Raw genomic sequence first — 228,594 nt, forward strand, 5'->3', positions numbered from 1 at the left:
CGGGTGGCCCGGGCGGTCCTGACGTTCTGAGCCCCCTGGTTCGGCCAGCACACCTAGAGCGTCCCGTTCACCCCGGCCGGTCCGCCGACGGCCGTGCGGAAGGTGCGCCGGTACGTCGTCGGTGTGACGCCCAGGGCCTGCTGGAGGTGCTGGCGCATGGACTGGGCGGTGCCGAAGCCCGCTTCGCGGGAGACCTGGTCGACGGACAGGCCGGTGGTCTCGAGGAGATGGCGGGCGCGTTCGACGCGCTGCTGGGTGAGCCACTGGCCCGGGCTGACGCCGACCTCCTCGCGGAAGCGGCGGGTGAAGGTGCGCACCGACATGGCCTCCTGTTCGGCCATGTCGCGCAGTTGGATCGGCTCCTGCAGGCGGCCGAGCGCCCAGGCGCGGGCGGCGGTCGTGGAGGCCATCTGCGGGTCGGGGACGGGGCGTTCGATGTACTGGGCCTGGCCGCCGTCGCGGTGCGGCGGTACGACCGTGCGCCGGGCCACGTCGTTGGCGACCGCCGTGCCGAAGTCGCGGCGCACCATGTGCAGGCACAGGTCGATCCCGGCGGCCACCCCGGCCGAGGTGAGCACGTCGCCGTCGTCGATGAACAGCACGTCCGCGTCCACCTTGATCCGCGGGAACATCCGCTGGAAGCGCTCGGCGTCGGCCCAGTGCGTGGTCGCCGGCCGGCCGTCGAGGCGGCCGGCAGCGGCGAGGACGTAGACGCCGGTGCAGATGGAGGCGAGCCGGGTGCCGGGGCGGATGCGGTCGAGGGCGGCGGCCAGATCGCCGGTGAGCCGGCCCTCCTCGAAGACCGGGCCGAGTTCGTACGACGCCGGGACGATCACCGTGTCGGCCTCGGCCAGTGCCTCCGGGCCGTGCGGGACGTGCACGGCGAAGTCGGCGTCGGTCTCGACGGGTCCGGGCGGCCGTACCGAGCAGGTCACGACCTCGTACAGGTGCCGCCCCCGCTCGTCCTTGGGGCGGCCGAAGATGCGGTGCGGGATGCCCAGTTCGAAGGGGAGGAGGCCGTCCAGGGCGAGGACGGCGACCCGGTGCGGACGGAAACGCCCGGATCGCTCAGCGACATCGGCCATGGCCCGATCCTAGCGAATGCTGTCCCTCGGGCCACTCGTTGTGCGGGGCCGGAGAACGGAGGCTTTATGACGTGACTCAGACAAGCCCAGCCGCAGCCCCCGCCCAGGCCGCCCCGCCCGCGCGGCACCACCGTGTGCACCGCGCCTGGTTCGTCGCCGCCGTCACCTTCGTCACGATCATCGGCGCGGCCGCCTTCCGTTCCCTGCCCGGCCTGCTCATCGACCCGCTGCACCAGGAGTTCGGCTGGTCGCGCGGCACGATCGGCGCGGCGGTCTCCATCAACCTCGCGCTCTACGGCCTCACCGCCCCCTTCGCCGCCGCGCTGATGGACCGGTTCGGCATCCGCCGGGTGGTCGCCGTCGCGCTGACCGTGATCGCGGCCGGCTCGGGCCTGACCGTGTGGATGACGGCGGCCTGGCAGCTGTGGCTGTGCTGGGGTCTGCTGGTGGGCCTCGGCTCCGGCTCGATGGCGCTCGCCTTCGCGGCGACGGTCACCAACCGCTGGTTCACCGAGCGGCGCGGCCTGGTCAGCGGCATCCTGACCGCCGCGTCCGCCTCCGGCCAGCTGATCTTCCTGCCGGTGCTGTCCTGGATCGTCGAGCACCACAGCTGGCGTCCGGCCGCCGTGACGGTCGCCCTGGCCGCCCTCGCGGTGGTCCCGTTCGTCTGGATCCTGCTCCGCGACCACCCGGCCGACATCGGTGTGAAGCCCTACGGCGCACGGGAGTTCCTGCCCAAGCCGCCGCCGGTCACCGGTGCCGCCCGCCGGACCCTCACCGTGCTGTCCACCGCGGTCCGCACCGGCACGTTCTGGCTGCTCGCCGGCACCTTCGCGATCTGCGGCGCCTCCACCAACGGCCTGATCCAGACCCACTTCGTGCCCGCCGAGCACGACCACGGCATGCCGGTCACCACGGCGGCCTCGCTGCTCGCGGTCATCGGCGTGTTCGACGTGGCCGGCACGATCGCCTCCGGCTGGTTCACCGACCGCTTCGAACCGCGCCGCCTGCTCGCGGTGTACTACGCCCTGCGCGGCCTCTCCCTGCTCTTTCTCCCGATGCTGCTGGGCCCGGCCGTCCACCCCCCGATGCTCTTCTTCATCGTCTTCTACGGCCTCGACTGGGTGGCCACCGTCCCGCCCACCCTGGCCCTGTGCCGGGAGCAGTTCGGTGAGGACAGCGCCATCGTCTTCGGCTGGGTGCTCGCCTCCCACCAGATCGGCGCGGCCCTGGTCGCCTACCTCGGCGGCCTCGCCCGCGACGTCTTCGGCTCCTACGACCTCGTCTGGTACGCCGCCGGCACCCTGTGCGCCGCGGCGGCCCTGATGTCCCTGGTGATCCGCCGCCCGGCCGCACTGGCCCCGCCGGCGGCGGCAGCCTGAACCACCCGCCCTGCCCTAGGAACCGATCCAGGCGAACCGCCCCCGGTGGAACAGCAGGGGCTCGCCGTCGCCCCTCGCGCCCAGGGCGTCCACCCGGCCCACGACGATCAGGTGGTCGCCGCCGGTGTGCACGGCGTGGACGGTGCAGTCGATCCAGGCGGCGGTGCCGGCCAGGCGCGGCGACCCGGAGACGGGCGCCGCGTCGTAGGCCACCCCCGCGAACTTGGCTGCGCCGCTCACCGCGAAGGCCCGGCACAGCTCGGCCTGGCCTGCGCCGAGCACGTTGACACAGAAGACGCCGGCCCGGGCGATCCGCGGCCAGGTGGCCGACGTGCGGCCCACCAGGAAGCAGACCAGGGGCGGTTCGAGGGAGAGGGAGGAGAAGGACTGGCAGGCGAAGCCGGCGGGGCCCGCTTCGTCCTCGGCGCCGGGGGCGGTGATGACCGTGACCCCGGTCGCGAAGTGGCCCAGCACCCGGCGGAACTCGCCCGGCTCCACCGGTGCCCGCTCGTCCTCCCGGACGCACCGCAATTCCGGCCGCGGCAACGGCTCCACGGCCCTTCGCCCCAGATACCGGACGGCGGCTGCCGCCGCCCCTGCGTGTCCCATCACGTCCTCCATTGAAGCTGACGGATCGTCAGATGGGAAGCCCGGTGACGGCCCCGTACCTCACCGCCCGCGGAACTGAGGCCCGCGCCGCTCCACGAACGCCCGCAGCCCTTCCCGGGCGTCCTGGGTCGTCATGTTGATCTCCTGGGCCCAGGCCTCGGCCGCGAAGGCGGTCGCACGGTCCGCTTCGAGGGAGGTGTTCACCAGGTGCTTGGTCAGGGCGAGGGCCCTGGTGGGGCCGGCCGCCAGGCGGGTGGCCCAGGCGTGGGCCGTCTTCTCCAGGCCGTCGTCGGGCACGACCCTGTTGACGAGTCCCGCCCGCTCCGCGTCCGCCGCCGAGAGCGCGTCCCCGAAGAACATCAGCTCCTTCGCGCGCTGCGGGCCGAGGAGACGCGGGAGTAGATAGGCGCCGCCGGCGTCCGGCACCAGTCCCCGGCGTACGAACACCTCGATGAAGCGCGCCGACTCGGCGGCCAGGACCAGGTCGCAGGCCAGGGCCAGGTGCGCGCCGAGCCCCGCCGCCGTGCCGTTCACGGCGGCGATCACCGGCTTCTCGCAGTCCAGTACGGCCGCGATCAGCCGCTGGGCGCCCAGGCGCAGCATCCGGGCCACGTCCCCGGGGAGCCGTTCCCCGGAGCCGGAGCCGGAGCCGGAGCCGGAGCCGGAGCCGGAGCCGGAGCCGGAGCCGGAGCCGGAGCCGGAGCCGGAGCCGGAGCCGGTGTCGGTGCCCCGCAGGTCCGCCCCCGCGCAGAAGCCGCGGCCGGTGCCGGTCAGGACCACGGCCCGGGTCTCCGGATCCGCCGAGGCCGCGGTGAACAGCTCGGTCAGCCGGTCCCGCATGGGGGGTGTGAGGGCGTTCAGGGAATCCGGGCGGGACAGCGTCACATACGCGACGCGGTCCCTGACCTCGTGCGCGACCCCGATGCCCGTCACCGGCACACCACCAGGGCGTCCAGCGCCACCGCGCCCTGCCCCCTCGGCAGGACCATCAGCGGGTTGATGTCCAACTCGGCGATGTGGTCGCCGAGTTCCATCGCCATGCGCTGGACCCGCAGGATCACCTCGACCAGGGCGTCGCGGTCGGCCGGCGGCCGGCCCCGGACGCCGTCCAGCAGGGCCCGGCCGCGCAGTCCGGCGAGCATGGCATGGGCCTGGTCCTCGCCGAACGGCGGGATGCGGACCGCCGTGTCGCGCAGGACCTCGACCAGGATCCCGCCGAGGCCCGCCGTCACGGTCGGACCGAACAGGTCGTCGTGCGTGACCCCCACGACCATCTCCACACCCTGTTCGACCATCTGGCACACCAGGATCCCGTCCAGCGAGACCCCCTCGTAGCGGGCGATGTCCGTCAGCTCGCGGTAGGCCTCCCGGACCTGGCTGGCCGACGTCAGGGCGACCTTCACCAGGCCGAGTTCGGTCTTGTGGGCGATCTGCGCGCCGGACGCCTTCATCACCACCGGGTAGCCGATCTGGGCGGCCGCGCGGACGGCCGCCGCCGCGCTGGTCACCAGCTGCTCGCGCGGGACCCGGATGCCGTAGGCGCGCAGCAGTTGTTTGGCCGCGTGCTCGCTGAGCTGCCGGCCCGGGCTCATCAGGGCCTCCGCCTTGCGGAAGGAGGGGGAGGGGGTGCGCGGGGCCTCGTCGAAGGGGGAGCGGTAGCCGCTCACGAACGCGTGGTGGTCCAGCCAGGCGCGGACGGCCGTCAGGCAGTTGCCCACCGTGCGGAACGTGGCCACCCGGGAGGAGCCGAGCAGCACCTCGCGGTACGCGGGCTCCGTGCCCACCGGGGAGCCCCACACCACGCAGACCAGTTTGTCCGTCTCCTCGGCCGCCGCCACCAGGTCCGCCACCAGCTTGTCGCTCAAGGGCGGGAAGGGGCCCGTGACCGGGCAGACCAGGACGCCGACCGAGGGGTCCGCGAGGAGCGCGTCGATGATCTTCCGGCCGCGCCGGTCGCCGACCGGGTGCCCGCCGTTGTCCACCGGGTTGGCCACGCTCAGGTACTCCGGTATCCACTGGTGCAGCTCGGCCTGCTTGGCCTGCGACAGGCGGGGGAGGCGGAGTCCGGCCGCCGTGGCCAGGTCGGCGACGTGCGCGCCCGTGCCGCCGGAGATCGAGTAGACGGCCACGCCGTCCGCCAGCGGTGCCCGCGCCCGCGCCAACAGGGCTGCTGTGTCCTGGAGTTCGTCCAGCCCGTCGACGCGCACCACCCCGTACTGGCGCATCGCCGCGTCCACCACGTCGTCGGCGCCGGTGAGCTTGCCCGTGTGCGAGGCGGCCGTGCGCGCGCCGGCCTCGGTGCGGCCCACCTTCACCGCGACCACCGGCACCCTGCGGCGGGCGGCGCGGTCGGCGGCCAGCAGGAAGGCGCGGCCGTCCTTCAGGCCCTCCACGTAGGCGGCGATGGCGCCGACCTCGGGCTGCTCGGCGAAGTACGAGATGAAGTCGGCGCTCTCCAGGTCGGCCTCGTTGCCGGTGGGTGCCCAGTGCGAGAGGCGGATGCCCAGCTGCTGGAGCGAGAACACCGGGCGGCCCTGGTGGCCGGACTGGGTGATCAGCGCGATCGCCGGGCCGGTCAGGTCGTCCCGGAAGCGCTCGAAGGCGTTCAGGTTGGTGTTCGGGCCCAGCAGGCGCAGGCCGGAGCGGCGTACGGCGTCCGCGAGCCGCTCCTGGGCCGCGGCGCCCGCCTCGCCGGTCTCGGCGAACCCGGAGGCGAAGGCGACCGCGAACTTCACCTTGGCGTCGGCCAGTTCCTCGATCACCGGCAACGGGTCGGCGACCAGCAGGACGGCGAGGTCCACCTGCCCGGGCGGCAGTTCGGCGACGGAGGCGGCGCAGGGGACGCCGAAGACCGAGGGGCGGGTCGGATGCACCGGATGCACCCGCGCCCCCACCCGCCCGGCCCAGTCCAGCAGCTGCCGGGTGATCCCGGTGTTCGGGCGTCCGTCCGCGTCCGAGGCGCCGATCACGGCGACCGACTCGGGCCGGAAGAAGCGGGTCAGGTCCGGTACGTCCGCGTACAGCGGCCGCCCGCCGACGTCGAGGTCGTCGACCCGGTCGTGGACGACGGGCCCGGGCCGCTGCTCGCCGCAGGCGATGACCCGGGCCCGGCGGGAGTCGGTGGTGAGGGTGCCGTGGGTTGATCCAAGCATCGGTCCGCCCGCTCCTGTGAGACAGCACAAGTAAACTGACGCTGTGTCAGATTACTGAACTGACGCACGGTCAGGAACTGGTCGGACATTCAAAGTTACCGGCGGGTGCGAACCCCTGTCATCGAAGGTGCCCGGCGATCGCCTTCGCGATCCGCCCGGCGTCGAGCGCCAGCTCGCGGAACATCCCGCTGATCGGGTTGGTGAACCCGGTGAAGTACAGCCCGGGCGCCTGCGCGGGCGCCCGGCCGCCGTGCACGACCGGCCTGCCGTGCCCGTCCAGCACCCCGAGGTGCCCGACCAGGCTCTCCAGTGCCCGGGTGTATCCCGTCGCCGCGATCACGGCGTCCGGTGAGATCCGGGTGCCGTCGGCGAGGGCGACCTTTCCGGGGCTGCCGCCCTCGAACGACTCGACGGCGGCCACGATCTCCACCGCGCCCCCGCGCACGGCGTCGACCAGGCCGACGTCCTGCACCGGGATCGCCCCCTGCCGCACCCTGCTGTACAGGCCGGTGTCCGGGCGCGGCAGCCCGTGTGCCGCAAGGTCCGGCACGGTCGCCTTCGCGAGCGGTCCGGCGAGCCGGTCCACGAGTCCCACCGGCAGCCGCCGTACCAGCACGCCCGTGTACTGGGCGGCCCAGCCGAGCGTTGAGCGGCGCAGGATGTGCGGGACGGTCCGCACGGCCAGCCGCACCCGCGCGGCCCCGCTCTCCGCCAGGTCCACGGCGATCTCGGCGCCGGTGTTGCCGACGCCGACGACCAGCACGTCCCGGCCGGCGTACGGCTCGGCGTTGCGGTAGGCGCCGGCGTGCAGGAACTCCCCGCCGTACGCCGCCAGGCCCAGCCAGTCGGGCAGGTGCGGGGTGTGGTTGTGGCCGGTGGCGACGACCACCGCGCTGCCGGTCAGCTCGCGCCCGCCGGAGGCGTGCAGCAGCCAGCCGGTGCCGTCCCCGGTCCGCTCGACGCGGAAGACCTCGACCCCGGTGACGATCTCCAGCTCATGGTGCTCGGCGTACTTCTCCAGGTACCGCAGCACGTCGTCCCGGGCCACCCAGCGCCCGAACCTCCGGGGGATCTTCAGGCCCGGCAGGGCGGACAGCCGCCGGGTGGTGTGCAGCCGGAGACGGTCGTAGTGGCCCCGCCAGGACGCGCCCACCGCGTCGGCCTTCTCCAGGATCACGGCCCGTATGCCCCGCGCCCGCAGCGCGTACGCGGCGGCCAGACCGCCCGGGCCCGCACCGATCACATAGACCGGGCGGCCGTCGGAGGTCGGGGAGAACTGCGCGGAAGCGGAGCGTGAGTCGGCCATGCTCGGAGCGTAATCACTGGCCAGGTTGATGGGTCTCGGTCAAGACCGGAATTGGTTGCGGATTGATCACGCATGTAGGAGGAGTGGGTGGGGCCGGTGACGTAGGACACCTGGTTGTGGCGGTACGGCGTTCGGCCCCGCCCCGCGTACTGGTTCCACATCCTGGGTCCCGCGAGTGGGCTTCCCCCGACTTCTGACGTACCGTCAGATCCATGGACTCCATAGGGATGGCCGGCCCCCACTGGCTGGCGGTGCTGCGGATCGGTCTCGGTCTGTGGTGGCTGGAGAGCTGGCGGCACAAGGACAAGAAGGCCTGGTTCGAGCGGGGCAGCGGCATCGCGTGGGCGGCGGGGATCGCGGAGAAACACCGCTGGGCGCCGGTACGCACCGGCTTCGAGACGATGGTGAGACCGCACCCGAAGCTGATGGCGTACGTCGTCGCCTACGCCGAACTCGCCCTCGGGCTCGGCCTGATCCTCGGCTTCCTGACCCCGGTGGCGCTGATCGGCGGCCTGCTGCTGAACGTCATCTACTTCGTGCTGATGATCCACGACTGGGCGGAGCAGGGCCAGAACTCGATGATGGCGCTGATCTCGCTCGTCGGGTTCTTCGGGATGGCGTGGCAGACCTGGTCGCTGGACGCGTGGCTGGGGTGGTTCTGATGGGGGCGGCGCGCCACGACCTTCCGGAGCCCGACGCCCTCACGCGCCCCTACTGGGAGGCGGCCGCGCGGGGCCGGCTGCTGATCCGCCGCTGCGGGGCCTGCGGCCGGGCCCACCACTACCCCCGCGAGTTCTGCCCGCACTGCTGGAGCGAGGACGTGACCTGGCAGGAGGCGAGCGGCCGGGCCGTGCTCTACACCTGGTCCACGGTCCACCGCAACGACCTGCCGCCCTTCGCCGGGCGCACGCCGTACGTCGCCGCCGTGGTCGACCTCGCCGAGGGACCGCGGATGATGACGCAGATCGTGAACTGCGCGGACGGGGCCCTGACGGCGGGGATGGCGCTGCGGGTGGCGTACCGGGACGGAAATCCGGTGTTCGAGCCCGACGCCGGACCGGATGATAGGGGTGCATGAGCCCCGAGAACTGGTATCTCACCGAAGACCTCGACGAGTTCCTCGCCCGCGCGGGCGGCTTCCTGCACTCCCGCCCGGCGCCGCACACGGTGGCCCTGACGGTGACGGACGCGCTGCGCCGCCGCGGCCCCCACGTCTTCGGCCCCGAGGACCCCGTCTTCGGAGTTCTGGAGGACGCACCGGACGAGGGCGGCGCCGGAGCGGTCCGCGCGGTCCTGCTGCACACCCCGCCCTTCCCCCTGCACGTCACCGCGCTCACCCCGGCAGGGGCGGACGCCCTGGCGGCCCGGCTCGCGGACCTGGACCGCGCGGTCCCGGGGGTCTCCGGGCCGCAGGAGACGGCGCAGGCCTTCGCGGCGGCCTGGCAGCGCAGGACCGGCGCGGCGGGCACGGTCCAGCAGCGGCAACGGCTGTACCGGCTGGCCGAGTTGACGGTCCCGGAGCCGGCGCCCGAGGGGCGGGCCCGGCTCGCGGTCGGCGGGGACCGCGAGCTGCTGGCCCGCTGGTACCGGGAGTTCGCGGGGGCCACCGCACAGGAGGCCGGCATGGACCCGGCCGAGTGGGCCGACACCCGCATCGCCCACGACGGCGTCACCCTCTGGGAGACCCCGGACGGCACCCCCGTCTCCATGGCCGGCACCACCCCGGAGATCGCCGGCCAGGTCCGCATCGCCCGCGTCTACACCCCGGCCGGGCTGCGCGGCCGGGGCTACGCGGGCGCGGCCACGGCGGAGGCGAGCCGGGTCGCGCGGGAGGCGGGCGCCGCGGAGGTGCTGCTCTTCACGGACCTCGCCAACCCGACGAGCAACGCCCTCTACCAGCGGATCGGCTACCGGCCGGTGGCGGACTCCACGGTGTGGAGGTTCGGGGACTCCGCCGGGTGAGCCGCATGCCCCACGGCGGGTCGGCGCACCGACAGGGCGAACGTTGCCTGTTGGGCACTAAGGCCAGAGCAACGTCCTGCTCCAGCCGAACTCCGTGCTCCGGTACTCCAGTCGTACGTGCCGGCGGTCCGGGTCCCCCTGGAAGAACTCCACCGTCTCGGGGCGCAGCCGGTACAGGGTCCAGGTCGGGGACGGCTCGGCCGGGTTGGCCCGCGCGCGCTCCCAGGCCGCCTCCGAGGCCCGGCGCAGCTCCTCGACCGAGGAGAGGTCCTCGCTCTGGCGGCCCGTGAGCGCGGCGGCCAGCGCGCCCGTCGAGCGGGCGTGCAGATCCGCCTGGCTCTGGCCCGCCGGTGCCGCCGTCACCGGCCCGCGCACCCGCACCTGGCGGCCCAGCACCGGCCAGTAGAAGGCCAGGGCCGCGGACGGGTGTGCGGTCAGGGCGCGGCCCTTGCGGCTGGTGCGGTGCGTGGCGAAGGTCCAGCCGTCCGCGTCGGCGCCGTGCAGCATCACGATCCGTACGTCGGGCTCGCCCGCCTCGTCGACGGTCGCCAGCGACATCGTGTGCGGCTCCGGCTGCCCCGCGGCCACCGCGTCCGCGAACCAGTCCGTGAACAGCAGCAGCGGTGTCGGCGGGGCGGTGTCCGGGTCGAACGGGCGCAGGTCCGTGACCTTCGGGTCCCATACCCGCAGTGACCTCAGCAGCGCGTGAAGATCCGTTTCCATGCCCCGAGTATCACCACTGAGTCATCCGTTCGGTGCCGCCCGCCGACGCGCACAGGTGGCTCCGGGTGCGCGAGCGCCGCGGTGCGCGGACGCTGGTGGGCACGGGCCTCGGGACCACGGGACGCAGGGTGAGGGGCGATGATCGTAACGGTGGTGTCGATGCCGGAGGGGGCCCGGCGCAGGACGAGCAGCTGGCCCGGCGGCCAGGCCTGGGAGAGGAGGAGCTGGCCTGGTTCGGCCGGATGGACGAGCCGGTACGGGCCGACTTCCTGGGGGACGTCCTCGGCCTGGCGGCGCGCATCGGGGGACACCTGCGACGGGAGAGGCCCATGACTCCGTGGCCGTGCTCTTCCTCATGCTCCAGGAGGCCCTCGCGACCTTCCGGCGGGCCGCGGTCGCGACCCTGCTGGAGGTGGAGGAGCTGGAGGACGCCATGTTCGAGCGGCGGCGCCCCGAGCACGTCTACCGGCTGGTGCAGCTGCGCCGCCGCGCGGCCCTGCTGCACCACTCGCTGCTGCCCTGCCTCCACGTGGTGGACGAGGTCATCACCCGCAGGCTGATGAGCCGCGACTTCCCCGCGGAGCGGCGGCGGCCCGCCCGGGAGTTCCAGCACGCCGGGCGTACGGTCCTCACGGCGATCGAGGCCCTCCAGGACGCCGTCCGCCGGGCCCTCGCCGGCTACTCGGCCCTGGTCGCGGGCGAGCAGAACGGCGTGATCAACCGGCTGGCCATCGTCTCGGTGATCTTCCTGCCGCTGTCGTTCCTGACCGGGTTCTTCGGCATGAACTTCACGTTCCTGGCGGACGAGCTGGAGAGCCGGGACGAGTTCTGGCTGCTCGCCGTGGGACTTCAGGTGCTCGTCCTGTTCGGCTCCCTGTACGTGCTGTACCGCACCCGGATCTGGCGCAGCCTGCGCGACGACGACTAGGAGGCCTGCGGGTCAGCGGCCCAGCACCACCGTGCCCGACGAGCAGAACCAGCCGCCGGTGCCCGAGGCGACCCCGAGCCGGGGCACGTCCCCGTCCCGGCCCCGCACCTGCCGTTCGCCCGCCTCCCCGCGCAGCTGCCGTACCGCCTCCACCAGGAGGAACAGCCCGCGCATCCCGGGGTGCTGGGCCGACAGGCCGCCCCCGTCCGTGTTCACCGGCAGCTCCCCGCCCCGCACCAGCAGCCGGCCCTTGCCCACGAACGCCCCGCCCTCGCCCTTCGCGCAGAAGCCCAGGTCCTCCAGGGTCACCAGGGTCATGTAGGTGAAGGCGTCGTAGATCTCCGCGAAATCCATCTCGGCGGGGCCCACACCGGCCCGCTCGAAGGCCAGCCGTCCGCTCACCGCCGCCGGTGACACCGTGAAGTCCGCCCACTCGGACATCGTCGCGTGCGAGGTGTGCTCGCCCGTGCCGAGGACCCAGACGGGGGCCGTACGGCAGTCCCGTACGTACTCCTCGGCCGCCAGCAGCACCGCCGCCCCGCCGTCCGAGCGCAGACAGCAGTGCAGCTTGGTGAAGGGGTCGGCGATCATCGGGCCGGCCAGGACGTCGTCCACCGTGACCGGGTCGCGGAACATCGCCTCCGGGTTCAGCGCCGCGTTGGCCCGGGCCTGCACCGCGACCTCGGCCAGCTGCTCGACGGTCGTGCCGTGTTCGATCATGTGGCGGCGGGCGGCCATCGCGTACTTGGCGATCAGCGTGTGGCCGTAGGGGACTTCGAACTGCAGGGGCCCGCGGGCGCCGAAGGACAGGTCGCCCGTCCTGCGGCCCGCCTTGATGTCCGCCTGGGCCGTCGAGCCGTAGACGAGGAGGACGGCGTTCGCGTGGCCCGCCGCGATCGCGTCGGCCGCGTGCGCCGCCATCACCTCCCAGGCCGAGCCGCCGACCGAGGTGGAGTCCACCCAGGTCGGGCGCAGGCCCAGGTACTCGGCGACCTCGACCGGGGCCAGCGTGCCGAGCCCCGCCGAGGCGAGACCGTCGACCACCGCGCGGTCCAGGCCCGCGTCGGCGAGGGCGCGGCGGGCGGCCTGCGCGTGCAGGGCGTACGCCGTCGCGTCGGCCACGCGTCCGCAGTCCGACAGGGCCACACCGACGACGGCGACTTTCCGGCTCCCGCGACTCATGGAAGGGCTCCTCCCCCTGGGCATCTCGCTGTGTCCCTCCTAATATGACGCCCCGTCAGATATGCAGGGAAGGGCAGGGCCGGCCATGGACACGCGCCTCACCGCCGAGCAGGACGAGATCCGCCGCACCCTGCGCGAGCTGCTGCACAAGCGCTGCGGCTCGCCGGAGCTGCGGGCGGCCGTGGACGGCCCGGCCGGGTACGACCCCCAGCTGTGGTCCGCCCTCGCCGACCAGCTCGGCCTGCCGGGGCTCGCCCTGCCCGAGCGGTACGGCGGCGTCGGCTGCTCGGTCACCGAACTGGCCCTCGCCTGCGAGGAGACCGGCCGGGCCCTCGCCCCCTCCCCGCTGCTCGCCACCTGCGTCCTCACCGCCCCGCTGATCCTCGCCCTGGGGACGGACGCCCAGCGCGCCGGACTGCTGCCCCCGCTGGCCGCCGGCACCCGCACCGCGGCCCTCGCCGTACCGGGGACCGACCTCGCCACCGCGCTCGCCCTGAGCGGCGGGAACGAGCGGTACGCCGCCGGCGGCGGACGGGCCGGGGGCGTCCAGGCCCGGCGGACGGCGGACGGCTGGCTGCTGTACGGGCAGGCCGACCAGGTGCTGGACGGGCACAGCGCGGGCCTGCTGCTCGTCGCCGCGCACACCGGCGGGTTCGCCCGGTCCCGGACCCGGCTGTTCCTGGTCCCGGCGGACGCGTCAGGTGTCGTGCGCACCCGGCAGACCGCCCTCGACGCCACCCGCTCCCAGGCCCGCGTCCAATTGCGGGACGTGCGCGCCGAGTTGCTGGGCGAGGAGGAGGCGGACGACAGGGCCGTCCGGTCCGCCCTCGCCGCCCTCGGGGACCGTGCCGCCACCGTGCTCGCCTGCGAGGCCGTGGGGGCGGCCGGCCGGGTGCTGGAGCGGACCGTGGAGTACGTCCGGCAGCGCGAGCAGTTCGGGCGGCCCGTCGGCTCCTTCCAGGCGGTGAAACACCGGCTGGCCGACGTGTATGTGGCGGTGCAGGCGGCGCGCTCGGCCGCGTACTACGCCGCCTGGGGGACGGCACACGGCGAGCACGTGGGCGCACTGGCGCTCGCCCAGGCCCTGGAGGCGCTGCGGACGGCCGCCGCCGAGGGCATCCAGCTGCACGGCGGGATCGGCTTCACCTGGGAGCACGACGCCCACCTCTACTTCAAACGGGCGGCCGGGGACGAGCTGCTGTTCGGGCCGCCGCACCGGCTGCGGGACCGGGCCGCCGAGACCTCCGGGCTCTTCGCGCACGGGGAGGCGACCGTCTGATGGCCGCCTTCGGTGTCCGCCTCGTCCAGCGGGTCTCGTCCACCCGGGCCTTCGCCAGGGTCGCCCCGCACGTCGTCCCGGCACTCGACCGTACCGTCCACCGCCTCACCCGGGGCAAGGTGCTGCTCAGCGCCCGGATGCTGCCCGGGGTGATCCTCACGTCCACCGGTGCCCGCAGCGGACTGCTCCGCCGGACCCCGCTGGCCTGCATGCCGGAGGCGGACGGGAAGAGCTGGGTGCTGGTCGGCTCGAACTTCGGCCGGGAGGGGCACCCGGCCTGGACCCACAACCTGCTGGTGCACCCCGAGGCGTCGATCAGCTGGAAGGGCCGGGACATCCCGGTCACCGCCCGGCTGCTCGAGGGAGAGGAACGGGCTGAGGCGTGGCGGGCGGTCCTCGCCTTCTGGCCGCCGTACGCCGCGTACCAGGACCGGGTGACTAGGCAGATCCGCCTGTTCCGGCTGACTGCGGCTGCCGACGGGGCTACAGCGTAGCCAGCCGCTCCACCAGCAAGAACGCTCCGATTCCCAGCATCGCCGCCCCCGAGGTCCGCGTCACCGCCCGGGCCGCCACGGGCCGCGCGGAGAGCAGGGCGCGGGCGAGGACGCCCACGGTGAGGTAGACGGCGGCGCAGAGCGCCATGTGGAGCAGGCCGAGGGCCGCCGTCTGGGCCGGGACGGGCAGATGGGTGCCGCGCAGCGTGAGGAACTGGGGGAGGACGGAGAGGTAGAGCAACAGGCCCTTGGGGTTCAGGCCGCTGATCGTGGCGCCCCGCAGGAAGAGCCGCCCCTCGCCCGCCTCCGGCGCCTCGTCGGGCCCCGGCAAGGCCGGCCGCCGCAGCACGCCCCAGCCCAGCCACAGCAGGTACCCGGCGCCCGTGACGGTCAGGGCGGTCAGCAGCTTCGGCGAGCCCGCCACCAGGACCGCCAGGCCCGCCGTCGCCAGAACCGTGTGCAGGGCGTACCCCGAGACCAGGCCCGCGACCGCGCGCGGCACCGGGCGGCCGCGCAGCGCGGTCGCGATGACGTACGCCCAGTCGGCGCCCGGCACGCACACCAGCAGCAGGTCCACGGCGAGGAAGGAGAGGAGCAGCCCGGAGTTCATACCGGGGACATTAGGCGCGACTGGCCCGAAAGTGTTCCCGAAGTTTGCCCATGATCCCGGGTGCTGGGGGAAGATCTGCCTCATGGACGACGTAGACCGGAAAATCCTTGCCGAGCTGCAGCAGGACGGGCGGCTGACCGTGACCGAGCTGGCCGCCCGGGTGCGCCTCAGTGTCTCGCCGTGCCACCGGCGGCTGCGCGAGCTGGAGCGCTCCGGCGCCATCGAGGGCTACCGGGCGGTGGTGGACCCGGCCGCGCTCGGGCTGAACTTCGAGGCGCTGGTCTTCGTGTCCATGCGGCAGGAGGACCGGGACACGGTCGCCGGCTTCGAGCGGGCGGTCAGCGAGCTGGAGCACGTCCTCGACGCCCAGCGGCTGTTCGGCGAGCCCGACTACCTGCTGCGGATCGCCACCGCCGACCTCGCCGCCTTCCAGCGGCTGTACGACGACCGGCTCACGGCCCTGCCCGGCGTGCAGCGGCTGACGTCGACGCTGGTGATGAAGCACGTCGTACGGGACCGGCCGTTGCCCGCATAGCAGCGCAGGCGGCGGCTCACCGCTGGGTGAACCACCGCCTGCCAGACAGGACTTGGGGACCGGGAAAAAGGCGTGTGTTACTTGCTCGGCTTCTTGCCGGTCACGCCCAGGTGCACCAACAGCGCTAGGTTCGGCCTGAGTTCGGCCTGTTTCACGCCCCAGGTCGAAAAGCCCTTCTGGTGCGCCGCCACGGCCGCGAGCATCGCGACCAGCGAGCCGGCCACCGCCGCCGGGTTCACGTCCTTGTCGACCCTGCCCTTGGCCTGCAGTTCGGCGATGGAGTCCGCGAGGGAGTTGTTCACCGAATTCAGGATCTTCATCCGGATCTTGTAGAACCGTTTGTCCCCTTCGGCCGCGCCGAGGTCGACCACCCGCAGGATCGCGTCGTTCTTGCGCCAGAACTCCAGGAACCCTTCCACGAGTTCCTGCGCGGTCTGCCATCCGGACTTCCCGGCCCAGGACCGGCCCTCGAGCAGCTCGGTCAACCCGGCGCCCTCGGCGGCCATTTGCTCGGCGATCTCCAGGACGGCGCCTTCGACGTCCGGGAAGTACTGGTAGAAGGTCGCGGGCGAAGTGCCCGCCTTCCGGGCGACATCGATGACCTTGACATCCCGGTACGGGGAGGAGCTGAGCATCTCGCTGAGGCAGTCGAGCAGCTTCTGCCGGGTCGCCTGCCCGCGCCGACCGGCCACGCGGCCGTCGACGGTACGCACTTGTCCTGTCATGCCGTCAGCTTACCGAGGGGTGATCGAAGCGCGATTCGGCCGAGTGCAAATGGGGTGCACGGGGGTGCTGAGGGTGGTGTGCCTGGTCTGCGCGGTGCGCGCGGCCCGGTTACTTTGACGGCATGGCCGAAAACAGGGCATCCGCGAACGAAGAGACGCAAGAGGTGGAAGTGGTGTACGGGGAGGGGGTGCCCTGCTGGGTGGACGCCCAGCTGAACGACGTGGAGGCGGGCAAGCGGTTCTACGGTGGGCTTTTCGGGTGGACCTTCGAGCGGGCGCACGGCTCGCTCGCGCTGGCCGAGCTGGACGGGGAGCCCGTCGCCTCGCTGGCGCCGAAGGCGGACGGCCGGCTGCCCACGGTCTGGACGGTGTACTTCGCGACGCCGGACGCCGAGGCGCTCACCCGGCGGATCACGGCGGCCGGCGGCCAGGTGGTGATGCCCCCCACCCCGCTGGACGACCTGGGCACGGCCGCCCTCGCCGCCGACACCGAGGGCGCGGTGTTCGGGCTGTGGCAGCCGGGCAGCCACCGGGGCTTCGGACGCCGGCACGCGGCCGGCACCTTCGTCTGGGCCCAGCTCTACACCCGCGACACCGGCGCCGCCAACGCCTTCTACGGCGGCCTCTTCCACGACGCCCTCTTCGGCTCGGACGCCGAGCCCGACTTCGGCCGCGCCGAGGTCACCGAGGTCTTCCCCGCCGAGATGCCCCCGCACTTCCTCACCCACTTCCGGGTCGCCGATCTGGAGGACGCCCTCGGGGCCGTTCAGCGGCTCGGCGGCCGGGTGCAGGCGCCACCCTTCGAGACGTCGTACGGACGGGTGGCCGTCGTCACCGACAATCAGGGGGCGTCGTTCGCGCTCCTGCGGCGCTGAACCGTCCGCTTTGGTCATATTGATGGTGAGACACCCTGATTATCACCGGGTTCGCAACCAGCCGCCCGGCCAGGAAGAATCAGGGTGCGTGCCGCCACGGCGGTGCGGTGGTGAGACGCTGCACGTCGGTCGCGTACATATGGGGTGGCGCGGCCAGTACGGGGAGGTGGCAGGCAAGTGGATCAGCTGACACAGCACGATCCGCGACGGATTGGGCCGTTCGAGGTGCTGGGCCGGCTGGGCGCCGGCGGCATGGGGCTGGTCTATCTCGCGCGCTCGGCGTCCGGCCGGCGCGTGGCGATCAAGACGGTGCGCACCGAGCTGGCCGAGGACCAGCTCTTCCGGGTCCGCTTCACCCGCGAGGTGGAGGCGGCCCGCGCGGTCTCCGGCTTCTACACGGCGGCCGTGGTCGACGCCGACCCGCGCGCCGCCGTGCCGTGGCTCGCGACCGCGTACGTCCCCGCGCCCTCCCTCGAGGAGATAGTGAACGACTGCGGGCCGCTCCCGGCCCAGGCCGTGCGCTGGCTCGCGGCGGGCGTGGCGGAAGCCCTCCAGTCCATCCACGGCGCGGGCCTGGTCCACCGGGACCTGAAGCCCTCCAACGTGCTCGTGGTCGAGGACGGCCCCCGGGTGATCGACTTCGGTATCGCCTCCGGCGTCTCGAACACCCGCCTGACCATGACGAACGTCGCCGTCGGCACCCCCGCCTACATGTCCCCCGAGCAGGCCAAGGACTCCCGCAGCGTCACCGGCGCCAGTGACGTCTTCTCGCTCGGCTCCATGCTGGTCTTCGCGGCCACCGGGCATCCGCCCTTCCACGGTGCCAACCCGGTCGAGACGGTCTTCATGCTGCTGCGCGAGGGCCCGGACCTCACCGGCCTGCCCGACGAGCTGCGTCCGCTCATCGAGGTCTGCATGCAGATGGAGGCCGCGGGCCGCCCCTCCCCGGCCGACCTCCAGGCCCAGCTGGCGCCGCACCTCTTCGGCTCCGGCTCCGACGACAGCGGCACCGCGTCGGCCTGGCTGCCCGAGAAGGCGGTCGCCCTCATCGAGTCCCGGCGCGGCGGCGGCCGTCCCGCCGCCAAGCCCGCCCAGACCTCCGCCGGCGGCTCGCGCGGCGGCGGCCGCCCGCCGGTGCCCCCGCAGCCCCCGTACGACCCGCCGGTCCCCTACGAGCCGCCCGCCCCGCCGGTCTCCGTCCGCCACGGCGGCGCCGCACCGCCGACAACGGCCCGGTCCGGCTGGCCGGGGCCCAGGTGCCCATCGGCCCCGGGCCGCGCGTCGCCGACGCCCGTGCCGCCGCCGTCAAGGCACCCCCGCCGGAGGCCGGCCTGGTCGCCACCTGGTCCCGCCCGCGCCCCGGCCTGGCGGGCGTCGACCCCGCCGTACCGCCCGTGCCGGCGGCGCCCCCGGAGACGGCGGCCGGCTGGCGCCCCTGGCGGTTCCGCATGTCCAACGACGTCTGGGGCACCCCCTCGGTCTTCGGCGACCTGGTCTACGTCACCTCCTTCGAGGTGCACGCCCTGGACGTGGCCACCGGCCGCCGGCGCTTCAAGACGCGGGACGTCGCCTGGTCCATGGCGGTCGCGGACGGCCGGGTCCACGCCTCCGACGGTCCCACCCTGTTCGCCCTGGACGCCCGCGAGGGCACCGACCTGTGGCGGCTGTCGACGGACGCCTGGGTGTACTCCCTGAAGGCCGACCACGGCACGGTCGTCACCGGCACCCGGGGCGGCGGCGTCCAGGCCTGGGAGGCCGCGAGCGGGCAGAAGCTGTGGGAGATCAGCGGCTGCCAGACCGACTTCGAGTCCCCCGAGGCCGGCCCGCTCGTCCACGACGGCACGGTCTACGTCTGGCAGGACGCCCGGCTGCGCGCCCTGGAGGCCCGCACCGGCGAGGAGCGCTGGTCGTACCCGGTCGGCGACGCGGCCTCCTGCGGCGGTGTGCCCGTCCGCCTCGCCCCGGCGCCCGACGGCTACGTCTACGTCTGCGCCGGCACCCGCGTCCTCGCCGTCGAGGCGGCGAGCGGCATGGTCCGCTGGCACTTCGAGGCCCCCGCGGTCTTCCTCAGCCCGCCGGCCTTCGCCCCCGGCCCGGCGGTCACGGGCGGCGGTGTCTACCTGGCGGACTACCTGGGCACCGTCTACGCCCTCGACGCCACCGACGGCCGCGACCGCTGGCGCATCGCGACGGAGGCCCGCTCCTCGATCGAGCCGGTCCTGGTCGCCGCCGGTCACGTGCACGTCGGCAGCGGCAAGGCCCTGTACACGCTGGACGCGGTCACCGGCACCCCCAAGTGGCGCTTCCAGGCGGGCGGTGACGTCGTGGGCGCGCCCACGGTGGCCGAGGGCCGCATCCACTTCGGCTCCACCGACCACCTGCTCTACACCCTCAAGGCCGACGACGGCCGGCTGCGCTGGAAGCTGGCGACGGGCGGAGAGATCACCGGCTCCCCGGTGGTCCAGGACGGCGTGGTGTACGCGTGCAGCAAGGACCGCTGCGTGTACGCGCTGGACGCGGAGAAGGGCACCGGCACGGCACGGACGGCGTGACGGCCGTCGTACCGGTTGTCACGGAAAGGGCTCCAGACGGCGGCCGTCCCAGGCCTGACGCTACCCCGGCCGCCGAACGCCCGCCACGCAGGCGGCCCGCCGGACGGGCGGCCGGTCCGCGCGTGCCCGCGCGGACGCGCACGCCCACCCGGTGGTCTCCGGCTCACCGCACCCGGAACTCCCGTCGCCGCCCGGCGAACAGCTCCGCCTGCCGCTTCGGCGGCAGGTTGCCGAGGGCGATGAGGTGCGGCGCCTGGGCGAACGCCTGGGCCAGCGCGGCCTCCCGTGCCGCCCACAGGGCCCGCACGGTCCCCTGCACACCCTGCGTCGGATACCCGGCGATCACCGCCGCGCAGCGCACGGCGGCGGCCAACGCCCCGCCCTCCTCGGTGACTTCGCTGACCAGCCCGGTCTGAAGGGCCCGCCGGGCGGAGATCCGCTCGGCCGTGCCCATGAGCATCATCCGCGCCACCTCCCCGTACGGCATCCGCGCGGCCATCAGCAGGGACTCGTAGGCGCTGACCATGCCGTAGGAGGTGTGCGGGTCGAAGAAGACGGCGGTGGGGTCGGCGACGACGAAGTCGCTCTCCCCGAGCAGGTAGAAGGCGCCCCCGCAGGCCATCCCGCGCACGGCGGCCACCACCGGCTTCCACAGGTCGTTCGCCTTCGGTCCGATCCCGAGCAGCGGGTCGTCCTGCGCGTACGGCGACGACGGCTGCGGTACGACGACGTCCCGGTCGATCCCGGTGCAGAACGCCCGCTCCCCGCTCCCGGTGAGCACCACGGCCCGCACCGCGTCGTCGGCCCGCAACTCCCGCCACAGACCGCGGAGTTCATCCACCATCTCCAGGTCGATCGCGTTGAGCCGCTCGGGCCGGTCCAGCGTGACGACGGCGACGCCGCTGTCCTTGCCGGTCTCGGCCCGGACCGTGTTCACGCGAGCACCCACTGCGGCAGCCCGTCGGCGAAGACGACGTGGACCCGGGCACCGATCCGGAGCCGGCGCGGATCGAGGGAGTCGAGCGCCGCACCGGCGTGAGCGACCACATTGCCCACGAGCCGGATCCGCGGGGCGTCCTCCAGCTCCACGACGACGACGTTGTACGGCGCCTGCCGCGCGTAGTCGGGCAGGAGGGGCGGATGCGCGACGACGTACGACCAGATCCGCCCCCGCCCGGGCACCGCCCGCCACCGGCTCGCGAACGACTGGCAGTGCGGGCAGCAGGGCCGGGGCGGGAAACGGGGTTCGCCGCAGTCGGCGCAGGCCTGGACGCGCAGTTCGCCCCGGGCGGCGTACTCCCAGAAGGGGGCGCCGTCGGTGTCGGTGACGGGGGTCAGCATGCCGGTCTCAACTCCTCAGTTCCTCAAGAGCAGGGCGGAGGTGGGAACGCCCTCACCGGCGGTGACCAGGCAGGTGGCGGCGCCGGGGACCTGGGCGGTACTGCTGCCGCGCAGCTGCCTGACCCCTTCGTTGAGGAGGTTGAAGCCGTGGACGTAGGCCTCGGAGAGCCCGCCGCCGGAGGTGTTGAGCGGCAGCCGCCCCCCGGTCTCCAGGGCGCCTCCTTCCGTGAACGCGCCTCCCTCGCCCCGCCCGCAGAAGCCGTACCCCTCCAGCGACAGCGGGACGAGGGCGGTGAAGGCGTCGTAGATCTGCGCCACGTCGACGTCGTCCGCGGTGAAGTCGGCGTGCTTCCACAGGTGCCGGGCGGCAGTCCAGGCGGGCCCGGTGAGCGGGTCGTCGGTCCAGTAGTTGACCATGCCGTGGTGCTGGGCGGGCAGCCCCTGGGCGGCGGAGTGGACGTAGACGGAGGTGTGCCGGCAGTCCCGGGCGCGCTCGCTGCTGACGATCACGCAGGCGAGGGCGCCGTCCGTCTCCAGGCAGTTGTCGAAGAGGCAGAGCGGCTCGCTGATCCACCGGGAGGTCATGTACATCTCGCGGGTCAGCGGCCGTTCGTACATCACGGCGGCGGGATTCTGGTTGGCGCGGTTGCGGCAGGCGAGGGCGACGTTGAAGAGGTGGTCGCGACTCGCGCCGTACTCGTGCATGTAGCGACGGGTGAGCATGGCGATCTCGTCGGCGGGCCGGAGCAGCCCGAAGGGGCGGGTCCACTGGGCGGGCGTGGGCAGCTGGACGGTGGTGCTGGTCCAGGGCCGCGGCCCGCTGCCCCGCTTGCGGGACCGCCAGGCGACGCCGACGGAGGCCTGCCCGGAGGCGATGGCGGCGGCGAGGTGCGCGACGGTGGCACAGGACCCGCCCCCTCCGTACCCCACCTTGCTGAAGAAGGTCAGGTCCCCGAACCCGACGGCCTTGGCCAGCTCGACCTCGTCGGTCTCCTCCATGGTGTAGGAGGCGAGAGCGTCGACCTCGCCGGGCGCTATCCCGGCGTCCTCGAGCGCGGCGAGCACGGCCCGGCAGGCGAGCGTCCTCTCGTCCTCCGGAAGGTGTCTGGCGAACGCGGTCTGCCCGATCCCGACGATGGCGGTGGCGTCCTTCAGCCCGGCTGCTGCCATGGCGTCCCCCTCATAGCGTCCTGACAGTGCGTCAGATTACAGCTAATCTGACGAGTAGTCAGCTAGGCGTTCGGGAAGCGGCGGGGAGGGCTGTGGTGAGCGAGTGGAACACCATCCCGGAGCTGGTGCGGTGGTCGGCTCGGCGGTACGCGGACGCGGAGGCCGTGGTCGAGGGCCGCACGAGGATCACGTACGCCGAACTCGGCGCCCGCATCGAGCGGGCGGCGGCGGCCTGCCTGGCGAGCGGGGTGGAGACCGGCGACCGCGTGGCCGTCTGGGCCCCCAACTGCCTGGACTGGATCGTGGCGGCCCTCGGCGCGGTGACGGCGGGCGCGGTCCTCGTCCCGCTCAACACCCGTTTCAAGGGCACGGAGGCGGCGGACGTGCTGCGCCGCAGCGGGGCGCGGCTGCTGTTCGTGACGGGCACGTTCCTCGGCACGTCGTACGTGGCGTCCCTGCGCAGGGCGGCGGGGGAGGGGGTGCCGGCCGGCCGGGCCCCGCTCCCCGGCCTCCCGGCCCTTCAGGAGGTGGTGGTCCTGTCGGACGACGCCCCGCCGGACTTCCGGACGTGGAAGGACTTCCTGGCGGCCGGGGAAGGCGTGCGGGAGACCGAAGTCCAGGCGCGCGCCGCCGAGTTGGCCGGGGCGGACGTATCGGACATCATCTACACCTCGGGTACGACGGGCCGCCCCAAGGGCGCGGTGATCACCCATGCGCAGACGCTGCGGGCGTACGGCATCTGGGCGGATCTGGCCGGCCTGCGCGCCACGGACCGCTACCTGATCATCAACCCCTTCTTCCACACCTTCGGCTACAAGGCGGGCGTGATCGCGTGCCTGATGCGCGGGGCGGCGATGATCCCGCAGCCGGTGTTCAACGTGGGAACGGCGCTGGCGAACATCGCGGCGGAACGGGTGTCGGTGCTCCCGGGCCCGCCGACCCTGCACCAGCAGCTCCTGGACCACCCGGCGCGCGGCACTCATGACCTGTCGGCACTGCGCCTGGTGGTGACGGGAGCGGCGGTCGTGCCGTTGCTCCTGGTGGAACGCCTGCGCGGCGAACTGGGCGTGGAGACGGTCCTCACGGCGTACGGCCTGTCGGAGGCGAGCGGGGTCGTCACGATGTGCCGCAGGGGCGACGCCCCGTCGGTGATCGCGTCCACGTCGGGCCGCGCGATCCCCGGCACGGAGGTGAGGGTGGTGGACGCGGCCGGCGAGCCGGTACGGCCCGGCGAGGCGGGCGAGGTCATGGTCCGCGGCTTCAACGTCATGCGCGGCTACTACGACGACCCGTCGGCGACGGCCGAGGCGATCTCCCCTGACGGCTGGCTGAGCACGGGCGACGTGGGCGTCCTGGACGCGTCCGGCAACCTGCGCATCACGGACCGCATCAAGGACATGTTCATCGTCGGCGGCTTCAACGCCTACCCGGCGGAGATAGAGCAACTCCTCGGCCTGCACCCGGACGTCCGCGAGGCGGCCGTGATCGGCGTCCCGGACCCCCGCCTCGGCGAGGTGGGCAAGGCCTTCGTGGTCCGCAGGCCCGGTTCGGTGCTGACGGAGGACGACCTGATCGCCTGGTCCCGCCGTGAGATGGCGAACTACAAGGTGCCGAGGGCGGTGGAGTTCGTGGCCGAGCTGCCGCGCAACGCCGGCGGCAAGGTGGTGAAGGGGGTCCTGCGCGGCAGGTGATCAGCGGCGCCCGCCGTGGCAGCGGTGACGCCGGACGCACCACGGCCGCGACGGCTCCCCCCACGGCGCCGTCGCGGCCGGTTCCCCCGTCCGGGAGGTGGCTCAGCTGGGGTCGGACGTGATGTGGACGTTGTCCGGGTTCACCGTGCCGGTCCCGCCGGCGGGGGCGTCGGTGATGTGGACGTTGTCCGGGTTCACCGTGCCCGCGGCCTGGGCGGGGGCATCGGTGATGTGGACGTTGTCCGGGTTCACCGTGCCCGCGGCCTGGGCCGGGGCGTCGGTGATGTGGACGTTGTCCGGGGTGACGGCCTGCCCGTTCTTCGTGCTGTCGCTCATGGTGCTTCCTCCCCATTGGCGCTGTACTCGACGTGTCGTGCCCGTCCGGCCGTTCCCCCGATGGACGGCCGGACGGGGCCGCGATCGCCCAACCCTAGATCGTTCGCACGGGCGAGCGCACAGCGGTCCGCCTGCCCCCCGACGCGACGGATCCGACAGGACGAGACTGCCGTGGCGCGATAAACGAACGATGAACGCCCCTGCGGCGGGCCGGCTCAGGCCGCGGCGGACGGCGTGAGCAGCGCGCGGACGGTCTCGGTCTCCGGGGACTGGAGCGACTCGTAGATGGACAGGGCCTCCTGCCAGCACACGTGGGCCCGGCCGGACTGCCCGATGCCCGCGAGTGCCCGGCCGAGGACGGTCAGGACGTTGCCGCGCCGCCAGGCACCGCCGATCCCGCGCAACACGGTCAGGGCCGCTTCGGCGCTGACCGAGGCCTGGGCGTGCCGGCCGGCCGCCAGATCGAGTTCGGCGAGCCGGAACAGCGTCATTCCCTCCCACAGCCGCTGACGGCTCTCCCGGAAGACCGCGAGCGCCTCGTGCAGCCGCTCGGCGGCCTCGGCCGGCCGGCCGTTCTGCGTGAGGGCCATGCCCAGGGCGTAGCGCCCGTTGGCGGTCCGCACGGCGTGCCCCAGGCACTCGTACATGTCGACGCCCTGCTGGGCCAGTTCCACGGCGCTCTGCGGGCGTCCCGTCACGACGTGGATGCGGGACAGGTTGCACAGGACGCTGGCCTCGCCGGCGCGGTCGCCGCAGTCCCGGAAGTCCGCGAGGGCCTGCTTGAGGAGTTCCTCGGCCGCCGTGTAGCGACGCTGGTAGAAGGCGATGGCGCCACGGATGTTGGCCGCCCAGCAGCGGGCCAGCGGGTCGATGGAGGAGTCGCCGAGGCGCAGTGCCGCCCGGGCCGCCTCGTCCGCCTCGGCGAAGCGTCCGGAGAGCTGGTGGGCGTTGGCCAGGACGGCCGAGGCCCGCACCTGGGCGCGCTGCTGCCCGCAGGAGCGGGCCGCGTCGAGCAGGGCGAGGGCGGCGTCGTCGTACTCCCTCGAGTTGGCGCCCGACTCGGTCAGGTCCACCGCGGCCCACAGCAGGTCGATGGCGCGCGGCAGCGTTCCCGGCCGCGCGAACTGCCGTACGCACGCGAGCAGCGAGACCGCCTCCGCGAACAGCCAGTCCTGCGCCTGGTGCCGGTCCTCGAACCGCAGCCCCGGATACTGCGCGGGCTCCAGGTGGTCCACCAGCCGGTCCCCCGGCCGCTCGATCGCGTACACCTGGGCCGCCGTGGCCAGGTAGAAGTCCAGCAGCCGCGACATCGCGGACTCCCGCTCGCCGGGCGGCTGCTCGTCCCGTTCGGCGCACGCACGCGCGTAGAGCCGGACCAGGTCGTGGAAGCGGTAGCGGCCGGGGGCGGCGGACTCCAGCAGGGACGTGTCCACCAGGGACTCCAGCAGGTCCTCGGTCTCCTCCACGGGCAGGTCCAGCACCGCCGCCGCCGCGGCGAGCGAGATGTCCGGGCCGTCGGCCAGGCCCAGCAGGCGGAACGCCCTCGCCTGCGCCGGTTCCAGCTGCCCGTAGCCCAGTTCGAAGGTCGCCTTCACCGCCAGGTCGCCGGCCTGCAACTCGTCCAGGCGGCGGCGCCCGTCCGCCAGCTTCGCCGCCAGGACCGAGACCGTCCACGTACGCCGGGCGGCGAGCCGGGACGCCGCGATGCGGATCGCCAGCGGCAGGAAGCCGCAGGCCGCCACCACGTCCAGCGCGGACTCCCGCTCCGCCGCCACCCGCTCCTCGCCCACGATCTTCGTGAACAGGGCCAGCGCCTCGTCGGGCGACATCACGTCCAGGTCCACCAGGTGCGCCCCGGCCAGGTCGACCATGCGCACGCGGGACGTCACCAGCGCCGCGCAGCCCTCCGTGCCGGGCAGGAGCGGGCGTATCTGCGCGGCGTCCTTCGCGTTGTCCAGCAGCACCAGGACCCGGCGGCCGTCCAGGACCGAGCGGTACAGGGCCGCCCGTTCGTCCAGGGAGTCCGGGATCGCCGAGTCCGCCGTACCCAGGGCGCGCAGGAAGGAGCCCAGCACCGTCTCCGGTTCCGCCGGTCTCGGTCCCGCGCCCTGCAGGTCGACGTACAGCTGGCCGTCCGGGAAGGCACCGCGCGCCCGGTGGGCCACGTGCACCGCCAGGGTCGTCTTGCCCACCCCGCCGATGCCCGCCAGCGCCGACACCGCCATCACCCGGCCCCCGGCGTCCGGGGACTGCGACGCCGAGGCCAGTACCTCGCTCAGTTCGGACACGAAGGACGCCCGGCCCGTGAAGTCGGGGACGGACGCCGGGAGCTGGGCCGGGCGGACCGGGACCACCGCGGGTTCCGCCGCCGGGGACGACGGTTCCGCCAGGGCCGGGTCCGCCTGGAGGATGCGCTGCTGCAGCTCCCGCAGGCCCGGGCGGGGGTCGACGCCCAGCTCCTCGGCCAGCAGGCGGCGGGTGTCCGCGTAGACCGCCAGGGCCTCCGCCTGCCGTCCGCTGCGGTACAGCGCCAGCATCAGGAGTTCGCGCAGGCGCTCCCGCAGGGGGTGCGCGGCGGTCAGGGCGGTCAGTTCCGAGACCGCATCCGCGTGGCAGCCCTGCTCCAGGTCCATGTCCAGGCGGGACTCCAGCAGCCCGAGGCGCCACTCCTCCAGGCGGACCCGCTGGGTCTCGGCGTGCGGGCCGGGCACGCCCGCCAGGGGCTCCCCGTCCCAGTGGGCGAGGGCCTCGTTCAGCAGGTCGCGGGACCGGCACAGGTCGCCGGCCGCCCGGGCCTTCTCCGCCCGCGCCGCCAGCTCCTGGGCCCGCGCAAGGTCCAGGGCGCCCTCGCCGAGGCCCCGGATCGCATAGCCGCCGGACTCGCTGACCAGCACGCCGGCGTCCAGGACCTTGCGCAGGCGGGAGGCGTACGTGCGCACCGCCGCCAGGGCCTGCGAGGGGGGCTCGTCGCCCCAGAGGGCGTCGATGAGTTCCGCCGCCGTCGCCGTACGGCCCTCGCGCAGCAGCAGGGTGGCCAGCAGGGCGCGCTGCTGCGGGGAACCCGTGCCGATCTGCTCCGCGCCGCGCCAGGCCCGCACCGGACCGAGCACGCCGAACCGCAGCGCCTCCGGCTCCGTGACGGCCACGGAGCCGGGACGCCGCTGCTCAGGCACTCGCGGCCCACCGTCCATGCGTTCGTCCCCCTCGGCATCACGAACAACCCCGTCAGTTTGCCTTGTTCCGGGCGGTTGCGTCAGCCGTGGGAGACGCCGATCACAGACCGGCACACCTGAGTACACAAGGCCCTCACACGGTCTTCGCACACAGCGGACCGGAACGCACTAGCTGACGGACCGTCAGATCGGCGCTACCGTGAGGCTCATGGAGACACCACAGTTCCCGCTGATCATCTCCGTCGACGACCACACCGTGGAGCCCGCCGCCGTCTGGCAGGAGCGGCTGCCGAAGAAATACCTGGACACCGGGCCCCGGATCGTGCGTGCCCCGCTGAAGGAGATGACCTTCCTGGGCGGGAGGTTCAGGCCCGTCATGGGCGAGCCCGGCAGCACCGACGGCCCCCCCGGCGACTGGTGGGTCTACGAGGACCTGCGGCGGCCCCTCACCCGGCTCGACACCGCCGTCGGGGTCGACCGCGACGAGGTCAGGCTCGAGGTCATCACCTACGAGCAGATGCGGGCCGGGTCGTACGACGTCCCCGCCCGGCTCGCCGACATGGACGTCAACCACGTCCAGTCCGCCCTCTGCTTCCCCACCTTCCCCCGCTTCTGCGGCCAGACCTTCACCGAGGCCCGCGACCGCGAGCTGGCCCTGCTGTGCGTGCGCGCCTACAACGACTGGATGGTGGAGGAGTGGTGCGGGCCTAAGGCGCACGGCCGGCTGATACCGCTCACGCTCATCCCGCTGTGGGACGCCCGCCTGGCCGCCGAGGAGGTGCGGCGCAACGCGGCACGCGGGGTGCGGGCCGTCGCCTTCTCCGAGATACCCCCGCACCTCGGCCTGCCGTCCGTGCACGGCGACGACTGGGACCCGTTCCTCGCGGCCTGCGACGAGACCGGCACGGTCGTCGCCATGCACATCGGCTCCAGCAGCAGGATGCCCTCCACCTCCGCCGACGCCCCGCCCGCCGTCGGCTCCACCATCACCTTCGCCAACTGCTGCTTCTCGATGGTCGACTGGCTGATGAGCGGCAAGTTCGAGCGCTTCCCGAACCTCCGGGTCATGTACGCGGAAGGCCAGATCGGGTGGATCCCGTACATCCTCGAGCGGGCCGACGTGGTCTGGGAGGAGAACCGGGGCTGGGGCGGGGTCGCCGACAAGGTGCGCCGGCCGCCGTCCGAGCTGTTCGCCGACCACGTCTACGGCTGCTTCTTCGACGACGCCTTCGGGCTCCGGAACCTCGACTCCATCGGTGCCGGCAACGTCCTGTACGAGACCGACTACCCGCACTCCGACTCCACCTGGCCCAAGTCCCGCGAGGTCGGCGAGGCGCAGATGGGACATCTGCCGGCCGACGTGGTCGAGCGGATCGTGCGCGGCAACGCCATCGAGCTGCTCGGGCTGACGCCGGACGGCCTCTGGAAGGGGGCGAGGTGAGCCTGGCGTACGGCATCCAGCTGCCCGTCCAGTCGCAGAGCACCCTCTACGCCGAGCGCTGGGAGGCCGGGGCCGGGGCGAAGGACCTGGTGGCGATCGCGCGGGCCGTGGACCGGGCCGGGTTCGCCTACCTCGCCGTCTGTGACCACGTGGCCGTCCCGCGCCGGCTCGCCCCGGCCATGGGCACGGTCTGGTACGACCCCGTCGCCACCCTCGCCCACCTCGCCGCCGTCACCGAGCGGGTGCGCCTGCTCAGCCATGTGGCCGTCGTCGGCCTGCGGCATCCGCTGATCACCGCCAAGCAGTACGCCACCCTCGACCATCTCTGCGGCGGCCGGCTGGTCCTCGGGGTCGGGGCCGGGCACGTGCGCGAGGAGTTCGAGGTGCTCGGCGCGGATTTCGAGCGGCGCGGGGCCGTCCTGGACGAGACGATCGACGCGCTGCGGGCCGCGCTCGGGCCCGAGGAGTTCCCCGAGCACCACGGCAAGGTCTACGACTTCTCCGGTCTCGGCCAGCGGCCCCGGCCCGCGCAGCCGCGGATCCCCCTGTGGGTCGGCGGCTCCTCGCCCCCCGCCGTGCGCCGGGCCGCGCTGAAGGGCGACGGCTGGCTGCCGCAGGGCGATCCGCGCGACCGGCTGCCCGAGCAGATCGCCCGCATCCGCCGGCTGCGCGCCAACCGGGGCGCGGCGGAGCCGTTCACCGTCGGGGCCATCACCGAGCCGCTGTACGTCGGGCGGGCCGGCTGGGAGGTCGGGCGGCGGACCCTCACCGGGGCGCCCGAGGAGATCGCCGCGTCGCTGCGGGCCTACGGGGCGATGGGCGTGGACCAGATCCAGGTGCGGTTCCGCAGCCGGAGCCGGGCCGAACTCATCGACCAGATCACCGCGTTCGGGGCGGAGGTCGCGCCCCGGCTGGACTGAGGAAGAGGAGTGGGCGGACATGGGCAAGCTGGACGGGCGGGTCGTCGTCATCACCGGGGCGGCCCGCGGGCAGGGCGAGCAGGAGGCACGGCTCTTCCGGGCGGAGGGCGCCCGGGTGGCCGTCGCCGACGTGCTGGACGAGCAGGGCGAGGCCCTGGCCAAGGAGATCGGCGCGCTGTACGTCCGTCTCGACGTGCGCGAGGAGGACGGCTGGCGGCGGGCCGTCGGGGCCGTGAAGGAGGCGTACGGGCGGATCGACGGGCTCGTCAACAACGCGGGCATCCTGCGCTTCAACGCCCTCGTGGACACCCCGCTGGACGAGTTCATGCAGGTCGTGCAGGTCAACCAGGTCGGCTGCTTCCTGGGAATGAAGACGGTGGCGCCGGAACTGGCCGACGGGGGCACGATCGTCAACACCGCCTCCTACACGGCGCTCACCGGCATGGCGGCCGTCGGCACGTACACGGCCACCAAGCACGCGGTGCTCGGGCTGACCCGGGTGGCGGCGCTGGAGCTGGCGGGCCGGGGGATCCGGGTCAACGCGATCTGTCCCGGCGCCATCGACACCCCCATGTCCAACCCGGCGCGGCTCGACCCGGACACCGACCCCGAGGAGATGAGCCGCGCCCTGGACGAGCTGTACCGGGGACTCGTGCCGCTCGGCCGGGTCGGGCAGCCGGAGGAGGTGGCCCAGCTGGCGCTCTTCCTCACCTCGCGGGACTCCTCGTACATCACCGGGCAGCCGTTCGTGATCGACGGCGGCTGGCTGGCGGGCGTCTCGGTCATCTGACGCATCATCAGCTATTGACCCCCTGTGCCGCCGGTGCGACAGTCTTCGAAAACTGACGGAACGTCAGAAACCTTGGAACCGGGGACGGTGAACCGCCGTGGAATTCGGCCTCTTTGTACAGGGATACGTGGGAAAGCGCGCCGAGACCGACCCGCTGGCCGAGCACAAGGCGCTGATGGAGGAGACCGAGTACGTCATCCAGGCGGACCGGTCCGGCTTCAAGTACGCGTGGGCCTCCGAGCACCACTTCCTGGAGGAGTACTCGCACCTGTCCGCCAACGACGTGTTCCTCGGCTACCTGGCGCACGCCACGCAGCGGATCCATCTCGGCTCCGGGATCTTCAACCCCCTCGCACAGGTCAACCACCCCGTGAAGGTCGCCGAGAAGGTCGCCATGCTCGACCACCTCAGCGAGGGCCGCTTCGAGTTCGGCAGCGGGCGGGGCGCCGGCAGCCACGAGATCCTCGGGTTCATACCGGGTGTGACCGACATGAACTACACCAAGGAGATCTGGGAGGAGACCATCGCCGAGTTCCCGAAGATGTGGCTCCAGGACGAGTACGCCGGCTTCCAGGGCAAGCACTGGCAGCTGCCGCCGCGCAAGGTCCTGCCGAAGCCGTACGGGAAGTCCCACCCGGCGATGTGGTACGCGGCCGGCTCGCCGGCGTCGTACGCCATGGCCGCGAAGAAGGGACTCGGCGTGCTCGGCTTCAGCATCCAGAAGGTCTCCGACATGGAGTGGGTGCTGGAGCAGTACAAGACGGCGGTCGTGAACGCCGAGCCGGTCGGGGACTTCGTCAACGACAACGTGATGGTGACGACGACGGCGATCTGCGCGCCGACCCACGCCGAGGCGATCGAGATCGCGGTGAACGGCGGACTGCACTACCTGCCCTCGCTGGTCTTCCGGTACCACGACACCTTCCCCCGGCCCGAGGGCTTTCCGGTGTGGCCCGAGACGCTGCCCGAGTACACGCCGGAGTTCGTGGAGCTGCTCGTCGAGGAGGAGCTGCTGATCTGCGGCGATCCGGACGAGGTGCTGCGCCAGTGCAAGAGGTGGGAGCAGGCGGGCGCCGACCAGCTGAGCTTCGGGCTGCCGGTGGGGGTGCCGAAGGAGGAGACCCTGCAGACGATCCGGCTGATCGGCGAGCAGGTCATCCCCAAGATCGACACGGATCCCGTGCACCGGACGTCCCGGTTCCGGCAGGCCGTCTGAGAGGGGTGCGCAGGGATGCTGGACCACCTGATCAAGGGCGCCACCGTCGTGGACGGCACCGGCGCGCCCGCCTTCACCGCCGACGTCGGCCTGCGCGGCGGCCGTATCGCCGCCGTCGGTGAGGTCACGGAGGAGGCCCGCACCAGCGAGGACGCCACGGGCCTCGTCCTCACCCCCGGCTTCGTCGACCCCCACACCCACTACGACGCCCAGCTCTTCTGGGACCCGTACGCCACGCCCTCGCTGAACCACGGGGTGACGACGGTCGCGGCCGGGAACTGCGGGTTCACGCTCGCCCCGCTGAACCCCGCCCGGCCCGAGGACGCCGACTACACCCGGCGGATGATGGCCAAGGTGGAGGGGATGTCCCTGGTGGCGCTGGAGGAGGGGGCGCCCTGGAGCTGGCATTCCTTCGGGGAGTACCTGGACGCCCTCGACGGCCGGACCGCCGTCAACGTCGGCTTCATGGTCGGGCACTGCGCGCTGCGCCGGCACGTGATGGGACCCGACGCCGTCGGCGGGCAGCCCGACGAGGAGCAACTGGCCCGCATGGCGGGGCTGTTGCACGAGGCGATGGACGCCGGCGCCTGGGGCCTGTCCACCACCCAGTCGAGCACCCACTCCGACGGCGACGGCCAGCCGGTCGCCTCCCGGCACGCCCGGCCCGCCGAACTGCTCGCCCTGTCCCGGGCCGTGGGCGAGCACGAGGGCACACAGATCGAGGCGATCGTCGCCGGGTGCCTGGACCAGTTCAGCGACGACGAGATCGACCTGCTCGTGGAGATGAGCGCGGTCGCCGGCCGGCCGCTCAACTGGAACGTGCTCACCGTCGACGCGGCCGTCCCGGAGCGGGTGCCCCGGCAGCTGAGCGCGAGCGAGCGGGCCCGGAAGGCGGGCGGCCGGGTGGTGGCCCTCACCATGCCGATCCTCACCCCGATGAACATGTCCCTCGGCACCTTCTGCGCCCTCAACCTCATCCCCGGGTGGGGGCCGGTCCTCGCCCTGCCGGTGCCGGAGCGGATCGCCCGGCTGAAGGATCCTGCCGTCCGGTCGGAACTGCTGCGACGGGCCACGTCCAAGGAGGCCGGGGTCTTCAGGCGGCTCGCCGACTTCGGGCGGTACGTCATCGGGGACACCTACAGCGAGGCCAACCGCGGCCTGACCGGCCGGGTGGTGCGGGACATCGCCGGGGAGCGGGGACTGGACCCCTTCGCCTGCCTGGTGGAGATCTGCGCCAACGACCGGCTGCGTACGGTCCTTTGGCCGATGCCCCGCGACAACGACCCCGCCTCCTGGGCGCTGCGCGCCGAGACCTGGCAGCACGAGGACGTGCTGCTGGGCGGGTCCGACGCCGGGGCGCATCTGGACCGGATGTGCGGGGCGCCGTACACGACGCGCTTCATCGGCGACTGTCTGCGGGGCCGGAAGCTGGTCGGGCTCGAGCAGGCGGTGAAGATGCTCACCGACGACCCCGCCCGGCTCTTCGGGCTGCGTGAGCGCGGGCAGGTGCGCGAGGGCTGGCACGCCGACCTCGTGCTCCTCGATCCCGAGCGGATCGACGCCGGGCAGGCCCGCCTGGTGCACGACCTGCCGGGGGACAGCCCCCGCCTGGACTCCCGGGCGATCGGGATACGGGCCGTGTGGGTCAACGGGGCCGAGGCGATCCGGGACGACGCCGTGAGCGGGGCCGTGCCCGGCAAGGTGCTGCGCTCGGGGCGGGACACGCGCACGGTGAGCACACGGTGAGCGAGGGACAGCGGCTGTTCGTCGGCGGGCGGTGGGCGGAGCCGGACGGCGGGCACTACCCGGTGACCGACCCGGCCACCGAGGAGACCGTCGGCTGGGCGCCCGAGGCCTCGCCGGAGCAGGCGCGGGCGGCCTGCGCGGCGGCCCGGGAGGCGTTCGGGGCGTGGTCGCGGACCCCGCCCGAGGAGCGGGCGGCGGTGCTGGGACGGGCGGCGGAGATCATCCGCAGCCATCTGGTGCCGTACGCGGATCTCGCCCGCGCCGAGACCGGGGCCACGACCGGGACGGCCCGCGCGATGCAGGTCGGGGTGGCCGCCGCCCGCTTCCGCCGGTACGCGCGCGTGGAGAGCGCCGAGTGGGCCGTCGCCCCGCAGATCAACGAGGCCGGGCCGATGGGGAAGGCCGCCGTGCTGGGCGCGCTGGCCGTGCGGCAGCCCGTCGGGGTCGTCACCTGCATCACCTCCTACAACAACCCGTGGGCCAACCCGGCCGGGAAGGTCGCGCCGGCGCTGGCCATGGGCAACACGGTGGTCGTCAAGCCCGCCCCGCAGGATCCGCTGTCCGTCTACCGGATGGCGGAGGCGCTCGAGGCCGCCGGGGCGCCGCCGGGCGTGGTGAACGTCGTGTCGGGGCGGGACGTGGCCGTGGGCGAGGCGGTGGTGGCCTGCGAGGACGTGGACATGGTGAGCTTCACCGGGTCCACGGCCGTCGGCCGGCGCATCGCCGAGGTGTGCGGGCGGGACATGAGACGCCAGCTGATGGAGCTGGGCGGCAAGGGCGCGGCCCTCGTGTTCGACGACGCCGACCTCGGTTCGGCCGTCGCCGGCATCGGCACCACCTTCTCCTTCTACAGCGGGCAGATCTGCACGGCACCGACCCGGGTGCTGGCCCAGCGGGGCGTGTACGAGCGGCTGGTGGAGCAACTCGCCGGACACGCCCGCCGGCTGACGGTGGGGGATCCGGCGCGGCCGGACACGGTCGTCGGGCCGGTGATCTCCGCCGAGCACCGGGCGCGCGTCGAGTCGTACGTCGAACTCGGCCGCAAAGAGGGCGCGTCCGTGGCCGCGGGCGGCGAACGGCCGCCGCTGGAACGCGGGTTCTACGTCGCTCCGACCCTGCTCGCCGACTGCACCAACGACATGCGGGTGGCCCGGGAGGAGATCTTCGGGCCGGTGGTCTGCGTCATCCCCTTCGACGAGGAGGACGAGGGCATCGCCCTCGCCGACGACTCCGACTACGGGCTCATCGACTACGTCTGGTCCGGTGACGTGGCCCGCGCCTTCCGGGTGGCCCGGCGGCTGCGGGCCGGCGGGGTCGGGATCAACACCGTCGGCCGCAACATGGAGGCGCCGTTCGGCGGGTTCAAGAGGAGCGGGGTGGGGCGGGACGTGGGCTCCTACGCCCTGCACGCCTACAGCGAGGTGCAGGCCATCGTCTGGCCGGGCTGAGGGGTGTGCCGCCTCGCTACAGGTCGAACACGGCGCGGAGCCCGATCTCGACGGCTTCCATGACGCGTTCGTCCACCGGCCCCAGATCCAGGTCGAAGCGAGGCTCGGACAGCGTGCGGAACTCGCCGAGGACGATCGTGCCGGTCGAGGGCGAGGCGACGGGGATGTCGACGAGTGTGGCCTCGCGTACCTGCTGCGGGTAGACCAGTACGCAGGTCGCGCACTTGTTCTGCGCGTTCAGCGCGTCGGATGAGATCACCAGGACGTGCGCGGGGCCGCCGGCGAAGGTCAGTTCGTAGACGTGTCCGCGCTTCACCGGCCTGCCACCCGGCCCCACCGCTCCAGGGTGTCCTCCTCGTGCTCGCCCGGTGCGCCGGCCGTCGTCACGATCCCGGCCTCCGTACGCAGCCGTGCGGACCGCTCCAGCTCTTCGGCGAGCATCTGGCGGCGCAGTATCCGCGCCGTATAGGCGGAGGCGTTGCCCTTGGCCTTGACGAATGCGGCCACGTCGTCGGGGAGGCTCATCGTCATGTTGATCGTCATGCTGCCATCATACGCGAGGCCATGTTCTGATACCGGGATCCGCCCGCACCCGCGGACCGCGAGGACATGTGTCGGCTCCGTGCGGGGCATGTGATGCCTGGACGTTCCTACAACTGCCGCGTGTTAGCCTCCCCTGCGGTCCTTATCTACGCAACGGGGGGCGTGATGGGCGCGTCTTCGGACGGCTACACGGTGACGTCCGGCATGTCCGGGCAGGCGCACGAACTCGACGGCGCGGGCGACGACGCCGGGCACATACACCAGGCCGTCCAGCCCACCGAGTGCTACACACAGGACGCCCTCGGCGGCGCCGAGTCGAGCGACGCCTTCAACGCGTTCTCGGCGGCCTGGCTGGACGACGCCGCCACACTGGAGTCGGCGCTGCACGAACTCGCGGGCAAGGTCCGCCTCGCCAAGGGCGCGTACGCCGGAGGCGACCACACGGCCGCGGCGCGCTCCGCCGCCGTGTCCAGCGCCGCGGCCGGCATCGGCCGCGGGGTCACCACCATGCCGACGCAGCGTTCGGGCCCGTACCTCACGACGATGCCGACGCCGGTGGGCAACGAGTACGTCACCACCATGCCGGTGTACGCCGACCGCCCGTCGGCCCTGACGAAGTACTGAGGGCGGACCGATGGGACTGTGGGACCTGAACCCCCTGGCCGCCCTGGACACCCCGGCCGGCCGCCGCTCCTGGCTGGCCGACCTGTGCGCGAGCATCCCCAGGGCCGCGGACAAGAACGATCTGCTGGACCAGATCGACAACGCGCTCCTGGCCTGCGCGCCGGTCGGTGACACGGCGACGCTCGAATCGCTCGGCAAGCGGTACCGGGACCAGGTCGACAAGGCCGGTGAGCTGCACGACCGGGTGAACCGGGTGGCCCACACGAGCCTGCCGGAGGTCTGGGTCGGCGACACCAGCACCCTCGCCTCCGACGGGGTGGCCGCCGCCGCGCGGGCCGCGACGAAGATGTCCGAGGCGTTCCAGGGCGGTGCGAAGGCGCTGCACGCCCTCGCCGACGCGCTCAGCGCCGCGAAGAAGCAGGACGCCGACGGCCGCGCCAAGATGCGGCAGGCCCAGCAGAAACTCGGCCCCAGGGACAGCTTCTTCGACATCGGCAGCTTGATCCTGACCGACCAGGAGAAGGCGGAGAGGAAGGCGGACCTCGCCGCGGGCCGGACCCTCGCCGCCGACGGGGCCGACCTGATGCACAAGGCGGCCGCCGCCGCGGACGACGCCGTGCGCGCCGCCGCCCGCGACCTGAACAAGTGGGCGGCCGAGGCCCGCGCCGGGAAGATGCACACCGGCGGGCTCACCGCGCTGGACCGGCTGATGCTCGCCGACACCAGCGGCAAGGACGGCGCGGCCGACCTCAACGAGATCCTCACCGCGAACGACCTGGAACGCTCCGGCCGGGCCATGGACCAGCTCTCGCCCGCCGACCGGGCCCGCATGGACCAGCTCCTGGCCGGCGCGAAGACCCCGCAGGAGAAGGCCTATCTGATGAAGGCCCTCGCCGCGGGCCACAGCGTCGACGACATCGGGACGTTCGACGGCAAGATCCACGGCAAGGACCCGGCCTGGCTGCAGCGGCACCTGACCCCGATCGTCACCAAGGCCGACAGCCTCAAGGACGAGGGGACGGACCCCCTCTACGGCTCCAACATGAACACCCAGCTGCAGAGCTTCGACGGCCAGCAGTGGGCCCAGGGCGGCGACGGTCAGGACGGCACCTGTGTCGCCTCCACCACGGTCGCCGCCCGCGCCCTGGTAGACCCCGTCTACGCCCTCTCGCTCACCGGCGGGCCCAGCGGGCAGGAGGACGACCCGACGGCCTTCCGGCAGCGTCTGGTGGCCGAGCAGCACCGGGTGCACCTGGAGGGTCACGGCGGTGCCAACTGGGACGGCATGAACACGGACAACCAGTCCGTCGTCTCCAACAAGGAGATCAGCCCGGAGACCGGGAGTTCCTACAGCGTGCACCGGGTCGGGGACGCGGACTCCCGGCGTGACATCCTGCCGCAGATCGAGAAGTCGGTGGCGGAAGGCAGGCCGGTGCCCTTCGACGCCGAGGGGACCACGAACGGCAAGTGGAACGGGCACTCCATGATGATCGTCGGCCAGGAGGGCGACAAGCTGGAGATCTACAATCCGTGGGGCCAGACCACGTGGATCAGTGAGGACGACTTCGTCAACGGCGGCATGGCGAAGGCCAGCGACAACCGGTATCACGACCCCTACGCCATCCACCTGCCCCAGGACTGAAGAACAGCTCAGGATCCACGATGACCGCACGCACCCCGCTCCTCGGCGCCGCCGCCCTCGCCTGCCTCCTCGCCCTCACCGGCTGCGGCGGCACGAGCGGTGGGACCGGCCGTACCGGCACACCCAGCACCTCGGCCACACCCAGCACCTCGGCCACACCCAGCGCTTCGGCCACGCCCGGCAGGACCGCCGGCGCCGAGTACGGCATCGGGCACCGGAGCGTCACCGCGGGGCCGGGCGAGGAGTTCTCCCTCACCGTTCCGTCGGCCGCGACCCTCGGCCAGCACTGGTACCTCGCCACCCCCCGGCCGGACGCGGCCGTGCTGACGTACCGGGGCGAGCAGGCCACCGGGGACGGCAGCGGTCTCGTCGGCGGCACCGGCGGCACCGAGTCCTTCGCCTTCACCGCCCGGGCGAAGGGCAGGGCCACGGTACGGCTGCTGTACTGCCCGCTGTACACGTGCACCGGCCCCGGCCCCCACGACCGGTCCACCCTGGCTCCCACCCCCACCGGCACGGCGTCCTCCGGCAAAGCAGCGTCCCCGTCGCCGTACCCCACCCTGACCGCCACCCCGCGCGCCCGGGCCGGCTACTACGTCTTCACCGTCACCGTCCGCTGACCCGGACGACCCGAACCGAGGCCTTCATGCCCCCAGCCCCCGAAAGCCGCACCGACGACGAGGTCCTGGCCGCCACCGACGTCGCCGTGCTGCTGCGCTACGGCCTGACCCAGGACGCCTTCCGCACGGCCCTGTTCGGCGACGGGGCCATCGCCGCCGCGGTCACCCTCGACCGGCTCGGCGTGCTGCCGCGCTCCCTGGTGTTCGTCGCCGGGATCGTCCGGGCCGGCGGCCTGGCCTACGCGGCCGGGCTGCCCGAGCCGCTGCCGTCCCCGGAACCGGCCGAGCTGCTGCGCGACTGGCTGACCGGCGCCGCGCAGACCGCGGCCACCCCCGCCGCGGAGGCCCGCGCCGCCCGCTGGCTGGAGGCGGTGGCCGAGATCATCGCCCTGCGCCGCGCCACGCGCCAAGGCACGCCATAGGCCCGGTCGTCCAGCGCGCTGCGCCGCGACCGGGCCGAGCGGGCGGCACAGCAGGTCAGGCGGGACGGGCGGCCCCGAGGAAGACGGGGTTGGTGAAGGCCGCCAGCGCGCCCGGCACCGGCCCGGCCGCCGTCTCGTGCCGCACCTCGGCACGCACGTACGCCGCGTAGGAGGGCGTCGTACGCCACTCGACCGTGCCCGTGCCCGACACCGGCAGCGGATCGCTGGTGAAGAGCACGCCCTGGTCGGTGACGAACCGCACCGAGCAGCGCGGGGCCCCCGAGACCTCCAGCCGGACGGTCACCGGGGTGCCGGCGGCCACCTCGAGGCGCTCCCCGATGCCCGCCTGCTGCCCGCGCCCGCCCGTCACCGTGAAGCCGAGCGCGAGGTTCTTCGACTCGGCCACGTACGAGCGTCCCGCGCGGATGCCCTCCTGGATCGCCTCCCGGGTCAGGTCGTCGGCGAGGACGACCGTCTGCGGGCTGCCGACCACGTCCGGATCGCGGTGGGCGTCGCTGTTGCCCATCGCCGGGAGCCAGGCCCGCCCCTGCCGCACGGAGGCGACCAGCTGGTTGTCCCAGTCGGCCAGCGTCACCTCGTCGTCCGGGGTGTACGGGCCGTTCCACACCTCCACGGCGTCCGCCTCGCCGAAGCCGAACTTCCAGCCGCAGCCGACGCAGGTGGCGTGCGGGTGGGCGGGGACGACCAGTCCGCCGGCGCCGCGGATCTCCCGGGCGAAGCGGGCCCAGCGGTTGTCCCGGGCCCGGTAGCGCCAGTCCACGAACGTGCCGGGCTCGGTGCCGAGCGCCACCACGTGGCCGTTGCGGGTGGTGATCTCCTCGCCGAGCATGATCAGCAGGTCGTCGCCGGCCTGGTCCGCCCAGTGCGGGTGGGCGGAGTGGGTGTTGTGGTCCGAGGAGTTGATGAAGTCCAGGCCGGCCGCCCGCGCCAGGGCCGCGATCTCGGCCGGGGTCCGGCGGCCGTCGGAGTACCAGGAGTGCAGGTGGCAGTCGCCCCGGTACCAGTCCCGGCCCCGTCCCTTCGCCCGGGACGGCGGATACACCGGGCGCGGGGTCTCGCCCGCCGCGCCGTAGGTCAGCGTGATCGTCAGCTCGTACGCCAGCCCCTGCGGCGCCACCGTGTAGGGGCCCAGCGCGACGTACCAGGTGCCCTCCCGCACCGGGCCCGGGATGTACCCGGGGGTCGCGTCGTCGGCGCGGACGAAGAACTCCGTGCGGGCGCCGCCCGACCAGCCGCGGAAGCCCCGGCCGCCCAGCTCGGTGCCGTGCTGGTCGAAGAGGCCGATGTCGAGCGCGTTGCCCATGGTGCCGGCCGGGACCGAGGGCTTGTCGTAGGTGTAGGAGACCTTGATCTCCTGTACGCCGGCGGGGACTTCGACCGGTACGTACACGAAGTCGGGGGAGCCGGGCGGCAGGGTGCCGTTCACCGTCCGGGTCTCCTGCCGCTGGCCGTCCGCCGCTGCGAAGCTCACGCTTCCCAACGTAACGGCGGCGGCGGCGCCCGTCACGAACAGTGCGCGTCTGCCGATTCCCCGGGCCTGACCGTGCGAGTCGTCACACATGGTGCTCAGCCTTCCGTCGCGGTGTGAACTCCCGTGGAAGACAAGGGAAGTGACAGAAGGGGGCTGGCGAAAGGGTGCGTGTCATGCGCGCGACACTCCGGGGGAAGGCCGGGAAATGCCGACCAGTCGGTATGGACAGGGGAGCCCCGGCCCGCTACAGATGGGGCATGCGTATCGCCGTCACCATCTTCCTCACCGACGAGACCATCGCTCCGGTCCGACTCGCCCGCGAACTCGAGCAGCGCGGCTACGCCGGCCTCTACCTCCCCGAGCACACCCACATCCCGGTGGAACGGACGACCCCGTACCCCGCCGGAGGCGATCTGCCCCGCGAGTACGGCCGCACCCTCGACCCCTTCGTGGCCCTCGGCCAGGCGGCGGCCGTCACCTCGCGGCTGGCGCTCGGCACCGGAATCACCCTCGTGGCCCAGCACGACCCCATCGCCCTCGCCAAGCAGATCGCCACCCTCGACCACCTCAGCGGCGGCCGTTTCACGCTCGGCCTCGGCTACGGCTGGAACATCGAGGAGGCCGCCGACCACGGGGTCGAGTGGCGCGCCCGGCGCGAGCTGGTCCGGGACCGGGTGCGGCTGATGCAGGCGCTGTGGGCCGGGGAACCGACGCCTTACGACGGCGAGTTCGGGGGCGTACGGGCCAGCCATGCCCACCCCAAGCCGGTACAGAAGCCGCGCGGACCGGTCACCGGCCCGCGCACGCTTCTCGGCGGGGCGGCCGGCCCCAAGCTGTTCGCGCACATCGCCGAGTACACCGACGGCTGGCTGCCGATCGGCGGCCGGGGCCTCACCGAGTCCCTGCCCGTGCTGCGCTCGGTGTGGGCGGACGCGGGCCGTGACCCGGCCGCCCTCCAGATCGTCCCGTACGCGGTCCTGCCCAGCCCGGGCAAGCTGGCTCACTACGCCGAGCTGGGTATCGAGGAGGTCGTGCTCCAGCTGCCGCCGGCCGGGGAGCCGGAGGTGCTGCGGGTGCTGGACGAGTACGCGGGCTTCGCCCAGGCCGGTCTGAGCCGTAGGCCCTGATCACGCCGAACGTAAGGTTGAGGGATGACGACTTCCGCGACCTCCGGAACCGGCCCGACCGAGAACTCCATGCGTCGCGCCCTCAAACGTGCCCGGGACGGCGTCGCCCTGGACGTGGCCGAGGCGGCGGTGCTCCTCCAGGCCCGCGGCGAGGACCTGACCGGCCTCGCCGCGTCGGCCGCCCGGGTGCGGGACGCGGGCCTCGAACAGGCGGGCAGGCCCGGCGTCATCACGTACTCGAAGAGCGTCTTCATCCCGCTGACCCGGCTGTGCCGGGACAAGTGCCACTACTGCACGTTCGTCACCGTGCCCGGCAGGCTGCGCCGGGCCGGGCACGGGATGTTCATGTCCCCGGACGAGGTGCTGGACATCGCCCGCAGGGGCGCCGCCCTCGGCTGCAAGGAAGCCCTCATCACCCTCGGCGACAAGCCGGAGGACCGGTGGCCCGAGGCGCGCGAGTGGCTCGACGCGCACGGCTACGACGACACCATCGCCTACGTCCGCGCCATCTCCGTCCGCATCCTGGAGGAGACGGGCCTGCTGCCCCACCTCAACCCGGGCGTGATGACGTGGACGGACTTCCAGCGCCTGAAGCCGGTGGCGCCGAGCATGGGCATGATGCTGGAGACCACGGCCACCCGCCTGTGGTCCGAGCCCGGCGGCCCGCACTTCGGCTCCCCGGACAAGGAACCGGCGGTACGGCTGCGGGTGTTGGAGGACGCGGGCCGCTCCTCGGTGCCCTTCACCTCCGGCCTGCTCATCGGCATCGGCGAGACGTACGAGGAACGGGCCGAGTCGCTCTTCGCGCTCCGGAAGGTCTCCCGCGCCTACCACGGCATCCAGGAGCTGATCATCCAGAACTTCCGTGCCAAGCCGGACACGGCGATGCGCGGCATGCCGGACGCCGAACTGGACGACCTGGTCGCCACGGTGGCCGTGGCCCGGCACATCATGGGCCCCTCGGCCTGCCTGCAGGCCCCGCCGAACCTGGTCGACGCCGAGTACGAGCGGCTGATCGGCGCCGGCATCGACGACTGGGGCGGGGTCTCCCCGCTCACCATCGACCACGTCAATCCCGAGCGTCCCTGGCCGCGGCTCGAGGAGCTGGCCGGGAAGTCGGCGGCGGCCGGCTTCGAGCTGCGCGAACGCCTCTGCGTCTACCCCGAGTTCGTGCGCCGCGGCGAGCCCTGGCTGGACCCGCGGCTGCGGCCGCACGTCGACGCGCTGGCCGACCCGGAGACCGGGCTCGCCCGGGCGGACGCGCCGGTCGAGGGCCGCCCATGGCAGGAGCCCGAGGAGGCGTTCGTGGCCGTCGGCCGCACGGATCTGCACGCGGCGATCGACACCGAGGGCCGCACCGCCGACCGGCGTGCCGACTTCGACGAGGTCTACGGCGACTGGGAGGCGCTGCGCGAGGCGGCGGCCCCCGGGATGGCGCCGGAGCGCATCGACACCGACGTCCGGCAGGCGCTGCGCACCGCCGCCGACGACCCGACGAAGCTGACCGACGCCGAGGCCCTCGCCCTGCTGCACGCGGACGGGCCGGCGCTGGACGCGCTGTGCCGGGTCGCGGACGACGTGCGCAGGTCGGCGGTCGGCGACGACGTGACGTACATCGTCACCCGGAACATCAACTTCACCAACGTCTGCTACACCGGCTGCCGCTTCTGCGCCTTCGCGCAGCGCAGGACGGACGCCGACGCCTACACCCTCTCGCTGGAGCAGGTCGCCGACCGGGCCCAGCAGGCCTGGGACGTCGGCGCCGTCGAGGTGTGCATGCAGGGCGGCATCCACCCGGACCTGCCGGGCACGGCGTACTTCGACATCGCGAAGGCGGTGAAGTCCCGCGTCCCGGGCATGCACGTGCACGCCTTCTCCCCGATGGAGGTGGTGAACGGCGCGACCAGGACGGGCATGTCCGTCCGCGAGTGGCTGACGGCCGCCAAGGAGTCCGGCCTGGACACCATCCCCGGCACGGCGGCGGAGATCCTGGACGACGAGGTCCGCTGGGTGCTGACCAAGGGCAAGCTGCCGACGGCCACCTGGATCGAGGTGATCACCACGGCCCATGAGCTGGGCATCCGCTCGTCCTCGACGATGATGTACGGCCATGTCGACCAGCCCCGCCACTGGCTCGGCCATCTGCGCACCCTGGCCCGGATCCAGCGCGAGACGGGCGGCTTCACCGAGTTCGTCACGCTCCCCTTCATCCACACGAACGCGCCGGTGTACCTGGCGGGCATCGCCCGGCCGGGTCCGTCCACGCGGGACAACCGGGCGGTGACGGCCATGGCCCGGCTCCTGCTCCACCCCTGGATCCCCAACATCCAGACGAGCTGGGTCAAACTGGGCACCGAGGGTGCGGCGGAGATGCTCCGGTCCGGGGCCAACGACCTCGGCGGGACCCTGATGGAGGAGACGATCTCCCGGATGGCGGGCTCGTCGTACGGCTCGTACAAGTCGGTCCGCGACCTCGTCGCCGTGGCCGAGGCGGCCGGCCGCCCGGCCCGCCCCCGGACCACGCTCTACGGCGAGGTGCCCACGGAGCGGCAGCGGGCGGCCGAGGCCTCCGACGGCCACCTGCCGGTACTGCTGCCGGTCCTGGATTGAGGGCGCGGACGTCATGGGCCCGGTAAGAGACTGAGTACGATGATCCGACCCCGGATCCGAGACGGGGCCCCATAGCGGAGGAGATGCGTACCCGTGGCTGCCCGACTGCCCTCCTGGGCCTGGGTCACCGGCCTGACGGCGGGGGCGACCGCGGCCGTCGTCGCGCTCGCCGTACAGGCGGACCACGGGCCGCACCCCACGGCCGCCGTGGCCGATCAGAAGCCGTCGGCGTCGGCGAGCGCACCCGCCTCCACGACGCCGCACGCCCCGGCGCCGCCCGCGCTGCCGGGCGCGTCGGGCGAGGGCCGGCGGATCGTGTACTCGATCGGTGCGAAGCGGGTGTGGCTGGTCGACGCGACCGGCAAGGCCTCCCGCACCTTCACGGTGTGGCCGGGCACGGTGGCCCCGCAGCCCGGCCACTACTCGGTCACCCTGCGCATCCAGTCCCTCAAGGGCTCGGACGGCGTGGAGATCGAGCACGTCATGTACTTCACCAAGGCGTCCGGCGTGAACATCGCCTTCTCCAACGCCCTGGACGGCTCCTCGCCGCCGCCCGCCGACGGAAAGAAACTGGGCGGCATCCGCGTCCACAAGGACGACGGAGCCGCCCTGTGGGCGTTCGGCGATCAGGGCACGTCGGTGGCCGTGGTCAGCTAGCGTCCTCCGGCCGCCCGCCGGGCAGCAGATTGACGATGAGGGCGACCCCGGCGAGCAGGAAGATCCGGGTGGCGGCCTCCAGCCCGTTCCAGGTCTTCGACTGCCACATCGAGAACCACTCACCACCGATCGCGATGAACCCGGCGCCGAACAGCAGCAGCAACATCAGCAGCCCGTAGGCGGACCAACGCCGGGCGAGGTCGTCTTTGCGCCACGCCCAGAGCCAGGTCCCCCAGATCAGTACGAGGGCCGCCACCGTCTCCCACACGATGATCGCGACATACGCCGTGTCCTGAAGGCCCGTACTGGTGATGGCCCGCCACATCAGATCGTGGTCCTTGAACGTCGTGTCCATCGCCAGCACATGCCGGACGAACTGCTGGTTCGTCCCGAAGTCGGTGATGTTCCCGAGGGCGACGAGGGCGATGTAGAGGGCGAGTATGCCGGTGAGCACACCGGCGGCCAGTCTGAGGCTGGAGTTACGCGTGGGGGTGGTGGTCATGGCTGAATTCTCCCCCGGCACAAGCCCACTTCTCGCGTGGTCATTGCGCCAGAATGAAAAGCCGGGCCGGGCGGGGAGGAACGTACGCATGACGCGGGAACGGCCGTCGATGCAGGACCTGATCGGGCGGCGCAGACGAGCGGGTTTCGTGGGCCGCGGCGGCGAACGGGCCGCGTTCCGGGCCAACTTGGACCTCCCGCCCGAGGATGAGCGGCACCGTTTCCTCTTCCACGTCCATGGCAACTCGGGTGTCGGAAAGACGTTCCTGCTCAGGGAACTGGAGCAGGTCGCGCGCGAGCGCGGGGCGCCGACGGTGTACGTCGACGAGAGCGTGGGCAGCGTGCCCGAGGCGATGGCCGCGCTGTGCCGCCAACTCGCCCAGCAGGGACACCGGCTGAGGAAGCTGGAGGAGGCGCTGGTCGCCCACCGGGAGCGGCGGCACGAGGCGGAGGCCGAGGCCGCGGCCCTGGAGCCCGCCCCCGGCGGTCCCTCCCTGCTGACCACCACGGCCCTCAGGCTGGGGATGGCGGGCGTGGGCGCGCTCGTGCCCGGCGCCGGGGCCTTCGTCGGAGCGGTGGACGCGGGCCAACTGGCCGACGGGGCAGCCCGGTTGAAGGCCCGGCTGAGCGCCCGCTTCCGCAACCAGGAGGACGTGCAGCTGGTGCTGTCCCCGGAGCGGGTGCTGACCCCGAAGCTGCTGGACGAGCTGGCGGACGTGACGTCCTGCGTCCCCTGGCTGGTCCTGTTCTTCGACACCTACGAGCGCACCGGCCCCTTCCTCGACGGCTGGCTGCACGAGCTGATGACCACCGACCGCTACGGCGCCCTGCCCGCCAACGTCCTCGTCGTCACCGCCGGTCAGCGCCCCTTCGACACCGCCCGCTGGGGCGGCTTCGCCGACTTCATGACCGATCTGCCGCTAGGCCCGTTCACCGAGGCGGAGGCGCGTGGACTGCTGGCGGACCGCGGGGTGGTGGCCGAGCCGGTGGTCGCGGAGGTGCTGCGGCTGACCCGGGGCCTGCCCGTCCTCGTCTCCACCCTCGCCGAGGCCCGCCCCGCCGACCCGGACGACGTGGGCGACCCGAGTGCCACGGCGGTGGAACGGTTCCTGAAGTGGGAGCCGGACCCGGCACGCCGGCAGGTGGCCCTGGCCTGTGCGCTGCCCCGGCGCCTGGACGCGGATGTGTTCCGCGCGGCGACGGAGTGCGCCGAGGACGAGGCCGACGCCCTGTACGACTGGCTGCGGGGCATGCCCTTCGTCAGCGAGCGGGGCGAGCAGGTGCAGTACCACGACGTCGTCCGCGCGCCGATGCTGCGGATGCAGCGCAGACGGTCGCCGCGGGGATGGGCGCAGCGGCAGGAGCGGCTCGCGGAGACCTTCGGCAGATGGCGCCACGAGCGGCAGGACGGTCTCGTCGATCCCTGGGCGGACGAGGAGTGGCGGGAGCTGCGGCTGGCCGAGGCCTACCACCGGCTGTGCGCGGGGGAGCAGAGCGCGCTGGCGTTCGTGCTCGGCGGGGTGGCGCGGGCCTGCGGCTGGCGCGAGGAGGAAGGCCGCCGCTGGGCCCGGATGCTGGTGGAGGCCGGAGCGGACACCCGGGCCGAGGACGTGACGCGCTGGGGCGAGGACCTGCTGCACGCGCTGGAGTCCCGTACCGCCGAGCAGGCGCTGACCCTGCTCCTGGACCACGCCCCGCTCGACACCGCGTCCCGGGCCATCGCCCACGCCAACCGCGGCTCCCTCCTGCGGCTGGCCGAGGCCCCCGAACGCGCGCTCACCGAGTACGAGCGGGCCCTCGCCCTCACCCCCGAGCTGATGCTCGCCCGCCACGGCCGCGCCCTCACCCGCGCCGCCCTGCGCGACTACCCGGGAGCCATCGCCGACCTGGACCAGGTCATCGCCCACGACCCGGACAACGCCGGGCACCTGACCGCCCGCGGCGACTACCAGCGGGTGTGCGGACACTACGACGCCGCCCTGCGGGACCTGGACCGGGCGGTCGCGCTCGACCCGACGCTGAGCGGCGCCTGGGCCGCACGCGGGGCCACGCACCACGCCCTGCGCCGCTACGAGCAGGCACTCGCCGACCTGGACCGGGCACTGGAGATCGACCCGGATTTCGTGTGGAGCCTGGTCCGCCGGGCCCGGCTGCACCGCGCGCTGCGCGACCGCGAGCACCAACTGGCGGACCTGGACCGGGCGGTGGCGCTCGACCCGGAGGCACCCTGGGTGCTGTGCGAGCGGGGCGACGCGCTCGCCGCCGTGGGCCGCGAGGCGGAGGCCCTCGCAGACTACGACAAGGCCCTCGCGCTGGACCCGCAGTACGCCTCCGCCTACGCCAGCCGGGGCGCCCTGCACGGCAGGTACGGCCGTGACGAGGAGGCGCTGGCCGACCTCGACCGCGCGCTGAGCCTCGCCCCGGAGTACTCCTGGGCCCTGGTGCACCGCTCCAAGGTGCGCAGCCGCCAAGGCAGATACGACAGGGCGCTCGTCCATGCCCACCGCGCCGTGGAACTGGATCCCCAGGGCGCGTGGGCCCTGGCGAACAAGATCCACACGGATATGAGCGTCGGCCGGCTGGAGCGGGCGCGGTCGGACCTCGAACGGTACGTCACGCTGGCTGGCGCAGACGCGGACTGGGCCCACCGCGAGTTGGCCACGGTGCATCTTCTGAGCGGCCGGTACGAGGAGGCGGTGGCCGCCCTCGACACGGCCGAGGTCCGCTGCGCCGCCGCGCTGAGGGCCCGGAACTGGCCCCTGGCCCGGCAGACGGCGTCCCCGGGCGTGCGCCGGGCCCTGGCGGTGAGCGGAGCCGAGAGCGTGAGCGCCGCCCGCCCGCTGTGGGCGAGCCTCGCCCACGCGAACGGCCAGGCCTGGGTACGCCCGGTGACCAGTGCGGCCCTCCAGAACTGGCCCGAACTGGACCGCGACCTGCACCGCTTCCTGACCGCCCCGCACCCCTGGCCGGACCTGGCGGATCTGGCCGACGCCCTCGACATCCTCCGCCTGAGCCCCGCCACGGACCGCACCCGGCTCGCGCCCCGGCTGACGCGGGCGATCGCGGCGCGGGACGCGATGCGGGCGCGCTATGCCGAGTGAGCGGCGAAGTCCAGGAACAGCGCCCAGGTCGTGTCCCTGACGGTGAGCCGGGCGCCGTCCTTGTTCTTGGAGTCGCGGACGTGGACGGTGGCGGGGGATATGGCAACCTCGACGCACTCGGGACCGTCGTTGCCGCTGTAGCTGCTCTTGAACCACTCCAGGGCGGTCATGTCTCCAACTCCAGTACTTTCTCGATGAAGGCCAGTGACTCTCGGGGCGCGAGCGCCTGTGCTCGGATCATTCCATAGCGCATTTCCATGACCTGGGCTTCACGGGGGTCACTGATCACTCGGCTGTACAGCTGGCCTTCCGTGTGGCCCAGCGTCTTGCCGTTCCGGAGCTTCAGCATCTGGATCGAGCCCATCATGCCGGCGTGATCCTCGCAGTCCGTGGGCATCACCTGGATCGCCACGTGCCGCAACTTGCTCATTTCCAGCAGGCGTTCCAGCTGCTGACGCAACACCAGTCTGCCGCCGATCGGTCGCCTCAGCGTCGCCTCTTCCTGGACGAACGTGATCAGCGCCCGGGGCACGCGCTCGAAGACCGACTTCCTGGCCATGCGCGCGGAGACGAGGCGTTCGATCTCTTCTTCCGTGTAGGCGGGCCGTCGCATGGCATACAGCGCTTGCGCATACTCCGCCGTCTGCAAAAGGTCATGGATGTGCAGGGCTGCGTAGGCTCCCAACTCGACTGCTTCTGCCTCCAACTTGGCCAGATCCCGGACGTTCTTCGGGTACCGGGCCTTCTCCACGTCCTCCTTCATCGCGGACAACTTTCCGCCCGCGCACAGCACTTCATCGGCGGCGTCCAGGAAGTCCGGCTTGGGAGACCTCCGCCCGCGTTCCACGGACGAGACCATCTCCTCGCTGTACTTGATCCGCGCGCCCAGCTCTCCCTGTTTCAGCCCGGCGGCCTCCCGCCACATCTTGATCTGCCGTCCGACCGCCTTGAGTACGGCCTCGGCCTCCTCGTCCTCCACGTTGCCCCCTTGCGACGTACGAACCGTACGACCACGCCGGACGCCCGGACAGTCACGCTGCGTACCGTGGTCGTCGCTGTTCAGAGTAGGGAGGCGCGGCCACGCTGGGTGACATGAATCAGAAAAACCACCTCCGGATCCAGCTGTCGGCGACAAGAAGGGGCGCCCGGTTGGCCCGCCTCCTCACCGAGCGCCAACTGGACGAGTGGGGTGTGCCGTTCGAGGAGGCGACGCAGGTCGTGGCAGAGCTGGCGTCCAACGCCGTACTGCACGGGCGGGTGCGGGGACGGGACTTCCGCCTCGCGCTGGCGCTGCGCGACGACGGCACTCTCCGCATCGAGGTGACCGACGCCCGGGGCGACCGGATCCCGCGCGCCCCGGATCCGGTGGCCGAGGACACGGAAGGCGGCCGGGGTTTACGGATCGTGTCGGCGTACGCGGCCTGCTGGGGCGTGGCGCAGGCGCCGGCCGGGGCCAAGACCGTCTGGGCGGAACTCGTACCGGGACGCGGCGGTCCATGACCCGGAGACGCCAGACGCCAAAGACCAAAGAACCGGGGAAAGAACCAACCCACCCCCACCGCCCCCGTCGCTCACTCGCCGGAGTGAATATGCCCAACGCAACTGGCACGGAGGGGCAGTTGTGGTGCAACGTCGGCGACGACAGGCCCAGACATGCATCGGCCCTCGCACCTCCTCGCCCCGCCCCAGAGCGCCCCGGCCCCCCGCCCGGACCCCCTCCAGACCTGCGACGGCTGCGACCGGGCCTTCCGCGCCACCCGCCCGGGTCGCTGCCGCGACTGCCGTGCATCGTCCGTGGCCGTGGCGTGAGCACCGTGTCCTCGGCCTGTCGCCGATTCCACGGGTACCGTACGAGGACCGAGCCACCCGCACCGGAGGGCCGGGCTGTGACGGACTGGGCTTGGGACTACAACCCGAGCAACGTCACGTGGTACGGCTGACCCCCTCCCCCGTCACCACCGGCCGCACCTTCGTCAGCATCAGGTCCAGGAACTGCTCCGGGTGCCGGAACGACGCGAAGTGGCTCGCCTCCCGGATGAGGGCGAAGTCCTTGACCGGGGCGGTGACTTCCTCGTAGAAGCGGCGGGCCGGCTCCGGCGGGGTGAGGACGTCGCTGTCGCCCTGGAAGACGAAGAAGGGGATGCGGAAGCCGGTGCCTTCGGCGTACTCGTCGATCGTCATGGCCTGCGGGCCGAGCCGCTCGGAGAAGTTCATGCCCTTCAGGTAGGAGCGCAGGCCTCGGAGGTTGTGGAAGGGGGAGAACCACAGGGAACGGATCACGACCGTCTTCATCGTGTCGTAGGTGAGCGGGTCGGTCGTGACCACGGTCTTGGCGTACTCCGACCACTGCTCGGCGGACCAGGCCGAGCGGTCCGGGCCCATCGCCGCGATCTTCGCCCGCTCCTTCCGCTTGCCCGCCTTCTCCAGCCGGGCCAGCAGTGCCTTGTAGGAGGCGCTGTCCCGGCCGCCGTCGATGATGTTCTGGTCGGTGCCGACGTACGCGGAGTACAGCTCGGGGTGGTTACGGGCCAGTCGCAGCCCGGTGACCGTGCCGAAGCTGTTGGCGACCAGCAGCACCTTGTCCACGCCGAGGCGGGTGCGGATGTGGTGCGTCACCTCCAGGGCGTCGGCGTACACGCGGTCGAGCGTCATCTCGCCCTGGCCGTCCGGGCCGCCCGCCGCGAAGGTCTTCCCCGCGCCGCGCATGTCCCAGCGGACGATCGTGAAGTGCCGCTCCCAGGCGCGGGTGCGCGGGGTGAAGACGAGGTTGGAGGCGCCGGGGCCGCCGTGGATCTCCAGGATCACGGGGTTCGCCAGGTCCTCGCCGCGGACCGAGATCCACTGGTCGATGCCGCCGATGCGGACGAACGAGGACTCGTCGATGCCGTTCGGGGTGGTGATGCGCAGGTTCTTCGCGTGGGTGCGGCGCTTGAGGGCGCGGTAGGTCAGCAGCATGGTGGTCCCCCTAAACTGTTTATGCCGTCAGCTGTTGGGTTTACGGTATATACAGTTGGTGGGCGAAGTCAACGGGCTTCGCCGGAGTGAGCGGGAGGGGCCCTGTGGCCGGACGGAGCGAAGAGAAGCAGGACAGGCCGCGCGACCCGGCGGCGAGCCTCGCGCTGCTGTGGGGCGAGCAGGGCAAGCCCAGCCGCGGGCCCAAGCCGAAGCTGTCCCCGCAGCGCATCGCCGCGGCCGCCGCCGAACTCGCCGACGCGGAGGGTCTGGACGCGGTCTCGATGAGCAGGGTGGCGGGCGGCTTCGGGGTCTCGGCGATGGCCCTGTACCGGTACGTCCCCGGCAAGACCGAACTCGTCGCGCTGATGGTGGAGTCCGTGCTGGCCGAGGCCCCGGACCTGGCCGGGGTGCCGGCCGGGGACTGGCGGGCGGCCGCGGGGGAGTGGACCCGCCGGTGCGCGCGCGTCTACGCGGCCCACCCGTGGCTGCTCGGCGCCACCGCGATGCGCCGCAGGCTGATGGGCCCCTGTGAGCTGCGCTGGCTGGACTCGGCGCTCGCCGCCCTGGAGCCCACCCGGCTCGGCGCCGCCGAGCGCCACCAGGTCTTCCTGCTGCTGATCGGGCTCGTCCGCAACCTCGCCCAGCAGCGGGGCGACTACGAGGAGGAGGGGGACGCGGAGTGGGGCCGGCTCTCCGCCGAGGTCCTCGCCCGGCACGCCGACCGTTACCCGGCGCTCACCAAGGCCGTCGCCGACGGTGTCTTCGATCCGGACGGCATCGATCCGCTCGAGTTCGGTCTCGACCGGATTCTTGACGGGGTCGAAGCGCTCATGACTGGGCGGGAATGACCCTTAGGGGTCATTTTGCCCCGCTGAACGGACCGTTCCCGGTCGATTACAGTGCTGAGCGTCGTACGGACGGACGGTGCCGTGAGGAGGTCTCGATGAGTACGACATCCGGCGCCGTCTGGGGTCGAGCAGAGCAGCAGGACTTCCGCAGCAGGGTGCGCGGCACCCTGCTGGGGGCCGCCGTGGGCGATGCGCTCGGCGGCCCCGCCGACGGGCTGTCCCTGGAGGAGATCCGGGCCGCCTACGGTCCCGAGGGACTGCTGGACCTGGCCTTCGGCCAGGGCCGGCGCGGCACGGTCACGCACCACACCCAGCTCACGCTGTTCACCGTGGACGGTCTGATACGCGCCCAGGTGCGCCGGGACACCGGCGCCTGGCATCCGCCGACCGATCTGCACCGGGCGTATCTGCGCTGGGCGGCGACCCAGCGGGACTGGGGGCCCGACGAGCGCCGCAAGGACGACGGCTGGCTGGCCCGCGAGGAGTGGCTGTACGCCCGCCGTGAGCCGAGCCGGGCCCTGCTCGCCGGCTTCGGCGACGAGGCCATGGGCACGCTGGAGAAGCCCAAGAACCCCGGGGAACTGGGCCCGGAGGCACTCGCCCGCTCGGCGCCGTTCGGGCTGCTGGTCGGCTGGGAGCCGCAGCTGGTCGCGCAACTGGCGGTGGAGTGCGCGGTGCAGAGCCACGGGCATCCGATCGCCTACCTGTCGGCGGGCGCGTACGCGGTGATCGTGCACGCGCTGGCCCGCGGCGAGAGCCTCGACGGCGCCGTGCAGCGCGCCCTCGCCCTACTGTCCGCCCGCCCCGGCCACCAGCCGGTCGCGGACGCCCTCCAGCACGCCCTCGGCGCGGTGCGCCAGGGCATCCCGAGCCCGACCCGGGTGGAGGAACTGGCCGGCGACGGCACGGCGGACGGCCTGCTGGCGGCCTCGGTGTACTGCGCCCTGGTCGGCGAGGACGTGCGCCACGGCCTGTGCCTGGCGGTCAACCAGAGCGGCCCGTCGGCGGCGGCAGGCGCCCTGACCGGCGGCCTCCTCGGCGCCCTCCACGGCGAAACGGCCCTCCCCCCGGCCTGGCTGACCGAGCTGGAGGGCCGCCCGACGATCCTGGAACTGTCCGACGACTTCGCCATGGAGATGACCCAGGGCCCGGCACTGCACGGCCCGGCGGGGTCGTCACCGGGGTGGCTGGCCCGGTATCCGCGCTAGTGCCCCAACAGGCAACGTTCGCCCCGTCGCGACGCCCGGCACGCACTCTCGCCGCACCGCCCGGAAGCCCAAGTACGTCCAGTACGAGGGCATCCGGCCGGCACACCGAGAGCACGCACCGGACGCCGCTCCTTGACGGGCAAACGTTGCCTGCCGGGGCACTAGGCCCCAGGTCACTGGGGGTCAGTCCGTCACCGGTGCCCCGATCGCGTCGTCCCCCGCCCCCGCCGGCACCGGCACGGCCGCCACCGTGCCCCCGTCGCCGTTGACCCTCTCGATGACCGCCAGGCGATCGGGGGTGTCCTCCGGCTTCAGGTAACCGATGGCGATGTACAGGACCAGGGACACCGCCAGCGGGACCGAGACCTGGTACTGGAGGGGGACGCCGCCGGAGACGTGCCAGTTGACGGGGTAGTTGACCAGCCAGAAGGCCAGCAGGCCGGCCGCCCAGCTGGTGAGGGCCGCGGTCGGGCCGGAACGGCGGAACGGGCGGAGCAGGCCGAGCATCATCGGGATCGCGATCGGGCCCATGAGACCGGCCACCCACTTGATCACGACCGTGATGATGTCCTTGAAGGTGGGGGAGTTGACCTGGGTCGCCACCGCCATGGACAGGCCGAGGAAGACGACCGTCGTCACACGGGCCGCGATCAGGCCCGAGCGTTCGCCCCACGCCCGTGCCCGCGCCGACAGGACCGGCGCCACGTCCCGGGTGAAGACGGCGGCGATCGCGTTGGCGTCGGAGGAGCACATCGCCATCGTGTGGGAGAAGAACCCGACGACGACCAGGCCCAGCAGGCCGTGCGGCAGCAGCTGTTCGGTCATCAGGCCGTAGGAGTCGGAGCCGTCCGGCTTGTGCGCGTGCACCAGGAGCGGGGACATCCACATGGGGAAGAAGAGGACGACCGGCCAGACCAGCCACAAGGCCGCCGACAGCCGCGCCGAGCGCTCGGCCTCGTGCGCGCTGCCCGTCGCCATGTAGCGCTGGGCCTGGTTGAGCATGCCGCCGTTGTACTCGAAGAGCTTGATGAAGAGGAAGGCGAGGAGGAAGACGGTGCCGTAGGGGCCGACGAGCGGTTTGCCGTGGCCGTGCAGGGCCGGCTGGTGCCACGCGTCAAAGAACCCGATGTGCTTGTCGTGCAGCTTCAGGACGACCGCCACGAACATCGAGGCACCGGCCAGCAACTGGATGACGAACTGGCCGAGTTCGGTCAGCGCGTCCGCCCACAGGCCGCCGATCGTGCAGTACACGGCCGTGATCGCGCCGGTGATGAGGATGCCCTGGTTCAGCGTGACGCCGGTGAACACCGACAACAGGGTGGCGATCGCCGCCCACTTGGCGCCCACGTCGACGATCTTCAGCAGCATGCCCGACCAGGCGAGGGCCTGCTGCGTGGAGAGGTTGTAACGGTTCTTCAGGTACTCCAGCGGAGAGGCCACATGGAGGCGGGAGCGCAGCCGGTTGATGCGGGGCGCGAACAGCTTCGAGCCGATGGCGATGCCCAGCGCGATGGGGAAGGACCAGGTCACGAAGGAGGTGACGCCGTAGGTGTAGGCGATCCCCGCGTACCCGGTGAACATCACCGCGCTGTAGCCCGACATGTGGTGCGAGATGCCGGACAGCCACCAGGGCATCTTGCCGCCGGCCGTGAAGAAGTCGGAGACGTTGTCCACGCGTTTGTGCGACCAGACGCCGATCGCGACCATCACACCGAAGTAGCCGATGAGCACGGCCCAGTCGAGACTGTTCATGTGCTCGATCGTGGGTGCGGCCACATGAACACGACAAGCAAGCGTAAGGTCAAGTCACAGCAAAATTGTTCTGCTTGATGACTATGGTTCATCTACATGAACGTTGTCGACAGGGTCGCCGACCGCTCGGATCACCGCATCAGCTCACCCGCGTTGACCAGCAACGACTGACCCGTGACGGCCCGCGCCCGGTCCGAGGCGAGGAACACCGCCGCGTCCGCCACATCCCCGTCCGTCGCCGGCTCCGGCAGTGCCATCCGCTCCGTCAGCCGCCCCAGCACCTCCGCCTCCGGCACCCCTTCCGTCTGCGCGGTGAAGCTGACGTACGCCTGTACCGGCGGGCCCCACATCCAGCCCGGCAGGACGGTGTTGACCCGGATGCGGTGCGGCCCCAGCTCCCACGCCAGGGAGTACATCGCGCTCGTCAGCGCCCCCTTCGACGCGGCGTACGCCGTCTGCCGCACCTGCGAGGGCGCGGCGACGGCCGACTGCGTCCCGATGATGACGACGGACCCGCCTCCGCCCTCCCGCAGCGCGGGCAGGCAGGCCCGGGTCATCCGCAGTGTGCCGAGCAGGTTCACGTCGATGACCGACTGCCACGTCGTGAAGTCCGCGTCCTCCAGCCCCCCGAAGTACGAGTCCCAAGCGGCCACGTGCACCACCGCGTCGATCCCCCCGAACCGCTCCCTCGCCAGCGCCGCCAGCGCCTCGCACTGCCCCTCGTCGGTGATGTCCGTCGCCCGGTACGCCGTGCGCGCACCGCCGGGATCGATCTCCGCCGCGCTCTTGGCGAGGTTCGCCTCGGTGCGGGCGCCCAGGACCGCGTTTCCGCCGTCCCGTACGACGGCCGCGGCGACCTGGTGGCCGAGCCCGGCGCCGACCCCCGAGACGACGACGGTCTTTCCGGTGAGCAGGGACATCCGTACCTCCCGGGCTATGGCGCATTACCTGACGGAGCGTCAGAGTATGGGCGACCGCAGGAGGACGGAAGGGGATCCGCATGAGCGAGGACACCCGCAGCGAGCTGTACGCCGAACTGGCCGCCGTCGGCCCCTACGGAGTCCGCCCCGGCCACGCCCTGATCACCATGGTCGAGCCGCACCCCGGCCACGAGTACGCCTACAACCGCTGGTACGAGGACGACCACTACTACGCCGGCGCGATGGCCATGCCCTGGATGTACGCGGGACGGCGGTGGGTGGCGACCAGGGACCTGCAGCTGCTGCGCCTCCCGGAGAAGTCGGCGGTCGCCCAGCCGGTGACGGCCGGCTGCTACCTCTCCACCTACTGGATCACCGCCGGCCGCTACGACGACCACATGAAGTGGACCGTCGCCATCAACAAGCGCCTCAACCGCGACGCCCGCGTCCACCACGCCCGCACCCACGTCTTCACGGCCTTCCAGGACCACGAGACGACGGTCTACCGCGACGGCGCGGCCGGCCCGCGCGACTTCCACGCCCTCGACCATCCGTACGCCGGCCTGGTCCTGGAGGTCATCGACGCGGACTCGCCCGAGCAGCGCACGGAACTCCTGCGGTGGCTGCGCACCCGCGACCTGCCCCGCCGCCTCGCGGGCTCCGAGGCCGCCATGGTGACCGTCTTCCGGCCCACGCCCCTGCCCGGCGACCGCATGACCTACGTCAAGCAGGTCGAGGGCGTCGACACCCGGCTGACCCTGCTGTGGTTCCTGGAGAGCGACCCGCGGGACTGCTGGCAGACCCGCTTCACCGGCCGGGACACGGACATCTCCGCCTCGGGCCTCGGCCGCCTGGAACTGCTGGCCCCGTTCATCCCGACGGTGCCGGGGACGGACAGGTACGTCGACCGGCTCCGCTGAACCTCACGGAGTCTTCAGCTCGTCCGGACACGGCGTGCCCCGGGGCAGCTGGTACGGCGCCGCCAGCCGGTAGGTCCCCGCCTTCGGCGCCAGCAGCACCGTCCACTTGTCGCCCTTGGCGTCCTGCGGCGTCTCCATCAGACACCCGTTGACGTTGTCGTACGACTTCGGCGTGCCGTCGGCCCGGTGCTTGGAGGCCTTCGTCTCCTGCGGCGGCTTCACGCTCTTGCCGTGCTCGTCGACGATGCTCAGCCACGGCGAGTACGGGATCCGGATCAGGATCCGCCCGGCCCTGTGCACCTCCAGCGTCATCTCGCCCTGGTCGGCCCGGTCCACCACCGCGTTCGGCTCGGCGAGCGGCGTCGGATCGGTCACCTTGAACAGCTGCCAGTTGGCGTCGCCCCAGATCTGCCTCAGGTACGGCATCCCGCGCTGCAGCAGCGCCCGCTCCCGCTCACCGCCGTCCCCGTCCGGGTTGTCCTTCGGCAGCACCACGAAGTGCACGGCCCACCGCTGGAGCCACTCGTGGTAGTTCGCCGAGTTGAGCGTGTCGTCGTAGAAGAGCGGATTGCGCTCCATGTCGGCCTGCCGGTTCCAGCCGCGCGCCAGGTTGACGTACGGCGCGAGCGCGGAGGCCTCGCGGTGCGAGCGGGCCGGGACGACCTCGACGCGGCCCTTCTCGGCGCCGACCTTCTGGAGCTGGTTGACCAGCGGCGCCAGCTCCCGGGCCCAGGACGCGGCCGGCGTGGTGTGGATGATGTCGTCGACCGACTTGAAGCCGATCCAGCCGACGAATCCCAGGAACGCCAGCACGGTCAGGTACCACTTGCGCGACTTCGGCACCGTGAACGGCAGCGCCGCGATCAGCGCCGCACCCGCGAACAGCATCGGCAGCCGCGAGATGTTCGAGCCGATCTGCGAGTTGATCAGCCACACCAGCACCACGCCGACGCTGTAGACGGCCGCCGTCAGCCGGACGGTCACCCACTGCCTCGGCACCAGGAACAGGCACAGCAGGCCGTACAGCAGCGGCATGATCACCGAGCCGAACGTCATCGGCTGGGTGCCGGAGAACGGGAACAGGAAGTACGAGGCGGCGACCACCACCGTCGGGGCGAGCCCCAGCGCCCAGGCACCCGGCCGCCGCTTCTGCAGGAACAGCGCGACCGCCACCAGACCCACGAACAGCCCCGAGACCGGCGAGGCCATGGTGGACAGCCCGGCCAGCGAGCCGGCCACGGCCGCCTTCGCCCAGCGTCTGTGCCGCCACCGGTACGGCCAGCAGAACACGGCCGCGACCGCGCCGAGCGCGAACATCGTGCCGAGCCCGAAGGTCACCCGCCCGGACACCGCGTTGGCGATGAACGCGAGGACCCCGGCGAGCGAGGCCCACAGCGGGTTCTTCACCGCCCGGCTGCGGATCAGGACCAGCGTCAGCAGGCCCGCCGACACGGTCCCGGCGATCATCATCGTCGTACGGACGCCGAGGACGGCCATCAGATACGGCGAGACGACGCTGTACGACACCGGGTGCATACCGCCGTACCAGGCGAGGTTGTACGCCGAGTCCGGGTGCCGGCCGACGAACTCCGCCCAGGCGTCCTGCGCCGCGAGATCGCCGCCGCTGTTCGCGAACGTGAAGACCCAGAGGATGTGCAGGATGCCCGCGAGAGCCGTGACCGACAGCACGGGATGCCGGAGCATGCGCTGCCGCAGGGGTTCGGCGGCGATGAGGAGCCGCGCGAGTCTGCCGTTACGGCTACCGGTGCCGGTCGTGGACACGCGTATTCGCGGGCCGGACCCCGGCCCGGCTCCCGGGGCGGTCCCCGGGCCCGGATCGGCGTCGTCGGCGCGTGTCGGCTCCGCTGTGGCCACCTGAAGGCACTCCCCGTGTCCCGTCTTCTGTTCTCGGCCGTGTCCCTGAGTGTTCCCGGCCGCTTCTCGTCCAGTTCGCCGCCGTGTCCGTGACCGGCGACCTGCCCCGATTCGTGACGCTAGCACGCACCCCGCCGCGGGGCTCCCGGGTGGGGCTCCGTCGACGGGGTGCGGGGGTGTGCCGGAAGGGACGCGGTCAGCCCAGGCGGCCGAGCTTGGCGCCGAAACCGGGCTCGGCCAGGTCCTGCTGCAGGGCCACCGGGACCTTCACCGATCCGGCCGAACCGTCACCCACGGTGAGCGTGCCCACCGTGGTGCCGGCCTTCGCGGTGTGCGGGACGGTGCCGGAGGCGAAGGACAGCTTCACCTTCAGGCCGGACCAGCCGACCGCGGTGACGTCCTTGGTGATCACGACCGGGGTGTGGCCGCCGAGCTGGTCGTCCACGTAGCCGACCACGTCACCCTTCTTCAGGATCGTCGAGGAGGTCAGCGCGTCCTGGGCGGCGAGCAGCGCGGTCTTGCTGACCGCGTTGACCGTGTCGAGGATCGACGGCCCCTTGTGCTGGCCGAGGATCGCGCCGACGATCGTCACGGTCTGCCCGCCGACCGTCTTGCGGGAGGCGAAGAGCAGGTTGCCGCCGGCCGCGGTGGTGCTGCCGGTCTTGATGCCGATCGCGCCGATCTTGTACGGCAGCTCGTTGACATTGGACCAGTTGCGGCCGGAGGGGTCCGTCCAGCTGGCCGCGCTGGTGATGGCGACCAGGGCCGGGTTCTTCACGACCGCGCGGCCGAGCTTCACCTGGTCCTCGGCCGTGGAGACGGTGGACGGCGTCAGGCCCGAGGGGTCGGTGTACGTCGTGCGCGTCATCCCCAGCTCCTTGGCGGTGGCGTTCATCTTCTTGACGAACGCCGCCTCCGAGCCCGCGTCCCAGCGCGCCAGGAGCCGGGCGATGTTGTTCGCGGAGGGGATCATGACGGCCGACAGGGCCTGCTTCTCGGTGAGGTACTGGCCGGCCTTGACGGTGTTGAGGGTGGACTCGCCGCCGCTCTTGTCGTAGCCGCCCTCCTTCTCCGCCTGCGAGTCCACCTTGATCCTCGGGCCCTCCTCGCCCGGCTTCAGCGGGTGGTCCTTGAGGATGATGTACGAGGTCATGGTCTTGGCGACCGAACCGATGGCCACGGGGGTCTGCGTGCCGAAGCGGCCCATCGTGCCGACGCCGTCGCCGTCCATCCAGCCCTGGCCCTCGCCCGGCCACGGCAGGTTCACCGTGCCGCCGTCGAAGGTGTAGCTGTCCTTGGCGGTCAGCGCGAGGGTGGGGGAGGGCAGCGGGCGCACCGCCTGGACGACCGCGAAGACGACCGCCAGGAGCAGGGCCAGCGGGGTCCAGATCTTGACCCGGCGCACGATCGTGCGGACCGGGGTCTCCGGGGGCGGCGGGGTGTTCGTCAGCTCCGCCAGCAGGTCCAGCGGCGGCTTGGGCGGGAGCGGCTGCTGGGTGGTGCGCTCGGGGCCGACCTGGGGGACGGGGGCGGTGACGTCAGCCTTGGGTTCCCTCAGATCGGGCTTGAGCGCGACGAACTTGCTGGTGCGCTCGGGGTCCGACTCGGAGGACTTGGGGGACTCGGAGGACTCGGAGGACTTGGGGGACTCGGGAGCCTTGGCGGTGCCGCCCAACTTGAGCATGGTCGTGGGCTGATCGACCTGAGGCCGCCGGAGGGCCTTGAAGACGGCGGTCGGCTGATCGACGCCATCGGCTCCCGCCTCGGCTCCGCCTTCGGTCTCCTCGCTCTCACCCGCACCACCCGTGCGGTCTGCGTCGTCGGCTGCGGGCGCCCCCTGTGGGTCGTCCCCACCGTCGGCGGCCCCCGGCTCGTCACCGTCCGCCGCCGGCTCGGCTGCGTCCTCGCCACCCTCGGCGTCAGAAGTCCCGGGCTCTGCTTCGGCCTGCCCAGCGGCCTCGGCGTCAGCCTCGTCATCAGCCTGCTCGGCTTCCGCGTCGGCCTCCGACTCTGCCTCCGCCTTCCCGTCGGCGGCCGTGTCTATGGCGCCGTCCGTCTCCGCGTCACCGTCGGCGTCGGCGTCCGCGTCGGTGTCGCCGTCGGCAGCGGCCTTCGCCTCCGCACCGTCGTCAGAGTCCGCCGTGGCCTCCGTGTCGGCCTCGGCGGCAGCGCTCGAGCCGTCGGACTCCTTCGCGCCCGCAACTGCGTCGGCCTCCGCGTCCGTGTCCGCGTCCGCGTCGGCGTCATCGGCGCCCTTCGCGGGCGTCCCCCGTACCCATGCCGAGACCGCCTCCCGTAGGGCGGCGTCCTCCTCGGGGGTCTCGCGGTCCTCGGTGCCGGCGTCGGCCCTGACCCCGTCGGTCTTCTCGTCGGTCTTCTCGTCGGTCTTCTCGCCGGGCTTCGCGACGTCCCGTACCGTCAGGGTCTTCGTCGCCGTGTCCACGCCGCCGCCCGGGGACTCCGAGGAATCCTTTTCCCGCGAGACCGCGAGGCGCGGATCACGGCCCTCGGGAACCGAACCCCCGCTCCCCGACGTCGGTTCCACCGACGACTCGCGCTGCTTCGACCTGTCGGGGGACTCGCCCGCCACCGATGCCTCCTCATGCGCCGCACGCCCATCGGCGCGCCCTGTCCGAACCATGTACCAGTGTCCTGTGTGAGGGCTTGGCCCCTGCGGTAGACGAGAACGACATACCTACCGGTTCCCTCACGAACCGGTCACGCGCCCTCGACAGACCAATGTGAGAGGGGTCACCCTGTCATTCATCCACGCGGGGAGGCATGGATGGGCAGGAGCCGCAGAACACTTCCGGAGGAGCTTCTGCTGCTGGCACTGGACCCGGCCACGGGTACCACTGCACAGCCGCAGTCGCTCGACCTCGGTCTGGCCGGAGCACAGCTAGTGGAGCTGGCGCTGGCCGGACGGATAGCCCCAGACGGGGATCGTATCGCCGTGGTGGTGCCACGGCCGACAGGAGATCCGACTCTGGACTGCGCGTTGGAGTTGCTGCGAAGGCGCGGCGCTCCGGTGCGTGCCGTCCATTGGATCGGCGGGCCCCGGCTGGGGCTCCGTCAGACGTACCTCTCGCACCTGGAGCGGTGCGGCATGGTCGCCGCCGTACCGGGTCAGATGTGCGGGGTGCTGCCGACGACGCGTTACCAGGCGACGGACACCGCCATCAGCCGGGAGATCAGGTCCCGGCTGGATTCCGCGATCCGCACCGGCGTACCGCCGGACCCGCGGACCGCGGCGCTCGCCGCGCTGGCGCACGCCGTCGGACTCGGCAAGCACCTGTATCCGGGCAACGAGGGACGCTCGTCCCGTTCCCGGCTGCGGGACTTGATCCGGCACGATCCGATGGGCGGGCTCGTCGCGCACGCCGTGATGGACGTGCAGAACGGTGCGGTCGCACAGCCGCGCCGCGGACCCGCCGCCACCGGACGGCAGGGCGCGGCCGGCGCCAGGGCCGCGGCGGAACCCGCACGCGGGGTTCCGATGCAGCCGCACCGCGGGTCCATGGCACGCGCCGTCGCCCACTGAGCCGCAACGGGCCGTACGAGCTGTAATTCCGGTCCCCCAGGCCGGGTTCGGGAGCCGCTGGTTCGAGCGGGGCGGTGAGATCCTCGTGGTCTCACCGCCCCGCTCGACTGCGTCCGTGCCGTCCGTGCCGTCCGTGCCGTCCGTGCCGTCCGTGCCGTCCGTGCCGTCCGTGCCGTCCGCGCCCCCTGTGGCGGCTGCGGCACCCCAATGGGTGGCGGACGGTGGCGAACTGACGTGCACGCGCCGCATATCCCTCGTTTCCCAGCGGTAGAAAGCACCTTGGTGGCAGTCTGCTCAACAGCAGATACGGAAAGTGTTAAGCAACAGGCAGGCAGCCGGAGGTGCACGTCCCGTGGCGTCCAATGTCAATCCCACCGTCAGGCGGCGCCGGCTGGGCCAGGAGCTGCGCAGGCTCCGCGAGCTCAAGGGCATGACGGCCGAGGAGGTTGCGGAACGGCTGCTCGTTTCGCAGTCGAAGATCAGCCGCCTGGAGAACGGCCGCAGAAGCATCAGCCAGCGCGACGTGCGCGACCTGTGCGGGGTGTACGAGGTCGAGGACCAGCGGATCGTCGACTCGCTGATGGAGATGGCCCGCGACTCGCGGCAACAGGGGTGGTGGCACACCTTCGGGGACATCCCGTACAGCGTGTACATCGGGCTCGAGACCGACGCCGAGTCGCTGCGTGTGTACGAACCCCAGCTGGTCACCGGCCTGTTGCAGACCCGCGCCTATGCGGAGGCCCTCGTCCAGGGCGCCCTGCCGGAGACCTCGCCGGCCGACATCGAGAAGCGGGTCCAGGTGCGCATGCGCCGACAGGAACGTATCACCGCCGAGAACAACCCGCTGCGGCTGTGGGTCGTGCTCGACGAGGCGGCGCTGCGCCGGGTCGTCGGCAGCAAGCTGGTGATGCGCGAGCAGCTCGACCACCTGATCGAGATGTCCCAGCTGCCGCACGTCACCGTGCAGGTGCTGCCGTTCGAGGTGGGCGCCCATCCGGGGCTCAACGGCCAGTACGCGATCCTGGAGTTCACCGACGCGGCCGACTCCAGCGTGGTCTACCTGGAGGGCGTCACCAGCGACCTGTACCTGGAGAAGGCGCAGGACGTGCAGAAGTACGCCGTGATGTACGAGCACTTGCGGGCACAGTCCCTCAATGTGGAGCAATCCCGGCAATACATTGCGGACGTGGCGAAAAAGTACGCGGACTGAGCCTGCGTCACAGAAGGCGCCGGATCGTACACCGTCTGTCCGCTCCAGTGGAAGACCCGCCCGGAATATGCCATCCGGTCGAGTGAACGACTACTCCAGCAGGGGCAGTTGCCCGGTAGCGTCGATCACGCCAATCAGTCGACAAGGTTGGCGTGAACCGCACTACCGAAACTCGCAACAGGAGTGGACATGGCACTGATTCAGGGCGCTTCCGAGACGTGGATGAAGTCCTCCTACTCGGCGGGCAACGGCGCCTGCGTGGAGGTCAAGACGGCCACCGGCGCCGAGCTGGCCGTCCGCGACTCCAAGGACATCGAGGGCCCGGTCCTGGACTTCCCCGCCGGCGCCTGGAACGCCTTCGTGGCCTCGGTCAAGGCCTAGGGGGCTCTCCCTGACCTTCGGCGCCGCTGACGGGAATCGCAGCGTCCGCAGAGCCCACCGACACGCACAACTGCAAAGCAACACCTCCAGAGGGCCCTCTCGACCGGTCGCCGTCCTTGCCGAGAGGGCTCGCTGCTGGCCCCGGCTCAGCTCAGCTGGGCCTCGATCGCCGAGACGACCTCGGCCGACTCCGGCTCGGTCTGCGGCGAGAAGCGCGCCACGATCCGGCCGTCCCGGCCGATCAGGAACTTCTCGAAGTTCCACCGGATGTCCCCGCTGTGCCCCTGGGCGTCGGCGAAGCCCACCAGACGCTGGTACAGCGGGTGCCGGCCCTCGCCGTTCACCTCCACCTTCTCGGTGAGCGGGAACGTCACGCCGTACGTCGCCGAGCAGAACTCCGCGATCTCCTCGGCGGTGCCGGGCTCCTGCCCGAGGAACTGGTTGCAGGGCACGCCGAGCACGGTGAAGCCCTGCCCGGCGTAGCGCTCCTGGAGCTGCTCCAGGCCCGAGTACTGCGGGGTCAGGCCGCACTTGGAGGCCACGTTCACGATGAGCACGGCCGTGCCCTCGTACTGCGGCAGATTGGCGGAGCCACCGCTGAGGGCTCCGATCTCGACATTCAGCACGTCAGTCATGAGCGGATGCTACGTGCTGCCCCTCCGGGCCCTCCTGACCGGCCGCCCGCACCAGGACGTCCCCCGCCGCCGTCCGCCCGTACAGCACCGAGCGCCCCGCCCGCCACCGCGCCACCAGCCCCGCCTCCCGCAGCACCTTCAGATGGCGGCCCACCGAGCCCAGGCCCTGTCCGGTCACGGCGGTCAGCTGGGTGGTGCTCATGGGGGAGCCGAGGAGGACCAGGACGGCGCCGCGGGCCGGACCCAGGAGGGCGCTCAGGGCGGCCGGGACGCTGCGGGCACCGGTGTCGGCGAGGACCCCGGAGCAGGGGTAGACCGCCGCGTACCGCACCCCGTCCTCCCAGGCCACCCACCCCGCCCGCTGCACGGTCACCGGCACGAAGAGCAGCTCGGCGCCGGAGATCTCGCGGGGCGGGTACTCGTGCAGATTGATCTGCAGCCGGTTGTCGCCGAGCCAGCGCGTCCGCCCCGGCCGCAGGGCGTCCAGGGCGCTCGCCCAGCCGCCCTGGCTGACCTGCGCCGTCCGCGCGACCACATCCGCCTCCAGCACCCGCCGGCGCCGCTCCCAGTACGGCCGTACGGTCTCCTCCCACACCCACTCCAGCAGCACGGCCGCCCGCTCGGGCAGGTCGTCCCGGTCCAGCCCGGCGGGGAGCGGGCCGGCGACGGCGGTGCGCAGCTGGGCGCGGGCCGCGTCGGGCGCGGTCGAGCGGACCCGGGCGACCTCGTCGGCGAACGGCTCCGCGCCGCGCGGGGTGGGGGTCAGGAAGTCGGCGATCCACGACCGGCCGAGCCCGGCCCGCACCAGCAGCCCGGTCACCGGATCCGCCGCCAGCAGCGCCCGGTAGCCGGGCAGATGACGGCTCAGCCACGCGTGCTCGCCCGGGTGCGCCGCCGCACCGGCATGCAGCAGCTTCAGCGACGCGAAGGTCTCGGCGAACGGCGAGATCACGAACCGGCTCCGGGCCAGGGTGTCCGCGTTGAGCTGCCACCATCCCACGAGCGCCTCCCCCTGACCGCCGTCGTACGCCCCGTCCGGCCGGTACGGCCTTTCGCGTGACGGCGAAACGATAGCGACTCCGTGGCGGGCCGACCGAGACTCCCGGCATGACCGGCTACCGATCCCTGTTCCGTACCCCGGAGTTCACCCCGCTCTTCCTCGGCTCGGCCGCGCAGACCGCCGCACAGACCGTCGGCGGCCTGGCCCTCGCCACGCTCGTGTACCGGGCGACCGGCTCCCCGCTGCTGTCGGCGGTGAGCATGTTCGGCCCCTCGCTCGCCCAGGTGCTGGGCGCGACCGTCCTGCTGTCCGGCGCGGACCGGCTGCCACCGCGTACGGCCCTGTCCGCGATCGCGCTGGTCTTCGCGGCCGGTACGGCGGTGCAGGCGCTGCCCGGCCTGCCCGTCGGCGCCGTCTTCGCGGTCGTCCTCGCGCTGGGGCTCGTGGCGTCGCTCGGCGGCGGGGTCCGCTGGGGCCTGCTGAACGAGATCCTGACCGAGCAGGGGACTGCCGAGAACGCCTATCTGCCCGGGCGTTCGCTGTTCAACATGATGAGCGGGCTGATGCAGATCGCCGGTTTCGCCACCGGCGGCGTCCTGCTCACCACACTCTCCCCACGGGTCTGTCTGCTGCTGTCGGCGGCCCTGTACCTGGCGGCGGCGCTGGTGCTGCGTCTCGCCCTGACCGCCCGCCCGCCGCGCACCGCGGGCCGGCCGTCGGCGGCGGCGACCTGGCGCACCAACGCCCTGCTGTGGTCGTCCCGTTCGCGCCGGCTCACGTATCTGGGCCTGTGGCTGCCCAACGGCCTGGTGGTCGGCTGCGAGTCGCTGTACGTGTCGTACGCCCCGCACGCGGCCGGCACCCTGTTCGCCTGCGGGGCGTTCGGCATGTTCGCCGGGGACGTGACGGTCGGCCGCCTGCTGCCGCGGGCGGTGCGGCGCCGAATGGCAACCCCCTTGCTGCTGTTGCTGGCGACGCCGTACCTGGTGTTCGCCGCGTACCCGCCGCTGCCGGTGGCGATGGTGTGCGTGACGCTCGCGTCGGCCGGTTTCGGCGCGAGTCTGGTCCAGCAGGAGCGGCTGATGGAGCTGACCCCGGGCGAACTCGCCGGTCAGGCACTGGGGTTGCACTCGGCGGGCATGCTGACCCTGCAGGGCGTGAGCGCGGCGCTGGCCGGCACGGTGGCCCAGGCCACCTCGCCCGCCGCGGGAATGACGGCGATGGCGGCGGGCTCGGTCCTGGTGACCCTGGCGCTGGCTACGGCCGCCCGTCGCTCTCCGCGGCCGGAGCCGCGGCGCTCTGAGCCGGCTGAGCGGGCTGAGCCGGTTGCGCGGGCGGCGTCGGCTGAGGCGGGGTGAGGTGAAGATCGGCGTCGATCTTCTGCGCGGCCCGGTCGAAGTAGCGCAGCAGCTCGACGGGGAACGGCATCACGAGGGTGGAGTTCTTCTCGGCGGCCACTTCGACGACGGTCTGGAGGAGCCGGAGCTGCATGGCCTCCGGTGAGTCGGACATGATCCGGGAGGCGTTGGCGAGCTGCTGCGCGGCCTGGAACTCACCGTCGGCGGTGATGACCCGGGCCCGCCGCTCCCGCTCGGCCTCGGCCTGCCGCGACATGGACCGCTTCAGCGACTCGGGCAGCTGGACGTCCTTGATCTCGACGCGGTCGATGTGGATGCCCCACCCGGCGGCCGGGCTGTCGATCATCAGCGCCAGCCCCTCGTGCAGCCGCTCCCGGTCGCTCAGCAGGTCGTCCAGGTCGCTCTTGCCGATGATGGACCGAAGGGAGGACTGGGCGACCTGCCCGACGGCGAAGACGTAGTCCTGCACCTCGATGGCGGCGCGCACCGGGTCGACCACCCGGAAGTAGACGACCGCGTCGACCTTGACCGACACGTTGTCCTTGGTGATGCCCTCCTGGGTGGGCACGGGCATGGTCACGACCTGCACATTCACCTTGCGCATCCGGTCGGCGAACGGGATGAGGAACGTGATCCCCGGCTGCCGATGGCCCGGCAGCGCCTTCCCCCACCGGAACACCACGCCGCGCTCCACCTGGTTGACGACCCGCATCCCGCTCTTCAGCACGAGCAGCGCCAGCACGGCCACCACGACGACCGCCACCACGGTGCCTTCCATGGCATCCCCTTCCTCACATCCAGCACGGACAACGGCAAGGACACCCCGGACGGCCGAACGGATCCGGCCCCCGCGTCACGACTGCGTCAAGACTCTCCGACGCGTGTCCGGTCGCGGGGCCGTGAGCCGTGCGGCGGCATAATCGTGATGATCAAGACATATCGGTACTAAGGCGAAGGAAGTGATGCCATGGTCGACGGCATGTCCCGAGGCGGACGGTGGCAGCGGCGGCAACAGCGGCAACCGTGGCAAAAGCAACGCCGCCGCGGCGCGGGCGTCGCGGCGGCGGTCGTGCTGGCCGCTTCGGGAAGCCTGGCCCTCGTGGCGTGCGGCGGCGGCAGCGGCGGCAAGAGCAGCGGGAGTACGTCGTTCAGCCCCCGCCCCTCGCCGCCCGTCACGGCGTCGTTCTCCGGTACGCCGCCTTCCGCGCTGTCCTCGGCCGCCTCCTCCGCCGTGGCGTCGGCCCGGGCGTCGGCCTCCGCCGCGGCCTCCTCGGCCTCGGCCAGGGCCTCGGAGTTCGAGGCCTCGGTGTCGGCCGCGACCGAACGGGCGAACGCGGCGGCCCGCAAGGAGCTGGCCAACGTGCAGGGCCGGGGCAACGCGGCCACCGACGTCTCGCTCACCGGCATGCCCCGGTCGGAGACGGGCGGCCTGCTCGCGCTGCACGTCAACATCCGCAACTCGACGCCCGGGAAGGCGTCCTTCGCGGTCCAGGTCGACTTCCGCGACTCCGGCGGGAAGGTCGTGGAGACCCGCTACGTCGGCGCCTCCGACGTCAAGCCCGGTGAGACGGTGCATCCCGTCGTCATCAGCCATGAGCCTCCCGAGCCGAAGCTGAAGGCCGAGGTCGCGAAGGCACAGCGGTACTGAGGGCACATGGTCACCACTCGCCGCGGTCGCAGAACACCCGGAAGCTGCCCACGACACCGTCGTCGCCGAATACACCCCCGTAGCCGGCCGCGGCGGTCGCGCCCCCGTAGTCGGTACGGGTCACAGCGCCGAACGTCTCGCCGTGGGGGCCCACGGTGGCGACCGGAGCACCGTCGTCACAGCTGAAGCCCCGGAAGACCTCTACGGTCTTCCGGCTGTCATTGAACACACTGAAGCTGCTGGAGCCGGTCGCGGTGATGCAGCCCTCGGCGGAGGCGGAGTACGCACGTTCGTTGAAGTAGATCCTCCCGCCTTCGCCCCCGCCACGGCCGTGGCCGCGTCCACCGCCGTCGCGCGCCTCGTTCCTCTCTCCGCCTACGCCCCTGCTCTCCAGGGGAGCCACGGCGGGAACGGCTCGCCGCACGAGCCGGGCGGCTCGGTGGACGGTCGGGGACGCCGCCCGGTGGACCGACGGGGACGCCGAGGCGGATCCAGCGGTCGAGGCGCAGGTGATGCCGGCGACGACAAGTGCGGTCGCGCCCACTCCGGTGCCGACCACAGCAAAAGTACGTGGGGGCATGTCACTTCTCTCTGTCTCACGGACGTCGGCCGGGCGACCGACCTGCGACGAACGTACCGACACCCGGCACGCCCGGCATTCCAGGCAAACCCCTGGTGTGACGCCGTGAGCCCAATCAGGTATTCACTCCTGTCCCTGGCCATATGGCGCATGATCGAAATGCGGTCATTGGCGCACGACTCGATGATGGCGCTGAAAGGCGGAGCGCGAAGAGCCGGTGAACGGCTGGGCGCCCCGCATGAGTCATGCACCGAAGAAAGAGGGAAACATGACGGCAACGACGGAGACTCCCACCCGGGAGAAGGCCGAGGCAGGCCAGGAAGAGTTCGGCGAGGAATCCGGCCTCGGTCCGCTCCTGCTGGCGGCGTTGCTGGCCCGTCGTGAGGAGCGGGGTGAGGAGTCGGCCATCGAGCACCCGCTCCTCCTTGCTGCGCTTGCGCGGCACCGCCGTGAGGAACGTGGTGAATCGCTGATCGAGCACCCTCTGCTCCTGGCCGCGCTGATGCGGCGTCGGGAGGAGCGGGGCGAGGAGTCGATCATCGAGCACCCGCTCCTTCTCGCTGCGCTTGCGCGGCACCGCCGTGAGGAACGTGGTGAATCGCTGATCGAGCACCCTCTGCTCCTGGCCGCGCTGATGCGGCGTCGGGAGGAGCGGGGCGAGGAGTCGATCATCGAGCACCCGCTCCTTCTCGCTGCGCTCGCGCGCCGCCGCCGTGAGGAGCGCGGTGAATCGCTGATCGAGAACCCCCTGCTCCTGGCCGCACTCATGCGGCGCTGACAGTACATGGCGACACCCCTGCCCTCCGATCCTCGCATTCGTCGGAATCGGGGGGCAGGCCCCGTACGGCAATCGAAGACTTGAGGAACCACAATGGCAGCTGAATCCGGCGGAGAATCGGAACGGGACCCCTTGGAGGCCTTCGTCGACGAGGTCTTCGAGGAAATTGTGCGCGATGCCGGGATTTCGCATACGGGCACCGGTGTGAGGCATGGAAAGGACCCGCTGGCGGCAGCCCTGATGGAAGCGACCGTGGCGTCTTTGGCCCAGCCGCCCTCCCGTTCCTCGGAACTGGAAAGGGTGTTGTTCGCGCAGACCCTCGCGACCGCACTGGCAGATTCTCTCGCACCCGCTCTGGCGGATGTGCTGGCTTCGGAGATCATGAAAGTGCTGACGCAGCACGCGGCCGCGCAGAGCGGCGGCGCCCGTGAATCCGTCGGTGGGACCGGCCACCGCGCCGCCGGCGGTGGTGGCCGCTCCTGACCGAACCGTCCCCGGCGTCCACTCCGCTGTCCGCCCGTGCTCACCCTCGCGGAAGCGCGGGCGGGGCGAACTGTCCCCGCACACCTCCCCCTTCGGCCGTGGGCTGATGGCCCCGAGGCCGCCGTCGCGCTTTCGGGCTGCGTCAGACCCGTAGACCCGTGCTGTCGCGAGATAGGGAATGACCATGGGGGAGAGCCGGACAGCGTGTTCGACCCGCGGACGTGGGTGGCGCGGACCTGGACGGTGTGGCTGCCGGAGGCGACCGAGACCGAGGCGGAGCGAGCGGAGCCGGAGGTGTGCGCCACGGCCTTGCCGTCGACCAGGACGTCGAAGCCGGAGATCACCGCGGACGGCATGGCCGTCGTCCAGCTCACCGGTCACCCTGGCCGGCGACACCACGGCGCCCACCTTCCCGACCGCTCCTGGCGTGCAGCTGCGCACCGGCACGGTGACCTCCACCGCGGTCCCGGTCACGGTGACCTGGAAGGCCGCCGACAACGCGGCGCTCGCCAAGGTCATGGCGGCCTCGCCGTCCTCGGCCACCTTCGGCCCGGCGGTGACCTCCTGGCCGACCGGCGCCAAGCCCGGCTCGTCGGACCTGTTCGCGCTGAAGGTGTACGACGCGGCCGGCAACACCGCTGGAGCCTCCGTCTACCGGACGCCGAACATCATCCAGGAGACCTCCACCACCCGGACCGGCACCTGGACACACCGGAGCGGCACCAGCCACCTGGGCGGCTACTCCTACAGCTCCTCGTCCGCCGGGGCCTCGATCAGCTGGACCTTCACCGGGCGCTCGGTGGCCTGGATCGTCTCGCGGGCCTCCACTTCGGGCCAGGCGTACATCTACGTCGACGGCACGAAGGTCACCACCGTGGACCTGAAGTCCTCCACCACCCTCTACCGCCAGGCGATCTGGACCAAGACCTGGTCCAGCTCCGCCCAACACACCCTGAAGATCGTCGTGGTCGGCACCTCGGGCCGCCCGGCCGTCACCACCGACGGCATCACGACCATCGGCTGACCGGCCGGCCGCACCACACAGGAGCCCTCCGCCCGCACGAAGTCCGCGGGCGGAGGGCTCCTGCGCGCATCACGTGGTGCTGCGTGCCCGGAGGGAGCGACACCCCAGCCTGAGGACGAAGCCCAGAACCGTGAGCGCCAGCCCGAAGTTGAGCGCGTCGAAGACCTCGACGACGAAGTGGGGCGCGTGCAACAGGCCCGGCACCCTGGCGCAGATCATTCCCAGGCCCAGGAGGAGGGGGAGCCAAGCCCAGAGGAAGCGCATGCCCTGGTCGACGCGCTCGTCCCTCCGCCCCCGGACCCGCTCCCACCGGCGGCTGCCGAGGCCGACGAGAACCAGCACAAACCCCGTCGCGACCACGGACCAGTCCATGAACCGCAGCATCACATCTCCCTCGATCCGGAAGGATCTTCCTCCGGCAGACGACCGCAGGCAAGGGCCCGCGAGCACCTCACGGAGATTCATCCCTGGCGCGCCGGGCGAGCTTCCCCGTGTGTCGACACCCGTGGCTCGCCGCACGATCTGGCACGCCCCTGGCACGGTCAGGAGGTGACAGATCAGGTTAGTCTCCGATCATGGCTTTGCGACCTGATGAGTTCTACGGCCACGCACGTGCGGCCGCGGATGGTGAGCTGCGGCTTCCGCTGGCTCGGATGACCAGCTGGGACATAAGTCCGTTCGAGCCTGATGGACTTCGCGTCGCACCGCTGCGACCACCTGTTCTGCCCGAGCCGGAACGACACGGCGAGGACCCGTCGAACTGCGACGTCTGCCGCGCCCGAGACGAAGGCATCTGGTTCAACGAACGCTGGCGACTGGCCCGGGTCACGGGCGTCGGTGTGCCCCTGGTGCTGATGCTGTACTCCCGCGACCACTACGACATGGCGGATCTGTCCGACGACATGGCCGCCGAACTCGGGGTGCTCACCACTCATATCGTCCGCCACGTGCAGGAACTACCGCACATCTCCCGAGCCCACGTCTACCGAATCGGGGACGGAGCCGCACACTTGCACATCTGGTTCTTCGCCCGGCCCGAGGGGCAGGCGCAGCTGTATGGGTCGTGGCTGCCGGTCTGGGACGACCTGCTGCCGGAGTACCCGGCGGACGTAGCCGACGCGGACGCGGCTGCCGTCGCCGACGCATTGGTCACCTCGTACGGAGGCCGCCGCTCGGCCACCGGCGAACAGATGCACGCCTGAGGCTTCCGCACGATCTCCTTAGCCGGTGCCGGGAAAGTGCGTCACCTGCTGCAGGCAGCGACGATGCTCACGCGGTCTCGAAGAAGTCTTCATCCGTTTCCACTACCCGAAACGTCTGCCGCTCCTGTACTCCGACTCCGTGAGTGACCATGAGCCGTCCGAGACGTGCGCCGTCGATGAGGATGACGCGCGGGGTGATGGACCTGGCGAAGCCGACGGCGTCGGGCGTGAACCGACTGGTGGTGATGAAGACGCCGCCAGCCGCGCCGGCGTGGTGCAGCGCGCCCAGGAACGCCTGGACGTCGGGCCTGCCGATGGAGTTGTCGGCTTTGTAACGCTTGGCCTGGATGTAGATACGGCCGATACCAAGAGGGTCCTGATTGATGACGCCGTCGAAACCGCCGTCCCCGGGACCGCCGAGATGGACGGCTGCCTCATCACTGCCGCCGTATCCCATGGCGACGAGCAGGCGCAGGACTGCCTTCTCCAAGAACTCCGGCGGGGCGGCGTGAAGACGCTGCACCAGTTCGGTGGCGACGTCGGCATCAAGCTGTTCGACTGCGGCGCTGATCTGCTCGAAAGGTGTTTGATCGCTGTTTCCCCCAGGGCTCGACGGACCGTCGGCCTGCGCCCCTGCGGATCCTTTGGATCGCGCCTGGAAAGCACGGAACTCCTCAAACTGCCGCAGCACTTCAAGGCCGAACCCATCAGGATGTACTTCGGCCAGCTCGTGTCCCCGTTCCGTGATCTCGAACAGACCACGGCGGGGCTTCCGGACGGCTTCAGCATGGAACAGGTAGCTCAACGCCCACGTCACGCGATTGTCGAGACGTCGCTGTCCGCTAGGTATGACCTGGTTGCGCTGCTCGGAGGTCAACCCAAGCCGGTCGGAGACCTCGGCGATGATGTCACGAGTCTGCATCGTCTCCCCGGCTGCCAGGACGGCTAGTGCGGGGGCGAAAAACTCATGAAACTTCGGCAGATCATCCACAACGACGTCCGTCGCAGTGTCGTGCACTCACATCCTCCGAGCTGATCCATGGCACACCACTGGAACGCAGCACAAAACCACCGGTGTTGTCAGCCGCTGGTGTCAGACGCCGCACGCAGTCTTGGCAAGGCTCACTTCGCCGCTCTGCGGCACCCGTCCTACTCCTCCGGCTCCCACGCGCGGAGCAGGTCGAACAAACCTGCGTCTCCCTCGATCTGCAGGGAGTCCGCCGGGATACGGTCGTACACGAAGAGAACCAGCTCATTGGCCGTGCCGTGAACGGAGACGCCGACCGCGTTCGGGCCCTCGTCGGCAGCGACGACAGGTGTCGTGCCGGGCGCGGAGATACGGGTGACGCGTGCGCCGTCGCCGTCGAGCGTGAGGCGCCAGGAGTGGCCGCCGGTGGCGTGGAAGTCGAAGGCAGTGGGCTTGTGCGGCCAGGCACTCGTCGTTGCGATGCAGGTGGACAGGAACTCCTCGACACCGTCGAGTGCCACCTCATCCGGCAGCGGCTCCGGGGCACCCACAGTGACCTGGGCGTCGTAGGTGTGCACCGCGAACTGCTGGAGCTGGTGCCGGGCGACGGCGCCGCAGGTCTGCGGCGACTGGGACGCACCCCACCACGTCCAGCAACCGCGATCCGGGCCGGCCTCCCGCAGTGCGCCCAGCAGTTGCTCCGTGGACTCCGCCAACCAGGCCTGCAGGGCCTCGCGCTCCCGAGGTGCAGCCGGGGCGCCCTTTGCTGCGGACTTGGCCGGAGCAGGCCCTGCGGCGACGGTGGCGGCCCAGTCGCGGCGCCCCTCGCCGATGTGCTGCGCCAGATCGAACAGCGTCCACTCGGGGCAGGTGGGCACCTGTACGTCGAGGCTGGGCGCGGAGGCGACCGCGGCGCGGAAGGCGCTCGACCGTTCGTCGATCAGTCGCAACAGAGCGGGGAACGCAAGTGTCGTTGTCACATGGACTCTTTATCACTGTGTTCCGACAATCGGACAGTGATTTTCACAGCCGAGGCGGCGAGCGCGCTGCAGGTCGGCACGCTGGCAGCGGCTTTCGGGGATACGGCGGTCATCGGCAACTCCTGGGTCAGGGGCCCGGAACGGTTCAGCGATACCGGCACCCGGCACCCGGCACCCGGCACCCGGTGTTCGGCGTTCGGCGTTCGGCACCCGGCGTTCGGCGTTCGCGGAGTGCCGGCCGTACTCCAATGGGCCGGTGCCTACGACCTCTTCTGCCGTAGATCGTGGCCGGCGCTGATGGCCGCGGCGGCCAGGAGGCCCAGTGCCGCGCTCTCGGCCAGGGACGCTGGGTGGGGAGCGGTCCGGACGGCGGCGAGGAGGTTCTGGCCGGCGGCGAGGGCCAGTCCTGCGCCGATGTGCAGGAGGGCCGTGGACAGCCGCCGTGTGGTCGGCAGGTGGGCGGTGCGGCAGACGCGGGCGACGAGAACACACAGGCGGAGTGCGACGAACCCGAGCATGAGCCAGTAGTAGGTGACCGCTACGGCCTCGGCCAAGCCTGTGAGGTGTTCGGCCACGCCGCTCCATGCCGTCAGGCACAGGATGACCAACGCCGCGACGGGGGCGGCCAGGGTGCGGACCGCTGCGGCGGTCAGGCCACGGAGGGCCTCGCCGCTCAGCGGTGGAAGGGGTGCGGCGAGGACGACGCCCAGCAGGAGCGGGATCAGCCACAGGCTGGTGGCGGGGTGGTGGAGGCCGGCCGTGAGGGTGGTGGAGGGTTCGGCTGAGCGCAGCAGCAGTCCGGTGGCCGCGGTGAGTGCGAACAGGGCGACGGTCAGCACGCGGCGGGTCTGGCCGGTGAACGTCTCGGGCCAGTCGCCGGGGTGCAGCCACAGCCGCACCGCCCCCACGAGGGTGTCGGGCCAGGAGCGGATTCCCGATGCGGACACCTCGTGACGGATGTCCTCCCCCCACCGCTCGCACACGGCCGGTGGGTAGAGCCGGGTCAGCAGGGTGGCCGCGTTCATGCCGGGGTGATCCCGAGTGCGCGCAGGCCGGCGGCGGAGATGCGGGCCATCTGCTGGAGTTCGGTGCGCAGTTGGTCGCGGCCCGCGTCCGTGATCTGCATGGTGCGGTGGCGTTCTTGGGCTTCTGCCGCCTGGTCCGCAGGCTGGATCAGTTCGCGTGCCTCCAGCCGGGAGAGTGCTCCGTAGAGACTGCCGGGGCCGAGTTTGCGGCCGGTGAGTTCTTCGATCGCGGTGTTGATGGCGTATCCGTGCAGCGGGCCGTCCGCGAGGACGGTGAGCACGAGCATCTGGGCGTCGTTGCTGTGCATGGGTCTCCTTGCCTCCGCTCGCATATTACGAGGCGCGTTACTACTTGTCACGTAGTACGAGGCGCGTACTATGACGTCCCATGGAAGTCATGAAGGAGAACGGTGGGGTGTCCCCGGCTGTGGTCAGGGGGAGCCTCGCTCTCGCCGTCGTGTTCGAGGCGTTGACGGTGCTGGAAACCCAGGACAAGACCGTCAGGGCCGCCAGCCCGTGGCAGGACGACCCGTACGACGTGATGGTGTCCCTGGCTCAGTTCACGGTGCCGATGCTCGCGCTGGTCATCACCTTGCGGCTGTTCGCATGGCGGGCGCCGGGGGGTGGGGACAGGGTGCAGCAGACGGTGCGTGCGGCGGGGGCGATGGTCACGCTGGTCGGGCTCGCGGTGGTGTCCGAGTGGGCCGCGGTCATCGCGAGGACGTCCGCCTCGTCCTCGGGGCCCTGGGCATCGGTGCTGATCGGTGGGCTGGTCGTCAACTCCCTGCTCACCGCGGTGGCAGCGGTGTGGCTCGGGCGCTGTCGCCGCCCGCGCCGCTCGGCCGGCGGCCGGCGCAACGACTGGCTCGGCGACGCCGTCTTCCTCTGCCGACGTATTCCCGTACTGCGGCGCTGGGCCGGTCCGGACGCGACGGACTGGGTGCGCCGTCGCGCGATGACGGTGTTCGTCACGCTGAGCACGCTGGCCGCGGTGGCCCTCACCGGTGGGCAGGCCATCGGCGAACGCTGGACGGACCCGCTGCTCACCGCCTGGTTTCTGGTCGTGGCGGCGACCTCCAATCTCGCCTTCTGCGTGATCAGCAACGCGGTCGCCGGATTCATCGCACGGCCGCCGCGCGCCCGGCCCCGCCGTATCGCCGAGGCATCGGCCGTCGCCGGATGCGTCGCGATCAGTGCGGCGACGGCATTCCGCGACGCACTGTGGCCCGTGTTCGGGACGGGACCGCTGACGTCCGTACCGGCCTTGGCCGCCCTCACACTCGGCGCGGGTCTGGTCACGTCCCTCGTCACGGCTGCTCTCCTGCTCGCGTGCTTCCCGTACGACTCCTCCGGCCCGCGCCGCCGCTTCGGCGCGGCCGCCACCCACCTCCGACGACCAGGTACGCACCGGTGAAAGGCGTGACGATGCAACCGCCCACAGCGCGGGAACAGGCGACACCGACGATCTGCGCCCGCGAGCTGTCCAAACGGTACGGACGCAGGCAGGCCGTCAGCGGGCTCGGCTTCGCCGTGGAAGCCGGCCAGATCTGCGCGCTGCTCGGCCCGAACGGAGCGGGCAAGACCTCCGCGATGCGGATGCTGGTCGGCCTCTCGTCCCCGGACACCGGCAGCGCGAGCATCCTGGGCGAGCCGGTCGGCCTGGGCGCGGACGTGCTGCGCAGGGTCGGCGTTCTCATCGACGGCCCGGCGTTCGTGCCGCACCTCACCGGCCGGGCCAACCTGCGGCTCCTGTGGTCGGCGACCGGGCAGGCATGGCCGCCCCCCGCTCTGGACGACGCGCTGGACCTCGCTGGGCTCGGCGAGGCGCTCGACCGCAAGGCCAAGGGCTATTCGATGGGCATGAAGCAGCGGCTGATGCTGGCCCAGGCCCTGATGCGGAAGCCGGACGTGCTGATCCTGGACGAGCCGGCCAACGGACTGGACCCTGGCGAGGTCCGGGCTCTGCGCGAGTACCTGGGGGAGTCGGCCCGGCGCGGGGCCGCCGTGCTCGTCTCCAGCCACCAGCTCGCCGAGGTGCAGCAACTGGCGACCCATGTCGTCGTGATGAACCACGGCCGGCTGGTCGCCGCAGGACCGATGGACGAACTGCTCGGCGCCGCCGGCACCTACCGCCTCCAGGTGGACGACGGCGAGAAGGCGGCCGCCGTGCTGCGCGCCCTGCCCGGCGTCGCGTCGGCCACGACGCAGCGGGACGAGATCGTCGTCACCGCGCCCGGCGTGCTCTCCCGTGACCTGGTACGCGCGCTGGTCACGGAGGGCATCGGTGTCACGTCCGTGCAGCAGGAGAGCAAGTCCCTGGAAGAGGCGTTCCTGACCATGACCGAAGGAGCCGGCGAGCATGCTGCGCGTTGAACTGGCCACCCAGCTACTGCGGATCCGCACCCTCGTCGTGCTCGCCTGTCTGGCCGCCGTCCCCGTGCTGTCCGCCTTTTCGTACGCATCCGAGGCGGGGCATCGCAACGGCCGCCAGACCGGCCTGTTCGGGGCCTCCCCCTACTCCGCGCTCAACCACGCCATGGCGAGCATGGCGTTCATCGAACCGCTGCTCCTGCCGATCATGGTGGCTCTGCCGGCCGCCGCGATCGCCTCCTCCGACCGGGAGTGGGGAACCCTGCGCTACCTGTACGTCGCGCCCGTGAGCCGAGCACGCCTGCTGGCGGCCAAGCTCGGAGCCCTGGCCCTGGTGACCGCGATCGCCACCCTGTGTGTGCTGACGGCCGGCCTGCTCGCCGGCGTTGCCGTCTACGGCTGGCACCCGTTCCACATCGTCGGCGCCCCGAATCTCACCGGCGGCGAGACGGCCACCCGGGTCCTGGCGGGGACCGGCTACTGCCTGCTGTGCATGCTGAGCATCGCAACGATCGCGTTCGCACTGGGGCTCCTGCTGCCTCGCGGCGTCGAAGCCCTCGGCGCCGCCGTGGCCTTCGTGATCGCAGCGAGCCTGCTCAACGGCTCGCACGCCCTGCACGCCGTGCAGCTCGTCCTGCCCGTGCACTACTGGCAGGACTGGACCCACCTGTTCGACCCCTCCGGGACCGCCCGCCTCAGCACCGGCATCGTGGTCCAGATCGCCACGATCGCCGTGGCCACCTGCGCCGCCGTCCTCGTGCTCCACCGACGGGACCCCGCGGCATGACACCAGCTCCGCCCGCGATGCCCGACGCCGAGGCGGAACGGACACGCCGGCCGGTGCCGAATCCGCGGTCCCTGGCCGAGGAGCTGAAGCCCCGCGTCCAGGGCCGAGGAGACGAGGAGTTGCTCTTCACCGCCCCGCAGGGCGGGCCACTGCGGGCCCGCACCTTCCGTCAGCCGTTTTTCACGCCAGCGGTCGTGAAGGCGGGACCGGGGCACCTCAAGGTCACCCCGCACAAGCTGCGGCACACGGCGGCTTCGCCGGCCATCGCCAGCGGAGCGGACGTCAACGGGCACCTCTTCCGAGACCGCCTGGACGAGGTCTCGAAGAAGATGCACAAGCGTCACGCCAAGCAGTCGGCCGAGGCGAAGGCCAAGCTGGAGAAGGCGGAGCGGAAGGCCCGCAAGGCCACTGAGTCGGCGACCGCCCTGGAGGACGATGCCGCGTGACGCGTGCCTGATCCGTGCCGGGGAGCGGTGACCGAAGGGCCGGTCACCGATGAGACGAGTGGTCGTCTTCCAGCCGAGACGGCGCCCCGCTTCCCGAGCGGCATGCCGGGCGTCCTTGAGTTCGCCCAGCTCCGCCAGATCGTCGCCGCTCAGGATCAGCTGCCCGTAGTAGCCCTTGTACCGCGGCTTCAGGGCCGCCCGCATCAGCGACTCAAGCTGATCGATGAGCTTCGCGTACCGCCGCAGGGCCAGCTCATCCTTGACCGGGCATCCTGCACAGCTTCCACCATCCGCGCGCACGGCATGTGTGCCACAGGCGTGCTGCAAGCGCAGGAACCCTCCCGTCCCCTGGACCGAAGGGCTCCTGACCTGGTGTTCCTCTGTGCCCCCGGCAGGATTCGAACCTGCGACACCCGCTTTAGGAGAGCGGTGCTCTATCCCCTGAGCTACGAAGGCGTGGTACTCGATCAACAGAGTACCGGATGGTGCCCGGGGCGGTGGCAGGGTTGTCAGGTTGGGGGGACGGGGGTGAAGCGGGAGGCCGTGTGGAGGTCGGTCTGGATGTGGTCGGTGGTCCGGCGCAGCTCCGGGAGGAGGTCCTGTACGCAGGACTCCAGGGTGCGGCGGGCCGCGTGGGTGGCCACGCATACCGCGGCGACAGCGCGGCCGGTGCGGTCTCGTACTGGTACGGCGATGGAGCGCAGGCCTGATTCCAACTCCTCGTCGGCCAGGGCGTAGCCCTGCGCGCGGGCCTCCGGGAAGGCGGGCGAGCGGTCCGCCAGGAGGACGCGGCCCAGGGAGGTCGCGGCGGCGGGGAGGCGGGCGCCGACCGTGATGTGGACCGTGAGGACGCGGCCCGCGCCCGCCCCTGCCGTGTACTGGATCTCCGTGCCGTCGGGGGTGAGGACCGCCAGCGCCGTCGGCTCGTGCAACGCGTCCGCCAGAGCGCGCAGGTGGGGCTCGGCAAGGCGGGGGAGCGTGGTGCGGGACAGGGGAGGGAAGCCCAGGTCCAGGACGCGGGGGGTGAGAGTGAAGGCGCGGTCGGGACCGGCGGACACGAGGCCCAGGTGTTCATGGGTGAGCAGGGCGCGGCGGGCCGTGGCCCGGGACAGTCCGGTCGCCCGTGCCACCTCGGTCAGCGGCAGCGCCGAGCGGCCCGCGCCGAAGGCGGTCAGCACCGTCAGACCCCGGGCCAGTGACTCCACGAAGTCGCGGCCCAGCTGGTGCTTGGACGCCGTCGTCCAGGTCGCCAGGCCCGAGGGCGGCGGGCCGGGCTCGGGCGCGGGGGCCGTGCGCAGGTCCGACTCCATCGCCGCCACCGCCGTACGCAGCCGGGGCAGGAGGCTGGTGCGCAGGTCGGCCGCCGAGTGCCGGCTGGTGTGACTGACCACGCTGGCCACGCACGCCGGACGGCCGGTCTGCGGGTCCCGGACCGGTACGGAGACCGCGACCAGGCCCGGTTCGATCAGCTGGTCGTCCAGTGCCCAGCCGTCCCGGCGTGCCCGCTCCACCCGCTGCGTGAAAGCGGCCTCGTCCGCGGGTATCCGCCGGGGCGGTACGGCGGGGAAGGCGGCGTCCTGCGGGTCCGCGGCCCGGCGCGCCCGCCTGCGGGCCCGGTCCTGCTCGGTCCACTCGGTCGCGAACAGCGCTCCGGGTGCGGTGCGTTCGGCGGGCAGCAGGTCGCCGATGCGGAAGCTCACGGACAGTGCGCGGCGACGGGTGGCCTGGTGGATGAAGCGGATTCCGTCCAGGTCGGCGACCGCGAGGGACACCGACTCGTCCAGTTCGTCGGCGAGGGCGTCGGCGCGTGCGCCGAGCAGCGCGGGCAGGCGCAGGGCGGCCAGATAGGCATTGCCCAGCTCCATCACACGCGGGGTGAGGACGACGTCCCGGCCGTCGAGGCGGACGTAGCCCATGTGGGCCAGGGTCGCGGCGATCCGGTCGACTGTGGAGCGCGCGAGCCCGGTGGTCCGCTCCAGCGCGCTCGGGCTCAGCGCGCCGCCGGCCTCGGTCAGCCGCCTCAGCACACCGACACCGCGGATCAGCGGCCCGACCGCCTCGTCCGGCGGCCCGGCCTCGGCAGGGACGTCGGCATCCAGTGCGGGATTCGCGGGCATCGGCTCTCCGGTACGGCAATCGGGCACGCCTACGGTAAACCCCGTCCGGTGTAGACCCCCGTCCAGCAATCCCTGTCCGGCAATCCTCGTCCGCCCCCAACCCCTACCTCCGTGTCACCCGCACCCGGTAATTCCCCTCCGTGTCCGTGTCGAGTACCTGGACCGTGATGCCGGCTCGAGGGTCCTTGAAGGTCTCGCCGAGGGAGAAGGGAGCGTCGGAGAGTTCTGTCTGGACGTTGGGGCTGCGGGTGCAGCCGCCGCTGTGGGGGCGGGCGTCGTACACCGTGATCGGTCCGCGGCCGGTGTCCACCGTCGCGTCGACCTTGTAGATCAGGATGCCCGGTCGGCACACCGCCTCGTCGTTGCCGTCCTGGGTGTGCAGTTCCAGCGCGTACCCGCTGTGTGAGCCGGTCGGCACGAACACCAGCTTCTCGCCGCCCTTCCGCGACAGCGGCGTCAGCGTGTAGTCGGCACTGCCGGACAGCACCGCGCAGCTGACCTGCGCGGCGTCCAGCCAGCCCAGCTTCCACTTGTGCCAGCCGAGCAGATCGTTGCCGGCCCCCCAGTCCTCGCTCATGATGTCCCAGTGCCCGACCGCGCCGCCGCCGTCCTGCGTGTACAGGTCGGGCAGGCCGAAGGTGTGACCGTTCTCGTGCGGCAGCACCCGGTAGCCGGTGCGGCCGTAGGAGCCGGAGCCGTCGTCCTGGCGGGAGTAGATGAAGGACGCGTTGGCGACAGGGACGCCGTCGGCGACCGGGGCGTCACCGTTCCCGGCGAAGGTCACGGACAGCACCGTGTCCAGGGCGGACGGGCCGGCGTTCGGAGTGACCAGCACGTTGAGCAGGTCGTACGAGCGGAAGTCCACGTTGCCGTCGGCCGCGGCCACGATGTCCTGCACCAGTTGCCGGTAGCCGGGATCGAAGGGCGCGCCGCGCTCTATGCCGTACCCCTTGAAGGGCTTTGGCATCCGCAGCCAGCCGGTGATCGGGGTCTCCGGCACGTAGTCGAGCCGGCCGTACGAGGCGGTGCGGAACCACTCCTGGGTCTGCGGGAAGAACTCGTGGAAGCGGTCCATCGCACTGCCCTGGCCCGGTGCGTCGGAGAAGTCGATCATCACGGTCAGGGCGTGCACCGTGCCCGTGGAGCGGGAGTAGCCGTGCGGGGTGGGGATGCCTTCGGTCATCTGCACGTCGTTGCTGCCGTGGATCATGCAGGGTGCGAGGGGGGAGCGGGCCAGGCCGCCCGGCCCGGCGGTGGTGGGCGCCGCCAGGTGCCCGGTCCCGGCCGAGGTGCTGACCGCGAGGGTCAGCGCGGTCACCGCGGCGAGAGCGGCCACGCGGCGCGGGCGTATCCGACGGCGGCCACTCCCTCCGCCCGTACCACCACCCCCTCCCCCTCGACGCCTTTCACCCGTGCCGAACCCGCCGCCCGCTCCTCGCCCGCCACCCGCTCCCCGACCGCCCGCCGTGCCGAACTCGCCACCTGCTCCCGGCCCGCCGACCCAACCGAATCCGGGGCTGGTGCCGCCGCCGCTGCCGAATCGTCCGGCCGCCTCGAGCCGTTTGCCCGTGCCCTGCCCTCCGTCTGCGCCCCATCCGCTGCCCGCGCCGACCCGGCTGCCCGCGCCGAGTCGGTTGCCTGCGCCGTGCCCGCCACCTGCGCTACGTCCGCCGCCCGCACCGATCCCCTCGCCCCCACCCCCACCAACGCCCCCACCGGACCAAGCTCCGTCGGCCTCGTCGGTGACGTCCTCGTCGGTGAGGTCGGCGGCTGCGCGGCCGGGGGACGGCGGATACCCGTCGGAGACCCGCTCGCGGGGGAGGCGTATGCGGCGGGGCGGCTTCGGCTGCATGCATGGACCTTCCGCTCCACGGCAGCCGCCGGTCTCCGGCTGCACCCTTGCGATCACCCTGTGTCGGCAGGGAGGGGGGCGCGCGCTGGAGGAGACCGATCGTGGGAAAGCCGGTCCGCACAAGGGTGAATCCTGACCGGAGATGAGTGTGTCTCAGGTCACAGCGGTTCTTTTTGTGGGTGGGAAATATCCGGGGACCCTCTCCCCGTTTAGCCCTGTGTCCGAGCGAAACGGGGACGGCTTCCCCGGATCGTGATCACCGCCCCGCTGGGGCTCCATCGCTTCGAGTTCGAGGAGTATGCCGTGCCGACCGCAACCACCCCCGCGCCGCGCAAGGTGCCCCGGCCCCGGGCCGACGCCGTGCGCAACCGGGAGCGGATCGTCACCGCCGCCCGGGAGATGTTCGTCGAGTACGGCCCGCACGTGCCGCTGGACGACATCGCCCGCCGGGCCGGCGTCGGCAACGCCACGGTGTACCGCAACTTCCCCGACCGCGAGGCCCTCGTCCGCGAGGTCGTCTGCTCCGTCATGGACCGTACGGCCGAGGCGGCCGAGGTGGCCCTCGCCGAGACCGGGGACGCCTTCGCCGCGCTGGAGCGCTTCGTGCACGCCTCCGCCGACGAGCGGATCAGCGCGCTGTGCCCGATGATCTCCAGCACCTTCGACCAGCACCACCCCGACCTGGAGGCCTCCCGCGAGCGCGTCGAGCAGCTCATCGAGGAGGTCATGGGCCGGGCCAGGGCGGTCGGGCAGCTCCGGCCGGACGTGGGCGTCGGCGATGTGATGATCGCCGTGGCGCAGCTGAGCCGGCCCCCGGCCGGCACGGACTGTCTGCACGGCGACCGGTTCGTCCACCGCCATCTCCAGCTGTTCCTCGACGGCCTGCGGGCACCCGCCCGCTCCACCCTGCCGGGGGAGGCCGTGAGCATCAAGGAGCTGCGCAAGCCCTGACCGATTAGTTCGGCCCCCGGGCCCAGTCCACCTTCACGACCTCACGACCTCACGACCTCACGCCTTTTCGTCCTTTCGCCCGTACGTCCTTCCGCCCGCACGTCCTTCCTTCCTCGTGTCCCGTCGCGGCTGTCGTCGCCGACGAGGCGGCCGTCACCGCCGACGAGCCGTACGCCGAGCTGTCCAGCCACCAAGCCGCCAAGCCGCCATGCCGTAAAGCCGCAGCCGTCACGTTTTCCGTCGCTTTTTCCGTCACGAAAGTCCCGAAGTGGGTAACCCCATGTCCGAAACAGCCCTCAAGGCTCCCCGCGCCGCCGCCCCGAGCGGTGACGCCAACCGCTGGAAGGCGCTCGTCTTCATCGCGCTCGCCCAGCTGATGGTCGTCCTCGACGCCACCATCGTGAACATCGCGCTGCCCCACGCCCAGACCGACCTCGGCATATCCGACGGCAACCGGCAGTGGGTCGTCACGGCCTACGCCCTCGCCTTCGGCGGTCTGCTGCTCTTCGGCGGCCGGATCGCCGACAAGTGGGGCCGCAAGCGCGCCTTCGTCACCGGCCTGGCCGGCTTCGCCCTCGCCTCCGCACTGGGCGGCGCCGCCACCTCCGGCCCGATGATGTTCGGCGCCCGCGCCCTCCAGGGTGTCTTCGGCGCCCTGCTCGCCCCGGCCGCGCTCTCCCTGCTCGCCGTCATGTTCACCGACGCCAAGGAGCGCGCCAAGGCGTTCGGCATCTACGGCGCGATCGCGGGCGGCGGCGGTGCCGTCGGCCTGATCCTCGGCGGCTTCCTCACCCAGTACCTGAACTGGCGCTGGACGTTCTTCGTGAACATCCCGTTCGCCATCGTCGCCGCGGCCGGCGCCTACTTCGTCATCCGTGAGCCCGAGGGCGGCCGCAACCGCTCCCCGCTCGACATCCCCGGCGTGATCCTGTCCACCCTCGGCCTGGTCGCCCTCGTCTACGGCTTCACCCGCGCCGAGTCCGACGGCTGGGGCGACTCCGTGACCGTCGCGATGTTCGTCGCCTCCGCGGTGCTGCTGCTCTCCTTCGTGGTCGTGGAGTCCCGGGTCAAGGCCCCGCTGCTGCCGCTGCGCGTGGTGACCGACCGCAACCGCGGCGGCATCTACCTCTCCCTCGGCCTCGCGATCATCGGCATGTTCGGCCTGTTCCTCTTCCTGACCTACTACCTCCAGGTCGTGAAGGGCTACTCGCCGGTCAAGACCGGCTTCGCCTTCCTGCCGATGGTGGCCGGCATGATCACCGGCTCCACCCAGATAGGCACCCGGCTGATGACCCGGATCCCGGCCCGCTTCCTGATGGGTCCCGGCTTCCTGGTCGCCGCGCTCGGCATGCTGATCCTGACCCAGCTGAAGACCGACTCCTCGTACGGCACCCAGCTGCTGCCCGCGATGGTGCTGCTCGGCCTCGGTATGGGTACGGCCTTCATGCCGGCGATGTCCCTGGCCACCCAGGGCGTGCAGCCCCGGGACGCCGGTGTCGCCTCCGCGATGGTCAACACCTCGCAGCAGGTCGGCGGCGCGATCGGCACCGCCCTGCTGAACACCATCGCCGCCTCGGCGACCACGTCGTACATCAAGGGCCACATCGCCGGTGCCGCCGCCAAGCCGCAGCAGGAGCTGGTCAAGCTCCAGGGCATGGTGCACGGCTACAGCAGCGCGATCTGGTTCGCCGTCGGCATCCTGGCCCTGGCGTCCCTGATCGCCTTCACCTTCGTCAACGCCGGCCGCCCGGGCGGCAGCGAAGTGGTCAGCGGCGAGGGCGTCGAGGACGAGGTGCCGGTGCCGGTGGTGGCCCACTGACCCCGTCCGTGCGCTGATTCAGCTGAGTCAGCGGAGCCAGGGCAGGTCCGCACCCGCTTCGTTGGGCTGGAGGCCCTCGGCGACGATCTCCATGATCTCGCCGAGGGCCTTCTGCTGTTCCGGGGTGAGCCGGTCGAACATCGCCTGCCGCACGGCGGACACATGGCCGGGCGCGGTGCGTTTCAGCACGTCGAGCCCCTCCTCCGTGAGCACCGCGAACTGGCCGCGCTTGTCGGAGGGGCAGTCCTCGCGGCGCACCCAGCCGTTCTTCTCCAGGCGGGCGATCGCGTGCGACAGCCGGGAGCGGGTGATCTTCGACTTCATCGCCAGCTCGGTCATCCGCAGCCGCCGGCGCGGTGCCTCGGCGAGGCCGACGAGCAGGCCGTAGTAGATGTGCGGCATACCGGCGTCACGTTGCAGCTGCCGGTCGAGGTGGTCCTCCAGCAGGGTGGTGGCGTGCATGTATGCGCGCCAGACGCGCTGTTCCCCGTCGGTGAGCCAGCGGTGCTGTGCGGCGGCGGGATCGGAAGCCGGGTTCATGGGTCCCACTGTACGAGGCATCTCCTTGAAACTTGAACAAGTCAGACGTATGCTGCTCGGGAAAGAGCTTGAGAGTTAAAGCATCTGCTGTCGGGCATCTGCTGTTGAGCATTTGCTGTTGAGCATCTTTGGAGCCGCCGCGATGTCCGCCACCACCCAGGAGCGCATGCCCGCCCTGTACCTCAGCCATGGCGCCCCGCCGCTCGCCGACGACCCCGTCTGGCCCGGCCAGCTCGCCGCCTGGTCCGCGGACCTGCCCCGGCCCAAGGCGATCCTCATGGTCTCCGCCCACTGGGAGGAGGCCCCGCTCGCCCTCGGCGCGGTGCGCACGGTCCCGCTCGTCTACGACTTCTGGGGCTTCCCCGAGCACTACTACCGCGTCCGGTACGCCGCCCCCGGCGCCCCCGAGCTGGCCGCGTCCGTACGCAAGCTGCTGCGCGCCCCCGGCGTCCCGGTCCAGGACATCCCCGACCGCGGCCTCGATCATGGCGCCTACGTACCGCTCGTCGAGATGTACCCGGACGCCGACATCCCCGTCCTGCAGGTCTCCCTGCCCACCCTCGACCCGGTCCGCCTCATGGACGTCGGCCGCAAGCTCGCCCCGCTGCGCGACGAGGGCGTGCTGATCGTCGGCTCCGGCTTCTTCACCCACAATCTCGCGGCCCTGCGCCACACCGGAGGCGGCATACCGAGCTGGTCCTCCGAGTTCGACGACTGGGGCCGACGCGCCCTGGAGACCCGCGACTGGGACGCCCTGCTGGACTTCCTGGACAAGGCCCCGGCCGGCCGTTACGCCCATCCGCGCACCGAACACTTCGCCCCGCTCTTCGTCACCATGGGCGCGGCCGAGGCGGGCGGCGAGCTGGACGCGCAGAAGTCCGTGATCGACGGCTTCTGGATGGGCATGGCGAAGCGGTCGGTGCAGTTCGGCTGAGCCGGGATCCACGGCTGGGCCGGGCCTGGTGCGCAGGTGTTCGTGTGCGGGGCGGCTGGGCTTGTGCCCGGGGCGGCCTCTTGCGGGCGGGGCCCCTGCGCTCGGGGTGCTCTGGGCCAGTGTGCCCGGGGCCTTTGTGCGCGGGCTTCGCCTGGTAAGGGACGGATATGGCGTAGCTCTGGGTTTGCTGTGATTCCGTTTCCTTGGCAACCATCGGCCGGTGCGGGCCGTCTTCCGTGTCGGGAGGGCAGCCAAGGGCGGCGCACTCCCGGCTCGTCCGGAGTGAAGATCGCGGTGTCGAGTGCGACGGCCGTCTCGCGACCGCGTCGGTGACAGATCTCCGCGAGGGAGCCGAGGGAGCCGAGGATTCTCTCGACTCCCGGCCTGACCTGCACCTCTGTGTCTTCCGATGGCATCCTGCCCCCCATGTGGCGGAACAGGGTACTGCATGATCAGAAAAATTGAGGGGCGGGTTGGGAATTCTGTCCGGATTCCAGTCGTTGTTTCCCACGGATGCAGGGCACCTGGAGAGAGTCACCTAGGACTCGGAAGGAGTCCCGGAGACGGTCCCCGGAGTGCCGAGCGTTCAAGGACCACCCGCCAGCCCACATCTCAAGGGAGCACGCATGGCAACCCGTGCCGTCGCCCGTCGTCAGTCCGCCTCCGGCGAGACGGCCGACTCGGCAAGCAGTGTTCGCGCTCACGGCGGCGAGATCGCAGACCGCGACCTGGTCGGCATGTACCTCGACGAGATCGCGCGCACGCCGCTGCTCGACGCCGCAAAGGAAGTCGAGCTGTCCCAGACCATCGAGGCGGGTGTGTTCGCGCGGCAGGTCCTCGACGGCGAGGAGGAGTCCAGGGCGGACGCCACCCGTGAGGAGCTGGAGGCGCTCGTCGCCGCCGGTGAGCGGGCCAAGGACGTCTTCATCCGCTCCAACCTCCGCCTGGTCGTCGCGGTCGCCCGGCGCTACCCGCGCAGCGGCCTGCCCCTGCTGGACCTGATCCAGGAGGGCAACGCCGGTCTGGTGCGCGCCGTCGAGAAGTTCGACTACCGCAAGGGCTTCAAGTTCTCGACGTACGCCACCTGGTGGATCCGTCAGGCCATCACCCGCTCCATCGCCGATCAGTCCCGCACGATCCGGCTCCCCGTCCACCTGGTGGAGGAGCTGGGCCGCATCCGCCGTGTCCAGCGCGAGTTCAACCGCGAGCACGGCCGCGACCCGGAGCCCGCGGAGATCGCCAAGGAGCTGGGTGCGACCCCGGAGCGCGTCATCGACGTCCTCGACTGGGCCCGCGACCCGGTCTCGCTGAACATGTCGGTGGACGACGAGGGCGAGACCCAGTTCGGCGACCTCCTGGAGGACACCTCGGCGGTCTCCCCGGAGCAGTCCGTCCTGACCCTGCTGCGCAGTGAGGAACTGGACGACCTGATCGGCCGCCTGGACCAGCGCACGGCCTCCATCATCAAGATGCGCTACGGCATCGACGACGGCCGCGAGCGCACCCTGACCGAGGTCGGCAAGGAGCACGGCCTGACCCGCGAGCGCATCCGTCAGATCGAGAAGCACGCGCTGCTCGAGCTGAAGAAGCTGGCCCGGGACACCGGGTTCGACGCCGCGGCGTAGCCGGTCTCCCGGGGGTGCCTGGGGACGGCCGCCGTGGTGGGGGTGAGGGGTGTGCGTGGTTGTGGGCGTGCGATGCCCGGGACCGCGCACGCCGGTGGCGAAAGACGGCGCAAACATGGCGTGGTCCAGTCGCTTCAACGCCCGGGCCCGCGGGAAAAACCCTTGCGGGCCCAGCGCCGGGCCCGGGAACCGCGACCGCACTCCCCAACCGCACCAAGCCACAGCGGCGCCACAGCGCCAGGGTGTCACAGCGCCGCAGCGCCGCGGTGAATCCGTACCGCGGATCCGTACCGCACCGCGACAGACCGCACCGCCGCACATCGCACCGTTGCACACCGCACCACCGCACCACCGCACAGTGCACCGCCACACCGCATCGCGACAGACCACAGCCAGCCAGCCACGCACCGCACGGCGGGCAGCGCACCGCCGGCCGTCCCCACGTGAACCAGGTCCCGACGCACAATCCCCCCCCGGCGCCGGGACTTCCCCAAGCCGGGCTCCGGCACCCATCCCCCCTGGGCGCCGGAGCCCGGCCCTCTTGTCCGCACCTGACGGCAACTCGCCTTCGCCGTATGTCCGTTGGCGCCGGTCCGACGGGAGTCCGAGGGGTGTCCGGGTGTCCGTGCCGTGGCCTGAAGCAGCCGATCGGCCGCCCGCGTCCGAAGGCCCGGCTGATTGACTGGGCCGCATGACGTCATCCGCGTTCGAGACAGCCAGGCCCGATTCGGTCACCTACCTCGACCGGATCGCCGCTACCGACCTCGGCCGGTCGTACAAGGCACGCATGCTCGACGAACTCGGCCTCCAGACCGGGCACACCGTGCTCGACCTCGGCTGCGGTCCCGGTACCGATCTGCGGGCCCTCGCGGAGGCGGTCACCCCGGCCGGCTCCGTCATCGGCGTCGACCACGACCCCGCCATGGTGGACGCCGCCCGCGCCCGTACCGCCGGTCTGCCCGTGGTGGACGTACGCCCCGGCGACATCCACGACCTGGCGCTGCCCGGTCACTTCGCCGACCGGGCCCGTACCGACCGGGTCCTGCAGCATGTCGCCGACCCCCGGGCGGCGCTCGCCGAGATCCGCCGTGTCCTGCGGCCGGGCGGCCGGCTCGTCATGGGTGAACCCGACTGGGAGACCCTGGCCGTCGACCACCCGGACGGCGAACTGACCCGCGCCTACACCCGCCACGTGGCCGAACGCGTGGTACGCAACGCGGCCATCGGCCGGCAGCTCGCCCGGCTGGCGACCGACGCGGGCTTCACCGTCCCCGAGGTCGTCCCCGTCACCCCGGTCTTCCGCGACGTACAGGCCGCCGACCGCATCCTCGGTCTGGAACGCACGACGCGCCGCGCCGTCGCCGCCGGCTACTTCACCGACGAGGCGGCGGAATCCTGGCTGGGCCACCTCACGCGGGGACCGTTCCTCGCGACCGTCACCTTCTATGTGGTGGTGGCAGAGGCGTAGGCATGCGGTGGTGACGGAGGCCGTGGGCGCCGCCGGCACGCGCCTGACCACGGCGGACATGCTGGAGCGGCGGCCCACCCCGTACCTGAACCCCGGGGTGGACCGCCGGATGGCAGATTCTGCCATATGGGCATAGCCTGCCGGGATGAGCACCACCCCGCGCGCCGCCCACCAGCCGTTTTCCGCCTCCGCGCCGGTCTCGCTGACGGAACGCCGGAAGGCCGAGACCCGGATGGAGATCGCCCGGGCGGCGGGCGCGCTGTTCGTCCGCCAGGGCCTGCGGGCGACCCGCGCCGAGGACATCGCCCAGGCCGCGGGCATCGCACCCCGCACCTTCTACCGCTACTTCGCCACCAAGGAGGAAGCGGTCGCCCCTCTCTACGCGGCCGGCGCCCAGCGCTGGGCGGAAGCGGTCCGCGCGGCCCCGGCCCACCTCGCTGTCCCGGAAGCCCTGGAACACGCCGTCCACCACACCCTCACCCCCGGGATCGGTGTCTCGGCGGCGTCCTGGGAGTGGGTCCGCACCCTGATCCGCCTGGCCGACACCAGTCCCGCCCTGCGCAAGGTCTGGGCCGAGGTGTGCCAGGCGTCGGAGACGGTCCTGGGCGAGATCCTCGCGACCCGCCCCACCCCCACCGGGCCCCGTCCGGCCACCCCCGCCCTCCGCTTCACCGCGGCCGTCGCCGGCGCGGCCGTCCGCGTGGCCGTGGAATCCTGGGCCGCCACCTCCGCCCCGCCCACCGGCCCGGAGGGACCCGCGTCCCTGGCACTGCACAACCTCCGGGCCTTGCGAGGGTTCGACTGGGGCGGCGAGGGCTAGGGGGCGGCGTTTGGATCATGCCGGCGTCGCGGGCCCTGGCACGCACATCTGCCGCGTTGTCGTCACCCTTCTCCTGCGCCCCCCTGCTGCGACTGCGGCTGCGCACCCCCCGCCCGGCTCAGCCGGCCGCCCAACTCCCGTACACATTCCGCCAGTTCTCGCGGCTCTCGTACCGTGAACTCGTACCCCGTCATCGCCAGCCGTACCGCCAGCCACTCCGCGGGGCCGCCCGAGGTGCCCCGGAGGACGCAGCCGCCCTCGCCGTCGTCCTCCGGCGCCCCGAGCCACCCGGGCACCCGCATGGCGACCCGCTCGGCCGGCGCGGCGAAGCGCACCGCGAACTCGTACGTCTCCTGCCGTCGGTTGATGGACTGCCGCAGGTATTCGGCGGCGTCCCCCGTCGGCAACTCCCGCGGCGCGAACCGCACTCCGGTCGCGAACGGCTCGCGCACCCGGTCCACCCGGAACGTGCGCCAGTCGGCGCGGTCGAGGTCGTAGGCGACCAGGTACCACCGCCGTCCCGTCGACACCAGCCGGTGCGGCTCGGTCAGCCGCCGTGACTCACCCCCTTCCTTGTCGCGGTAGGCGAACCGCAGCCGCTCGTGCCCCGCCACCGTCGACGCCATCACGGTCAGCGTCTCCGGCGCGATGCTCGCCCCGTCCCCGCTGGTCAGCGGTGTGGTCGCGGCCTGCAAGGTGGACACCCGGTGGCGCAGCCGGGCCGGCAGCACCTGCTCCAGCTTGGCGAGGGCCCGCACCGACGCCTCGTCCACACCCGCCACCGCGTGCCCGGCACCGGCCCGCAGGCCCACCGCGATCGCGACCGCCTCCTCGTCGTCCAGTACCAGCGGTGGCATCGCCTTGCCCGCGACCAGCCGGTATCCGCCGTCCGCTCCCTTGGTCGCCTGCACCGGATAGCCCAGCTCCCTGAGCCGGTCGATGTCCCGTCGCACCGTACGGCGCGACACTCCGAGCCGATCGGCCAGCTCACCGCCGGGCCACTCGCGCGGAGTCTGGAGGAGCGAGAGCAACTGCAGCAGCCGGGCCGGTGTGTCGGTAGTCATGCAGACGAGAATGCCGTACGACTAGGACATGATCTGACCTAATGGAGTCCTAGCTTGGCGGACATGACCTCCACGGAACAGACCCTCACCTCTCGGCAGGCCCCGGACAGCGGGCCGGCCTCCGCCGACCGGCGACGCTGGTTCGCCCTGGCCATCGTCATGACCGCGGCCTTCATGGACCTGGTGGACGTGACGATCGTCAATATCGCCATCCCCTCCATCCAGCGGGACGCGGGCGCGTCGGTCAGCCAGATCCAGTGGATAACGGCGGGCTACGCCCTGGCCTTCGCGGCAGCGCTGATCACCGGTGGCCGCCTCGGCGACATCCACGGGCGCAGGCGCCTCTTCCTCATCGGTATCGGAGGCTTCACGCTCGCCTCCGCCCTGTGCGGTTTCGCCGCGAACCCGGAGATGCTCGTCGCCTCTCGGATTCTGCAGGGCGGTATGGCGGCGATGATGGTGCCGCAGGTCCTGTCGATCGTGCACGCCACCTTCCCGGCCCACGAACGCGGCAAGGTGTTCGGTCTGTTCGGTGCGATCGTCGGCCTGGGCGCGGTCTCCGGACCGCTGCTCGGCGCGCTGCTGACGGAGTGGAACCTGTTCGGCCTCGAATGGCGGCCCATCTTCCTCATCAACCTCCCCGTCGGTATCGCGGCCTTCCTCCTCGGCCGCCGCTTCATCACCGAGTCCAAGGCCCCGAAGGCGCTGAAGCTGGACCTCGTCGGTGTCGCCCTGGTCTCGCTGGGCCTGCTGATGCTGCTCTACCCGCTCACCCGCGGCCGTGAGCTGGGCTGGCCGCTGTGGGGGTACGTCTGTATGGCCGGTGCGCTCGTCGTCTTCGCCGCGCTGGTGTCGTACGAAAAACGGAAGGCGGCCCGGGACGGTTCCCCGCTCATCGAACTGTCCCTCTTCCGGGTGAAGAGCTTCGCCGCGGGCATCGCCGTACAGACCGTCTTCGGTGTCGCGCTCGGCATCTTCTTCCTGGTCTGGACGCTGTACATGCAGATCGGCCTGGGCTGGAGCCCGCTGCGGGCCGGGCTGACCGGGGTGCCGTTCTCGATCGCGGTGTCCGTGGCGGCCGGGATGTCGGTGCAGAAGCTGGTGCCGCGCTTCGGCCGCAAGGTGCTCCAGGCCGGCGCGCTGGTGATGGGGGCGGGCGTACTGCTCTATCTGTGGGAGGCCCACCGCTACGGCCTCGCCATCGCCTCCTGGCAGATGGCCCTGCCGCTGGTCGTGATGGGCGCCGGGATGGGTCTGATCGTCGCCCCGCTGACCGACGCGGTGCTCTCGGAGGTGCCGCGCGAGCACGCCGGTTCCGCGTCCGGGCTGATCAACACGGTGCAGCAGATGGGCAACGCGCTCGGCCTGGGACTCGTGTCGGTGGTGTTCTTCGGCGAGATCGGCGACCGGCCGGCCCCGGCGCAGGTCGGCCCGGCCTTCGTGCACGCCTTCCAGCACGCGCTGTGGTGGGTCGCCGGGATCATGGCCGCGATCTTCCTGCTGATGTCCGCCCTGCCGAAGCGGCCCGCACAGCATGTGGAAGGGGCGGCCGACGAGGAGCTTCCGGCGGCTGAGAGGCAGCCCGAGCTGGTCTCCTGACCGGGCACGGCCAGGCATGACCAGGCGCGGCGAGGGCCCGGCACCGACCAGGTGCCGGGCCCGCGTGCTGCCTACGGCGCCGGAAGTCCGTTCGTGCCCGATTCGAATCCGAACCTGTTTACTTTCCGGAAATCCGGGCGTAGCCTCCCAGTGAAACCACACGTTCGGGCATCAGGCAGAAGTGAACGGACATCAAGGCGGAGGCGAGCGGAATGTACGCACCGGAACGGCAGCAGGAGATCCTCCGGCTCGCCCGTGACGGCGGCCGGGTGGACGTGCTGTCGCTCGCCGAGGAGTTCCAGGTCACGGCGGAAACGATCCGCCGCGATCTGAAGGCCCTCGACCGCGCCGGCCTGGTCCGCCGGGTGCACGGCGGTGCCATCCCGGTCGGCCGCCTCGACTTCGAACCGGACCTCGCCGAACGCGAGGGCACGTCCGCCGACGAGAAGGACCGCATCGCCAAAGCGGCCCTCACCGAGTTGCCGAGCGAGGGCACGCTGGTCCTCGACGCCGGTACGACGGTGGCGCGGCTGGCTGCCGCCATCCCGCTGGAGGCCTCCCTCACCGTCGTCACACACAGCCTGCCCATCGCCGCCCGCCTCGCCGACCACCCGGGCATCCAGCTCCATCTGGTCGGGGGGCGCGTACGGCACCGTACGCGCGCCGCCGTGGACGCCTGGGCGCTGCGCGCGTACGGCGAGATCCGGGCTGACGTGCTGTTCGTGGCGGCCAACGGCTTCTCCGCCGAGCACGGTCTGACCACTCCCGACCTCGCCGAGGCCGCGGTGAAGCGGGCCGCGATCGCGGCCGCCCGCCGCGTCGTGCTGCTGGCCGACTCCTCCAAGCACGGCCAGGAGCACTTCGCCCGCTTCGGCGACCTGAGCGACGTGGACCTGCTGATCACCGACAGCGGGCTGAGCCCCGAAGACTCCGCCGCCATCGAACGCGGCGGCACGGAAGTAGTGCGCGCATGATCCTCACCGTCACCCCCAACCCGTCCCTCGACCGCACCTACGAGGTCCCCACCCTGGAACGCGGCGAGGTCATCCGCGCCACCGGCGAACGCATGGACCCGGGTGGCAAGGGCGTGAACGTGTCGCGCGCCGTCGCGGCCGCCGGACGGCGCACGGTCGCCGTTCTGCCCCTGGGTGGTGCGCCGGGGGCGCTCATCGCCGATCTGCTCGACGCGCAGGGCATCGAGGTCGCGCCGGTCCCGGTCGCCGGAGCCACCCGCTCCAACATCGCGCTCGCGGAGGCCGACGGGGTGCTCACGAAGATCAACGCGCCGGGCCCGGAACTGTCCGCCGCGGAACAGGAACTCCTCCTGGACACGGTGCGCACCCAGTCGCACGACGCCGACTGGATCGCGTGCTGCGGCAGCCTGCCCCGGGGGCTCGCGCCCTCGTGGTACGCCGATGTCGTCACGCGGGCGCACGCTGGAGGCGCGCGCATCGCCCTGGACACCTCGGGGCGTGCGCTGCTCGAAGCGCTGCGCGCGCGGCCCGACGTGGTGAAGCCGAACGCCGAGGAGCTTGCGGAAGCCGTTGCGCGCCCCCTCGCGACCGTGGGCGACGCGCTGAAGGCGGCCGAGGAGTTGCGCGGCATGGGCGCACGCGCCGTGCTCGCGAGCCTGGGCGCCGACGGACAGCTCCTCGTGGAGGACACGGGCGCCTGGTTCGCCCGGGCGCACGTGGAAACCGTCCGCAGCAACGTCGGCGCCGGCGACTCCTCCCTCGCCGGCTTCCTGATCGCCGGCGGCAGTGGCCCCGAGGCCCTCGCCTCCGCCGTCGCCCACGGCGCCGCCGCCGTCCAGCTCCCCGGCAGCGTGATGCCGACCCCCGCCGACCTGGACCCGACGGCGGTGACCGTCACGGCCGAGATCCCCCTCGACCGCGAACTGACGGAGCCGGTGTCATGACGGCCCTCGCGCTCCGCAGCGCACGCCCCGGCACCCGGCGACTGGGCGCGCGCCCCGCACCCCCGCGCCCGGAAGCATCCACCCGACCGGCCCCGATGCGGCGGAACCCCCCGTTACTCGCCGCGGCCACCGGGCGGCACCACCGGCCGAGCCACGGTGCTGCCTCTGGGAGGCGGAGTTTCCCCGGCCCCGCCTCCCGCCCGACCCCACGCCCGCACCGCACCCCCGTCCCCATTTCCGCCCGCCTCTCCCCCCGGGCGATACGCGTGCATAGGAGCCCGCGATGAGCGACATGATCACCCCGGACCTGGTCGACCTCGGCCTGTCCGCCGACACCAAGGAAGCGGCGGCGCGTGCCCTCGCCGAGCGCATGGTGGCCGAGGGCCGGGTGACCGACCTGGAGGGCTTCCTCGCCGACGTGGCCGCCCGCGAGGCCCAGATGCCGACGGGTCTCGACGGCGGCATCGGCATCCCGCACTGCCGCAGCGCCCATGTCACCGAGCCGACCCTGGCCTTCGGCCGCAGCGCGGCCGGCATCGACTTCGGCGCCCCGGACGGCCCGGCCGACCTGATCTTCCTGATCGCGGCGCCCGCCGGTGCCGACGACGCCCACCTGACGATCCTGTCCTCACTGGCCCGCCAGCTGATGAACACCGAGTTCACCTCGTCGCTGCGGGCGGTCGCCGACGCGCGGACGGCGGCGGCGCTGATCCGCGGCGACGAGACGCCGTCGGCGTCAACTGCGTCGGCGGAGCCTTCGGGGAAGGGCACGGCAGACACGGCCGGTTCGGACGCCGCCGCGGCGAGCGGCGGGAGTGCGCAGGCCGGTGCCGGTGCCCGTGCCGATGCCGGTGGTGCTGGTGCTGGTGCTGGTGCTGGTGCCGGGGGCGCGGCGAGCGCTTCGGGCGCCGATGAGGGCGCCGTGAGCGCCTCCAAGGACACCGCTGCGACGCCGGTGGCGGCCTCCGCCGGCGCCGCAGCGGGTACTACGGCAGCGCAGGCGGAGGAACAGGGCGCGTCCGCCCCCGCGCAGGCGACCCCCGCAGGTGCCGTCTCCGGTACGGAATCCGCCGCCGAGCCCGGCGGGCGCCCCTTCCGTATCGTCGCCGTCACCTCCTGCCCGACCGGCATCGCACACACCTACATGGCCGCCGAGTCCCTGGAGAAAGCGGGCCGTGAAGCGGGTGTCGAACTGGTCGTCGAGACACAGGGCTCGGCCGGTTTCACCCGGCTCGACCCGGCGGTGATCGAGGCGGCGGACGGCGTGATCTTCGCCCACGACGTCCCCGTACGCGACAAGGACCGCTTCGCCGGCAAGCCGACCGTCGACGTCGGGGTGAAGGCGGGCATCAACCGCCCCGCCGAACTCATCGGCGAGGTGCGCGGGAAGGCGGCGCGCGGCGAGGCGAGCGCGCCGGCGCCCGCAACCGGCGGCACACCGGTCGAGCGCACGGGCGACTCCACCGAGGGCTACGGCACCAAGCTCCGCAAGTGGCTGATGTCCGGCGTCAGCTACATGGTCCCGTTCGTCGCCGCGGGCGGTCTCCTCATCGCCCTGGGCTTCGCGATCGGCGGATACAAGATCAACAAGGCGCCGTCGGTGATGGACCACTTCGTGTGGACCCAGGCCGACAGCTGGGGCGCCCTGCTCTTCCAGATCGGCGCCGTGGCCTTCGGCTTCCTGGTCCCGGTCCTGGCCGGCTACATCGCCTACGGCATGGCCGACCGGCCCGGCCTGGTGCCCGGCTTCGTCGGCGGTGCGATCTCACTGACCATCAACGCGGGCTTCCTCGGCGGCCTGGCGGCCGGTCTGACCGCCGGTGGCGTGGTGTTGAGCATCCAGAAGGTGCGGATCCCCCCGGCGTTGCGCGGCATCATGCCGGTGGTGGTGATCCCGCTGATCTCCTCGGCGATCGTCGGATTCCTGATGTTCGTCGTGATCGGCAAGCCCATCGCCACCGCCCAGAAGGGCCTCACCGACTGGCTGAACGGCCTCACCGGCACCAACGCGATCCTGCTCGGCGCCCTGCTCGGCCTGATGATGTGCTTCGACCTGGGCGGCCCGGTCAACAAGGTCGCCTACACCTTCGCCACCGCCGGCATCGCGGTCTCCAACCCCAGCGACTCCGCGATGAAGATCATGGCCGCGGTGATGGCGGCCGGCATGGTCCCGCCGCTGGCGATGGCCCTGGCCACCACCGTGCGCGGCAGGCTCTTCACCCAGACCGAGCGCGAGAACGGCAAGGCCGCCTGGGTGCTGGGCGCCTCCTTCATCTCGGAGGGCGCGATCCCGTTCGCCGCGGCGGACCCGCTGCGGGTCATCCCGTCCGCCATGGTCGGCGGCGCGCTCACCGGCTCCCTCTCCATGGCCTTCGGCGCCACCCTGCGCGCCCCGCACGGCGGCATCTTCGTGGTCCCGCTGATCGGCAACCCGTTCCTGTACCTGATCGCCATCGCGGCCGGCGTCTGCGTCACCACGGCCCTGGTCGTCTTCCTCAAGGGCATGCGCAAGCAGACCGCCGAGACCACGGCCACCGGCCGCGCCGCGAACGCGGCCGCGTCTTCGAAGGAGACCAAGCAGCCGGTGGCGGCCTGACCGCCGCACCGCCTGCACGCCGCGCCTTGTCCCTTTAGTTCGCTGTGAGTTGTTCACGGCACCTGCGAGATACATCACGGTCCGGGACCAAAGTCCCGGACCGTGATGTGTACTGGAACGCATGCCTGAGCACGTCGCGACTCTCCAGCTGATCGGCGTGGCCGTCCTTGCCGTGGCGGCCGTCGTCTGGGCCGCCGTCCTGCTGCGCCTGCTGGGCCGCACCGGCCTCCAGGCACCCGCCCGGCGGACCATGACTCCCCTCCCGGCCCTGCCGCACCAGAGCCGGGTCGGCCCCCCGCTGGAGTCCGTCGAGCTGACCCCGGCGGAACAGGACGCGTTCGCGGGCCTGGTCCGACGACTCGCCAACGGCTGACGACTGACGACTGACGGTCAACGGCTGACGGCTGACGTCTGACGGCCAATGGCTGGCGACTGGCGACTGGCGACTGCGACTGGTGGCTGACGGCCGGTGGCCGGTGGCGGAAGGGCGTCCGAAACGCTCCCGGAGGCCGGGCGCACACCCTCGCGCCAACGCGCGCCCCCGTTTCCGCGCCCCGCTACCCCTGTCGCGCCGCGCGCCGCTCCATGGCGTCCCGTGCCGCGTCCTCCGACATGTAGACCTCGCACATGTGCCGCCCGTCCGGTGTGGCCGTGTGCTCCACCTCCCACAGGGAGACCTCGCGCCCGTCCAGCAGCAGGAACGCGTGCTCGTACAGCGCGTAACTCAGCCCCACTCGCCCGGCCCGCCCCGGGCGCCCGAACGCCTGCGTGATCTCGTGTGCGGTCGCTGTCGCCAGCAGCGCCGCCGTCTCCGCGCCGGGCCGGTCCGGATTCTCCGCGCGGCGCAGAAGCCGGCGCGCGTGGTCCGCCGAGTCGTCGGAGGCGAACACATGCCGGGGCTCAGGAATCGCCCACAGCCGCATCAGCGCGGGCAGCTCGAACTCCGGGGCGTCCGGCGGCAGTCCGAGCCGCGCCGTGGCCGTCTGCAACTCCTCCTCGTCGGCATACACCTCGTGCTCCGGGGCGCCGCCCGGCGTGGGGTTGTGGACGAGTTCCCACAGCGTGAGGGCCGAGCCGTCGGCGAGCAGCCAGGTGTGCCGGTACGTCTCCCGGTGCAGCCCCGCGCTGTGGTACGCGGAGTGCAGCGAACTGTCCTGCGCCAGCGCGCAGTCGAGCTGCTGTACCACCTCGTCCGGCAACTCGAAGGAGTTCAGGGCACGGCCGAGGAGCCGCGCGAGATGCTCCTCCGGAGACTCGGGCGACTCGGCTGGTTCGTACGCTGCTGTCTCGTACGGAACGCTCAAGGCATCTCCCGGCGTTGCTGCATGTCACCTTGTGGGTGCATACCGTAGCCCCTCGGTCGGACATCATGTCCGGGAACCGAGAAAACGTACGCCGGGAAAACGCCTCGGCCGCGCGAGAAGTTCCCGCGCGGCCTCATGCCGGGTCAAAAACCGCCGCTCAGGCGGCACTTCCCGCGGTCCAGGCGCTCCACGGCATGTTCCAGCCGTTGAGCCCGTTGTCCGGGGCGACCGTCGAGTCGGGGGAGTTCTTCACGATCACGACGTCCCCGATGAGCGAGTTGTCGTAGAACCACTTGGCCGAGGTGTCGCCCTGCGCCCCCTGCACGTCTGCGAGCCCGACACAGCCGTGGCTGGTGCCCGCGCTGCCGAAGGGCGGGTTCCCCTTGTCGTACCAGTAGTTGCCGTGGATGAACGTCCCCGATGACGTCAGCCGCATCGCGTGCGGCACGTCCGCGATGTCGTACTCCCCGCCGAAGCCGACCGTCGAGCCGTTCATACGGGTCTGCACGAACTTCTCGGAGATCACCATCTGCCCGTTGTACGTCGTGTGCTGCGCGCTGCCCGCGGAGATCGGCACCGTCTTGATCGTCTTGCCGTCCCGCACGACTGTCATCATCTGTGTGCTGGCGTCGACCGTGGAGACCTGCGAGCGCCCGACGGTGAAGGAGACGGTCTTCTTCTGCACCCCGTAGACGCCGCTCGTGCCCTGGACCCCGTCCAGGTCGATCTTCATCGTGACCTTGGACCCGGCCTTCCAGTACTCCTGCGGCCGGAAGTCCAGCCGCTGGTCCCCGAACCAGTGCCCGGCCACCTGCTGACCGCTGCTGGCGTTCACCGTGATGTGCGACTGCACGGCCTTCTTGTCGGTGATCGCCTTGTCGAAGGTGAACGACACCGGCATGCCCACCCCGACCGTGCTGCCGTCGTCCGGTGTGTAGGTGCCGATGAAGCTGTTCGCCGAGGTGACGGTGGTGAAGATGGAGTTGGCCGCCGCGGTGCGCCCGTTCGCGTCCTTCGCGGTCGCGGCTACCTCGTACTTCGTCCCGCGCTCCAGCTGCGCCTTCGGCCGCCAGCTGCTGCCGTCCGCCGATATCGCCCCGGCCACGCTCTGCCCGGACCCCGCCACGGTCATCTTCACGTCGGTCAGCTTGCCGTCACTGACCTTCACGCCGGTCGCGTTGATGGACGCGCCGGTCGAACCGTCCTTCGCCGAGATCGCGATCTTCGCCGTCGACGTCTTGGGGGAGTCCTTGCCGCCCTTGTCGTTGCCGGCGCTGGCGTTGCCGCCGCAAGCGGTCAGGGTGAGGGCGCCGACCATCAAGGCGGCACAGGCCCCCAGTGCGCGCCGCGCTGCAATGTCCGGCGTTGTCACGAGCTGCTCCAGGTTCATGTGATGTGCGTGGTCCGTTCCGGTGCGTGAAGAAAGAGTGCGAGGGTGCAAGGGAAGGTTCCCTCCAGCTCCGGTGAACGCCATCACGTGACAGAACCGCGACAATTCAGCCCCGGCAGACGCCTCGCGCCTGCCTCCGCGGCGCACTCCGGCCCCAACAGCGCACGGGAATCCGCAGGTTGGCGAGGAGCGCGGACGGACTGCACACGAGGGGATGCGACCGACCCGCACCACCCCTACCGCTGTCCGTACAGCTCCCCGTACGACGGCCACACTCCGCCCGGCCCGTCGACCGACTCGGCGGCGTGCACACCCCGGACGATCGCGCGCGTCACAAGATCCGCACCGGCGGCCAGGATGTCGTTGAGCGCCAAGGCGTGCCCGTCGAGCGGACGCGTGCCGGTCGCCAGCGCGAACACCGTGTCCCCGTCGTGCAGGAGATGCACCGGCCGTACGGCGCGCGCGATCCCGTCGTGCGCCGTCCCCGCCAGCTTCTGCGCCTGCGCCTTGGAGAGGTCCGCGTCAGTGGCCACCACCGCGAGCGTCGTGTTGAGCGGGGGCGGTGCGCTCTTGGCGGCAGCTTCGTCGAGGCGCCGGCGCGCGGCTTCGACCACGTCCTCCTGCGGGTACTCCACCCGCCCGTCCAGCAACAACTCCCCGTACAGCGCTCCCGTTCCGGGATCCGCCACGGCTCCCGCAGCGTTCACGACCGCCAGCGCGGCCACGGTGATCCCCGAATCGAGCACCGTGCTCGCGGTGCCCACCCCACCCTTGATCCGGCCCGCCACGGCGCCCGCGCCGGCCCCGACACACCCCTGGGGCACCCGGGCACCCGGCAGGGCCACCGCCGCGGCCTCCACCGCCGCGCGCCCCGTCGCCGCGTCGGGCCGCGCGCGGAAGTTCCCCCCGCGTCCCAGGTCGAAGAGGCACGCGGCGGGCACCACCGGCACGACGTGCGCCGGGTCCGGTCCCACCCGTACTCCGCGGCCCTGCTCCTCGAGCCAGGCCATCACCCCGGAGGCCGCGTCGAGCCCGTACGCGCTGCCACCGGTCAGCACGATCGCGTCGACCCGCTGCACCACGTTGCGCGGGTCGAGGGCGTCGGTCTCCTTCGTGCCGGGGCCGCCGCCACGCACATCCACCGCGGCGACGGCGCCGCCCTCGGGAGCGAGGACGACCGTGGTGCCGGTGAGCCAGCCGTCCTCGCGGCGGGTGGCGTGCCCGACCCGTACCCCGGCGACGTCCGTCAATGCGTCAACTGTCATGGGGGCAAGTCTGGCCCGCCCAGGCTGCCGCCGAGGGTCAGCCGGCCGGCTCCGTGGCGTTCGCCGTACGCTTTCTGCCGGCCGTGCGCGCCGTCAGCGCCGTCCCGGTCGCCACCGCGGCCGCGGACACGAGCCCTGCCGCGAGCACCGCCCAGTGGCCGAGGAAGGTGCAGCAGATCACCAGCAGTGCCGTGACCGGCAGCACCAGCTGTTGGGCGATACCGACCTTGAAGTGCCGCGAGTGCAGCGCCCAGACCGTCAGCAGGTAGAGCGCCGTGGGCAGGGTCACGGCCGCCGAGGCTGCCAGCACGGAGATGTGGGCCTTGCCGACCGCCTGTTCCACGGCCACCTCCAGGCCGGCGCCGATCGCCGCGGCCGAGGCGAAGATCAGGTAGTGACCGTAGCCCCACAGGAACGCCTGCCCGTTGGAACGCAGGTGGCCATGGATGGGCACCGCGAAGTAGATCCACCAGGCGGAGAAGACGATCAGCAGGCCGCCCGCCGCGATCGGCAGCAGCTCACCCAGCGCGTTGTGCTCGTCCACGGCCGACTTCACGGCGACCGTCGCCGCGGAGACCGTCTCGCCGAGCACGATGATGGTGAACAGGCCGTACCGCTCGGCGATGTGATGCGGGTGCCAGGAGGTCTCGTGGTCCTTCTCGGCGAACAGCGGTACGCACATCTCCGCGACCGCCATCACGAGGAACACCCAGGGCCGTGCGGGCCCGGGCAGCACCACCAGCCCGGCCCAGCCGACCTGGCACAGCAGCACACCGCACGCGTAGCGGCGCGCCGTGCTTCTCTCCGTGCCCGAGGCCGATCCCGCGGCTCTCAGCCACTGCGCGGCCATCGCCAGCCGCATGATCACATAGCCGATCCAGACCACCAGGTAGTCGTGCTGCTGGAAGGCCCGGGAGATGCCGGCGGCCAGCACCAGGACGCCGGCGATCTGCACCAGGGTGACGACCCGGTAGAGCGCGTCGTCGTTGTCGTACGCCGAGGCGAACCAGGTGAAGTTCATCCAGGCCCACCAGATGGCGAAGAACTGCATGGCGTAGTTGAGGATTCCGTCGCCCGCGTGTCCTTCGGAGACGGCGTGCACCAGCTGCACGCCCGCCTGTGCGATCGCCACGACGAAGCACAGGTCGAAGAAGAGTTCCAGCGGGGAGGAGACCCGGTGCGCTTCGTCGCGCCCGCGCGCGGTGAGCCGCCGCAGGACTCCGGGGGAGTGGGGCGCGCCCGGGGAAGCGGGCGCCGGATCGGAACTCGACGTCATGCCTCCCAGGACAGCAGAAAACCGGCCCAAAATCCTGTGAGCGGATCCCCACACGGACGGGGTCCGAAGATCCGACAAAAGTCCCAGGTCAGAGCGGGCTTCTGTGCCCGCGTCGAGGGCCCGGCACGGGTCACCGGCGAGCGCCTCGGCCGCGACACCGTCCTTGTCGCCCACGACACCGGCATCCTCGCCGGCCCGCCCGGACGGCTCGGGCACGGGGTCCGGCTGCGCGCGGGGCGGGCATCCCGGCCGGCTGCCGGACACGGGGCCGTACTCTTGGGGCATGAGCAGTGCCCCCGAATCCGAGTCACGCGCCCCGAAGCCCGCGCTGGTCTTCGACGACCCGCTGGACCAGCAGTCCTCGGACGACACCGATCGCGGATGGGGCGAGCGCACGGAGGGCGACAGCGCCGCCGAACTGAGGCGCTTCCTCGACGAGAAGCCGCCCCACCACCTCTGAGCCGTCCGCAGCAGCGCCGCTAGCGCTCGTCGTGCCCCGACCCACGCTGGGCGACCAGCGCGTCGCGGATCTCCTTGAGCACCTCCAGCTCGGTCACCTCGATGACCTCCTTCGTGCCCTCCCGCGCGGCCTTCTGTGCCGCCTGCCGGGCCAGATACCTCGACATCGGCAGGACCATCAGGAAGTACACCACCGTCGCGGTGATCAGGAAGGTCAGCGTGGCACCGAGGACGGAGCCCCACAGGATCGGCACACCGCTCTTGACCGTGCCGTCCGCGGCCACCTGGCACGGGGCCTTCAGGCAGGAGCTGTAGTGATCCAGGTTCTGCGTACCGATCGCTCCGACCAGCGGGTTGATGACCCCCTTGACCACCGAGTTCACGATGTTCGTGAAGGCCGCGCCGATGACCACCGCGACCGCCAGATCGACGACGTTGCCGCGCATCAGGAAGGCCTTGAAGCCGTGCCAGACGCTCGGTTCCTTCTTCTCGCTCACCTCGGGGACTCTCCTCGCATGCACAGGTCGTGGAATGAAACGCTCCGCAACCTACGGCACGGTGAGGCCCTTGTGTCCAGTCCCGTCGTTCGATCCGGCGACTGGACAGCAAGCCGCCGGGAAAGTGTCCCAGTCGGTTCAGCACAGCGTCACCGCCAGGCGTGCCGTGGCGCTCGCGCCGACGAGCCGGGCCGCCGTGGCGCGCGGCACCGACAGCACGATGAGTGCCCCGCTCTCGGCCCCGCCCTCCACAGGCTCCGGCACCCCGGTCACCCGCACACCGCGCGCGAGCACGCGGGCGGTGCCCCCGGCCGACGGATCCTCCGCGGCGATGACGTCGACGCGGTCGCCGGGCCGCAGGAGCCGGACCGTGGCCGCGTCGGCGATCCGCACCGGCGCCGTCACCACGTCCACCGCCGCGTGCCGTCGCGGTCGCAGGGGAGCCGTGACCGGGTGCTTGCGGGCCTGCTCCGTGCGATGCGGTGCGGTGGTCGCGCGCGGTCCCGCGGCGACGAGGGCGGCCGCGGTCACCGCGAGACCGGCCGCGATGGCCCGCCTGCGGTGTCGTACGAGCCGTTGCAGCTGATACCGCCCGCCGCGCACGCGCACCGGAGGGAACCGCGGGACCTCACAGGTCGCGGGGGCATCCGTCCCCAGCGGACGCGGGATCCGGAGGGGAGGCGGGGACGGGGACGACGGGGACGAAGGCATGGGAGATCACCGCCTGCGGCGAGGAATTTCGGCTTGCGACGCCCACGATCGGGCATCGCGCCGAATTCCGTCGGAGCCGGTGGATGACCCATGGTTTGTGGATAACCCGGCCACTCGAACGGGAAATTCCGCTCGGTTGTCCACAGGTCCGGCCGGGAACAGACGGGTGTTCTACGGCAGCTCGAAGCCCGGGTCCATCCCGCCGAGCGCGTTCACGCACAGGCAGTCCCGCGCCCCGGTCTCCGGCAGCGCCGCCACCGCGTCGAACAGCACGCCGCGCAACCGGTCCACGTTGGCGGCGAACACCTGCAGCACCTCCTCGTGCGAGACGCCCTCGCCGGTCTCGGCGCCCGCGTCGAGGTCGGTGACCAGGGTCAGCGAGGTGTAGCACAGCTCCAGTTCCCGGGCGAGCGCCGCCTCGGGGTGGCCCGTCATGCCCACGACCGACCAGCCCTGCGCCTGGTGCCACAACGATTCAGCACGGGTGGAGAAGCGCGGCCCCTCGACCACGACCAGAGTGCCGCCGTCCACCGGCTCCCAGTCCCGGCCGCGCGCCGCCTTCAGGGCGACGGCCCGCCCGGCGGGGCAGTAGGGGTCGGCCATGGAGACGTGCACGACGTTCGGCACCGTGCCGCCGGGCAGCGGCAGCCCGTCGAAGTACGTCTGCACCCGGGCCTTCGTACGGTCGACCAGCTGATCGGGTACGAGCAGGGTGCCCGGGCCGTACTCGGGGCGCAGCCCGCCCACCGCGCACGGGCCGAGGACCTGCCGGACACCGAGGGAGCGCAGCGCCCACAGATTGGCGCGGTAGTTGATGCGGTGCGGCGGCAGGTGGTGGCCGCGGCCGTGCCGGGGCAGGAAGGCGACCCGCCGGCCGGCGATCTCACCGAGGAAGAGGGAGTCACTGGGCGGCCCGTAGGGGGTGTCCACCTGGACCTCCCTCACCTCGTCGAGGAACGAGTAGAAGCCCGAGCCGCCGATTACGCCGATCTCTGCGTTCGCCATGACCAGCACACTAACCGGCGGAGGGACCCCGGGGGGAGCCGGTGCCCGGAAGCGCCGAAGACCCTGCCGTCGTGCGACGGCAGGGTCCGGTGCGAGAGATGTCAGGCGGCGGAGCTGCTGGCGGAACTCGACGACGACGAGGCGGACGAGGACGACGACGGCTTCGAGTCGGACGAAGACGTGCTGGACGAAGACGTGCCGGACGACTTCGACGCCGGGCTGCTGCTCGACGTGGAGCCGCGGGAGTCGTTGCGGTAGAACCCGGAGCCCTTGAAGACGATGCCGACCGCGGAGAACACCTTCTTCAGGCGGCCACCGCAGTTGGGGCACTCGGTCAGGGCGTCATCGGTGAACTTCTGCACCGCCTCGAGGCCCTCGCCGCACTCGGTGCACTGGTACTGGTAGGTCGGCACTGTCTTCCTCCTGGCACTCTCACTCGATGAGTGCTAACGACGATCCATAGTGACGTATTCCCGGGGATCAGTCCACCGTCACCGGCACGCGGTGACCGACGCCACGTGCGACGGTCAGGTTCCGCTGCCGCGAGACCAGCCGCGACCGCAGCGCCAGCAGGGTCACCAGCGCGAGCACGGTGCCGGCCATCGGCACCAGGAATCCCGCGCCGTCCCACAGCCGGTCCTCGAGCTGGCCCGCCACGGTGACGGCGGCCGCCTGCCCGAGCGCGACCGCGCCGGTCAGCCAGGTGAAGGCCTCGGTACGGGAGCCGGCCGGGACCAGGCCCTCGACCAGCGTGTAGCCGGTGATCAGCGCCGGTGCGATGCACATGCCGACCAGCAGGCCGAGCCCGGCGAGCAGCAGCACGGAGTGTGCCGTCCACAGGGCGGACGCGACGATCGCGAGCGCCGTGTAGCCGACGACCAGGCGGCGCTGGGGGGCGGCCTTCCAGGCGATCGCGCCGCAGACGATGCCCGACAGCATGTTTCCGGCGGCGAAGACGCCGTACAGGACGCCGTTCAGGCCGGGCTCGCCGATCGACTCGGTGAACGCCGCCAGCGACACCTGCATGCCGCCGAACACGGACCCGATACCCAGGAACGTCACGACCAGCACGCGCACGCCCGGCACGCGCAGCGCGGAATCGTGCTTCACGCGCGCGTGCCCGCCATCGGTGCTCACCGGCGGCTGCGTGCCCTTCTGGGCGGCGAACAGCAGACCACCCACGAGCGTCAGCGCGCCCTCCGTGACCAGGCCCGCCGCCGGCGTCACGGCGGTGCACAGCGCGGTCGCGAGCAGGGGACCGAAGACGAAGGTCAGCTCGTCCGTGACCGACTCGAACGCTGCCGCGGTGGCCATGAGGGAGGAGCCCTGCAGCTTCACGCCCCAGCGCGCCCGCACCATCGGGCCCACCTGCGGCACCGAGGCACCCGTGGGGACGGCCGCCAGGAAGAGCGCCCACAGCGGTGCGTGTGCGAGCGCCAGCGCCGTCAGGGACAGGCCCGACAACGTGTGCACCAGAACGCCGGGGACCAGCACGGCACGCTGGCCGTAGCGGTCGGCGAGGCGGCCGCTGTACGGAGCGAACAGCGCCATGGACACGCCGGTGGCGGCCGCGATGGCGCCTGCGGCACCGTACGAGCCGGTGGTGTGCTGCACGAGCAGCACGATGGAGAGGGTGAGCATCGCGAACGGCTGGCGCGCGGCGAAACCCGGGAGCAGGAACGTCCAGGCGCCGCGGGTGCGCAGCAGCTGTCCGTATCCCGGGCGGGACGACGCCGACGGGTTCTCCGCCGGCTCGGTGGTGACCGTGGACTCCACGGCCCGTGCCTTTCTACCGCCTGGTAGCGCGCCCGTGCGGGGGCGCCGAGAGCTGTCCTCTTGCGCGGAACTGCGGTAGATACCGGTGCCACTGCGGAGGGCGTTCCGGCCGCCATACGGTCGCGCCAGCTCTGCATCAGGCAGAGTTGGTTCGATCAGGGTGCCTTCATCCTACAGGGGGCAAAGGCTTGTGCACCTGTGAAAATGAGCACGGTCGGACCTGTTCACCTGTGATTGGCGCGGGTGTGAATCGCGTGAAATGCACCCGTAACGCGTGCTTTCCCAGCTCGCACGCGTGGCCCGCCCCCGCACGCGGACACCCGCGTCCCGCCGCTCACCCGGCGCTCACCGCGCGGCACCCGCCCCGTTCGCGCCCAGCCACCCCGCCAGCTTGCCGCCGTGGGCGACCGCGCGAAGGCGCCGTTCCGCCGCGTCGCGCACCGGGTCGGTCGCGACGACCAGGAGTTCGTCGCCCCGGCGCAGCACCGTCGTGGGCAGCGGGACGAACGATTTTTCATCGCGTACGACGAGGGTGACGGCGGCTCCGGTCGGCAGCCGCAGCTCGTTGACCTCCACGCCGTGCATCCGGGAGCCCTCGGGGATCGAGACGGACAGCAGGTGCCCGCGCAGCCGCTCCAGGGGCGCCGACTCGATGCCCAGGTCGGCGGCCTCGCCCTCCTCGCCCAGCCGCAGCGTGCGCGCCAGCCAGGGCAGGGTCGGGCCCTGGACCAGGGTGTAGGCCACGACCAGCACGAAGACGATGTTGAAGATGCGGTGGCTTCCGGTGACGCCGTTCACCATCGGGATGGTCGCCAGGATGATGGGTACGGCGCCGCGCAGTCCCGCCCACGACATCAGCGTCTGCTCCTGCCAGGGCACGCGGAACGGCGCGAGGCTGAGGACCACGCTCAGCGGGCGGGCCACCATGGTCAGGGCCAGTCCGATGACCAGGGCGGGCCAGACGTCGTCGCCCAGCTCGTGCGGGGTGACCAGCAGGCCGAGCAGGACGAACATGCCGATCTGGGCGATCCAGCCGAGCCCGTCGGCGAAGCCGCGCGTGGCGGGCCAGTGCGGAAGCTTGGCGTTGCCGAGCATCATCGAGGCCAGGTAGACGGCGAGGAAGCCGCTGCCGTGCGCCAGGGCGCCGGCGGCGTACGCCGTCACGGCGATCGCCAGCACGGCGATCGGGTAGAGGCCGGAGGCGGGCAGCGCCACGCGCCTGAGTCCCCAGGACCCGAACCAGCCCACCGCCAGCCCTATGGCGGCGCCGATGGCCAGCTCCAGGAATATCTCGCCCAGCAGGATGTACCAGTGCTCGACGGGGCCGGCCATGGAGAAGGCGACGACCAGGATCACCACGGGGGCGTCGTTGAAGCCGGACTCGGCCTCCAGCGTGCCCGTCACGCGCGCGGGGAGGGGAATTCTCCGCAGTACCGAGAAGACCGCCGCCGCGTCCGTCGACGACACCACCGCGCCGATGATGAGCGCCTGCCGCCACCCCAGCCCGACCAGGTAGTGGGCGCCCGCCGCGGTGACGCCCACGCTGACGGCGACGCCGAGGGTCGCGAGGACGGAAGCGGACGCCAGGACCGGCCGGACCTCCTTCCACTTCGTGCCGAGACCGCCCTCGGCGAGGATCACGACCAGGGCCGCGTACCCCATGACCTGGGTCATCGCGGCGTTGGCGAAGTGGATGTGCCCGATGCCGTCCTGGCCCATGAGGATGCCGATCCCCAGGTACACGAGCAGGCTGGGAAGCCCGCTGCGGGAGGAGATCCGGACGGCCGCGACGGCGACCAGCAGGACCAGGGAGCAGACGAGCAGGAGCTGGTTGAGGTGGTGGACAGTCAGCGGCGGTTCCCTTCCTTGGTTCGCGCGCGGGGCGCGCGAACGCACGTGCACAAGATCCGAGGCTGCGGCACACCGCACCCAAGTACTTCGTTACCTTACCTAACTCTTGACGCTTTCTTGACGCTGGACGGGGCAAGATCGAACGTCCGTACAAGCTGGTTGCCCACTCCGCGTCAAGTGCGGCAGGGCCCTGCGCCTATGGTTGCTCCAGCGCTCATTCAAAGTCACAGCCCGACCTGCCGCTCGCGTTAGGACAGCAAGGACAGCGATGCCCCCGAATACCACCGCCACAACGGGCGACAAGCCCGCCAAGTCCGGCAGGAAGAAGGGGCGCAGAGCCCGCCTGGTCGTGCTCGTGCTGGTCCTGGCCATCATCGGAGGCATCGCCTACGGGGCGTACTGGTCGATCAGCACCGTTCGCGCCTCCTTCCCGCAGACCACCGGTTCGATCACGCTCCAGGGCCTGTCCGGGCCGGTCGACGTCAAGCGGGACGGCAACGGCATCCCGCAGATCTACGCGTCGTCCGACGAGGACCTGTTCATGGCGCAGGGCTACGTCCAGGCGCAGGACCGGTTCTACGAGATGGACGTGCGCCGGCACATGACCTCCGGGCGCCTGTCGGAGATGTTCGGCAAGAGCCAGGTCAAGAACGACGAGTTCCTGCGCACGCTCGGCTGGGACCGGATCGCCAAGCAGGAGTACGACACCAAGCTGTCGGCCGCCGCGAAGAAGTACCTCCAGGCGTACTCCAAGGGCGTCAACGCCTACCTTCAGGGCAAGGACGGCAAGGACATCTCCCTGGAGTACGCGGCGCTCGGCTTCACCAACGACTACGCGCCGCAGCCGTGGACCCCGGTCGATTCCGTCTCCTGGCTGAAGGCGATGGCCTGGGACCTGCGCGGCAACATGCAGGAGGAGATCGACCGCGCCCTGATGACGAGCCGTCTCGGGCCGCAGCAGATCCAGGACCTCTACCCGGAGTACCCCTACAGCCGTAACAAGCCGATCGTGCAGGAAGGCCAGTACAGCGAGCTGACCAAGACCTTCCGGCAGAGCGGCTCCTCGGGCACCTCCCAGAGCACCGGCACGACGGGTACGACCGGCACGACGGGTACGACCGGCGGTGCCACGGGCGCCACGGGCACCTCTGGAGGCGCGAAGGGCGCGACCGGCTCCTCCACCTCGACCGCGTCCGGATCGTCGCTCACGAGCCAGCTGGGGGGCCTCTACAACGTCCTGGACAACGTCCCGACCGCCGTCGGCGTGAACGGCCAGGGGATCGGCTCCAACTCCTGGGTCGTCTCCGGGAAGTACACCATCACCGGCAAGCCGCTGCTCGCCAACGATCCGCACCTGTCGGCGTCCCTGCCGTCCGTCTGGTACCAGATGGGCCTGCACTGCCGCACCGTCTCCAGCAAGTGCCGGTACGACGTCACCGGTTACACGTTTGCCGGCATGCCCGGTGTGATCATCGGCCACAACGGCAACATCGCCTGGGGCATGACCAACTCCGGCGTCGACGTCACCGACCTCTACCTGGAGAAGGTGACCGCGAACGGTTACCTCTACGACGGCAAGGTCCGGCCCTTCAAGACCCGCGAGGAGACCATCAAGGTCGCCGGCGGCTCGTCCAAGACGATCGTCGTCCGCCAGACCCAGGACGGGATGCCGCTGCTGTCCGACCGTGACGACGAACTCGTCCAGGTCGGCAAGAAGGCCACGGTCAACACCGCCGCGCCCGACCGCGGTGACGGCTACGGCATCGCCCTGAGGTGGACCGCGCTGGACCCGGGCACCTCCATGGACGCCGTCTTCGCCCTCGACAGGGCCGCGGGCTGGAGCGACTTCCGCCAGGCCGCCGCCCTGTTCGACGTGCCCTCGCAGAACCTGGTCTACGCCGACACCGACGGCCACATCGGCTACACGCTGCCCGGCAGGATCCCCACGCGTTCCTCGGTGCACGACGGTTCCGTCCCGGCGCCCGGATGGGATTCGAAGTACCGCTGGACCGGCTTCATCAAGCAGGACGAACTGCCCTACGAGTTCGACCCCAAGCGCGGGTACATCGTCACCGCCAACCAGGCCGTGGTCGACAAGGACAAGTACCCGTACACGCTCACCACCGACTGGGGCTACGGCACGCGCAGCCAGCGCATCACCGACCTGATCGAGTCCAAGATCAAGGACGGCGGCAAGATCTCCACCGACGACATGCGGCAGATGCAGCTGGACAACAGCAGCGAGATCGCCAAGCTCCTGGTGCCGAAGCTGCTGAAGCTCAACCTCGACGACAAGAACGTGCGGCAGGCGCAGAAGCTGCTGGAGGGCTGGGACTACACCCAGGAATCCGACTCCGCGGCGGCCGCCTACTTCAACGCGGTCTGGCGCAACATCCTCAAGCTCGCCTTCGGCAACAAGCTCCCCAAGGAGCTGCGCGTCACGGGGCAGTGCCTGTGGGTCGACAAGATCGACAGCACCGGTCCCGTGGACGACGACACCAAGGTGCGCGAGTGCGGCCAGCGCGACACCGACCAGGCGCAGCCGGACGGCGGCGACCGCTGGTTCGAGGTCGTGCGCACCCTGATGGACAAGCCGGACAGCGACTGGTGGAAGACGCCCAAGTCGGGCACCCGCCCCGCCGCGAACAACATGGACCAGCTCTTCGCCCGCGCCATGATCGACGCCCGCTGGGAGCTGACCGCCAAGCTCGGCAAGGACATCGACACCTGGAGCTGGGGCCGGCTGCACCGGCTGTTCCTGAAGAACCAGACCCTCGGCACCGACGGTCCCAAGGTCCTTCAGTACATCCTCAACCGCGGCCCCTGGAAGCTCAGCGGCGGCGAGGCCACGGTCAACGCGACCGGCTGGAACGCCGCAGGCGGCTACGGCGTCGTCTGGGTGCCGTCGATGCGGATGGTCGTCAACCTCGCCGACTTCGACAAGTCCAAGTGGATCAACCTGTCCGGCGCCTCCGGGCACGCCTTCAGCGCGCACTACACGGACCAGACGAGCATGTGGGCCAAGGGCGAGCTGCTGCCCTGGTCCTTCTCGGGCGGCGCGGTCGACAAGAGCACGAGCGACACGCTCGTTCTCAAACCGTGAGCCCTTGACGGCACGGAACCCGGAACGGCCCTGCACGCGCACGCGTGGAGGGCCGTTTCCCGTACGGGCAGCAGGGCGCGCGGTGTTGGCCGGCGCGGCGGGGGCTGCGAGCGCCCGGTCAGGCGCTCGGGAAGCGGCGCACGCCGGAGGGGGTCACCACCGCGTGCACCGGCTTGTCGTGCGCCTCCACCGGGACGTGCGCAACGACCTCCGCGTCGTACAGCAGCACCACGAGCCGAGGGCGTGCGCCCGCGCGCTCCAGACGGGCCAGCACGCGGTCGTACGACCCTCCGCCGCGCCCCAGGCGCATCCCGCGCGCGTCCACCGCGAGCCCGGGCAGAAGGACCACGTCGGCGGAGGCCACGGCGTCCGGGCCGAGGCGCGCGCCCCGAGGTTCGAAAAGGGCCATTTTCCCGCCGTGTTGGACCCGCGCGAGGGAGTCCGGGCCCGCGTACTCGCCCCAGTCCAGGTCGTTGTCGGGCAGGAGAGCGGGGAGCAGGACCCGTACGCCCCGCGCGCGCAGCGCGTCCAGCAGCGCCCGGGTTCCCGGCTCGCTTCCGACGGAGACGTACGCCGCCACCGTGCGCGCCCCTGCCAGTTCGGGCAGCTCCAGGGCGCGCTCCGCCAGTGTGCGGCCCGTTGCGCCGACGTCATCGGCAGGCAACCTGTTCCTCACCGTGAGGAACTCCCGCCGCAATGTTCGCTTGTCAGGCTCACTTGTGCGTCCGTCGTGTTCCACTGGTCGTTCTCGCGCCCTTCTTGATTGTTCATTGCGGTCATAAAGGGTCAACCAACCGGAGCCACAGTTTTCCTACAAAGGCACCGGATATGGTGGCGGGCATGACTCAGTCGCACCCCAGGATCAGCAAGGCTGTCATTCCCGCGGCAGGCCTCGGCACCCGGTTCCTGCCGGCCACCAAGGCCACTCCCAAGGAGATGCTGCCGGTCGTGGACAAGCCGGCTATCCAGTACGTGGTCGAGGAGGCCGTGGCCGCGGGGCTCGACGACGTACTCATGATCACCGGGCGCAACAAGCGTCCCCTCGAGGACCACTTCGACCGCAATTACGAGCTGGAGTCGGCGCTCGAGAAGAAGGGCGACGAGAAACGGCTCGCGAAGGTGCGGGAGTCCAGCGACCTCGCGACCATGCACTACGTGCGCCAGGGCGACCCCAGGGGCCTCGGTCACGCCGTCCTGTGCGCCGCCCCGCACGTGGGCCGTGAGCCCTTCGCCGTCCTGCTGGGTGACGACCTGATCGACCCGCGGGACCCGCTGCTCCAGCGCATGATCGAGATCCAGGAGCGGCACGGCGGCAGCGTGATCGCCCTCATGGAGGTCGCGCCCGAGCAGATCCACCTCTACGGCTGCGCGGCCGTGGAGGCGACGGCCGCGGGCGACGTGGTGCGCGTGACCGGCCTGGTCGAGAAGCCGGACCCGGCGGACGCCCCGTCGAACTACGCGGTCATCGGCCGCTACGTCCTCGACCCGCACATCTTCGACATACTCCGCCAGACCGAGCCGGGCCGCGGCGGCGAGATCCAGCTCACCGACGCCCTCCAGCAGCTCGCGCAGGACGAGAAGGTCGGCGGGCCGGTGCACGGTGTCGTCTTCAAGGGCCGCCGCTACGACACCGGTGACCGTGGCGACTATCTGCGTGCCATTGTCAGACTCGCGTGCGAACGTGAAGACCTGGGCCCGGACTTCCGGGCCTGGCTTCGCAGTTATGTAGCCGAGGAGATGCAGCAATCTTGAGCAGCGCCGCGACCCGCCCCGCCGGCCCGGACGACCTGTGGTCGGTGGACGAGCACCTGGAGGACATCCTCTCGACCGTCCGCCCCCTCGAGCCGATCGAGCTGCAACTGCTCGACGCCCAGGGCTGTGTCCTGGTCGACGACGTCATGGTGCCGGTGTCCCTGCCGCCGTTCGACAACAGCTCCATGGACGGGTACGCGGTCCGGGTCGCGGACGTCGCGGGCGCCGGCGAGGAGTTCCCGGCCGTCCTGGACGTCGTCGGCGATGTCGCGGCGGGCGCGGCCGACCTGGTCCGCGTCGGACCCGGGCAGGCCGCCCGCATCATGACCGGCGCCCCGCTGCCGCCCGGCGCCGAGGCCGTCGTCCCCGTCGAGTGGACCGACGGCGGGCTCGGTGAGGGCCCGGTGAGCGGCATGCGGGCGCGCAGCCTGGCGCCCGAGGGCGCCGGGGGGCAGGTGCGCGTGCACCGCCCCGTCGAGGCACGCGCGCACGTGCGCGACAAGGGCAGCGACGTGAAGGCCGGCGACCGCGCCCTGGAGGCCGGTACGATCCTCGGCCCGCCGCAGATCGCGCTGCTCGCCGCGATCGGCCGCGGCACGGTACGCGTGCGCCCGCGCCCGCGCGTGGTCGTCCTGTCCACCGGCAGCGAACTCGTCCAGCCCGGCGAGGAGCTGTCCGGCGGCCAGATCTACGACTCCAACAGCTTCGCCCTCACCGCCGCCGCGCGGGACGCCGGTGCCATCGCCTACCGGGTGGGCGCCGTCGCGGACGACGCCGGCACCCTCCGCTCGACCATCGAGGACCAGCTCGTCCGCGCCGACCTGCTGGTGACCACGGGCGGGGTGAGCGTCGGGGCGTACGACGTGGTCAAGGAGGCGCTGTCGTACGCCGGTGACGAGGACGAGGCGGGGGGCGGTGTGGAGTTCCGCAAGCTCGCCATGCAGCCCGGCAAGCCCCAGGGTTTCGGCTCCATCGGCCCCGAGCACACCCCGCTGCTGGCCCTGCCGGGCAACCCGGTGTCGTCGTACGTCTCCTTCGAGCTGTTCGTCCGTCCCGCCATCCGTACCTTGATGGGCCTCACGGACGTCCACCGGCCCCGCACCCGGGCCCGCCTGAAGGCGGACAAGGCGCTCGGCTCGCCCAAGGGACGCCGGCAGTTCCTGCGGGGCGCGTACGCGGACGGCGAGGTGACCCTCGTGGGCGGCGCGGGCTCGCACCTGATCGCGGCGCTGGCGCATGCCGACGCGCTCATCGTCGTCCCCGAGGACGTGGAGTCCCTCGAGCCCGGCGCCGAGGTGGAGGTCGTGCTGCTCGGCTGAGGCACGCGCGCGTGAGCGTGTGACGGGTCCATGGGGGGGGGCCTGGCCCGGTGCCCGCGCCGGCTTGGCGGTACCGTGGCGCGCACAGCAGGCCCGTGCACCGCACTGCGACGGGCCCGGACCGGGAGCGGCCACAGCATGACTGAGTCTTTCCGGGGGGAGACCTCCGGACCCCCTGTGCAGGACGGACTGACGCACATCGACGAGGCGGGCGCGGCCCGCATGGTCGACGTGTCCGGCAAGGACGTGACCGCGCGCACCGCGCGTGCCAGCGGCCGGGTCCTCGTCTCACCCCGCGTGGTCGAGCTGCTGCGCGGCGAGGGGGTACCCAAGGGGGACGCCCTCGCCACCGCGCGTATCGCGGGCATCATGGGAGCCAAGCGCACCCCGGACCTGATCCCGCTGTGCCACCCGTTGTCGGTGTCCGGTGTGAAACTGGATCTGTCGGTCGCGGACGACGCCGTGGAGATCCAGGCCGTCGTGAAGACGACGGACCGTACGGGCGTGGAGATGGAGGCCCTCACCGCCGTCACGGTCGCCGCGCTCACCGTGATCGACATGGTCAAGGCGGTCGACAAGGGAGCGGTCATCACGGACGTACGGGTGGAGGAGAAGACGGGCGGCAAGTCGGGCGACTGGAGCCGGGCATGACCTACCGCGCTCTGGTGGTCACCGCCTCCAACAGGGCCGCGGCCGGTGTCTACGAGGACAGGGGCGGCCCCCTGATCTCCGACGGCCTGAAAGGCTTCGGGTTCGAGGTGGACGGCCCTCAGGTCGTCCCCGACGGCGATCCCGTGCAGGCCGCCCTGCGCGCGGGCGTGGACGCCGGGTACGACGCGATCGTCACCACCGGCGGCACCGGCATCTCGCCCACCGACCGCACGCCCGAGGCGACCCGGGCGGTGATCGACTACGAGGTGCCGGGCATCGCTGAGGCCATCCGCGCGTTCGGCCGGGACAAGGTCCCGACCGCCGTGCTGTCCCGGGGCCTGGCCGGGGTGGCGGGGCGGACCCTGATCGTCAATCTGCCGGGCTCCACGGGCGGGGTGAAGGACGGCCTCGCCGTGCTGGAGCCCCTGCTGATCCACGCCGTCGACCAGATCCGCGGCGGCGACCACCCCAGACCCAGCAGCGGGGGTGCGAGCTGAACAGCCCTTCCTGGCCCGTTGTGCTGGCGGACGGCGATGTCGTCCTCCGGCCGATAAAGCTGCGCGACCAGCGGGCCTGGCGCGAGGTGAACCGGCGCAACCGGGACTGGCTGCGCCCGTGGGAGGCGACCATTCCGCCGCCCACGCCGAGCGGACCGATCGTGCATCGCCCTACCTACCGCCAGATGGTCCGGCACCTGCGTTCCGAGGCCAACGCGGGCCGGATGCTGCCGTTCGTCATCGAGTACCAGGGGCGGCTCGTAGGGCAGTTGACGGTCGCCGGGATCACCTGGGGGTCGATGTGCTCGGGGCACGTCGGGTACTGGGTGGACGAGGCGGTGGCCGGGCGCGGAGTGATGCCCACGGCCGTCGCGCTCGCGGTGGACCACTGCTTCCGCACCGTCGGGCTGCACCGGATCGAGGTCTGCATTCGCCCCGAGAACCGGCCCAGCCGCCGGGTCGTGGAGAAACTCGGATTCCGCGAGGAGGGCCTGCGGCCGCGCTATCTGCACATCGACGGGGCCTGGCGCGACCACCTGGTCTTCGCGCTCACCGCGGAGGAGGTGCCCGACGGGTTGCTCGCCCGCTGGCAGCGGGCACGCTCCCAGCAGGAGCGGCGCGCCGGGCGCCCGGCGGACGGAGAGGGCGCGGCCGGTGCTTCGCGTGCGCCGGGGGCCGCGGATCCGTCGCGGAATCCCCAGAACGCTCCGCGGAATCCTGCCTAGCCCTGGAGAATTGAATGTATGTTCGAAATTGATCGGATGCTGACCGTCTCCGGGCATTGAATTTCGCGACCTTGGCAGTCCGCTGATCGCATCGATCGCAAAAAAAGCTGGAAATATCAGCCAGATCGTGCGACACACCGGCCCAATTGGCGGATGGCCTCACGCAAACCCCTCTACCGTGTGAGGCGTGAGCAGCAGCGGCCTCATCTACGCAGTCATTGTCGGGGCCTGGGCCGCCTACTTGGTGCCTATGTGGCTCCGTAGGCAGGACGAGCTGAACGAGGCCCGTCCCACGGAACGCTTCAGCACCGCCATCCGGCTGCTGTCCGGACGGGCGGGCATGGAGCGCCGGTACGCCAGGGACCTGCGGGCGCGCTCCGCCCAGGAGGGGGAGCCGGACGCCGGCGCCCCGGACGCCGCCACCGATTCGGTGGACGTCCGGGCCTTCGCCATGCCTCCGACCCGTCGTCAGGTGCACGCGGAAGGCGGGCCCGAAGCGCCCGGGAGGGCGGAACCGGCACGCGACCAGACCGCCGCGCCGGCGCCCAAGTCCGCTTCCGTGCCCGCACAGAAGCGAGTGCCGGCCGCGCGGCGTACGGCCTCGGCACAGGCGGCCGCGGCACGCGCCCGGCGCTCGAAGGTCCTCGCACGCCGTCGGCGCACCACCGTGATGCTCTTCCTCGGCTTCACGCTCGGCGCGATCGTCGCCGCTGTCGGGGGACTCGCCTTCCTGTGGGTGCCCGCCGTGCCGGCCGTGCTGCTCAGCACGTACATCGCGTACCTGCGCTCCCAGGAGCACCGGCGCTTCGCCTACCAGATGGACCGCCGGCGTGCCGAGGTCGCGGCGCAGCGGCTGCGGGAACGGGAGCGTCAGCCGCGCCGGCGCGCGGCCCTCGACGCGAGCACCGGCGCGGACGAACCGGAGGAGGTTCCGGAGGCGGACACGGACCCCGGCCTCTCCGCGCTCGCCGCGGACCGGCGCGCGCTGGTCGAGCAGACCGACCACGCCGAGTGGGTCGACCAGCAGCGCGAGCGGCAGCGGCGGCCGGGCGGGGACAGCTGGGACCCGGTGCCGGTGCCCCTGCCGACGTATGTGACCGCGCCGGTCGCGCCGCGTGCCACGTCCGATGTGGATCTGGGGGCGCCCGACACCTGGAGTTCGGCGCGATCCAGCTCGGTCCCGCCGGAGGCGGAGGCCGGTGAGCAGGCGCCCGCGGACGAGGACAGGCCGGCGGGCGGCCGCAGTGACGCGCGCCGCGCGGCCTCCGCGCGCCGGGCACGCGAGCGCGGACGCACGCCCCTTTTCGATCAGTACGAGGACGGCGACCGCCCGCGCGCGGCGAACGAGTAAGTCCGCTCGCGCACTCCCCAGCGCGCCCCCGACGGCGTGCGCTCCCTTCGGGGATCCCCGCCGTGACCAGTCAGGGAGCGGATTTCCGAGCACCCCGATGGGGATGCTAGAGTTTCACTCGTTGCAAGGGCCTGTGGCGCAGTCCGGTAGCGCACCTCGTTCGCATCGAGGGGGCCAGGGGTTCAAATCCCCTCAGGTCCACGCAGCATGAAGCCCCTGTCGGCAATAGTCGACAGGGGCTTCATCGTGTGTGCGGGTAGGTGCCGGCTCTTGGCCGGGCCCGCCCGGGGCTCAAGCGGGCCCGGTGTGATCCGAGTTACAGCTTCAGAGCCTCTTGGCGAAGCAGCGGCTCTCCTCGTGGAAGCGGTAGTAGCCGAACTTGGCGCACGGCTCGTAGCCGCTGGAGGTGTACAGGGAGATGGCCTCCGGCTGCCTGGTGCCGGTCTCCAGGACCATGCGGACGCGGCCCGCGGTGCGCGCGTCCTCCTCCAGGGCTGTGAGTATGCGGCGCGCCAGGCCGAGGCCGCGCATCTGCTCGATCACGTACATGCGCTTGAGTTCGGCGTCGCCGTCCTCGTTGCCCTCGCCGTTGAGGTCCTGGCTGCGCCAGCCGCCGGTCGCGACGGGGCGGTCGTACTCGTCGTACGCGATCAGGTAGACGCCCCGCGGCGGGGTGAAGTCGGCGGCGTCGAGGGTCGTGGCGTCGCCGCCCTCGCCGTAGCGCAGGTGGTACTCGGCCTGGACCTCGTCGTTGAGCTTGACGGCGTCGGGGTGATCGAAGCGGACGCGACGTATATTCATGCTAAGTATCGTACTTCTATGCAGGCGGATGTCGGGTGGTGCGGACGGACTCCGACCAGTGTGCCGGTATCGTGCCCTGGTGCTGACTGTGACCTCGGTGAACGTGAACGGGCTGCGGGCCGCCGCCAAGAAGGGCTTCGTGGAGTGGCTCGCCCGGACGGAGGCGGACGTCGTCTGCCTTCAGGAGGTGCGCGCCGAGCCGCACCAGCTGCCCGAGGAGGTCCGGCAGCCCGACGGCTGGCACGTGGTGCACGCCCCGGCCGCCGCCAAGGGCCGGGCGGGCGTCTCCCTCTACACGCGACGTGAGCCGGACCGCGTCCGGGTCGGCTTCGGTTCGGCCGAGTTCGACGGCAGCGGGCGCTACGTCGAGGCCGACCTGCCCGGCGTCACGGTCGCGTCCCTGTACCTGCCCTCCGGCGAGGTCGGCACCGAGCGGCAGGACGAGAAGGTGCGCTTCATGGGCGAGTTCCTCGTCCATCTCCAGGCGCTGCGCGAGCGGGCCGCGGCCGACGGGCGCGAGGTGGTCGTCTGCGGCGACTGGAACATCGCCCACCAGCAGGCCGACCTCAAGAACTGGCGCGGCAACACCAAGAACTCCGGCTTCCTGCCCGAGGAGCGGGAGTGGCTCGGCCGGGTGTTCGCCGCCGAGGAGGGCGGGTACGTCGACGTCGTGCGCGCCCTGCATCCCGATGCCGAGGGGCCGTACAGCTGGTGGTCGTACCGCGGGCGGGCCTTCGACAACGACTCGGGGTGGCGCATCGACTACCACGTCGCCACGCCCGGGCTCGCCGGCAAGGCCGTCAAGGGGATCGTGGAGCGCGCGGCCACGCACGCCGAGCGGTGGTCCGACCACGCGCCGGTGACCGTCGTCTACGACCTCTGATCCCGCTTGCCGATCCGCCGGTCCAGCGCCAGCGACAGTTCCGCCTCCACCACGCTGCGGGCCAGCGGGCGCAGGCGGTGCAGGTCCTCCTCGGGGGCGTGGCGCAGGATCAGGTCGCTGAAGAGTTCGGCCAGGGCCTCGGCGTGTGCGCGGACGCGGGCACCGGCCGCGAGGACCTCGGCGAGCGGGATGCCCTCGCGGACCAGGGCGGAGGAGACGTCCAGCAGGCGCCGGCTGATGTGGACGATCTCGTCGCCGTCGGTGCCGAGGTAGCCCAGCTCCATGGCGGCGGCGAGGTTCTCGGGGGTGACCTCGCCCTCGAAGCGCGCGGCGAGTTCCTCCGGGGTGAGGCGGACCGGCTCCTCCTCGGTGGGGGTGCCGACGCCGAGCAGGTCGGCGACGTTCCTGCCCTGGTCGAGGGCTTCGGCGAGTTCCGCGATGCCGTTCAGGGTGTGGCCGCGCTCCAGCAGGGCGGCGATGGTGCGCAGACGGGCCAGGTGATGGTCGTCGTACCAGGCGATGCGGCCCTCGCGGCGGGGCGGCGGGATCAGCTTGCGCTCGCGGTAGAAGCGCAGCGTGCGCACGGTGATGCCGGCCAGCCGGGCCAGCTCCTCCATGCGGTACTCGCGCCCGCCTTCCTTGCGTTCTGCGTCCTCTGCCACGCCCGAAGCCTATGTTGTACCGCCGGTAACTTTCCCTCGCCGACCCCTACCGCTCGGTACGGAGCTGCTCTACAGTCCCATTGCGCCAGTGTTCACTGGCAGAGTCCATGGCGATGCGTGGAGGCTTCGGGATGGCCGAGCACGAGCATGTACGGGTGGCGGTGATCGGGTCCGGGTTCGGCGGGCTGGGGGCCGCCGTGCGGCTGCGCCGCGAGGGGATCACCGACTTCGCCGTACTGGAGCGGGCCGACAGCGTCGGCGGCACCTGGCGGGACAACAGTTACCCCGGGTGCGCCTGCGACGTGCCCTCCCACCTCTACTCCTTCTCCTTCGCGCCCAACCCCGACTGGCCGCGCACCTTCTCCGGGCAGCAGCACATCCGCGCCTACCTCGAGCACGTCACCGACCTGTTCGGACTGCGCCCGCACATCCGCTTCGACTCCGAGGTCAAGCTGATGACCTGGGACGCCGAGAACCTGCGGTGGACCATCGAGACCACGCGCGGCTCGCTCACCGCCGACGTCGTCGTCTCCGCCACCGGGCCGCTGTCCGACCCGAAGATCCCCGAGGTACCGGGCCTCGCGTCCTTCCCGGGCAAGGTGTTCCACTCCGCCCGCTGGGACCACGACTACGACCTGCGCGGCAAGCGCGTCGCCGTGGTCGGCACCGGCGCCTCCGCCATCCAGATCGTGCCCGCGATCCAGCCCGAGGTCGGCCGGCTCACCCTCTTCCAGCGCACCCCGCCATGGGTGATGCCCCGCATGGACCGCGCCATCAGCGGCGTCGAGCGCCGGCTGCACCGGTTGCTCCCCGTCACGACCCAGGTGCGGCGCGGGCTGCTGTGGGGCATCCGGGAACTGCAGGTCCAGGCGTTCACCAAGCACCCCGACGAACTCGGCCTGGTCGAGCAGCTCGCCAAGCGCAACATCGCCCGCACCGTCAAGGACCCGGCCCTGCGCGCCAGGCTCACCCCCGACTACCGCATCGGCTGCAAGCGGATCCTGCTGTCCAGCGCGTACTACCCGGCGCTGACCAGGCCGAACGTGGACGTCGTCGCCAGCGGGCTGAGCGAGATCCGCGGGTCGACGCTCGTCGCGGCCGACGGCACCGAGGCCGAGGCCGACGCGATCGTCTTCGGTACGGGCTTCCACGTCACGGACATGCCGATCGCCGAGCGTGTGGTCGGCGCGGCGGGCGCCACGCTCGCGGAGTCCTGGAAGAACGGCATGCAGGCGCTGCGCGGCGCCACTGCCGCCGGGTTCCCGAACTTCATGACGGTCATCGGGCCGAACACCGGGCTCGGGAACTCCTCCATGATCCTCATGATCGAGTCCCAGCTGAACTACATGGCCGACTATCTGCGGCAGTTGGACGTCCTGGGGGTCCCCCCAGGCCCTCAAGGCACTGGGGGAGGCCGTACGGCCCTCGATGCCCGGCCCGCGGCCGTCGAGGACTGGAACCACAAGGTCCAGGAGCGCATGAAGCGGACCGTGTGGAACACGGGCGGCTGCACCAGCTGGTACCTCGACGCGAGCGGCCGGAACACCACCATCTGGCCCGGTACGACGTCCGAGTTCCGGCGCGCGACCCGGCGGGTGGACCTGGCGGAGTACGAGGTCATCCGGAAGACCGACGGCAAGCCGGCCGGTACGGCAGGGCAGAAGGCCGGTACCGCCGTGCAGCGGACGGTGGCCGCTGTTGCGGAGAGCGAGGGCGCCGCATGAGCCGGCCCATCCCCGTCGCCCACGGCCGCTACGCCCCGCCGGCCCCCTCCCGGGAACTCACCGTCGTCTCCGCCGACGGCGCGCGACTGCATGCCGAGGTGCACGGGCCCGAGAACGCGCCCCCCGTCGTCCTCTCGCACGGCTGGACCTGCTCGACCGCCTTCTGGGCGGCACAGATCCGGGACCTGGCCACCGACCACCGGGTGATCGCGTACGACCAGAGGGGACACGGACGCAGTCCCGCGAGCCCCGCGTGCACCACTCGGGCGCTGGCGGACGATCTCGAAGCCGTGCTCGCGCGGACACTCGCGCCCGGCGAGAAGGCCCTGATCGTCGGCCACTCCATGGGCGGCATGACCATCATGGCCGCGGCCGCGCGCCCCCGCTTCCGTGAACACGCCGCCGCCGTCCTGCTGTGCAGCACGGGCAGCTCGCGGCTGGTCGCGGAGGCGCGCGTGCTGCCGATGCGCGCGGGGCGCGTGCGCACCTGGATCACCGGGCGCATTCTCGGTTCGAGTGCCCCTCTCGGTCCGGTCACGCCGGTCGCGAAGAGCATCCTCAAGTACGCCACCATGGGCGCCGGTTCCGCCCCGCACATGGTGGAAGCGTGTGCGCGGATCGTGCACGCCTGCCCTCGCGCCGTACGCCGCGCCTGGGCCGGTGTGCTCGAGGCGCTCGATCTCGACCACGGCGTAAGGGAGTTGCACATGCCCACCGCGGTGGTGCACGGCGCGTCCGATCGGCTCACGCCTGCCGTGCACGCCCGCGCGCTGGTCGCCGCGCTGCCGCGCTGCGTCGGTCTCACCGAGCTGCACGGCGTCGGGCACATGACCCCGATCGAGGCCCCGGACCTGGTGACCGGCAGGATCCGGGACCTCGTCGGCACGTACGTCAGCGGCACGGGGGCCGGCCCCGAGGACACGCACCGTTCCAGCCCGGCGCGGATCAAGCAGACCAAGGAGGGCGCATGAGCAGGGTCAGCCTCGAAGGACAGGTCGCGGTCGTCACCGGAGCGGCGCGTGGCGTCGGTGAACTGCTGGCGCGCAAGCTCTCGGCGCGCGGCGCGAAGGTCGCGCTGGTCGGGCTGGAGGAGGAGGCGCTCAAGGAGGTCTCCGGGCGGCTGCACAGCGACAGCGCGTACTGGTACGCCGACGTCACCGACCACGAGGCGATGAGCCGGGTCGCGCGGGAGGTGAAGGACCGGTTCGGGAAGACGGACATCGTGGTCGCCAACGCCGGTGTGGCGACGGGCGGTCCGTTCATCGGCTCCGATCCGCACGCCTGGCGGCGGGTGATAGAGGTGAACCTGATCGGTTCGGCGGTGACCGCGCGGGCGTTCCTGCCGGTGCTGGTCGAGAGCCGGGGCTATCTGCTGCAGATAGCCTCGCTCGCCGCGATCACACCGGCGCCGATGATGACGGCGTACTGCGCCTCCAAGTCGGGCGTGGAGGCGTACGCGCACAGTCTGCGCGCCGAGGTCGGCCACCAGGGCGTGCGCGTGGGCGTCGGCTACCTGTCGTGGACCGACACCGACATGGTGCGCGGCGCCGACCAGGACGACGTCATGCGGGAGTTGAGGCAGCGGCTGCCGTGGCCGTCGAACAAGACGTATCCGCTCGGCCCCGCCGTGGACCGGATCGTGGCCGGGATCGAGCGCCGCTCGGCGCACGTGTACGGACAGTGGTGGCTGCGCGGCATGCAGGGCGTGCGCGGATATCTGCCGGCGCTCATCGGGACGGTCGGACAGCGCGAGATGCAGCGGTTCGCGCCCCGCTTGCACGGCATGCGCTCGGGGCTCGTGGGCGCGGGCGGAGCGGCCGACGAAAAGGCGCAGGCTACGCAACGTAACTGATCCACATGCGTTCCGTAGGCGCCCGTGTGAATCTGGTCGAGGCCCCACCAAGGGGCCGATTCCCCTCTCACTCACCACAGGAGTGAACCCACATGGGTATGAAGGACCAGACGCAGGGCAAGTCCCAGCAGGGTAAGTCCCAGCAGGCCAAGGGCAGGCCCGAGCAGTCCCGCGAGCAGGCCGGGCAGCGCGGAAAGCAGCAGCAGCAGCGCGGTCGGCAGGGCCAGCAGCCGGCGCAGTCCGAGCGGGGCCGCCCGCACGAGAACCTGCGCGACATCGAGGACACGGAGCGGGAGATGGAGGACCGGTTCGACCGGGACTACCCCGCGTAGCCGCTGCGCTCGGCTTCGGCCGGTCTGACGTGGGGCACCCTTCGTTCGCGGAGGGTGCCCTGCGCCGTTCTTCACCCCTGGCCGTTGCTCCTCGGCGGCAGCTTCGGGCGGGACCGGTCGGGGACGCCGGAGTAGTCCGGGGGAACGGCCGCCGGGGTGGATTCGAGGAGGTCCAGGGCCAGTTGGATCGCGTCGTCCATCTGGGCGTGGCGGCCCTCGGCCCAGTCCAGGGGGGTGCGCATGATCTCCAGGTCGGGGGCGACGCCGTGGTTCTCCACGGACCAGCCGTAGGCGTCGAACCAGGCCGCGTTCATCGGGACCGTGATGACCGTGCCGTCGCCGAGGCGATGGCGGCCGGTCATGCCGACCACGCCGCCCCAGGTGCGCTGGCCGACCACCGGACCGAGTTTCAGCAGTTTGAAGGCGGCGGTGATCATGTCGCCGTCCGAGGAGGTCGCCTCGTCGGCCAGGGCGACCACCGGGCCCCGCGGCGCGTTCGAGGTGTACGACACCGGCTGGGCGTCCCTCGTCAGGTCCCAGCCCAGGATCGTCCGGGTCAGCTTCTCGATGACGAGTTCGCTGATGTGCCCGCCCGCGTTGCCGCGCACGTCCACGATCAGCGCGGGCCGGGACATCTCCATGCGCAGGTCGCGGTTGAACTGGGCCCAGCCGGAGCCGCCCATGTCGGGGATGTGCAGATAGCCGCACTTGCCGCCGCTCAACTCCCGTACCACCCCACGGCGTTTGGCGACCCAGTCCTGGTAGCGCAGCGACCGGTCGTCGACGAGCGGGACGACGGCGACCCGCCGGACCTGGTCCGCCTCCCCCTGCGCCGGGGTGAACGTCAGCTCCACGGTCGTCCCCCCGGAGCCGGCGAGCAGCGGATACGGCCCGGTCACCGGGTCGACCGGGCGGCCGTCGACGTGGGTCAGCACGGCGCCCTCGCGGATGCCCGTGCCGGCCAGCGGCGAGCGGGCCCTGGAGTCGGAGGAGTCGCCGGGCAGGATGCGCTTGATGGTCCAGTGGCCGTCACGGCGGACGAAGTTGGCGCCGAGGAGGCCTTGCGCGCGCTGGTAGTGCTGCGGGCCCTCGTTGCGGCGGGCGGCGGTGACGTAGGCGTGCGAGGTGCCCAGTTCGCCGAGGACCTCCCTGAGGAGATCCGCGAACTCGTCCGGGGAGGCGACCCGTTCGACCAGCGGGCGGTACTGGGCGAGCACCGCGTCCCAGTCGATGCCGCACATGCCCGGCTCCCAGAAGTAGCTGCGGATGATGCGCCCCGCCTCCTCGTAGGCCTGGCGCCATTCGGCGGGCGGGTCGACCTCGTGCAGGATGCGGCGCAGATCGATCCAGACGGTCGTGTCGCCGTCGCCCGTCTCCGTGGAGGGAACGGCGCGCAGCTCGCCCTCGTCCACGACGACCAGCCGGGTACCGTCGCCGCTCACCGCGAACCAGTCCATGTGGTCGACCAGTTCGGACTTCTTCGCCTTGGTGATGTTGAAGTACTCCAGGGTCGGGCGGCCGCTGATGTCGGCGGGGTTGACGAAGGTCTCGCCGAGCGCGCCGGAGATCGGCCAGCGCAGCCAGACCAGGCCGCCGCCCGCGACCGGGTGCAGCGCGGAGTACTTGGAGGCGATGACCGGGAACGGTGTGACCCTGTTCTCCAGGCCCTCCACCTCCACGGTCACCGTGCCGGCCTCGCCCGTCTCCTCCTCCTCGACCGGGTCGAGCCCGCCGGCGGCCGGGCGCCCCTCGGGGTTCAGGGCGAAGGGGGACGGCGTCGCCGAGTTCAGCGGGACGAGGTACGGGCGGCAGCCGAGCGGGAAGGAGAGGTCGCCGGTGTGGACGTCGTACACCGGGTCGAAGCCGCGCCAGGAGAGGAAGGCGAGATAGCGGCCGTCGCGGGTGAAGACGGGGTTCTCGTCCTCGAAGCGGCCGTTGGTGACGTCCACGATCAGCCGGTCCTTGATGCGGGCCAGCTTGATCTGGCGCAGGGAGCGGCCGATGCCCGGGTGGGACCAGGTGAGCCAGGAGCCGTCGGGGGAGAAGGCGAGGTCGCGCACGGGTCCGTTGATGGAGCGGATCAGCTCGGTGACCCGGCCGGCCGCGGCCCCGTCCGCCTCTTCGGCAGGGACCTCAGAGGACTGAGAAGACGCAGAGGTCTCAGTGGTCTCAGTGGTCTCAGAGGTCCCGGCAGTCTCCTCCTCGGGGACGTCGATCAGCAGCAGCCGTCCGTCGTGCGAGGCCACCGCCAGCCGTTCGCCCTCCGGATCGCAGACCATCTCCAGGACGCGGCCCAGGGCGCCGGAGGCCAGCCGCCTCGGGGCGCGGTCGCCGGTCGCGCGCGGCAGCTGGGAGATCTCGACGGCGTCCTCGCCCTCGGCATCCGTCACATAGGCCACCTGGCCGGTCGTGCCGAGCATCTCCGGCAGCCGGACCCGGACGCCGGGCGTGTCGATGATCGTACGGGCGGGGCCGTCGCGGTGGGTGAGCCAGTACAGGCTGCCGCGTACGACGACGGCGCTGGCCCGGCCGGTCTCGTCCACGGAGATGCCGTCGACGTTCTGCGCGGCCGGCACCTGATAGCGGCGGCGCCCGGTGGCGGGCCCGGCGAGACGGATGTCCAGCCTGCGCGGTACGGCGCCCGGGGAGAAGTCCTCCACCAGCCACAGGTCGCCCGCGCACTGGTAGACCACCCGGGCGCCGTCACTGGAGGCGTGCCGGGCGTAGTAGGCGTCGTGGTCGGTGTGCCGGCGCAGGTCGGTGCCGTCGTACGCGCAGGAGTAGAGGTTGCCGACGCCCTCGTGGTCGGAGAGGAAGGCGACACGGCCGGCGACGAACATGGGGCAGGCCAGATGGCCGCCGATGTCGGGCACCAGCTGCCGCCCGTGCAGCCAGAGGCGGCCCATGGCGCCGCCGCGGTAGCGCTTCCAGGAGGCCGGTTCGTGCGGCGGGGTCCCGGTGAGCAGCAGTGTCCTGTGCTCGCCGTCGATGTCGGCGACCTGGATGTCGGTGACCGGGCCCCAGGGCAGCTTGCGGCCCGGGTCACCGTCCGCGGACACCTTGTAGGCCCAGGTGAAGTAGGAGAAGGGCTGGTCGTGCGAGGCCACGGCCAGGATGTCGCTCTCCCCGCCCTCGGGGGGTGTCCAGCCGCAGACCCGGGTGTCGGAGCTGCCCCAGTACGTCAGCTGCCGTGCGGGGCCGCCGTCGGTGCCGACGAGGTGGATCTCGGGGTCGAGGCTGCGCCAGGTCGTGTACGCGATCCGGCGGCCGTCGGGCGAGAAGCGCGGGTGGCCGGTCTTGGTGCGGTCCGCGGTGAGGCGCCAGGCGCGGCCCGGGGTGTCGAGGGGGGCCAGCCACAGATCGTCCTCGGCCACGAAGCAGAGCAGATTGCCGCTGAGGTGGGGAAGGCGCAGATAGCTCACCTCCCTATGCTTTTCCGGGTGAACGGCGCCAGCAACTTGTACACGGGCCGGCGAGCCGGCCGTCGAGCCGGACTTATGGGAATCGAACAACCGTGACCCAACCCACGTACGAAACGGTTTCGTTTCGCACGTTCTCAGGGTATCTTCATGGTGGTACGAACAGCAGGCTCCGGAGCGGGAGGTGAGTGGCATGACCGAGGTCGTCGCAACGGCGCGTCGCAGTCGGATCACGCCCGAGCGTGAGGCCGAGTTGTACGGGGCCGTGCTCGACCTGCTCCGCGAAGTCGGCTACGACGCCCTCACCATGGACGCCGTGGCAGCCCGCACCAAGTCCAGCAAGGCGACGCTCTACCGCCAGTGGGGCGGCAAGGCCGAACTGGTGGCGAAGGCGGTGCGGCACACCAAGCCGGGCGGCATGGGCCTCGACGGGATCGACACCGGGTCGCTCAAGGGCGACCTGCACGCTCTCACCATGCGTTCGGACGACTGCGAGATGGAGCAGAACTCCGCCCTGATGCGGGGTCTGGCCATGGCGGTGCACAGCAATCCGGACCTCCTGCGGGCGTTCCGGGATCACCTGATCGAGCCGGAGATGGCGTCGTTCCGCCGCGTCGTGCAGCGGGCCGTCGACCGGGGCGAGGTCCGGGCGGACAACCCGGCGATCGAGTTCATGATGCACATGATGCTCGGAGGGTTCGCCGCCCGCACGATGATCGACGAACTGCCGCCGACGCAGGCCTTCCTCATGTCGTACATCGATGCCGTGGTCCTCCCCGCCCTCGGCATCCCCACCGACTGACCTTTCTCCCCAGCAAGCCCACCAACTGACGTCACCGCTCACGTCGTCGGGCTGACCACCCCTGCCCTGATCAACCCCACGACCTGACCGGGAGTACGCCTCCGTGGCCACGTTTCTGTACAAGCTGGGCCGTCTCGCCTTCCGGCGACGGCACTTCGTCGCCCTCATATGGGTGGCGCTGCTGACCCTCGCCGGGGTGGGCGCCGCCTCCGCGCCGCCTGCCGGCAGCACCTCCTTCTCCATCCCCGGCACCGAGGCGCAGAAAGCCTTCGACCTGCTGGAACAGCGCTTCCCGGGGATGAGCGCCGACGGCGCCACCGCGCGGGTCGTCTTCAAGGCGCCGGCCGGCGAGAAGGTGACCGACAAGCTCAACAAGGCGACCGTCGAGAAGACCGTCAAGGCGCTGGGCAGCGGCTCCGAGGTCGTCTCCGTCGCGGACCCGTACGCCGGGCACGCCGTCAGCCGGAACGGCTCGATCGCCTACGCCTCGGTGAAGTACAAGGTCTCCGGCATGCAGCTGAAGGACTCCTCCAAGGACGCCCTGAAGGAGGCCGCACAGCAGGCGCGCGACGCCGGGCTGACCGTCGAGGTCGGCGGTGACGCGCTCACCGCGACCCCGGAGACCGGCTCCAGCGAGGTCATCGGCATCGTGATCGCCGCCGTCGTCCTCGTCATCACCTTCGGCTCGCTGCTCGCGGCCGGATTCCCGCTGCTGACCGCGCTCATCGGCGTCGGCATCGGCGTGTCCACGATCACCGCGCTCGCCAGCGCCCTGGACCTGGGCTCCACGACCTCCACCCTGGCGTCGATGATCGGCCTGGCCGTCGGCATCGACTACGCCCTCTTCATCGTCTCTCGCTACCGCGCCGAACTGGCCGAGGGCCGCGAGCGCGAGGAGGCGGCCGGACGCGCCGTCGGCACGGCGGGCTCGGCGGTGGTCTTCGCGGGCCTGACCGTCGTCATCGCCCTGGTCGGCCTGTCGGTCGTCAACATCCCGATGCTGACCAAGATGGGCGTCGCGGCGGCGGGCACGGTCGCCATCGCCGTCCTGATCGCGCTCACGCTGATCCCGGCGCTGCTCGGCTACGCCGGCCGCAGGGTCAAGCCCGCCGGCCAGAAGAGCAAGCTGCTCGGCGGCGGCCGGAAGCCCAAGAACCCCGGCAAGCCCAACATGGGCACCCGCTGGGCGAGCTTCGTCGTACGGCGGCCCGTCGCGGTCCTGCTGCTCGGCGTGATCGGCCTCGGCGCGGCGGCGGTCCCGGCCGCCTCCCTCGAACTCGGCCTCCCGGACGACGGCGCCCAGCCGACCTCCACCACCCAGCGCCGCGCCTACGACCTGCTCTCCGAGGGCTTCGGACCGGGCTTCAACGGCCCGCTGATGGTCGTCGTCGACGCCAAGGACAGCCATGACCCCAAGGCCGCCTTCGCCAAGGTCGGCGACGAGATCAAGGGCCTGAAGGACGTCGTCACGGTCACCCCGGCCATGGCCAACAAGGCCGGCGACACCGCGACGATCACGGTCGTCCCCGGGTCCAAGCCGTCCTCCAAGACGACCGAGGACCTGGTGCACACCATCCGCGGCAAGGGCGCGGACATCGCCAAGGAGACCGACTCCAAGGTCCTGGTCACCGGCTCGACGGCGATGAACATCGACGTCTCGCAGAAGCTGAACGACGCGCTGCTGCCGTATCTGGCGCTCGTGGTCGGCCTCGCCTTCCTGCTCCTGATCGTGGTCTTCCGTTCGGTCCTCGTCCCGCTGAAGGCGGCCCTCGGCTTCCTGCTCAGCGTGACGGCGGCCCTGGGCGCCGTGGTCGCGGTCTTCCAGTGGGGCTGGCTGTCCGGTCTCATGAACGTCGAGCAGACCGGCCCGGTCATGTCGATGATGCCGATCTTCATGGTGGGCGTCGTCTTCGGCCTCGCGATGGACTACGAGGTCTTCCTCGTGACCCGGATGCGGGAGGCGTACGTCCACGGCGAGAAGCCCACCCAGGCCGTGGTCACCGGTTTCCGGCACGGGGCGCGGGTCGTGACCGCCGCTGCCATCATCATGATCGCCGTCTTCTCCGGCTTCATCGGCTCCAGTGAGTCGATGATCAAGATGATCGGCTTCGGCCTCGCGATCGCCGTCTTCTTCGACGCGTTCATCGTCCGCATGGCGATCGTCCCGGCGGTGCTCGCCCTGCTCGGCAAGCGGGCCTGGTGGCTGCCGAAGTGGCTCGACCGCGCGCTGCCGAACGTCGACGTCGAGGGCGAGGGCCTGCGCACGCAGTCCTCCGCGGACGGCAAGGACGCCGACCCGGACGGGGAGCGGGAGCTGGTACGCGCGTGACGTACCGCCCGTAGTCCGTACCGCCCGTAGTCCGCACCGGCCTCGGCCGGTACCGGTCAGCCGGTGAGGGTGCCCGTGGGGACGGGGCTGCACCCTCACCGGCTGCTTCTCGTCATCTCTTCTTCAAGCGGAACGCCGGGCACGCGTCCGGGTCGTCGTTCTTGTAGAGGTACGTGCGTGTGGAGTCCATGGCGATCGAGAGCTTGTCGATGGTGTAGCCGTCGAGGAAGAGCCTCGGCTCGGTGAAGGACAGATCGACCTGCGGGGGGTCGCCCGGCCCGCCGCTGTAGTCCACCTGCCAGGTGCCCGACCCGTTGAACGTGTCGCCCAGTTCGCTCTTGTACCAGTCGCCGGTCGGCCAGTTGTGGACGGTGACCGTACCGCCGGACCTGCCGCCGGCCGGCTTCAGCGTCATCGTCACCGCCTTCGCCTCGTCCTTGCCCGTGTAGGTGCCCGTCAGATCGACGGAGCTGACGGAGGTCGCCTGCTTGGCCATACAGGCCTCGACGGCGGTGGAAGCCGAGGCGCAGGCACCCAGCGGAAGCAGCAGGCCGAGCGCGGCCACGGCGGTCACCGCGCGCGCACGCCTGCCCGTCACAACGAGTCGGGACACGGCAGTCACTTCTCCTTCGCCGGGATGCGCTCGGTCCAGACGATCTCCTGGTGCACGTTGGAGAAGGCGCCGTCCTTGCGGTTGAGCTTGTCGAGCCAGTCGTAGTACCCGATGTAGTGCAGGAACGACGCGTTGCTCGTGGTGTTCTCCAGCTTGTACTCGACGACCAGGGAGCCGTCGGGGTCCTGGCCCTTGACCGTGTACGCCAGGTCGTACGAGCCGGTGAACGCCTCGCCCAGGTGGTCCTCGTCATCGGTGACGATGGCCGGAAGGTCCGTGGTGACGAGCTTCTTCAGCGCACCCAGCTTGCCGCTGTCCGAGATCGAGTAGTGCACCGTGCCCTCGGCGTGACCGTCGGTCTGCCACTGTTCGAGGGTGTCCTGGCGCAGCTTCTTCATGCTTTCGCTGCCGCGGACCAACTCGGTCATCCGGTCGCCGTAGTAGTACTCGCGTTGACGGGAGCCGTCCCCGGTGACCCAGTCCCAGCCGAGCGAGTACGGGTCGTCCGGACTGAGCCCCGGATAGGGATCCTTGCCCTGCATGGCGAGATCCAGCGCGTTGTACTCGTCCTCGCTGATCTTCTTGGTGGAGTTGATGTCCGTGAATCTCGGGTGGTCGTTGAACCATGTGCCGAGGCCGACATCCGACATCAGACTGAAGGCGAGGTTGCGGTCGGCCGTGACACCGCGCCGCACGATCCCCGCGATCTCGTGCCGGGCGCCCTCGATGGTCTTGCGCTCCTCATCGGTCAGACGCGCCTTGCAGACCCCGTCGATGACGTCGGCGGCCACCTCCCCGTCCGCGCTGATGTAGAGCCCCTTGCCCTTGGCCCGCCGGACGGCGCCCTTCAGGTCCTTCTGAACGGCCTTGAGTTCGCCCACCGCGTCCTCGATCACGCGCCGCACCGCGTCCACCACGCCGCTGGCGTCGTCGAGTTGCCGCTGCATGTCGTCGATCATCTTCCAGGCGTACGGCGCGGCGGCGCCCTCCCAGTAGCCCTTGTTCCGCAGCGGTGCGAGGACCTCGTCGTTCATGCGCTTGCCCAGGCCCTTGACGGCACGGTGGATGGTGCCGCAGCGTTCCGCGAGGCCGTCCAGGACCGTGAGATCCGTCTCCAGCAGCTCCGCGTAGAAGGACTTCGACGCGGGCATCAGTAGTCCTCCAGGGCCGAGCGCACCCGCACCCGCCGCGCCGAATCCCCCACGGCGGCATCGGTCTTGGTGTAGGTGTCGTCGCTCGACCGCAGGCTCTCCGCGATGTGGGTCAGCCACGCCGTGACCGTGCCCGCCTGACGCTCCCACTGGCGGTGGACGAGATTGATGGCCAAGGCGGTCTGCCAACCGCTGAGACCCCGCACGGCCTTCAGCGCCGGCTCCTCCAGCGAGGCGGCCGGCTTGTAGAAGTCGTTGTGGACGTCGTCCACGCTGCCCGCGGCCTTCTTGAGCACGGACGGTGCGATCTTCAGCCGGTCCTGGGACCGGCCGGGCTGTCCCGGCGGCTTGAGCAGCCCGGGTATGTCCGCCGTCCGGCCGGGCGTCCCCGGTGGCTTGAGCAGCCCGGGCGTCTGCGGCTGCAGGGGCGTCACGTTCAGCGGGTCGTTGGTGCTCGAGGCGGGCGGAACCGTGTAGAGCCCCTCGAAGCCTGGGACGACATGATGCTTGTGCAGTTCGTCCGGGCTCAGCGGCAGCTTCGACTGACTCGGCTCCGGAAGCTTGTCGTCCGCCTGTACGGCTTTGCCTTCGCTCACAGTGATTTCCCCGTTCCCCCGTGGACCGGGCCCTCGCACCGGCCCGGCCGTGAACGTCTGTTGCGGTACGCGTCAGGAAATCACAAAGTCGTCGGATGATCACATCGAAGCCCGGCCCCCCCATGTGCCCGCCGGTCCGCGGGGCGTGACGGCAGGGGTGAAAACCCCGTGAGCGCGGCCGGAACGATGCCGTAGCGTGCCGGGCATGACGATGACCGCCACTGACACCGGAGAGTCCGGAGCCAACCCCCGGTTCGCCGAAGCGATGCGTGCGCTCGGTCTGGACGACGTCCTCGCGCGCACCCGGCGGTTCCCGGAGGCCACCCGGACCGCCGCCGAGGCCGCCGCCGCGATCGGGTGCGAGCTGAACCAGATCTGCAAGTCGCTGGTCTTCGCCGCCGACGGCGTCCCGGTGCTCGTCCTGATGGACGGGGCCTCGCGCGTGGACGTGGACCGGGTGCGTGCGGAACTGGGCGCGGGCAGGGTCACCCGGGCCGACGCCGGTGTCGTGCGCGACACCACCGGGTACGCCATCGGCGGCGTCCCGCCCTTCGGGCACCGCACGCGCATGCGTGTCCTCGCCGACCGCTCGCTGCTCGCCCACGCCGAGGTGTGGGCGGCGGCCGGCACGCCCCACGCCGTCTTCCCGATCGAGCCGCGGGCGCTCGTGTCCCATGCCGGTGCCGAACTGGTGGACGTGCGCGAGCAGACCGCGTGACCCCGCTCGTCACGGCGGCCGTCCTGTGCGCCGCGGTGACCCACGCCAGCTGGAACGCCATCGCGCACCGCATCACCGACAAGCTCGTCGGATTCACCCTGATATCCGGCGGCGGGGTGCTGATCGGGCTCGCCTTGGCGCCGTTCGTGGCGTTCCCGGCGGGGCCCGCCTGGCCGTACCTGCTCAGCTCGGCGGTCGTGCACATCCTGTACTACGCCCTGCTGATGACCTCCTTCCGGCTGGGCGACTTCGGGCAGGCCTACCCCATCGCGCGGGGGACCGCCCCGCTCGTGGTCACGGTGCTGGCGGCCGTGTTCGCACACGAGGTGCCCAGCGGCTGGGCACTGGCCGGGGTCGCCGTGTCCTGCGCGGGGCTCACCGGCATCAGCCTGTGGGGACTGCGCGGAAGCCGGCCGCACTGGGCGGCGATCGGCGCGGCCCTCGCGACCGGGCTGACGATCGCCGCGTACACGGTGATCGACGGCCTGGGCGTGCGCGCCGCACACTCCCCGCTCGGGTACATCGCGTGGCTCATGGCCATCCAGGGGGTCGTCATCCCGGGCTACTTGTACGCACGCGCGCGTGCCGACACCGTCCGCCTGCTCCGCCCCTACGCCGCCCTCGGCCTCCTCGGCTCCGCCCTGTCCGTCGCCGCGTACGGCCTGGTCCTGTGGGCCCAGACCCGCGCCGACCTCGCCCCCGTCGCAGCCCTTCGCGAGTCCTCGATCATCGTCGGCGCGGCGATCGGCGCGGTGTTCTTCAAGGAGCGGTTCGGGACGCCGAGGATCGCGGCGGCGGGGTTGCTGGTGGTGGGGATCGGGTTGATGCTGCACGCCGGGTAGCGGGGGAGCGGGGTGGGGAGCGGGGTACACGCCGGGTGGTGCGCGACGCGGCTGGTTCACAGACCGTGCGCGGGTGCGTGAGTCCGTCGGCGCCACGAAGATGACCTGGGACCACCAGGCAGCAGCCGGAGACGACAACAGGGAGCCGTCAATGACCGACAAGCCGAGCGTCAGCGTTCTGGGCACCGGCATCATGGGGGCCGCCATGGCCCGCAACCTGTGCCGGGCCGGGCTGGACGTGCGGGTCTGGAACCGGACGCGCGCGAAGGCCGAACCGCTCGCTGCCGAGGGCGCCCGGGTCGCCGGCACGCCCGCGGAGGCGGTCGAGGGCGCCGACGTCGTCCTCACGATGCTCTACGACGGCGCCACCGTCCTGCACACCATGCGTGATGCGGCCCCGGCGCTGCGCCCCGGCATGGTGTGGGCGCAGTGCACCACCGCCGGGAGCGACGTGGTCACCGACCTGGCCGCCGTCGCCCGCGAGCACGGCCTCGTCTTCTACGACGCCCCCGTCCTCGGCACCCGCCAGCCCGCCGAGGCCGGCCGGCTGACCGTGCTGGCCGCCGGACCCGAGGAGGGGCGGGAGACGATCACGCCCGTCTTCGACGCGGTCGGCGCGAAGACCGTGTGGACCGGGACCGACGGCGCGGCGGGCAGTGCCAGCCGGCTGAAGCTGGTCGCCAACAGCTGGGTGCTCGCCGCCACCGCCGCGGCCGGCGAGGTCCTCGCCCTCGCCAAGGCCCTCGGCGTGGATCCGCAGGACTTCTTCGACCTCATCGAGGGCGGCCCGCTCGACATGGGCTACCTGCGGGCCAAGGCCGCGCTGGTGCTCGACGGCAAGCTGTCCCCGGCGTCGTTCGCGGTGGCCACCGCGGTGAAGGACGCCCGGCTGATCGTCCAGGCGGGCGAGCGCGGCGGCGTACGGCTCGATGTGGCCGCCGCGACCGCCGAACGGCTCGCCCGCGCCGCCGCCCAGGGACACGCCGACGAGGACATGGCCGCCGCGTACTTCGCCAGCTTCGACGAGCGGGCCGAGCGGGGCGAATAGGGCGAATAGGGCGGGGAGCACGGGGCAGCCGAAGGAAGGGGTCCGGCACCGGCGTCGACATGACGGCCGGGGCGCCCGGGAGCACCCTGGAAGCAGCGGTTTTCGGAGGTGGTCGTCATGATGCACACCGCAGTCGGATGGCATGTCGAGCTGGAGTTCCTGGAAGACGATCAGCACACACGCGCGGTGGCCATGGTGCGCTTGGCCGACGGCACGGAGGTGAAGGCGCACGGCCGGGCCAGCCGGCACAGTATCGACTCCAACCAGCCCCGGGTCGGCGAGGAGATCGCCGGCGCGCGTGCCCTCAACGAACTGGCCATGCAACTGCTCACCAAGGCCCACGGGGAGATCGACGCGGCGTCCGGGCGGACCTCGCACCCGATCAACGTGTGACACCGGGCGGGCCGGACGGCGTGTGAGAGAGGTGCTGTGCGCGCAGTGTGCGCTGTGTGCGGGCGTGCGCTCCCGGGCGTCTGCCGCGAGGCGTGCGGCTCTCAGCGCGCGCCTTGTGCGAGCGCCGTGCGCAGCGCCCGTACCAGTGCCTGCGCCCTCGGGTCCGCCGTCACGCTCTTCCTGAAGCCGTTGGTGACATAGCCGAAGGAGACGCCGCTCTCCGGGTCGGCGAACGCGAGCGCGCCGCCCCGGCCCGGGTGGCCGAAGGACCCGGGGGAGAGCAGCGGGGACGCGCTGCCGTGGAGCATGTAGCCGAGACCGAACCGGGTGCCCACCACCAGGACCCGGTCCGGTCCGGCGGACTGCTCCGCGCGCGCCAGCTCCGTCGTCTTCGGGGCGAACAGGCGTATGCCGCCGTCCACATTGCCGATGAGCGAGGCGTAGAAGCGGGCAAGTCCGTCGGCGGTGGCGATGCCGTTCGAGGCGGGCAGGGCGGCGGCGCGGTAGGCGGGGTCGTTCTCGTCGGGAAGCGGCGTGATCGCGGCGAACGCGCGCCGGGTCAGGGAGTCCGGGTCGGCATAGGCCTCGGCCACCGCGCGCTTGGGGCGGGTCTTCAGCACGCCCGCGGCCTGAGGTGCCTCGACCGGCCCGACGCGGCCCACGCGCGCGTGCTGCGACTCCGGCAGGCCGAGCCACAGATCCGCGCCGACGGGTCCCGCGATCTCGTCCGCGATCCACTCGCCCACCGGGCGGCCGGTGACCCGCCGGACGATCTCGCCGGTGAGCCAGCTGTAGGTCTGGGCGTGGTAGCCGTGGTCCGTGCCCGGCTCCCAGGCCGGCGCCTGCGCGGCGACCGCTGCGGCGCCCAGATCGGGGTCGGCGGCCTCGGCGGGAGTCAGCGGGCGGTCCAGCACGGGTGTGCCCGCGCGGTGCGCGAGCAGGTGCCGGACGAGGGTGTGCTCCTTGCCGGCCGCCTTGTACTGCGGCCAGTACGCGCCGACCGGGGCGTCCAGGTCCAGTTCGCCGCGCTGGTGCAGGAGCAGGAGTGCGGCGGCGGCCACGCCCTTGGTCGCGGAACGCACGATCTGGGCGGTGCCCGCCTCCCAGGGGGCCGCACCGTCCGTACCTGCGGCACCTGAGGCACCGTCCGTGCCCGCCGCACCGTCGACGTCTCTGGTACCGGCCCACAGGTCGACGACCCGGTGGCCGTCGCGGTACACGGCCACGGCCGCGCCGCGCTCCCCGAGCAGCGCGAAGTTCGCGGCGAACGCCTCCCTGACCGGCTCGAAGCCCTCGGCCACAGTGCCGTGCACGTCCACGTCCGCCGTCCTTTCCCGGGGTGTCCCATCGCCTGCGACAGTGCCTGCAACACCGGCCGCGCGCCTGCGATTCCTTGGTGGGATCAGCCCAGCAGAATCGTTACGTCGATGTTGCCGCGCGTCGCGTTGGAGTACGGGCAGACCTCGTGCGCCGCGTCCACCAGCTTGGCCGCGAGGTCGGCGTCCAGGACCGGCAGGGAGACGCTGAGGGCGACCGCGAGGCCGTAGCCGCGCTGCTTGTTCGGGCCGATGCCGACCTTCGCCGCCACCGTGGAGCCGGTCAGGTCGTAGCCCGCGCGGTTGCCGACGAGGATCAGCGCGTTGTGGAAGCAGGAGCTGTAACCGGCCGCGAACAACTGCTCCGGGTTGGTGCCGTTGCCGTCGCCGCCCAGCTCCGGGGGCATCGCGACCTGCAGTGCCAGCCGGCCGTCCTGGCTGGTGACATAGCCGTCCCGGCCGCCGTGGGCGGTGGCCTCGGCGACGTACATGATCTTCGTCGGACGGGTGTCGACGGCAGAGTCCTCGGTCATGGCCGGCCTTCCCCGGATCAAGTGGCGCACAAATACATCGTGCACAAGGTACTGGTCGGTACGTCGGCAAATGCGGGCAGGGGTGGCCAACCGGGGGTAACGCCAGATCAGTGCGTCCGGCGCCGGTCGGCCACCGTGTCGGCACGCTCGGTGAGTCTCCACAACTCCTCGCGCAACCGCGCGACCTCCTGCGCGCCGAGTCCTGTTGTGGTGAGGAGCGCGCCGGGTATGCAGGCCGCACGCTCCTTGAGTTCTTCTCCGCGCCCGGTGCACGCGACGAGCACCGAGCGCTCGTCGTCCGCCGCGCGCTCCCTGCGCACCAGGCCTGCCCCCTCCAGTCGCTTCAGCAACGGCGAGACGGTCCCGTAGTCCAGGCGCAGGGCGCGCGCCAGTTCCTTCACGCTGGTCTCGCCGTGCTCCCAGAGGACCAGCAGGACGAGGTACTGGGGGTAGGTGAGTCCGAGGTCGTCCAGAAGTGGACGGTATACGGCGGTCACGGCCCGCTGTGCGGCGTACAGCGCGAAGCACAGCTGGTCGTCCAGCTGCAGCGACCCGGCGGCCTCTTTGTCGTCTCGGTCGTCTTGAGGCGTCACGCGCCCATTCTCACGGACGCGCCGCACCCCCCGCCGCGCACACCCACCGCGTGCGCCATGGCGCGCGCATTCACTCCGCGCGCCGCATCGATTCGCCGTCCTCAAGAAGCGCAAATCGGAAAATGTGGCACATTAGAGGAGAAACCGGACATGCACCGTCTTTATAGGTGACTCAGCGTGAGAGGGCGTTCCGATGTCTGTGGTCGAGCAGTACGCACGCGCCCACATCGTCACGGACGAGGAGGACCCGGGGGCCGTACCCGTAGTACTGCGGTACGACCCCGACAGCGATCCACGCTCGGTCCGGTTCGATCTGCCCGGCACCCACGAGGAGTGGACCTTCTCGCGCGCGCTGCTGGAACGAGGGCTGCGGGCACCGGCCGAGAGCGGCGACGTACGGGTGTGGCCGTGCGGGCGTGTGCAGGCCGTCGTGGAGTTCCACTCCGACAACGGTGTCGAGGTGATCCAGTTCGATTCGAAGGCACTGCTCACATTCCTGCGCCGCACCTACACCGCGGAACCCGTGGGGACCTGATCAGCCGCCCGTCTTCAAAAGGGCCGCGACGATCGGTCCGGCCGTGTCACCGCCGTGGCCGCCCGCCTGGACCACGCCCGCCGCGGCGAGGTCGCCCTTGTAGGCGGTGAACCAGCCGTTGGGCTTCTTCTGCCCGTCGACCTCGGCGGAGCCCGTCTTGGCGCCGTAGTCCCCGCTCATGCCCGCCATCGCCTTGGCGGCCGTGCCGTAGTCCGCCGTGAACCGCATGACGTCCTTCAGCTGGGACCGGGTCTTCGCCGACATCGTGCGCGAGGCCTTCGCCAGCGTGCGGTTGTCCACCGACGGGGAGACCAGGTACGGCTGGTGGAAGGTGCCCGCCTCGACCGTCGCCGCAACCGAGGCCATGTTCAGCGGGTTCATCCGCACCCCGCCCTGGCCGATCAGCGAGGCGCCCATCTGCGCGCCGCTCTGCACCGGCACGGAGCCGTCGAACGAGGGGACGCCGATGGCCCAGTCGTCCATGCCGAGGCCGTAGACCTGCTGGGCCTCCTTCGTCAGGTCGTCGTCGGACAGCTTCGGCGCGAAGTCGATGAAGGCGTTGTTGCAGGAGGCCCCGAAGCTCTGCTTGAACGTGCCCTTCTTGATCTCGGAGTTGTCGTCGTTGTGGAACGTCCAGCCGGCGAGCTTGTACGTCTTGGGGCACGGGTGGGAGGCGTCCGGCGTGATGAGCTTCTTCTCGAAGAGCATCGTCGACGTCACGATCTTCATCGTGGAGCCGGGCGCGAGGGAGCCCTGGAAGGCGACGTTGAAGCCGTGCCCGCTGTTGGCGACGGCGAGGATCTCACCCGTGGAGGGCCGCAGCACCACCACCGACGCCTGCGCCTGCTTGCCCACCTGCTGTTCGGCCGCCGCCTCGAGGGCGGGGTCCAGCGTCGTCCGCACCGTGCCCGGCGTGCCCTGGCTCAGCGCCACGAGCGTCTTGTCGGACAGCCCGGCCTTCTGCGACGCCTTGCCGCGCACCACACGCAGCTCGATGCCCGCCTTGCCGCCCGCCGTCTTGCCGTACTTCTCCCGCAGCCCGTCCAGCACCGGGCCCAGGGACGGGTACTTGGCGGCCGTCAGCTCGCCGCCGGCGCGGTCCAGGGCCTTGACGGGCGGAGTGCCGGACGCGCCCGTGACGAGGGTGTCGCCGTCCTTCAGCTCCGGCTGGACGACGGAGGAGTGCCAGCCGACCAGCGCCTCGCCGTCGCTCGCCCGCCGCACCACCGTGAGGGAACTGCCGTACGCCAGCGGCTTGCTGAGCTTGCCGTACGACACCGTTGCCTTGACGGAGAACGGCACCTTCGCGCCCGTGGCCGTGTCCGGGGTCAGCGTGACGTTCTTCAGGTGGGCGTCCTTGGCGACGCCGCCCAGCAGCGTGGCCGCCGCCTGGGCGTCGTCCGTGGCGGCGGCCGCCTCGGAGAGGCGGCCCTGCTGCCAGGCCGTCAGGAAGCGGGTGGCGGCCGTACGGACCTCGGCGGCGCTGGGCGGGCCGGTCTTGACGGCCTTGTGGTCGGCCGCGGCGGAGGTGCGCTCGTCGGCCGCCGCGCCGCCGCCGGTCAGCGCGTACACGCCGAACCCGACGCCGCCGACCACCACGGCGATCATCCCGCCGAGTACGGCGGGCCTCGTCGTCTTCCGTCGCTCGGCGACGCGCCTTCTCTGTCCCACAGCCTCAGTTCCTCCGTGCCTTCCCCAGGGTCCCCGCCGCCCCTTCACACTCCCCAACGACGGCAAACACCTTAAAGTCCCCGCCTTTGAGGGTGACGTCAGCCGGAAATCCGTAGCACGCTTGCGACAATCGGTCCGGCCGCGTCAACGCCGTGCCCGCCGTCCTGGGCCATCGCGGCGGCTGCCACGTCGTTGCGGTAGCCGGTGAACCAGCTGTTGGACCTGGACTGTCCGTCGACCTCCGCCGAGCCGGTCTTGGCGCCGATGTCGCCGCCGAGCCCGGCCATCACACCGGCCGCGGTGCCGCTGTGCGCGGCGCGGCTCATCATGGCGCGCAGCTGCTGGACCGTGCCGGGCGACAGCCCACGCGCGCGTGCCGGTTCGCGGCCGTCCAGGCCGAGCGGCACGATGACGGGCTGCCGGAAGGCGCCGGTCGTCGCGGTGGCCGTCACGGAGGCCAAGTTCAGGGGGTTCATCTGGACCTGGCCCTGGCCTATCAGACCGGCCGCGGTGTCCGGGCCGCCGGCGGCGGGGACCCTGCCGTCGAAGGAGGGGACGCCCACCTTCCAGTCGCCGCCGAGCCCGAACCGTTCCTGCGCCTCCCGCGTGAGGGAGTCGGTCCTCACCTCGTCGGCGAACTTCACGAACGCCGTGTTGCAGGACCGGGCGAAGCTCTCGGACAAGGTGGCGTGCTCGTCCGGCGCGAGGCCGTCGAGGTTGTGGAAGGTCTGGCTCTGCCAGACGGCCGACGGCGGGCAGGGCGCCGGGCCGTTCGCCGTGGTCAGTCCGGTGTCGATGAGGGTCGCCGCGCTGACGATCTTCATCGTGGAGCCGGGTGCGAGGGTGCCGAGGAAGGCCGCGTCGAAGCCGTCCGCGCGGTGGTTGGCGACGGCCAGGACCTCGCCGGTGCTCGGCTTGACCGCCACGACGGAGGACTCGGCGTACATCTGCACGGCCGCCTCGGCCGCCGCCTGCACGCTCGCGCTGAGCGTCGTGCGCAGCCTGCCCGGCCTGCCCTCGGCGAGCGTGAGGAGCGGGGTGTCCGCGTCGTCGCCCGCGTGACGGATCGCCAGCTCCACGCCGGCGGTGCCGCCCGCCTCGGCGCCGTACCGCTCGCGCAGCTGATCCAGAACGGGACCGAGGGAAGGGTACTTGTCCTTCGTCAGCACCGTGCCGTACCGGTCGACGGCCTCGACCGGCGGGGCCGGCGACTCACCGGTGGTGAGCGTGTCCCCCTCGCGCAACTGCGGATGGACGACCGACGGCCGCCAGTCGACCAGCGGGCGGTGCGAGGTCCGGCCGCGGACGACGGTCAGCGTGCTGCTGTAGGAGAGCGGCCGGGACCTCCCGTCGTACGACACCGTCGCCCTGACCGTGAACGGCACGCGCGTGCCGGCCACCGTGCCGGGTGTGACGTGCACCCCGGTGATGTGCGCGTCGCCGCTGTAGGCCGTCAGCAGCTCGCGGGCCGCCTGCGGGTAGTTCGTGTACGACGCCGCGGTCGCCGCGTCGCCCTTCTCCCAGGCGGCGAAGAAGCCCCTGGCGGCCCCCGTCACCTCGGCGCCGCCGGGCGGACCGGTCTGCACGCGCGCGTGGCCGCCCGCTCCACCGCCGCCGTCCGGCGCCGAGACGATGTTGTAGGCGCCGTACCCCCCGCCGCCCAGCACGACCACGCACACGGTGCCGACGAGGGCACCCTTCAGTCCTGCGCGCATCACGCGCTCCCCCTCCCCGTGCACCTTGTTGAACGTGTTCAAAAAAGGTTGCGAGGGGGACTGTACGCGCTTGTGAGGCTGCCGTGGTCCCTTTTGCGCCCGCCGGGCCGGCCGTGCCTAGACCCAGGTGTCCAGCCACATCCGCGACCGCCACTGGTCTATGGGGATCGCGGTGCCCGTGTACAGCGGCCAGAAGTAGATGAAGTTCCAGGCGATCAGCAGCACCAGCACGCCCGCCGCCGACGCGCCGACGACCCGGCGGGTGTCACCGGACCCCGGCGGGCCGATGATCGCGCCGATCATCATCGCCACCGCCAGGCACAGGAACGGCAGGAAGACGACCGCGTAGAAGAGGAAGATCGTGCGCTCCTGGTACATGAACCACGGGAGGTACCCCGCGGCGATGCCGCAGGCGATGGCACCGGCCCGCCAGTCGCGGCGGAACGCCCAGCGCCACAGCACGTAGAGGATCGCGAAGCAGGCCGCCCACCACAGCAGCGGCGTGCCGATCGCCAGCACCTCCCGGGCGCACTTCTGGCCCGCGTTCGCCGGGCAGCCGTCCTGCCCGGGGTTCGGGGACTCGTAGAAGTACGAGACCGGGCGGCCCAGCACGATCCAGCTCCACGGGTTGGACTGGTAGGTGTGCGGGGACGTCAGCCCGACGTGGAACTCGTACACCTCGTGCTCGTAGTGCCACAGGCTGCGCAGCCAGTCCGGCAGGAAGGCCCAGTTGCCGCCCTTGCCGTCGGTGGCCGCCCAGTTGCGGAAGTAGCCGCCCGTGCCGTTGCTCGGGGAGAGGATCCAGCCGAGCCAGGAGAGCAGGTAGACGGCGACGGCCAGCGGAACGGTCGCCACAAAGGCGATGCCGGTGTCGTACTTGAGAGCTGCGGCATACGGGTGATGGGCACCGGCCGTCCTGCGGGCGCCGACGTCCCACAGGACCGCCAGCACACAGAACGCGGCCAGGATGTACAGGCCGTTCCACTTGGTGCCGATGGCGAGGCCCAGCATCAGCCCGGCCGCCCAGCGCCAGGGGCGCAGGCCCAGGCGGAGGGTGTCGCCGACCTGCGCGTCCGGGCGGACCCGGCCGTCGGCGCCCACCGGCAGGGCGGCGGCCAGCCTCGCCCGTGACCGGTCCCGGTCGATGACCAGGCAGCCGAACGCGGCCACCACGAAGAACATCAGCACGCCGTCCAGCAGCGAGGTCCGGCTCATCACGAACTGCAGGCCGTCCAGCGCCATCAGCGTGCCCGCCAGGCAGCCGAGGAACGTCGAGCGGAAGATCCGGCGCCCGATCCGGCACAGCAGCAACACGGAGAGCGTGCCGAGCAGCGCGGTCATGAACCGCCAGCCGAACGGGTTGAACCCGAAGAGCATCTCGCCGAGCCCGATGACGTACTTGCCGACCGGCGGGTGCACGACGTACGCCGCGTCCGTCGGGATGGCGAGGTGGCCGTGCGTCTGCAGGACCAGGTCGTTGGCGTTCTTGTCCCAGTTGACCTCGAAACCGCGGTGGACCAGCGCCCAGGCGTCCTTGGCGTAGTACGTCTCGTCGAATATCACCGCGCGCGGGCTGCCCAGGTTCCAGAACCGCATCAGGCCCGCCATCAGGGTGACCAGCAGCGGGCCGCCCCAGCCCGACCAGCGGACGATCCGCTCGGCGAGGACCGGCGGCACACCGAGGGCCTGCCACAGCCGGGGAGCGGGCTCGGCGTACGGGGGCACCAGCCGGTCGCGTACGTCGCCGGACGGCGCGTCCTTGCCCGGTACGTACCCGAATCGGCGCAGCCGCTGCTGCCACGACGGCCGCTGGTCGTGCGGTGCCTGGCCCTGCCGGAGGTCCATGGAGGACGCGGTACTGGTCACCGCGCCATGGTAGGGAACCCTTCTGTGCGAGTCCCGTGCATGTGCGGTACCGGTGCGATCACGGTCGGTTTCCCGAGGTCCGGGCACCGTGCACGGGTTCCCGTGGGGCGGGCGGTCCCTGCGAGGATGGGAGCGTGACTGGAACCCTTGTCCTCGCAGGTACCCCCATCGGCGACATCGCGGACGCGCCGCCCCGGCTCGCCGAGGAGCTGGCCGGCGCCGACGTGGTCGCCGCCGAGGACACCCGGCGGCTGCGCCGGCTCACCCAGGCCCTCGGCGTCACGCCGGGGGGCCGCGTGGTGTCGTACTTCGAGGGCAACGAGTCCGCCCGCACGCCGGAGCTGGTCGAGGAGCTGCTCGGCGGCGCGCGCGTGCTGCTCGTGACCGACGCCGGGATGCCGTCGGTCTCCGACCCCGGCTACCGGCTGGTCGCCGCCGCCGTCGAGAAGGACATCCGGGTCACCGCGGTGCCCGGGCCGTCCGCCGTGCTGACCGCGCTCGCCCTGTCCGGGCTCCCGGTCGACCGGTTCTGCTTCGAGGGCTTCCTGCCGCGCAAGGCGGGCGAGCGGCTGTCCCGGCTGCGCGAGGTCGCGGACGAGCGGCGCACGCTCGTGTACTTCGAGGCCCCGCACCGCCTCGACGACACCCTCGCCGCCATGGCCGAGGTCTTCGGCACGGACCGGCGGGCCGCCGTCTGCCGCGAGCTGACCAAGACGTACGAGGAGGTACGGCGCGGTCCGCTGGGCGAGCTGGCGCGGTGGGCCGCGGAGGGCGTGCGCGGGGAGATCACCGTGGTGGTCGAGGGGGCGCCCGAGGCCGGGCCCGAGGAACTCGACGCGGAGGAACTCGTCCGGCGGGTGCGGGTGCGGGAGGAGGCCGGCGAGCGGCGCAAGGAGGCGATCGCGGCGGTGGCCGTGGACGCGGGGCTGCCGAAGCGGGTCGTTTTCGATGCCGTGGTCGCCGCCAAGCGCTCCGCCGGATAAGCCGTTCCGGAGCGCGCCCCGACTGCGGAAAACCCCCTCTGAGCAGGGGTGTTCTCGGGTGAGCGAATCGGCCATGGGAGGGCAAAAGGCTGTCGCCGATGGCAAAGGGAAGTCGGGTCGGACAGGGGCCATTCGGCAAGGAAGCGCCAAATCGCCTCCAACACTCGACAGGGCCGGATGCATTCGCGCCGCGGGAAGCGTCCACTGGTCGAAGGGACGAATTCGTCCCTCTGACCAGCGGACCAGAGGAGCTGGCATGAGCGAGATCGCAGGGCAGACCGGCCTCCGCGGTACGGCCACAGCCGTCGTCCACGAATCGTATTCGTTCGCCTGCATGCGGTGCGGGCACGGCTGGGAGCAGTCGTACGAGATAGAGCACCACACGGATGCCGAAGGGCAGGAGTTCGTGCTGTATGTGGCCGACGGCCGGGTCGTGCCGTCGCCGCTGAGCAAGCCCGGCTGCCACAACTGCGACGGCCACGTCGTGCGGATCATGCGCGCGGGGCAGGTCTCCTCGGTGCGCGGCGCGGCGCAGCACCACAGCGTGCCGCAGGCGGGCCCGGTCGAGACGCCGCAGGTGCCCGCGGTGGCCGCGGTGCCCCGCGAGCCGCACCACTGGCACCTGTCGGATCTCCTGCACCCGTTCCAGCGCAAGGCGGGCTGAGCGGACGGCCGGCGGCCGACGGGATGCCCCTTTCGTAGGATCGGGGCATGCCTTCGAACGCCGGCCGGAACGCCAAGGACGACAAGAACAGCGCACCGCCGCTCCCGGCGCCCCTCGGGGTGCCCGTCGCCGACTCCCACACCCACCTCGACATGCAGTCGGGCACGGTCGAGGAGGGCCTCGCGAAGGCCGCGTCGGTGGGGGTGACGACCGTCGTCCAGGTCGGCTGCGACATCAAGGGCTCGCAGTGGGCCGCCGAGACCGCGGCCGCGCACGACAGCGTCCACGCCACCGTCGCCCTGCACCCCAACGAGGCCCCGCGCATCGTCCACGGCGACCCCGACGGCTGGTCGCGGCAGGGCGCCCGCGGGCCGGGCGGCGACGCGGCGCTGGACGAGGCCCTCGCCGAGATCGACCGGCTGGCCGGGCTGCCCCAGGTCAGGGGCGTCGGCGAGACGGGCCTGGACTACTTCCGCACCGGTCCCGAGGGCAAGGCGGCCCAGGAGCGGTCCTTCCGCGCCCACATCGAGATCGCCAAGCGGCACGGCAAGGCGCTGGTCATCCACGACCGCGACGCCCACGCCGACGTCCTGCGCGTCCTCAAGGAGGAGGGCGCCCCCGAGCGCACCGTCTTCCACTGCTACTCCGGTGACGCCGAGATGGCGGGGATCTGCGCGCGCGAGGGCTACTTCATGTCCTTCGCCGGCAACGTCACCTTCAAGAACGCCCAGCACCTGCGGGACGCGCTCGCCGTCGCCCCGCTGGAACTGGTCCTCGTGGAGACCGACGCGCCGTTCCTGACCCCGGCGCCCTACCGGGGCCGGCCCAACGCGCCCTATCTGATTCCGGTCACGGTGCGCGCGATGGCCGACGTGCGCGGCATCGACGAGGACGCGCTGGCGACGGCGCTCGCCGCCAACACCGCCCGCGCCTTCGGCTACTGAGCACGCGCGCGTACGCGCAACAGTACGTAGTCGCGTCGCTTTGGAGAGTGACACTCGCTCCGCTAGGTTCTGGGGGCCCGATCCGGACCCCCTCTGGCACCTCTGGAGCGTGTCGGCGTGAGCAAGTCGCAGTACGAGACGTTCGAGACGCACGAGCCCTACGGCCGTGACGTGTCCGCCGAGCCGTACGGCCGCGGCCGTGGCATGTCCGTGCACGGCGCGGAGACCCTGCCGTACGCGCCGTACAGGGACACCTACCGGCCCGCCTACGAGGCGGAGGCGTACCTCGTCGCCGAGCCGGTGCTACCGCGGCAGGGCCGCGGCGCGCACGCCGGGAGCGCGGCGGAAGAAGAGGCGGCGTGCGTCGCCGAGGCGCGCGCCGCGGTGGGCGGGCGCGCAGCGCGCCGGCGCCAGGCGCGCTGCGCCGAGCGCCCCGAATCCGCCGTGCGCCGCCTGTTGCCGCAGGCGCTGGTCGTGGCCTTCCTGGCCGGCGGCACCAGCGCGTTCGTCGCCAACGACAAGGCGATCGAGCTGACCGTCGACGGAAAGCAGCGCACCCTGCACACCTTCGCCGACGATGTGCACGAACTGCTCGCCGACGAGGGCGTACGCACCGGGGCGCACGACATGGTCGTACCCGCCCCCGGCACGGTGCTCGCCGGCGGGGACACCGTCGCCGTGCGCTACGGGCGCCCGGTCCGGCTCACACTGGACGGTGAACGGCGCGAGGTGTGGACGACGGCCCACACGGTGGAGGGGGCGCTGGACGAACTGGGGGTGCGCGCGGAGGGCGCGTATCTGTCCACTTCGCGCTCCCAGAACATCGGGCGCGCCGGGCTCGACCTCGACGTGCGCACCGAGCGCGCCGTCACGATCATGGCGGACGGCCGGCCCCGCACCATCCGCACCAACGCGGCCACCGTCCGCGAGGCGGTCGAGGAGGCCGGGGTCACGCTGCGCGGCGAGGACACCACGTCCGTGCCCGCCGACAGCTTCCCGCGCGACGGGCAGACGATCACCGTGCTGCGGGTCAGCGGCACCCGGGAGATCCGCGAGGAGCAGATCCCGTTCACGACCGAGCGGACCGAGGACCCCTCCCTCTTCAAGGGCACCGAGGTCATCGAGCCCGGGCAGACCGGACTGCGCCGCGACACCTACCTGCTGCGCACCGTCAACGGGGTCCGCGAGAAACCGCGCCGCGAGACGTCCGAGGTGGTGCGCAAGCCGCGCCCGCAGGTCGTGCGGGTGGGCACCAAGCCGCTGCCGGCCTCCGCGGACGGCGCCGACGGCCTGAACTGGCGCAGCCTCGCCGCCTGCGAGTCCGGTGGCCGCCCGAACGCGGTCGACCCCTCGGGGACGTACGGCGGGCTCTACCAGTTCGACGCACACACCTGGCACAGCCTCGGCGGCAGCGGACGCCCGCAGGACGCATCGGCCGAGGAGCAGACCTTCCGCGCCAAGAAGCTGTACAAGCGGCAAGGGGCGACACCCTGGCCGCACTGCGGGGCACGCCTGCACGGCTGAGCAGCTCGTACGGCCCCGTACCCTTGTCCCGTGAGCAGCCCCACCTCCGACGCCCTTCTCGGACCCGCCGACATCCGTGAACTGGCGGCCGCGCTCGGTGTACGTCCCACCAAGCAGCGCGGCCAGAACTTCGTGATCGACGCCAACACGGTCCGCCGTATCGTCCGTACCGCCGAGGTCCGGCCCGACGACGTGGTCGTCGAGGTCGGCCCGGGGCTCGGCTCGCTCACCCTCGCGCTGCTCGAGGCCGCCGACCGGGTCACCGCCGTCGAGATCGATGACGTGCTGGCCGGGGCGCTGCCCGCGACCATCGCCGCGCGCATGCCGGAGCGCGCCGATCGGTTCGCGCTGGTCCACTCCGACGCGATGCACGTCACCGAGCTGCCCGGCCCCGCGCCGACCGCCCTGGTGGCGAACCTGCCCTACAACGTCGCCGTGCCCGTGCTGCTGCACATGCTCGACACCTTCCCGACCATCGAGCGCACCCTCGTCATGGTGCAGTCCGAGGTCGCCGACCGGCTGGCCGCCGCGCCCGGCTCGAAGGTGTACGGCGTGCCGTCCGTGAAGGCCAACTGGTACGCCGAGGTGAAGCGGGCCGGAGCCATCGGCCGCAACGTCTTCTGGCCCGCGCCCAATGTCGACAGCGGACTGGTCTCCCTGGTCCGGCGGACCGAGCCGATCAGGACGACGGCCGCCAAGAAGGATGTCTTCGCGGTGGTCGACGCGGCCTTCGCGCAGCGCAGGAAGACCCTGCGGGCGGCGCTCGCCGGCTGGGCCGGATCCGCCGCCGCCGCCGAGGCCGCCCTGGTCGCCGCCGGGATCTCGCCGCAGGCGCGCGGGGAGGCGCTGACGGTGGAGGAGTTCGCCCGGATCGCCGAGCACAAGCAGCAGGGGGAGAGCGGCAAGTGAGCGTGACCGTACGCGTCCCGGCCAAGGTCAACGTCCAGCTGGCGGTCGGCGCCGCCCGGCCCGACGGGTTCCACGACCTCGCCAACGTCTTCCTCGCCGTCGGCCTGTACGACGAGGTCACCGTCACCCCGGCCGACGAACTCCGCGTGACCTGCGAGGGCCCGGACGCCGCCGAGGTCCCCCTGGACCGCACGAACCTCGCCGCGCGGGCCGCGATCGCCCTCGCCGGGCGCCGGGGCATCGAACCGAACGTCCACATCCACATCGCCAAGGACATCCCGGTCGCCGGCGGCATGGCGGGTGGCAGCGCGGACGGCGCGGGCGCGCTGCTCGCCTGCAACACGTTGTGGGGCACGGGTGCGTCGCGGGCCGAACTCCTCGCCGTGTGCGCCGAGTTGGGCAGCGATGTGCCGTTCAGCCTGGTGGGCGGGGCCGCGCTCGGTGTGGGGCGGGGCGAGCAGCTGACCGTCCTGGAGACCGGCGGCACCTTCCACTGGGTGTTCGCGATGGCCGAGCGCGGGCTGTCGACCCCGGCGGTCTTCCGCGAATTCGACCGGCTGGCCGAGGGGCGGGAGATTCCGGAGCCGGTGGCGTCGGCGGAGCTGCTGGAGGCGCTGGCGAAGGGGGACGCCGAAGCACTGGCCGCGGCGGTCTCCAACGACCTTCAGCCTGCGGCCCTGTCCCTGTTCCCGGAGCTGGCGGACACGCTGGAGGCGGGGCGCGGAGCGGGCGCGCTCGCCGCGCTGGTGTCCGGTTCCGGTCCTACGACGGCGTTCCTCGCGCGTGACGCCGAGACGGCGGAGAAAGTGGCGGCGGCCCTGCGGGCGTCGAGGACGTGCAGGGCCGTGCGGACGGCGGCGGGGCCGGTGGCGGGGGCTACGGTTCTCTAGGGCCTCAGAGTTCGTCGATCGCCGTCAGGTCGATGTCGATGGGGTAGGGCTTGTCGACCTTGACGCGGTCCCGGTAAGTGCCGGTCGACCGGTACGTGCCTGTGTCCGCCGAGAGTTCGAAGACCTCGATGACAGGGTGGTCGTGCGGCTCGGTCATCTCGACCAGCCAGTAGTACTGGATACCTGCCGCCGCGTACTTGTGCGCCTTGGTGAGCCTGTCGCGGGCCTCGGACTCCGGAGAGATGACCTCTACGGCGAGCACCACGTCCTTTCCCTCGAAGTACGTCTGGTCCGGTCCCTTCTTCGCAGCGGCTTTGATCACGGAGATGTCGGGCTCGGGGCCATTGCGGCGATCCAGTACGACCGTCATCTCACGAGCGGCCTTCAGATCGGACGGCACGGTTTGGCGCAGGCCGCTCACCAGCAAGTCAATCGTGGCGAAGTGGAAGTAGCGCTGCGGGCTCGCGAGGACCAGGCTCCCGTCGATCAACTCTGTGCGGCGGGAGATCCGGCAAGGTGAGCAGATCGTCGACGGTGTAGCCGTCCAGCGGGGGCATTCGCCATCCGGGCTGCTCAGCACGCTGGGCGGTCATGGTTCCTCCCATGGGCAAGATCCTGCTGCCTGCCCTCCACGGTAGCGGCACGTTCCCGATCACGTCATCACAAAGAGTGACCACCCCCTCGCGCCCCGCCCCCACCCCCCGAGGCCCTACGCTAGAAGGCTGACCGACCCCCGCACGCAGGAGTGAAATGGCCGTCAACCTGGTCAATGTCGAGAACGTCAGCAAGGTGTACGGCACCCGTGCCCTGCTGGACGGCGTCTCGCTCGGCGTGTCGGAAGGGGACCGGATCGGGGTCGTCGGACGCAACGGCGACGGCAAGACCACCCTCATCCGGATGCTCGCCAAGCTGGAGGAGGCCGACACCGGACGCGTGACGCACTCCGGCGGGCTGCGGCTCGGCGTGCTCACCCAGCATGACTCCCTCGACCCGGCCGCCACGGTCCGGCACGAGGTCATCGGCGACATGGCGGACCACGAGTGGGCCGGAAACGCCAAGGTCAGGGATGTGCTGACCGGGCTGTTCGGCGGGCTGGACCTGCCGGGCTTCCCGAAGGGGCTCGACACCGTCATCGGACCGCTCTCCGGTGGTGAGCGGCGCCGGATCGCGCTCGCCAAGCTGCTCATCGAGGAGCAGGACCTGCTCGTCCTCGACGAGCCCACCAACCACCTCGACGTCGAGGGCATCGCCTGGCTCGCCCGCCACCTGCAGAACCGCCGCTCGGCGCTGGTCTGCGTGACCCACGACCGGTGGTTCCTCGACCAGGTCTGCACGCGCATGTGGGACGTGCAGCGCGGCGACGTGTACGAGTACGAGGGCGGCTACTCCGACTACGTCTTCGCGCGGGCCGAGCGCGAGCGCATCGCGGCCACCGAGGAGGCCAAGCGGCAGAACCTGATCAGGAAGGAGCTGGCCTGGCTGCGGCGCGGCGCCCCCGCACGCACCTCCAAGCCGCGTTTCCGGGTCGAGGCCGCCAACGATCTGATCGCGGACGTACCGCCGCCGCGGGACAGCAGCGAGCTGATGAAGTTCGCCTCCTCGCGGCTGGGCAAGACGGTCTTCGACCTGGAGAACGTCACCGTGCAGGCCGGGCCGAAGGTGCTGCTCAAGCACGTCACCTGGCAGCTGGGCCCCGGCGACCGGATCGGCCTCGTCGGCGTGAACGGCGCCGGCAAGACCTCGCTGCTGCGGGCCATGGCCGAGGCGGCCCGCACGGAGGGCGAGGCGCAGCCGACGGGTGGCCGTATCGCCGTCGGCAAGACCGTCAAGCTCGCCTACCTCTCCCAGGAGGTCGCCGAGCTGAACCCGAACACGCGGGTCCTGGAAGCCGTCCAGCAGGTGCGCGAGCGCGTCGACCTCGGCAAGGGGCGCGAGATGACCGCCGGGCAGCTGTGCGAGACGTTCGGCTTCAGCAAGGAGAAGCAGTGGACGCCGGTCGGGGACCTGTCCGGTGGTGAACGCCGCCGCCTGCAGCTGCTGCGCCTCCTCATGGACGAGCCCAACGTCCTCTTCCTGGACGAGCCCACCAACGACCTCGACATCGAGACCCTCACCCAGCTCGAGGACGTCCTCGACGGCTGGCCCGGCTCGATGATCGTCATCTCCCACGACCGCTTCTTCGTCGAGCGCACCACCGACCGGGTCTTCGCCCTCCTCGGTGACGGCGCCCTGCGGATGCTGCCGCGCGGTATCGACGAGTACCTGGAGCGGCGACAGCGCATGGAGGAGGCGGTTGCCGCGCAGGCCGCCGCCGCGGCGCCCAAGCCGGCCACGGCGGAGAAGAGCGCCGCCGACCAGCGCGCCGCCAAGAAGGAACTCCAGAAGATCGAGCGCCAGTTGGACAAGATCTCCGAGAAGGAGACCAGGCTGCACGCCCGGATCGCCGAGAACGCCACCGACTTCGCGAAGGTCGCGGAGCTGGACGCCGAGTTGCGCGATCTGGCCGGGGAGCGCGAGGAACTGGAGCTGCGCTGGCTGGAGTTGGCAGAGGACGCGTAAGGCCCACCTCTTTGGAACAGCCCTGCGCGCGGATCGATTCAAGCCGCGCGCAGGGCTGTTGCGTGCGCCGCGTGAAGGGGGCGTGAAGGCGCATAACGGCGGCGTCACGGGCCGGTCCTCCCTTGGGAACAGCGCCGGATCCGGGCCCGTGTGCTGTCAGTGCCGGGTGATAGAAAGGGCCGTCTGACAACTGTCTGAGAAGCGACCTTGGGTCCGTCACGGCCCCGAGGACGTGGCTAAAAATCAGTGAACGGGGGAAGAGCGCTGATGACTCAGCCACCCAACCAGCCGCCGCACGGCGGCTTCGGAGCGCCGCAGGACCAGCCGCCACAGGGCGGATTCGGTCCCCCGCAGACGCCACCGGCGCAGGGCGGATTCGGCGCCCCGAACGCCCCGCAGAACCCGCCGGCCGCCCCCGGCGGCCCCGGCATACCCCCCACTCCGCCGCCGCCGGCCCAGCCGCCGGCCGCCCCGCCTGCGCCTCCCGGCCCGCCGGCCCAGCAGCCGCAGCCGCCCCAGCCGGGTTACGGCCATCCCCAGCAACCGGGCCCGTACGGCGCCCCGGCCGCGCCCGGCGCGCCGGGCCCCTACGGCTACCCGCAGCAGCCCCAGCAGCCGGGCCCCTACGGGGCGGCGCCGCAGCCCGGTTACGGCTACCCGCAGCAGCCGCAGTACCCGGGCGCTCCCGGCACCGCGCCCGCCGGCAAGAAGAAGACGGCGCTGGTCATCGGTGCCGCGGCGGCCGCGCTGCTCGTCATAGGCGGCACGGTGTACGCGGTCACGAGCGGCGGCGGCGACGGCAAGAAGAAGCCGGTCGCCCAGCAGAGCGACGGCCCGGGGCACTCCGCCTCCGCTTCGCCGAGCGCGTCCAGCGGGGGCGACGACCCGGAGAACCTCAACGCGGGCCGGAAGGCCGGCGAGGCCAAGGTGCTCTGGTACCAGTCGGCCCCGGACGCCCCGGCCTCCGGCGCCGACGCGCCCGGCATGTGGATCACGGACAAGGCGGCGGTGAAGGCGGCGTACAAGCAGGTCTTCGCCTACGGCGTCGGGGACGGCAAGCCCGCCTGGGGGCCCATCACCTTCCCGCAGAAGATCTGCGCGGTCACCTCGCAGAAGTCGGCCGACGACAAGGTCGTCGTGGCGTACATGAACGGCGCCGGTGACAGCGCCAAGTGCAACCAGCTCCAGCAGATCGACCTGGACACCGGCCAGAAGGGCTGGAGCGGGCAGGTCGCCGACGGCGGGCTGTTCGACAGCGCGCTCAACGTCGAGCTGACCGTGACCGGCAAGACGCTGCTGGTGGCCCGTTCGGAGTCGGGCACGGCGTACGACATCGACAGCGGCAAGAAGCTGTACGACAAGACGAAGTACGGCCAGGCCTGCTTCCCGGCCGCGTACGCGGGCGGCACGAACCGGCTGATCCAGGTCTCCTCCTGCGCCTCCGGCACGGACAGCGAGCACGACGAGATCCAGGAGCTGGACCCGGCCACCGGCAAGGTCAAGTGGACCCAGCCGGTGAAGAAGGGCTGGCAGGTCTCGCGGACGTTCTCCGTCGACCCGCTGGTGGTCTACCTGACCAACCAGGACAAGAAGGCCTGGAACATCTCCACCTTCACCCAGGACGGCAAGTTCCGCTCCGAGGTCAAGGTCGACGAGAAGTTCGGGCCCCGCTGCGGCTGGCAGATCCTCGAACGCGATCTCCAGGGCTGCCAGGGCGTCGTGGCGGACGCCGACACGCTGTACCTGCCGACGGACACCACCAGCAGCGCCAACCAGATCGTCGCGATCAGTCTCGCCGACGGCAAGGAGAAGTGGCGGGCCAAGTCCCCGGCGGACGAGCCGATGTACCCGATGAAGGAGGAGGGCGGCAAGCTCGTCGCGTACGTGCAGCCGTCGTACGACGCGGGCGGCCAGGTGGTGTCGCTCCCGGTCACCGGCTCCTCCCACGCCACCACCAAGCTGCTGCAGAACCCGTCGGGCACGGCCGAGATCGAGGACACCTTCTACGACGGCGTCATCGACTGGTCCGGCGGGCGGTTCTTCATCTCTTCCGGCCGGCTGTCCGGCAGTGACCAGGCGAAGGAGAAGCTGATCATGGCTTTCGGCAACTGAGCCGCCAGGCGATTCCCTCCCGTTCGTACCGAGTCACCGAATCCCCAGTGCCGTCCGGCCTGCCGAGCCTCTCCGAGGTACCTCCGCCATGACCCAGCCGCCCCCTCCGCCGCCCAACCAGCCCCCGCAGCAGGGTGGTTTCGGCCCTGTGAACCCGCCCGCGGGCCCGCCCCCGAGCCCCTCCCTGGACAAGCCGCCGGCCGCCCCGCCGACGCCCCCCGCCCCGCCGGCCCAGCAACCTCCCCAGCCGCAGGCGCAGCCGCCCCAGCCCCAGCCCGGGTACGGCTATCCGCAGCAGGCCCCGGCCCCGCAGCCGCCCCAGCCCGGCTACGGCTACCCCGGCCCGCAGCAGAGCCCGTACGGGCAGCAGCCGGCCGCCCCGTACGGGGCCGCGCCGCAGAACCCGTACGCGCAGCCCACCCAACCCATGCAGGCCGGGCAGCCGGGCTACGGCTATCCGGGCCAGCCGCCGACCGTGCCGATGCAGCCGCAGCCGGGACAGAGCGGCGGCGGGCGGAACAACACCACGCTGTTCATCGTCGTGGCGGCGGTCGTCGCCATCGCGCTGATCGTCGGCGGCGGGCTGTGGTACGCCAAGTCCTCCGGCGGCGACGACAAGAAGCACAACACCGCCTCCTCCAGCGGCGGTTCGGCCGGCGGGAGCGGCGGCACCGGAGGCACGTCCACCGGCAAGGAGAAGGTGCCCGCGAACCCTGCCGCGCACGTGCTCTTCCAGGTGCCCCTGCCCACCTCGGACGACACGACCAGCACGGCGGGTTCGTGGCTGACCGACAAGGTGTACGCCAAGAGCGGCGTCGCCGAGGTCGTCGGCTACGACCCGGTCAAGGGCACCAAGCTGTGGACGATCAAGCTGCCCGGCCCGATCTGCGCGGCCAGTCAGCACGTCACGTCCGACGACCGGACCGCGATCGTGTACCAGCCGAAGTGGGACACGAAGAACAAGATCGGCGGGTGCACGCAGATCGCCGCGCTCGATCTTGACGCCGGCAAGAAGCTGTGGACGCAGTCGGTCAAGTCCGGTGACTCCCCGGTCAACTACCAGAACGTGACGGTCGCTCAGCGCACCGTCGCGGTCGGTGACACCGACGGCGGCGCCGCCTTCGACCTCGACTCGGGCAAGGCGCTGTGGCTGCCGAAGCCGGGCGACAACTGCTACGACGCGGGCTACGGCGGCGGCGACAGGCTGGTCGCGGTGCGCCACTGCGGACAGTCCGACAACGAGCAGCTCAGCATCCAGACCCTCGACCCGAAGACCGGGAAGGTGATCTCCGAGTACCGGATGGACCCGGGGATCCAGTACGCCGCCATCGTCTCCAGCGACCCGCTGGTGGTGGCCGCCGACGTCGGCGACGGCGCCGGTGACGGCAGCGGCGTCTCGGACTACTTCTCCATCGACGGCAAGACCGGCAAGCTGCTCGCGCACATCTCCGCGCCCGGCAACACCTACGGGGGCCGCTGCGACGGCATCACCCGCATCGAGTACTGCAAGGAGATCGTCGCGGGCAACGGCAAGCTGTACCTGCCGACCGAGGAGCACGACGGCTCGGGCCAGTACAGCAAGACCAACGAGGTCGTCGCCTTCGACCTGAACACCGGCAAGCCGACCGGGCAGCGTGTCGAGGCCGGCGACGGCTATCTGCTGGCCCCGCTGCGCATGGACGGCGGCAACCTGATCGCCTACGACCGGCCGCCGTACGACAAGGGCGGCCAGATCGTCAGCATCGACGGCGGGTCCTTCAAGATGACCAAGCTGCTGGAGAACCCGTCCGCGCAGAGTTCGCGTGACGTGGAGACCACCATGCTGCCGGACTACGCGGAGATCCTCTTCGCCAAGGGCCACCTGTACATGTCGCAGGTCTTCGCCCAGCGCAAGGGCACCACGTCGTACAGCAAGGAAGACCTGGTGGTGGCGTTCGGCACGGACGGCTGACGGCCCGGCCGGCGCCGCCCCGGCTCTCGCCCGAACGGGTGACATACCAAGAAGTGCCCCGGAGTTCATCGATCCGGGGCACTTCTCATCGAGAGGGGCAGCAATACGTCGAACAAGCGTGTAGCTTCCGGGGGCATGAAGGGCGAGGTGCCGGGGGGCCCTCTGTCCTTGCGGACCGGTGGACGTCCATAGTGGGGCATCCATGGGGGGGACTGGGGGGTTGCTCTATGGGAGTACGGCTCATGGTCGTCGACGACCATCGCCTGCTCGCGGAGGCGCTGGCGTCGGCGCTCAAGCTGCGCGGGCACCGGGTGCTCGCCGCCGCGGCGCCGGCCGCGGGCGCGGCGGACCTGGTGATCGCGCGGGCGCCGGAGGTGTGCCTGCTGGGCACGGCGGCACCGGCCGAGCCGGGGGTCTTCGACCCGGTGGTGAAGATCAAGCGGGAGCGGCCGCAGGTGGCGGTGGTGGTGCTCGGCCCGGTGCCGTCGCCGCGGGGCATCGCGGCGGCGTTCGCGGCGGGGGCGTCGGGGTACGTCCGGCACGACGAGCGGATCGAGGGCGTCGAGCGGGCCATCATGAAGGCCCGGGCGGGGGAAGCGGCGGTGGCGCCGCAGCTGCTCCAGGGCGCCTTCGGGGAACTGCTCAATCCGGCGGCCCAGCCCGACGACGAGGCGCAGCGGCTGCTGGAGATGCTCACACCGCGGGAGGTGGAGGTCCTGGTCCGGGTGGCCGACGGCGAGGACACCCGCCTGATCGCGGCCGGCATGGGCATCGCCCCGAGCACCGCACGCACGCATGTGCAGCGGGTCCTGATGAAACTGGGCGTGGGGTCGAGGCTGGAGGCGGCGGCGCTGGCCGCGCGGACGGGGTTGCTGGACCGGGCGGGCCCACTGAACCCTGGCCCTGAATAGGGCACCGGCGCTGTGGCCGGTCACGTTCGGGCGCTGCTCGCTGGGAGGTGCCGCTGCGCCCACCCGTGCCGCCCCAGCGGCACGACTGCCCGCAGCCGCGGCCACGACGAGCCCGCGGCCGGGGGACGGCCCCGAAGCGCAACGGCGCAACCGCCCCCCGGCGGACGCTCACTCCTCCGGCGAACCCTCCGGAGGAAGCGGCTGCGGCGCCGCAGGCCTCAGCTTCAGCCAGGCCAGGAAGAAGATGCCCAGCAACAGCATGCCGATCCCGGTCCAGAGGTTGATGTTGACGCCCTGGGCCTTGTCGATGGCCGACTGGGAGTCGGTGATGCCGGTGATCGTGACGATGACGCCGTACACCACGAACAGGCCGCCGATGATGCGGCGCAGGTCGAAGATGCGGGCCGCGGTCGCGGACTTGCTCTCCAGCTCGGTGACTTCCCGCTGGACGTCCGCCTCGCTGTAGTGGAAGCCCTCGTGACGGTGGTCGGAGTGCTCTGCGTGGTCGGGGTTTTCGCTCATGGTTCCTCGGTCCTTCCGCGTCAGAGCGAGAACGGGATGTAGCAGGCGGCGGCCAGGACGACCGCGCCCCAGCCCAGCAGGGCCGGCTTGCGGTACCAGGCCTCGTCACCGGGCGCGGGTGCCTCGGACATGCCGGGGGAGCGGGTGCCGTAGACCAGGCCCTGCAGTTCCCCGGCCGGCTTGGGCTTGGTGAACAGGGACACCGCGACCATCACGACCGCGCCGGCGACGAAGCCCGCGATCGCGGAGACGAAGTTGGCGCCCTGGTCGGTGGGGATCGAGATGATGCCCTTCTTGTAGAAGACGAAGTAGTTGACCATCGCGGTCACGGTGCCCGCGAGCAGGCCCCAGAAGCCGGACTTGGCGGACGCGCGCTTCCAGAACATGCCGACGATGAAGACGACGAACATCGGCACGTTGAAGAAGGAGAACAGCGTCTGCAGGTAGCTCATGATGTTCGAGAACGACGACGCCAGGAACGCCGTGCCGACCGATGCGAGGACACCGATCACGGTGATCAGGCGGCCGAAGCGGACGTAGTAGGAGTCCTCGCGGTCGCGCACCACGTACTTGGCCCAGATGTCGTTCGTGAACACGGTGTTGAAGGACGACACGTTGGCCGCCATGCCCGCCATGAAGGCCGCCAGCAGACCGGTGACCGCGATGCCGAGCACGCCGTTGGGCAGCAGCTCCTGCATCAGGTACGGGATGGCGTCGTTGTACTGCAGGCCCGAGCCGCTGGTGCCGATCTTCGGCACCAGCGCCGCGGCGACCAGGCCCGGGATCATCACCAGGAAGACGATGAAGATCTTCGGGTAGGCGGCGATCAGCGGGGTGCGCCGGCTCGCGGAGAGGTTCTTCGCGGACAGGGCGCGCTGCACCTCGGCGAAGTTCGTCGTCCAGTAGCCGAAGGAGAGGACGAAGCCGAGTCCGAGGACGATGGTCAGCCAGTTCGCGCCGAGCGGGTTGGCGCTGCCGATGCCGGTCCCGCCCCACGCGGTCGTGAAGTTGTGGCCGTGGGTGGCGGTGAGCTTGTCGGTCAGCCCGCCCCAGCCGCCGACCTTCTTCAGGCCGAGCACGGTGATCGGGATGAGGGCGGCCAGGATCACGAAGAACTGGAGCACCTCGTTGTAGATCGCCGAGGAGAGGCCGCCGAGGGTGATGTACGCGAGGACGAAGGCGCCGGCCACCACGATCGCGACCCACTGCGGCCAGCCCAGCAGCGCCTCGACGACGATCGCGAGGGCGTAGAGGTTGACGCCCGCGATCAGGATCGCGGCGAACGCGAACAGGATCGAACTGAGCAGGTGGGCGGCCCGGTCGAAGCGCAGGAGCAGGAACTCGGGGACCGAGCGGACCTTGCTGCCGTAGTAGAAGGGCATCATCACCAGGCCCAGGAAGACCATGGCCGGGATGGCGCCGATCCAGTACCAGTGCACCGTGTAGGCGCCGTACTGGGCGCTGTTCGCGGCCATGCCCAGGATCTCGGTGGCCGCCAGGTTCGCCGAGATGAAGGCGAGGCCGGTGATCCAGGCGGGCAGCGAGCGACCCGAGAGGAAGAAGTCGAGGCTGGTCTTCACGGAGCGGCGGGCGGCGAAGCCGATGCCGAGCACGACGACGAAGTAGATCGCCAGGATCGTGTAGTCCAGCCCGTTGGTGGGGAGCCGTAGCCCCGCCGCCAGGTAGGCGTGGTCGTATGTGGGGGTTTGCATGAGAACTCGCTTCGTTGCGCGAACTGATCCAGAGCGGAACCTACGCCTCCGCGTTTAGTTATTGAACACTTCTGTTGGTGTTCTTTGTTTGATTGTGATGATCCTAGGCGTTGTCGGGTTGTGGTCTGTTATGTTTGATTGTGTTGAGTGATTGGGTGCGGGACGTAGAGGAGTCCGGCGTTGAAGAAGACCTCGACACGGCTGGCCGACGGTCGTGAGCTGATCTACTACGACCTTCGGGACGACACCGTGCGGGACGCCGCCGACCGCCGTCCCCTGGACCGTACGGTGACCACGTCCGAGATCCGCCGGGACGTGCTGCTCGGCGACGCGGTGGCGATCGCCTCGCACCGCCAGGGCCGCACCTACCACCCGCCGGCCGACGAGTGCCCGTTGTGCCCGACGCGGGGCGAGCGGCTCAGCGAGATCCCGGACTCGTCGTACGACGTCGTCGTCTTCGAGAACCGCTTCCCCTCCCTCGCCGGCGACTCCGGCCGCTGCGAGGTCGTCTGCTTCACTTCCGACCACGACGCCTCCTTCGCCGACCTCAGCGAGGAGCAGGCGCGCCTGGTGCTGGAGGCGTGGACGGACCGCACCTCGGAGCTGTCGCATCTGCCCTCCGTCGAACAGGTCTTCTGTTTCGAGAACCGGGGCGAGGAGATCGGCGTGACCCTCGGCCACCCGCACGGACAGATCTACGCCTACCCCTTCACCACCCCGCGCACCGCCCTGATGCTGCGCTCGCTCGCCGCCCACAAGGAGGCGACCGGCGGGGAGAACCTCTTCGACGCGGTCCTGCAGCGGGAACTGGCCGGTGAGCGGGTCGTTCTTGAGGGTGAGCACTGGGCCGCCTTCGTGCCGTACGCGGCGCACTGGCCGTACGAGGTGCACCTGTACCCGAAGCGTCGCGTGCCCGACCTGCTCGCGCTCGACGAGGCGGCACGCACAGAGTTCCCCCAGGTGTATCTGGAACTCTTGAGGCGCTTCGACCGGATCTTCGGCACCGGTGAGCCTCCGACGCCGTACATCGCGGCCTGGCACCAGGCCCCGTTCGGCGCGCTGGAGGAGTTCGACGGCGTGACGCGGGACGACTTCGCGCTCCACCTCGAGCTTTTCACCATCCGCCGCACTTCCGGCAAGCTGAAGTTTCTCGCGGGTTCCGAGTCCGGCATGAGCGTGTTCATCAACGACGTGCCGCCGGAGCGCGCGGCCGAGCGACTGCGAGAGGTAGCGAGTTCATGAAGTACCTGGTGACGGGTGGGGCGGGTTACGTCGGCAGCGTGGTCGCCCAGCACCTGCTGGAGGCCGGCCACGAGGTGACGGTCCTCGACAACCTCTCCACCGGCTTCCGCGAGGGCGTCCCGGCCGGCGCCGCCTTCGTCGAGGGCGACCTCCGCGACGCCGCCAAGTGGCTCGACCCCTCCTACGACGGTGTGCTGCACTTCGCCGCGTCCTCGCAGGTCGGCGAGTCGGTGGTGAAGCCGGAGAAGTACTGGGACAACAACGTCGCCGGTTCCCTGGCTCTCCTCGGCGCCATGCGCGACGCGGGCGTGCGCCGCCTGGTCTTCTCCTCCACGGCGGCGACGTACGGCGAGCCGGAGCAGGTCCCGATCGTGGAGAGCGCCCCGACGAAGCCGACCAGCGCCTACGGGGCCACCAAGCTCGCCGTCGACCACATGATCACCAGCGAGGCGATCGCCCACGGCCTGGCCGCGGTGTCGCTGCGCTACTTCAACGTGGCGGGCGCGTACGGCGTCTACGGCGAGCGGCACGACCCCGAGTCGCACCTGATCCCGCTGGTCCTGCAGGTCGCCCAGGGCCGCCGGGACGCGATCTCGGTCTACGGCGACGACTACGCGACCCCCGACGGCACCTGCGTACGCGACTACATCCACGTCGCGGACCTGGCCGAGGCCCACCTGCTGGCCCTGACGGCCGCCCGGCCGGGCGAGCACCTGATCTGCAACCTCGGCAACGGCAACGGCTTCTCCGTCCGCGAGGTCATCGAGACGGTCCGCCGGGTCACCGGCCACCCGGTCCCCGAGACCGTCGCCCCGCGCCGCGGCGGCGACCCGGCCGTCCTGGTCGCCTCGGCCGAGGCGGCCCGCGAGAAACTGGGCTGGAACCCGTCCCGCGCGGACCTCGCCGGGATCGTCGCGGACGCCTGGGAGTTCGCACAGCACATCGCTAAGGAGCACTAGTGGGGGCACAGCAGGTCGCGCAGCGCTTCACCGAGCTGTACGGGGCGCAGCCGGAGGGTGTGTGGGCGGCGCCGGGCCGGGTCAACCTGATCGGCGAGCACACCGACTACAACGACGGCTTCGTCATGCCGTTCGCGCTGCCGCACCGGGCGACCGCGGCGCTCGCGCGCAGGGACGACGGCGTGCTGCGGCTGCACTCGGCGGACATCGAGGGCGGCGTGGCGGAACTGCGCCTGGACACCCTCGCCCCCGGGAGCGACGAGAACTGGACGGCGTACCCGGCGGGCGTGGTCTGGGCCCTGCGCGAGGCGGGCCACGCGGTCACGGGCGCCGACGTCCACCTCTCCTCGACGGTCCCGACCGGTGCCGGCCTGTCCTCCTCGGCGGCCCTGGAAGTCGTGATCGCGCTCGCCCTCAACGACCTCTACGGCCTCGGCCTGCAGCGCTGGCAGCTGGCCCGCCTGTGCCAGCGCGCCGAGAACGTCTACGTCGGCGCGCCGACCGGCATCATGGACCAGACGGCCTCGGCCTGCTGCGAGCAGGGCCACGCGCTCTTCCTCGACACCCGCGACCTGTCCCAGCGGCAGATCCCCTTCGACCTCGCGGCCGAGGGGCTGCGCCTGCTGGTGGTCGACACCCAGGTCAAGCACGCGCACAGCGGCGGTGAGTACGGCAAGCGCCGGGCCGGCTGCGAGAAGGGCGCGGCCCTGCTCGGCGTCGACGCCCTGCGCGACGTCCCGTACGCCGGGCTGGACGCGGCGCTGGAGCGGCTCGGCGACGAGGCGGAGGTACGGCGCCTGGTCCGGCACATCGTGACGGAGAACCACCGGGTCGAGCGGGTCGTGGAACTCCTCCGGGCCGGCGACACCCGCGCCATCGGCCCGGTCCTCACCGAGGGTCACGCCTCCCTGCGCGACGACTTCCGGATCTCCTGCCCCGAGCTGGACCTGGTCGTCGACACGGCGCTGGCCACCGGCGCCCTGGGCGCCCGGATGACGGGCGGCGGCTTCGGCGGCTCGGCGATCGTCCTGACGGAGGCCGCCGACGTCGACACGCACACCAAGGCCGTCGAAGAGGCCTTCGCGGCGGCGGGCTTCACGGCCCCGCGCGTCTTCGAGGCGGTGCCCTCGGCGGGGGCCCGGCGGCTGGTCTGACTCCGCGGTGCCGCTCTCACGGCGCCGACAGCCGCTTGGTCAAGGTGTACTCCGTGATCCCCGGTGGATAGCCGGGGATCACGCACTTCACCTCGTAGCCCTGTTTCTCGTAGAAGCGCGGGGCCTGGAAGTCCCAGGTCTCCAGGCGGGACGCGGTGCAGGCGCGGTCGGTGGCGGCGATGTGTTCCGCCCTCGCCAGCAGGTGCGAACCGAGGCCCGTGCCACGGTGGGCGGCGTCGACCCACAGGTAGGTGACGTGCAGCCAGGTCGCCCAGGTGTGGCCGACCAGGCCGCCCGCCAGCTCGCCGGCCTCGTCCAGCGCCCAGACGTGGAGGGGGACTTCGCGTGCCCCGGGCGTGCCGCGCAGGGCGGCCAGCACCGGGGACGCCGCCGTGTTGGTGTCCCGCAGCCGCGAGCGGAGCAGATCACGTCGGTCTTTGTCGACTTCCGCCTCAATACGAAACATGCGCCACACGATAAACGCGTCCGACGGCCAGTTCTGCAAATCGGCTTCCGCTGCGTGCTCGCATCCGTACTCTGAGGAGCAGCACCGGTGGGGGCCGGTGCCGATCAGGGGGCGAGACATGCGGGTACGACGCCCGCGGTGGGGGTAGCAGTCTCCGCGACGGCGGCGGCCGTGCGGCGCGCGTCCTCTCCGTGGGTGTCGTACCCGTGCGGGTCGTCGTTCTCCAGCGCCTTTTCCCGGATCACCGCCGGGCGTTTCCAAACCTTGGGTGTCCCCTGCTCCGCGCGGAGCCCGGGGAAGGGGGTTTCGTGGTTCGTATCCGAGTCCTGGTCGTGGACGACCACCGCATCTTCGCCGAGTCGCTCGCCGCCGCCCTGGCCGCCGAGCCGGACGTCGACGTCTCCGCCGCCGGCAGCGGCCCCGCCGCGCTGCGCTGTCTGGAGCGCGCCGCCGCCGAGGGCCGCCGCTACGACGTCCTCCTGGTCGACGCCGACCTGGGCGGCAACGTGCCCGGCAGCCGCCCGGCCGTGCCGGTGCAGGAGGGCAACGAGGAAGGGCTCGTCGACGGGATCTCGCTGGTCACGGGCGTGCGCGCCGCCCAGCCCGGCGTACGGACCGTCGTGCTCGCCGAGAAGGACGACCCCCGGCGGGCGGCGCTCGCGCTCCAGGCCGGCGCCTCGGGGTGGGTCGCCAAGGACTGCTCGCTGTCGCGGCTGCTGACGGTGATCCGGGGGGTGCTGCGCGACGAGACGCACCTGCCGCCCGCCCTGCTCACCGGCGTGCTGAAGGAGCTGACGGCCGCGCGCCGGCACCGCACCGAGAGCGAGCGGCTGGTCGAGGCCCTCACGCCCAGGGAGCGGGAGGTGCTGCGCTGCATGGTCGCCGGGCTGGGCAGGAAGGCCGTCGCCGAGCGGCTGTTCCTCTCCCCGCACACCGTGCGCACCCATATGCAGAACGTCCTCGGCAAGCTCGGCGTCCACTCCACGCTGGCCGCCGTGGCACTCGCCCGGCGCGCCGGAGTCGGCCCGGCCGACCTAGCCGGGGATGTTGTCGAACGGGGCGGTCAGCTGGCGTAGCAGCCCGGCCAGCTCCGCACGCTGGGCGCGGGACAGCTCGGCGAGGATCGCCCGTTCCTGCTCCAGCAGACCCGCGAGCGCCTCGTCGGCGCGGTCCCGGCCGGTGTCGGTCAGCCGGACCAGCACGCCCCGCCGGTCACTCGGGTCGGGCAGCCGTTCCACCAGGCCCTTCTTCGCCAGCCGGTCGATCCGGTTGGTCATGGTGCCCGACGTGACCAGCGTCTGGGTCAGCAGCTGGCCGGGGGAGAGCTGGTACGGCGTGCCCGCGCGCCTGAGCGCGGTCAGCACGTCGAACTCCCAGGGCTCCAGCTGGTGCTCGGAAAAGGCGAGCCGGCGTGCGCGGTCCAGGTGCCGGGCGAGTCTGCTCACCCGGCTGAGCACTTCCAGCGGCTCCACGTCGAGGTCCGGGCGCTCCCGGCGCCACGCTGCGACCAGCCGATCGACCTCGTCCTCCATGGCGATCAGTGTAGTGGTTGTGTCGACATGAAGTCTCTTGACTTCAAGTGTCTTGACATCGAGATAAATCGGGGAGGACAGTGGGAGGCATGACGAACCCCATGCCGAACCCCGTGCCGAACTCCTCGCAGTCCGCGGCGAACCCCGTGTGGGACCCCGGTCAGTACCTGCGGCACGCCGGTCACCGGGCCCGCCCCTTCGCCGACCTCCTCGCCCGCGTCCCCGCCCTCCCCGCGGCGGCACCGCGCATCGCCGACCTCGGCTGCGGCCCCGGCAACGTCACCGTCCTGCTCGCCGACCGCTGGCCCGGCGCGCACATCACCGGCTACGACAACTCGCCCGAGATGCTCGACGCGGCCCACGCCGGCCACGAGGGCCCCACGGCCGGGGGCGGCCGGCTGGACTTCGCCCCCGCCGACGTGCGCACCTGGGCGCCCGAGGAGCCGTACGACCTGATCGTCTCCAACGCGACCCTGCAGTGGGTGCCGGGCCACGCCGACCGGTTCGCCGACTTCGTCGCCGGCCTGCGCCCCGGCGGCGCCTTCGCCTTCCAGGTGCCCGACAACATCGACGCCCCGCTGCACGCCCTGATGCGCGACCTCGCCGGCACCCCCCGCTGGAAGGCCCGCCTCGCCGACGTCCTGCGCCGCACCGACTCCGTGCACACCCCCGGCGACTACCTGGACCGCCTCGCCCGCCTCGGCTGCGCCACCGACGTGTGGCAGACGACGTACTTCCACGTCCTTCAGGGCGAGGACCCGGTCCTGGACTGGGTCAAGGGCACCGGCCTCAGGCCCGCCCTGACCGCGCTCGCCGACGACCCCGAGGCGCGGGAGGCCTTCCTCGCCGAGTACCGGGACCTGCTGCGCGAGGCCTACCCGAGCGCGCCGTACGGCACGGTCATGCCGTTCCGCCGGCTGTTCGCCGTCGCCGTGAAGGGGGCCTGAGCATGCTCCTCGCGGTCGATCATGTGCAGCTGGCCGCCCCGCCCGGATCGGAGGACGCGCTGCGGGCGTACTACGCCGGCGTCCTCGGTATGACGGAGATCCCCAAGCCGCCCGTACTGGCGGCGCGCGGCGGCTGCTGGTTCGAGGCGGGCCACGTCCAGCTCCACCTCGGCATCGAGCGTGCCTTCCGCCCGGCGAAGAAGGCCCACCCGGGCCTGCGGGTGACGGGGATCGAGGCGTACGCGGCCCGGCTCGAAGCCCTCGGCGCCCCGGTGACCTGGGACGACAACCTCCCCGGCCACCTGCGCTTCTACTCCGAGGACCCGGTCGGCAACCGCCTGGAGTTCCTGGAGCCGGCACCCTGAGCGGGCGATCGCCCGGCCCCGCTCACGCCTTCCGGTGCCCTATCAGCCGGGGCTTCTGCTCCAGCCCGTCCAGGCCGTGCCAGGCCAGGTTCACCAGATGGGCCGCGACCTCGGCCTTCTTCGGGCGGCGCACATCCAGCCACCACTGGCCGGTCAGGGCGACCATGCCGACCAGCGCCTGCGCGTAGAGGGGCGCGAGCTTGGGGTCGAAGCCCCGGCTCTTGAACTCGCGGCCCAGGATGTCCTCCACCTGCGTGGCGATGTCGGAGATCAGCGAGGCGAAGGAGCCGGTGGACTGCGGGATGGGGGAGTCACGGACCAGGATGCGGAAGCCGTCCGTGTACTCCTCGATGTAGTCCAGCAGGGCGAAGGCCGCCTGTTCGCACAGCTCGCGGGGGTGGCCGGCGGTCAGCGAGCTGGTCACCATGTCCAGCAGACGGCGCATCTCGCGGTCCACCACCACCGCGTACAGCCCCTCCTTGCCGCCGAAGTGCTCGTACACCACCGGCTTGGACACCCCGGCCTTCGCCGCGATCTCCTCCACCGAGGTGCCCTCGAAGCCCTTCGCCGCGAAGAGGGTGCGACCGATCTCCAGCAGCTGCTGGCGGCGCTCGGCGCCGGTCATACGGGTCCGGCGGGTCCGCCGCGGTTTGTCGTTGCTGGAGGTGCTGCTGGAGTCGGTCGCCACGGCGTCAATCATGCCGCCTCGGCGCTCGCCTTCCGGCGCCCGGAGCCGTCGGCACCGGTGTTACGGCGCGAATCGATACGTGAGCGTGACGGCCAGCGCACGTCGTACGCCCAGCCGAGCAGCTCGAAGATGCGGATGAAGCGCGCCGAGGAGTCGACCTGGCCGCGCATCACCCCGTGCCGTGCCGAGGTCGGGTCGGCGTGGTGCAGGTTGTGCCAGGACTCCCCGCACGACAGCACCGCGAGCCACCACACGTTGCCCGAACGGTCCCGCGACTTGAACGGCCGCTTGCCCACCGCGTGGCAGATCGAGTTGATCGACCACGTCACATGGTGCAACAACGCCACCCGGACGAGTGAACCCCAGAAGAACCCGGTGAACGCGCCCCACCAGGACATCGTCGCCAGACCGCCGATCAGCGGCGGCAGCCCCAGGGACACGGCCGTCCACAGCACGAACTGCCGGGAGATCGCCCGGATCGCCGGGTCCTTGACCAGATCCGGCGCGTACTTGTCCTGCGGAGTCTGCTCCTCGTCGAACATCCATGCGATGTGGGCCCACCACAGGCCCTTCATCAGTGCCGGGACCGTCTCCCCGAACCGCCACGGAGAGTGCGGGTCGCCCTCGGCGTCGGAGAACTTGTGATGCCTGCGGTGATCGGCCACCCAGCGCACCAGCGGGCCCTCGACGGCCAGCGACCCCATGATCGCCAGCGCGATCCTGAGCGGCCGCCTGGCCTTGAACGAACCATGGGTGAAGTACCGGTGAAAACCGATCGTGATGCCGTGGCACCCGAGGAAGTAGAAGAAGACCAGCAGGCCCAGGTCGAGCCAGCTCACCCCCCAGCCCCAGGCCAGCGGCACGGCCGCCACCAGTGCCAGGAACGGCACGATGATGAACAGGAGCAGCGTGATCTGCTCGATCGAACGCTTCTGCTCGCCGCCCAGCGTGGCGGAGGGGGTGGAGGTGTCGGTGGCCGTACGGGCTTCTTCGATCACATCGGAACTTGAGGTCATGCGCGTCCCCTGTGGGGTCGAGGGTCGGGGCAGTCGCCGGGCCGCCGGGACCGGACGGGAGTGGACGGCACTTCCCTACGGTTCCGTAACCTACGGCGACGTAAGTATGGCAGCGTGTCGCGCCGCGGCAAGAGCCCGAGAGCCTGCGCGTCCGGACGGACACCTATCCTTGGACTCGGTCGGACAGCGCGGTCCGCTGAAGTTTCCTTTCCCGGACGCTCCGGCCCGTATGCGGCTCCCGCCGCGCGGCAGACCGCCGGGTTCCCTCCCAGACGAGCTTCAACACTGCAAGGAGCCGCACCTGTGAGCAGTGCCGACGACCAGACCACCACGACCGGCAGCGAGCTGCGCGCCGACATCCGCCGCCTGGGTGATCTCCTGGGCGAGACCCTCGTACGGCAGGAAGGCCCCGAGCTGCTCGACCTGGTCGAGAAGGTCCGCCGCCTCACCCGCGAGGACGGCGAGGCCGCCGCCGAGCTGCTGCGCGGCACCGAACTGCAGACCGCGGCCAAGCTGGTCCGCGCCTTCTCCACCTACTTCCACCTCGCCAACGTCACCGAGCAGGTGCACCGCGGCCGCGAGCTGCGCGCCCGGCGCGCCGCCGAGGGCGGCCTGCTCGCCCGCACCGCCGACCGGCTCAAGGACGCCGACCCCGAGCACCTGAAGCAGAGCGTCCAGCACCTCAATGTCCGCCCGGTCTTCACCGCGCACCCCACCGAGGCCGCCCGCCGTTCGGTCCTGAACAAGCTCCGCCGCATCGCCGCGCTGCTGGACGCCCCCGTCGCCGACACCGACCGCCGCCGCCACGACGTCCGCCTCGCCGAGAACATCGACCTCGTCTGGCAGACCGACGAACTGCGCGTGGTGCGGCCCGAGCCCGCCGACGAGGCCCGCAACGCCATCTACTACCTGGACGAGCTGCACGCCGACGCCGTCGGCGACGTCCTGGAGGACCTGACCGCCGAGCTGGAGCGCGTCGGCGTCAAGCTCCCCGACGACACCCGCCCCCTCACCTTCGGCACCTGGATCGGCGGCGACCGCGACGGCAACCCCAACGTCACCCCCCAGGTCACCTGGGACGTCCTCATCCTCCAGCACGAGCACGGCATCAACGACGCCCTGGAGATGATCGACGAGCTGCGCGGCCTGCTCTCCAACTCCATCCGCTACGCCGGCGCCACCCGGGAACTCCTGGACTCCCTCGACGCCGACCTGGAGCGGCTGCCCGAGATCAGCCCCCGCTACAAGCGCCTCAACGCCGAGGAGCCCTACCGGCTCAAGGCCACCTGCATCCGGCAGAAGCTGGAGAACACCAAGGAGCGCCTCGCCAAGGGCACCCCGCACGAGGACGGCCGCGACTACCTCGGCACCGGCGAACTGCTCGCCGACCTCCGCCTCGTCCAGACCTCGCTGCGCGAGCACCGCGGCGGCCTGCTCGCCGAAGGCCGCCTCGGCCGCGTCATCCGCACCCTGGCCGCCTTCGGACTCCAGCTCGCCACCATGGACGTCCGCGAACACGCCGACGCCCACCACCACGCCCTCGGCCAGCTCTTCGACCGCCTCGGCGAGGAGTCCTGGTGCTACGCCGACATGCCCCGCGAGTACCGCGCGAGGCTCCTCGCCAAGGAGCTGAGGTCCCGCCGCCCGCTCGCGCCCACCCCGGCGCCCGTCGACGCGGCCGGGCAGAAGACCCTCGGCGTCTTCGAGACCGTCAAGAAGGCCCTGGAGGTCTTCGGCCCCGAGGTCATCGAGTCCTACATCATCTCCATGTGCCAGGGCGCCGACGACGTCTTCGCCGCCGCCGTCCTCGCCCGCGAGGCCGGCCTGATCGACCTGCACGCCGGCTGGGCGAAGATCGGCATCGTCCCCCTGCTGGAGACCACCGACGAACTCAAGGCCGCCGACACCATCCTCGAGGACATGCTCTCCGACCCGTCCTACCGGCGCCTGGTCGCGCTGCGCGGCGACGTCCAGGAGGTCATGCTCGGCTACTCCGACTCCTCCAAGTTCGGCGGCATCACCACCAGCCAGTGGGAGATCCACCGGGCGCAGCGGCGGCTGCGCGACGTCGCCCACCGCTACGGCGTACGCCTGCGGCTCTTCCACGGCCGCGGCGGCACCGTCGGCCGTGGCGGCGGCCCCTCCCACGACGCCATCCTGGCCCAGCCCTGGGGCACCCTGGAGGGCGAGATCAAGGTGACCGAGCAGGGCGAGGTCATCTCCGACAAGTACCTCATTCCCTCCCTCGCCCGGGAGAACCTGGAACTGACCCTCGCGGCCACCCTCCAGGCCTCCGCCCTGCACACCGCGCCCCGCCAGTCCGACGAGGCCCTCGCCCGCTGGGACGCCGCCATGGACGTCGTCTCCGACGCGGCCCACGCGGCCTACCGCCGCCTGGTCGAGGACCCCGACCTGCCGGCGTACTTCTTCGCCTCCACGCCCGTGGACCAGCTCGCCGACCTGCACCTCGGCTCGCGCCCCTCGCGGCGGCCGGACTCCGGCGCCGGGCTCGACGGCCTGCGCGCCATCCCGTGGGTGTTCGGCTGGACCCAGTCCCGGCAGATCGTCCCCGGCTGGTTCGGTGTGGGATCCGGGCTCAAGGCCCTGCGGGAGGCGGGCCTCGACACAGTCCTGGACGAGATGCGCCAGCAGTGGCACTTCTTCCAGAACTTCCTCTCCAACGTCGAGATGACCCTCGCCAAGACCGACCTGCGCATCGCCCAGCACTACGTCGACACCCTCGTCCCGGACGAACTCAAGCACGTCTTCGACACCATCAAGGCCGAACACGAACTGACCGTCCGCGAGGTCCTGCGGATCACGGGCGAGCGGGAACTGCTGGACGCCCAGCCCGCCCTGAAGCAGACCTTCACCATCCGCGACGCCTACCTGGACCCGATCTCCTACCTCCAGGTCACCCTGCTCAGGCGCCAGCGCGACGCGGCGGCCGCCGGCGCCGAACCCGACCCACTGCTCGCCCGCGCCCTGCTCCTCACCGTCAACGGCGTGGCCGCCGGCCTGCGCAACACCGGCTGACACAGACCGCGCACAAGAGTGCCCCCGAGGTCGTACGACCCCGGGGGCACCCTGCTTCCTCAGCTCACCGGGCTCACTGGAGCGCCACGAACGCCGCCGTCAGCAGCCCCGCGCCGGACAGTCCCAGCACCCACGCCGCCCGCGTCAGCCGCATCCCGCCCGCGACCACCACCGAAGCCAGCAGCAGCGCCCCGCCGAGCGGCAGCCAGGCGTACAGGATCCCCGCCGGCCCCGAACGCACCGCGTCCGACGTACCCGGCTTCAGCACGACGTCGTACGTCTGCCCCTCGCGCACCGCGACGGACTGCGTCAGCTCCACACGCGCGCGTGCCCGCGCACCCGCCGACGTCGGCGTGAACGGGCCGGTGCACATCCCCCCGGTACAGGACGTCACCCGGACCGTACCGGCCTCGCGGCCCTTGGCCAGCATCACGTGCTGCGCGGTCCCCCAGGAACCCCACACCCCGGCGAACAGGATCAGCGCGGCGACCGCGCCCATGGCCGCGACCCGCCCGAGGCGCAACGCGGACACGGACACCTGGCGGGCAGTGGTGGCTGTGGCAGGCATGGCCGGGATCATTGGCCATACCCGCACAGCAGGTCAACTCCCGTGCCCGCCGTAGAAGTACATGTCAGGAGTTGTACGCGCTCTGCGCCCGCTCCAGCCCCTCGATCACCAGACACTCCACCGCGTCCGCCGCACGGTCCACGAAGTAGTCCAGCTCCTTGCGCTCCGCCGACGAGAAGTCCTTCAGCACGAAGTCCGCCACCTGCATTCGCCCCGGCGGTCGCCCGATCCCGAACCGCACCCGGTGATAGTCCGAACCCATCGCCTTCGTCATCGACTTCAGACCGTTGTGCCCGTTGTCCCCGCCGCCCAGCTTCAGCCGCAGCACGCCGTAGTCGATGTCCAGCTCGTCGTGCACGGCCACGATGTTCGCCACCGGCACCTTGTAGAAGTCCTTCAGCGCGTTCACCGGACCACCGGACAGGTTCATGTACGACATCGGCTTCGCCAGCACCACCCGACGGCTCGCCGGCCCCGCCGGACCGATCCGCCCCTCCAGCACCTGCGCCTGCGCCTTGCCCGCCCGCTTGAACTTCCCCCCGATCCGCTCCGCGAGCAGATCCACCACCATGAACCCGACGTTGTGCCGGTTCATGGCGTACTCCGGCCCGGGATTACCGAGCCCGACGATCAGCCAGGGATCACTGGCGGAGGTGGTCACGTCCATGTCTCCTTGATACGCGCCAGCCGCCGCTCCCCGGGAGGGGAGCAGCGGCTGAACAGATGACGACGCCTACGGCGATCAGGCCTCGGCAGCCTCTTCGGCGCCCTCGGCGGCCTCGCCCTCGGTCTCCTCGGCCTGCGCGGCCAGGACCTGCAGCACGACCGCGTCCTCCTCGACGGCCAGCGTGGTGCCCTTCGGCAGCACGATGTCCTTCGCGAGAACGGAGGCACCGGCCTCCAGGCCCTCGACGGAGACGGAGACCGACTCGGGGATGTGCGTGGCCTCGGCCTCGACCGGCAGCGCGTTCAGCACGTGCTCCAGCAGGTTGCCGCCCGGGGCCAGCTCGCCCTCGGTGTGCACCGGGACCTCGACCGTGACCTTCTCACCACGCTTGACCAGCAGCAGGTCGACGTGCTCCAGGAAGCCCTTGATCGCGTCACGCTGCACGGCCTTCGGGATGGCCAGCTCGTTGGTCTTGCCGTCGATGTCCAGGGAGATCAGGACGTTCGGCGTACGCAGCGCCAGCAGCAGGTCGTGGCCCGGCAGGGTCAGGTGCAGCGGCTCGGAGCCGTGGCCGTACAGAACACCCGGAACCTTGCTGTCACGGCGGATGCGACGGGCGGCACCCTTGCCGAACTCGGTACGGGTCTCGGCGGAGATCTTCACCTCGGACATGCTGATCACTCCTCGTAGAGGTAGGAACGGACGGGGTCACCCGGCCACGAACGGCCTGCTACGAAGAGCGCGTCGATAACGGACCGCCGTACACACGAGTACGGCCTCCCTCGCCGAGCAACTGCAGCAGTCTACTCGGAGGGGAGGCCGCACCCAAAAGGATCTTCAGCGAGCGCTAGCGCACCGCGCGCAGAAACCTCACTGCTCGTCGAAGAGGCTGGTCACCGAGCCATCCTCGAACACCTCACGCACCGCGCTCGCGATCGTCGGAGCGATCGACAGCACCTTGATCTTGTCCAGGTCCGCCGCCAGCTCACCCGGCGTCGGCAGCGTGTTCGTGAACACGAACTCGCTCACCCGCGAGTTCTTCAGCCGGTCCGCGGCCGGGCCGGACAGCACACCGTGCGTCGCCGTCACGATCACGTCCTCGGCACCGTGCGCGAACAGCGCATCGGCAGCGGCACAGATCGTCCCACCGGTGTCGATCATGTCGTCCACCAGGACGCACACCCGCCCCTTGACCTCACCCACGACCTCGTGGACGGTCACCTGGTTCGCCACGTCCTTGTCGCGCCGCTTGTGCACGATCGCCAGCGGCGCACCGAGCCGGTCGCACCAGCGGTCCGCCACCCGCACCCGGCCCGCGTCCGGCGACACGACCGTCAGCTTGTCCCGGTCCACCTTCTCGCCCACGTAGTCGGCGAGCAGCGGCAGCGCGAAGAGGTGGTCGACGGGCCCGTCGAAGAAGCCCTGGATCTGATCGGTGTGCAGATCCACGGTCAGAATCCGGTCGGCACCCGCCGTCTTCATCAGGTCCGCGATCAGACGCGCCGAAATAGGTTCACGACCCCGGTGCTTCTTGTCCTGCCGCGCGTAACCGTAGAACGGCACGATCACCGTGATGGAACGCGCCGACGCACGCTTCAGCGCGTCGATCATGATCAGCTGTTCCATGATCCACTGGTTGATCGGAGCCGTGTGGCTCTGGATCACGAAGCAGTCCGCACCACGCGCCGACTCCTGGTACCGCACGTAGATCTCGCCGTTGGCGAAATCGAAGGCCTTCGTCGGGACGACCCCGACACCCAGCTGGTGGGCGACCTCCTCGGCAAGCTCGGGGTGGGCGCGGCCGGAGAAGAACATCATCTTCTTCTCGCCGGTCGTCTTGATCCCGGTCACAGCACAGTCTCCTCAGAGGTTGTCTCATCCAGCCGGCTGCTCGTACGACCTCCCGTCTGGGCATGAGAGGCCGAACCAGCTGGTAGGGGTGCGGGTGCACGCGTGCGGATGTGCACTTATCACGGTACGCCGTGTTCGGCGCACACGATTCCGGTCAGTCCTCGCTCTCGCCCTCCCGGGACGCCGCCTCGGCCGCCTTCGCCGCCGCGCTCCCGGGCCGCTTGCGAGCCACCCAGCCCTCGATATTCCGCTGCTGACCACGGGCCACGGCCAGCGAACCGGGCGGCACGTCCTTGGTGATCACGGACCCGGCGGCGGTGTAAGCACCGTCCCCGACCGTGACAGGAGCCACAAACATGTTGTCCGAACCCGTCCGGCAATGCGACCCGATGGTGGTGTGGTGCTTGTCCTTGCCGTCGTAGTTCACGAACACGCTCGCCGCGCCGATGTTCGAGTACTCACCGATCGTCGCGTCACCGACGTAGGAGAGATGGGGCACCTTCGTGCCCTCCCCGATGGCGGCGTTCTTGGTCTCGACGTACGTCCCGATCTTGCCCTTCGCGCCCAGACGGGTGCCGGGCCGCAGATACGCGTACGGCCCCACGGTCGCGTCCGGACCGATCCGGGCGGAGTCGGACACGGTGTTGTCCACCCGCGCCCCCGCACCCACCTGGGTGTCCTTCAGCCGGCTGTTCGGCCCGACCTCGGCACCCTCGCCCAGGTGCGTGGCACCGGTGAGCTGCGTACCCGGGTGCACGACCGCGTCCCGCTCGAAGGTCACGGTCACGTCGACCCACGTGGTGGCCGGGTCGATCACGGTCACCCCCTCGAGCATCGCGGCCGTCAGCAGCCGGTCGTTCAGGATCCGCCGCGCCTCGGAGAGCTGCACCCGGTTGTTGATCCCGGCGATCTCCCGGTGGTCGCCCGCCACGGAGGCACCGACGCGGTGACCGGCCTCGCGGAGAATGCCCAGGACGTCCGTGAGGTACTCCTCACCCTGACTGTTGTCCGTCCGCACCTTCTTCAGCGCGTCCGCCAGCAGCTGCCCGTCGAACGCGAACACCCCGCTGTTGATCTCCCGGATCGCCCGCTGGGCCTCGGTCGCGTCCTTGTGCTCCACGATCGCGGTGACGGCACCGGTCGCGTCGTCGCGCACGATCCGCCCGTACCCGGTCGCGTCCGGCACCTCGGCCGTCAGCACGGTCACCGCGTTGCCGTCGGCGGCGTGGGTGGCGGCGAGCTGCTTCAGCGTCTCGGCGGTGAGCAGCGGGGTGTCCCCGCACACGACCACCACGGTCCCGTCCACGGTGCCGCCCAGCTCCTCCAGACCCATCCGTACGGCGTGCCCGGTGCCGTTCTGCTCCGCCTGCACGGCGGTCCTGGTGCCGGGGTCGATCTCGGCGAGGTGCGCGGCGACCTGCTCACGGGCGTGCCCGACGACGACCACGAGGTGCTGCGGGTCCAACTCACGGGCGGCGGCCAGCACATGGCCCACGAGGGAACGGCCGCAGATCTGGTGCAGGACCTTCGGCGTGGCCGACTTCATACGGGTGCCCTCACCCGCTGCGAGAACGACGACGGCGGCCGGGCGAATGGCGCTCACGGGGTTGCCCTTCGGCTCTGGATGGGTGGGGATACAGCCGCAGGATACCGGGGCGTTTCGTGGGGGACATGAGAGCGGGCCCTGGCGGTGGTGACACCGGTCAGGACCCGAACCGAACAAGGCTCCCCCGCCAGGACTCGAACCCGGACAGATGGCACCAAAAGCCACAGTGCTGCCAATTACACCACGGGGGAACATCTCGACCAAACCGGACATTTAGTCAGGCTGTCGAGCGGCGCCTCCTACTATGCCGTACCAGGCACCCTCCATGCGACGGTACAAGTCGGCGCTCTTGAGTACGTAGATGACCAAGCAGCCGTGATAGGCGTCCGCGGTGTTCCTCCGATTCGTGCGGGGGTTGTGCTTCTTGAGGGTGCTCGACTGGAACGTTGAGCGGTCCACCCCGACCAGGCCGGCCCAGAAGGCCTCGGCTGTCACGACGTCCGCAGATTCGTGAATGCTGACACGGAATCGCATACGGTCGCGTTCTACTCCTAGCGACGTGAGCCAGGCGAGGTAGAAGCGGATCACGTTGGGGTCGCTGTTGATGAATTGCAAGTTCTCACGCCGTTGGTCGCTGTAGGCCTTGTCCTTGGCTCCCTCGGCCCAATAGAGGACGACGCCCGCCAGGAACAGCTCGCGTTCCGAGAGGTCGCCGACCGCCAGCCTGGCCGTTTCCTTGGTCTGTTGCCGCTCCTCGTCCCGGATGCGCAGCTTCTCCTCCCAGCCCCTGCGCGCGATGGCCGCTGCCTCGTCGGTGCTGCGCTTGCGCTCTGGCCTCGGCAGATCGCGCACCCACAGCGAGATCGAACTCTTCGAGCACCCCAGCTCGACCTGGATCTGGTCGTACGTCCAGCCCTGGCGTCGTAGCTCCCGCGCCTTGTCCCGGAGGTCGTCCTTCGCGTTCGGGCGCTTGGTCCAGTCCGGCGGGGGCTCGCCCTCCAGGAGGCGGTTGAGGATGTCGTTGTTGTCGACGTGCAGGCGGTCGCGGATCTGTCGTCGGCTGAGGCCCGCCCGTCGCAAGGCCACGGCCCGCTTCCGTAAGCCCTCGAAGTCGGCGTATTTGCCGTGTGCATGTGTCATACGCATACCGTCCTGGCGGAATGATCCGTTCCGGACGTGAACGAGTGTGGTTCACCAGTTCGAGGGATACCGGGTCGTTTCGAGGCCGTTCGGTCACACAGTGTGGTGTGTCGCGGTAGGCGAAAGTCGCCGGAAATGGCGGACCGGTCGCCCTTAGGCTGGACGCATGACCACGACGGGGGAAGAGCATGCCAGGGGACTGACCGGTCCCTGGTGGTGGGCCAGGTGGCGCAGTGCGGTGCTCGACGGGAGTCTCGCGCTGGCGTCCGCCGTGGAGTGCGGTGCGGAGGGGGTGTCGTTCGCCCGGGACGCGGGGATCCCGCTGTGGGTGGGGGTCCTGTTCGGGGTGATCGCCGGTTCGGCGCTGCTGGTGCGGCGCCAGTGGCCGATCGCCGTCGTGCTGGTCGCCATCGCGATCACGCCGGCCCAGATGGGCTTCCTGATGGGCGTCGTCGGCCTGTACACGCTGGCCTCGTGCGAGCTGCCGCGGCGGATCATCGGCGGGCTGGCGGGGATGTCGCTGCTGGGCACGATGATCGTGACGTTCGTACGGGTGCGGCAGAGCACGGCGCGCGGGGATCTGACGCTCGGCGACTGGTTCGTGCCGTTCGCGGCGGTGACGACGTCGTTGGGGCTGACGGCTCCGCCGTTGCTGTTCGGGCTGTACGTGGGGGCGCGGCGGCGGTTGATGGAGAGCCTGCGGGAGCGGGCGGACAGCCTGGAGCGGGAACTCCAGTTGCTCGCGGAGCGGGCGGAGGAGCGGGCCGAGTGGGCGCGGGGCGAGGAGCGGACCCGGATCGCGCGGGAGATGCATGACGTCGTCGCGCACCGGGTGAGTCTGATGGTGGTGCATGCGGCTGCTCTGCAGGCCGTCGCCCGGAAGGATCCGGAGAAGGCTGTGCGGAACGCGGCGCTGGTGGGGGACATGGGGCGGCAGGCGCTGACCGAGTTGCGGGAGATGCTCGGGGTGTTGCGGGCCGGTGAGGACGTGGCGGGCGGCAGGCCGGTCGCGGGGGTGCCGTTGGCGGCGGTGGGGGAGGCGGCCGCGGCCGCGGCTTCGCGGGCCGTGGCGGAGGACGGGCCCTGTCTGTCGGAGCTGGACGAGTTGATCGGGCAGTCGGCGGCGGCGGGGATGGTCGTGGAGTTGTCGGTGATGGGGGAGGTGCGGTCGTATGCGGCGCAGGTCGAGCAGACGGCGTACCGGGTGGTGCAGGAGGCGTTGACGAACGTCCACAAGCATGCGGCGGGTGCGAAGACGCATGTGCGGTTGGCGCATCGGGTGTCGGAGATCGCGATGCAGGTGGAGAACGAGGCGCCGCCGGAGCCGGGTTCCGCGTCGGCGGCACGGCTGCCGTCGGGCGGGAACGGTCTGGTGGGGATGCGGGAGCGGGTCGCGGCGCTGGGCGGCGTGTTCGTGTCGGGTCCGACGGATGCGGGGGGTTTCCGGGTGTCGGCGGTGATTCCGGCGGCGTAGGCGCCTGCCCGGGGGCTGCCCCGCTCCCGTGTGTCAGCCGGCAGTGAGGCGTACGGGTTCGATGCCGGTGATGAGGGTGGTGAGGGCGTGGTCGATGTCGGGGCCGACGTACCAGTCGCCGGTGTGGTCGAGGGTGTAGACGCGGCCTTCGGCGTCGATGGCGAGGGCGGCGGCGGTGTCGGTCTCCTCGCCGAGGGGACACAGTTCGGTGCCGAGGGCGCGGCCGAGGTCGCCGAGGGTGCGGGCGAGGTGGCGGCCGTGCAGGGGGTCGAGGTGGAGGGTGGCGGGGGCGATCTGCCGGCCGGGACCGCCCGGGGTGACGCGCAGGCCGCCGAATTCGGCCCAGGCCTCGACGGCGGCGGGGAAGACGGTGTGCCGGTGTCCGGCGGGTGAGACGTGATCGCGCAGGGCGTCGGCCCAGATCTCGGCCTGCTTTATGTCCCAGCGTCCGGGTTGCCAGCCGGCGGCGCGCAGGGCGGCGTCGACGGGGACGGGGAAGCGTGGTCCGGGTGCCCCGTGCTCGGCGTGCTGGGCGAGCTTCGGGGTGGTGGCGCGGTCGGGGTGCATCTGCCCTTCGTTCGTCGTGCCGGCGGTGGTGCGGCGGGGGTACTGGGGTTGGCGGCGGTTTGCGGCCGTCGGTTGCCGCGGGTCAGCCGTCGGTTGCCGTGGGGTCGACGACGTGGACGCCGAAGTGGGCGCTGAGGGCGGTACAGGCGCGGCAGGGGGCGGCGAAGCTGCCGTGGAGGGGGTCGCCGTCCTCGCGTATGCGGCGGGCGGTGAGCTTGGCGTGTTTGAGGGCTTTGCGGGCTTCGCCGTTGGTCATGGGTTTGCGGGCGGCGCGTTTGCTGCGGGTGGCGTCGGCGGCGCTGATGTGCCGGGAGATGAGGATGGTTTCGGCGCAGCGGCCGGTGAAGCGGTCGCGCTGGGCGCTGGTGAGGGTGTCGAGGAAGTCCTGGACGAGGGGGTGCAGGGCGGGGGGTGTGTCGCCGCGGGCGGCGGTGCCGGTGAGGGTGGCGCCGCGGACGGAGAGGGCGGCGGCGACGGTGGGCAGGATGCCGTCGCGCCGGTGACGGAGCGTGGGGGCGGCGGGTGTGCCGGTGCCGCTCCAGCCGATACGAGGGTCGCCGGCCCGCACGTCGGTACCTCCGGTGTGCAAGGTATTCATGATCGTTTTCCCCTCCCGGGCCTCCCTCGAAGGACACAGAGTGCCAAATGCCGTGGCTGGTGCGGAAGCTGGGGCGGCGCGACACGCCCGGGTCCGGGCTGGTCGTCACGGTGGGGTGACGGCGGGTGACGGAAGCGGAGGGGTGGTTTCCCCGGGATGCGGTGGGCCGGTGACCGTGGTGCGCGTACCGCATAGGCTGTCGCCATCCGCGATCGAACCGCCGCTTAGGGCCAGAGAGAACGCCGCAGGGGGCAACCGCCATGACGACAGGTCGGCTCGGGCAGCAAGCCGCGCCACCGAACGCGGCCTACGCCGGGCAGGTCGTGCACTTCCCGGATCCGGTCCGGGCGGCGCGTCACCCGAGAGGAGTACGGGTCGACGAGCGCGGTTACCCGGATTTCTCGCCGTACGCGCGCGTGGCGGTGGAGATCGCCGAGCCGCCGGACGGGTTCGGGGTCGACGAGCTGCGGCTGACGGACTACGTGTCGGCGAACGCGGCCTTGGCCGCGGCGGAACACGAGTTGTGGGACACGGTGCCGGATGTGGCGACGCCGCACGGCTGGACGTGGCACCACGCGCCGGGTTCGCGGCGGCTGGAGCTGATTCCGGTCGAGGTGAAGGCGTTGCTGCGGCATCACGGCGGGATCGCCACGGCGCCGGTGGACCACGGCAAGCGGGGCACGCGACCGTTGCAGGAGACGCGGCCGGCGCATTTCGGGCTGCCGAAGTCGGGTGTGGCGGTGACGGAGGCGCAGGTGCAGGGCGTCGAGGAGGACCTCGGCTACCGGCTGCCGGGCGCGTACCGCTCGTTCTTGAAGGCGGCGGGCGGTTGTGCGCCGGTGGGTACGGCGCTGGACGCCGAGTTGGGCCTGCTGGTGGACCAGCCGTTCTTCACGGTGCGGGACGAGGCGGCGGTCAACGACCTGGTGTACGTGAACAAGTGCCTGCGTGACCATCTGACGAAGGACTACCTGGGGGTCGCGTTCGTGCAGGGCGGTCTGCTCGCGGTGAAGGTGAAGGGCGAGCGGCTGGGTTCGGTGTGGTTCTGCGCGTACGACGATGCGCGTGACGTCGATCCGTCGTGGTCGCCGGCGGAGCGGGTGGAGCGGTTGCTGCTGCCGGCGGGTGACGACTTCGACTCGTTCCTGTCCCGGCTGGCGGGCAGTCCGCCGGAGTTGGAGACGGTGGCGAATCTGATGGTCGACGGTGGTTTCGCCCATGTCGTCCCGGTGTCTTCCGGTTCGGCGTCGTCCGGTCCGGTGGGGGAGTGAGCTTCAGGCGATGGTGACCTACGCGCAGGCGCAGGAGCGCGCCGAGGAGTGGATCAACGGTGACGTGCCCGCGTACCAGCATCGTGAGGTGCGGGTGCGGGAGTTCGAGCTGGGTTTCGTGGTGTGGGGCGAGGACCGGGCGGAGGGCCCGCGTTCGGACGCCGGCGCGCAGCGGCTCGTGATCGCCCGGGACAGCGGGGAGGCGACGCTGTGGCCCGCGCTGCCGGTGGGTGAGGTGATCCGCCGCTTCGAGGAGGAGTACGGCGGTCCCGACGGCCCGCAGGACGCGGCCGCGGCGCCGGCGCCCGCCCGTGTCGACCTGAACCAGACGTCGTTCCTGCTGACTCCTCCCGAGTGGTTGCAGGAGGCGGCGGACAAACTGGGCATCGGGGACCGGCGTCCGGAGGCCGCCGGGGAGGGCGTGGGTGCTGCGTCCGGTGGGGGCGTGAGTTCTGGTGCCGGTGCAGGTGCCGGTGGCAGTGGCAGTGCGGGGGCTGGGGCTTCGTCCGGTGGAGGGGCACTGGCGCAGACGCAGGCCGGGGTGCCGACGGGGGCCTCCGGTGCACCTGCACCTGCTGCACCTGCTGCACCCGGCGTGTCCGGTGCACCCGGCGTGTCCGGTGTATCCGGTCCGCCCGGGGCGGTCGCTCCTGCGGGTGCGCCTCCTGCGGAGGTGCCGTTGGGTGCCACGCCGTGGGCCGGTACCGATACGAACGGGGGTTCCGGTGAGGACGACCGTTCCGTTCCGCTGCCCGCGACGGTGTTCGCGCCGCCCCTGAGCGAATCCGCAGCGCCTCCCCGGCCGCCGGTGTCCACGCCGGACGCGAAGACGGCGCTGATGTCGGGGGGCAGCCAGCTGCCGCCCACGGCGGTCGCGCCGGCGCTCGGCACTTCGAACGTGCCGGGAGCACAGGGCTTTCCGCCGGGCGCGCAAGCAGGACCGTCCGCCCCGGCCGGTGTGCCGGGCGCTGCGCAGGGCAGCACGCCCCCGCCCCCGCCGCCCGGCACTCCGCCGTACGGCTACCCGCAGGCTCCGGGCGCGCCCGGCACGCCTGCGCCGGGCGTACCCGCCTACCAGCCGGCGCCCGGCACCCCGCTCCCGCCTCCCGGTGCGCCGGGTGCGCCGGGTGCCCCGCAGTTCAGTACGCCTCCCCCCGTGCCTCCGGGCGCCCCGCAGGGCAGCACGCCCCCGCCCGCGCCTGCGGATGCCCCTTCGTACGGCTATCCGCAGGGTGCCCCGGGCTACGGCTACCCGCAGGGGCCGGGCGGTGCGCCGAACGCGCCGCAGGCCCCGGCGGACCCGGGTACGTCCGGGCGGCAGCTCGCGCCGAACGCGGGGGACATCGCGGACGCCGCGACGAGCAAGGCCGCGCCGCCGCCGAAGAGGGCGCGCGGCGGAGCGGGTGCGCCGCCCCCGCCGCCGGGCGCCCCGGGAACGCCGGGTGCACGCCCGGGGAGTGCGCCGCCGCCCCCGCCGGGTGCGTCTGCGGGTGCGTACGCGCCGACGCAGTTCGCGCCGGCGCTCGGGCCGGAGGGGATCGCGGGTCCGGGCGCGCCGGGCGCGCAGGCGGGTCCGGCGGGTCCGGGTGCGCCGCAGCCTCCGGGCACCCCCAACCCGCCCGCCGCGCCTGCGGGCAATGTGCACCACGCGGCCACGGTGCTGGCCGATCCCAGCCAGTTGGGCGGGGGTACGCCACCCGCACCCGGCGCGCCGCAGCCTCCGGGCGCTCCCGGGGCTCCTGGTGCCCCGGCGCGCCGCAGCCTCCCGGCGCTCCTGTCGGTCCTGGCGCGCCCGGTGGCGGCCGGGGTGCCGTGCACCACGCGGAGACCGTGCTGGCCGCGCCGCCGGTGGCGGGGCCGGGCGCGCCTCCGCCGCCGCCCGCCCCCGGCGCGCCGGGCGCCCCCGGTATGCCGCCGGGCGGACCCGTTCCCGGGCAGCAGCCGGCGTACGGGTATCCGCAGCAGGGGCAGCCCACGGTCGGCCCCGGGTATCAGGCCGTGCTGCGCTACCGCGCGCAGGACGGCTCGGAGCAGCAGCTGATCCGGCGGTCGGCGCCGGGCACGCCGCACCCGGAGTGGCAGATCTTCCATGAGCTGCGGGTGATGAACGTGCCGCCGGACCAGGTGCTGGAGCTGCACACGGAGCTGGAGTCGTGCGAGCTGCCGGGCGCCTACTGTGCGCGGATGATCCGGGAGCAGTGGCCGCAGGCGCGGATCGCGAGCATCGCGCCGTACGGCACGGACCACGCGAGCCGGCAGCAGGGCATGCAGCAGTTGCTGGCGCATCAGGGTGAATTGCACCAGGTGGCGGACGGGCCCGCCCGGCCCGCTCCGGTGCGGGCGCCGCTGCCGCCGGTGCAGGCCGCGCCGCCGGTTGCGCCGGAGGGGATCGCACAGGAGCTGGCGGCGGCGTTCGGGCCGGGGGTCTTCCGGTTCGAGCAGCAGGCGGTGTCGCGGCAGGGCGTGCCGCCCGTCGTGGCGCACACGCTGGTCGTGGCCGGTCTGCCGGTGGACATGGGCCCGTTCTTCTGGGCGCAGGCCCAGCCGGGCCGGCCGGTGCCGACGCTGGCGGAGCTGGCGGCCGAGCGCGGGGTGCAGCCGGCGGCGGACGCGGGCTCGTACCTGGTGATGGGCACCGACTTCGGCAAGGCGATCTGTGTGCAGTACGGCACGGCGAACATCGTGGCCGTCCCCGTGGAGGCGGGTCCGGGCGGTGCTCCGGTGCCGCCGCAGTTCGTGAACACCGGGCTGCCGGAGTTCGCGCGCTGCCTGGCGCTGCTGGGCCGGATGTGGCGGCTCAGGTTCGGCCTGAACCAGGAGCAGGCGGGCCGCTGGACCGTCGACTTCCAGGCGCAGCTGGCCGCCCTGGACCCGGCGGCGCTCGGTTCGCCGGAGAGCTGGTGGTCGGTGCTGCTGGAGCAGATGTGGGACGGCCTGCTGTAGCGCGGGCCGCCCGGGAGTGAGCAGCGAAGTGCCCTTCACGCGTGCGTGAAGGGCACTTCGGCGTATCGCTGCCGCACGATCGGGCGGTTGCGCGTGGCGGTGCGCGTATTCGAGCGTGACGCGAGTGCGGAGTGTCGCGTTATGAACACTTCCACCCGATCCATCAAGATGTGCGCAAAATCAACCTGTCGTGCATCTCCGGTGGAGAGGGGTTCCCAGGGTGAGCAGTGCATCGATGCCGCCGCACGGCTTCACGACCGTCCGGGGGCGCGGCTACCGTCCCGATCAGGTGGAGGCCTTCCTGCAGGCGCTGTCGAACGACCGGGACGCCGCGTGGGAGCGGGCCGCGCGGCTGACCGTGCTCGCCCGGGAGATGGGGACGGAGGCCGCGCGCATGCGCGAGGTCGTCGCCCGGCTCGAGCCGCAGACGTACGAGGCGCTCGGTGAGGGCGCGGCGCGCATGTACCAGGTCGTGCTGGAAGAGGCGGCGGATCTCCGGGAGCGCACGCGGCGCGAGGCGGGCGAGCAGGTCGCGCAGGCCGAGGCGTACGCCGAGAGGGTACGCCGGGAGGCGCAGGAAGCCGCGGACGCGCTGCGCGCGGAAGCCGACGAATACGCCGACCAGAGGCTTCTCGCCGCGCACGCCGAGTCCGACGACCTGCGTATCAGTGCCCGGCGCGCGGTGAAACAAGGGCGCGCAGAGGCACTCGCGACGGTGCGTGAAGTGCGGCAGCGCACCACCGGCAGGCTCGCCGAGCAGTCCCGGAAGCAGGCCGAGCGGTGGGCCGAGGCCGAGCGGGTGGCGGCCGAACGGGCCGCCGCGCTGGACGCCGGGTTCGCCGAGCGGATGAGCCGGGCGGAGGCCGCGCTGTTCGAGGCCGAGCGGGCCCTCGAGGAGGCCGGGGAGGCGGCGCGCCGCAGCCTGGAGGAGGCACGCGCGCGTGCCGTCGAGATCATCGCCGACGCGCGCGTGCGCGAAGAGCGCATCGCCCTGGAGACGGAACAGGTGCTGCGCGAGCACGGCGAGACCTGGGACGTGGTGCGCGCGCAGATGGACAGCGTGCAGAACAGCCTGACGATGCTGACGGGACGGGCGGCGGACTAGCGGCGTACCAGCGGCGTACGAGCGGTGCAGAGGCGGCGGACCGGCGGCGGACCGGCGGCGCACGGGTGCCGGAGCGGTGGCGGACGGGCGCCGGGCCGGGGGAGCCCGGCCCGGGCCCGGCACCGCCCTCCTCTCCCGGCGCCACGGGAGCCCGGCGGCCGGCGCCGGTTCACGCGCGGCCGCGTGCCCGGTGCTGTTCTGCCACCACCGCTGCCATCAGCTCGGCGTCGAGGGCGGAGGCGTCGGCGAGGCGGGCCGAGGCGGTCAGGGAGTTGAGGAGGGTCTTGGTGACCCTCAGGCCGGCCGAGGGGCGGCGGACGATGGGTTTGGCCCAGGCGTCGACGGCGGTGTCGAGTTCGTGGGCGGGGACGGTCTTCTGCAGGACGGACAGGGACGCGGCCTCCGCGGCGCCGAAGACGCGTCCGGTGAGGATGAGTTCACGGACGCGGGCGGCGCCGACCTCGCTGATCAGCCGCGGGAGCAGGCCGCCCCAGGCGGTGGGCAGCCCGAGGGCGAGTTCGGGCAGCCGGAACGTCGCGTCGTCGGCGCCGGCGCGCAGGTCGCACGCGAGGGCCAGGGCGAGGCCCGCGCCGATGGCCCGGCCCTGGACGCGGGCGATGGTGACGGCCGGGTTGGCGGTGAGCGCGTCGCAGACGCGGCGTGCCTTGGTGCCGGACAGCCGGATGCCGCTCGCCGTCGGGTCGTCGGCGAGGTGCTCGGCGAACTCGCTCCGGTCGCCGCCGAGACAGAAGTCCTCACCGGCGGCGCGGAGCACCAGGACCCTAACTGCGGGGTTCTGGTCGTCGAGGACGGCCAGCAGGTCGTCCAGCATGGCGTCGGTGACGGCGTTGCCCTGTTCGGGGGTGTTCAGCTCGATGGTCAGGACGGGACCCTGCCGCTGCGCGCGCAGGGTCTTGAGTATCCGGCCGGCCGGGAGCGCGGCGAGGGGCGGGGCGGTCGTCATGTCGTCACTTTCAGGCAGGTGGCACGTCTGAAGACCATACGAGGGGCGTAGACGGGCGGCTCGGTCGGCCGCAACGCGGGGAAACGGCGCAGCACTTCGGTGAGCAGGACGCGCGCCTCGAGCCGCGCGAGTCCCGCGCCCAGGCAGTAGTGGGCGCCGCCGCCGAAGGTGAGGTGGCTGCCGCGGCGCCGGATGTCGAAGACGTGGGGTTCGGCGTTGCGGCGGGGGTCGTGGTTCGCGGCGCCGTACAGGACGTGGACGGTGGTGTCCTTCGGGACGGGGACGCCCGCGAGGACGGTGTCCTCGGCGGCGAAACGGGAGTTGAGGTGGATCGGCGGGTCGTAGCGCAGGACCTCGTCGATGGCGTCGTCGAGGTGCTCGGGGTGGCGGCGCAGCCGCTCCGCGTGCGCGGGTTCGCCGGTCAGGAACCAGACGGCGTTGGTCAGCAGGGTCGCCGTGGTCTCCAGGGAGGCGATGGTGATGAACATCGTCAGGTCGTAGAGCATCTGGTCGGCGGCCGCGCGGTCGTCGGCGTGCACGGCGTCCCAGTAGCGGATCCAGTCGGACAGGACGTCGTTGCCCGGGTGGGTGCGCCGCTCGCTGATCAGGCGGGTGAAGAAGGCCCGCATCTCGAGGGTGGCCTCGGCCGAGACGGCCAGTTCGCTCTTGGTCGGCAGCAGTTCCTGGGCGTGCACCTGGCGGTGGGTGAAGCTCAGGATGTGGGAATGGTGCTCCTCCGGGATGGCGAGCCACTGGCCGACGGTGTGGATGGGGAGCCGTTCGCTGACCAGGCCGGCGAAGTCGGCCTCGCCCCGGGTGCGCAGTTCCTCGTCGAGGTGGTCCAGGAGCCGGGTGACGTGCGCGGTGACCTGGGGCTCCATGTCCTGCAGGGTGCGGCGGTCGAACAGGTTGCCAAGGGCCCGGCGTTGACTCGTGTGAACAGGTGCGTTGAGGCGGGAGAGGGTCCGTGTCATCTCCTGTGTGGCAGGCGCATGCCAACGTTCGGCATCGGGCTGGCGCTCCTGCCAGGCGAAGTCCGGGGTCAGCCAGGTCCTGCCGCGCAGGACCTGGCTGCAGGCCTCGAATCCGGTGACGAAGAAGCCGCCCCAGGGGGCGGGGACCACGTCACCCAGGGCGCGCAAGTCGTCCCAGACGGGCAGGGGGTTGGCCTGCCCCTCGGGGGAACGCAGGCGACGCAGAAGGGAGATGACGGCTCGGCGGTTCGTGGTGGTGCCGCGTATGTCGCCGACGGCGGTCACGCGAAGCTCCTTCGTGGCTGGGCGCTACCGATACCGCCGGAACCTACCCTTCCCCCCTCCTGCATCATGCGCCTCTGCGTGTTGCTCCTGTCACATGCCGTGGCCGGATTTGACCGCCGTCACGTTTCCGCCACAAGTTCGCCGTCCGGTTCCGCGTCATACGCGGAAAATGTCCAGGAACGAACTCCAGAAGCCCTTCTTCCTGGACGGTTCCTGGCCGGCGGAGGAAGCGGCCGGCGCCATCGGGTGCGGCTGCTCCGCCGGGGCGTGGGCCGACCGGTTCTGGACCTGCGCCGCCATCCGGGTGGCCGGAGTCGGGCTGAACGCCACCGGCATGGTGGCGAGCGCCCGGTGGAAGGGGCCCGGTCGCCACTGGAGGTCCTTCTCCGGTACGGCCAGGGTCAGGTCGGGCAGTGCGTTCAGGAGCCGCTCGACCGCCGTGACCGCGATGACCTGCGCCGGGTCCTTGGCCGGGCAGGCGTGCGGGCCCGCGCCCCAGGCCAGGTGGGCGCCCTTGCCGTGGGCACGGCGGGCCTCGGTGAGCACGGGGTCGCTGTTGGCGGCGGCGAAGCTGATGACGACCGGAGTGCCCGTCTCGGCCACCACGCCCCCGAGGTCGACGTCCTGGACCGGGTAGTGAGTGGCGTAGTTGGCGATCGGCGTCTGGTGCCAGAGCACGTGGTCGATGGCCTCCTCGACGAGCATGCCGGCGCCGTGGCCGTCGTCGTCGGGCGTGAGCAGCAGGAGCAGGGCGTTGCCGATGAGGTTGCGCTCGGGTTCGACACCGGCGCCCATCAGCATCACCAGCTGGTCCTTCAGCTCCTCGTCGGTCAGGCCCGCCGGGTGCTGGATGAGCCAGGAGGTGACGTCGTCGCCGGGCCGGCGGCGCTTGAGGGCGATCAGCGCCATGAGGCAGGCGGTGAGTTCCTCGTTGGCGCGCACCGCGTCCTTGCCGTCGAAGATCGCCGACATGGCGCTGGTGAGGGTGTCGCCGATGTCCGCCGGGCAGCCGAAGAGCTTGTTGAACAGCAGCAGCGGCAGCAGCTTGGCGTAGTCGTTGAGCAGGTCGGCCCGGCCGCGCTCGCTGAACTGGTCGATCAGGTAGTCGGCGATCGGCTCGACGTCGCGGCGGATGCGGCTGATGTTGAGCCGGGCGAGGCTGTCGGTGACGGCCTTGCGCAGCCGCAGGTGCACGGAGCCGTCCGTGAACAGGCAGTTGGGCCGGTACGCCATCATCGGCAGGACCGGGTTGTCCAGGCCGATGCGCCCTTCGTTCAGAGCCTTCCAGCGGCGTGCGTCGCGGGCGAAGAGAGTGGGGTTCTGCAGGACGCGCAGTGCCGTCTCGTACCCGACGACCAGGGTGGCGTCGACGCCGGGCGCGAGTTCTACGGGTCCGGCCGCGCCGTGCGCGCGCAGCCGGTCGTAGACCTGGTGCGGGTCGGCGGCGAACGCGGCGTCGTGCATGGGGCATCTGCCACCGACGGCGGCGGATGCGATCGGGCTGTCCATGAAACTGATTCCTCCAGTTCCCGGCCCGGTGGCCGGGAGTGGGCTAAAGGCCGGTCAGGCCGCGCGGTCCAGCAGATGACGGACCAGCGCGATCAGCGCGTGGCCGGAGGACTGCCGGTCGCGGGCGTCGCAGTAGACGACCGGGGTGTCCGGGAGCAGGTCGAGCGCCTCGCGGACCTCCGCCTCCGCGTAGACCCGGTCGGCCTGGAAGGTGTTGACGGCGATGGCGTACTCCAGCCCGTAGCTCTCGATGAGGTCGATGACGGGGAACGTCTCCTCCAGCCGGCCGGGGTCGACCAGCAGCAGGGCGCCGAGCGCGCCGCGGGCCATGTCCTCCCACAGCTGCATGAACCGCTGCTGGCCCGGGGTGCCGAACAGGTACAGCACGAGTTCGTCGCTCAGCGTCAGCCGGCCGAAGTCGAGCGCCACGGTGGTCGTGGTCTTGTCCGTCACGCCCCGGAGGTCGTCCACGTGGAGCGACGCCTGCGTCATCTTCTCCTCGGTGCGCAGCGGGGTGATCTCCGACAGCGAGCCGATGAAGGTCGTCTTGCCCACGGCGAAGTGCCCGACCACCAGGATCTTCGCCGCGCTGGTCACCGCGCTGGAGACGTAGATGGATCCGCCTGCCGTCTCAGCCGATGAGGGATTGGAGTCCATTCAGAACCTTTTCGAGGGTCGCTCTGTCTACGTTCTGGTGTCGGGGCGGCTCGGCGCGCAGCAGCAGGTGCCCCTGGGCCGATAAATCGGTCAGCAGCAGCCGGACGACACCGACGGGCAGTTCGAGGTGTCCGGCCACCTCGGCGACGGACAGGTATCCCCCGGAACACAGCTCCCAGATCGCCCTCACCTCGGGGCCGGCCCCCAGCGGAGGGGTCCGCTCGGGAGCCAGGGTGACGAGGGTGTGCAGGGCCAGGTCCTCGGAGGTGGGCAGGCTCCGGCCGCCGGTGATGACGTAGGAGCGGACGAAGTCGCTGGTGACTGCTTCCTCTCCGGGCGTCCTCATGAGAGGGCACCGTGATCCGAGCGGGGCGCGACGCTCATCGCCTTGCTGAGGGCGTTCACCGTCTTCTGCATCCGGAACGACATCGCCTCCATGTCGACGTCCAGTGCGGCCGAGACGGCCAGGTAGGCGCCTTGTCCGGCGGCGATGAGGAAGATCCACCCGCCGTCGTACTCCAGCAGCGTCTGCTTCCAGATCCCGTGACCCGCTCCGACGAACCCGGCGACGGCACGGCTGAGCGACTGCATCGAACTCATCGCGGCCGCGTTGGTCTCCGCGTCGTCCCGGCTGATCCCGTCCGAGCGTTGCAGGAGCAGGCCGTCGCCCGAGACGAGGATCGCGTGGCGGGCCCCGCGCACCTCGAGCACGTCGTTCAGCACCCACGACAGGTCGGTGTTCACTGCTTCTGAGGTCCTTCCGTGGTGTTCGTGTCCCGTCCGAGCTGCGTTCCGCGGGCGAACGCTCCGATGCGCGACGCCGTCACCTCGCTGGCCGGTTCGAACGCGCCTTCGTTTGCGGCGGACGCGGCGTCGGGCACGGCCGCCACCGACACGGGGCCCTTGCGCCGCCGGCGCTTGGGCAGGCCGCCCTGCGTGGTGCCCACCACGTGCGAGGGACCCACGACAGGGACCGGCGCCAGCCGCTGCGGGACGACGGCTTCTTCGGCGCTGGTCTCCTGGACGGGCTCGGGTTGCGGGACGTCGGGTGTCAGGAGGCCCTCCGGGACACGGATCACTGCGCGTACACCGCCGTAGGGCGAGACCGAACCGACGGACACGGCGAAGCCGTAGCGGGCGGCGAGCATGCCGCAGACGGCGAAGCCGAACCGGGGCGGGTCACCGAGCGCGGTGATGTCCACGGGGCGGTCGGGGGACAGCAGGGCGGCGGCGCGGTCCTTGGTCTCCTGGTCCATGCCGAGGCCCGCGTCGTCGACGATGAAGCACACGCCGGTGGGCACGGCCTGGATGTTGACCTCGACCGGCGTGCCGGGGGCGCTGTAGTTGGTCGCGTTGTCCAGCAGCTCGGCGAGGACGACGGCCACCGGTTCCACGGCCTTGCTCGCGATGGAGATGTTGACCTGGGAGTGGACGCCGACGCGGCTGAAGTCCTTGATCCGGCCCTGGGCGCTGCGGGCGACGTCGTAGACGCCGGCGGCGCTGTCGCGACGGCCCAGCCAGCCGCCGCACAGCACCGAGATGCCCTTGGCGCGGCGGCTGAACTGGCCGCCGGTGTGGTCGACGGACATCAGGTCGGCGAGCACACCCGCGTCGTCGCCGTACTTCTTCAGCAGCCCGTCCAGCAGGACCTGCTGTTCCTCGGCGAGGGACTGCAGGGTGCCCATCGCGGACTTCAGCACGGCCTTGGTCGCCGACTCGGCGTCCGCGCGGACGCCGGCGAGAGCGTGGTCGTGCTGCTCGTTCAACGCCGCGATGTGCGCATGGAGTTGGCCGGCCTCGCCGCGGGCGGCGGTGATGCCCGCTTCGAGGTCGTTCCGCTTTCTTCGGAGAGCCAGGTTGGTTCTCCGGGCCCGCAGCACTGCGATCACCGCAGCGACGAGCACAACAATCAAGATCCACAGCAGTGGATCTTGGATCAATGACGTCATGAGACTCTCTTCAAGTCGCGTCGCGCGGGGAAGCAGGCTCCAGTCCTACAGGCGGACCAACATCCACTCCTTTGCGACGGGGCCTTGCAGACTGCCCCCGCGCGCGTCACCATGACGCGCCGTCAGCCTACCGAAAAGTGGCATGATCGTATCAGTCATATGACATCAACAAGCTTGCGTCGGCGGGTGTTTAACTGGTCGTCACCGAATGCGCACACGGCTCGGCGACGGAGACGGCGTCGGGTTCCCGGCTAACTGCCCCTGCGCACCGCCCCCGCCAGGATCCATCCCTCCACCGCCTCGTACTGGTGCCGCTGCCGCTCCGCCTTCGCGCGGCCCGAGGCCACCGTGCCGAGCCAGCCGAAGAGGAAGCCGGCCGGGATGGAGACGATGCCGGTCGTGGTGAACGGGAACCAGTTGAAGTCGGCGTGCGGGAACGCCGCGAGGGGGGAGCCGGAGACCAGATTGGTGCCCGGCATGAGCAGCAGCACGGTCAGCGAGCCCCCGATCAGCGTGGCCAGCAGCCCGCCGCGGGTGTAGCGGCGCCAGAACAGGCCGTAGACCAGGGCGGGCGCGATGGCGGAGGCGCCCAGGCAGAAGGAGAGCGTCACCAGGGGCTGCAGGTTGTGGCGCTCCACCAGGGTGGCGAGCAGGATCGTCGGCACACCGATGGCGAGCGCCGACACGCGCGCGAGGGCCATCTCGCGCCGGGGCGGCATCTCCTGCACGCGCGCGGAGAGGACGTCGTGGGCGAGGGAGTTGGCACAGGCGAGGATCATCCCGGCCACCGAGGCGAGCAGGGTCAGGAAGATCGCGGTGGTGACCATGGTGAACAGGAAGGTCTCCGTGGCCGACACGTCCGTGCCGAGGGCCGCCCGGGAGCCCAGCAGGTAGGCCGTGTTGCCCTGCGGATCGGCCCCGGCGATCACGGTGCGGCCGAGCAGCGCGGTGGCGCCGAATCCGACCACCGTGATGACCAGCACGAACAGGGCGACGATCGACACCGCCCAGGACATCGAGCGGCGCACCTGACGGGCGCTGGAGGCGGTGTACATGCGCATGGTGATGTGCGGCAGACAGGCACCGCCGAGGACCACGGTCAGCTCGGAGGCGATCATGTCGAGGCGGGAGCGGGTCCCGGTGCCGAACTCCAGCCCGGAGCGCAGGAAGGCCGGACCGGCCCCGCTGTGCCGGGCGGCCGCGGCGAACAGGGCGCCCGGGTCCCAGTCGAAGCGGCGCAGGATCAGTACGGCGACCAGGGCGCCGGAGCCGACCAGCGTCACGATCTTCAGGATCTGGATGAGGGCGGTGCCCTTCATGCCGCCGATCGCCGCGTAGGCGATCATCAGGGCGCCCAGCGCGACGACGCACGCGGTCTTCAGCGACTCGTCGGTGAAGCCGAGGATGAACGCCATCAGCTGCCCGGTCCCGGCGAGCTGGACCAGCATCAGCGGCAGCAGGGCGGCGATCGTCACCGCGCAGGCCGTGATGCGCACACAGCGGCCCGGCAGCCGGCGGGCGAGCGCGTCGCCCATGGTGAACCGGCCCGCGTTGCGCAGCGGTTCGGCCAGCAGGAACATCAGCAGCATCAGCGACAGCGCCGTACTGAGCGCGAGCACGACCCCGTCGTAGCCGCACAGGGCGATCACCCCGCCAGTGCCGAGGACGGTGGCCGCCGAGATGTAGTCGCCGGCGATGGCGAGGCCGTTGCGCAGCGGGGACAGGGAGCCGTAGCCGGTGTAGAACTCGTCGAGGTCGTCGCGGTCGGGGCCGGTCATCACGCACAGCAGCAGGGTCACCGTGGCGACCGTGGAGAAGGCGACCAGGGACATCGTCTGGGCCCGGCCGCTGAAACCGGTGAGGCCCCACACGGCGGGGGAGACGGCGGCCGCGCTCATCGCACCGCTCCGCGCCGGGCGTCCAGCGCGGCCTCCGCGCGGATGCGGTCCGCGAGCGGATCGACGTGCACGCGCGCGGTGTGCTCGTACAGCGCGATCGCGAGCCAGGTGACGGGCAGTTGGAGCAGGGCGAGCAGCAGGCCGGCCGGGATGCCGTCGGCGACCGTGCGCGTCATCACGCCAGGCGCGCACGCCGACAGGACCAGGAACAGCGTGAAGTAGCCCAGCGCGGTGAGCGTGGCGGTACGCCGGTGCCAGCGGTAGGCGCTGCGCAGGACCCGCAGGTCGCTGTGGTGGCCGACGGGCGCACGGGACGGCCTGCAGCGGGCCGGGGGCGGTTCCGGCGCCGGGGGCTGCCAGGGGTAGGTGAGAGGGGTGGGGCGCGGCGGGTCGTACGCCGGATGAGGCCGCCGGTCGTGGGGCGGCGGCGGGTCGTACCGCGAAGGGAACGAGTCGTACGGCGAAGGCGGCGGGTCGTACGGCGAAGGGGACGCGTCGTAAGGCCAAGGGGAGGGGCGGCGCGGCGGACGGGGTGGATCGTAGGGCGTGTGTGGGGGGTGCGGCGGGTCGTGGAACATCCCGGGGCTCCTTGCGTGGCTCGGGTCCGTGGCGGCGGACCGCAGGGAGGTGGGGGGTGTGGAGCCACGCACGCTACTCGCGGGTCCCGAGCCGTGCGGCGTTTTCACCAAACTGGGCGGTCGGTATGCGCTTACTTCGCAAAAACGTTTCCGACCTGGGGTGTTACCCGCGTTAACCGCGCTCTGCCGGCAACTGCGCGTGCCCGCTCACTCGCCCCGGACCGGGAACCGCCGCGGCGCCAGGAGCAGCAGCACCAGGAACGCCAGTGCCGCCGCGCCGGCCGCGCCGAGGTACACCGCGTGCACCGCGTCGGCGATCGCCCGCCGGGTCGCCTCCGGGGCCGTACCGGCGTTCAACGCGCGCGTGACGGAGTCCAGGTCGCCCGCGCCGCCCAGCCGTGCGGCCAGCACCCCGTTGGCGACGGCGCCGAACAGCGAGGCGCCCAGGGTCTGTCCGGTCTGCCGGCAGAACAGCACGGACGCGGTCGTGGTGCCCCGCTCCGACCAGCCCACCGTCGACTGCACACCGACGATCAGCGGCAGCTGGAACAGGCCCAGCGCGCCGCCCAGCAGCAGCATCAGCAGCGTCGGCTGCCACCACGACCCGGGATACGGCAGGAACGGGAACGCGAACAGGATCAGCGCCGCCAGGCCGATGCCGAGCAGCGCGGTGTCGCGGAAGCCGATACGGCGGTAGACGTGCTGGCTGAGCGCCGCCGACACCGGCCAGCTCAGTGTCCACACCGACAGCACGAATCCGGCGGCCACGGGCGCGAGTCCGAGCACCGACTGGGCGTACGTCGGCAGGAACACGCTCGGCGCCACCATGAGCAGTCCCAGCGCGCCGAGCGCCAGATTGACGGCCGCGATCGTCCGGCGCCGCCACACCCACCCCGGGATGACCGGCTGCGCGGCCCGCCGCTCCACCACGACCACGAGCCCGGTCAGTGCCAGGCCGGCCGCGAACAGCGCCAGCGACGGCGCCGACAGCCACGGCCAGGCGACCCCGCCCTGCACCAGCGCGGTCAGCAGCACCCCGCCGGCCGCGAACACCGCGAGCGCGCCGGCCCAGTCCACACGCGCGCGTGCCGTGGTGCCCGCGTCCTTCGGCTTCACCCGCTGCGGCTCGTGCAGATGGCGGACGATCAGCCACAGCGCGGCGGCTCCGATCGGCAGGTTGACCAGGAAGATCCAGCGCCAGTCGGCGTACGCGGCGAGTACCCCGCCGAGCCCCGGCCCGGCGATCGCCGACACCGCCCACACCGTGGACAGCTTCGACTGGATCTTCGGGCGTTCCTCGAGCGGATACAGATCCGCGGCCAGCGTCTGCACGGTGCCCTGCAACGCGCCGCCGCCCAGGCCCTGCACGACCCGGAAGGCGATCAGCGCCGCCATGTTCCAGGCCGCCGCGCACACCAGCGAGCCCAGCAGGAACACGGCCGCGCCCACCACGAGGACGGGCTTGCGGCCGAAGGTGTCGGACAGCTTGCCGTAGACGGGGAGCGAGACGGTGACGGCGAGCAGATAGCCCGAGAACAGCCAGGAGAAGACGGAGAACCCGCCGAGGTCGCCGACGATCTGCGGCACGGCCGTGGAGACGATGGTGGAGTCGAGCGCCGCCAGCGCCATCGCCAGCATCAGCGCGGCGACGACCGCCCCGCGCCGCCGGGTCTCCTGCCGTGTGCCGGTGCCGCCGCGTATCGCGGGTGTCGTACTCCCCACCGCAAACCCCTCCCCTTGGCCCACTGAGTCGTCGACCCGCTCCCCGAGTCCCTGCCCGAACCTACCCCGTGGCCCTTGCAGCTATCTGCGTCCGCGAGCGTTCCGCGACCGGCGGGACTTGACCCTGACGCAGCGGGAGGGTGGAGGCTCGACGCGTCGAAAGGTGGAGCCCGGGGCGCCGAAGGGTGGAGACGACCCCGAGAACGGGTCCGCCCGGAGGTGGAGCACCCCTAGGGGTGTCTCCGTACTACGGCCCGGGGAGGGTTCGTCCCGGCGGAGGAGGAGACGGACCGGGTCCGGTCCTTAACCTGGCTTTACGCCGCTGGGGGGCGGACGGGCGAACCGGCGAGGTGGGGTTTACCCCCCGAAAAGACGGGGCTTCGCACCAGCGCGCGGCACCGCCGCCGACCGCGAGACTCATCGACGTCAGCCGGCGCGCCACCGGGGCGCACCGCAACCACTCATCGACCTGCCGACCGACATAGGAGACATACCGTGACATCGGCTGTGACCATTCCCAGGCACGGGGGTACTGGAGGGCCTACGGCCGTTGCCGCGCGGGCGCGGCAGGTCGTGAAGGCGTACGGGGCCGGCGAGACCCGTGTCGTCGCCCTCGACCACGTCGACGTGGACATCGCCCGCGGTCAGTTCACCGCGATCATGGGCCCCTCGGGGTCCGGCAAGTCCACCCTGATGCACTGCCTCGCCGGCCTCGACACCGTCACCAGCGGGCAGATCTACCTGGACGAGACCGAAATCACCGGCCTGAAGGACAAGAAGCTCACCCAGCTGCGCCGGGACCGGATCGGCTTCATCTTCCAGGCGTTCAACCTGCTGCCGACGCTGAACGCGCTCGAGAACATCACGCTGCCCATGGACATAGCCGGCCGCAAGCCGGACAAGGCCTGGCTGGACCGGGTCGTGGAGACCGTCGGCCTCGCCGGACGCCTCAAGCACCGGCCGACCCAGCTCTCCGGCGGACAGCAGCAGCGCGTCGCCGTGGCCCGCGCGCTCGCCGCCCGCCCGGAGATCATCTTCGGGGACGAGCCGACCGGAAACCTCGACTCGCGCGCGGGCGCCGAGGTCCTGGGCTTCCTGCGCCGCTCGGTGGACGAACTCGGCCAGACCATCGTGATGGTCACGCACGACCCCGTGGCCGCCTCCTACGCGGACCGCGTGCTGTACCTCGCCGACGGCCGGATCGTCGACGAGATGTACCAGCCGACGGCCGATCAGGTCCTGGACCGCATGAAGGACTTCGACGCCCGGGGGCGTACGTCATGACCGTCCTGAAGACCTCGATGCGCAACTTCTTCGCGCACAAGGGCCGGATGGCGCTGTCGGCGGTCGCGGTCCTGCTGTCGGTGGCGTTCGTCTGCGGCACGCTGGTGTTCACCGACACCATGAACACCACCTTCGACAAGCTCTTCCAGGCCACGTCCTCGGACGTCACGGTCAGCGCGAAGGGTTCCTCCGACACCGGCGAGACGACCTCCCGCACCGGCAAGCCGCCGGTCATGCCGGCCTCCGTCGTCGGCACGGTCCGCGGCGCCCAGGGCGTGCAGAAGGCCGAGGGCACGGTGTTCTCCACCTCGGTCACCGTGATCGACGCCAAGAAGGACAAGCTGTCGCCGAGCAGCGGCGCGCCGACCATCGTGGGCAGCTGGAACGGCAACGACGCCCGCACCATGAAGATCACCTCCGGTACGGCGCCCAAGGGCCCGGACCAGGTCATGGTCGACGAGGACACCGCCGACAAGCACCACCTGAAGATCGGCTCCGACATCGGCATGATCTCGGTCGTCGGCACGCACCACGCGCGCGTGTCCGGCATCGCCGCCTTCAAGGTCACCAACCCGGGCGCGGCCATCTTCTACCTGGACACCACGACCGCCCAGCAGACCCTGGTCGGCCGGACCGGCGTCTACACCAACATCAACGTCACCGCCGCCAAGGGCGTGACGAACGACCAGCTGAAGGCGAACGTCACGGCCGCCCTCGGCCACGGCTACAAGGTGCAGACCGCCAAGGAGGTCGCCGACGCCAACCAGAAGAGCGTCAAGAGCTTCCTGAACGTCATGAAGTACGCGATGCTCGGCTTCGCCGGGATCGCCTTCCTCGTCGGCATCTTCCTGATCATCAACACCTTCTCCATGCTGGTCGCCCAGCGCACCCGCGAGATCGGCCTGATGCGCGCCATCGGCTCCTCCCGCAAGCAGGTCAACCGGTCCGTGCTGATCGAGGCGCTGCTGCTCGGCGTGATCGGCTCCGTGCTCGGCGTCGGCGCGGGCGTCGGCATCGCGGTCGGGTTGATGAAGCTCATGGGCCAGATGGGCATGCACCTGTCCACCGACGACCTGACCATCGCCTGGACGACGCCCGCCGTCGGCGTGCTCCTCGGCGTCGTGGTCACCGTCCTGGCCGCCTACCTGCCCGCCCGGCGGGCCGGCAAGATCTCCCCGATGGCCGCCCTGCGCGACGCCGGCACCCCGGCCGACGCCAAGTCCGGTGTGATCCGGGCCGTGATCGGCCTGCTCCTCACCGGCGCCGGCGGCTTCAGCCTGTACGTCGCCGGCACCGCCGACAAGGCCAAGGCCGGCTCGGGCTGGCTGGGCCTCGGCGTGGTGGCCACGCTGATCGGCTTCGTCGTCATCGGCCCGCTGCTCGCCGCCGGAGTGGTCCGCGTCCTCGGCGCGATCGTCCTGCGGATCTTCGGCCCGGTCGGGCGGATGGCCGAGCGCAACGCGCTGCGCAACCCGCGCCGCACCGGCGCCACCGGCGCGGCCCTGATGATCGGCCTCGCCCTGGTCGCCTGCCTGTCGGTGGTCGGCTCCTCCATGGTGGCCTCGGCCACCGACCAGCTCGACAAGACCGTCGGCACGGACTTCATCGTCCAGCCGGACAACCAGCAGCTCATCACCCCGCAGGCGGTCAGGCTCATCAAGGACACCCCGGGGCTCGCCCGGGTCACCGAGTACCGGCCGGCCCAGGCCGACTTCACCACCCCGGACGGCCAGACGCTCAAGGACACGGACATCACGGCCGCCGACCCGACGTACGCGACCGACCTGCGCAAGAAGACCGTCGCCGGCAACCTCAAGGACGCCTACCTGCCCGACTCGATGTCCGTCCCCGAGAAGTTCGCCAAGGCCCACGGCATCCACCTCGGCTCGAAGAACACCATCGCGTTCAAGGACGGCTCCACCGCCCGTCTGACGGTCCGCGCGATCACCAGCAGCGACGACGTGATCGACCAGGGCGCCGACTACACGTCGCTCGCCACGCTCGCCAAGTACGTGCCCGCCGACAGGATGCCGCTGGACCAGATGGTCTTCGCCACCGCCAAGGACGGACAGCAGGCGGCCGCCTACAAGGCGCTGAAGTCGGCCCTGCACGACGGCTACCCGCAGCTGACCGTGCGCGACCAGACCGACTACAAGAAGGCGCTGAAGGACCAGATCGGCCAGCTGCTGAACATGATCTACGGCCTGCTGGCGCTCGCGATCATCGTCGCGGTCCTGGGTGTCGTGAACACCCTGGCCCTGTCGGTGGTCGAGCGGACCCGGGAGATCGGCCTCATGCGGGCCATCGGCCTCTCCCGCCGCCAGCTGCGCCGCATGATCCGCCTGGAGTCCGTGGTGATCGCCCTCTTCGGCGCCCTGCTCGGCCTCGGCCTGGGCATGGGCTGGGGCGCGACCGCCCAGAAGCTCCTCGCGCTCCAGGGGCTGAAGATCCTCGACATCCCCTGGCCGACGATCATCACCGTCTTCGTCGCCTCGGCCTTCGTGGGCCTGTTCGCCGCCCTGATCCCGGCGTTCCGCGCGGGCCGGATGAACGTCCTGAACGCCATCGCGACCGACTAGCCGCCGGAGCTGGTCCTACGACCACCGCATACGGGGGTTGCGGGGGAGAACCCGGTGCCGGGAGTCCTGGGGACTCCCGGCACCGGGTCGTTCGCCGTCGCGGGACGCCCGGCCCGGGTTGTCCACAGCCTCCGGCACAGCCGAGCGCAGCGTCGTAGGCTGGAGAACCCCCGGCCCTCGCACGAGTCGGGTTCTTCGCGTTGCCCCACCCCCGGACGGAAAGCCCCTCCATGAGCCTGCACGGTCTGCTCGACGCCGTCGTCAAGGACCCCGCCCTCGCCGAAGCGATCACGGCGGCCGCGGACGGCAACCGCATGCATGTCGACCTCGTCGGCCCGCCGGCGGCCCGCCCCCTCGCGGTCGCCGCACTCGCCCGCGAGGCAGGCCGCCCCGTGCTCGCGGTCACGGCGACGGGCCGCGAGGCCGAGGACCTGGCCGCGGCCCTGCGCTCCCTGCTGCCCGCCGACGGCGTCGTGGAGTACCCCTCCTGGGAGACCCTGCCGCACGAGCGGCTCAGCCCGCGCAGCGACACCGTCGGCCGCCGCCTCGCCGCCTTGCGCCGCCTCGCCCACCCCCGCCCCGACGACCCCGGGACCGGCCCGGTCTCCGTCGTCGTGGCTCCCGTACGATCCGTCCTCCAGCCGCAGGTCAAGGGCCTCGGCGACCTGGAACCGGTGGCGCTGAGGACCGGGCAGAGCGCCGACCTGGACGACGTCGTGGAAGCCCTCGCGGCCGCCGCCTACGCGCGCGTGGAGCTGGTCGAGAAGCGCGGCGAGTTCGCCGTGCGCGGCGGCATCCTGGACGTCTTCCCGCCCACCGAGGAACACCCCCTGCGCGTGGAGTTCTGGGGCGACGAGGTCGAGGAGATCCGCTACTTCAAGGTTGCCGACCAGCGCTCCCTCGAAGTCGCCGAGCACGGCCTGTGGGCCCCGCCGTGCCGCGAGCTGCTGCTCACCGACGACGTCCGCGCACGCGCGCGTGCCCTCGCCGAGGAGCACCCCGAGCTGGGCGAACTGCTGAACAAGATCGCCGAGGGCATCGCGGTCGAGGGCATGGAATCCCTCGCCCCGGTCCTGGTCGACGACATGGAGCTGCTCCTCGACGTCCTGCCCAAGGGCGCCATGGCCGTCGTCTGCGACCCCGAGCGGGTCCGCACGCGCGCCGCCGACCTCGTGGCCACCTCCCAGGAGTTCCTCCAGGCCTCCTGGGCGGCCACAGCGGGCGGCGGCGAGGCCCCGATCGACGTCGGCGCGGCCTCCCTGTGGTCCATCGCCGACGTCCGCGACCGCGCGCGCGAGCTGGACATGATGTGGTGGTCGGTGTCCCCCTTCGCCGCCGACGAAGAACTCGACGCGGACACCCTCAAGCTCGGCATGCACGCGCCCGAGGCCTACCGCGGCGACACCGCGCGGGCCCTCGCCGACACCAAGGGCTGGCTCGCCGACGGCTGGCGCGCGGTGTTCGTCACCGAGGGCCACGGCCCCGCCGCCCGCACCGTGGAGGTCCTCGGCGGCGAGGGCATCCCCGCCCGCCTGGACGCCGACCTCGCCGCGCTGAGCCCGTCGGTGGTGCACGTCTCCTGCGGCTCGATCGAGTACGGCTTCGTGGACCCGGGCCTGAAGCTCGCCGTGCTCACCGAGACCGACCTGTCCGGGCAGCGCACCGCCGGCCGCGAGGGCGCGCGGATGCCGGCCCGCCGCCGCAAGACCATCGACCCGCTCACCCTGGAGCCGGGCGACTACATCGTCCACGAACAGCACGGCGTCGGCCGCTACATCGAGATGGTGCAGCGCACCGTCCAGGGCGCCACCCGCGAGTACCTGGTCGTGGAGTACGCGCCCGCCAAGCGCGGCCAGCCCGGCGACCGGCTGTACATCCCGACCGACCAGCTGGAGCAGATCACCAAGTACGTCGGCGGCGAGGCCCCCACCCTGCACCGCCTCGGCGGCGCCGACTGGACGAAGACCAAGGCCCGGGCGAAGAAGGCCGTCAAGGAGATCGCCGCCGACCTGATCAAGCTCTACAGCGCGCGCATGGCCGCCCCCGGCCACTCCTTCGGCACCGACACCCCCTGGCAGCGCGAGCTGGAGGACGCCTTCCCCTACGCCGAGACCCCGGACCAGCTCACCACCATCGCCGAGGTCAAGGAGGACATGGAGAAGTCGGTCCCCATGGACCGCCTGATCTGCGGCGACGTCGGCTACGGCAAGACCGAGATCGCGGTGCGCGCCGCCTTCAAGGCCGTACAGGACGGCAAGCAGGTCGCCGTCCTCGTGCCCACGACCCTGCTGGTGCAGCAGCACTTCGGGACGTTCTCCGAGCGGTACGGCCAGTTCCCGGTGAGCGTGAAGGCCCTGTCGCGCTTCCAGACCGACACCGAGGCCAAGGCCGTCCTGGAGGGCCTGAAGGAGGGCGCGGTGGACGTCGTCATCGGCACCCACCGGCTGTTCTCCTCCGAGACCAGGTTCAAGGACCTGGGCCTGGTCATCGTCGACGAGGAGCAGCGCTTCGGCGTCGAGCACAAGGAGCAGCTGAAGAAGCTCCGCGCCAACGTCGACGTCCTGACCATGTCCGCGACCCCGATCCCGCGCACCCTGGAGATGGCGGTCACCGGCATCCGTGAGATGTCCACGATCACCACGCCCCCGGAGGAGCGCCACCCGGTGCTCACCTTCGTCGGGCCGTACGAGGAGAAGCAGATCGGTGCGGCCATCCGTCGTGAACTGCTGCGCGAGGGCCAGGTCTTCTACATCCACAACCGGGTCGAGTCCATCGACCGCGCGGCGGCCCGGCTGCGCGAGATCGTCCCCGAGGCGCGCATCGCGACGGCCCACGGCCAGATGTCGGAGTCGGCGCTGGAGCAGGTCGTCGTCGACTTCTGGGAGAAGAAGTTCGACGTGCTCGTCTCGACCACGATCGTCGAGTCCGGCATCGACATCTCCAACGCCAACACCCTCATCGTGGAGCGGGGCGACACCTTCGGCCTGTCCCAGCTGCACCAGCTGCGCGGCCGCGTCGGCCGGGGCCGCGAGCGCGGGTACGCCTACTTCCTGTACCCGCCGGAGAAGCCGCTCACGGAGACCGCGCACGAGCGCCTGGCGACGATCGCCCAGCACACCGAGATGGGTGCGGGCATGTACGTGGCGATGAAGGACCTGGAGATCCGCGGCGCGGGCAACCTGCTCGGCGGCGAGCAGTCCGGGCACATCGCGGGCGTCGGCTTCGACCTGTACGTCCGCATGGTCGGCGAGGCCGTCGCGGACTACCGGCGCCAGCTGGAGACGGGGGAGATCGAGGAGGAGCCGCCGCTCGAGGTCAAGATCGAGCTGCCCGTCGACGCGCACGTCCCGCACGACTACGCGCCCGGCGAGCGCCTGCGCCTGCAGGCCTACCGCGCCATCGCCTCCGCCAACTCCGAGGAGGACATCAAGGCCGTCCGCGAGGAACTCACCGACCGCTACGGCAAGCTGCCCGAGCCGGTGGAGAACCTGCTGCTGGTGGCCGGCCTCAGGATGCTCGCGCGCGCGTGCGGCGTCGGCGAGATCGTCCTGCAGGGCACCAACATCCGCTTCGCACCCGTGGAGTTGCGCGAGTCCCAGGAACTGCGGGTCAAGCGCCTGTATCCGGGCACGGTCATCAAGCCGGCCGTGCACCAGGTACTGGTCCCGCGCCCGAAGACCGCCAAGGTCGGCGGCAAGCCGCTGGTCGGCCGCGAACTGCTGGGCTGGGTCGGCGAGTTCCTCGCCTCGATCCTGGGCTCGTAGCAGGCCGGAGAGGGGAGCGGGGGCGAACGCGCGCGGTGGCCCGGCCGATACCTGCCCGCGCCGGTGACGAGGACGGTACGGGGGTGCTGAACGCTCTCGTGTGTCATGCCGGGATCGTCGGACCCTGACACCGGCGTCAAGGTCAAGTCCCCCGCGGGGACACGGAAGTGAGCGGGCGCATGCGTGCCGCGGCCGTACTCCCCCCGGCGGGCTCCCCGTGCCCCAACTCGGCTGCCGAATTGCCCCGGTAGGCCCCTTTGGGTGCCATCTGCGGTCGGCTGCCGGGCGGTTAACGTAAGGGAAGGAACGATTCCGCCTGGGCCCGCCGGCGGGCCAGGGTGAGCGAGCGAGGGGGGACGTACCGTGACACGTCTGAGGGGCGGGGCGGTCGCCGCCGTGGTGGTGCTGACCGCCGTGGCCGGCTGCACCACGGACAAGACCAAGGGGACCTCCGGGCCCGAGCGGTCCGGCGGCAACGGCGCGGTCATGTCCGCCGCCGACTCACTGGCCGTCAAGGGGCGGGCCCCGAAGACCGGTTACTCACGGGCCCGGTTCGGTGCCGCCTGGGCGGACACCGACTCCAACTCCTGCGACACCCGCGACGACGTGCTCAAGCGCGATCTCAAGGACGTGAAGACCACCGGCGGCACCTGCAAGGTCACGTACGGGCTGCTCGAACCCGACCCCTACTCCGGCAAGGAGATCACCTACAAGCGCGGCGCCAGCCAGGTCGACATCGACCACGTCGTCCCGCTCTCCGACGCCTGGCAGAAGGGTGCCAAGTACTGGGACGCGAGCAAGCGCATAGCGCTCGCCAACGACCCCCTCAACCTCATCGCGGTCGACGCGAGCACCAACCGCGGCAAGGGGGACGGCGACGCGGCCACCTGGCTGCCGCCCAACGGGGCGTACCGCTGCACCTATGTGGCCACCCAGGTCGCCGTCAAGAAGAAGTACGGCCTGTGGGTCACCGACGCCGAGAAGGCCGCGATGAAGAAGGTCCTCGCCGGCTGCCCGGACCAGAAGCTCCCCTCGGGCGGCAACCCGACCAAGGCGCCGGAGCGCTTCACGGCGAAGTGAGCCGAGCACGGCTGAGCCGAGCCGCGGCCCGAAGGGCTCGGCTCGGCTCGGCTCAGCGCCGGTCGTCGGGGGTCAGGCGGTCTTCATGTCCTTCAGGGAGCCCAGGATCCGGGTCGTCACCTTCTGTGCGGACGCCGCGCCGTTGTCGGTGCCCGCCGTGGACAGAACGGTGACCACGGCGCTGCCGGAACGGACCGCGACGAGCGTGGTGCCGTTCTGCCAGGCGCCGCTCGTCAGGGTCATCGTGTAGGCCTCGTCACCGAGCCCGGACGTGGACCGGCCCGTGAGCTTCACCTTGGCGTGGGTGTCGGTGTCCGTGAACACGGCGCACTCGGTGGCGGCGGTGCGCAGCTCCTTCATCACCGTCGTCGCCGTGGTGCCCTGGAACTCGTCGATCTCCTGGGCCACTTCCTGGGTCTTGTCCTTGTTCGCGTAGTCGTTCTGCGCGAACGACTCGCCCCCCTTGCGGCCGGTCGCCTGGATCCAGGACGTGCCCTCCAGCCTGGTGCAGTCCGGCTTCCCGGCGCTCTTGCCGGAGGGCGGGAGGAGCGAGCCGCCGCTGTCCGAGGCGCCGTCCGCCTCAGGGGTGAGCCCGGCCGGGAACGCCGACGCGGGTGCCAGCACTCCCCTCAGCTGCGTACCGGTGGCCAGAGCGGCGGCCGGGTCCTTCGCCTTGGCCGGCGCGGCGCTCGCACCGGTGCCGGCGGACCCGCCGGACGAACCGGATGAACCGGACGAGCAGGCGGTGAGGGCCAGGGGGAGTGCCGCGACGGCGAGCAGAGTGGCGACGCGGGACGAGTGGCGCATGACAGTCCTTCGGAATGGGTGGAGTGGAGGAAACAGAGAGAAAAGACAGAACAAAGTGGTATGCGTACGCGCGGTTGCTCGTGTTACCGGACGGGCCCGGTCAGGACGCCTTCTTCCAGTCGCCGCAGCCGGTCGTCTTGAAGTAGGCGTCGGTGGGGCTGATGGTCACGACGGCCGTGCCGGTCACGTTGTTGTTGGCGATGATCGAGTCCACGCCGTGCTCGGCGTCCTTGGCGCGCTCCCAGTAGCAGGAGTCGTCCTTGCTCCCGGTGGACCGGTAGGTGCCCGGCGCGATGTCCGTGCCGACCTTGAACATCCCGCCGTTACCGGCCATCGAGGAGGCGGGCGTGCCCTTCGCCTTGGGGTCGACGGCCTCCCAGTCCTTGCAGCCGCTGGACTTGAAGATCTTGTCGGTGGCCTTGACGGTCACGTAACTCGTGCCGCTGACGTTGTCGTTGGCCAGCAGCGAGTCCGTCTCGCCCTTGGCGTCCTTGGCGCGCTCCCAGTAGCACATGTCGTCGGTGTTGCCGCTCGTGCGGTACGTGCCCGGCTTCACGTCGGAGCCGACCTGGTACTCGCCGTCGCCGGCGAGGGCGGCCTTCTTCCCGGCGGCGGCCCCGCCGTCGGCCGAGCCCTTCGCCGCGCCGGGCTGGTGCCCGGCGGAGGCGGAGGAGCCCTTGCCGCTGCCGCCCGAACCGCCGTGCTTGCCGTCACTCCCCGCGTTCGCGGACACGGCACCGATGACGGCGATCCCCACGACGGCGCCCAGCGCGATCCTGGCCTTCATGCCCATGGCGAATTCCCCTCCCCAACGTGGCGGCCTCCCCCTCCGGCGACCGCTCGTTCGCTGGGTCAATAAGAGCAGAGCCTGTGAACCGAGTCAACACGGTTCACGGCATCAGTTGTGTACACGGTCGTGAATGCATCGATCCTGTGTGCGCCGGTATGCTCGGCGCACACACGGGACGAGGGGAGCGGGGCCGGTGCAGGACAACGCGACAGAAGTGACCGCGGCCGGTATCGCCCGGCTGGCCGGGGTGGGCCGCGCGGCCGTCAGCAACTGGCGCCGCCGGCACGCCGACTTCCCCAAGCCGATGGGCGGCACCGAGACCAGTCCCTCCTTCGCGCTCGCCGAGGTCGAGGCCTGGCTGCGCAAGCAGGGCAAACTCGCGGAAGTACCCCTGCGGGAACGGGTCTGGCAACAACTCGCCGGCCACCCGGCGGGCCCGCTGACCGCCCTGACGCACACGGGCTGCGCCCTGTTGCTGATCCATGAGCGTCCCGCCGTCTGGCTCGACGCGAGCGCCGGCTCGGACGAACGCCTGGCCGCGATGCTGCCCGGCGCGCTGGAGCAGGTGCTGACCCCGCGCTTCGGGGGCGGTCCGGGCCAGTGGGTTCACACCGGCGGGCGCGGGGACGCCGGTACGGCTGTGAACTCATCCGGTGAGGCGCAAGGTGTGAACGCGGCCGGCGGAATGCCCGCTGTGAACCCGTCCGCCGAGATGCCGGCTGTGAACGCGCCCGGTGGTACACAGGCTGTGGACGTGTCCCGTGACGCCCAGGCCGTGGACGTGTCCCGCGACGGCCAGGCTGTGAACACCCCGCCAACTGTTCACAGCACGCCGGCCGTTCACGCCGCCCCCGCCCTGCGCACCCCCACCGGCCCCCAGCTCTTCCCCTCCGTCCCCCTCCTGCGCGGTGCCGCGGAGCTGGCCGCGGAGGCGGGGGCGCGGCAGGCCTTCGAGTTCCTGCTGGGCCGGCACCTGGACGCCAATCCCCGCCAGTACACGCTCACCCCGGCCGAACTCGCCGGGCTCATGGCCGACCTCGCCGGTCCCGCCCGTACCGTCCTGGACCCGGCCTGCGGCACCGGCGCCCTCCTGCGGGCCGTCGGCACCCGCCCCGACCAGGAGGTGTACGCCCAGGACAGCGCCCCCGACCTGGCCGCGATCACCGCGCTGCGGCTGGCGCTGCACTCCCCGGCCCGGGTGCGTGGCGCTGCCGGGGACACCCTGCGCGCCGACGCCTACCCCGCACTGCGCGCCGACGCGGTGCTGTGCCATCCGCCGTTCAACGAGCGCAACTGGGGCCATGACGAACTCGCCTACGACCCGCGCTGGGAGTACGGCTTCCCGGCCCGCACCGAGTCCGAACTGGCCTGGGTGCAGCACGCGCTGGCCCGGCTGGCCGACGGCGGTACCGCCGTGCTGCTGATGCCGCCGGCCGCGGCCTCCCGCCGCTCCGGGCGCCGGATCCGCGCCGATCTGCTGCGCCGGGGGGCGCTCAGGGCCGTGGTCGCGCTGCCGGTCGGCGCGGCGCCGCCGTACAACATCCCGCTGCACGTGTGGGTGCTGCGCCGGCCCGACCGCACGCCCGCGGCGCCCGAGGTGCTGCTCGTGGACACGGGGAGGTTCGCCGGGGAGGGGCGCGGCGGTCCGGACTGGGCCGCGGTGCGCGAGGCCGTCCTGGACGCCTGGCGGGCCTTCGAGCGCACCGGCCGGCCGGCGGAACGGCCGGGGCTCGCGCGTTCCGTGCCGGTCATCGAACTCCTCGACGACGACGTCGACCTCGCGCCCGCCCGGCATCTGCCGCCGGCGGCCGTGGCCGACGGTGCCGAGCAGCTCACGGCGGTGCGCGAGCGTCTCGGCACGACCCTGCGCCTGACCGCCGACCTCACACCGCCTGCCGCGGCGCCAGCGCCGGGCGCGCGCTGGCCGCTCACCACCATCGGCGAACTCGCGCGCGGGGGCGCGCTGTTGATGCGCACCGGTGGAAACGGCGGCCACGCGCGTGTGCCCGTACTCACCGACCACGACGTCCTCGCTGGGACGGCTCCCTCCGGGACGCTTCCGGAGAGCGAGGAGGAGGCCGTGCTGACCGAGCCGGGCGATGTCGTGGTACCGGTGCTCGGCGGGGGCTCGGTGGCGCGCGTGATCGACGAGGCGACAGGGGGCGCCGCCCTGGGGCGCAACCTCGTGCTTCTGCGCCCCGATCGCACGGCGCTCGACCCGTGGTTCCTCGCCGGCTTCCTGCGCGGTACCGCGAACAACCGGCAGGCCAGCAGCTACGCCTCCACCGCGACCCGGCTGGACGTGCGCCGCCTCCAGCTGCCCCGGCTCCCGCTGGACGAACAACGGCGCTACGGCGCGCGCTTCCGCGCACTCGACGAGTTCGAGCGGACGCTGCGCCACGCGAGCCGGCTCGGGGACCAGCTCGTACGCGGGATGTACGACGGGCTGACGGACGGGACGGTGGCACCGGACTGAGGGCCCGGCTCCCCGTACGGAGCTGAGCTGCGCGGCAACGGTTCGGTACAACCCGGACCGGTTGTCCGCGGCGGCCTATACGCTCGGACCCGGTACACACGTCCGAACCCATAAGGTCTCCAGGAGCAGCCATGCAAGGCCACGGCTACGCGCCGCCTCCGCCGCAGCCACCCCCGACCGGGTTGCTGGTCGTGCTGCGCGTGTTCTTCGTGGCGCTGGCGCTCCTCAGCATGGGTTTCCTGGCGTGGGTGGCGCCGCTGCGCGCGGCGATCGTGACGCGCAGGCCCGCCGAGTGGTGGTTCTTCGCGGGATCGGTGGTGGCCCTCGGCACCAGCTTCGCTCTCTTCAGCACCGACCACACCGACGACTTCAGCTCCTCGAACGGCACCGCGGGCATGACGATCCTGCTGCTGAACGCCGCTGCCTGCGCCGGCTACTACCTCTACGCGGACATACGCCACTTCCGCCGGCGCCGTCAGGCCTACGCCGCGCACACATCCTTGATGCCCGGGATGCCCGGCTACGCATATCCGCAGCCCGTGCCGCCGTTCGCCGCGACGACCGCGCCGAGCACGCAGCAACCCCCGTACGCCCCGGCCCCGATGACGCACACCCCGGTGCCCCGGCCGCCCGTTCCCGCACCGCCGCAGCGCCCCGCGCCCGTCCGCATCAACCAGGTGCGCGCCGAACTCGACGAACTCAGCGACTACCTGCGCAAGCACCCCGGCGGGCAGGGCGGCAGCCACGAGAGCGGCAGGTGAGCGTGGCGGCGGGACGTGTCGTCGCCGGCCGGTACGAACTGTCCACGCTCATAGGGCAGGGCGGCATGGGCCAGGTGTGGACGGCGTACGACCGGCGGCTGGACCGGCGCGTGGCGGTGAAGCTGCTGCGCCCCGACAAGGTGGCGGGCCAGGAGGCGGACGAACTGCGCCGCCGGTTCATGCGCGAGTGCCGGGTGACCGCACAGGTCGACCACCCCGGCCTGGTCACCGTGCACGACGCGGGCAGCGAGGGCGAGGAGCTGTTCCTCGTCATGCAGTACGTCGACGGCGCCGACCTCTCCGACCACCTCGCCGAGCACGACCCGTACCCGTGGCAGTGGGCGGTCGCGGTCGCCGCGCAACTGTGCGCCGTGCTGAGCGCCGTGCACGCCGTGCCGATCGTCCACCGCGACCTCAAGCCGCGCAACGTGATGGTGCGGCAGGACGGCACGGTCACCGTGCTCGATCTGGGCGTGGCCTCGGTCATGGACACCGACACCACCCGCCTGACCCACACCGGCTCCCCGATCGGCTCGCCCGCCTACATGGCGCCGGAGCAGGCGATGGGCGGCGCGGTCGGCCCGTACACCGACCTGTACGCGCTCGGCGTGCTGCTGCACGAACTGCTCAGCGGGGACGTGCCGTTCGCGGGCTCCACGGCGCTCGGCGTGCTGCACCGGCACCTGTACGAGCCCCCGGTGCCCGTGCGCCGGATCCGCCTCGAGGTCCCCGAGGCGCTGGAGACGCTCGTCCTGCGGCTGCTCGCGAAGGACCCGCAGCACCGCCCGGCCTCCGCGCAGGAGGTGTACGAGGACCTGGTGCCGCTGCTGCCCGCGCGCGGGACGCCCACCGGGGCGCCCTTGGACCCCACGCGCCCGTTCCTGCGCCCGCACGCTCCCTGGCCGGACCGCGCGCGGACCCCCGCTCCCCAGCCCGCCCCCGTCGCCCCTGTGCCGCCGGCGGCCGGCAAGCCCGACGTGGCCGCCGCCGTGGACGAGGTCAAGCGGCTGCTGGGGGAGGGACGCATCACCCAGGCCGTGGACATCCTGGGCGCGATCCTGCCCGCCGCCGCCGAACAGCACGGCGAGCACTCCCCGGTCGTGCGCTCCCTGCGCAAGCAGTACGCGGCCACGCTCATGGACGACGGCCAGTACCGGCGCGCGCTGCCCGAACTGCGCCGGCTGACCGCCGAACGCGCCGCCGAGGCCGGCCAGGCCGACCCGCAGTCCCTGCGCTACCGCTACGAGGCCGCGCAGTGCCTGGAGCAGCTCGGCCAGCCGGCGGCGGCGCTCGCCGAGTACCGCGCGCTGCTGCCGTACTACGAGAACCAGTACGTCTCCGGCGACCCGCAGCTGGCGTACGAGGTGCGCCGGCGCATCGGCCACCTCCTGCTCGCGCTCGGTGACCGCCCCTCCGCCCACGACACCCTCGCGCGGCTGCTGATGGACGTGGAGCGGCTGCACGGCCCCGCCCACCCGATGGCCCTGGAGATCCGGCGCACCCTGCAATGGCTGGGCCAGGTGCGGGGCTAGTGCTGCGACCGGAAAGGTTCACCGGCTCGCGACGCCCGGCACGGCACCTCGCCGCGTTGTCGCATCACCCGAGTACATCCAGTACACGGGCGATGCTCCGCCTTGCGATGCACCGCACCGGACGCCGCGAGCTTTCCGGCAAACCTTTCCGGCCACAGCACTAGCGGGAGCGGCTGATACCTTGCGCTGCGCCTTGCCGGGAGAGGCAACGGCGACGCACGCAAGGGGTGGGGTTCATGGCCGGCCATCGGCAGTCGAAGAAGCGCAGACACATCACGTGGGCGGTGGCCGGTGCAGCCGTGGTCGCCGGGACCGGGATCGCCGCGCAGACCTCCATGGCCGCCACCACGTGGCCGGCGCAGAAGACGTTCACCGGGCGCGCGTTCGACACCTGCACGGCGCCCTCGCTGTCCGCGATGAAGGCCTGGCACACCGGCTTCTACGGCGCCGCCGCCGTCTACGTGGGCGGCAAGAACCGCGGCTGCGCCCAGCCCAATCTCACCGCCTCCTGGGTGACGTCGGTCAGCTCGCTCGGCTGGAAGCTCATCCCGATCTACGTCGGTGCCCAGCCGCCCTGCCAGACGGGTTCCAACCCGGAGAAGCTGAGCGCGTCCACGGCCGCCGCCCTCGGCGCCCAGGACGCCGCCGACGCCGTCGCCAAGGCCTCCGCGCTCCGCATGAAGGCGGGCAGCCCGGTCTACCTCGACATGGAGCCGTACGACATCACGAACAAGGCGTGCAACGACGCCGTGCTCACCTACGTGCGTGCCTTCGACAAGGGACTGCGCGCGAAGACGTACCGCAGCGGCTACTACGGCTTCTCCAGTTCCAGCGCCAAGGCCGTCGCGACCGCCACGGACAAGACGGATCTGCCGGGCAACCTCTGGTACGCGCTGTGGGACAAGCAGAACACGACGACCGCGGACTGGCCGTGGGGTACGACCCGGTTCACGAACCACAGCCGCGGCCACCAGTACATGGTCAACAGCCAGGAGACGTACGGCGGCGTCACCCTCACCGTCGACCGCGACGCGTGGGACGCGCCGGTGGCCGTCACCGGCTGAGCCCTGCGGCGTAAGGGGCGCGTGCGGCGGTGCCCGAAGCGCGCGTGAATCGTTGGTCGAATGGGTTGGCCCCGGCCTCCTCACTGCCTACCATCGATCACCGCAAGACTTTGTGCACCGTCGCACAATCTCCTCGGGAGGTTTCCTTGCACCGCCGCCGTCGCACCGCGCTCGTCCTCACCGCCGCGATCGCCGCCGCGGCACCCCTGCTGACCGCCTGCGGAAGCGAAGCGCACCCGGGCGCGGCGGCCGTGGTCGGAGGGCAGCGGATCACCGTCGCCCAGCTGCAGAGCCGGGTCGACGAGGTCCGCAGGGCACAACGGGCCGCGGTGCCGGACGAGGCCCAGTACCAGCAGGTCCTCGCCTCCACCAGCAGCCTCACCCGCGACACCCTGCACAACATGGTCCTCGACCAGGTGCTGCACCGCGCCGCACAGGACGAGGGCATCTCGGTCACCCGCAGGGATGTCGAGCAGATGCGCGCGGGCCTGGAGCAGCAGGCCGGCGGCGCCAAGGCGCTGCAGACCGCCTGGCTGCAGAAGTACGGCATCGCCCCGGCCCGTCTCGACGACAACCTCCAGCTCCAGCTGGAGGCGCAGAAGCTGGCGGCGAAGCTCGGCACCGACACCAGCCAACCCGCCTTCTGGAAGGAGCTGTCCAAGGCCTCCCAGGAACTCCGCATCGACCTCAACCCGCGCTACGGCGCCTGGGACGTGCAGAAGAGCAGCCGGGTGGACGCCAGGACACCCTGGGTGCGGGAGGTCACGACGGCCACCGGGACCGGCGGCGGACAGCCGGTGCCGGCGTAGCGGACAGCCGGTGACGGCGTAGCGGGCGGCTGGGCCGGGCGCCGGAGCGGTACGGCAGCGGGCCGAGCGTGCCAGGCTTCGGTCATACGATCACACGATCCACCCTGCCCTGTGGACAACCGAATCCGCTCCCTCCCGCCGTGGGCTACGTTCGGATCGTGAACGCATCCAGCTCCGACCTCGCCCCGGCGGCCGACCCCGGCCGTATCGTCCTGCTCACCACCAGCCACCGCGTCGCCCCCGGCCTGCTGTCCTGGCCCGCCTGGCAGGCCCTGCGCGCCGCCGACGCCGTGCTGTGCGCGGACGGCGCGCATCCGCAGCTGCCGTATCTGCGCGAGGCCGGGACAGCGGTGACGCAGGCGTCCCCCACCGCGCAGGAGCTGGTCGACGCGTGCGCAGGCGGGCGGACGGTGGTGGTCGTGGCCACCGGGGAGGGCGAGCCCGCGCTCACCGACGGCCTGGCCCGGCTGGCCGGCTCCGGCCGCACCGCCATGCCGGAGCTGGAGCTGCTGCCCGCCTCCTACGACCTGCCCGGCGCCCGCCTGCTGGACCTCGTGCAGGTCATGGACCGCATCCGCGCCGAATGCCCCTGGTCCTCCCGGCAGACGCACGAGGGCCTCGCCAAGTACGGCATCGAGGAGGCGTACGAGCTGGTCGAGGCCATCGAGGCGGGTGACCGGGAGGAGCTGCGCGAGGAACTGGGCGACGTCCTCCTCCAGGTCGTCTTCCACTCCCGGATCGCCGAGGAGCACCCGGACGCGCCGTTCTCCGTCGACGACGTGGCCGGCGGCATCGTCGCCAAGCTCATCCACCGCCACCCGCACGTCTTCGGGGACGAGAAGGCCGAGACACCGGAGGACGTCAAGGAGCACTGGCTGCGCACCAAGGCCGAGGAGAAGCGGCGCACCTCGGTCACGGAGGGCGTCCCGCTCGGCCAGCCCGGCCTGGCCCTCGCCGCCAAGCTCGCCTCCCGCGTCCGCATGGCGGGCCTGGACGTCCCCCTGCCGCGCGGCGAGGGCGTCGGCTACGACTTGCTCGCCCTGGCGGTCCGCGCCGAGGCGGCCGGCGTCGACCCGGAGGCGGCCCTGCGCGCGGCGGCCCGGACGTACCGCGACGCGATACGGCAGGCGGAGGGCACGGCGCCGGCGCCGGAGGCCACGGCACCGGAGCAGGACCAGGGGACGGGTCCGGATACCGTCGAGGGGTGACCGACCAGCACCACCCCCCGACCACCCCCGGCAGCCCGGGCACCCCGGCCGACTCCGCCGCGACCTGCGCCCCGGGACCCGTTCCCGAGCTGTTCTCCTGGGAGTTCGCCACCGATCCGTACCCGGCGTACGCCTGGCTGCGCGAGCACGCCCCGGTGCACCGGACGCGGTTGCCCAGCGGAGTCGAGGCCTGGCTGGTCACCCGGTACGCCGACGCCAGGCAGGCACTCGCCGACCAGCGCCTGAGCAAGAACCCGGCGCATCACGACGAGCCCGCGCACGCCAAGGGCAAGACCGGTATCCCCGGTGAGCGCAAGGCCGAGCTGATGACCCATCTGCTGAACATCGACCCGCCGGACCACACCCGGCTGCGCCGGCTGGTCAGCAAGGCGTTCACACCCCGGCGCGTGGCCGAGTTCGCGCCGCGCGTGCAGGAGCTGACCGACCGGCTCATCGACCAGTTCGCGCAGAGGGGGTCCGCCGACCTCATCCACGAGTTCGCCTTCCCGCTGCCCATCTACGCCATCTGCGACCTGCTCGGCGTCCCGCGCGAGGACCAGGACGACTTCCGGGACTGGGCGGGCATGATGATCCGGCACGGCGGCGGGCCCAGGGGCGGCGTCGCCCGGTCGGTCAAGAAGATGCGCGGCTATCTCGCCGAGCTGATCCACCGGAAGCGGCAGGCGCTGCCCGCGGAGCCGGCGCCCGGCGAGGACCTGATCTCCGGCCTCATCCGCGCCTCGGACCACGGCGAGCACCTCACCGAGAACGAGGCCGCCGCGATGGCCTTCATCCTCCTCTTCGCCGGTTTCGAGACCACCGTGAACCTGATCGGCAACGGCACCTACGCCCTGCTCACCCACCCCGAGCAGCGCCATCGGCTGCAGGACTCCCTGGTCAGAGGGGAGCGGGACCTGCTGGAGACCGGCATCGAGGAGCTGCTGCGCTACGACGGCCCGGTGGAGCTGGCCACCTGGCGGTTCGCCACCGAGCCGCTCGCCATCGGCGGGCAGGACATCGCGCCCGGGGATCCCGTGCTCGTCGTGCTGGCCGCGGCCGACCGGGACCCGGAGCGGTTCGCCGGACCGGACGTGCTGGACCTCGCCCGCCGTGACAACCAGCACCTCGGCTACGGCCACGGCATCCACTACTGCCTCGGCGCGCCGCTCGCCCGCCTGGAGGGCCAGAGCGCGCTCGCCACCCTGCTCACCCGCCTGCCCGACCTGCGGCTCGCCGCCGATCCGGCCGATCTGCGCCGGCGCGGCGGGCTCATCATGCGGGGCCTGCGCACCCTGCCTGTGGAGTTCACTCCGGCCACCCGTGAAGTCGTAGAACCGTGAACGTGAAGGGCGTTCAACTCTGTGATCTTCACGTGATCTGCGCGGCATTAACTTGTGACAAGTGATCGTCTGCCGATACGTTCACCCATCAGCGTGGCGACAGGCACCACCCGCCGCGCCGGTCCTGCTGTCGCACGAAAGGTTTCCGCATGCTCACCGGGAACGGTCGTCACCGTCGCCCCCGTCAGGCTCCGGCCCTCCTCGTCGCGGCAGGGGTGACCGGCTCCGCCATCGCCATCCCGCTGCTCGGCGCCGCGAGCGCCGACGCGGCCGACGGCACCACGTGGGACAAGGTCGCCCAGTGCGAGAGCGGCGGTTCGTGGAGCGCGGACACCGGCAACGGCTACTACGGCGGCCTGCAGATATCGCAGGACGACTGGGCCAAGTACGGCGGCACGCAGTACGCCGACAGTGCCGACCAGGCCAGCCGCTCCCAGCAGATCGCCGTCGCCGAGAAGATCCTGGCCGACCAGGGCACCAAGCCGTGGACGATGTGCGCCCTGACGGCCGGGCTGACCTCCAACTCCGGTTCGGTCGACGTCGACACGGGCGTCGGGAACTCCGGGAACGGCAAGGCGTCGGGCAATGACTCCGGATCGGCCGACGACTCCGGCGCGTCCGGTCTGTCGGATTCCTCCGGTTCCGGAACCGGGTCCGGTTCCGGCTCCCCCTCCGGCCCGGCGTCCGGCTCGGGCTCGTCCACGGGCACCGGCGTCACGCCGTCCCCGAGTCCGAGCGGGGGTGCGGACAAGACGCCGGGCGCGACGCACGGCTCCACCGGGAGCAACGCCCCCAAGTCCGACAAGACCGACAAGGCGGATGCATCCGGCTCTTCCGGTTCGTCCGGCTCCTCCGGCAGCGGGAACTCGCAGGGAGCCGACAGCTACCCCACGGCGACTCCCGGAACGGACGAGTCGGACAATTCCCCGCAGGGTGCCGGTTCTTGGAGCCTCGTCGACACCGGGGCCCTCAGCAGTGGCGGACGTCACCGCGGCGGCAGTGCGGACGAAGGTGCGGCAAACGGTCAAAGCGCCCCGTCCTCGGGCCGTCACGCGAGCCGCGAGCCGGACGCGTACACCGTCCGCGAGGGCGACACCCTCACCTCCATCGCCGACTCCCTTGGCGTCGACGGCGGATGGCGCGCGCTGTACGCCGGCAACAAGAAGGCCATCGGTGCCGACCCGAACCACATCGCCGCCGGTCAGACCCTGAATGTCGGGGGCGAAAAGGGCGACGAGTAGCGGGAGTTGGCGCCCCGTTTCGCGGCCGATGTCCGGTTTGGTGAAAGTGTGGGATGAGTCTCAGAAGCCCTGATCGTCTTTGAAATTCCGCCGAACGCATGTCTACGGTCAGGACCGCTCGTCACCACGAGCCCCGGCAGTCGCAACGCCGAATCCTGCCAGCGATTGCCCGGGAACAGTCGTCGCGTCAAGCGCCGTAGGCAGGAGCGGGGGACCCAAGGTAGGCGCCGGAACCGGTAGTTGATGCCGGAACCGGCTGGGGGTGAAGCCGCGGCTCGCGAACAGCGGGCCCGCGGCCGGGCAACTCAACCGGCCCGAACCCGACAGCTCACCTCGCAGGCGTCGGTGAGGGGATCGATCCATGCTGTTCTCCGGCAAGGGCAAGCACCGCCGCCCGTCCAAGGCCGTCCGCGTCGTCGCACTCGCCGGTGTCACCGGCGCCGCCGTGGCCGCCCCGCTGATGGCGGCCGGCAACGCCTCCGCCGCCACCGCCTCCGAGTGGGACACGGTCGCCCAGTGCGAGTCGGGTGGCAACTGGTCCATCAATACCGGCAACGGCTTCTTCGGCGGCCTGCAGTTCACCGCCTCCACCTGGGCCGCGTACGGCGGCACGCAGTACGCCGCGCAGGCCAACCAGGCCACCAAGGCGCAGCAGATCGCCGTCGCCGAGAAGGTCCTCGCCTCGCAGGGCAAGGGCGCCTGGCCGGTCTGCGGCACGGGCCTGTCCTCCGCCGCCTACAACGGCTCCGCCCCCACCACCTCGTCGAAGACCACCTCGTCGAGCACGGGTGCGGCCACCCGCTCCACCGACCAGCAGGCCGCCAACCGCTCCGCCGAGCGCACGGCCCCGTCGGCGGCCAAGACCGTCACCACCCCGACCGGCAAGAAGGTCAAGAAGGGCGACGGCGAGTACAAGGTCGTCAAGGGCGACAGCCTCAGCTCCATCGCCGAGAAGCACCACGTGCAGGGCGGCTGGCAGAAGCTGTTCAAGCTGAACAAGGACATCGTCGAGGACGCCAACCTCATCTACCCGGGCCAGCAGCTGCACCTGAAGTGACACCCGGCTGCGAGCCCTCGCACAGTGCCCTCACATCCCCGCCCCCCACGCTGAAGGCCCCGTGAGGGCCACCCCCCGTCCCCACGGGCTCCCCGCCCCGGCGCGTGTTCCCCCGTACGCGCCGGGGCGGGGCTTTTGTTTCCCCACTCTTCAGCAGGGTCTCATCGGCACCCCCCTTTGTTCCGAGGGTGAACAATGGGTACCGTCTGCGTGTCCTCCCCGTCCACGGGACGGTCGGTCGCCGGCTGATCCTCCCAAGGCGGTTAGGCTCTAGTCGCAAGGCACAGCCGTAAGGCACACCGCCCCGCACTTCCAGCGTCACATCCAAGAAGGAGATGCTCGTGCCGTCCATCGACGTCGTCGTAGCCCGGGAAATCCTGGACTCCCGAGGCAACCCCACGGTCGAGGTCGAGGTCGGCCTCGACGACGGCAGCACGGGTCGTGCCGCCGTCCCGTCCGGCGCCTCGACCGGTGCCTTCGAGGCCATCGAGCTGCGCGACGGTGACCCGAACCGCTACCTGGGCAAGGGCGTGGAGAAGGCGGTCCTCGCCGTCATCGAGCAGATCGGCCCGGAGCTGGTCGGCTACGACGCCACCGAGCAGCGCCTGATCGACCAGGCCATGTTCGACCTGGACGCCACCGACAACAAGGGCTCCCTCGGCGCCAACGCCATCCTCGGCGTCTCCCTCGCCGTCGCCCACGCCGCCTCCGAGGCCAGCGACCTCCCCCTCTTCCGCTACCTGGGCGGCCCGAACGCGCACCTGCTGCCGGTGCCGATGATGAACATCCTGAACGGCGGCTCGCACGCCGACTCCAACGTGGACATCCAGGAGTTCATGATCGCCCCGATCGGCGCGGAGTCCTTCTCCGAGGCGCTGCGCTGGGGTGCCGAGGTCTACCACACGCTGAAGAAGGTCCTGAAGAACAAGGGCCTGTCCACCGGCCTCGGCGACGAGGGCGGCTTCGCCCCGAACCTCGAGTCCAACCGTGCCGCCCTCGACCTCATCCTCGAGGCCATCAAGCAGGCCGGGTACGTCCCCGGTGAGCAGATCGCGCTCGCGCTCGACGTCGCCGCGTCCGAGTTCTACAAGGACGGCAAGTACGAGTTCGAGGGCAAGTCCCGCTCGGCCGCCGAGATGACCGAGTACTACGAGGAGCTTGTCTCCGCGTACCCGCTGGTCTCCATCGAGGACCCGCTGTTCGAGGACGACTGGGCCGGCTGGAAGGTCATCACCGACAAGCTCGGCGACAAGGTCCAGCTGGTCGGCGACGACCTGTTCGTCACCAACCCCGAGCGCCTCGCCCGCGGCATCGAGGAGGGCACCGCCAACGCCCTGCTCGTGAAGGTGAACCAGATCGGTTCGCTGACCGAGACCCTGGACGCCGTCGAGCTGGCCCAGCGCAGCGGCTTCAAGTGCATGATGTCCCACCGCTCCGGCGAGACCGAGGACGTCACCATCGCCGACCTCGCCGTCGCCACCAACTGCGGCCAGATCAAGACCGGCGCCCCGGCCCGCTCCGAGCGCGTCGCCAAGTACAACCAGCTGCTGCGCATCGAGGAGATCCTCGACGACGCCGCGGTGTACGCCGGCCGCAGCGCGTTCCCCCGCTTCAAGGGCTGACCCAACCTGGGGTAAGGCTTAGCCAGTCGTACGTACGTCCCCGTACCCGGTCCCGTACCGTGTCCGGGGACGTACGCACGTGTGAAAGGGGAGGCGGAGAGCCAGATGGCCGTCAGGGACCGGGACCGTTTCTCCACCGCGACCAGGCTGCGGCTGCTCGGCGAGCAGACGGCCGCCCGGGTCTACCGCTCCCAGACCAAGCGGCAGGCCCGCCGCTCCCGGCTCACCGGCCGCGCCGCGCTGCTCGCGCTGGTGCTGTGCTCGATGATCGTCGCGCTGGCCTATCCGATGCGCCAGTACGTCACCCAGCGCGCGCAGATCTCCGACCTCCAGCGGCAGCAGCAGCAGGCCCGCAAACGCGTCGAGCAGCTGCGCGACCTCAAGGCGCGCTGGCAGGACGACTCCTATGCCGAGCAGCAGATCCGGCGCAGGCTGCATTATGTGATGCCGGGGGAGACCGGGTACGTGGTCGTCGACCCCGGCACGGCCAGGCAGTCCCGCACCGACCTGAGGGCCGCCCAGCGGCCGTGGTACGCCAATGTCTGGGACGGGGTCGACAAGTCCGACGCCTCCGACCAGTGACCGATCCGGCGATCGGTCCAGTCATCGGTCCCGCCGTCGGTCCCGCCTCGATCCAGTCATCGTCATCGATCAAGTCATCGTCAGAAAGCCGACCTGAAGCAGTCATGGAAACGCCCCCGCCGCCCACCGAGCGCACCGAGCCCACCGACGCGGACGTCGAGGCCTTCAAGCAGCAGCTGGGCCGCCCGCCGCGGGGCCTTCGGGCCATCGCGCACCGCTGCCCCTGCGGCCAGCCGGACGTCGTGGAGACGGCGCCGCGGCTGCCCGACGGCACGCCCTTCCCGACGCTGTATTACCTGACGTGCCCGAAGGCGTCCTCCGCCATCGGCACGCTGGAGGCGAACGGCGTGATGAAGGAGATGACCGAGCGGCTGCAGAGCGACCCGGAGCTGGCCGCCGCCTACCGGGCCGCGCACGAGGACTACATCCGGCGCCGGGACGAGATCGAGGAGCTGAAGGGCTTCCCGAGCGCGGGCGGCATGCCGGACCGGGTCAAGTGCCTGCACGTCCTGGTCGCCCACTCGCTGGCCGCCGGCCCGGGCGTGAACCCGCTCGGCGACGAGGCGCTGGCGATGCTGCCGGAGTGGTGGCGCAAGGGCGCGTGCGTGACGCTCGCCGAGGACGCCGAGGACACCAAGGACACCGAGCAGACCCAGGGGGACGAGAAGTGACCCGTGTCGCCGCCGTCGACTGCGGTACGAACTCCATCCGTCTGCTGGTCGCGGACGCGGACACCAGGACGGGCGACATCGTCGACCTGGACCGCCGGATGACGATCGTGCGGCTCGGCCAGGGGGTCGACCGCACCGGCCGGCTCGCGCCACAGGCGCTGCAGCGTACGTTCGCCGCCTGCCGCGAGTACGCCGCGGTCATCAAGGAGCACGGCGCCGAGAAGCTGCGCTTCGTCGCCACCTCCGCCTCCCGTGACGCCGAGAACCGCGACGAGTTCGTGCGCGGGGTGCTGGACATCCTCGGGGTCGAGCCGGAAGTGATCACGGGCGGGCAGGAGGCCGAGTTCTCCTTCACCGGCGCCACCAGGGAACTGATCGGCCGGGACGACCTGACCAAGCCGTATCTCGTCGTGGACATCGGCGGCGGCTCCACCGAGTTCGTCGTCGGCGAGGAGCACGTGCGGGCCGCGCGCTCGGTGGACGTCGGCTGTGTGCGGATGACCGAACGGCACCTGGTGCTGGACGGCAAGGTCACCGACCCGCCCACCGAGGAGCGGATCGCCGCCATAAGGGCCGACATCGAGGCCGCCCTGGACCTCGCGGAGCAGACCGTCCCGCTGCGCGAGGCGCACACCCTGGTGGGCCTCGCCGGTTCGGTCACGAGCATCTCGGCCATCGCCCAGGACCTGCCGGAGTACGACTCCGCGCGCATCCACCACTCCCGGGTCTCCTACGACCGCGTCCGTGAGATCACCGAGTGGCTGCTGCGCTCCACGCACGCCGAGCGTGCCGCGGTCCCGTCGCTGCACCCGGGCCGGGTCGACGTCATCGGGGCGGGCGCCCTCGTCCTGCTCGCGATCATGGAGCGGATCGGCGCCGCGGAGGTCGTGGTGAGCGAGCACGACATCCTCGACGGAATCGCCTGGTCGCTGGCGTAGCCGGGCGGGCCGTACCGGCCTGCCCGGGCCTGCCGCGGAGGCTGCTTTCCCAGTTGTTTGCTACTGGTCGGTAGCCTCCGTTGAGCAGGTTGGATAACGTGTGAGCGGGCTGTTCGGGCCGCCCGGTGACACGCTGTCGGAAAACTTCGTGAAGTTCTTCACAAGGAATTGGGTCCTGGCGAGGGATCAAAGAGCCCCCATTGGCCCGTCCGGGGGCTCAGCGGCTCGTCAGGCGGACTTCCGGGGCTCTCGCGCGAGCGTCTCCGGAGGGTGTCACGAGCCCCTCGCCGGGGTCCTCGTCGAGGCCTCGAACGGCCCGGAGTGGCAGCTCACGCGGCCTTGACAACGGGGCGAACCGCCTCGGGGTTCCCCTGCGGTCGCATGACCTGTGTCACGCGGGCCGCGGAGTTTAGCACAGGCCCTGTCGAACCTTGTGAAGGGGCGCACGAGCACCCCTCGAGGTGCGGGTGGATACTCGATGCCATGAGCACCACGGAGCGTCCCAGGATCCTCGTAGTAGGCGGTGGGTACGTAGGCCTGTACGCAGCTCGGCGCATTCTCAAGAAGATGCGCTTCGGAGAGGCGACCGTCACGGTCGTCGACCCCCGGTCGTACATGACCTACCAGCCCTTCCTCCCCGAAACCGCCGCCGGCAACATCTCTCCGCGCCACGTCGTCGTCCCGCTGCGACGCGTGGTCCCCAAGGCGGAGGTCCTCACCGGTCGGGTCACCACCATCGACCAGGACCGCAAGGTCGCCACGATCGCCCCGCTGGTGGGCGAGGCGTACGAGCTGCCGTTCGACTACCTGGTCATCGCGCTCGGCGCCGTCTCCCGCACCTTCCCGATCCCCGGCCTCGCCGAGCAGGGCATCGGCATGAAGGGTGTCGAGGAGGCCATCGGCCTGCGCAACCACGTGCTCGAGCAGCTCGACAAGGCCGAGTCCACCACCGACGAGGAGATCCGCCGCAAGGCGCTCACCTTCGTCTTCATCGGCGGTGGCTTCGCGGGTGCGGAGACCATCGGCGAGGTCGAGGACATGGCCCGGGACGCGGCCAAGTACTACAAGAACGTGTCCCGTGAGGACATGCGCTTCGTGCTCGTCGACGCCGCCGACAAGATCCTTCCCGAGGTCGGCCCGAAGCTCGGCCAGTACGGCAAGGAGCACCTGGAGAGCCGGGGCGTGGAGATCTACCTCTCCACCTCCATGGACTCCTGCGTGGACGGCCACGTCGTGCTGAAGAACGGCCTCGAGGTCGACTCCAACACGATCGTGTGGACCGCCGGCGTCAAGCCGAACCCGGCCCTGGCCCGCTTCGGTCTGCCCCTCGGCCCGCGCGGCCACGTCGACTGCGAGCCGACCCTCCAGGTCAAGGGCACGGACTACATCTGGGCCGCCGGTGACAACGCACAGGTCCCGGACCTCGTCGGCCGCAAGGCGGGCAACGAGAACGCCTGGTGCCCGCCGAACGCCCAGCACGCGCTGCGCCAGGCGAAGGTCCTCGGCGACAACGTGGTCTCCGGTATGCGGGGCTTCCCGCAGAAGGAGTACGAGCACGCCAACAAGGGTGCGGTCGCCGGTCTCGGCCTGCACAAGGGCGTGGCGATGATCGTCATGGGCAAGATGAAGATCAAGCTCAAGGGCCGCCTCGCCTGGTACATGCACCGTGGCTACCACGGCATGGCGATGCCGACCTTCAACCGCAAGATCCGCGTCCTCGCCGACTGGACCCTCGGCATGTTCCTCAAGCGCGAGGTCGTCTCCCTCGGCGCCATGGAGAACCCCCGCGAGGAGTTCTACGAGGCCGCCAAGCCGGCGCCGGTCGCCCCCGCCAAGACCGAGGAGAAGGCCAAGGCCTCCTGACCCCCGGTCAGCGCCTTTCGGCCCCGGGCCGTCGAACCACCCGAAAGACCTCCCGCCATCCGTGGTGCGGGAGGTCTTTCGGCGTTCCCGGACCAGGGTCATCTACATGGCATCTACAACTATTTTGCCCAGTTGTAACTCCTTTGCGGGACTGCGCCGAAGAGCCGACGGTGTTTACGTGGATACCGGCATCCGGGATCGACGTCTTGGAGGTGTGCGCCATGGCCGACGCCGCGTCGCGGCTGAGGAGTCTTGCCGAACAGGTGCTGGGAGTCCCGCTCCCGGTCCGGCTACGGGCCTGGGACGGATCACAGGCCGGGCCGCCGGACGCGCCGGCGCTGGTCGTCCGCAACCGCCGCGCCCTGCGCCGCATGCTGTTCAAACCGGGTGAACTGGGCCTCGCCCGCGCCTGGGTCGCGGGCGACCTGGAGGTCGAGGGCGACCTGTACACCGCGCTCGACGCGATGGCGGGACTGGTGTGGGAACGCGAGGAGGGCTCCCGCGGCCTCCTCCAGGCCGTGCGTGACCCCGGCGTCCGCGCCGCCGTCCGCGAACTGCTCAGGCTCGCCGGGCCGCCCCTGCCGCCCGCCCCGCCGCGCGAGGAGGTCCGCAGGCCCCGCCGGCACCTGCACACCCGGCACTCCGACAGACGGGCCATCAGCCACCACTACGACGTCGGCAACGACTTCTACGAACTCGTCCTCGGTCCGTCCATGGTGTACTCGTGCGCCTACTGGGACCAGGACGCAACCCTCGAGTCCGCCCAGCGCGACAAGCTCGAACTCATCTGCGCCAAACTCGGCCTGACGGAGGGCCAGCGGCTGCTGGACGTCGGCTGCGGCTGGGGCTCCATGGCCCTGCAGGCGGCCCGCGAGCACGGCGTGAGCGTCGTCGGGGTCACCCTCTCCCAGGAACAGGCCGTCTACGCCCGTAAGCGGGTCGCCGACGAGGGCCTGGCCGACCGGGTGGAGATCAGGGTCCAGGACTACCGGGACGTCGTGGACGGCCCCTTCGACGCGATCTCCTCCATCGGCATGGCCGAACATGTCGGCGCCGAACGCTACCTGGAGTACGCCCGCCAGCTGTACGGCCTGCTCAAGCCCGGCGGACGGCTGCTCAACCACCAGATCGCCCGCCGCCCGCAGCACGACGAAACGACGTACCAGGTGGACGAGTTCATCGACGCCTACGTCTTCCCGGACGGCGAACTCGCTCCGCTCGGCACCACCGTCACCCAGCTGGAGCGCGCCGGGTTCGAGGTGCGGGACGTGGAGTCCATCCGCGAGCACTACGCCCGCACCCTGCGCCGGTGGGTCGCCAACCTGGAGGGGGACTGGGACCACGCGGTCCGGCTCACCAGCCCCGGCCGCGCCCGCGTCTGGCGGCTGTACATGGCCGCCTGCGCACTCGCCTTCGAGCGCAACCGCATCGGCGTCAACCAGGTCCTGGCGATCCGCACCCCGGAGCCGGGCCGCTCCGGGCTGCCGCTGCGCACCCGCACCTGGAACACGGCCTGACGGGTCCGTACGCAGTCCGTACGGCAAAGGGGCCTCGCGGCTGCGAGGCCCCCCTCCCCTTCCTCCTGTCGGTGCCGGTACGGCTACTCGGCCTTGATCGACGCGAGCATGTTCAGCCGCGCCGCGCGCCGGGCCGGCCACAGGGCGGCCAGGACGCCGACCATGCCCGCCAGCAGCAGGAAGACCGCCATCCGGCCCCAGGGCAGGACCAGTTCGTACGTCGGCATCTTCGTGCCCAGCAGCTGGCCGGCCGCCCAGCCGAAGAACACGCCGAGGCCGATGCCGAGGACCCCGCCGAACAGGGAGATCACCAGGGACTCCAGCCGGACCATCCGCTTGACCGCCTTGCGGTCCAGGCCGATCGCGCGGAGCATGCCGATCTCCTGGGAGCGCTCGAAGACCGACATGGCCAGGGTGTTGATGACCCCGAGGACCGCGACGATCACCGCCATGCCGAGCAGACCGTAGAGCATGTTCAGCATCGTCGAGAAGATCTGCGCGATGCTGTTGGAGATGTCCTGCTTGTCCTGGATCTTGATCGCCGGGTTGGTGCCCAGGACCTTCGCCAGCCCGTCCTTCGTCGCCGCGGAGGCGCCGTCCGCCGTCTTGACCATGACCTGCATGTCGGCCGGGTCCTTCAGGTGCGGGGTGAGGACCTTGTTGTCGAGCATGATCCCGTTGATCATGTCGTTGCCCTCGTAGACACCGGCGACCGTCAGCTGCCGTGCCTTGCCGTCCTCGAAGTGGGCGGTGAAGTGCGAACCGGGCGTCCAACCGTGCTCCTTGGCCCGGTCCTTGTCGACGACGACCTGCGAGCCGCCCACCGTGAAGGAGCCGTCGTCCACCTTCAGGTCCGTCAGCTTCGTGATGGACGCGCCGTCGACGCCGGTCAGGAACTCCGTCTTGCCGTCGATGCGGGACGGGGCGTTGCGCAGCGGGCTGCTCGCGGTGACGCCGTCGGCGGCGGCGAGCTTGTGCGCCACGTCCGGGGAGAGGGGCGAGCGGTTGGCCATCGAGACGACGTAGTCCGCGCGGATCGCCGAGGACGCCATCTTGTCGATCGCCGTCTGCAGGCTGCCCGCCATCACCGTCATGCCGGTGATCAGGGTCAGGCCGATCATCAGCGCGGAGGCGGTGGCCGCCGTACGGCGCGGGTTGCGCACCGAGTTCTGGCGGGCCAGCTTGCCCGAGACACCGAAGACGCGCAGCACCGGGGCGGCGGCCGCGATCAGCGGGCGGGACAGCAGCGGGGTCAGGATGAACACGCCGATGATCAGCAGGACCGCGCCGATGCCCATCGGGCCCTGGGCGGAGTCGGCGCTCATCGTGGTGGCCGTCAGGACCACCGCGACGCCGGCCGCCGCGAACAGCGCGCCCAGAGTGTTGCGCAGCACCAGCGACTTGGTGGTGGCCTTGGCGTGCACGCTGCTCATCGCCGCCACCGGCGGGATCTTCGCGGCCCGCCGGCCGGGCAGCCAGGCGGCCAGCATGGTGATGAGGATGCCGACCGCGAGGGCGGACGCCACGGTGCCCGGGGTGATCACCAGCGGTCCGTCCGGCACGCTCGCGCCGAAGGAGCCCAGCAGCGAGCGCAGGCCCGCGCCGATGCCGATGCCGACGGCCAGACCGCTCACCCCGGCGACCGCGCCGACCGCGAACGCCTCGATCAGCACCGAGCGGGTGACCTGGCGGCGCGAGGCACCGACCGCGCGCAGCAGGGCCAGCTCCCGGGTGCGCTGGGCGACCAGCATGGTGAAGGTGTTGGCGATGATGAACGTGCCGACGAACAGCGCGATGCCGGCGAAGACCAGCAGAGCCTGCTTCAGACCGCTCATCGAGCTGGCGATGTTCCGCGCCTGGTCGTCGGCGAGCTGCTTGCCGGTGGTGGTCTCCACCAGGTGCGCCGGCAGCGCCTTGTCCAGCTCGGCCTTCAGCGCCGCCTGGCTGGTGCCGGCCGCGGCCTTGACGTCGATCTCGTCGAACGCGCCCTTCTTGCCGAACAGGGCCTGCGCGGTCGGGGTGTCGAAGAGCGTGAGGCTGCCGCCCGCGGCGACATTGCCGTCGTCGGTGGTGAAGATGCCCGCGACGGTGGGGGTGAGGACCGGGCCGTCGACGGAGAGCCGCACGGTGTCGCCGGTCTTGTAGCCGGTGCGCTCGGCGGTCCTGGAGTCGATCAGCACCTCGCCCCTGCCGTGCGGGGCGTGACCGCTGACCAGCGGGTAGCGGGCGTCCTTGGTGCCCCAGTAGTTGCCGCCGGTGGACTGCCAGTCGCCGCCGGCCAGCTTGCCGTCCTTGTCGGCGAGGGCGGTGAAGCCGGTGACGACACCGGTCGCGGAGGCCGCGCCCGGGACCTTGGCGGCCTTCTGCAGCAGCGCCTGGGTCAGATCGGGCGTCCGGCCGACCTTGTCCCCCTCGGAGTCCTGGTACTTGGCCCGTACGGCGACGTCGACCTGGTCGAAGCCCTTGGCGCTGCTCTTCTGGTAGGCGTCGGAGATGGTGTTGGTGAAGACCAGCGTCCCGGACACGAACGCCACGCCGAGCATGACGGCGAGCACGGTCATCAGGAGCCGGGCCTTGTGCGCGAGGACGTTGCGCAGGGCGGTGCGGAACATCAGCTGGTACGGCCCTTCGCGTCGAACTGCTTCATCAGGTCGAGGACGGCGTCGGACGTGGGGCCGTGGATCTCGTCCACGATCCGGCCGTCGGCCAGGAAGACCACGCGGTC

At 71.7% G+C, this 228,594-nt stretch carries 203 protein-coding genes, 3 tRNA genes, 4 pseudogenes and 1 riboswitch (2 of these 211 only partly in view); of the genes and pseudogenes, 115 read left to right on the forward strand and 95 right to left on the reverse strand.

From position 1 onward, the window contains the following. Window positions 1-30, forward strand: the 3' portion of a protein-coding gene (locus A6P39_RS23830) for a Zn-dependent alcohol dehydrogenase (RefSeq protein ID WP_067053434.1). The gene continues 1,020 nt to the left of window position 1, outside the view; the window shows 30 of its 1,050 coding nt (coding positions 1,021-1,050); the start codon falls outside the window, past its left edge; its stop codon occupies window positions 28-30. Between the two features lie 23 nt (window positions 31-53). On the opposite strand, the gene A6P39_RS23835 is transcribed toward A6P39_RS23830, so the two are convergent. Next, window positions 54-1,085 carry a GlxA family transcriptional regulator gene (locus A6P39_RS23835; protein ID WP_067053429.1) on the reverse strand — a complete coding sequence of 344 codons (1,032 nt, stop codon included), beginning with the start codon at window positions 1,083-1,085 and terminating at the stop codon, window positions 54-56. A 71-nt stretch (window positions 1,086-1,156) separates the two neighbouring features. Here A6P39_RS23835 and A6P39_RS23840 point away from each other — a divergent pair, with 71 nt between their 5' ends. Then, window positions 1,157-2,467 (forward strand): MFS transporter, encoded by a 1,311-nt coding sequence (locus A6P39_RS23840; RefSeq protein ID WP_199840972.1) that lies wholly within the window; start codon window positions 1,157-1,159, stop codon window positions 2,465-2,467. A 15-nt stretch (window positions 2,468-2,482) separates the two neighbouring features. On the opposite strand, the gene A6P39_RS23845 is transcribed toward A6P39_RS23840, so the two are convergent. The 4 genes from A6P39_RS23845 to A6P39_RS23860 form a co-directional block, all read right to left on the reverse strand. After that, entirely contained in the window at window positions 2,483-3,076 is a 594-nt protein-coding gene (locus tag A6P39_RS23845; protein ID WP_067053425.1) for a flavin reductase family protein, read from the reverse strand. 60 nt (window positions 3,077-3,136) lie between these two features. Further along, the gene (locus A6P39_RS23850; protein WP_275883895.1) at window positions 3,137-4,015 is read right to left on the reverse strand and encodes an enoyl-CoA hydratase/isomerase family protein; all 879 of its coding nucleotides are present in this window, start codon (window positions 4,013-4,015) and stop codon (window positions 3,137-3,139) included. Continuing rightward, window positions 4,006-6,228 carry an acetate--CoA ligase family protein gene (locus A6P39_RS23855; RefSeq protein ID WP_067053421.1) on the reverse strand — a complete coding sequence of 741 codons (2,223 nt, stop codon included), beginning with the start codon at window positions 6,226-6,228 and terminating at the stop codon, window positions 4,006-4,008. Before A6P39_RS23855 ends, A6P39_RS23850 begins: the two co-directional genes overlap by 10 nt. Before the next feature lie 118 nt (window positions 6,229-6,346). Next, the gene (locus A6P39_RS23860) at window positions 6,347-7,534 is read right to left on the reverse strand and encodes a flavin-containing monooxygenase (protein ID WP_067053419.1); all 1,188 of its coding nucleotides are present in this window, start codon (window positions 7,532-7,534) and stop codon (window positions 6,347-6,349) included. Window positions 7,535-7,746: 212 nt separating this feature from the next. On the opposite strand from A6P39_RS23860, the gene A6P39_RS23865 reads away from it, so the two are divergent. From A6P39_RS23865 to A6P39_RS23875, 3 genes are read left to right on the forward strand one after another with little or no spacing between them, the layout of a single operon-like run. After that, window positions 7,747-8,196, forward strand: coding sequence for a DoxX family membrane protein (locus A6P39_RS23865; protein WP_067053417.1), 450 nt, complete (start codon window positions 7,747-7,749; stop codon window positions 8,194-8,196). Next, complete coding sequence (locus A6P39_RS23870; RefSeq protein WP_067053415.1) at window positions 8,196-8,612, forward strand: Zn-ribbon domain-containing OB-fold protein; 417 nt, start codon at window positions 8,196-8,198, stop codon at window positions 8,610-8,612. Before A6P39_RS23865 ends, A6P39_RS23870 begins: the two co-directional genes overlap by 1 nt. Further along, window positions 8,609-9,496, forward strand: coding sequence for a GNAT family N-acetyltransferase (locus A6P39_RS23875; protein ID WP_067053413.1), 888 nt, complete (start codon window positions 8,609-8,611; stop codon window positions 9,494-9,496). Before A6P39_RS23870 ends, A6P39_RS23875 begins: the two co-directional genes overlap by 4 nt. 57 nt (window positions 9,497-9,553) lie before the next feature. On the opposite strand, the gene A6P39_RS23880 is transcribed toward A6P39_RS23875, so the two are convergent. Both A6P39_RS23880 and A6P39_RS23885 read right to left on the reverse strand, forming a co-directional pair. Then, complete coding sequence (locus A6P39_RS23880; protein ID WP_067053411.1) at window positions 9,554-10,219, reverse strand: pyridoxine/pyridoxamine 5'-phosphate oxidase; 666 nt, start codon at window positions 10,217-10,219, stop codon at window positions 9,554-9,556. Further along, window positions 10,192-10,530, reverse strand: a complete 339-nt coding sequence (locus A6P39_RS23885) for a hypothetical protein (protein WP_275883896.1) — start codon at window positions 10,528-10,530, stop codon at window positions 10,192-10,194. Before A6P39_RS23885 ends, A6P39_RS23880 begins: the two co-directional genes overlap by 28 nt. A gap of 26 nt (window positions 10,531-10,556) precedes the next feature. On the opposite strand from A6P39_RS23885, the gene A6P39_RS23890 reads away from it, so the two are divergent. Continuing rightward, the gene (locus A6P39_RS23890; protein WP_234379167.1) at window positions 10,557-11,147 is read left to right on the forward strand and encodes a CorA family divalent cation transporter; all 591 of its coding nucleotides are present in this window, start codon (window positions 10,557-10,559) and stop codon (window positions 11,145-11,147) included. Between the two features lie 12 nt (window positions 11,148-11,159). Here the strand turns inward: A6P39_RS23890 and A6P39_RS23895 are convergent, their stop codons facing one another. Then, window positions 11,160-12,329 (reverse strand): thiolase C-terminal domain-containing protein, encoded by a 1,170-nt coding sequence (locus A6P39_RS23895; RefSeq protein WP_067053409.1) that lies wholly within the window; start codon window positions 12,327-12,329, stop codon window positions 11,160-11,162. An 85-nt stretch (window positions 12,330-12,414) separates the two neighbouring features. Here A6P39_RS23895 and A6P39_RS23900 point away from each other — a divergent pair, with 85 nt between their 5' ends. Both A6P39_RS23900 and A6P39_RS23905 read left to right on the forward strand, forming a co-directional pair. After that, a complete protein-coding gene (locus tag A6P39_RS23900; RefSeq protein ID WP_067053407.1) occupies window positions 12,415-13,608 on the forward strand; it encodes an acyl-CoA dehydrogenase family protein in 1,194 nt (397 codons plus the stop codon). Continuing rightward, complete coding sequence (locus tag A6P39_RS23905; protein ID WP_067053405.1) at window positions 13,608-14,102, forward strand: nitroreductase family deazaflavin-dependent oxidoreductase; 495 nt, start codon at window positions 13,608-13,610, stop codon at window positions 14,100-14,102. Before A6P39_RS23900 ends, A6P39_RS23905 begins: the two co-directional genes overlap by 1 nt. On the opposite strand, the gene A6P39_RS23910 is transcribed toward A6P39_RS23905, so the two are convergent. Further along, on the reverse strand, window positions 14,092-14,712 hold the full coding sequence (locus A6P39_RS23910) for a LysE family translocator (RefSeq protein ID WP_067053403.1): 621 nt from the start codon (window positions 14,710-14,712) through the stop codon (window positions 14,092-14,094). The two genes, A6P39_RS23905 and A6P39_RS23910, sit on opposite strands and share 11 nt — an antisense overlap. A gap of 82 nt (window positions 14,713-14,794) precedes the next feature. Between A6P39_RS23910 and A6P39_RS23915 the strand changes: the two genes are divergently transcribed. Beyond that, window positions 14,795-15,247, forward strand: coding sequence for an Lrp/AsnC family transcriptional regulator (locus tag A6P39_RS23915; protein WP_067053401.1), 453 nt, complete (start codon window positions 14,795-14,797; stop codon window positions 15,245-15,247). Between the two features lie 77 nt (window positions 15,248-15,324). Here the strand turns inward: A6P39_RS23915 and A6P39_RS23920 are convergent, their stop codons facing one another. Then, on the reverse strand, window positions 15,325-15,972 hold the full coding sequence (locus A6P39_RS23920; RefSeq protein ID WP_199840971.1) for a TetR family transcriptional regulator: 648 nt from the start codon (window positions 15,970-15,972) through the stop codon (window positions 15,325-15,327). A 122-nt stretch (window positions 15,973-16,094) separates the two neighbouring features. On the opposite strand from A6P39_RS23920, the gene A6P39_RS23925 reads away from it, so the two are divergent. Then, complete coding sequence (locus tag A6P39_RS23925; protein ID WP_199840970.1) at window positions 16,095-16,847, forward strand: VOC family protein; 753 nt, start codon at window positions 16,095-16,097, stop codon at window positions 16,845-16,847. A 177-nt stretch (window positions 16,848-17,024) separates the two neighbouring features. Beyond that, window positions 17,025-19,399, forward strand: a pseudogene (locus A6P39_RS23930) (outer membrane protein assembly factor BamB family protein). A gap of 163 nt (window positions 19,400-19,562) precedes the next feature. On the opposite strand, the gene A6P39_RS23935 reads toward A6P39_RS23930, so the two are convergent. From A6P39_RS23935 to A6P39_RS23945, 3 genes are read right to left on the reverse strand one after another with little or no spacing between them, the layout of a single operon-like run. Next, the gene (locus tag A6P39_RS23935; protein WP_067053394.1) at window positions 19,563-20,348 is read right to left on the reverse strand and encodes an enoyl-CoA hydratase/isomerase family protein; all 786 of its coding nucleotides are present in this window, start codon (window positions 20,346-20,348) and stop codon (window positions 19,563-19,565) included. Then, window positions 20,333-20,740 carry a Zn-ribbon domain-containing OB-fold protein gene (locus A6P39_RS23940; protein ID WP_067053392.1) on the reverse strand — a complete coding sequence of 136 codons (408 nt, stop codon included), beginning with the start codon at window positions 20,738-20,740 and terminating at the stop codon, window positions 20,333-20,335. The genes A6P39_RS23935 and A6P39_RS23940 overlap by 16 nt, the downstream gene beginning before the upstream one ends. Before the next feature lie 15 nt (window positions 20,741-20,755). Further along, window positions 20,756-21,910 (reverse strand): lipid-transfer protein, encoded by a 1,155-nt coding sequence (locus tag A6P39_RS23945; RefSeq protein ID WP_067053389.1) that lies wholly within the window; start codon window positions 21,908-21,910, stop codon window positions 20,756-20,758. 95 nt (window positions 21,911-22,005) lie between these two features. Between A6P39_RS23945 and A6P39_RS23950 the strand changes: the two genes are divergently transcribed. Beyond that, window positions 22,006-23,601, forward strand: coding sequence for a FadD3 family acyl-CoA ligase (locus tag A6P39_RS23950; protein WP_234379165.1), 1,596 nt, complete (start codon window positions 22,006-22,008; stop codon window positions 23,599-23,601). A gap of 102 nt (window positions 23,602-23,703) precedes the next feature. Here A6P39_RS23950 and A6P39_RS23955 read toward each other — a convergent pair whose 3' ends face one another. Together A6P39_RS23955 and A6P39_RS23960 are read right to left on the reverse strand one after the other, a co-directional pair. Continuing rightward, window positions 23,704-23,937, reverse strand: coding sequence for a hypothetical protein (locus A6P39_RS23955; protein WP_067053385.1), 234 nt, complete (start codon window positions 23,935-23,937; stop codon window positions 23,704-23,706). 215 nt (window positions 23,938-24,152) lie between these two features. Beyond that, the gene (locus A6P39_RS23960) at window positions 24,153-27,128 is read right to left on the reverse strand and encodes an AfsR/SARP family transcriptional regulator (RefSeq protein WP_067053383.1); all 2,976 of its coding nucleotides are present in this window, start codon (window positions 27,126-27,128) and stop codon (window positions 24,153-24,155) included. A gap of 190 nt (window positions 27,129-27,318) precedes the next feature. On the opposite strand from A6P39_RS23960, the gene A6P39_RS23965 reads away from it, so the two are divergent. From A6P39_RS23965 to A6P39_RS23990, 6 genes are all read left to right on the forward strand, one after another. Continuing rightward, window positions 27,319-28,551 (forward strand): amidohydrolase family protein, encoded by a 1,233-nt coding sequence (locus A6P39_RS23965; RefSeq protein ID WP_067053381.1) that lies wholly within the window; start codon window positions 27,319-27,321, stop codon window positions 28,549-28,551. A 2-nt stretch (window positions 28,552-28,553) separates the two neighbouring features. Next, window positions 28,554-29,471 (forward strand): LLM class F420-dependent oxidoreductase, encoded by a 918-nt coding sequence (locus tag A6P39_RS23970; RefSeq protein ID WP_079133719.1) that lies wholly within the window; start codon window positions 28,554-28,556, stop codon window positions 29,469-29,471. A 19-nt stretch (window positions 29,472-29,490) separates the two neighbouring features. Next, window positions 29,491-30,261, forward strand: a complete 771-nt coding sequence (locus tag A6P39_RS23975; RefSeq protein ID WP_067053377.1) for an SDR family NAD(P)-dependent oxidoreductase — start codon at window positions 29,491-29,493, stop codon at window positions 30,259-30,261. Window positions 30,262-30,358: 97 nt separating this feature from the next. Continuing rightward, complete coding sequence (locus A6P39_RS23980) at window positions 30,359-31,477, forward strand: LLM class flavin-dependent oxidoreductase (protein ID WP_079133712.1); 1,119 nt, start codon at window positions 30,359-30,361, stop codon at window positions 31,475-31,477. A gap of 15 nt (window positions 31,478-31,492) precedes the next feature. Continuing rightward, window positions 31,493-33,223, forward strand: coding sequence for an N-acyl-D-amino-acid deacylase family protein (locus A6P39_RS23985; RefSeq protein WP_067053373.1), 1,731 nt, complete (start codon window positions 31,493-31,495; stop codon window positions 33,221-33,223). After that, window positions 33,220-34,671: an aldehyde dehydrogenase family protein gene (locus A6P39_RS23990; RefSeq protein ID WP_067053371.1), complete on the forward strand. Its 1,452-nt coding sequence runs from the start codon at window positions 33,220-33,222 to the stop codon at window positions 34,669-34,671. The genes A6P39_RS23985 and A6P39_RS23990 overlap by 4 nt, the downstream gene beginning before the upstream one ends. A gap of 16 nt (window positions 34,672-34,687) precedes the next feature. Here the strand turns inward: A6P39_RS23990 and A6P39_RS23995 are convergent, their stop codons facing one another. Both A6P39_RS23995 and A6P39_RS24000 read right to left on the reverse strand, forming a co-directional pair. Further along, window positions 34,688-34,987, reverse strand: coding sequence for a type II toxin-antitoxin system PemK/MazF family toxin (locus A6P39_RS23995; RefSeq protein ID WP_067053369.1), 300 nt, complete (start codon window positions 34,985-34,987; stop codon window positions 34,688-34,690). Continuing rightward, a complete protein-coding gene (locus A6P39_RS24000; RefSeq protein WP_067053367.1) occupies window positions 34,984-35,214 on the reverse strand; it encodes a hypothetical protein in 231 nt (76 codons plus the stop codon). The genes A6P39_RS23995 and A6P39_RS24000 overlap by 4 nt, the downstream gene beginning before the upstream one ends. A 165-nt stretch (window positions 35,215-35,379) precedes the next feature. Between A6P39_RS24000 and A6P39_RS24005 the strand changes: the two genes are divergently transcribed. The 4 genes from A6P39_RS24005 to A6P39_RS24020 are packed head-to-tail and all read left to right on the forward strand — an operon-like array spanning window position 35,380 to window position 38,522. After that, complete coding sequence (locus tag A6P39_RS24005) at window positions 35,380-35,838, forward strand: hypothetical protein (RefSeq protein WP_067053365.1); 459 nt, start codon at window positions 35,380-35,382, stop codon at window positions 35,836-35,838. Between the two features lie 10 nt (window positions 35,839-35,848). Next, window positions 35,849-37,480: a peptidoglycan-binding protein gene (locus A6P39_RS24010; protein WP_067053362.1), complete on the forward strand. Its 1,632-nt coding sequence runs from the start codon at window positions 35,849-35,851 to the stop codon at window positions 37,478-37,480. Between the two features lie 20 nt (window positions 37,481-37,500). Then, on the forward strand, window positions 37,501-38,100 hold the full coding sequence (locus tag A6P39_RS24015) for a protease inhibitor I42 family protein (protein WP_067053361.1): 600 nt from the start codon (window positions 37,501-37,503) through the stop codon (window positions 38,098-38,100). Window positions 38,101-38,126: 26 nt separating this feature from the next. Then, window positions 38,127-38,522, forward strand: a complete 396-nt coding sequence (locus A6P39_RS24020; protein ID WP_067053359.1) for a hypothetical protein — start codon at window positions 38,127-38,129, stop codon at window positions 38,520-38,522. Between the two features lie 55 nt (window positions 38,523-38,577). On the opposite strand, the gene A6P39_RS24025 is transcribed toward A6P39_RS24020, so the two are convergent. After that, the gene (locus A6P39_RS24025; RefSeq protein ID WP_067053356.1) at window positions 38,578-40,104 is read right to left on the reverse strand and encodes a CehA/McbA family metallohydrolase; all 1,527 of its coding nucleotides are present in this window, start codon (window positions 40,102-40,104) and stop codon (window positions 38,578-38,580) included. A 167-nt stretch (window positions 40,105-40,271) separates the two neighbouring features. Between A6P39_RS24025 and A6P39_RS24030 the strand changes: the two genes are divergently transcribed. The 3 genes from A6P39_RS24030 (at window position 40,272) to A6P39_RS24040 (ending at window position 44,408) form a co-directional block, all read left to right on the forward strand. Next, window positions 40,272-41,141 (forward strand): TIGR03619 family F420-dependent LLM class oxidoreductase, encoded by an 870-nt coding sequence (locus A6P39_RS24030; protein ID WP_067053353.1) that lies wholly within the window; start codon window positions 40,272-40,274, stop codon window positions 41,139-41,141. A 24-nt stretch (window positions 41,142-41,165) separates the two neighbouring features. Beyond that, a complete protein-coding gene (locus A6P39_RS24035) occupies window positions 41,166-43,751 on the forward strand; it encodes a bifunctional FO biosynthesis protein CofGH (protein WP_067053351.1) in 2,586 nt (861 codons plus the stop codon). A gap of 93 nt (window positions 43,752-43,844) precedes the next feature. After that, window positions 43,845-44,408 (forward strand): hypothetical protein, encoded by a 564-nt coding sequence (locus A6P39_RS24040; protein WP_067053349.1) that lies wholly within the window; start codon window positions 43,845-43,847, stop codon window positions 44,406-44,408. On the opposite strand, the gene A6P39_RS24045 is transcribed toward A6P39_RS24040, so the two are convergent. Then, the gene (locus A6P39_RS24045; RefSeq protein ID WP_067053347.1) at window positions 44,401-44,910 is read right to left on the reverse strand and encodes a DUF2165 domain-containing protein; all 510 of its coding nucleotides are present in this window, start codon (window positions 44,908-44,910) and stop codon (window positions 44,401-44,403) included. The genes A6P39_RS24040 and A6P39_RS24045 overlap by 8 nt on opposite strands. Before the next feature lie 88 nt (window positions 44,911-44,998). Here A6P39_RS24045 and A6P39_RS24050 point away from each other — a divergent pair, with 88 nt between their 5' ends. Further along, window positions 44,999-48,010: a tetratricopeptide repeat protein gene (locus A6P39_RS24050; RefSeq protein ID WP_067053345.1), complete on the forward strand. Its 3,012-nt coding sequence runs from the start codon at window positions 44,999-45,001 to the stop codon at window positions 48,008-48,010. Here the strand turns inward: A6P39_RS24050 and A6P39_RS24055 are convergent. Both A6P39_RS24055 and A6P39_RS24060 read right to left on the reverse strand, forming a co-directional pair. Next, a complete protein-coding gene (locus tag A6P39_RS24055; protein ID WP_067053342.1) occupies window positions 47,998-48,180 on the reverse strand; it encodes a DUF397 domain-containing protein in 183 nt (60 codons plus the stop codon). The genes A6P39_RS24050 and A6P39_RS24055 overlap by 13 nt on opposite strands. Next, the gene (locus A6P39_RS24060; protein ID WP_275883897.1) at window positions 48,177-48,989 is read right to left on the reverse strand and encodes a helix-turn-helix domain-containing protein; all 813 of its coding nucleotides are present in this window, start codon (window positions 48,987-48,989) and stop codon (window positions 48,177-48,179) included. Before A6P39_RS24060 ends, A6P39_RS24055 begins: the two co-directional genes overlap by 4 nt. 113 nt (window positions 48,990-49,102) lie before the next feature. Between A6P39_RS24060 and A6P39_RS24065 the strand changes: the two genes are divergently transcribed. After that, complete coding sequence (locus A6P39_RS24065) at window positions 49,103-49,510, forward strand: ATP-binding protein (RefSeq protein ID WP_067053336.1); 408 nt, start codon at window positions 49,103-49,105, stop codon at window positions 49,508-49,510. Window positions 49,511-49,933: 423 nt separating this feature from the next. On the opposite strand, the gene A6P39_RS24075 is transcribed toward A6P39_RS24065, so the two are convergent. Next, complete coding sequence (locus tag A6P39_RS24075) at window positions 49,934-50,965, reverse strand: alpha/beta fold hydrolase (protein ID WP_067053333.1); 1,032 nt, start codon at window positions 50,963-50,965, stop codon at window positions 49,934-49,936. A gap of 104 nt (window positions 50,966-51,069) precedes the next feature. On the opposite strand from A6P39_RS24075, the gene A6P39_RS24080 reads away from it, so the two are divergent. Together A6P39_RS24080 and A6P39_RS24085 are read left to right on the forward strand one after the other, a co-directional pair. Further along, window positions 51,070-51,813: a TetR/AcrR family transcriptional regulator gene (locus tag A6P39_RS24080; RefSeq protein WP_067053330.1), complete on the forward strand. Its 744-nt coding sequence runs from the start codon at window positions 51,070-51,072 to the stop codon at window positions 51,811-51,813. A 95-nt stretch (window positions 51,814-51,908) separates the two neighbouring features. Beyond that, window positions 51,909-53,021: an ADP-ribosylglycohydrolase family protein gene (locus tag A6P39_RS24085; RefSeq protein ID WP_067053328.1), complete on the forward strand. Its 1,113-nt coding sequence runs from the start codon at window positions 51,909-51,911 to the stop codon at window positions 53,019-53,021. Window positions 53,022-53,204: 183 nt separating this feature from the next. Here A6P39_RS24085 and A6P39_RS24090 read toward each other — a convergent pair whose 3' ends face one another. Beyond that, on the reverse strand, window positions 53,205-54,773 hold the full coding sequence (locus tag A6P39_RS24090; RefSeq protein WP_067053648.1) for a sodium:solute symporter family protein: 1,569 nt from the start codon (window positions 54,771-54,773) through the stop codon (window positions 53,205-53,207). A gap of 131 nt (window positions 54,774-54,904) precedes the next feature. Beyond that, window positions 54,905-55,693: an SDR family oxidoreductase gene (locus A6P39_RS24095; RefSeq protein ID WP_067053325.1), complete on the reverse strand. Its 789-nt coding sequence runs from the start codon at window positions 55,691-55,693 to the stop codon at window positions 54,905-54,907. 80 nt (window positions 55,694-55,773) lie between these two features. On the opposite strand from A6P39_RS24095, the gene A6P39_RS24100 reads away from it, so the two are divergent. Continuing rightward, a complete protein-coding gene (locus tag A6P39_RS24100) occupies window positions 55,774-56,613 on the forward strand; it encodes a hypothetical protein (protein WP_067053322.1) in 840 nt (279 codons plus the stop codon). A gap of 3 nt (window positions 56,614-56,616) precedes the next feature. On the opposite strand, the gene A6P39_RS24105 is transcribed toward A6P39_RS24100, so the two are convergent. Then, window positions 56,617-58,488 (reverse strand): glycosyltransferase family 87 protein, encoded by a 1,872-nt coding sequence (locus tag A6P39_RS24105; RefSeq protein WP_199840969.1) that lies wholly within the window; start codon window positions 58,486-58,488, stop codon window positions 56,617-56,619. 196 nt (window positions 58,489-58,684) lie between these two features. Next, the gene (locus A6P39_RS24110; RefSeq protein ID WP_067053319.1) at window positions 58,685-61,078 is read right to left on the reverse strand and encodes a D-alanyl-D-alanine carboxypeptidase; all 2,394 of its coding nucleotides are present in this window, start codon (window positions 61,076-61,078) and stop codon (window positions 58,685-58,687) included. A 195-nt stretch (window positions 61,079-61,273) separates the two neighbouring features. Here A6P39_RS24110 and A6P39_RS24115 point away from each other — a divergent pair, with 195 nt between their 5' ends. From A6P39_RS24115 to A6P39_RS24125, 3 genes are all read left to right on the forward strand, one after another. Continuing rightward, window positions 61,274-62,029, forward strand: coding sequence for a GOLPH3/VPS74 family protein (locus A6P39_RS24115; protein ID WP_067053317.1), 756 nt, complete (start codon window positions 61,274-61,276; stop codon window positions 62,027-62,029). 352 nt (window positions 62,030-62,381) lie between these two features. Next, window positions 62,382-63,239 (forward strand): helix-turn-helix domain-containing protein, encoded by an 858-nt coding sequence (locus tag A6P39_RS24120; RefSeq protein ID WP_067053315.1) that lies wholly within the window; start codon window positions 62,382-62,384, stop codon window positions 63,237-63,239. Window positions 63,240-63,428: 189 nt separating this feature from the next. Further along, window positions 63,429-63,620: a DUF397 domain-containing protein gene (locus tag A6P39_RS24125; RefSeq protein ID WP_067053312.1), complete on the forward strand. Its 192-nt coding sequence runs from the start codon at window positions 63,429-63,431 to the stop codon at window positions 63,618-63,620. A 146-nt stretch (window positions 63,621-63,766) separates the two neighbouring features. On the opposite strand, the gene A6P39_RS24130 is transcribed toward A6P39_RS24125, so the two are convergent. Together A6P39_RS24130 and A6P39_RS24135 are read right to left on the reverse strand one after the other, a co-directional pair. After that, window positions 63,767-64,255, reverse strand: a complete 489-nt coding sequence (locus A6P39_RS24130) for a glutathione peroxidase (protein ID WP_067053308.1) — start codon at window positions 64,253-64,255, stop codon at window positions 63,767-63,769. Beyond that, on the reverse strand, window positions 64,248-65,255 hold the full coding sequence (locus tag A6P39_RS24135) for an ArsR/SmtB family transcription factor (RefSeq protein ID WP_067053305.1): 1,008 nt from the start codon (window positions 65,253-65,255) through the stop codon (window positions 64,248-64,250). Before A6P39_RS24135 ends, A6P39_RS24130 begins: the two co-directional genes overlap by 8 nt. A 107-nt stretch (window positions 65,256-65,362) precedes the next feature. On the opposite strand from A6P39_RS24135, the gene A6P39_RS24140 reads away from it, so the two are divergent. Next, entirely contained in the window at window positions 65,363-66,613 is a 1,251-nt protein-coding gene (locus tag A6P39_RS24140) for an MFS transporter (RefSeq protein ID WP_067053302.1), read from the forward strand. On the opposite strand, the gene A6P39_RS24145 is transcribed toward A6P39_RS24140, so the two are convergent. Further along, complete coding sequence (locus A6P39_RS24145; protein ID WP_067053299.1) at window positions 66,513-67,391, reverse strand: slipin family protein; 879 nt, start codon at window positions 67,389-67,391, stop codon at window positions 66,513-66,515. The two genes, A6P39_RS24140 and A6P39_RS24145, sit on opposite strands and share 101 nt — an antisense overlap. Before the next feature lie 201 nt (window positions 67,392-67,592). Between A6P39_RS24145 and A6P39_RS24150 the strand changes: the two genes are divergently transcribed. Continuing rightward, the gene (locus A6P39_RS24150; RefSeq protein ID WP_275883898.1) at window positions 67,593-68,261 is read left to right on the forward strand and encodes a hypothetical protein; all 669 of its coding nucleotides are present in this window, start codon (window positions 67,593-67,595) and stop codon (window positions 68,259-68,261) included. 10 nt (window positions 68,262-68,271) lie between these two features. Here the strand turns inward: A6P39_RS24150 and A6P39_RS24155 are convergent, their stop codons facing one another. After that, window positions 68,272-68,841, reverse strand: a complete 570-nt coding sequence (locus A6P39_RS24155; RefSeq protein WP_159396172.1) for a hypothetical protein — start codon at window positions 68,839-68,841, stop codon at window positions 68,272-68,274. Between the two features lie 268 nt (window positions 68,842-69,109). Here A6P39_RS24155 and A6P39_RS24160 point away from each other — a divergent pair, with 268 nt between their 5' ends. From A6P39_RS24160 to A6P39_RS24170, 3 genes are all read left to right on the forward strand, one after another. Continuing rightward, entirely contained in the window at window positions 69,110-69,619 is a 510-nt protein-coding gene (locus tag A6P39_RS24160) for a hypothetical protein (RefSeq protein ID WP_275883899.1), read from the forward strand. 93 nt (window positions 69,620-69,712) lie between these two features. Beyond that, entirely contained in the window at window positions 69,713-70,102 is a 390-nt protein-coding gene (locus A6P39_RS24165; protein WP_067040427.1) for a hypothetical protein, read from the forward strand. Between the two features lie 427 nt (window positions 70,103-70,529). Next, entirely contained in the window at window positions 70,530-71,126 is a 597-nt protein-coding gene (locus A6P39_RS24170; protein WP_067040424.1) for a hypothetical protein, read from the forward strand. Window positions 71,127-71,195: 69 nt separating this feature from the next. Here A6P39_RS24170 and A6P39_RS24175 read toward each other — a convergent pair whose 3' ends face one another. Further along, window positions 71,196-71,510: a hypothetical protein gene (locus A6P39_RS24175; protein WP_067040422.1), complete on the reverse strand. Its 315-nt coding sequence runs from the start codon at window positions 71,508-71,510 to the stop codon at window positions 71,196-71,198. Between the two features lie 191 nt (window positions 71,511-71,701). Between A6P39_RS24175 and A6P39_RS24180 the strand changes: the two genes are divergently transcribed. Next, window positions 71,702-72,328, forward strand: coding sequence for a hypothetical protein (locus A6P39_RS24180; RefSeq protein ID WP_067040419.1), 627 nt, complete (start codon window positions 71,702-71,704; stop codon window positions 72,326-72,328). Between the two features lie 67 nt (window positions 72,329-72,395). On the opposite strand, the gene A6P39_RS24185 is transcribed toward A6P39_RS24180, so the two are convergent. The 4 genes from A6P39_RS24185 to A6P39_RS24200 all read right to left on the reverse strand — a co-directional run bounded on the left by A6P39_RS24185 (window position 72,396) and on the right by A6P39_RS24200 (window position 75,608). Beyond that, the gene (locus A6P39_RS24185) at window positions 72,396-73,346 is read right to left on the reverse strand and encodes a restriction endonuclease (protein WP_199840698.1); all 951 of its coding nucleotides are present in this window, start codon (window positions 73,344-73,346) and stop codon (window positions 72,396-72,398) included. A gap of 131 nt (window positions 73,347-73,477) precedes the next feature. After that, window positions 73,478-74,275, reverse strand: a complete 798-nt coding sequence (locus tag A6P39_RS24190; protein WP_067040417.1) for a maleylpyruvate isomerase family mycothiol-dependent enzyme — start codon at window positions 74,273-74,275, stop codon at window positions 73,478-73,480. 260 nt (window positions 74,276-74,535) lie between these two features. Then, on the reverse strand, window positions 74,536-75,300 hold the full coding sequence (locus A6P39_RS24195; protein ID WP_067040414.1) for a hypothetical protein: 765 nt from the start codon (window positions 75,298-75,300) through the stop codon (window positions 74,536-74,538). Then, window positions 75,297-75,608, reverse strand: a complete 312-nt coding sequence (locus A6P39_RS24200) for a PadR family transcriptional regulator (protein WP_067040411.1) — start codon at window positions 75,606-75,608, stop codon at window positions 75,297-75,299. Before A6P39_RS24200 ends, A6P39_RS24195 begins: the two co-directional genes overlap by 4 nt. Before the next feature lie 89 nt (window positions 75,609-75,697). Here A6P39_RS24200 and A6P39_RS24205 point away from each other — a divergent pair, with 89 nt between their 5' ends. The 4 genes from A6P39_RS24205 to A6P39_RS24220 are packed head-to-tail and all read left to right on the forward strand — an operon-like array spanning window position 75,698 to window position 78,903. After that, the gene (locus A6P39_RS24205) at window positions 75,698-76,714 is read left to right on the forward strand and encodes a hypothetical protein (RefSeq protein ID WP_159395962.1); all 1,017 of its coding nucleotides are present in this window, start codon (window positions 75,698-75,700) and stop codon (window positions 76,712-76,714) included. Between the two features lie 11 nt (window positions 76,715-76,725). Beyond that, complete coding sequence (locus A6P39_RS24210) at window positions 76,726-77,673, forward strand: ABC transporter ATP-binding protein (protein ID WP_067040405.1); 948 nt, start codon at window positions 76,726-76,728, stop codon at window positions 77,671-77,673. Beyond that, entirely contained in the window at window positions 77,660-78,457 is a 798-nt protein-coding gene (locus A6P39_RS24215; RefSeq protein WP_067040402.1) for an ABC transporter permease, read from the forward strand. The genes A6P39_RS24210 and A6P39_RS24215 overlap by 14 nt, the downstream gene beginning before the upstream one ends. After that, the gene (locus A6P39_RS24220) at window positions 78,454-78,903 is read left to right on the forward strand and encodes a hypothetical protein (protein WP_234378753.1); all 450 of its coding nucleotides are present in this window, start codon (window positions 78,454-78,456) and stop codon (window positions 78,901-78,903) included. The genes A6P39_RS24215 and A6P39_RS24220 overlap by 4 nt, the downstream gene beginning before the upstream one ends. A 383-nt stretch (window positions 78,904-79,286) precedes the next feature. Here the strand turns inward: A6P39_RS24220 and A6P39_RS24225 are convergent. The 4 genes from A6P39_RS24225 to A6P39_RS24240 form a co-directional block, all read right to left on the reverse strand. Continuing rightward, a tRNA-Arg gene (locus A6P39_RS24225) sits at window positions 79,287-79,359 on the reverse strand. Between the two features lie 53 nt (window positions 79,360-79,412). Then, window positions 79,413-81,020 carry an IclR family transcriptional regulator domain-containing protein gene (locus A6P39_RS24230; protein WP_067040395.1) on the reverse strand — a complete coding sequence of 536 codons (1,608 nt, stop codon included), beginning with the start codon at window positions 81,018-81,020 and terminating at the stop codon, window positions 79,413-79,415. Between the two features lie 103 nt (window positions 81,021-81,123). Further along, window positions 81,124-82,356: a M6 family metalloprotease domain-containing protein gene (locus A6P39_RS24235; protein WP_067040392.1), complete on the reverse strand. Its 1,233-nt coding sequence runs from the start codon at window positions 82,354-82,356 to the stop codon at window positions 81,124-81,126. Then, a complete protein-coding gene (locus A6P39_RS24240) occupies window positions 82,335-82,502 on the reverse strand; it encodes a hypothetical protein (RefSeq protein ID WP_159395961.1) in 168 nt (55 codons plus the stop codon). Before A6P39_RS24240 ends, A6P39_RS24235 begins: the two co-directional genes overlap by 22 nt. Window positions 82,503-83,175: 673 nt before the next feature. On the opposite strand from A6P39_RS24240, the gene A6P39_RS24245 reads away from it, so the two are divergent. Then, complete coding sequence (locus tag A6P39_RS24245; protein ID WP_275883900.1) at window positions 83,176-83,823, forward strand: TetR/AcrR family transcriptional regulator; 648 nt, start codon at window positions 83,176-83,178, stop codon at window positions 83,821-83,823. A gap of 280 nt (window positions 83,824-84,103) precedes the next feature. Further along, window positions 84,104-85,642, forward strand: coding sequence for an MFS transporter (locus tag A6P39_RS24250; RefSeq protein WP_067050172.1), 1,539 nt, complete (start codon window positions 84,104-84,106; stop codon window positions 85,640-85,642). 27 nt (window positions 85,643-85,669) lie between these two features. Here the strand turns inward: A6P39_RS24250 and A6P39_RS24255 are convergent, their stop codons facing one another. Continuing rightward, window positions 85,670-86,182, reverse strand: a complete 513-nt coding sequence (locus tag A6P39_RS24255; protein WP_067050169.1) for a MarR family winged helix-turn-helix transcriptional regulator — start codon at window positions 86,180-86,182, stop codon at window positions 85,670-85,672. A gap of 142 nt (window positions 86,183-86,324) precedes the next feature. Between A6P39_RS24255 and A6P39_RS24260 the strand changes: the two genes are divergently transcribed. From A6P39_RS24260 to A6P39_RS24275, 4 genes are all read left to right on the forward strand, one after another. Next, window positions 86,325-87,116, forward strand: coding sequence for a dioxygenase family protein (locus tag A6P39_RS24260; protein WP_067050166.1), 792 nt, complete (start codon window positions 86,325-86,327; stop codon window positions 87,114-87,116). 626 nt (window positions 87,117-87,742) lie between these two features. Next, window positions 87,743-88,741 (forward strand): sigma-70 family RNA polymerase sigma factor, encoded by a 999-nt coding sequence (locus A6P39_RS24265; RefSeq protein ID WP_067050163.1) that lies wholly within the window; start codon window positions 87,743-87,745, stop codon window positions 88,739-88,741. 691 nt (window positions 88,742-89,432) lie between these two features. Then, window positions 89,433-90,209 carry a methyltransferase domain-containing protein gene (locus tag A6P39_RS24270; RefSeq protein WP_067050160.1) on the forward strand — a complete coding sequence of 259 codons (777 nt, stop codon included), beginning with the start codon at window positions 89,433-89,435 and terminating at the stop codon, window positions 90,207-90,209. 232 nt (window positions 90,210-90,441) lie between these two features. Continuing rightward, window positions 90,442-91,029, forward strand: a complete 588-nt coding sequence (locus A6P39_RS24275; protein ID WP_067050208.1) for a TetR/AcrR family transcriptional regulator — start codon at window positions 90,442-90,444, stop codon at window positions 91,027-91,029. Window positions 91,030-91,091: 62 nt separating this feature from the next. On the opposite strand, the gene A6P39_RS24280 is transcribed toward A6P39_RS24275, so the two are convergent. Next, complete coding sequence (locus tag A6P39_RS24280; RefSeq protein ID WP_199840883.1) at window positions 91,092-92,093, reverse strand: helix-turn-helix transcriptional regulator; 1,002 nt, start codon at window positions 92,091-92,093, stop codon at window positions 91,092-91,094. Between the two features lie 63 nt (window positions 92,094-92,156). On the opposite strand from A6P39_RS24280, the gene A6P39_RS24285 reads away from it, so the two are divergent. The 5 genes from A6P39_RS24285 to A6P39_RS24305 all read left to right on the forward strand — a co-directional run bounded on the left by A6P39_RS24285 (window position 92,157) and on the right by A6P39_RS24305 (window position 98,579). Further along, the gene (locus A6P39_RS24285) at window positions 92,157-93,692 is read left to right on the forward strand and encodes an MFS transporter (protein WP_067050157.1); all 1,536 of its coding nucleotides are present in this window, start codon (window positions 92,157-92,159) and stop codon (window positions 93,690-93,692) included. 212 nt (window positions 93,693-93,904) lie between these two features. Continuing rightward, a complete protein-coding gene (locus tag A6P39_RS24290) occupies window positions 93,905-94,666 on the forward strand; it encodes a DeoR/GlpR family DNA-binding transcription regulator (RefSeq protein WP_067050154.1) in 762 nt (253 codons plus the stop codon). After that, window positions 94,663-95,610 (forward strand): 1-phosphofructokinase, encoded by a 948-nt coding sequence (pfkB, locus tag A6P39_RS24295; protein WP_067050151.1) that lies wholly within the window; start codon window positions 94,663-94,665, stop codon window positions 95,608-95,610. Before A6P39_RS24290 ends, pfkB begins: the two co-directional genes overlap by 4 nt. Before the next feature lie 283 nt (window positions 95,611-95,893). Beyond that, window positions 95,894-98,206: a PTS fructose transporter subunit IIABC gene (locus A6P39_RS24300; RefSeq protein WP_067050148.1), complete on the forward strand. Its 2,313-nt coding sequence runs from the start codon at window positions 95,894-95,896 to the stop codon at window positions 98,204-98,206. 121 nt (window positions 98,207-98,327) lie between these two features. Next, a complete protein-coding gene (locus A6P39_RS24305; RefSeq protein ID WP_067050145.1) occupies window positions 98,328-98,579 on the forward strand; it encodes a hypothetical protein in 252 nt (83 codons plus the stop codon). A 184-nt stretch (window positions 98,580-98,763) separates the two neighbouring features. Here A6P39_RS24305 and A6P39_RS24310 read toward each other — a convergent pair whose 3' ends face one another. From A6P39_RS24310 to A6P39_RS24325, 4 genes are all read right to left on the reverse strand, one after another. Further along, complete coding sequence (locus tag A6P39_RS24310) at window positions 98,764-99,510, reverse strand: DUF6227 family protein (protein ID WP_067050143.1); 747 nt, start codon at window positions 99,508-99,510, stop codon at window positions 98,764-98,766. Between the two features lie 157 nt (window positions 99,511-99,667). Beyond that, on the reverse strand, window positions 99,668-100,882 hold the full coding sequence (locus A6P39_RS24315; RefSeq protein WP_107304426.1) for a L,D-transpeptidase: 1,215 nt from the start codon (window positions 100,880-100,882) through the stop codon (window positions 99,668-99,670). 254 nt (window positions 100,883-101,136) lie between these two features. Next, window positions 101,137-102,165 (reverse strand): P1 family peptidase, encoded by a 1,029-nt coding sequence (locus A6P39_RS24320; protein WP_107304425.1) that lies wholly within the window; start codon window positions 102,163-102,165, stop codon window positions 101,137-101,139. Window positions 102,166-102,202: 37 nt separating this feature from the next. Continuing rightward, window positions 102,203-103,441, reverse strand: coding sequence for a low temperature requirement protein A (locus A6P39_RS24325; RefSeq protein WP_067050138.1), 1,239 nt, complete (start codon window positions 103,439-103,441; stop codon window positions 102,203-102,205). 283 nt (window positions 103,442-103,724) lie between these two features. Here A6P39_RS24325 and A6P39_RS24330 point away from each other — a divergent pair, with 283 nt between their 5' ends. Next, on the forward strand, window positions 103,725-103,901 hold the full coding sequence (locus tag A6P39_RS24330; protein ID WP_107304424.1) for a hypothetical protein: 177 nt from the start codon (window positions 103,725-103,727) through the stop codon (window positions 103,899-103,901). Window positions 103,902-103,920: 19 nt separating this feature from the next. Here A6P39_RS24330 and mscL read toward each other — a convergent pair whose 3' ends face one another. The 6 genes from mscL to A6P39_RS24360 all read right to left on the reverse strand — a co-directional run bounded on the left by mscL (window position 103,921) and on the right by A6P39_RS24360 (window position 109,785). After that, window positions 103,921-104,397 carry a large conductance mechanosensitive channel protein MscL gene (mscL, locus tag A6P39_RS24335; RefSeq protein WP_067050135.1) on the reverse strand — a complete coding sequence of 159 codons (477 nt, stop codon included), beginning with the start codon at window positions 104,395-104,397 and terminating at the stop codon, window positions 103,921-103,923. 138 nt (window positions 104,398-104,535) lie between these two features. Beyond that, window positions 104,536-105,108: a hypothetical protein gene (locus tag A6P39_RS24340; RefSeq protein WP_079133552.1), complete on the reverse strand. Its 573-nt coding sequence runs from the start codon at window positions 105,106-105,108 to the stop codon at window positions 104,536-104,538. A 171-nt stretch (window positions 105,109-105,279) separates the two neighbouring features. Continuing rightward, complete coding sequence (locus A6P39_RS24345) at window positions 105,280-106,113, reverse strand: S-methyl-5'-thioadenosine phosphorylase (RefSeq protein WP_067050132.1); 834 nt, start codon at window positions 106,111-106,113, stop codon at window positions 105,280-105,282. A 101-nt stretch (window positions 106,114-106,214) separates the two neighbouring features. Then, window positions 106,215-106,526 (reverse strand): FmdB family zinc ribbon protein, encoded by a 312-nt coding sequence (locus A6P39_RS24350; RefSeq protein WP_067050130.1) that lies wholly within the window; start codon window positions 106,524-106,526, stop codon window positions 106,215-106,217. 67 nt (window positions 106,527-106,593) lie between these two features. Then, window positions 106,594-107,889: an MFS transporter gene (locus A6P39_RS24355; protein ID WP_067050127.1), complete on the reverse strand. Its 1,296-nt coding sequence runs from the start codon at window positions 107,887-107,889 to the stop codon at window positions 106,594-106,596. A 345-nt stretch (window positions 107,890-108,234) separates the two neighbouring features. Next, complete coding sequence (locus A6P39_RS24360; protein WP_067050199.1) at window positions 108,235-109,785, reverse strand: potassium/proton antiporter; 1,551 nt, start codon at window positions 109,783-109,785, stop codon at window positions 108,235-108,237. 223 nt (window positions 109,786-110,008) lie between these two features. On the opposite strand from A6P39_RS24360, the gene A6P39_RS24365 reads away from it, so the two are divergent. Next, on the forward strand, window positions 110,009-112,843 hold the full coding sequence (locus tag A6P39_RS24365) for a penicillin acylase family protein (protein ID WP_067050124.1): 2,835 nt from the start codon (window positions 110,009-110,011) through the stop codon (window positions 112,841-112,843). A 118-nt stretch (window positions 112,844-112,961) separates the two neighbouring features. On the opposite strand, the gene A6P39_RS24370 is transcribed toward A6P39_RS24365, so the two are convergent. After that, complete coding sequence (locus A6P39_RS24370; protein WP_079133550.1) at window positions 112,962-113,582, reverse strand: 5-formyltetrahydrofolate cyclo-ligase; 621 nt, start codon at window positions 113,580-113,582, stop codon at window positions 112,962-112,964. Window positions 113,583-113,683: 101 nt separating this feature from the next. Here A6P39_RS24370 and galU point away from each other — a divergent pair, with 101 nt between their 5' ends. The 7 genes from galU (at window position 113,684) to A6P39_RS24405 (ending at window position 119,339) form a co-directional block, all read left to right on the forward strand. Next, on the forward strand, window positions 113,684-114,595 hold the full coding sequence (gene galU, locus A6P39_RS24375; RefSeq protein ID WP_067050196.1) for a UTP--glucose-1-phosphate uridylyltransferase GalU: 912 nt from the start codon (window positions 113,684-113,686) through the stop codon (window positions 114,593-114,595). Next, entirely contained in the window at window positions 114,592-115,914 is a 1,323-nt protein-coding gene (gene glp, locus A6P39_RS24380; RefSeq protein WP_067050116.1) for a molybdotransferase-like divisome protein Glp, read from the forward strand. The genes galU and glp overlap by 4 nt, the downstream gene beginning before the upstream one ends. 138 nt (window positions 115,915-116,052) lie before the next feature. Beyond that, window positions 116,053-116,565, forward strand: a complete 513-nt coding sequence (gene moaC / locus A6P39_RS24385) for a cyclic pyranopterin monophosphate synthase MoaC (protein ID WP_067050113.1) — start codon at window positions 116,053-116,055, stop codon at window positions 116,563-116,565. Then, window positions 116,562-117,062, forward strand: a complete 501-nt coding sequence (locus A6P39_RS24390; protein ID WP_067050110.1) for a MogA/MoaB family molybdenum cofactor biosynthesis protein — start codon at window positions 116,562-116,564, stop codon at window positions 117,060-117,062. The genes moaC and A6P39_RS24390 overlap by 4 nt, the downstream gene beginning before the upstream one ends. A 20-nt stretch (window positions 117,063-117,082) precedes the next feature. Beyond that, entirely contained in the window at window positions 117,083-117,787 is a 705-nt protein-coding gene (locus A6P39_RS24395; RefSeq protein ID WP_234379029.1) for a GNAT family N-acetyltransferase, read from the forward strand. 187 nt (window positions 117,788-117,974) lie between these two features. Further along, window positions 117,975-119,138, forward strand: coding sequence for a divisome protein SepX/GlpR (gene sepX, locus A6P39_RS24400; RefSeq protein ID WP_079133549.1), 1,164 nt, complete (start codon window positions 117,975-117,977; stop codon window positions 119,136-119,138). Between the two features lie 127 nt (window positions 119,139-119,265). Further along, a tRNA-Ala gene (locus A6P39_RS24405) sits at window positions 119,266-119,339 on the forward strand. 123 nt (window positions 119,340-119,462) lie between these two features. On the opposite strand, the gene A6P39_RS24410 is transcribed toward A6P39_RS24405, so the two are convergent. Next, window positions 119,463-119,939 (reverse strand): GNAT family N-acetyltransferase, encoded by a 477-nt coding sequence (locus tag A6P39_RS24410; RefSeq protein WP_067050104.1) that lies wholly within the window; start codon window positions 119,937-119,939, stop codon window positions 119,463-119,465. 79 nt (window positions 119,940-120,018) lie between these two features. On the opposite strand from A6P39_RS24410, the gene A6P39_RS24415 reads away from it, so the two are divergent. Continuing rightward, window positions 120,019-120,822, forward strand: a complete 804-nt coding sequence (locus A6P39_RS24415; RefSeq protein ID WP_067050192.1) for an exodeoxyribonuclease III — start codon at window positions 120,019-120,021, stop codon at window positions 120,820-120,822. Here A6P39_RS24415 and A6P39_RS24420 read toward each other — a convergent pair. After that, complete coding sequence (locus A6P39_RS24420; RefSeq protein WP_067050101.1) at window positions 120,810-121,439, reverse strand: MerR family transcriptional regulator; 630 nt, start codon at window positions 121,437-121,439, stop codon at window positions 120,810-120,812. The genes A6P39_RS24415 and A6P39_RS24420 overlap by 13 nt on opposite strands. Before the next feature lie 176 nt (window positions 121,440-121,615). On the opposite strand from A6P39_RS24420, the gene A6P39_RS24425 reads away from it, so the two are divergent. The 4 genes from A6P39_RS24425 to A6P39_RS24440 all read left to right on the forward strand — a co-directional run bounded on the left by A6P39_RS24425 (window position 121,616) and on the right by A6P39_RS24440 (window position 125,392). Beyond that, window positions 121,616-123,208 (forward strand): flavin-containing monooxygenase, encoded by a 1,593-nt coding sequence (locus tag A6P39_RS24425; RefSeq protein WP_067050098.1) that lies wholly within the window; start codon window positions 121,616-121,618, stop codon window positions 123,206-123,208. Further along, entirely contained in the window at window positions 123,205-124,179 is a 975-nt protein-coding gene (locus A6P39_RS24430) for an alpha/beta fold hydrolase (protein WP_067050095.1), read from the forward strand. The genes A6P39_RS24425 and A6P39_RS24430 overlap by 4 nt, the downstream gene beginning before the upstream one ends. Next, window positions 124,176-125,060, forward strand: a complete 885-nt coding sequence (locus tag A6P39_RS24435) for an SDR family oxidoreductase (RefSeq protein ID WP_067050092.1) — start codon at window positions 124,176-124,178, stop codon at window positions 125,058-125,060. The genes A6P39_RS24430 and A6P39_RS24435 overlap by 4 nt, the downstream gene beginning before the upstream one ends. 92 nt (window positions 125,061-125,152) lie before the next feature. After that, window positions 125,153-125,392, forward strand: coding sequence for a hypothetical protein (locus A6P39_RS24440; RefSeq protein WP_067050089.1), 240 nt, complete (start codon window positions 125,153-125,155; stop codon window positions 125,390-125,392). Between the two features lie 71 nt (window positions 125,393-125,463). Here A6P39_RS24440 and A6P39_RS24445 read toward each other — a convergent pair whose 3' ends face one another. Continuing rightward, entirely contained in the window at window positions 125,464-128,814 is a 3,351-nt protein-coding gene (locus tag A6P39_RS24445; protein WP_067050087.1) for a S41 family peptidase, read from the reverse strand. Window positions 128,815-129,004: 190 nt separating this feature from the next. Between A6P39_RS24445 and A6P39_RS24450 the strand changes: the two genes are divergently transcribed. Together A6P39_RS24450 and A6P39_RS24455 are read left to right on the forward strand one after the other, a co-directional pair. After that, window positions 129,005-129,613: a TetR/AcrR family transcriptional regulator gene (locus A6P39_RS24450; RefSeq protein ID WP_067050084.1), complete on the forward strand. Its 609-nt coding sequence runs from the start codon at window positions 129,005-129,007 to the stop codon at window positions 129,611-129,613. 103 nt (window positions 129,614-129,716) lie between these two features. Next, entirely contained in the window at window positions 129,717-131,942 is a 2,226-nt protein-coding gene (locus tag A6P39_RS24455; RefSeq protein WP_067050081.1) for an MMPL family transporter, read from the forward strand. 112 nt (window positions 131,943-132,054) lie between these two features. Here A6P39_RS24455 and A6P39_RS24460 read toward each other — a convergent pair whose 3' ends face one another. From A6P39_RS24460 to A6P39_RS24470, 3 genes are read right to left on the reverse strand one after another with little or no spacing between them, the layout of a single operon-like run. Further along, on the reverse strand, window positions 132,055-132,555 hold the full coding sequence (locus tag A6P39_RS24460; RefSeq protein ID WP_159396120.1) for a hypothetical protein: 501 nt from the start codon (window positions 132,553-132,555) through the stop codon (window positions 132,055-132,057). Window positions 132,556-132,560: 5 nt separating this feature from the next. Further along, on the reverse strand, window positions 132,561-133,706 hold the full coding sequence (locus A6P39_RS24465) for a hypothetical protein (protein WP_067050076.1): 1,146 nt from the start codon (window positions 133,704-133,706) through the stop codon (window positions 132,561-132,563). Next, window positions 133,706-134,302, reverse strand: coding sequence for a WXG100 family type VII secretion target (locus tag A6P39_RS24470; RefSeq protein WP_067050073.1), 597 nt, complete (start codon window positions 134,300-134,302; stop codon window positions 133,706-133,708). The genes A6P39_RS24465 and A6P39_RS24470 overlap by 1 nt, the downstream gene beginning before the upstream one ends. Window positions 134,303-134,507: 205 nt before the next feature. On the opposite strand from A6P39_RS24470, the gene A6P39_RS24475 reads away from it, so the two are divergent. From A6P39_RS24475 to A6P39_RS24490, 4 genes are all read left to right on the forward strand, one after another. Continuing rightward, a complete protein-coding gene (locus A6P39_RS24475; RefSeq protein WP_067050070.1) occupies window positions 134,508-135,020 on the forward strand; it encodes a YbaK/EbsC family protein in 513 nt (170 codons plus the stop codon). Next, window positions 135,017-135,862, forward strand: a complete 846-nt coding sequence (locus A6P39_RS24480) for a DMT family transporter (RefSeq protein WP_067050067.1) — start codon at window positions 135,017-135,019, stop codon at window positions 135,860-135,862. The genes A6P39_RS24475 and A6P39_RS24480 overlap by 4 nt, the downstream gene beginning before the upstream one ends. 151 nt (window positions 135,863-136,013) lie before the next feature. Further along, the gene (locus A6P39_RS24485; RefSeq protein WP_067050065.1) at window positions 136,014-136,910 is read left to right on the forward strand and encodes an NAD(P)-dependent oxidoreductase; all 897 of its coding nucleotides are present in this window, start codon (window positions 136,014-136,016) and stop codon (window positions 136,908-136,910) included. Window positions 136,911-137,027: 117 nt separating this feature from the next. After that, window positions 137,028-137,303 carry a DUF1876 domain-containing protein gene (locus A6P39_RS24490; RefSeq protein ID WP_067050189.1) on the forward strand — a complete coding sequence of 92 codons (276 nt, stop codon included), beginning with the start codon at window positions 137,028-137,030 and terminating at the stop codon, window positions 137,301-137,303. Window positions 137,304-137,404: 101 nt separating this feature from the next. Here A6P39_RS24490 and A6P39_RS24495 read toward each other — a convergent pair whose 3' ends face one another. The 3 genes from A6P39_RS24495 to A6P39_RS24505 form a co-directional block, all read right to left on the reverse strand. Next, on the reverse strand, window positions 137,405-138,622 hold the full coding sequence (locus tag A6P39_RS24495; RefSeq protein WP_067050062.1) for a serine hydrolase domain-containing protein: 1,218 nt from the start codon (window positions 138,620-138,622) through the stop codon (window positions 137,405-137,407). Between the two features lie 83 nt (window positions 138,623-138,705). Continuing rightward, window positions 138,706-139,152 carry an organic hydroperoxide resistance protein gene (locus A6P39_RS24500; RefSeq protein ID WP_067050060.1) on the reverse strand — a complete coding sequence of 149 codons (447 nt, stop codon included), beginning with the start codon at window positions 139,150-139,152 and terminating at the stop codon, window positions 138,706-138,708. 107 nt (window positions 139,153-139,259) lie between these two features. Next, complete coding sequence (locus A6P39_RS24505; RefSeq protein WP_067050057.1) at window positions 139,260-139,745, reverse strand: MarR family winged helix-turn-helix transcriptional regulator; 486 nt, start codon at window positions 139,743-139,745, stop codon at window positions 139,260-139,262. A 193-nt stretch (window positions 139,746-139,938) separates the two neighbouring features. On the opposite strand from A6P39_RS24505, the gene A6P39_RS24510 reads away from it, so the two are divergent. Continuing rightward, on the forward strand, window positions 139,939-140,280 hold the full coding sequence (locus A6P39_RS24510) for an SsgA family sporulation/cell division regulator (protein ID WP_067050054.1): 342 nt from the start codon (window positions 139,939-139,941) through the stop codon (window positions 140,278-140,280). Here the strand turns inward: A6P39_RS24510 and A6P39_RS24515 are convergent, their stop codons facing one another. The 3 genes from A6P39_RS24515 to A6P39_RS24525 all read right to left on the reverse strand — a co-directional run bounded on the left by A6P39_RS24515 (window position 140,281) and on the right by A6P39_RS24525 (window position 145,532). Then, a complete protein-coding gene (locus A6P39_RS24515) occupies window positions 140,281-141,951 on the reverse strand; it encodes a penicillin-binding transpeptidase domain-containing protein (RefSeq protein ID WP_067050051.1) in 1,671 nt (556 codons plus the stop codon). 98 nt (window positions 141,952-142,049) lie between these two features. Beyond that, window positions 142,050-143,666, reverse strand: coding sequence for a penicillin-binding transpeptidase domain-containing protein (locus A6P39_RS24520; protein WP_067050049.1), 1,617 nt, complete (start codon window positions 143,664-143,666; stop codon window positions 142,050-142,052). Window positions 143,667-143,783: 117 nt separating this feature from the next. Continuing rightward, the gene (locus tag A6P39_RS24525) at window positions 143,784-145,532 is read right to left on the reverse strand and encodes a dolichyl-phosphate-mannose--protein mannosyltransferase (RefSeq protein ID WP_067050046.1); all 1,749 of its coding nucleotides are present in this window, start codon (window positions 145,530-145,532) and stop codon (window positions 143,784-143,786) included. A 134-nt stretch (window positions 145,533-145,666) separates the two neighbouring features. Here A6P39_RS24525 and rsmI point away from each other — a divergent pair, with 134 nt between their 5' ends. From rsmI to A6P39_RS24555, 6 genes are all read left to right on the forward strand, one after another. Beyond that, window positions 145,667-146,515: a 16S rRNA (cytidine(1402)-2'-O)-methyltransferase gene (gene rsmI / locus A6P39_RS24530; protein ID WP_067050043.1), complete on the forward strand. Its 849-nt coding sequence runs from the start codon at window positions 145,667-145,669 to the stop codon at window positions 146,513-146,515. A gap of 256 nt (window positions 146,516-146,771) precedes the next feature. Continuing rightward, window positions 146,772-147,179, forward strand: coding sequence for a hypothetical protein (locus A6P39_RS24535; RefSeq protein ID WP_067050040.1), 408 nt, complete (start codon window positions 146,772-146,774; stop codon window positions 147,177-147,179). 47 nt (window positions 147,180-147,226) lie between these two features. Next, complete coding sequence (locus A6P39_RS24540) at window positions 147,227-148,123, forward strand: TatD family hydrolase (protein WP_067050037.1); 897 nt, start codon at window positions 147,227-147,229, stop codon at window positions 148,121-148,123. A gap of 117 nt (window positions 148,124-148,240) precedes the next feature. Then, the gene (locus A6P39_RS24545; RefSeq protein ID WP_067050034.1) at window positions 148,241-149,647 is read left to right on the forward strand and encodes a resuscitation-promoting factor; all 1,407 of its coding nucleotides are present in this window, start codon (window positions 148,241-148,243) and stop codon (window positions 149,645-149,647) included. A gap of 30 nt (window positions 149,648-149,677) precedes the next feature. Further along, entirely contained in the window at window positions 149,678-150,556 is an 879-nt protein-coding gene (rsmA, locus tag A6P39_RS24550; RefSeq protein WP_067050031.1) for a 16S rRNA (adenine(1518)-N(6)/adenine(1519)-N(6))-dimethyltransferase RsmA, read from the forward strand. Further along, window positions 150,553-151,446 carry a 4-(cytidine 5'-diphospho)-2-C-methyl-D-erythritol kinase gene (locus A6P39_RS24555; RefSeq protein WP_067050028.1) on the forward strand — a complete coding sequence of 298 codons (894 nt, stop codon included), beginning with the start codon at window positions 150,553-150,555 and terminating at the stop codon, window positions 151,444-151,446. Before rsmA ends, A6P39_RS24555 begins: the two co-directional genes overlap by 4 nt. A gap of 4 nt (window positions 151,447-151,450) precedes the next feature. Here A6P39_RS24555 and A6P39_RS24560 read toward each other — a convergent pair. After that, a pseudogene (locus A6P39_RS24560) lies at window positions 151,451-152,039 on the reverse strand (Uma2 family endonuclease). A 157-nt stretch (window positions 152,040-152,196) separates the two neighbouring features. Here A6P39_RS24560 and A6P39_RS24565 point away from each other — a divergent pair. From A6P39_RS24565 to A6P39_RS24580, 4 genes are all read left to right on the forward strand, one after another. Next, window positions 152,197-154,005 (forward strand): ABC-F family ATP-binding cassette domain-containing protein, encoded by a 1,809-nt coding sequence (locus A6P39_RS24565; protein ID WP_067050024.1) that lies wholly within the window; start codon window positions 152,197-152,199, stop codon window positions 154,003-154,005. A 267-nt stretch (window positions 154,006-154,272) separates the two neighbouring features. Beyond that, complete coding sequence (locus A6P39_RS24570) at window positions 154,273-156,117, forward strand: outer membrane protein assembly factor BamB family protein (RefSeq protein WP_067050021.1); 1,845 nt, start codon at window positions 154,273-154,275, stop codon at window positions 156,115-156,117. 88 nt (window positions 156,118-156,205) lie between these two features. Then, window positions 156,206-158,068: an outer membrane protein assembly factor BamB family protein gene (locus A6P39_RS24575; protein WP_079133548.1), complete on the forward strand. Its 1,863-nt coding sequence runs from the start codon at window positions 156,206-156,208 to the stop codon at window positions 158,066-158,068. 227 nt (window positions 158,069-158,295) lie between these two features. Further along, window positions 158,296-158,979: a helix-turn-helix transcriptional regulator gene (locus A6P39_RS24580; RefSeq protein ID WP_079133547.1), complete on the forward strand. Its 684-nt coding sequence runs from the start codon at window positions 158,296-158,298 to the stop codon at window positions 158,977-158,979. A gap of 168 nt (window positions 158,980-159,147) precedes the next feature. Here the strand turns inward: A6P39_RS24580 and A6P39_RS24585 are convergent, their stop codons facing one another. Further along, complete coding sequence (locus A6P39_RS24585; protein ID WP_067050015.1) at window positions 159,148-159,501, reverse strand: hypothetical protein; 354 nt, start codon at window positions 159,499-159,501, stop codon at window positions 159,148-159,150. A gap of 20 nt (window positions 159,502-159,521) precedes the next feature. Further along, window positions 159,522-161,213, reverse strand: a complete 1,692-nt coding sequence (locus A6P39_RS24590; protein ID WP_067050012.1) for a sodium:solute symporter family protein — start codon at window positions 161,211-161,213, stop codon at window positions 159,522-159,524. A 180-nt stretch (window positions 161,214-161,393) separates the two neighbouring features. Between A6P39_RS24590 and galT the strand changes: the two genes are divergently transcribed. The 3 genes from galT to galK are packed head-to-tail and all read left to right on the forward strand — an operon-like array spanning window position 161,394 to window position 164,568. Beyond that, entirely contained in the window at window positions 161,394-162,455 is a 1,062-nt protein-coding gene (gene galT / locus A6P39_RS24595) for a galactose-1-phosphate uridylyltransferase (protein WP_067050009.1), read from the forward strand. Further along, window positions 162,452-163,414 (forward strand): UDP-glucose 4-epimerase GalE, encoded by a 963-nt coding sequence (galE, locus tag A6P39_RS24600; RefSeq protein WP_067050006.1) that lies wholly within the window; start codon window positions 162,452-162,454, stop codon window positions 163,412-163,414. The genes galT and galE overlap by 4 nt, the downstream gene beginning before the upstream one ends. Then, the gene (galK, locus tag A6P39_RS24605; RefSeq protein ID WP_067050003.1) at window positions 163,414-164,568 is read left to right on the forward strand and encodes a galactokinase; all 1,155 of its coding nucleotides are present in this window, start codon (window positions 163,414-163,416) and stop codon (window positions 164,566-164,568) included. The genes galE and galK overlap by 1 nt, the downstream gene beginning before the upstream one ends. 16 nt (window positions 164,569-164,584) lie before the next feature. On the opposite strand, the gene A6P39_RS24610 is transcribed toward galK, so the two are convergent. Both A6P39_RS24610 and A6P39_RS24615 read right to left on the reverse strand, forming a co-directional pair. Beyond that, complete coding sequence (locus A6P39_RS24610) at window positions 164,585-165,034, reverse strand: GNAT family N-acetyltransferase (RefSeq protein ID WP_067050183.1); 450 nt, start codon at window positions 165,032-165,034, stop codon at window positions 164,585-164,587. A gap of 104 nt (window positions 165,035-165,138) precedes the next feature. Further along, window positions 165,139-165,279 (reverse strand): hypothetical protein, encoded by a 141-nt coding sequence (locus tag A6P39_RS24615; RefSeq protein ID WP_159396119.1) that lies wholly within the window; start codon window positions 165,277-165,279, stop codon window positions 165,139-165,141. A gap of 63 nt (window positions 165,280-165,342) precedes the next feature. Between A6P39_RS24615 and A6P39_RS24620 the strand changes: the two genes are divergently transcribed. Beyond that, window positions 165,343-166,110, forward strand: coding sequence for a LuxR C-terminal-related transcriptional regulator (locus A6P39_RS24620; protein ID WP_067050000.1), 768 nt, complete (start codon window positions 165,343-165,345; stop codon window positions 166,108-166,110). On the opposite strand, the gene tamR is transcribed toward A6P39_RS24620, so the two are convergent. Beyond that, window positions 166,069-166,566, reverse strand: a complete 498-nt coding sequence (tamR, locus tag A6P39_RS24625; protein WP_067049998.1) for a MarR family transcriptional regulator TamR — start codon at window positions 166,564-166,566, stop codon at window positions 166,069-166,071. The two genes, A6P39_RS24620 and tamR, sit on opposite strands and share 42 nt — an antisense overlap. 89 nt (window positions 166,567-166,655) lie before the next feature. Here tamR and A6P39_RS24630 point away from each other — a divergent pair, with 89 nt between their 5' ends. Then, a complete protein-coding gene (locus A6P39_RS24630; protein WP_234379028.1) occupies window positions 166,656-167,513 on the forward strand; it encodes a trans-aconitate 2-methyltransferase in 858 nt (285 codons plus the stop codon). A gap of 2 nt (window positions 167,514-167,515) precedes the next feature. Then, a complete protein-coding gene (locus A6P39_RS24635; protein ID WP_067049995.1) occupies window positions 167,516-167,878 on the forward strand; it encodes a VOC family protein in 363 nt (120 codons plus the stop codon). Between the two features lie 22 nt (window positions 167,879-167,900). Here A6P39_RS24635 and A6P39_RS24640 read toward each other — a convergent pair whose 3' ends face one another. Beyond that, on the reverse strand, window positions 167,901-168,578 hold the full coding sequence (locus A6P39_RS24640) for a TetR/AcrR family transcriptional regulator (protein WP_067049993.1): 678 nt from the start codon (window positions 168,576-168,578) through the stop codon (window positions 167,901-167,903). Continuing rightward, window positions 168,575-169,582 carry an acyl-CoA desaturase gene (locus tag A6P39_RS24645; RefSeq protein WP_067049990.1) on the reverse strand — a complete coding sequence of 336 codons (1,008 nt, stop codon included), beginning with the start codon at window positions 169,580-169,582 and terminating at the stop codon, window positions 168,575-168,577. The genes A6P39_RS24640 and A6P39_RS24645 overlap by 4 nt, the downstream gene beginning before the upstream one ends. A gap of 303 nt (window positions 169,583-169,885) precedes the next feature. Between A6P39_RS24645 and ppc the strand changes: the two genes are divergently transcribed. Further along, on the forward strand, window positions 169,886-172,618 hold the full coding sequence (gene ppc, locus A6P39_RS24650) for a phosphoenolpyruvate carboxylase (RefSeq protein WP_067049988.1): 2,733 nt from the start codon (window positions 169,886-169,888) through the stop codon (window positions 172,616-172,618). A gap of 73 nt (window positions 172,619-172,691) precedes the next feature. Here the strand turns inward: ppc and A6P39_RS24655 are convergent, their stop codons facing one another. The 7 genes from A6P39_RS24655 to A6P39_RS24685 form a co-directional block, all read right to left on the reverse strand. Continuing rightward, window positions 172,692-173,198, reverse strand: coding sequence for a hypothetical protein (locus A6P39_RS24655; protein WP_199840882.1), 507 nt, complete (start codon window positions 173,196-173,198; stop codon window positions 172,692-172,694). 52 nt (window positions 173,199-173,250) lie between these two features. Next, complete coding sequence (gene pth, locus A6P39_RS24660; RefSeq protein ID WP_067049985.1) at window positions 173,251-173,853, reverse strand: aminoacyl-tRNA hydrolase; 603 nt, start codon at window positions 173,851-173,853, stop codon at window positions 173,251-173,253. 75 nt (window positions 173,854-173,928) lie between these two features. Further along, window positions 173,929-174,525, reverse strand: a complete 597-nt coding sequence (locus A6P39_RS24665; protein ID WP_067049982.1) for a 50S ribosomal protein L25/general stress protein Ctc — start codon at window positions 174,523-174,525, stop codon at window positions 173,929-173,931. 198 nt (window positions 174,526-174,723) lie between these two features. Beyond that, window positions 174,724-175,704, reverse strand: coding sequence for a ribose-phosphate diphosphokinase (locus A6P39_RS24670; RefSeq protein ID WP_067049979.1), 981 nt, complete (start codon window positions 175,702-175,704; stop codon window positions 174,724-174,726). Between the two features lie 154 nt (window positions 175,705-175,858). After that, a complete protein-coding gene (glmU, locus tag A6P39_RS24675; RefSeq protein ID WP_079133546.1) occupies window positions 175,859-177,307 on the reverse strand; it encodes a bifunctional UDP-N-acetylglucosamine diphosphorylase/glucosamine-1-phosphate N-acetyltransferase GlmU in 1,449 nt (482 codons plus the stop codon). Between the two features lie 122 nt (window positions 177,308-177,429). Continuing rightward, window positions 177,430-177,501, reverse strand: a tRNA-Gln gene (locus A6P39_RS24680). 22 nt (window positions 177,502-177,523) lie between these two features. Further along, window positions 177,524-178,390 (reverse strand): hypothetical protein, encoded by an 867-nt coding sequence (locus tag A6P39_RS24685; RefSeq protein ID WP_067049972.1) that lies wholly within the window; start codon window positions 178,388-178,390, stop codon window positions 177,524-177,526. A gap of 166 nt (window positions 178,391-178,556) precedes the next feature. Here A6P39_RS24685 and A6P39_RS24690 point away from each other — a divergent pair, with 166 nt between their 5' ends. Beyond that, entirely contained in the window at window positions 178,557-179,864 is a 1,308-nt protein-coding gene (locus tag A6P39_RS24690) for a sensor histidine kinase (protein WP_067049969.1), read from the forward strand. Window positions 179,865-179,897: 33 nt separating this feature from the next. On the opposite strand, the gene A6P39_RS24695 is transcribed toward A6P39_RS24690, so the two are convergent. Further along, window positions 179,898-180,431 carry an SUKH-3 domain-containing protein gene (locus A6P39_RS24695; protein ID WP_079133545.1) on the reverse strand — a complete coding sequence of 178 codons (534 nt, stop codon included), beginning with the start codon at window positions 180,429-180,431 and terminating at the stop codon, window positions 179,898-179,900. A gap of 82 nt (window positions 180,432-180,513) precedes the next feature. Continuing rightward, complete coding sequence (locus A6P39_RS24700; RefSeq protein ID WP_067049966.1) at window positions 180,514-181,029, reverse strand: YwqJ-related putative deaminase; 516 nt, start codon at window positions 181,027-181,029, stop codon at window positions 180,514-180,516. A 260-nt stretch (window positions 181,030-181,289) separates the two neighbouring features. Between A6P39_RS24700 and A6P39_RS24705 the strand changes: the two genes are divergently transcribed. From A6P39_RS24705 to A6P39_RS24715, 3 genes and pseudogenes are all read left to right on the forward strand, one after another. Beyond that, window positions 181,290-182,300, forward strand: coding sequence for an SMI1/KNR4 family protein (locus A6P39_RS24705; RefSeq protein ID WP_067049962.1), 1,011 nt, complete (start codon window positions 181,290-181,292; stop codon window positions 182,298-182,300). Between the two features lie 10 nt (window positions 182,301-182,310). Continuing rightward, window positions 182,311-185,243 (forward strand): annotated as a pseudogene (locus A6P39_RS24710) (SUKH-4 family immunity protein). A gap of 220 nt (window positions 185,244-185,463) precedes the next feature. Further along, window positions 185,464-186,348 carry a DivIVA domain-containing protein gene (locus A6P39_RS24715; RefSeq protein WP_067049956.1) on the forward strand — a complete coding sequence of 295 codons (885 nt, stop codon included), beginning with the start codon at window positions 185,464-185,466 and terminating at the stop codon, window positions 186,346-186,348. Window positions 186,349-186,517: 169 nt separating this feature from the next. On the opposite strand, the gene A6P39_RS24720 is transcribed toward A6P39_RS24715, so the two are convergent. The 10 genes and pseudogenes from A6P39_RS24720 to A6P39_RS24765 form a co-directional block, all read right to left on the reverse strand. Continuing rightward, window positions 186,518-187,312 (reverse strand): enoyl-CoA hydratase/isomerase family protein, encoded by a 795-nt coding sequence (locus A6P39_RS24720; RefSeq protein WP_275883901.1) that lies wholly within the window; start codon window positions 187,310-187,312, stop codon window positions 186,518-186,520. Then, a complete protein-coding gene (locus tag A6P39_RS24725) occupies window positions 187,309-188,571 on the reverse strand; it encodes a cytochrome P450 (RefSeq protein WP_067050244.1) in 1,263 nt (420 codons plus the stop codon). Before A6P39_RS24725 ends, A6P39_RS24720 begins: the two co-directional genes overlap by 4 nt. A gap of 156 nt (window positions 188,572-188,727) precedes the next feature. Next, window positions 188,728-190,035 (reverse strand): cytochrome P450, encoded by a 1,308-nt coding sequence (locus A6P39_RS24730; protein WP_067050253.1) that lies wholly within the window; start codon window positions 190,033-190,035, stop codon window positions 188,728-188,730. A gap of 99 nt (window positions 190,036-190,134) precedes the next feature. Continuing rightward, the gene (locus tag A6P39_RS24735; RefSeq protein ID WP_067050241.1) at window positions 190,135-190,737 is read right to left on the reverse strand and encodes a GTP-binding protein; all 603 of its coding nucleotides are present in this window, start codon (window positions 190,735-190,737) and stop codon (window positions 190,135-190,137) included. Beyond that, on the reverse strand, window positions 190,712-191,083 hold the full coding sequence (locus A6P39_RS24740) for a DUF742 domain-containing protein (RefSeq protein WP_067050237.1): 372 nt from the start codon (window positions 191,081-191,083) through the stop codon (window positions 190,712-190,714). The genes A6P39_RS24735 and A6P39_RS24740 overlap by 26 nt, the downstream gene beginning before the upstream one ends. Next, window positions 191,080-191,481, reverse strand: coding sequence for a roadblock/LC7 domain-containing protein (locus A6P39_RS24745; RefSeq protein ID WP_067050234.1), 402 nt, complete (start codon window positions 191,479-191,481; stop codon window positions 191,080-191,082). Before A6P39_RS24745 ends, A6P39_RS24740 begins: the two co-directional genes overlap by 4 nt. Continuing rightward, complete coding sequence (locus tag A6P39_RS24750; RefSeq protein WP_199840885.1) at window positions 191,478-192,686, reverse strand: sensor histidine kinase; 1,209 nt, start codon at window positions 192,684-192,686, stop codon at window positions 191,478-191,480. The genes A6P39_RS24745 and A6P39_RS24750 overlap by 4 nt, the downstream gene beginning before the upstream one ends. A gap of 251 nt (window positions 192,687-192,937) precedes the next feature. Then, window positions 192,938-194,584, reverse strand: coding sequence for a sodium/solute symporter (locus A6P39_RS24755; RefSeq protein ID WP_067050231.1), 1,647 nt, complete (start codon window positions 194,582-194,584; stop codon window positions 192,938-192,940). Continuing rightward, window positions 194,581-194,982 (reverse strand): annotated as a pseudogene (locus tag A6P39_RS24760) (DUF485 domain-containing protein); the annotation flags it as partial. The pseudogene A6P39_RS24760 and the gene A6P39_RS24755, both read right to left, overlap by 4 nt. Before the next feature lie 387 nt (window positions 194,983-195,369). Next, window positions 195,370-196,884, reverse strand: coding sequence for an MFS transporter (locus A6P39_RS24765; protein WP_067050226.1), 1,515 nt, complete (start codon window positions 196,882-196,884; stop codon window positions 195,370-195,372). Window positions 196,885-197,379: 495 nt separating this feature from the next. Here A6P39_RS24765 and A6P39_RS24770 point away from each other — a divergent pair, with 495 nt between their 5' ends. The 4 genes from A6P39_RS24770 to A6P39_RS24785 all read left to right on the forward strand — a co-directional run bounded on the left by A6P39_RS24770 (window position 197,380) and on the right by A6P39_RS24785 (window position 205,591). Further along, entirely contained in the window at window positions 197,380-198,168 is a 789-nt protein-coding gene (locus tag A6P39_RS24770; protein ID WP_067050223.1) for an ABC transporter ATP-binding protein, read from the forward strand. Then, window positions 198,165-200,747, forward strand: coding sequence for an ABC transporter permease (locus tag A6P39_RS24775; protein ID WP_067050220.1), 2,583 nt, complete (start codon window positions 198,165-198,167; stop codon window positions 200,745-200,747). Before A6P39_RS24770 ends, A6P39_RS24775 begins: the two co-directional genes overlap by 4 nt. A gap of 230 nt (window positions 200,748-200,977) precedes the next feature. Next, window positions 200,978-204,511, forward strand: a complete 3,534-nt coding sequence (gene mfd, locus A6P39_RS24780; protein ID WP_067050217.1) for a transcription-repair coupling factor — start codon at window positions 200,978-200,980, stop codon at window positions 204,509-204,511. 363 nt (window positions 204,512-204,874) lie between these two features. Then, window positions 204,875-205,591, forward strand: coding sequence for an HNH endonuclease family protein (locus A6P39_RS24785; RefSeq protein WP_067050214.1), 717 nt, complete (start codon window positions 204,875-204,877; stop codon window positions 205,589-205,591). A 72-nt stretch (window positions 205,592-205,663) separates the two neighbouring features. Here A6P39_RS24785 and A6P39_RS24790 read toward each other — a convergent pair whose 3' ends face one another. Then, on the reverse strand, window positions 205,664-206,398 hold the full coding sequence (locus A6P39_RS24790; RefSeq protein ID WP_067050211.1) for a hypothetical protein: 735 nt from the start codon (window positions 206,396-206,398) through the stop codon (window positions 205,664-205,666). Window positions 206,399-206,498: 100 nt separating this feature from the next. Continuing rightward, complete coding sequence (locus A6P39_RS24795; protein ID WP_275883902.1) at window positions 206,499-207,191, reverse strand: hypothetical protein; 693 nt, start codon at window positions 207,189-207,191, stop codon at window positions 206,499-206,501. 190 nt (window positions 207,192-207,381) lie between these two features. On the opposite strand from A6P39_RS24795, the gene A6P39_RS24800 reads away from it, so the two are divergent. The 15 genes from A6P39_RS24800 (at window position 207,382) to A6P39_RS24870 (ending at window position 225,869) form a co-directional block, all read left to right on the forward strand. Continuing rightward, entirely contained in the window at window positions 207,382-209,664 is a 2,283-nt protein-coding gene (locus A6P39_RS24800) for an N-6 DNA methylase (RefSeq protein WP_067045805.1), read from the forward strand. A gap of 131 nt (window positions 209,665-209,795) precedes the next feature. Beyond that, on the forward strand, window positions 209,796-210,425 hold the full coding sequence (locus A6P39_RS24805) for a hypothetical protein (RefSeq protein ID WP_067045807.1): 630 nt from the start codon (window positions 209,796-209,798) through the stop codon (window positions 210,423-210,425). A 38-nt stretch (window positions 210,426-210,463) separates the two neighbouring features. After that, entirely contained in the window at window positions 210,464-211,957 is a 1,494-nt protein-coding gene (locus tag A6P39_RS24810) for a serine/threonine-protein kinase (RefSeq protein ID WP_267893317.1), read from the forward strand. A gap of 236 nt (window positions 211,958-212,193) precedes the next feature. Continuing rightward, entirely contained in the window at window positions 212,194-213,021 is an 828-nt protein-coding gene (locus tag A6P39_RS24815) for a glycoside hydrolase domain-containing protein (protein ID WP_067045867.1), read from the forward strand. A gap of 146 nt (window positions 213,022-213,167) precedes the next feature. Beyond that, window positions 213,168-213,830 carry a SurA N-terminal domain-containing protein gene (locus tag A6P39_RS24820; RefSeq protein WP_067045812.1) on the forward strand — a complete coding sequence of 221 codons (663 nt, stop codon included), beginning with the start codon at window positions 213,168-213,170 and terminating at the stop codon, window positions 213,828-213,830. A gap of 158 nt (window positions 213,831-213,988) precedes the next feature. Then, a complete protein-coding gene (locus A6P39_RS24825; protein WP_067045869.1) occupies window positions 213,989-215,038 on the forward strand; it encodes a nucleoside triphosphate pyrophosphohydrolase in 1,050 nt (349 codons plus the stop codon). Beyond that, window positions 215,035-216,378 carry a cytochrome P450 family protein gene (locus tag A6P39_RS24830; RefSeq protein ID WP_443052955.1) on the forward strand — a complete coding sequence of 448 codons (1,344 nt, stop codon included), beginning with the start codon at window positions 215,035-215,037 and terminating at the stop codon, window positions 216,376-216,378. The genes A6P39_RS24825 and A6P39_RS24830 overlap by 4 nt, the downstream gene beginning before the upstream one ends. Before the next feature lie 149 nt (window positions 216,379-216,527). Then, the gene (locus A6P39_RS24835) at window positions 216,528-217,619 is read left to right on the forward strand and encodes a LysM peptidoglycan-binding domain-containing protein (protein WP_067045814.1); all 1,092 of its coding nucleotides are present in this window, start codon (window positions 216,528-216,530) and stop codon (window positions 217,617-217,619) included. A gap of 182 nt (window positions 217,620-217,801) precedes the next feature. After that, window positions 217,802-217,976: riboswitch (cyclic di-AMP (ydaO/yuaA leader) on the forward strand. A gap of 4 nt (window positions 217,977-217,980) precedes the next feature. After that, window positions 217,981-218,676 carry a LysM peptidoglycan-binding domain-containing protein gene (locus A6P39_RS24840; protein WP_067045817.1) on the forward strand — a complete coding sequence of 232 codons (696 nt, stop codon included), beginning with the start codon at window positions 217,981-217,983 and terminating at the stop codon, window positions 218,674-218,676. A 335-nt stretch (window positions 218,677-219,011) separates the two neighbouring features. Beyond that, on the forward strand, window positions 219,012-220,298 hold the full coding sequence (eno, locus tag A6P39_RS24845) for a phosphopyruvate hydratase (RefSeq protein ID WP_067045819.1): 1,287 nt from the start codon (window positions 219,012-219,014) through the stop codon (window positions 220,296-220,298). A 105-nt stretch (window positions 220,299-220,403) separates the two neighbouring features. Next, window positions 220,404-220,880, forward strand: a complete 477-nt coding sequence (locus A6P39_RS24850) for an FtsB family cell division protein (RefSeq protein ID WP_067045821.1) — start codon at window positions 220,404-220,406, stop codon at window positions 220,878-220,880. A gap of 104 nt (window positions 220,881-220,984) precedes the next feature. Further along, on the forward strand, window positions 220,985-221,551 hold the full coding sequence (locus A6P39_RS24855; protein WP_067045823.1) for a DUF501 domain-containing protein: 567 nt from the start codon (window positions 220,985-220,987) through the stop codon (window positions 221,549-221,551). After that, the gene (locus A6P39_RS24860; RefSeq protein ID WP_067045825.1) at window positions 221,548-222,489 is read left to right on the forward strand and encodes a Ppx/GppA phosphatase family protein; all 942 of its coding nucleotides are present in this window, start codon (window positions 221,548-221,550) and stop codon (window positions 222,487-222,489) included. Before A6P39_RS24855 ends, A6P39_RS24860 begins: the two co-directional genes overlap by 4 nt. Before the next feature lie 483 nt (window positions 222,490-222,972). After that, on the forward strand, window positions 222,973-224,352 hold the full coding sequence (locus A6P39_RS24865; RefSeq protein WP_079133387.1) for an NAD(P)/FAD-dependent oxidoreductase: 1,380 nt from the start codon (window positions 222,973-222,975) through the stop codon (window positions 224,350-224,352). A gap of 221 nt (window positions 224,353-224,573) precedes the next feature. After that, window positions 224,574-225,869 carry a class I SAM-dependent methyltransferase gene (locus A6P39_RS24870; RefSeq protein WP_067045829.1) on the forward strand — a complete coding sequence of 432 codons (1,296 nt, stop codon included), beginning with the start codon at window positions 224,574-224,576 and terminating at the stop codon, window positions 225,867-225,869. 83 nt (window positions 225,870-225,952) lie between these two features. On the opposite strand, the gene A6P39_RS24875 is transcribed toward A6P39_RS24870, so the two are convergent. Both A6P39_RS24875 and A6P39_RS24880 read right to left on the reverse strand, forming a co-directional pair. Next, complete coding sequence (locus tag A6P39_RS24875; protein WP_067045831.1) at window positions 225,953-228,481, reverse strand: ABC transporter permease; 2,529 nt, start codon at window positions 228,479-228,481, stop codon at window positions 225,953-225,955. Beyond that, window positions 228,481-228,594 carry the end of an ABC transporter ATP-binding protein gene (locus tag A6P39_RS24880; protein ID WP_067045833.1) on the reverse strand. The gene runs 657 nt beyond the window's last position, so the window shows 114 of its 771 coding nt (coding positions 658-771); the start codon falls outside the window, past its right edge — the gene reads right to left on this strand; it ends in the stop codon at window positions 228,481-228,483. Before A6P39_RS24880 ends, A6P39_RS24875 begins: the two co-directional genes overlap by 1 nt.

Origin of the sequence: Streptomyces sp. FXJ1.172, from assembly GCF_001636945.3 — a bacterium.
Classification (GTDB): domain Bacteria; phylum Actinomycetota; class Actinomycetes; order Streptomycetales; family Streptomycetaceae; genus Streptomyces.

Coding starts and splice junctions, on each gene's coding strand:
- A6P39_RS23835 (WP_067053429.1), bottom strand. CDS start 1,085: ATGGCCGATGTCGCTGAGCGATCCGGGCGTTTCCGTCCGCACCGGGTC.
- A6P39_RS23845 (WP_067053425.1), bottom strand. CDS start 3,076: ATGGGACACGCAGGGGCGGCGGCAGCCGCCGTCCGGTATCTGGGGCGA.
- A6P39_RS23855 (WP_067053421.1), bottom strand. CDS start 6,228: ATGCTTGGATCAACCCACGGCACCCTCACCACCGACTCCCGCCGGGCC.
- A6P39_RS23860 (WP_067053419.1), bottom strand. CDS start 7,534: ATGGCCGACTCACGCTCCGCTTCCGCGCAGTTCTCCCCGACCTCCGAC.
- A6P39_RS23865 (WP_067053417.1), top strand. CDS start 7,747: ATGGACTCCATAGGGATGGCCGGCCCCCACTGGCTGGCGGTGCTGCGG.
- A6P39_RS23870 (WP_067053415.1), top strand. CDS start 8,196: ATGGGGGCGGCGCGCCACGACCTTCCGGAGCCCGACGCCCTCACGCGC.
- A6P39_RS23875 (WP_067053413.1), top strand. CDS start 8,609: ATGAGCCCCGAGAACTGGTATCTCACCGAAGACCTCGACGAGTTCCTC.
- A6P39_RS23880 (WP_067053411.1), bottom strand. CDS start 10,219: ATGGAAACGGATCTTCACGCGCTGCTGAGGTCACTGCGGGTATGGGAC.
- A6P39_RS23895 (WP_067053409.1), bottom strand. CDS start 12,329: ATGAGTCGCGGGAGCCGGAAAGTCGCCGTCGTCGGTGTGGCCCTGTCG.
- A6P39_RS23900 (WP_067053407.1), top strand. CDS start 12,415: ATGGACACGCGCCTCACCGCCGAGCAGGACGAGATCCGCCGCACCCTG.
- A6P39_RS23905 (WP_067053405.1), top strand. CDS start 13,608: ATGGCCGCCTTCGGTGTCCGCCTCGTCCAGCGGGTCTCGTCCACCCGG.
- A6P39_RS23910 (WP_067053403.1), bottom strand. CDS start 14,712: ATGAACTCCGGGCTGCTCCTCTCCTTCCTCGCCGTGGACCTGCTGCTG.
- A6P39_RS23915 (WP_067053401.1), top strand. CDS start 14,795: ATGGACGACGTAGACCGGAAAATCCTTGCCGAGCTGCAGCAGGACGGG.
- A6P39_RS23920 (WP_199840971.1), bottom strand. CDS start 15,972: ATGACAGGACAAGTGCGTACCGTCGACGGCCGCGTGGCCGGTCGGCGC.
- A6P39_RS23925 (WP_199840970.1), top strand. CDS start 16,095: ATGGCCGAAAACAGGGCATCCGCGAACGAAGAGACGCAAGAGGTGGAA.
- A6P39_RS23940 (WP_067053392.1), bottom strand. CDS start 20,740: ATGCTGACCCCCGTCACCGACACCGACGGCGCCCCCTTCTGGGAGTAC.
- A6P39_RS23945 (WP_067053389.1), bottom strand. CDS start 21,910: ATGGCAGCAGCCGGGCTGAAGGACGCCACCGCCATCGTCGGGATCGGG.
- A6P39_RS23955 (WP_067053385.1), bottom strand. CDS start 23,937: ATGAGCGACAGCACGAAGAACGGGCAGGCCGTCACCCCGGACAACGTC.
- A6P39_RS23960 (WP_067053383.1), bottom strand. CDS start 27,128: ATGGACGGTGGGCCGCGAGTGCCTGAGCAGCGGCGTCCCGGCTCCGTG.
- A6P39_RS23965 (WP_067053381.1), top strand. CDS start 27,319: ATGGAGACACCACAGTTCCCGCTGATCATCTCCGTCGACGACCACACC.
- A6P39_RS23975 (WP_067053377.1), top strand. CDS start 29,491: ATGGGCAAGCTGGACGGGCGGGTCGTCGTCATCACCGGGGCGGCCCGC.
- A6P39_RS23985 (WP_067053373.1), top strand. CDS start 31,493: ATGCTGGACCACCTGATCAAGGGCGCCACCGTCGTGGACGGCACCGGC.
- A6P39_RS24000 (WP_067053367.1), bottom strand. CDS start 35,214: ATGACGATCAACATGACGATGAGCCTCCCCGACGACGTGGCCGCATTC.
- A6P39_RS24005 (WP_067053365.1), top strand. CDS start 35,380: ATGGGCGCGTCTTCGGACGGCTACACGGTGACGTCCGGCATGTCCGGG.
- A6P39_RS24010 (WP_067053362.1), top strand. CDS start 35,849: ATGGGACTGTGGGACCTGAACCCCCTGGCCGCCCTGGACACCCCGGCC.
- A6P39_RS24015 (WP_067053361.1), top strand. CDS start 37,501: ATGACCGCACGCACCCCGCTCCTCGGCGCCGCCGCCCTCGCCTGCCTC.
- A6P39_RS24020 (WP_067053359.1), top strand. CDS start 38,127: ATGCCCCCAGCCCCCGAAAGCCGCACCGACGACGAGGTCCTGGCCGCC.
- A6P39_RS24025 (WP_067053356.1), bottom strand. CDS start 40,104: ATGTGTGACGACTCGCACGGTCAGGCCCGGGGAATCGGCAGACGCGCA.
- A6P39_RS24030 (WP_067053353.1), top strand. CDS start 40,272: ATGCGTATCGCCGTCACCATCTTCCTCACCGACGAGACCATCGCTCCG.
- A6P39_RS24035 (WP_067053351.1), top strand. CDS start 41,166: ATGACGACTTCCGCGACCTCCGGAACCGGCCCGACCGAGAACTCCATG.
- A6P39_RS24045 (WP_067053347.1), bottom strand. CDS start 44,910: ATGACCACCACCCCCACGCGTAACTCCAGCCTCAGACTGGCCGCCGGT.
- A6P39_RS24050 (WP_067053345.1), top strand. CDS start 44,999: ATGACGCGGGAACGGCCGTCGATGCAGGACCTGATCGGGCGGCGCAGA.
- A6P39_RS24055 (WP_067053342.1), bottom strand. CDS start 48,180: ATGACCGCCCTGGAGTGGTTCAAGAGCAGCTACAGCGGCAACGACGGT.
- A6P39_RS24065 (WP_067053336.1), top strand. CDS start 49,103: ATGAATCAGAAAAACCACCTCCGGATCCAGCTGTCGGCGACAAGAAGG.
- A6P39_RS24075 (WP_067053333.1), bottom strand. CDS start 50,965: ATGCTGCTGACCTACCGCGCCCTCAAGCGCCGCACCCACGCGAAGAAC.
- A6P39_RS24085 (WP_067053328.1), top strand. CDS start 51,909: ATGAGTACGACATCCGGCGCCGTCTGGGGTCGAGCAGAGCAGCAGGAC.
- A6P39_RS24090 (WP_067053648.1), bottom strand. CDS start 54,773: ATGAACAGTCTCGACTGGGCCGTGCTCATCGGCTACTTCGGTGTGATG.
- A6P39_RS24095 (WP_067053325.1), bottom strand. CDS start 55,693: ATGTCCCTGCTCACCGGAAAGACCGTCGTCGTCTCGGGGGTCGGCGCC.
- A6P39_RS24100 (WP_067053322.1), top strand. CDS start 55,774: ATGAGCGAGGACACCCGCAGCGAGCTGTACGCCGAACTGGCCGCCGTC.
- A6P39_RS24115 (WP_067053317.1), top strand. CDS start 61,274: ATGGGCAGGAGCCGCAGAACACTTCCGGAGGAGCTTCTGCTGCTGGCA.
- A6P39_RS24125 (WP_067053312.1), top strand. CDS start 63,429: ATGGCACTGATTCAGGGCGCTTCCGAGACGTGGATGAAGTCCTCCTAC.
- A6P39_RS24130 (WP_067053308.1), bottom strand. CDS start 64,255: ATGACTGACGTGCTGAATGTCGAGATCGGAGCCCTCAGCGGTGGCTCC.
- A6P39_RS24140 (WP_067053302.1), top strand. CDS start 65,363: ATGACCGGCTACCGATCCCTGTTCCGTACCCCGGAGTTCACCCCGCTC.
- A6P39_RS24145 (WP_067053299.1), bottom strand. CDS start 67,391: ATGGAAGGCACCGTGGTGGCGGTCGTCGTGGTGGCCGTGCTGGCGCTG.
- A6P39_RS24150 (WP_275883898.1), top strand. CDS start 67,593: ATGTCCCGAGGCGGACGGTGGCAGCGGCGGCAACAGCGGCAACCGTGG.
- A6P39_RS24155 (WP_159396172.1), bottom strand. CDS start 68,841: ATGCCCCCACGTACTTTTGCTGTGGTCGGCACCGGAGTGGGCGCGACC.
- A6P39_RS24160 (WP_275883899.1), top strand. CDS start 69,110: ATGACGGCAACGACGGAGACTCCCACCCGGGAGAAGGCCGAGGCAGGC.
- A6P39_RS24165 (WP_067040427.1), top strand. CDS start 69,713: ATGGCAGCTGAATCCGGCGGAGAATCGGAACGGGACCCCTTGGAGGCC.
- A6P39_RS24175 (WP_067040422.1), bottom strand. CDS start 71,510: ATGCTGCGGTTCATGGACTGGTCCGTGGTCGCGACGGGGTTTGTGCTG.
- A6P39_RS24180 (WP_067040419.1), top strand. CDS start 71,702: ATGGCTTTGCGACCTGATGAGTTCTACGGCCACGCACGTGCGGCCGCG.
- A6P39_RS24195 (WP_067040414.1), bottom strand. CDS start 75,300: ATGAACGCGGCCACCCTGCTGACCCGGCTCTACCCACCGGCCGTGTGC.
- A6P39_RS24200 (WP_067040411.1), bottom strand. CDS start 75,608: ATGCACAGCAACGACGCCCAGATGCTCGTGCTCACCGTCCTCGCGGAC.
- A6P39_RS24205 (WP_159395962.1), top strand. CDS start 75,698: ATGAAGGAGAACGGTGGGGTGTCCCCGGCTGTGGTCAGGGGGAGCCTC.
- A6P39_RS24210 (WP_067040405.1), top strand. CDS start 76,726: ATGCAACCGCCCACAGCGCGGGAACAGGCGACACCGACGATCTGCGCC.
- A6P39_RS24215 (WP_067040402.1), top strand. CDS start 77,660: ATGCTGCGCGTTGAACTGGCCACCCAGCTACTGCGGATCCGCACCCTC.
- A6P39_RS24220 (WP_234378753.1), top strand. CDS start 78,454: ATGACACCAGCTCCGCCCGCGATGCCCGACGCCGAGGCGGAACGGACA.
- A6P39_RS24230 (WP_067040395.1), bottom strand. CDS start 81,020: ATGCCCGCGAATCCCGCACTGGATGCCGACGTCCCTGCCGAGGCCGGG.
- A6P39_RS24250 (WP_067050172.1), top strand. CDS start 84,104: ATGTCCGAAACAGCCCTCAAGGCTCCCCGCGCCGCCGCCCCGAGCGGT.
- A6P39_RS24255 (WP_067050169.1), bottom strand. CDS start 86,182: ATGAACCCGGCTTCCGATCCCGCCGCCGCACAGCACCGCTGGCTCACC.
- A6P39_RS24260 (WP_067050166.1), top strand. CDS start 86,325: ATGTCCGCCACCACCCAGGAGCGCATGCCCGCCCTGTACCTCAGCCAT.
- A6P39_RS24265 (WP_067050163.1), top strand. CDS start 87,743: ATGGCAACCCGTGCCGTCGCCCGTCGTCAGTCCGCCTCCGGCGAGACG.
- A6P39_RS24270 (WP_067050160.1), top strand. CDS start 89,433: ATGACGTCATCCGCGTTCGAGACAGCCAGGCCCGATTCGGTCACCTAC.
- A6P39_RS24275 (WP_067050208.1), top strand. CDS start 90,442: ATGGAGATCGCCCGGGCGGCGGGCGCGCTGTTCGTCCGCCAGGGCCTG.
- A6P39_RS24280 (WP_199840883.1), bottom strand. CDS start 92,093: ATGACTACCGACACACCGGCCCGGCTGCTGCAGTTGCTCTCGCTCCTC.
- A6P39_RS24285 (WP_067050157.1), top strand. CDS start 92,157: ATGACCTCCACGGAACAGACCCTCACCTCTCGGCAGGCCCCGGACAGC.
- A6P39_RS24290 (WP_067050154.1), top strand. CDS start 93,905: ATGTACGCACCGGAACGGCAGCAGGAGATCCTCCGGCTCGCCCGTGAC.
- pfkB (WP_067050151.1), top strand. CDS start 94,663: ATGATCCTCACCGTCACCCCCAACCCGTCCCTCGACCGCACCTACGAG.
- A6P39_RS24300 (WP_067050148.1), top strand. CDS start 95,894: ATGAGCGACATGATCACCCCGGACCTGGTCGACCTCGGCCTGTCCGCC.
- A6P39_RS24305 (WP_067050145.1), top strand. CDS start 98,328: ATGCCTGAGCACGTCGCGACTCTCCAGCTGATCGGCGTGGCCGTCCTT.
- A6P39_RS24320 (WP_107304425.1), bottom strand. CDS start 102,165: ATGACAGTTGACGCATTGACGGACGTCGCCGGGGTACGGGTCGGGCAC.
- A6P39_RS24325 (WP_067050138.1), bottom strand. CDS start 103,441: ATGACGTCGAGTTCCGATCCGGCGCCCGCTTCCCCGGGCGCGCCCCAC.
- A6P39_RS24330 (WP_107304424.1), top strand. CDS start 103,725: ATGAGCAGTGCCCCCGAATCCGAGTCACGCGCCCCGAAGCCCGCGCTG.
- A6P39_RS24340 (WP_079133552.1), bottom strand. CDS start 105,108: ATGCCTTCGTCCCCGTCGTCCCCGTCCCCGCCTCCCCTCCGGATCCCG.
- A6P39_RS24345 (WP_067050132.1), bottom strand. CDS start 106,113: ATGGCGAACGCAGAGATCGGCGTAATCGGCGGCTCGGGCTTCTACTCG.
- A6P39_RS24365 (WP_067050124.1), top strand. CDS start 110,009: ATGCCCCCGAATACCACCGCCACAACGGGCGACAAGCCCGCCAAGTCC.
- galU (WP_067050196.1), top strand. CDS start 113,684: ATGACTCAGTCGCACCCCAGGATCAGCAAGGCTGTCATTCCCGCGGCA.
- moaC (WP_067050113.1), top strand. CDS start 116,053: ATGACTGAGTCTTTCCGGGGGGAGACCTCCGGACCCCCTGTGCAGGAC.
- A6P39_RS24390 (WP_067050110.1), top strand. CDS start 116,562: ATGACCTACCGCGCTCTGGTGGTCACCGCCTCCAACAGGGCCGCGGCC.
- A6P39_RS24410 (WP_067050104.1), bottom strand. CDS start 119,939: ATGAATATACGTCGCGTCCGCTTCGATCACCCCGACGCCGTCAAGCTC.
- A6P39_RS24420 (WP_067050101.1), bottom strand. CDS start 121,439: ATGGAGGAGCTGGCCCGGCTGGCCGGCATCACCGTGCGCACGCTGCGC.
- A6P39_RS24425 (WP_067050098.1), top strand. CDS start 121,616: ATGGCCGAGCACGAGCATGTACGGGTGGCGGTGATCGGGTCCGGGTTC.
- A6P39_RS24430 (WP_067050095.1), top strand. CDS start 123,205: ATGAGCCGGCCCATCCCCGTCGCCCACGGCCGCTACGCCCCGCCGGCC.
- A6P39_RS24435 (WP_067050092.1), top strand. CDS start 124,176: ATGAGCAGGGTCAGCCTCGAAGGACAGGTCGCGGTCGTCACCGGAGCG.
- A6P39_RS24440 (WP_067050089.1), top strand. CDS start 125,153: ATGGGTATGAAGGACCAGACGCAGGGCAAGTCCCAGCAGGGTAAGTCC.
- A6P39_RS24450 (WP_067050084.1), top strand. CDS start 129,005: ATGACCGAGGTCGTCGCAACGGCGCGTCGCAGTCGGATCACGCCCGAG.
- A6P39_RS24465 (WP_067050076.1), bottom strand. CDS start 133,706: ATGCCCGCGTCGAAGTCCTTCTACGCGGAGCTGCTGGAGACGGATCTC.
- A6P39_RS24475 (WP_067050070.1), top strand. CDS start 134,508: ATGACGATGACCGCCACTGACACCGGAGAGTCCGGAGCCAACCCCCGG.
- A6P39_RS24485 (WP_067050065.1), top strand. CDS start 136,014: ATGACCGACAAGCCGAGCGTCAGCGTTCTGGGCACCGGCATCATGGGG.
- A6P39_RS24490 (WP_067050189.1), top strand. CDS start 137,028: ATGATGCACACCGCAGTCGGATGGCATGTCGAGCTGGAGTTCCTGGAA.
- A6P39_RS24500 (WP_067050060.1), bottom strand. CDS start 139,152: ATGACCGAGGACTCTGCCGTCGACACCCGTCCGACGAAGATCATGTAC.
- A6P39_RS24510 (WP_067050054.1), top strand. CDS start 139,939: ATGTCTGTGGTCGAGCAGTACGCACGCGCCCACATCGTCACGGACGAG.
- A6P39_RS24520 (WP_067050049.1), bottom strand. CDS start 143,666: ATGCGCGCAGGACTGAAGGGTGCCCTCGTCGGCACCGTGTGCGTGGTC.
- A6P39_RS24535 (WP_067050040.1), top strand. CDS start 146,772: ATGAGCGAGATCGCAGGGCAGACCGGCCTCCGCGGTACGGCCACAGCC.
- A6P39_RS24540 (WP_067050037.1), top strand. CDS start 147,227: ATGCCTTCGAACGCCGGCCGGAACGCCAAGGACGACAAGAACAGCGCA.
- A6P39_RS24565 (WP_067050024.1), top strand. CDS start 152,197: ATGGCCGTCAACCTGGTCAATGTCGAGAACGTCAGCAAGGTGTACGGC.
- A6P39_RS24570 (WP_067050021.1), top strand. CDS start 154,273: ATGACTCAGCCACCCAACCAGCCGCCGCACGGCGGCTTCGGAGCGCCG.
- A6P39_RS24575 (WP_079133548.1), top strand. CDS start 156,206: ATGACCCAGCCGCCCCCTCCGCCGCCCAACCAGCCCCCGCAGCAGGGT.
- A6P39_RS24580 (WP_079133547.1), top strand. CDS start 158,296: ATGGGAGTACGGCTCATGGTCGTCGACGACCATCGCCTGCTCGCGGAG.
- A6P39_RS24585 (WP_067050015.1), bottom strand. CDS start 159,501: ATGAGCGAAAACCCCGACCACGCAGAGCACTCCGACCACCGTCACGAG.
- A6P39_RS24590 (WP_067050012.1), bottom strand. CDS start 161,213: ATGCAAACCCCCACATACGACCACGCCTACCTGGCGGCGGGGCTACGG.
- galE (WP_067050006.1), top strand. CDS start 162,452: ATGAAGTACCTGGTGACGGGTGGGGCGGGTTACGTCGGCAGCGTGGTC.
- A6P39_RS24610 (WP_067050183.1), bottom strand. CDS start 165,034: ATGTTTCGTATTGAGGCGGAAGTCGACAAAGACCGACGTGATCTGCTC.
- tamR (WP_067049998.1), bottom strand. CDS start 166,566: ATGGAGGACGAGGTCGATCGGCTGGTCGCAGCGTGGCGCCGGGAGCGC.
- A6P39_RS24630 (WP_234379028.1), top strand. CDS start 166,656: ATGACGAACCCCATGCCGAACCCCGTGCCGAACTCCTCGCAGTCCGCG.
- A6P39_RS24635 (WP_067049995.1), top strand. CDS start 167,516: ATGCTCCTCGCGGTCGATCATGTGCAGCTGGCCGCCCCGCCCGGATCG.
- A6P39_RS24640 (WP_067049993.1), bottom strand. CDS start 168,578: ATGATTGACGCCGTGGCGACCGACTCCAGCAGCACCTCCAGCAACGAC.
- A6P39_RS24645 (WP_067049990.1), bottom strand. CDS start 169,582: ATGACCTCAAGTTCCGATGTGATCGAAGAAGCCCGTACGGCCACCGAC.
- A6P39_RS24655 (WP_199840882.1), bottom strand. CDS start 173,198: ATGATCCCGGCCATGCCTGCCACAGCCACCACTGCCCGCCAGGTGTCC.
- pth (WP_067049985.1), bottom strand. CDS start 173,853: ATGGACGTGACCACCTCCGCCAGTGATCCCTGGCTGATCGTCGGGCTC.
- A6P39_RS24665 (WP_067049982.1), bottom strand. CDS start 174,525: ATGTCCGAGGTGAAGATCTCCGCCGAGACCCGTACCGAGTTCGGCAAG.
- A6P39_RS24685 (WP_067049972.1), bottom strand. CDS start 178,390: ATGACACATGCACACGGCAAATACGCCGACTTCGAGGGCTTACGGAAG.
- A6P39_RS24690 (WP_067049969.1), top strand. CDS start 178,557: ATGACCACGACGGGGGAAGAGCATGCCAGGGGACTGACCGGTCCCTGG.
- A6P39_RS24695 (WP_079133545.1), bottom strand. CDS start 180,431: ATGCACCCCGACCGCGCCACCACCCCGAAGCTCGCCCAGCACGCCGAG.
- A6P39_RS24700 (WP_067049966.1), bottom strand. CDS start 181,029: ATGAATACCTTGCACACCGGAGGTACCGACGTGCGGGCCGGCGACCCT.
- A6P39_RS24705 (WP_067049962.1), top strand. CDS start 181,290: ATGACGACAGGTCGGCTCGGGCAGCAAGCCGCGCCACCGAACGCGGCC.
- A6P39_RS24720 (WP_275883901.1), bottom strand. CDS start 187,312: ATGACGACCGCCCCGCCCCTCGCCGCGCTCCCGGCCGGCCGGATACTC.
- A6P39_RS24730 (WP_067050253.1), bottom strand. CDS start 190,035: ATGCACGACGCCGCGTTCGCCGCCGACCCGCACCAGGTCTACGACCGG.
- A6P39_RS24735 (WP_067050241.1), bottom strand. CDS start 190,737: ATGGACTCCAATCCCTCATCGGCTGAGACGGCAGGCGGATCCATCTAC.
- A6P39_RS24740 (WP_067050237.1), bottom strand. CDS start 191,083: ATGAGGACGCCCGGAGAGGAAGCAGTCACCAGCGACTTCGTCCGCTCC.
- A6P39_RS24750 (WP_199840885.1), bottom strand. CDS start 192,686: ATGACGTCATTGATCCAAGATCCACTGCTGTGGATCTTGATTGTTGTG.
- A6P39_RS24755 (WP_067050231.1), bottom strand. CDS start 194,584: ATGAGCGCGGCCGCCGTCTCCCCCGCCGTGTGGGGCCTCACCGGTTTC.
- A6P39_RS24775 (WP_067050220.1), top strand. CDS start 198,165: ATGACCGTCCTGAAGACCTCGATGCGCAACTTCTTCGCGCACAAGGGC.
- mfd (WP_067050217.1), top strand. CDS start 200,978: ATGAGCCTGCACGGTCTGCTCGACGCCGTCGTCAAGGACCCCGCCCTC.
- A6P39_RS24790 (WP_067050211.1), bottom strand. CDS start 206,398: ATGCGCCACTCGTCCCGCGTCGCCACTCTGCTCGCCGTCGCGGCACTC.
- A6P39_RS24795 (WP_275883902.1), bottom strand. CDS start 207,191: ATGGGCATGAAGGCCAGGATCGCGCTGGGCGCCGTCGTGGGGATCGCC.
- A6P39_RS24805 (WP_067045807.1), top strand. CDS start 209,796: ATGCAAGGCCACGGCTACGCGCCGCCTCCGCCGCAGCCACCCCCGACC.
- A6P39_RS24815 (WP_067045867.1), top strand. CDS start 212,194: ATGGCCGGCCATCGGCAGTCGAAGAAGCGCAGACACATCACGTGGGCG.
- A6P39_RS24835 (WP_067045814.1), top strand. CDS start 216,528: ATGCTCACCGGGAACGGTCGTCACCGTCGCCCCCGTCAGGCTCCGGCC.
- A6P39_RS24840 (WP_067045817.1), top strand. CDS start 217,981: ATGCTGTTCTCCGGCAAGGGCAAGCACCGCCGCCCGTCCAAGGCCGTC.
- eno (WP_067045819.1), top strand. CDS start 219,012: ATGCTCGTGCCGTCCATCGACGTCGTCGTAGCCCGGGAAATCCTGGAC.
- A6P39_RS24850 (WP_067045821.1), top strand. CDS start 220,404: ATGGCCGTCAGGGACCGGGACCGTTTCTCCACCGCGACCAGGCTGCGG.
- A6P39_RS24855 (WP_067045823.1), top strand. CDS start 220,985: ATGGAAACGCCCCCGCCGCCCACCGAGCGCACCGAGCCCACCGACGCG.
- A6P39_RS24865 (WP_079133387.1), top strand. CDS start 222,973: ATGAGCACCACGGAGCGTCCCAGGATCCTCGTAGTAGGCGGTGGGTAC.
- A6P39_RS24870 (WP_067045829.1), top strand. CDS start 224,574: ATGGCCGACGCCGCGTCGCGGCTGAGGAGTCTTGCCGAACAGGTGCTG.
- A6P39_RS24875 (WP_067045831.1), bottom strand. CDS start 228,481: ATGTTCCGCACCGCCCTGCGCAACGTCCTCGCGCACAAGGCCCGGCTC.